Origin of the sequence: Streptomyces sp. NPDC048481 (assembly GCF_043200075.1) — a bacterium.
GTDB lineage: Bacteria > Actinomycetota > Actinomycetes > Streptomycetales > Streptomycetaceae > Streptomyces.
This window is the reverse complement of record NZ_JBICXC010000014.1, coordinates 1-220,966: the sequence shown is the minus strand read 5'-3', so window position 1 is coordinate 220,966 and position 220,966 is coordinate 1. Positions and strand designations below refer to the sequence as shown.

The following is a 220,966-nucleotide window of genomic DNA, read 5'->3' as shown; positions in this document are numbered from 1 at the left end:
CCGATCGTGCTGGTCCGCCCGTTCGCCAGCGCCCGCGCACTCGCATTGGGCCGATAGTCCAGCTCGTCGATCACCTGCTGGATCCTGCGACGCGTGTCCTGCGACACCGGACGCTTCCCGCTCAGGGCATACGACACGGTGCTCCGCGAGACACCGGCCCGCCGGGCGATCTCACCGATGTTCACGGAACACTCCTCACGGTGTCTGCCTGATCGAACCGGTTCGACAATCCAGGAGGACCATGCAGTGTTGGGCTGTCGAACCGGTTCGCGTGAGGAGAAGTTAGGAGCAACCGTGGCGGGTGTCAACGCCTCGGACGAAATTCTCGGGGCGCAAGGGACGGGCGTGGGCGTCGCCTGTGGGTCGGCCCGAAGCGTGACGGCGTCATGCCCACGCCGTCACGCCCGCGCCGTGCTGCCGTCGGCGTTCAGGCGCCCGGGAGGAAGAGGCAGAAGGGGTGGCCGTGCGGGTCGAGCAGGACCCGGACGTCCTTCTGGGGCTGTTCCTCGCACAGCGTCGCGCCCAGGGCGCAGGCTCGTCGCGTCTCCGCCTCCAGGTCGTCGACCCGCAGGTCCAGATGGGCCTGCATCTGCTGGACGCCCGGGCGCTGCGGCCACGTCGGAGGTGTGTGGTCGGTCTCCAGCTGGAAGCTGAGGCTGGGGCGTTCCTGCTCCGGTGAGGTCAGGCGGACCCACTCCGGCCCGCGCTCGGCTTCCTCCCAGCCGAGCAGGGCCCGGTAGAAGTCGGCCAGTGCGGGAGGGTCGGGGGTGCCGAGGACGAAGGCGCCGAGGGTTGCGGTCATGCCTCCCGGCTTGCCCCGGCGGTCGGCTCTACGCATCCGTGTGCACGGCCGGCTGTGCGGCGGTGAGCTACGGAGCGGCCGGTGGGGCCTCGGCGTCGTCCATGGCGTCAGTTCTCGGCGGCTTGCGGCTCGGGCCGGCGTCCGCCGTCTCGCGCGCTCCGCGCGCTCCAGCGGGAACGGCCGTCCGCGACCATGGAGCTCCACGATCTGTTGCGCTTGAAGGGCATCTCGAAGACGCGGGAGAAGAGCCAGGCGGCGAGAACGGACACCGGCAGGGCCAGGGCGAGCGTGAAGCAGAAGGTGGGCATGCCGGGGGCCACGAACCGGGGCGCGACCCGGCGGATGACGACCATGACGAGCGGCAGATGGATCAGGTAGAGGCTGTACGAGAAGTCGCCGAGGGCGCGCACGGGGCGCGTGCTCAGGAGCCGTACGAGGCCCGTGGGTCTGCCGGTGGCGACCGCGGCGATGAGCATCGTCATGGCGGGCGCGACGGCGAGGTCCACCCAGAAGTAGTGATGGACCGTCCAGACGGAACCGCGCGTGTATCCGACGACGACGACCGGCGCGGCGGCCAGGACGGCGAACCATGCCCACGGCAGGCGTCGCACGCGCTCCGACGCGGCGACGACGGCGGCGCCGGCCACTCCCGCGACGAAGACGGGGGCGAGATGCGGGGCGAGCCAGTTCTCGCCCTCGACGGGGTTCGCGTGGGCGGCCGCCAGCCCCAGCGCCACCACGGGAAGCGTCACGCAGGCGGTCAGCGCGACCGCGCCGAACCGTCTGCGCAGGAGCAGCAGCAGGGGGAAGAGGACGTAGAGCTCCGCCTCGACGCCGATCGACCAGAACGCGCCGTTCGGTGTCGGGGCGTGCACCATGTCCTGGGCGACGAGACCGTAGACCAGGACCGACGCGCCGGTGGGCGGTCCGAAGTGGGAGGCGGGCACCAGGGCCCAGGAGATGACCAGGCTCATGGCGAGGGCCGCCCAGTAGGGAGGCAGGATGCGCCACGCGCGCCGGCGCAGGAACCGGGCGACACCGCCCGAGCGCCAGCCGTGGAAGGCCGGGGAGATCGCCAGCGAGAACCCGGACAGCACCAGGAAGAAGACGACCGCGAGACGGCCGAACATCAGCACGTCCAGCCACGCGGGAGCTGAACTGTCGGGATATCCCGGGAAGGTGTACAGCCAGCAGTGGAACAGCACGACGTAGAGCGCCGCCAGGCCCCGCAGGCCGTCCAGGCCCGGCACCTGCCGGCGGGCGGGCGTCCCGCTCGCCCTCTCCGCCTGTTGCGGTGGGGCGGCCAGGGCCACGGCGCTGGTCGCCGGACGGCTCGAATCCACTGAAATCGTCAACCCTTCCCTGGGCACGAGGTGCCCGAAGAACCACCTGCCACCGGCCCGTGCCCGGCGGCCTCCCGCGCGCGGCCGTGTCCGGACCGGCTCGCGGGGCGCTGCCGCGCACGTTCGTCGTGACTGGTACGTGGCGTGCGGCCCGGCGGTTCAACAAGAAGCCGGGAAGCCGCGAAGCCAGGAAGCCTACGGCGTCGATCCGAGCCGGGCGACGCCGAAGGCCGGGCGGGATCGCTCCCGTCCGGCCTTCGGCGCGCGTGCGTTGCGGTGATCAGACTCCGGAGAACCGCTCCCAGACCCGGTGGGATCCCAGCAGCCCGGTGATCCGCTCCAGAACGGCGGAGCCGGAGTCGCCCAGGACGACGCCGGGCGCGTTCGCGGGAACGCCGGCCGCCGCCAGCACGTCCGCGTCCACCGACCAGGCGCCGATGGCCTTGCCGTGCCGGAAGGCCTCCGACAGCAGCAGCGCCACGCGCGGATCGACGCCGGCCGGCGCTCCGGCGGGAGTGGCCTTCGCGTCGCGGGCGCCGAAGGCGTCGTCGCCGACCGCGGGGGTTCCCGCGAGCAGGACGGCGTCGAACTCGACGGACCGCGCCGTCGCGTACGTCCGCTGGACCGTCGGTCCGCTGTCGCCCTCGCCCAGCGTGCCGCCGACCGGGGCGACGATCAGGGGCACCATGCCGCTCGCGAGCACCGACTCGCGTACGGCGCGGACCTCGTCCAGGTCGCCGTTCCCGGCGGCGACGATCCCGATGATGCGGCCGTCGGTGGGCCAGCTGCGGCCCAGCTGGGACAGCGCCGGACTCGGCTGGACGTCGGCGTGCGGCACGGTGGGGGCGGGGGCCGGCAGTCCGAGGCCCGCGGCGACCTGGGCGCACAGCTCCGTGTCGATGTTGGCGAGGACCTGGAGGGCCCGCTCCTTGATGGCCTGTTCGAAGCATTTGCCCAGTTCGAAGGTGTACGCGCCGATGATGTGCTCGCGCTCGACCGGGCTCATGCTGAGCCAGAACCGGCGGGGCTGGCTGAAGTGGTCGGCGAAGGACTCGGGCGCCTCCCGCACCTTGGCCGCCTCCGGGACGCGCACCGGCGCCTCGACGAACGCCCCGGTGTCGGCCCCCGCGGTGAAGGGGCAGCCGCCGTCAAGGGAGTTGGGGCGGTACGGGGCGACGCCCCGGTGCACGGCCGTCTGGTGCATGCCGTCCCGCTGCATGTCGTTGACGGGCGCGTGCGGCCGGTTGATGGGCAGCTGGGGGAAGTTGGGGCCGCCCAGGCGGGTGATCTGGGTGTCGAGGTAGGAGAACAGGCGTCCGGCGAGCAGCGGGTCGTCGGTGACGTCGATGCCCGGCACGAGGTGGCCCACGTGGAAGGCGACCTGCTCGGTCTCGGCGAAGAAGTTGGACGGGTTCCGGTTCAGGGTCAGCAGACCGACCGGCTGCACGGGGGCGAGTTCCTCGGGGACGAGGTTCGTCGGATCCAGGAGGTCGATGCCCTCGAAGGTCTGGTCGGGGGTGTCGGGGAAGGTCTGGATGCCCAGCTCCCACTGCGGGTGGGCGCCCGCCTCGATGGCGTCGGCGAGGTCGCGGCGGTGGAAGTCGGGGTCGACGCCGTTGGTGATCTGCGCCTCCTCCCACACGAGGGAGTGCACTCCGAGCTTCGGCTTCCAGTGGAACTTGACCAGGGTGGTGGCGCCCTGGGCGTCGACGAGGCGGAAGGTGTGGACGCCGAAGCCCTCCATCATCCGGTAGGAGCGCGGGATGCCCCTGTCGGACATGTTCCACAGGGTGTGGTGGGCCGCCTCGGTGTGCAGGGTGACGAAGTCCCAGAACGTGTCGTGCGCGCTCTGAGCCTGCGGGATCTCCCGGTCCGGGTGCGGCTTCCCGGCGTGGATGACGTCGGGGAACTTGATGGCGTCCTGGATGAAGAACACCGGCATGTTGTTGCCGACCAGGTCGAAGACGCCTTCGCTCGTGTAGAACTTCGTCGCGAAGCCGCGGGTGTCGCGCACCGTGTCGGAGGAGCCGCGCGATCCCAGGACGGTGGAGAAGCGCACGAAGACCGGGGTCTCCTCGTCCGCGGCGAGGAACGCGGCCTTGGTGACGGTGGCGGCGGTGCCGTAGCTGCGGAACACCCCGTGCGCCGCCGCGCCGCGGGCGTGGACCACGCGCTCCGGGATGCGCTCGTGGTCGAAGTGCATGACCTTCTCGCGCAGGTGGTGGTCCTGGAGCAGCACGGGACCGCGCGGTCCGGCCTTGAGCGAGTGGTCGGTGTCGTGCAGCCGCGTCCCCTGCGCGGTCGTCAGGAAGCTGCCGGACTGCGCCATACGGGCCTGGTCGGCGCCGGTGGGCTGGCCGGTCGGCGACGCGGTGTCGGGCCCGCTCTGGTCCGCCTTCGGCGGCAGCGGGTCCCGGGGCTGCGTGGGTTCCGCGACGGACGGCGACTCGGAACCCGGCTTCCCGGGGATGCCGTCCTCGGGGGTCCCGTCGTCGCCGTGCAGCGTGTCCGTGACCTTCCGGGCTGCTCGCTGGAGGGGGTTGGCCTCGCTCATCGTCACATTCCTTGCTTCCGAACGGTGGGGATACGGAGGGGACGAACCGGTGGGAACGCCTGCCGGCGCCGCGCCCCCGGACGGTCGCCGCGGACGCCCGACGCCGGGCCGACCAGCCGTGTACCCGGACAGCGGCGGACAACCCCTGCCTGTGCGCCGGACGTCGGTGAACCGGCCACGACGGGTCCGGGGCCGCGGGCACGACCTCGCAGGGCAGGCAGAACGCCTAGCCGGTGACCACCTTGTGGGCCTGGTAGATCGTCGGCTGTGTCTCGGGGATGCCGACTTCCCTCAGCATCGGGGCGAGTTTCTCGCCGAACTGCCGGAAGGCGTCCTCGGACTCCCAGACATCGGTGACGAACCAGCCGGTCGGGCTGGGTCCCGTCGCGTGGGAGATCAGGCCCGGCACGGGCCAGTCCGACGCCTTCTCGAGACCGCGTCCGCCGGTCATCCTGTCGGTGAGCTGGTCGTACTGGGCCTGGGTCGCGCCCGGGAAGTCGAACGTGATGATGATCGTCAAGGTGGGGACCGCTCTCGCTCGCTGGCCGTTGCTTCCTGCTCCGAGCTGATCAGCACGGGAGGCGGGCTGCCACCGGAGAAGGTCCGTCCGCATGCATGACGCGGCGGCGCCGGAGGCCGACGGACGATATTGGGGGCCCGGTGGGCCCTGGGGGTCCTGGGAGGGGAACGGCGCGGGGCGGGGAGCGAGGGCGGGGAGCCGGGGCGCCCCAGGGCTTCGCTGCCCGCCGGGGCGCCGCTCGCCGTGCGGTCAGCGTGGCAGGGGTTGTTCGGCCCAGATGGTCTTGCCGGTGGCGGTGTGGCGGCTGCCCCAGCGCTCGGCCACCTGGGCGACCAGCAGGAGCCCGCGCCCGCCCTCGTCGAAGACGCGGGCCCGCCGCAGGTGCGGGGCGGCGCTGCTGCCGTCGGACACCTCGCAGATCAGCACGTCGGCGAGAATGAGCCGCAGCTCGATGGGGTCGGCGCCGTACCGGATGGCGTTGGTGACCAGTTCGCTGACGATCAGCTCGGTGGCGAACTCGAGGTCGCTCAGACCCCAGGCGGCCAGTTGCTCGCTCGCCGTCCGGCGGGCCCCGGCGACGGCCGCCGGGTCCGCGGGCAGCCGCCAGGTGCGCACCTGCTCCGCCCCGAGACCGGACGCCCGGGCCAGCAGCAGGACGATGTCGTCGCCTGGCGGGTCGGCCCGCACCTTGCGCATCACCTCGTCGCAGACTTCCTCCAGGCCGGTGGCCGGGCCGCGCAGCGCCTCGGTGAGCAGGTCCAGTCCGACGTCGATGTCGCGCCCGGGTGTCTCGATCAGTCCGTCGGTGTACAGGGCGAGGAGACTGCCCTTCTCCATGGTGATGCGGGCGGACTCGAAGGGCAGGCCGCCCAGGCCGAGCGGCGGCCCGGCGGGCAGGTCGAGGACCCGGACTTCGCCGTCGGAGGTCACCAGGACGGGCGGCGGATGGCCGGCCCGTGCCAGGTCGCACAGGCCCGCGACGGGGTCGTACACGGCGTAGAGGCAGGTGGCCCCCACCTCCGCCGAGGCCTCCTCCGCCTGCCTTCGGGCGTCGGGGCCCTCCTCCCGGTCGAGGCGGATGACCAGGTCGTCGAGGCGGGTGAGCAGTTCGTCGGGCGCGAAGTCGGCGTCGGCTAGCGTCCGCACCGCGGTGCGCAGGCGGCCCATCGTCGCCGAGGCGCGCACGCCGTGGCCCACGACGTCGCCCACCACCAGCGCGACCCGTCCCCCGGCCAGGGCGATGACGTCGAACCAGTCCCCGCCGATCTCCTCCCCGGCGCCGGCGGGCAGGTAGCGGTGGGCGAGGTCGACGGCCTGCGCCCGCGGCAGCCGCTCGGGCAGCAGGCTGCGCTGGAGGGTGAGCGCGGTCCGGCGCTCGCGCGTGTAGCGGCGGGCGTTGTCGATGCTGACCGCCGCCCTCGCGGCGATCTCCTCGGCGAGCAGCAGGTCGTCCTCGCCGAAGGCGTCCGCGGTGCGGTGGCGCAGGAGGTGCATCACGCCCAGGGTGACGCCCCGGGCGCGCAGCGGCACCATCATCACCGAGTGGATCCGGAACCGTCTGATGCTCTCGGCGCGGGCCGGGGAGGACGTGGACCACTCGACGAGCCTCGGGTCGCCCGCACGGTAGTGCGCGCCCCGGCCGCTGGTCAGCGCCCGGGCCGGCGGCGAGCCGGGCGGGTAGACGTCGACGTCGCCCGCCCGGACCACGGATTCGGGGCATCCGGACAGGACCGACCCTTGCGCGGTGCGGCGGCACTGCACCGGCGTGTCGGGCGGTATCGGCTGCGGTTCGTGGCCCTGGACGACGGACTCCAGCAGGTCCACGGTGGCGAAGTCGGCGAACCCGCTCACCGCCACCTCCACGAGTTCCTCGGTCGTGCGGGTGACGTCCAGGGTGCTGCCGATGCGGGCCCCGGCGTCGTTCAGCACGGCCAGGCGGCGACGGGCCCAGTACTGCTCGGTGATGTCGATGACCAGGGCCGACACCCCGAGGACCGCGCCCGCCCGGTCCTTCAGCGGGGACAGGTAGACCGACCAGGCGTGATCGCGGACCTCGCCGGAGGCGCGGAAGGGCTGCTCCTCGCGGAAGATCATCTCTCCGGTGCGCACGACCTGCCGCTGGAGGCGGTCGATCTCGCCGAGGGGCGGGGCGGGGTAGATCTCCCACAAGGTGAGGCCCCTCATCTCCTCCTGGGTGAGTCCCATGGCACGGCTCATCACCTGGTTGCAGGCCACGAACCGGGCGTCGCGGTCGTAGACGGCCACGGGCAGCGGGAGCTGGGCGAGCGTGAGGTCCCACAGCTCCGCCGCCGCCGCGTCGGTCGGCCCGGCCTGGTAGGTCGTGGCCGCCGGCGTGACGACCCACGGGCCCGCGCCGCCGGAGTCCGTCAGCGGTGTGCCGCGCAGCTGTGCCTTGACCCGGTCGCCGTCGCTCCGGCGCAGTGCGAGGTCGCTGGTCCAGGGCTCACCGGCGGCGAGGCGGCGGCGCATCGCGGTGGGCGGCCTGGCGGCGAGCAGGCGGGCCGCGGACCGGCCGAGTACGTCCTCGGACCGGTGGCCGAGCAGCCGCTCCGCTCCGGCGCTCCAGGCCGCGACGGCGCCGCGGGCGTCGATGACGACGGCGAAGTCCTCAGGAGCTCCCGTGGCTCGCGCTCCTGGGGTCGTCTCGGCTTGGTGGTCCATGGGAGCCATCCCGACGTCGTTCCTCTCGCGCCCGGCGCGGCGCCGCGTCGACCGTCACCGGCGCTGCCTCCAGCATCCTGCCACGGCACATCCCGCTCAACCGCCCGGAGGCGGAGAACGCGGAGACCGCGGCGCGCGCGGCGCGCGTCCCGGCGAGGGGCGGGCCGGTAGGCGAGTTCCCGGGTGCGGCCGTCGAGCGTGCGCCGCCCGATCAGGTCCAGGCCGAAGCCGGCCCCGCCGTCGAAGACGCGGCCGAGCGCGGTGCGTCCCGTGGTGACGGGGAAGAGCGTCACCTGGACGGTCGACCGGACCGGCGGCCATGAGCGCCCGGTGCGGCGACAGGCTGCCATGTGCGCGCAGCGGCGCCTCGGACTCCTCCTTGAGCCGGGCGACGACGTCGACCGCGTCGCCGCCGACGACGCTCACGTTCGGCCGGTCCGGCGGTCCCTCCCACATGTTCGACAGCACCGTGGCCGGCAGGACCGGTCGTCCGGGTGACCACGCGTCACGCACCCGGGACCCCGTCGGAACCGGCTGCCGCCTTCCGCGGGAACGCCCGGCACCGGCGGCGCCGAAGACCATCCGCTGGTCCTCGGCGCACCGGGCGGGACGGCGGTCGAGAAGCTCGGGAGGCGGTGCGCCCTCCCGTGCGACCGTTTCGTGCTACCGCTCGGGGTCCCACTCCATGAGCTGCTCGAAGAGGCGCAGATCGCCGTCGAGTTTCAGGGACTCCTGCGGAATGCGGTCGTGCAGCGCCAGGACCAGTTCGCTCGCCGTGCCCGCCATGGAGGCGTCGGCGGCGACGGCAGGCGTCCCGTCGGGGCCGGGCTGCGCGCCGGGCGCGGGCAGACGGGCGAGCCGTGAGCCGTCGTCGGAGAGCAGGCTGCGCCAGGAGCGGCCCTCGGCGGCGTGGTAGTCGACCACGGCGGGCTCGTGCGGCCATGCGACGTCCGTGGTGCCGAACGTGGACAGGAACTCCTCCACGCCGTCGAGCGCCACCTCTTCCGGCACCGGTTGCGCGGCGCCGACGGTGAGCTGGGCGTCGTAGGTGTGCACGGCGATCTCGTGGAGCTGGCGCCGGGCGACGCCGGTGGCGGTCCGCGGCGACTGCGACCTGCCCCAGAACGCCCAGCACCGGCGGTCGGGGCCGGCCTCGCGCAGCGCGTCCAGCAGAAGCCGGGTGGAGGCGGCCAGCCAGGCCGGCAGGTCCTCGCGGTCCCGGGGCGCGGTCCAGTCGCCCTGCGGGACGGCCTTGCCTGTGGCGTCGGGGCCCGCGGCGACGGTCGCGGCCCACACGCGGCGGCCCTCGCCCAGGTGCTTCGCGAGGTCGTACAGCGTCCACTCGGGGCAGGTCGGCACCCGCACGTCGAGGTCCGGGGCGGCGGATATCGCGGCGCGGAAGGCATGCGACCGATCGTCGATCAGGCGCAGCAAGTCGGTGAATTCCAAGGTGTCTTGCACTTCGTGTTTCTATCACCGGACCCCGTCGCCCGGACAGCGGGTTTCGCCGGGGCCCCGGCTCCCGGTGGAGCGCTCCCCCGAAAGCCGGTCCCGGCACGCACCGGGGATGCCACAGAGGTGGCAGCCCGGCGACCGGACGGTCCCTGGTCTGCGGGCGTCAGGCCGCGCCCGGGCGGCGTCGCGGGAGGCGGCGGGCCCCGCCCGAGCGCAGCCGCGCCGCGACGGCGATCACGGCGGCCGCGCTGCCGTAGGCCCAGGCCTGGAGGGGGAATCCGGGCAGCAGGCGGCCGGCGAGGTAGAGGGCGCTGCCGGCGAGGGTGACGGTCAGCCACTCCCAGCGGCCGTCCAGGGCGACGAGGGCGACCACGAGCAGGGAGTACCAGGGGTAGCTGGGCGAGAACAGGAGCAGGGCCGTGCCGGTGACCAGGAGGGCGCCGCGCCAGGGGCGGGCGGGGTCCCCGCGCCGCCACACGTACAGCGCCGCCAGGGCGATCAGCAGTGCGGCGGCCGGGCCCGCGGCCGTGTCGGGCAGCAGAAGCCGCAGCAGGGCGAACCGGCGTACGTGGCCCGGTTCGTAGCCCTCCTCGTGGAGGTAGCCGGGGAGGTAGCCCAGAACGCCGGCGCCGGAGCTCACGACATGGGGCAGATAGGCGAGTGCCACCGCGGCGACGGCCGCCGTGACCACGCGCAGGACGCGCGCCGGCCCGCGCTGCCCCGACAGGGCTCCGGGCAGGACGAGGACGGGCAGCAGCTTGACGGCGACGGCGGCGCCCAGCAGGGCGCCCCGGCGGGTCCCGGCGCTCGCGGTGCCGAGGGCGAGCACCACGAACAGCACGCCCAGGGTGTCGATGTGGGCGTTGTTCACCGCTTCGAGGGAGACCGCCGGGCACCAGCCCCACAGTGCGGCCCTGGCGGGAGCCTGCCGCGGGTCGCCGCGGCGGCGCAGGACGGCCAGCAGGGCGACGGTCGTGGCGAAGGCCAGGACCGCTCCCCCCACCTGGAGCGGCTTGTGGCGGCTGTCCGCCGGGGAGAGTTCGTGCACCGCGAAGAACCAGCCCTCGGCCACGGGAGGGTAGATCGTGGGGACGGTGGGCCGGTTGATGCGGACGCAGAGGCCCGCGGCCGTGTGGGTCAGCCCCCAGCCCTCGCAGGAGGCCCGGGTGGGGAACAGCCAGGCGTCCCGCAGCGGGGCGAGTTCCGGGGCGGCCGGCGGGTGGGCGTAGGGGGAGACGCCGGCCGCCTGGACCCGGCCGTCCCAGGCGTAGCGGTACATGTCGTTGCTGGTGCGGGGCTGGGCGGCGAGCCCGGCCACGGCGACCGCGGCCGCGCCGGCGAGGACGAGGACGGTCGCGGCACGGGCCGGGACCTTGCGCACGCTCCACACGGCGGCGGCGAACAGCGTCCAGGCGAGGCCGTATCCGGCGAGCAGGCGGCCGGGGACGCTCTCGTGGTCGCCCTGGTGGAGGGTGCCCGCGACGGCGACGGCGACGGCGGCCACGAGCGCTGCGGTCGCCGCGAGGCGGGTCCGGCCGGCCCGTGTGGGGGCCGGGGCGGCGGGGCCCGTCGGCGGCGGGCCGTTTTGGGCGGTGTCCCGCGGGTGCGGGCCGACGACGGTCATGGGCGGTCCGGTCCTCCCCCGCGGAGAGGGGGGACGGCGTCGAACCGCGCGGTGGGGCGGTGCAGTTCGACGAAGACCCGGCCGTGGCTCGTCCAGCGGCCGGTGAGGATCCAGCCGGTCGCGTCGGCGGCGTGCAGCAGGGCGGTGGCGCCGACCCTGGCCCAGGCGAAGGGGCCTCCGTGGCGGCCGTCGGCGTCCTCGACGCGGACGGTGAGCCGTTCGTCGACGTCGTGCGGGGCCGCCTCGACCAGCAGGCGTCCGCCGGGCCGGAGCAGTCCGCGCAGGCGGGTCAGCAGCGCCGAAGGGTCGCCGCCGATGCCGACGTTGCCGTCCATCAGCAGCACCGTGCCCCAGCGCCCCTCCCTGGGGAGGGGGTCGAAGACGGAGCGCCGCAGGGCGCTCGCGCCCCGCTTCCGGGTGAGGGCGACGGCGGCGGGGCTGACGTCCACGCCGAGCGCGGTCATGCCCCGGGCGGACAGGGCGGCGACCAGGCGTCCGGGGCCGCAGCCCACGTCCAGGACGGGCCCGGCACAGCGGTGCAGCACGCCGGTGTCGGCGGCGTCGGGCGCGGCGCAGTAGCGCTCCACGTCCAGGGGCAGCAGGTCGGGGGTCCCCGGGGGCGGCGTCGTCATGCGGCGCAGGTAGAGAGGGCCACGGCCGAGTCGCACCGCGCGCCCATAGGGGTCGTCGGTCCAGGGCTCCCCCGGCTCGGCGGGCGCACGCCGGTCGGCGCGTGGCCCGCTCGCCGGGAGCGGGATGGACAGCGTCACGTGAAGGTGGTCCTTTTCGGGCGGTGGCCGCCGGCCGGTGTCGGTCGTCGCGGTGGCGGCGGTGCGCGCGTCCTGCGCGAGGCCGCTCAACGGACGGCCTGGGCGAGCGCGGCCATGGCGGTGGCGAAGCGGGAGCCGGGCGGACAGCACGCGGCCACCGCGGCGGCGTCGGCCGCGGTGTCCACGTCGCGCAGCGTCGGCAGCGTCGCGACGTTCAGGCCGGCGTCGGCGAGCCGCCGGCGCTGGACGGCTCCGGTGCGGTCGGTGGACATCTCGACGCCCGTGACGAGGGCCCCGGCGCGGGCGGGTTCGGCGAGGCCCAGGGCCCAGAAGCCGCCGTCGGCGGCGGGTCCGAACCAGGCGTCGTGCCCGTCGCGGCCGACCCCGGCCAGCAGGGCGGGGGTGAGCTGAGGGGTGTCCATGCCGACCAGGAGCGCCGGGCCGTCGTCGCAGAGCCCGAAGGCGGCGGCGATGCGCTCGTCGAGGCCGCCGGCCGCCTGGGGCGCGACCTCGTAACCGGGCGGGAGCCAGGCGCCGGGGGTCCCGTCGAGAACGAGCACGCGGCGCCGGGCGGGGGTCCGGAGCAGGGCGTGCAGTGTGTCGGTCAGGGCGGCCTCGGCCAGGGCCGCGGCCTCCTGCGGCGTGTAGGGCGGGGTCAGGCGGGTCTTGACCCGCCCGGGCAGCGGTTCCTTCGCGATGACCAGCAGGGTGGGCGCGCTGCCGGGGGCGGTGCGGCGCGGGTTCACCGGAGGCCTCCCGCGATGCCGGCCCCGAGATCCGGCGCGGTGGCGGGTGCGCCGGCGGGCGTGGCGGCCGGCGGCTCGGCGAGGACGGCGCGCATGTCGCGGACGGCCTGCCAGGCGCCGCGCCAGGTGCCGGTGACCTTGGAGCGGCCGGTGCGCGGACGGTAGGAGACGTCGGTCTCCGCGACCCGCCAGCCCGCGTCGGCGGCGCGCACCACCATCTGGAGCGGGTAGCCGGAGCGCCGGTCGGTCAGGTCCAGAGCCAGCAGCGCTTCGCGCCGGGCGGCACGCATGGGCCCCAGGTCGTGCAGGCGCAGCCCGGTGCGGCGGCGCACGAGGCGGGCCAGTTCGAGGTTGGCGAACCGGGCGTGCAGGGGCCAGGCGCCGAGGGTGGTGGGCCTGCGCCGGCCCAGGACCAGGTCGGCGACGCCGTCGAGGACGGGACCGGCGACGGACGGCAGCAGCGCGGGGTCGAGGGAGGCGTCGCAGTCGCAGAAGCAGACCACGTCGGCCGTCGCCGCGGTGAGGCCCGCGTGGCAGGCGGCGCCGAAGCCGCGCCGCGGTTCGTGGACCACCCGGGCGCCCAGCTCGCGGGCGATGCCGGGGGACCCGTCGGTGGACCCGTTGTCGACGACGATCGCGCGCCAGCCGGGCGGGATCCGCTCCAGCACCCACGGCAGGGCCTCGGCCTCGTCGAGGCAGGGCAGCACGACGTCCACGGAAGGGGGGGATGTGTTGATCACCTCACTCACTGTACGGACGCATATGCGACATAAAGGATTTCGTGTTCTTACGGAAGCCTGACGTCACCCGCCCTGCCCGCCCGTCGCGCTGCCCTGGTGTGAGACTCGGTGGTGTGAAACGCGTACTCGTCGTCGATGACGACCCCACCGTCTCCGAGGTCGTCGCCGGATACCTCGACCGGGCGGGCTTCGCCGTGGACGTGGCCGCCGACGGCCCCGCCGCCGTCGCCCAGGCCGCCCTGCGCACACCCGACCTGGTCGTGCTGGACCTGATGCTGCCCGGCATGGACGGGCTGGAGGTCTGCCGCCGCATCCGCGCGACCGCGCCGCTCCCGGTGATCATGCTGACCGCGCGTGGCGACGAGGAGGACCGCATCCTCGGCCTGGAGGTCGGCGCGGACGACTACGTCACCAAGCCCTTCAGCCCCCGGGAGCTGGTCCTGCGGGTGGAGTCCGTGCTGCGCCGGTCCGGCGCGCCGACCGCCGCCCGGACCGGGGCGTCGGGGACATGGCTGCGCGCCGGCCCGCTCGCCGTGGACCCTGCCGCCAGGCGCGCCACCCGCGACGGCGCCGAACTGGCCCTCACCATCCGGGAGTTCGATCTGCTGGAGTTCTTCATCCGCAACCCCGGCCGGGCGACGAGCCGGGAGCAGCTGATGCAGCGGGTCTGGGGCTGGGAGTTCGGCGATCTGTCGACGGTCACCGTGCATGTGCGGCGACTGCGCGAGAAGGTCGAGGACGACCCGGCCCGCCCCCGTCTGATCAGCACCGTGTGGGGCGTCGGCTATCGCTTCGACCCGCCCGGCGGCGCGGAGGGCGAGGTCGGCGATGGTCGGTGACACGCTTCTCATCGCGCTCTACGCGGCGATCGGCGCGGCGGCCGCCGGACTGGCGGGCGCGGCGGCCCTGCGGGGCCTGCGCCACCGTTCCGTATCCGTGTCGCTGGCCGTGGTCGCCGCCGTCACCGTTGCGGCGATGCTGGCCGGGACCATGCTGGTGTCGTGGGCGATGTTCCTCTCCGAGCACGACCTGTGGGTCGTGACGATGGTGTGCTCGATGGCGGCGGTCGTCTCGCTCGTCGTGGCGCTGTTGCTGGGCCGGAGCGTCGTCAGGGGCAGCCGGGAGCTGGCCGAGGCCACGCGCGCCCTCGGGGAGGACGGCAGTTTCACTCCGCCTTCCGCCGCGCCGACCGCGGAACTCGCGCAGCTCAGCCGCCAGTTGGCCGCAACCAGTGACAAGCTCGCCGCCTCCCGGGAGCGGGAGCGCACCCTTGAGGCCTCCCGGCGCGAACTGGTCGCCTGGATCTCGCACGATCTGCGCACCCCGCTGGCCGGTCTCCAGGCGATGACCGAGGCCCTCGAGGACGGCATGGTCGACGACCCCCGGATATACCTCAGCCGCATCCGCGGGGAGGTCGGCCGGATGAGCGCCATGGTCGCCGACCTGTTCGAACTGTCGCGCATCCAGGCCGGGGTGCTCGCCCTCTCCCCCACCCGGATGTCCGTCTACGACCTCGTCGGCGACGCCATCGCCGGAGTCGACGCCTTGGCCAGGGAACACGGGGTGCGGCTGGTCGGTCACGGGGTCGACGCCGTGCCGGTGGAGGTCGACGGCCGCGAGATGTCCCGCGTCCTGGCGAACCTGCTCGTCAACGCGATCCGCCGCACGCCCGCGGACGGCACGGTCGCCGTCGCGGCCCACCGCGAGGCCGACCGCGTCGTGCTCTCGGTGACCGACGGCTGCGGCGGCATCGCCCCGGAGGACCTGCCCCGCGTCTTCGACACCGGCTGGCGCGGCACCGACGCCCGCACTCCCCCGGCCGGCGCGGGCCTCGGCCTGGCCATCGTGCGGGGCATCGTCGAGGCCCACCAGGGACGCGCGGCGGTGTGCAACGTGCCGGGCGGCTGCCGGTTCGAGGTGCACCTTCCGGCAGTGGTCTGACGACGACCACCGGACACCGGCGCGGACGCGGGCGCGGACACCGGCCCGGACGTCGGGAGGCCGCCTGGCGGCCCCGCTCGGGCTTCGGGACGGGGCGGGGCCGGCACGACAGCCGGGCGGGCCCCGGCCGGCCACGGTGGAGCACCGATCCCGCCCGGTGGCCGGACCGGCCGGTCATGGCGGAGGACCGGCTTCGTCGTCGCGGGACGAACACCCAGGGACGTCAACACACCGACCCGGGACGACCGAGGGACGTCAGCACGGACGTCGGCGAGGTCACCGTGGCGCACGGCTCGCGACGGGGCCGACCGGGCACGACAGCCGAAGCCGGCCCCGCCGGTCGCACGGAGCACCTGACCCGCCCGGTCGCCGGACACGCCGGTCATGGCGGAGGACGGGCTCCGTGCGGTCGGCCGGGACGACAGTCGGAGCCGACCTACGCCGCTGACGCCGGAGGCCCGGTCCCGTCCGGTCACCGGCCGGCCGGTCGCGGCGGAGGACGGGCAGCTTCGCCGTCACGGGGGCGGACGCCGTTAACCGGCCCGCAGCGGTGCCGTCGCGAACTCCGTCATCCCCTCCGCGAAGGGGACCCCCGGCTTCCAGCCCGCCTCCTCGCGCAGCCGCAGGGAGGAGGCGGTGATGTGGCGGACGTCGCCGAGCCGGTACTCCCCCGTGACCACCGGCGCCGGTCCGCCGTACGCCGCTGCCAGCGCACCGGCCATCTCGCCCACCGTGTGCGGCTCGCCGCTGCCCACGTTGTAGGCCCGCAGGCCGCCGTCCGGGGCGCCTTCCAAGCCGTCCAGGGACGCGAGGTTGGCGCCCGCGACGTCCCGGACGTGCACGAAGTCGCGGCGTTGGCCGCCGTCCTCGAAGACGCGCGGTGCCTCGCCGCGCGAGAGGGCGGACCGGAACAGGGAGGCGACGCCCGCGTACGGGGTGTCCCTGGGCATGCCCGGGCCGTACACGTTGTGGTAGCGCAGGGCGGCGACCCGCCCGCCGGTCGCGCGCGCCCAGGCGGCGGCCAGGTGTTCCTGGGCCAGCTTGGTGGCCGCGTACACGTTGCGCGGATCGGCCGGGGCGTCCTCGTCCACCAGGCCGGCGGCCAGCGGCTGCCCGCAGCGCGGACAGGGCGGCTCGAAGCGGCCCGCCTCCAGGTCGGCCACCCGCCGCGGTCCGGGGCGTACGACACCGTGCCGGGAGCACTCGTAGCGTCCCTCGCCGTAGACCACCATCGAACTCGCCAGCACCAGGCGGCGCGGGCCCGCTTCCGCCATCGCGGCCAGGAGCACGGCGGTGCCGAGGTCGTTGCAGCCGACGTAGTCCGGGGCGTCGGCGAAGTCCTTGCCGAGTCCGACCATCGCGGCCTGGTGGCAGACGGCGTCGACGCCCCGCAGGGCGTGGGCCACGGCCTGTCTGTCGCGGACGTCGGCGTGCCGCCAGTCCGTCCCGTCGGGGATGTCGGGCGCCGTGCGGTGTGCGGCGGGCAGCAGCGCGTCGAGGACGCGCACCTCGTGCCCCGCGCCGAGGAGAGCGGTGACGATGTGCGAGCCGATGAAGCCCGCGCCTCCGGTGACCAGGATCAACATGCCACCGACCGTAGGGCTTTCGGCCCGGCCGCGGGCCGCGCCACCCGCGGACGTCAGGGGTTCGTAAGCCTTTCCGGCTCCCGCGACTGCCCGGGCTCCCGCGGCGGCCCGGCCGACCGGGCCGCCGTCAGCGTCAGCAGCGCGAAGGCCACGGCGAAGCCCAGCATGGTGAACACGCCTCGCGGCCAGAATATGTGACTGTCGGCGAACGACCAGCAGGCGGCGAGCAGGACGGCCGCGCCCGGCAGGACCCGGACGCCGTGCCGCCGCCACAGCACCGCGCAGCAGGCCAGCGAGGCCACGGCCAGCCCGTAGACCCCGGTCAGCCCCAGTTCGTCGCCGGTGGCGAACAGCCGCCCGGCCGCCCCGTGCACGCCGTGCTCGACCACCGTCCCGGCGGAGATCCCCGCCACCGCGTCCAGTCCGGAGTAGTAGGCGGCGAAGCAGAGGCATCCGGCCCAGGCGAGCAGCGTCAGCGCCCCGTCCACGTCCCGGCGCGGCCTGCCCCACAGCGGGACCACCAGACCGAGGACGAGGAGGGGGAAGACGGGCAGCAGAACGATGTGCAGCCCGGCCCAGTCGCCCGCCGTCGCCGGCGTGAGATGCCGGGGATGCACCAGGCCCGCGGCGGCCAGCAGCAGCGGAGGGACGGTGACCAGCGCCGTGAGGCGCGCAGTACGCAGAGATCGCATCCGCTCACGCTAGGGGCGCGGCGGTGCGGACACGCCGGCCGTCCGGTGGGCGTAAGACACCTGTAAGGCGTAGCCCGCCGTGTCACGTACGGGTGAGCGTGCGCGAGACGGCGTCTACGGCGGGGCGTGCGGCGGCGGCCCGGCCGGAAGGTCACCGGTCGGGCCGCCGCCGCCGGCGCACGAGCCCGCGCCCGGCCCCCCACAATGCCGCCGCCGTGGCCACGGCCACCACGGCGATCAGCCAGTTGCGCGGATAGTCGAGGGGCAGTACCGACGGGTTGGCCGTCCTGCCCGGTCGCAGCAGCACGGGCAGTGCCACCGCCGTGAGCGCGCCCGCGACGAGCAGCGCGCCCCGCACAGGCCCCCGCGCGCGGCGCCGCACCAGCACGAGCCCCACCAGCAGCACCAAGGGGGCGATCACCGCGTCGTGCAGGAGGACCGCCCCTCCCAGCCAGACCAGCACCCCGATCGGATCACGCACGTCCGTCAGCTGGAACGCGCCGACGCCCATGAGCGCCAAGCCCACCGCGCCCAGCAGGACCCGCAGCGCCTTCATCCCGCCACCTCCAGCCGGCTCACCCATTTGGTCTGGAGCACACCCGGCCGGTTCGGGGCGATGAGCCGCGCCGGAAATCCGTGGTCGGGGTCGAGTTCCTCGCCGTTCAGCCGCAGGGCGAGCAGCGTCAGCGGGTCCCGGGCGTGCTCATGGCCCATCTCCGACACCCGGTAGCCGCCGCGCAGCTGCAAGGAGACCACCCGTACCCGCGCGTGGGCCGGGGTCCCCGCGCGGTCCAGCAGGTCGACGATGCGCACACCGCTCCAGCGCGCCGACTTGCTCCACCCCTCCACGCACGCGATCGGCAGTTCCACCTCGTGCTGCGGCATGGCGCGCAGCTCGTCCAGGGTGAGGGTGTAGGGCCGCGGGCCGGCGACCACCAGCCGGTAGGCCTCGTCGGCGACCCGGCCGACACCGGCCGCCGCGGCGGTCCGGTTCACGGGCAGCGACTGGGGCCCCTTGTCCGGGTCCCGGGGCGCGAACAGCAGGAAGTCCTTCAGCGGGGTGAACGACTGGCCCACGGTGGTGAGCGTGACGGCCCCGACCGCCGCGCCCACCGCGGCCAGCAGGGAACGCCGGTCCGGTCCGTCCTGCACGGGCAGGGCGAGCGTCCCCGGCGACCGGCGGGTCCAGTGCGCCCTGATCTCCGGCGCCTTGACCGCCACGTGCAGCGCCAGCGCCCCGATGACCAGCCACGCCACCGCGTAGTGCACCGGCACGAACGAGAAGGGCCACGGATACCACTGGGCCGTGTTCAGCAGGCCGGTCGACACCTGGAAGACGGACCCGGCGACCAGCACCGCCACGGACAGCCGCTCCAGGGCGTGCCTGACCGACCTCAGCGGCGGCCAGGCGAACAGCCGCGGATACACCGTCCACAGCTTGGCGAGCAGCAGCGGGACGGCCGCGGTGCCGGAGGCGACGTGCAGGCCCTGCGTGAACCGGTAGCCCCAGACCGGGCGGCTCGGGATGTCGTCGGCCAGCCAGCCGGGCGGGTGCTGCATGAAGTGACTGATCAGACCGGTGACGAAGCACACCGCGAACGCCGCCCCGAGCCAGCGGCCGATCGAGGTCGCCGTGCGGGGATCGTGCAGCCGGCCCCGGAACGCCGGCAAAGACACGTGCAGTTTCATGGTCCCATCCCACCTGCGCACACGGCCGGTTCGGAACCATGAAACCCTTACGGAACAGGGACGTCCCGACGACACGACGGGACGGCCGGACAGCGGGACGGCCGGAAGTCCGGACGGCTCCGGACGCGGGACGCATCCGTGGGCCGGGCCGACGGCACAGGTCCCGGAACTCCTGCCGGCCGCCCGTCCCGGTCAGGGTGTGTAGACGGCGGGGCGGGGCGCGGTGGGCATGCCGGCGCCGATGAAGAAGCTCGGGTGCGGCGGCTGGTTGTAGGCGGTGTTCTGCCAGGCGAGCGCGGTGCGGTACTGGGTGTCGTGGAGCAGCGTGGTGATGCGGGTGCTCGTCGTATACGGCGTGCTGTAGATCCGCAGGGCGCGGTTGTCGCTGGTGGGCCAGACGACCTCCTCCCGCCAGTCGCCGAGGATGTCCCCGGACAGCGACGGCGTCGACTTCGTGCCGTTGTTGGCGTGGACGCCCGAGGCCGTCAGGAGACGGGTGTCGCCCGAGGTGCCGTACTTGTCGATGTGGGTGCCGTCGAGCAGTTCGCGCAGGGTGTCGCCGTCCCACCACGACAGGAAGTTGACGCTGGAGGGCTCCCTGCCGAGGGAGGCTCCGGTCACCGAGCGCAGCGTGGTGTCGGAGGCGGACCAGGCCTCGGCGCCCGGACTGCCGGCGTAGACGTCGCCGGCGACCCCGCGGCCGTTGTCGGAGCCGCCCGCCGTCTGCCAGAGGATCCTTCCGGTGCGCGCGTCGGCCATCCACGAGCCGGGCTTGCCGGACTCCTCGGACACCTTGAACTCCTCCAGGCCCGCCCGTGAGGGGTCCAGGTCCCCGACGTGCATGGCGTCACCGTGGCCCATGCGCGTGGTCCACAGACCGGATCCGTTGTCGTCGACTGTCATGGCGCCGTAGACGATCTCGTCCTTGCCGTCGTTGTCGACGTCGGCGACGGACAGGCTGTGGTTGCCCTGGCCGTCGTAGCCCTTGCCGCTGTTCGAGGAGGAGTTCGTGTCGAAGGTCCAGCGGCGCGTGAACTGCCCGTTCCGCCAGTCCCAGGCGGCGATCACCGTGCGGGTGTAGTAGCCGCGCGCCATGACCAGCGAGGGACGGGAGCCGTCGAGATACGCGGTTCCCGCGAGGAAGCGGTCGACGCGGTTGCCGTAGGAGTCGCCCCAGGACGAGACGGTGCCGCGGGCCGGGACGTAGTCGACGCTCTGCATCGCCCTGCCGCTCTGACCGTTGAACATGGTCAGGTACTCGGGGCCGGACAGCACGTAACCGGACGAATTGCGGTGGTCGGCGGACGAGTTGCCGATCACCGTGCCGGCGCCGTCCCGCGCGCCGTCGGCGGTCTTCATCGCGACCTCGGCCTTGCCGTCGCCGTCGTAGTCGTACACCTGGAACTGCGTGTAGTGGGCGCCCGAGCGGATGTTGCGGCCCAGGTCGATCCGCCACAGCCGGGTGCCGTCGAGCTTCAGCCCGTCGATGATCGTGTTCCCGGTGTAGCCGGACTGCGAGTTGTCCTTCGCGTTGGTCGGATACCACTTCAGGACCAGGTCGAGACGGCCGTCGCCGTCCAGGTCGCCGACCGAGGCGTCGTTGGCCTCGTAGGTGTAGGCGACGCCGTCGGGAGTGGTGCCGCCGGCCGGCGGTGAGAGCGGCACGTTGAGATACCCCGACCTGAGCTGCAACGCGGGCTCGGAGGCGGCCTGTTCGGCTCCGTCGACCACCGCGCGCACGGTGTACCCGGCCGAGTCCGGGGCGCCGGCGTCGAAGTAGTTCGTCGACGTGCCGATCGGCGAGGAGTTGAGCCTGACGCCACCCCGGTAGACGTTGAACGCCACGTCACCGGGGTCGGTGGCGAGCCAACGCCACGACACCAGGTTTCCGCTGCTGGAATGGGTGCTGGTCAGTCCCCGGTCGAGGCGCTCGACCTGCCGCGCGGTGGCGGCGTCGGCGCTCTGGGGCAGTGCGGTGAGGGCGGCGGCCGCCAGCGCGATGGCGGCGGCGATGCCGCTGATCAGCCGGCCCGGTGACCGGCCTCCACGTCGCTCGGACCACGACGCGTGGGGACGCCCGGCGGAATCGGCCACGGTGACCTCCGGTGTGGGGGGTGTGGGTGTGTGGGGGGATGCGGGAGCACGGCCCAGGGGGAGGGCGCGAGGGGCGGTGGTGCGCTCGGCCGGCCGTCGCCCTGCCGACGAGCCGGTCGATCGGCCGGTCGTCCGGTCACTCGGTCTGTCGGCGGGTCTGTCGGTCGGACGGCCTGCGAGCGTGGGAACGCTCCCACAGAGGGGGAGCGTAAGGAGGAGGTGATGTGTCGTCAAGGATTCTGTCCGACTCGATGTTCGGCCCTGTTCGGGTCCGTGAGTTCGGGCGTCCCAGACGATTGACAGCCATGTGTCCGACCGGGAAACTGCGTGATGCCTCTCGCGTTTCATGTGAACGAGCACAGTCGTCAAGTGCCAGATGTCCGTTGATGGATGCGGCCTCGCGAGAGGTCCCGTCCGTGAAATCGCTCGGTCTCTGGGATCGCTCACAGTTCTCCCTGGTCGATTGGCGCGGGCCCGGGCCCGATGATCCGACCGACCGCCCGCTCCGCATCCCATGGGGCGGTACGGCGTCCGGTCCCCACCCGGACGCCACCGGTATCCGCCGTACCTGGTCACCGGCACCGGCTCCACCTGCCGCCCCCAGGGCACTTGACGCACTGCGCGTCCCCCCACCACCTCCACCACCTCCACCACCTCCACCACCCCCACCACCCCCACGACCGACTGCCCGTCCGCCGCGACGTTCCAGGTGCGGCAGACGGGCAGGGAGGAGCGACCATGTCCCCCACCCATGCGTCCGGTTCCGGACGGATCAGCCGAAGGACTCTTCTCAAGGCCACGACCGCCACGGCCGGAGCGATCGCCACCGCTGCCGCGTTCGCGGAACTGGAGACGCCGGCCGAGGCCGCGGCAGGCTTCGTCAAGGGCGTCGACATCAGCTGGGCGCCGCAGATGGAGGCCCGCGGGTACTCCTGGAAGAACGCGAGCGGACAGACGCAGGATCTGCTCACCATCCTCAAGGGGTACGGCATCACGGCCGTCCGGCTGCGCACGTTCGTCAACCCGTCCGGCGACCCCGCCAACGGGCACTGCGGCATCGACGAGGTCGCCGCGTTCGCCAAGCGGATCAAGGCCGCCGGGATGTCGATCATGCTCGACTACATGTTCGGCGACACGTGGAACTCCGTCGGCGTGCAGAACCCGCCCGCCGCCTGGCGGAACATGAGCTACAGCCAGATGCGCTCCGCGATGGGCACGTACGTGAACCGGACCATGACGGTCATGAGGAACAACGACGTGCTGCCGACCTGGGTGCAGATCGGCAACGAGATCAACAGCGGCATCTGCCGTCCGGTCGGCAGCGTTTCCAACGCGGCCCAGCTGACCGGGCTGCTCAACGCGGCGTACGCGCAGGTGAAGGCGGTCTCGCCGAACTCCACGGTCTGCATCCACCTGGCCCAGCCGCAGAAGTACGACTCCATGACGACGTTCTTCAGCCGCTACGCGGCCAACGGCGGCAAGTGGGACATGTCCGTGTTCTCCTCGTACGGCAGCGCGGACCTCGCGCCCGGCATCGTGGCGAACATGCAGAAGATCTCCGCCGCCTACGGCAAGCCGTTCCTCCAGAGCGAGTTCGGCGGCCGGGTGGACCGGGCGTCCGCCACGCAGGCCTCGCTCGTCGCCTACATCAAGGCGCTGAAGGCGACCGGCGGACAGGGCATCTTCTACTGGGAGCCGGAAGGCATGTCCCCGTTCACCGGCTACAACATGGGCGCCTGGGACTCCGCCACCAAGCGGCCCACCGTCATCATGAACGGCTTCACCCAGGCCTGAGCGACGCCTTCGTGAACCCTCCTCGATCAACACCTCTTCGTCGACAAGGACGACACACATGCTTGCTATGAGCACGGCTCCGCGAGGCCGGGGCGGGCGGGGCGCGCGGCTGGCGGCCGCGGGCCTCCTGACCTTGGCCGCCCTGGCCGGCGCGGGCACCGCCCGCGCCGGGGCCACGACCGGGCCCGGCTCCGCCGCCGCGCCCGCGGGTTGCACCGGCACCTCCCCGATCACCTGCCACTACGCCGTCGCACCGGGCGACTACGACGTGACGGTCTCCCTCGGCGGGGCGACCGCCGGGCAGACCGAGATGTGGGTCGAGGCCCGGCGTCTGATGCTTCCGGCGACGAGGACGGCCGCCGGCGCCGTCGCCGCGTATTCGTTCACCGTCGACGTACGCCTGCCGGAGGGGCAGCCCACCGGCCAGGGCGGGACCGGGAACCCCGGTCTGGACATCCGGTTCACGGGGTCCGCCCCACGGGTGACCGCCGTCTCGGTGAAACCGGCGACCCGGCCGCTGGTCGCCTACCTGGCCGGCGACTCGACCGTGTGCGACCAGCCGTCGGCCCCCTACACGGGCTGGGGCCAGATGATCACGACCGAGGTGCGCGCCGGGGCGTCCATCGCCAACTACGCGGACTCGGGCGAGAGTTCGGGAAGCTTCCTCGGCAACTCGGCACTGTTCCCCGCGATGCTGTCGAAGGTCGGGGCGAACGATCCGGTCTTCATCCAGCTCGGGCACAACGACAAGCAGACGACCGCGTCCGCCTACCGCGGCAACCTCACCGCCATGATCACGCGGATCCGCGCGAAGGGCGGTGTCCCGGTCCTCGTGACGCCGCCGGTCCGCCGGCTGTTCGACGGCTCGCGCCTCACGCCGACGGCCCTGCACGTCAACGGCGTGGGCGTGAACCTGCCGGCGGAGATGCGCGCGGTCGCCTCGGCGCAGCGGGTCCCGGTGATCGATCTGACCACCAGGAGCAAGGCGCTGGTCGAGTCCCTCGGGCCCTCCGCCTCCGCGCAGCTCTTCCTGCGCTCCTCCGTCGACGGCGTCACGGACAACACCCACTTCTCGCAGTACGGCGCGACCCGGATCGGCGGGCTGCTGCTCCAGAGCATCCGGGAACAGAACCTGCCCCTGGCCGCGTACCTGCGCTGACCGCCTCGCGGCCGCGCCCGTCCCCGGGAGGGACCCGATGAAGAAGTTACGGATACTCGTCACGACCGTACTGGTCCTGGCCTTGTCGAGCCTCGGCGTGCGGGCCGCCTCGGCGGCCGGGAGCACGACGGCGGACTGCGTCGGCTCCGCGCACCACTCCGCGCCGGCCGCGACGCGAGCGGCCGCGCCGGTGACCGTGTGGCTGGCCGGCGACTCCACGATGGCGAACCCGGGGTCCGGGCGCTGCCCGGTCGGCTGGGGAAGCCAGTTCGACGCCCTGTTCGACGGCGACGTGACCGTCAGGAACCAGGCGGTGAGCGGCCGCAGCATCCAGACCTGGATGTACGAGGGGAACGTGAGCGCGGCCAAGGGCTCGGACGGCGAATGCCGGCTCACCTCCTCCGCCTACTCGGCACGCTGGCAGGCGATGCTGAACGCGAGCACCGGGATGAAGGCCGGCGACTACCTCTTCATCCAGTTCGGCATCAACGACTCGACGTCGGCCTGTCCCAAGCACGTGGGCACGGCCCGTTTCCAGCAACTGCTGACCGCCATGGCTCGGGCGGCCCAGGCCCGTGGGGCGCACCCGGTCCTGCTCACCTCCGTCGCCGCCATCACCTGTTCCGGCGGCACGGCGACCAAGAACCGCGGCTTCGTCGCCCAGACCCTCGCCGCGGGAACGGCCACCGGGTCGCCCGTCATCGACCTCCAGACGCTGAGCGTGTCGCTCTACAACAGCGTCCGGTTCTGCCCGAACAACGGCGACTACGGGTCCGGACCCCTCGGCGCGTTCTTCTGCAACGACCACACCCACTTCGAGACCTACGGCGCGCAACAGATCGCCCGTCTCGTCGCCGGGGACGTACGCCGGCAGAACCTGCCGCTCGCCGCATACCTCCGGTAGCACGGGAACGGGGGCCGGGGGTCGCCCGCACGGCCGGTTCCACGGAACCCGGTCGTGCGGGCACCCGCGCACGACCTCCCCGGCCGAACGCCACCCCGAACGGGCCGCGCGGGACCTCGGGGCCCCCGACGTCCCACCCCTTGACCGCACGATCGCCCGGTCCTCAGGCGGTCGACGGCGCTACGCTCGGGTCATGCCCGACACCTCGGTGGCACGCTTCTACGACGAGCTGACCGACGACTACCACCTCGTCTACGCGGACTGGGACGCGAGCGTCCGCCGGCAGGGAGCGGCCCTGAACGATCTGATCGGCGAGGACGGTGCAACGGTCCTCGACTGCTCCTGCGGCATCGGCACGCAGGCACTCGGCCTGGCCCTTCGGGGACACCGTGTCACCGCGACCGATCTCAGTCCACGCGCCGTCGCCCGCGCCGCCGACGAGGCCGCCCGCCGGAGCGTGGCGCTGCGCACGGCCGCCGCGGACATGCGCCGCCTCCCCTTCTCGGACGACCGGTTCGACGCCGTCGTCTGCGCCGACAACTCGCTGCCCCACCTTCTGACGGAGCAGGACGTCCACGCGGCCCTGACCGAGATGCACCGTGTGCTGCGTCCCGCCGGCCTGCTGCTCGTGAGCACCCGCCCCTACGACGATCTCCTCCGCGACCGTCCCGTCTCGACGCCTCCGCAGGTCCACGCACCGGTCGACGGGGCGGAGCGGACCGTGACGTTCCAGCTCTGGCACTGGCACGACGACGGCCAGCACTACGACCTGGAGCACTTCCAGCTCCTCCCGGCAGACGACCTTCCGGCACACCGCCCCGCCCGCGGCGGCCTGTCCCCCGTCGCGCCTGCGCCTTCCGCGACCCGGTCGGACGGGGAGTGGCGCGTCCGGGTCCGCCGAACGACCTACTGGGCCATCGGCCGGGAGCGGCTGACCGCTCTCGCGGCCGACGCGGGGTTCGTGGACGCCACCTGGCGGGTGCCCGAGGAGACGGGCTTCTTCCAACCCCTGCTCATTGCGCGAGCGGGCAGTCGGCCGGGGTTCTGAAGGCCCGCCCGGACCCGTCACCACCCCCGCGAAAAACCGGAGTTGGGCGAGCGAACGTCCCTGTTACGGTGATCCGATGACGACGACGATCAAGAAGTTCCAGGTCACCTTCGACTGCGCGGACCCCGAGCGGGTGGCCCGCTTCTGGTGCGAGGTGCTGGGGTACGAGCCGCCGACGCCACCCCAGGGCTTCGACACCTGGGACGAGTACAACGCCACCCTGCCCCCCGGGGAGCGCGGGGCGTGGTTCGCGTGCAGTGACCCCTCGGGCGCGGGACCGCGGCTGTACTTCCAGCGCGTCCCCGAGGGCAAGGTCGTCAAGAACCGGGTCCATCTCGACGTGCGGGTCGGCACCGGCCTCGTGGGTGACGAGCGGCTGGCCACGCTCACGGCCGAGCGCGACCGCCTGCTCGCCCTCGGCGCGACCTGCGTACAGGTCCTCGTCGCCGACGAGGAGAACGAGTCCTGCATCGTGATGCAGGACATCGAGGGCAACGAATTCTGCCTGGACTGACCTCCCTCACCTCCCCTACCTCCCCTACCTCCGTGACGCCCCGGCGAGCCGGCTCTGCCCAGCCGGCTCGACCGGTCCACCGCGCTCCCCCGCCCGACGCCCGCCACCTGGCGCGCAACGCGGGGGCCTCTTCGGTTGTGCTTCAACTCAGCCAAACCGGGCGTCAGTTGTGACCGAAAGCGGTAGCAAATCCGGCACAACCATCCGAACGGCTCGCCCGTCACATATGGCAGGAGCAACCAACTCCTAAGTACACAAGGGGGAAATATGCGCTTCACTCACGCCATGTTGGGCGCCGCGACGCTGGCCGCGGTGTCGGTGGGGGCCACGACCGCGCTCGCGGCACCCGCGTCCGCCACACCGAACACCACCCCGCAGAAGGTCTGCGGCAGCGGCTACAAGACCGTGAACTCCGCCGCCATCGGCTCGCTGGGCACCGTCTACCTGACCTACAACGCCGCCAACGGCAACAACTGCGTCGTCACCATCCGCAACAACCCCGGCAACGCCGTGGACATGTCGGCCTGGATCTACGTGCCCGACACGAACGAGGGCGACGACGACTACGGGCGCTACACCTCGTACGCGGGACCGTCGTACGTCATCGGCAAGGGCCACTGTGTGGACTGGGGCGGCGGCATCGCCAACACCACGGTCCAGGTGACCGGCTCCAACTGCGCGTCCCTCAAGGAGCACCGGACGACCACCACCCGCTGACCGCCCGCGCTTCGCGCCGGCCGGTCGGCCGGTCAGCACGAGTCCACCACCGAGCCCGGTGACGTCTGGTGCGACCGGCGGCGTCCATGACCTGGCGCCGCCGGTCGCCCCGGACGCCGGGTGTCGCCCGGTGCGGTCGGAGCGGCGGGTCAGACGGATGATTCCCGCAGCCTCGGGTGCGGCGCGGCCGCGGGGGCGGCGGGGGCATGGGGGTATGCGGCCTGCCGGTGCTGGAAGGAGAGGATCTTCGGGTTCTGGACGACGCCGTCGCGGATCTCGATGGCCTTCTGGACCGTCACGTCCGCGTCCCATGCCACCGGGCCGCTCATGACCTTTCGCAGATAGGGAAGCAGCGCCTCGCTGATCTCCCAGGTGGCGGAGTTCCACAGGTGGGACGGGCTGTGATCCACGGCGTAGTAGTGGCAGCCCGGCCCCGTGTCGAGCATGGGCTCCCCGAAGGTGGTCGGACGCGCCCACGAAAAGCCCATGCCCTCGTCGCAGGAGACGTCGACGAACAGGGTCCCGGGCCGGAACAGGGCGAGTTCGTCGTCGGTCACGAACGTCAGGGGCGCGTCGGTGTCCTGAAGGACACAGTTGACGACGACATCGAACCCGGCCAGGTACTCCGCCAGCGGCACCGTGCCGGAGCCGGTAACGGCGCACAGACGCGAAGGATCGTCGTCGTCCTCCTTGAAGTGGCCCATCACGACCGAGGGCATCGGTGAGGCGACGGCCGCGGCGGCACGCTGGGTGAGGACGGTGACGTCGGAGATCCCCATGGCGCCCAGGCCGGTGACCGCTCCGCGGGCGGTGGCGCCGAAGCTGATCACCACGGCCCGCAGGCGGCGGCCGTAACTGCCGGTCAGCCCGGCCAGCTGCAAGGCGTGCAGCACCGAGCAGTAGCCGGCCAGCTCGTTGTTCTTGTGGAACACATGAACGCTGAAGGCGCCGGTGGAGGTCCAGTGGTTCATGGCCTCCCAGGCGATCAGCGTCAGCCGCCGGTCGATGGCCAGCTGGGTCGTCTTCTCGTCCTGCACACAGTGCGGCCACCCCCACAGCACCTGGCCCTCGCGCAGTTCGGCGACGTCGTCGTGGGTCGGCTTGGGCAGCAGCAGGATGTCGCACTCGGCGAGGAGGTCCGCACGGGGGCGCAGGCCCGCCACGAGTGGTCGCAGCGCATCGTCGGCGACGCCGAACCGCCGGCCGTAACCCTGTTCGAGGAAGATTCTCCCGCGCAGGTCCGCGGGGATCCGTTCGAGGTGGCTGGGATGCAGGGGCAGGCGGAACTCGTTCTCCTTGTGCGAGGAGGCGAGTACTCCGAGGCTCATCGGACTCATGGGGCGGCTCATTTCCGGCCGGGCGCGATGCGCTCCGGGATTGCCGTTCCCCGAGGGCGACGCCGAAACGGTGACGGCGTGCGAGGTGCGCTCGGTACCGCCACCGTACTCCCGTCCCGGGCCGCCCGGAGACCGTGCTCAGGCGCGGCGGACCCGCCACAGCCATGCCGCGGCGCCGGCCAGCAGGGCGAGCGTGACCAGACCGGCCACCAGCGACGGGGTGCCGGCCGGGGCGCCCGAGAGGTTCCACGTGGCGATGACGACGGTCGGCAGGACGGCGGTCACGAGTACGCCGGTGGTCTTCTGGACGGTGGTCCAGTGCACCGAGGTACACAGCAGGACGGCGCCTGCGATCCGGAACAGGACGCCGAACACCGGTCCGGGGAGGTCCGGGAAGATCATGGTGAAGGGCAGCGAGAGGGTGAGCATCAGAAGGGGGACCATGGGGTGCACCCTGCCCCGCCGCACGGGGGCGTCGGAGCCGGTCCGGGTCGGGGCACCGGCCGCTGCACCCCCTGCCTCGGCCAGCGCCGTCGCCGCGATCGTGCGGGGGTCCCCCAACTCGGCCAGTATCGTGCCGATCGGTGCCTGTGGACGTTCGGCACGCGTCACCTCGATGTGTTCGGCGAGGTCGGCGAGCAGCTCCTGACTGCGGTCGGCGGGAAGGGCTGCGCTCTCGCGCCCGACGGCGGAGAGGTAGTCGCGTACGGGGTCGGCAGAGGTCTTCATGCGGAGTCTCCGGTCGGTGGGTGCGGGGCGGCCAGGAAGGCGTCGACGGCGTCGCGGAAGCCGGGCCAGACGCGGGTGAACTCGTCGAGCGCCGCCCGGCCGCTGTCGGTGAGCGCGTAGTACCGGCGCGGTGGTCCGGAGGCGGATTCCTGCCAGGTGGTGGTGACCAGGTCGTCGCGGCGGAGCCGGGAGAGCAGCGGGTAGACGGTGCCCTGGCTGGTGGCGAGGGCGCCGGATTCCTCCAGGGCGTGGAGAAGCTCCACGCCGTAGCGGGGACGGTCCCGCATCAGGGCGAGTACGCAGTACTCCAGGACGCCCTTGCGCAGTTGGGCTGCGGCCCGTGCCTGCTTGGTCGAATCACCTGGTTCCATGCAAGACAAGGTACCCGGCAGAGCAAGGATTTGTAAAAGGGTTCCCGCCCTTCGCATCTCGGCGAGGGCCACGGCCGACGCCCGCTCGGGCGTCAGGCCTCACATGTGGCCATCTGGCCGACATCAACCGCTGCGCAGGGTGGATTGTCGGCCAATGCCTCCCGCCGTCGCCGCGGGTGCGGGGACACCGGCGAGCGGCGCGGCAGACCGGACCGCCGTCACATGATGGGTCATCAGCGCCGTGCGCTGCCGGTGGAGTTCGGCTGCGCAACGTTGCTCGGACCGTGCGCCCCGCTCCGGCCGCCGCGACCCGTGGACGGAGCGGCGACGCATGCCGCGCCGCGGAAACCGCCCCCCCACCGCGTGTTCGGGTGGGCGCGGCAGCCGCGGTGCTGTGCGCCTGTGAAGCGGAATGCTCCGCGCCGGGACGGCACCGCCGCGACGCCCTCGGACCCGCGCGCTCGCCCGCCGTCCACGGGCTCGGGACATCGGCCAGTAGATCTTCGGCCATATCGGCTTATTGGGCGGAGACGGCGCACTGTTCGGTACTTGTCGCCGCAGTCACGCCCTGGCTAGGCTCCCGCTCGCTTTCACGTTTCGCGCACATTTTCTACGCACGGCACACGGGGACCGGCCCTGCGGCGCGGGCCCCCAGGCGTACGGGGGGTGGGGAACGTCGACGGGTCACCGGTTCGCCGGCCTTCGGGCCGTCCCTCACCACCGTATGACGCGCACCCCGCCGCCGAACGGCCACCTCGTGCGCGACGGCGCAGACCCGGGGCCGGTGCGGCCGCTCCGGCGCGCGGCGACCTCAGGACTTTGTGGTGGGTGAACGCCGTCGACGGACTCGGCAGCCAGGCCTCCGGTCTCGTCCTGCCGTTGCTGCTGCTGGACCTCGGCCACAGTCCCGGCACCGCCGGTTCGCTGGCCACCGCCACCGCGCTGAGCGGGGTCGTTCTCGGGCCGGTCGTCGCGGTGCCGGCGGACCGGGGACGACGGCGGCTCCTCATGACGGGGTCGGCGGCGCTCGCGGCCCTGTGCACGGGCGTGCTGGCCCTGACCTGCCTGGGCCGGCCCGCGTTATGGGTCGTGATGGCGCTCGCGCTGGCCGAGCGGCTGTGCGCGGTGGTCTACGAGGCCGCGTCGCGCGGAGCCCTCGTCCATCTGGCCGCGACCGACGAACTGCCCCGGGCGGCCGCCGGGATGCAGGTGGGCGATCAGATCTCGCTCGTCGTGGGTCCGGTGCTGGGCGGAGTCCTCTTCCAGCTCGCCCGGCCCCTGCCCTTCCTCGCGGACGCGCTCTCCTACGCGGCGGCCGCGCTCGGCGTCCGGTCCATCCGCACGCCCCTCGACCCGCCGGCCCATGCGCCGGAGGCAGCAGTCCGTCCGGGAAAGACGGGCGACCGCGGGATGCGGGGGATGTGGTCGGGAAGGTTCGGCGCCATGACGGCGGGCGTGGTGACGGTGGCCCGGTCCCCCGTCCTGCGTCTCGTCCTGATCTGGACGTCGACCGCCGGGGGAACACTGACGCTGCTGTTCTACACCGCGCTCTTCCGGCTCGGCTCCGACGGTCACGGCCACAGCGACGGCGCGGCCGTCGGCGCGGTGCTCGCGGCTTCCGGGGCGGCCGGGCTTCTGGGCGCGCTGCTCGCCGCCCCCGCGGTACGCCGCCTAGGTGCGGGACGCCTGTTGACCCTGGCCGCCTGGCTGCTGCCCGTGCCGTGCGGATCCCTGGTGTGGGCGGACGGCGCGGTCGGCTGGGGAGCGGCGTTCGCCGGGATCTCGCTGCTGGTGCCGTTGATCACGGTGGTCCTGGCCGGCGTCGCCGTCGCGTGCACGCCGGTGGCGTTGCAGTCGCGGACCGCGGGCGTCTTCGGCTCGCTCTCCGCCCTCGCCGCGGCCGGCGCGCCGGCGCTCGCCGCGTTCATGGTCACCGTGGGCACCGCGCGCACTCCGGTGCTGCTGTGCACCGTGCTGTTCGGCGCACTGGCCGTCCACACGCAGGTGAAGGCTCCGGGACTGCTGCGCTCGGGCGCCGCGTCCGCCGTGTCCGCCGAGGGGACGACGGGTGACGGCCGTGGGTGACGCCTTCAGGGTCTTCGTCGGCGCGCTCCCGCAGGTGTGCCCGCGCGACGCCCGGCGCATGGTGCTGACGGGCGACGCCGGGGGCCGCTGCGAGGTCTTCACGTGGGACGCCTCGACCCGCAGCGCCCGTCAGGTCACCGACCGGCCCGGGGGCACGGTGCATCACGCCGTCGACGCGGACGCGTACGTGTGGTGGTTCGACGAGGACGCCGACGGCGTGGGGCGCTGGTGGTTCGAGCCGTTCGACGGCGGCTGCCGGCTGCCCGGCCTGCCGGGGGCGCCGGCCGGGTCGCCGCGCGGGCTCGCGGTGACGGCCGACGGCACGGTCGCCGCGGCGGTCGCGCCCCGGCAGGGAGGCACGAGTCTGCTGGTGGGACGGCGTGGCCGGGTACCGCGCGAGGTGCTCCGCACCGCCGGTCCGGCCCGGCTGGGGGGCATCACACCGGAAGGCGATCTCATGGCCCTCGCGACGGCGTCCGACGGCGATGCGACCGTCGTCGTCGTGACCCCGTCGGGCCGGGTGCTCGCCGCCCTGCCCCGCCCCGACAGCGCCGACGGATTTGTTGAAGCCGCGCCCCCCGGCGGACCCGGCGGACCCGGCGGCAGATTCTGGTGCCGGGGCTTCTCGCCGCGGCGGGGCCGCAGGGAACTGCTGCTGGTGCACGAGCTGGAGGACTGCTACCAGTTGGCGACGTGGACGCCGCACGACGGGCTGGCCGTTCACGCGTGGTGCCGCTTCGACACGGAGATCACCGCGTCCTGGTATCCCGACACCGACGAGGTGCTGGTGCGCCAGGAGCGCCATGGCCGGTCGCTGCTGCACCGGGTGTCCCTGCGCGACCGCGCCCGCCGCGTCGTCCCCACCCCCGCGGGCAGTCTGCTCGACGCCGCCCCGCGGCCCGGCGGGGGGCTGCACTACCTGTGGACCGACACCGCGCACCCGCCCGTTCCGCGCTCGACCGACGGGATCGCGCTGCCGGAACCCGGCCCCCTGCCCCATGTGCCCGGCCGTCACACCGATCTGTGGACCCCGACGCCCCACGGCTCCGTCCACACGTTCCTCAGCCTGCCGGACGAGACGGCGGGCGGAAGCGGCGCCGGCGCCGGCGCCGGACATCCCGCCTCCGGCGGTCCGTGGCCGACCGTGTTCCTCGTCCACGGCGGGCCCGCGGACCACGACCGGGACGCCTACGACGCCACCGTGCACTCGCTCGTGGCCTCCGGATACGCCGTCGCGCGGGTCAACTACCGCGGCTCGACCGGCTACGGTCCCCGCTGGCGGCGGGCGTTCGGGACAGACGTCGGCCACGCCCAGGTGGACGACCTGGTCGCCGTACGGGCCGATCTCGTCCGCCGCGGACTCGCCGACGACCGCGCGACCGCCCTGTGGGGCGTGTCCTGGGGGGCGTACCTGGTACTCCTCGCGCTCGGCAGCCGCCCGCGGACCTGGCAGGCCGGCATCGCGGTGAAGCCCGTCGCCGACTGGGTGAGCGCCCACCGGCTGACCACCCCCGCACTGCGCGCCCTGGACGTCCGCTGGTTCGGGGGGACGCCGGAAGAGGTGCCGGAACGTTACTCCCGCAGCTCTCCCCTCACCTACGCGTCAGCGGTCCGCGCGCCGTTGCTCCTCGTCGGCGCGGAGAAGGACGCCAAGTGCCCGCCCGAGCAGATCCGCAGCTACTCCGCCGCCCTGACCGCCGCGGGCGTGGCCCACGAGCAGCTGTGGCTCGACACCGGACACGACGGCTACGACGGCGCGGCACACGTCGCCGTCCTGCGCCGCTCCCTGACGTTCCTGCACTCGTGTCTGCCCGCACCGGCGGCGGACACCCCCTCACGTCCTCCGGCACCGTCCGGAGGACCCCGGCCCCGCTGATGGACACAGCGGGACCGGGCGTGCACGGCACCACCCGCCCGAAGAACACTCCATGAACCCGAGAAGGAGGACGACCATGCAGAAGGACATCATCCACAACGACCCGCTCGACGGCGACGAGGAGAACCGGAAGCCGGGCATCGGCATCACCATCACGATCCCGTTCCGCAACGCCGCCGAGAGCGACGACGAGGAGTGACCCGCGGCCCGGCCGGCCCGGTCCGACCCGGGCCGGCCGGGCACCCTCCCGTTCCCGTCCCGCCAGCCGCTCGCGCTCCGAGGAGCCCACCGTGCGCGTTCTTCTCGTCAACATGCCCTGGTCCCCGATGGACCTGCCCTCACTGGCGCTCGGCATCCTGAAACGAAGCGTCGACGAACACGTCCAGGACGCCACGTGCGAGGTGCTGCACGCCAATCTGGAATTCACCGACTGGATCACCGGCCGCACCGAGTTCACGGCCGAGGACTACGACTACTACGCCCTCTCCTCCTACTTCCTCGGCTGCGGGGACTGGGTGTTCTCCTCGGCGCTCTACGACGACCCGCAATGGCGGGAGTCGGAGTTCGTCGACGCCATGACGTCCAAGCTGCGCCGGTCCCGGATGCGCATGACACGCGAACTGCACCGCGTCGTGCCGGAGTTCGTCGCCGAGGTGGCCGAGCGCGTCGTCGCGCTGCAGCCCGACGTGGTCGGGTTCACCTCCACGTTCCAGCAGAACACGGCCGCGCTGGCGGCCGCCCGTCACATCAAGCGTCTCGCCCCGCACGTCGTCACCGTCATGGGCGGAGCCAACTGCGACGCCGAGCAGGGCGCCGCCGTCCACCGCAACTTCCCGTTCGTGGACTACGTGGTGCGCGGCGAGGGCGAGGACGCCTTCCCCCGGCTGCTGACCGCGCTGCGCGACGGCGACCCGTCCGCCGCGGCCTCGATCCCGGGGCTGTGCCACCGCACCCCCGAGTCGGGACACACCGTCAACCCCATGCCCGCCGGACCGTTGCCGCCCGCGGCGATCCTGCCGCCCGACTACAGCGGCTACTTCGAACGTCTCGCCGCGTCCGTGGCGCGCAACTGGGTGGAGCCGAAACTGGTCGTCGAGGGCGCGCGGGGCTGCTGGTGGGGCGAGAAGCACCACTGCACCTTCTGCGGCCTCAACGGCTCCTTCATGCAGTTCCGCAGCAAGAGCCCCGACACGTTCTACCAGGAGATCATGGACCTGGCGGAGCGGCACCGGGTGCTGGACATGTACGTGGTCGACAACATCCTGGACATGCGCTACCTGTCCACCGTGCTGCCCCGCGTCATCGACAGCGGCTACGACCTGCGCATGCACATCGAGATCAAGGCCAACATGCGGCGCCCCCAGTTGCAGGTCCTGGCCGACGCCGGGCTCATCTACGTCCAGCCGGGCATCGAGAGCCTCAACAGCCGGGTCCTCGACCTCATGGACAAGGGCGTCAGCGGCTGCCAGAACGTGCGCATGCTCCGCGACGCGGCGGAGACCGGGCTGTCGGTGTCATGGAACTACCTGCACGGCTTCCCCGGCGAGACCGCGGACGACTACGAACCCGTCATCCGGCAGCTCCCCGCCCTGGAGCATCTCAACCCGCCGGTCGACCTGTCCGCCCGCATCGCCATCGAACGGTTCAGCCCGTACTTCAACCGCCCCGAACTGGGCTTCACCGGACTGCGCCCGGAGGAGCACTACCTGTTCACGTACGACCTGCCCGAGGCGGAGCTCCACGATCTGGCCTACGTCTTCCAGGCGCCGGAGCGCGGCATCACCGAGCCCACGGTCACGCTCCTCAACGACGGCATCGCCGCCTGGAAGAAGCACCACGCCGACGCGCGCCTCACCCACACCGACCTGGGCGACCGGATCGTCCTGGTCAGCCGGCGTCCGTCCTACGCATGGCGGACCCTGCAACTCGCCGGCCCGCTGGAGACGGCGCTCTTCCGCCTCCTGGACCAGCCGCACACCGTAGTCGCGCTGCACCGCAAGTTGACCTCGGCCGCCGGCTCGCCCGACGGCGCGCCGTGCACACCGCACGAGGTGGAGGCGCTTCTCAAGGAGTGGGTCACGCAGGGCATCGTCTTCACGGACGCGGGCCAGTACGTGCACATCGCCCCGGCCGCCGTGAACCAGGACCTGCTGCGTCTGGACTACATGCGGCACGCCCACACCCGCGACGAGACCACCACCGCGAGCGGGCCGGCCACCGCCGTCGGGAGCACCACCGTCGCCGACGCCACCGCAGAGCCCGCGCCGGTCCCGTCCTGAGCACGGGCCACCTTCCCCTTCGCCCTTCCCCGCTTGCCCGTCCCCCCGTCCCCCCGGCCCCGCGACCCGACGAAGGACCGCACATGACAGCCACCGCACCGAGCGTCACCGTCCGAGCGTGGCGCGACCTCGATCCACAGGCCCGTGATCTGCCGGGCATGTCGCTGGGAACCCTCCAGGTGACCGCACAGCCACCGCAGGTCGACCGGTTGTGGGACCTGGGGGTGCGCCATGCCGAACTGGACACGGCCGTCGACCTGACCGGCGACGATCCCGCGTCCCACCGAAGGGCCGTCGACCGGCTGTGCCTGGTGCGCGACCTCACCGCCCGCGCCGTCTCCGTCGACTGGGACCTGCGCCTGTCCCCGCACGACTCCGCCCACCAGTGGAAGGTGCTGTCCCACCTCCAGCCGCCCCGCACCGTCACCGGCCTCGAAGCCGCCGACGAGGCGCTGCACGCCTGGCGGACCCGGCACTACCTGTGCAAACTCGTCTGGCGCCAGGGTCCGGGCTTCGTGCAGATCCGGGACCGCCGCTGGGGCGATCTGCGCCGCTTCACCGCCGAGGAGCCCCGCTACCACGAGGCCGTCGACCGGCTCGTGCCGGGCGTCCACCACGCCGCCGTGCCCGCCGACATCCTCGAGGAGTTCACGGCCGAGCACCTGGTGCTGCGCGTCGGCGACCTGGCGTGGTGGCTGCCCTACCGGGTGTCCCGCTGGCTCCAGGAAGCCATGGCCGTCTGAACCGGACGCCACCGGCCCCTCGGCCCGGACCGCTCAGGAGAAGTCCGCGTCGGTGAGGCCGTCGGCGTGCCCGGGCGGCCATTGCACCAGCTCGATCCGGTAGCCGTCCGGGTCGGTGAGCCACGCGGTCGTCGGGCCGTCGGGGCCGCCCGGGTGCTGGACGGGCCCCGGCTCCAGGCCTGCGCGGGTCAGCCGCTCCAGGGTGCCGGCCAGTGTGTCCACCTGGATCGCGAGGTGGTCGAAGCCGGTGCCCACGTCGACGCTTCCGTCCGCGGGGCGGTGGACCAGTTCGAGCGAGGCCGAGGTCTCGCCCGGGAACCTCAGGAGCGCGAGGCGACCCGCGTCACCGCCGTGCACCCTGCCCAGCTCCGCGTAGCCCAGGGCGGTGTAGAAAGCGAGCGAACGGTCCAGGTCGGTGACGCGGTAGGAGACGAACAGCGTCCTCACGCGGCCTCCTCGCGGCGGCGCACCCGGTAGCGCAGGTGCGTGACGTCCCGGTCGTCGAGCCGCCGGACGAGGTCGAGCTCGATGTGATCACCGCCCAGACCGTCGAAGAGGCGCCGGCCGTCCCCGAGGAGGACCTGCACGAGGTGGATCTCCATCTCGTCCAGCTGTCCGGCGCGCAGGAGCGCCCGGGCCGCGCTCGCGCCGTGGACCATCACCGGCCGGTCACCGGCCGCCGCGCGGGCCTGACGGGCGCATTCGTCGACGTCCGTGACGAACCGCGCGCGGCCGGGCGGCACGTCCCCGTCGTCGACCTGGTGGGTGAGCACGAAGATCGGCACACCGTCGTGGTGGTCGCCCCGCCAGCGCCCGGCGAGCTCGAAGGTCCGGCGGCCGGAGATCACGGCACCGGTGGCCAGCGCCTCGCGGTAGACCTGGCCGCTGGGACCGTCGGACTCCCGGTCGTCGAGCCAGTTGAAAAGACGTCCTCCCGCGCGCCCGAGTTCCTGGCCCGGTCGGTCGTCGGGACCGGCGATGCAGCCGTCGAGCGACATCGACATGTACAGCCGAATCGGATTGCTCATCGCGGCCTGCACCTCTCCTTCATTGCCTGGGCGTGCTCTGTCCTTCCCCCGTCCGGGCGGGAATGTCACAAGGGGGACTCCGGGCAGCCGGCGGACTCATCGCCGCGGGACGGGTCGGATGGCCGGGACGGGGCGGATGGCCGGGACGGGGCGGATGGTCGGGTGTCCCCAGGAGCCTCGCGCCGCGCCCCACCGGCTATCGTCTTCGGCACGACCTCCGGGAGCAGCGCACATGAACCGACGCACCGCCCTGGCCCTCGTCCTGGCGCTGAGCGGCCTGCTCTGCGGATGCGGCTCGGGCTCGGGCTCGGGCTCCCACGATGAGGCGCCCTCGTCCGCCGCCGCGGAACGGCCCTTCTGGCGGGCTGAGTTCGACGGCGAGGAGGGCGTCCGCCCGTCGGCGACGTCCTGGAACACCGAGACGGGAAACCGGGACGCCGAGGGGTGGGGCAACAACGAGTTGCAGTTCTACACGGACGACGCGGCCAACTCCGGCCTCGACGGCGAGGGGCATCTGCTGATCTCGGCACGCCCGGCCCCCGCCGGGTCCCGACTGCCGTGCTACACGCGGGAGTTCTGCCCGTGGACGTCGGCCCGGCTGACCACCGAGGGGAAGGCCGCCCTGCGCCACGGGCGCGTGGAGGTCCGTGCGAAGCTCCCCACGGGAACGGGTCTGCTGCCGGCGATCTGGATGCTCGGCGACAACGGGGCCGAGTGGCCCGCCCAGGGTGAGCTGGACATCTGCGAGGTCGTCGGCGGGGAACCGCGCACCGTCCACGGCACCGCGCACGGGCCGACCTACTTCGACGAGAACGGCGTCGGCGGCTCCGTCACCCTTCCTGCCGACGCCTCGACGGCGTTCCACACGTACGCCGTGGACAAGCGACCGGGGCGCGTCACCTGGTCCGTGGACGGCGAGCCCTACTTCACCCTTACTCCCTCGAAACTGCCCGCGCCGCGCGACTGGGTCTTCGAGCAGGACATGCACCTGCTGCTCAACGTCGCCGTCGGAGGCGACTGGCCCGGACCTCCTGACGCCTCGACGCCGTCCCCCGCGACGATGACCGTCGACTACGTGCGCTTCTACGGCACCGGCCGCGCATGACGGGAGCCGGGGCGCGGCCCCCGGACATGACTCTTGTCATGCGCAACCCAGGACGACTGCCACTGCGGCCCAAGTGCGGCCGCCCGTAGGGTACTTCTCATGACGAAGCACAGCGACGAGAAGTCCGGGAAGACCGACGTCAGGGTGAGCCTGATCGGCGGTCACCGCCTGGCGGGCGCCACACTCCACGAGCGGACGCTCACCGCGTCCCTCATCGGCGGCGCCGACGTCGATCTGACGGACGTCGACATCCCCGACGGCGCCGAACTGCGCATCACCAAGCTGAGCCTGATCGGCGGTGTCGGTCTCAGGGTCCGCGACGACGTCCGGGTGGAGGTGCGCGGACTGCGTCTGGGCGGAGTGAGGGACGACGGCCCGAGCCGGCCGGGCGGGCCGACGGTCCGGATCGACGCGTGGGGCCTGATCGGCGGAGTCGCCGTCGTCCGCTCCTGACACGTGCGCGCCGGTCAGCCCGCCGCGGGGCGCCGCGGCGTCCGGTCCCGCACGAAGCCGTGACTGCGCTCCACCTTCGCCACGTGGAGCGTGTAGCTCCGGTACCAGTCGGCCCGTCCCCGCTCCTGGGCCGCGCGGTGCTCGGCGTTGCTCCGCCACTGCGTGAGGGCGTCGGCGTCGCGGAAGTAGCCGACGGTGATGCCCAGCCCTCCCGGAGTCTGCGCATGGTCCATCCCGAGGTATCCGGGGACGTCCTTCACGAGGTCTTCCATGCGGGCGTTGGTCTCGCCGTAGCCGCTCTGGTCGTCGGTGCGCACGGTGGTGAACACGGCGACGTAGTAGGGCGGTTCGTAGGCCTCGACGGGCGCGACGGGCACTTCCGGGTGATCGCTCATGGCGCCACCGTATGGTGGAAGGCGACCGGTGATCCAGCGAGTTCCGGGGTCGGTGCTCCGGAGGCGGGGCCGGCTTCCCGCCGTCGGCGCCGCCCGGGAGAAGGGGGCGGGGAGCGATGCGGGCGGCGGAGGCGGTGCGTGCGGTGGCGGCGGCGCGGTCGATCGCCGTGTCCCTCGGTCTGGCGGCCGACGACGTGACGGTGCTGCATGACTCGAACAAGCTCACCGTGCGTCTGCTGCCCTGTGACGTCGTGGCCCGGGTGGCTCCCGCCGGGCACCAGGTCGCCCGGTTCGAGGTCGACCTCGCCAGGCGGCTCGCCGCCTCCGGGTGCCCGGTGGCCCGGCTCCACCCCCGGGTGGAGCCCCGCGTCCACGAGCGGGACGGCTTCGTCGTCACGTTGTGGACCTTCCACGCACCCGTGCCGCCCTACGAGGTGCCGCCCCGCGACTACGCCCGGGCGCTGGAGCGGTTGCACGCCGGCCTGCGGCGGGTCGACGTCCCGGTGCCGCACTTCACCGATCGCGCCGAGCAGGCCCGGCGACTCGTCGCGGACCGTGACCGTACGCCCGAACTCGGCGGCGAAGACCGCGCGTTGCTCGTCGACGCCCTGCGCGGCCTCGGACGCCTCGTCGCCGGGCACGGCGGCGGCGAGCAGCTGCTGCACGGGGAGCCGCACCCGGGCAACCTGCTCGCCACCGCCGAGGGGCCGCTGTTCATCGACTTCGAGACGTGCTGCCGTGGGCCGGTCGAGTTCGACGTCGCCCATGCCCCGGAGGCGGTCGGCGGACACTGCGACGGGATCGACGCGGACATGCTGCGCGCGTGCCGGATCCTCGTGACGGCCATCGTCACCGCGTGGCGCTGGGACCGGGACGACCGGTTTCCCGGCGGGCGCCGGATGGGCGTGGAGGGGCTGGGCCGGATCCGGTCCGCGCTCGGTCACGGCGGGTTCGACCTGCGCGGCTGAGACGGGGGCGCGGCGCACGGCCGCCTCGCCGACGCGCGCCCCGGCACACGGCACACGGCACACGGCACACGGCACGAACCGACCTGAAAACAACCCCGGAAACAGCGAAGGCAAGGAGAAACCTCTCCCTGCCTCTCCTAAGTTATAGCGCGCCAGGGGGCTTGCCGCAAGGCCCCCGTCGGGGCGCACAATCGTCGGCCGAGGCCACAACCTGCGGAAATGAGGGCGCTACGTGCTGGTGTTGTTGTCGACGTACGGGGGACGCGGTGACGTCGGACCGACGGCGGGACCGACCGGAGGAGGACAGGCGACCGGGAGCGCGCCGGTGACACGAGCGGGCGACGCGGTGCGGGTGCGGCGGACAGGCGCGGCGGGCGCGGGGGTGGCGCGATGAACGGGCCGTACGTGCTGGCACTCGGGGACATCGACGCCGGGCGGATCGCGGACGTCGGCGGCAAGGGCGCGCATCTGGGCGCGCTGTCGCGGATCGACGGCGTCCTGGTGCCGGACGGTTTCTGTGTGACGACGGACGCCTTCCGCCGGACGCTGGCCGAGGCGCCGTCGCTCGACGATCTGCTCGGCCGGCTGGCGCGGGTGGCGGCGGACGACCGGGAGGCGGTGCGCGCGCTCAGCGCGCTGGTCCGCGAGACCATCGAGGAGATCCCGGTTCCCGGCGACATCGCCGCGGCGATCACCGGCGCGCTCGCCCGGACCGGTGAGCGGTCCGCGTACGCCGTGCGCTCCAGCGCGACGGCGGAGGACCTGCCGACGGCGTCCTTCGCCGGCCAGCAGGACACGTACCTGAACGTGATGGGGCCGGCGGAGGTCCTGCGGCACGTCAGCCGGTGCTGGGCCTCGCTGTTCACCGAGCGGGCGGTGACGTACCGTCAGCGCAACGGCATCGACCACCGCACGGTCCACATGGCCGTGGTGGTGCAGCGGATGGTATTCCCCGAGGCCTCCGGCATCCTGTTCACCGCCGACCCCGTCACGGGCAACCGGAAGGTCGCCACCGTGGACGCCGGCTTCGGTCTCGGCGAGGCCCTGGTCTCCGGCCTGGTCAACCCCGACGTGTACAAGGTGCGCGACGGCAAGATCGTCGACAGGGCGATCGCCGCGAAACAGCGGGCCGTTCACGCCCGGCCCGAAGGCGGCACACGAGACGTCGTGATCGCCCCGGAACGGCAGCGCGAGCCGGCATTGACGGATGATCAGGTAGGGCGGCTCGTGCGGCTCGGACGGCGGATCGAGGCGCACTTCGGCCGGCCGCAGGACATCGAGTGGTGCCTGGCCGACGACGGCTTCCGGATCGTCCAGAGCCGGCCGATCACGACACTGTTCCCCGTGCCCGAGAGGGACGACGACGACCCTCGCGTCTACATCTCCGTCGGCCACCAGCAGATGATGACCGACCCGATGAAACCCCTGGGGCTGTCGGTGTGGCTGCTGACGGCCATGGCGCCGATGCACGAGGCGGGCGGCAGGCTGTTCGTCGACGCCACGCCGCGCCTGGCCGCGCCCGCGAGCCGGGCCGCGCTCCTCGACCTCATCGGCAAGGGCGATCCGGTGATCAGGGACGCGCTGGAGACGGTCCTCGACCGTGGCTTCGTCCCCACACTCCCCGACGCGGCTCCCGCCGGGCCGCCGCCCGGCGGCGCGCCCGCGCCGATCCCGGCCGACCCGGCCGTCGTCGCCGAACTCGTCGAACGCAGCCGGGCCGACGTCGCCGCCCTGAAGCGCGACATCCGGACGAAGACGGGACCGGCGCTGTTCGAATTCCTGCTGGAGGCCTTCCAGGAGCACAAGCGGGCCCTGGGCGACCGGCGGAGCATGCAGGCGATCATGGCCGGCATGGAGGCCACGTGGTGGCTCAACGACACCCTCAAGGAGTGGCTCGGCGAGACGAACGCGGCCGACACGCTCACGCTGTCCGCCCCCGGCAACATCACCTCGGAGATGGGGCTGGCGCTGCTCGACGTCGCGGACGTGATCCGCCCGCATCCGGAGGTCGTGGCGTTCCTCCAGGGCGTCGAGGACGAGGACTTCCTCGACCGGCTGGGGAAGGTGGCGGGCGGAGCGGAAGCGCGCGAAGCCATCGAGGGCTATCTCGACCGGTACGGCATGCGCTGCGTCGGCGAGATCGACATCACCAGGCCGCGATGGAGCGAGCGGCCCACCACGCTGCTGCCCGTCATCCTCGACCACGTCCGCAATTTCGGGCCGGGTGCGGCCGCGCAGCGCTTCGAGCGCGGCCGGCAGAAGGCCTCGCGGAAGGAGCAGGAGGTGCTGTCGCGGCTGCGGGCCCTGCCCGACGGGGAGGCGAAGGCGGCCGAGGCCAAGCGGATGATCGACCGGCTGCGCACGTTCATCGGCTACCGGGAGTACCCGAAGTACGGCATCATCAGCCGCTATTTCGTCTACAAGCAGGCCCTGATGCGCGAGGCCGAAAGCCTGGCGCGCGACGGTGTGCTGGCCGACGCGGAGGACGTCTTCTACCTCACCTTCCAGGAGTTCCACGAGGCCGTGCGCTCGCGGCGGGTGGACGAGGGCCTCGTCCGGCGGCGCAAGGAGGCGTTCCGCTCGTACGAGGCGCTCACCCCGCCGCGGGTGCTCACGTCCGAGGGCGAGGCGGTGAGCGGGTCGTACCGGCGCGACGACGTGCCGGCCGGCGCCCTGACCGGTCTGCCGGTGTCGGCCGGGACGGTCGAGGGCAGGGCCCGGGTCGTGCTCGACATGGCCGACGCGGATCTGGAGGCGGGTGACATCCTCGTCACGGCGTTCACGGACCCCAGCTGGTCGCCCCTGTTCGTCGGCATCGCGGGCCTGGTGACGGAGGTGGGCGGCCTGATGACCCATGGCGCCGTGATCGCCCGCGAGTACGGCCTGCCGGCCGTCGTGGGCGTGGAGGGGGCAACCCGGCTGATCCGGGACGGGCAGCGGATCCGCGTCCACGGGACCGAGGGGTACGTCGAGATCCTGAGCGACGGGCAGCCTCCGGCGTGAACGCCCGGCGCCGGGCCGTGGCCGGCCCGGCGCCCATCTCTCACCGTCCGCACGGACGCGGGGCGGTCGGTTCGACCGGCTCCGCGAGCGGACCCGGCGCGCTTGCGGCCGGGGTCGGGCGCAGCCGGCAGATCGCGGCGAGCCGGGACGCGACGTCCAGGTTCCACAGTCGTACGGTCCCGTCGTTGCTGCTGCTCGCGACGGTCCGCCCGTCCGGGGAGAACACCGTGCCCCAGACCGCGTTCGTGTGACCGGTCAGGGTGGACCACGGCCGCCGCCCGGCCACGTCCCACACCCGTACCGTGCGGTCGCTGCCGCTGCCGGCCAGCAGACGGCCGTCGGGGGAGAACGCGATGCCCCGCACCGATCCGGTGTGCCCTCCCAGGACCGCCGTCGCCCGGCGGCCGGCGACGTCCCAGAGCCGGACGGTGCCGTCGTTGCCGCTGCTCGCGAGCGCCCGGCCGTCCGGGCTGAACGCCACCCCCCTGACCGCGCCGGTGTGACCGGTGAGGGTGGTCAGCCGCGCGCGGGAGGCGACGTCCCACAGCCGTACGGTCAGATCGTCGCCCGCGCTGGCGAGGGTGCGCCCGTCGGGGCTGAAGGCGATGTCGTTGACGAAGTCCGTGTGGCCGGTCAGCGTGGCCAGGGGGCGGCGCGCGGCCGCGTCCCACAGCCGCACCGTGCGGTCCGCGCCCGCCGACGCCAGCAGCGCGCCGTCGGGCGAGAACGCCACGGAGAAGACGTCCCCGCGATGCCCGGTGAGCGTGCGCAGGAGGCGGTGGGCGGCCACGTCCCACAGCCGGACCGTGCCGTCGGAGCCGGCCGAGGCGAGCGTCTGGCCGTCGGGGGCGAAGGCGACCGAGAAGACGGCCGAGCGGTGGCCGCTCAGGGTCGCCACGGACCGGCGCCGTGCCACGTCCCACAGCCGCACCGTGTGATCGGTGTCGGCGGTCGCCAGCAGTCTTCCGTCGTGGCTGTAGGCGGACTGCCAGATCTCGGTGTGCGGGCGGGCCGTGAGGACCGGGCCGTCCAGGTCCCACAGCACCACGGACTGGTCGAACCCGGCGGTGGCGAGCACGGTGCCGTCGGCGTTCACGGCCACGCCCATCGTGTAGTCGGTGTGGCCGGTGAGCGTCAGCGTCGTCGTCCCGCTGCGCACGTCCCACAGGCGGGTCGTGCCGTCGCCGCCGGCGCTGACGACCGTGGCGCCGTCGGGGGTGTAGGCGACCGCGTTCACGTCGTCGCTGTGCCCGGTCAGGACCGCGGCCGGGCGGCGGCCCGCCAGGTCCCACAGCCGTACGGTCCGGTCGGCGCCGCCGCTGGCCAGGCTCCGGCCGTCCGGCGCGAACGCCACGCCGTACACCTCGTCGGTGTGGCCTCTCAGCACCCGCGCCGGACGGTCGCGGTCCGTGTCCCACAGCCGGACGGTGCGGTCCGCGCCGGCCGAGGCGAGGGTCCGGCCGTCCGGGGCGTAGGCCAGCGCGTCGACCTGTCCGACGTGGCCGGTGAACGAGGCGACGCGACGCGACCGGCGGGTGTCCCAGACCTGGACCGTGCCGTCGGCCGCGGCGAGGGCCAGCCTGCGGCCCCTGGGGTCGAAGGCGACGGCCCGGGCGCCCGCGGTGCTCGGCGGCAGCACCGCCTGCGCATGGTGGCCGGCCGCTCCCCACAGGTGAACGGGCGCGTCCGTGGCGCCCGCCGCGAGCGTGCGGCCGTCGGGGCTGAAGGCGACCGAGCGGGCCTGCCCGGACATCGCGAACGTGGCGGTCGTACGGCGGTCCGCGAGCCGTCGCAGCGTGACCGTGCCGTCCGAACTGGCGGTCGCCAGGGTGCGCCCGTCGGGGGCGAACGCCACCGCGTTGACCGGCCCGCGGTGCCCGCGGAGCCGGGCCAGGAAGGGCTGCGCCTGGGTGCTCAGCAAGGCGCCGCGCGCCTCGGGCGTCGCCCGGGAACGGTAGGCCTCCTCGGCGAGCCGCATCGACTCCTCGGGCTGGCCGGCGGCGAGCGACGCCGACTGCGCGGCGAGCGCCCGTGAGCGGGCAACCCGCTCCTGGTCCAGGGCGTCCGAGCGCTGCCGGAAGGCGAGGAGTCCGGCGCCGACGGCCAGGGTCAGCAGTACGACCAGCGCGACGAGCGTGCTCTGCCGCCGCCGGATCTGCCGTCGGGCCTGCCGCAGGCGTTCGTCCTCCTCGTCCCGGCTGGCCCGCAGGAACGCCTCCTCCCGTGCGCTGAGCCGGCCGCGGCCGTCCCGTTCCCCGGCCGCCTCCCCCGCCCACTCCCGGACGGCTTCCAGCCGGGCGCCGCGGTAGAGGGCGGAGGGATCGCGGCCCTCGCGCTCCCACTGGTCGGCGGCGTGGGCGAGCTGCTGATGGATCAGCAGTCCGTCCCGGTCAGCGTCGATCCAGCCGCGCAGCCGGGGCCAGGCGTGCAGCAGGGCCTCGTGGGCGATCTCCACGGTGTCGCGGTCGGCGGTGACCAGGCGGGCCCGTACGAAGGCGTCCAGGGCGGTCGCGGCGTCGGCCGCGTCGGCGGGCCGGTCCACCAGCGCGGCGCGGCTCATCCGGCACCGGGCCGGTCCCACGCCGTCGGCCACGTGGACCAGCCGCACCAGGAGCCGACGGATCGTCTGCTGCTCGCCCGGGTGCAGCCCTGCGAACACGTCCTCGGCGGTGCGGGCGACCGCCCCGCGGATCCCGCCGGTTCGCTCGTATCCCGCGACCGTGAGGGTGGTGCCCTCGCGCCGCTGCCAGGTGGTCAGCAACGCGTGGGAGACCAGCGGCAGCGCGCCGGACGGGGTGACGTCCGGCAGGGCGCGTCCGGCGTCGCCCGCGCCGCCGGGCAGTCCCGCGGCGTCGTCGCGCAGTCCCGCGTCGCGCAGCAGCAGGGGGACGAGACCGGGTTCCAGGGTGAGTCCGGCGAGGTCGGCGGGGCGGGTGATCGCCTCTCGCAGCCCGGCGACGGACATCGGAGGGAGCACGAAGAGCCCGTCGGTGAACACCGGTGCCAGCTCGGGGAGTTCGAGGCACCGGCCGGACACGTCGGCCCGCACTCCCAGCACGACCACGGCCGGATCGGGCCCGGACCCGTCCGCCGGGCCGCGGCGGCCGGGGGCGGTCGACACGGCGCACAGCACCCGGACGAAGTCCCGGCGCTCGTCGTCGTCGGCGCAGAGCGTGAACAGCTCCTCGAACTGGTCGACGAGGAACACGGGACGCACCGGCGGCGGACGTCCGTCCCGGTCGGAGCCCGAGCCGTCGCCGGCCGTGCGCCGCACGGCCTCCAGCAGGGCCTCGGGCCGCCGCCTCACCTCCCGCACGCCGACGCCGGGATCGCCGTCCAGCGCCTTGGCGACGCCGGTGAGCAGTTCCTCCAGCGGACGGGCGGTGGGGGTGAGGGCCACCACCGGCCACCGCTCGGCACCCGGCATGGGAAAGCGGCCGGGGGTGCGGAAGGCCGGCACCAGTCCGGCGTGGAACAGGGAGGACTTGCCGGCGCCCGATGGGGCGACGACCATCAGCGGCCCTTCGCCGACGCGCGCGAAGACCCTCTCGACCAGGGCGGCGGTCGCCCGCTCGCGGCCGAAGAACCACTCGGCGTCCCGCGCGGTGAACGCCGACAGCCCACGGTAGGGAGGGACGTCGTCGCGCCCGCCCGCCGCTTCGCCGTCGGTCCCGGCGTGCGTCGTGAGCAAGCGCAGCAGCCCTCCGTCGGCCCGCAGGATCTCGTCGCAGCGTCGTGCGACGTCGACGGTGACCCGCTTCGCACCCGTCTCGATCTTGCTGAGGTAGCCCTTGCTGTAGTGCGTCTGCCGGGCCAGGTCGGCCAGCGACAGTCCGCGCTGCCGGCGGAGGTGTCTGAGCCGGCCGGGGAAGTCCGCGAGCGCGGCCTCGGACGGTGCCGGTTCCACGTGGTCGCCGGTGTACTGCTGCTCCCCCACCACATCCCCCGGGTGTCGCGCGCGTGCGCCGTGTGACGGCCGACGCCCAGGCTACTGCGGGCATATGACGACAGATCACGCATTGCGGCGGCGTGGCGCGAAGACGGCGGGAACAGGCGAGGAAGCGAAGGGAGGACGAGGCGAGGACGTGAAGGCGTACCGAGGTGAAGACGTGAACGTCCGGAACCGGTGGGGCGGTTCCGGACGTTCTGCGTCAGAGCGGTGCTACGGCCGGTTCAGCTTGATCGAGTTGACCGGCGTGAGGTCGGCGTACGCCCCGTGCTGCGCCGCGATGGTGTAGTTGCAGTTCGTGCCGCCGTAGTTCAGACACAGCTCCGCGGACGCGCCGCCGGTCTGGTTGTTGAGGACCCAGTGCCGGCCCACCTGGTTGCTGAGGTTGTGGGCCCCGTAGCTCCAGTAGACGGCGCTCGGGCTCTGGGCGGGGTCCTGGTTCTGCGGGTAGACGCAGACGGCGCCGGACGGGCAGCCCGCCCAGTCCCCGGCAGGCTTGGCCTCGGCCGTTCCGGCCAGCGCCACCATCGCCGTGGCGGCGGTGGCCAGTGCTACGGCTCCACTGAACAACTTGCGCATGTTTCCCCCTTGCGGTCGTCCTGCCTGGTCGCAGGTCGTGCTCGGACTTTCGGCATCAGCCTCGACCGCACGGCCGGGGCCGGTCGACGGGTTTCCCGTTTCCCGATTTCCTGCCACTTGGGAAACCGGCCCTGACCAGCACGGACACCGGGAAGAGGGCAACCCCCGGGGGGAGGCGGGGACGCCTCAGGCGCGGTCCAGGTCGAGGTCGGCGTGGAGCAGATGGTGGTCCGAGACCGGGGTGGGGCGCACTCCGTGCGTGAGCGCGGTGACGCCCCGCAGGAAGACGTAGTCGAATCTGCTGTACCAGTCGGTGGTGGGCTCACAGGCGTCCGCGTCGGACGGGCGGCACCGGGGGTCCGCGTCCGCGGCCAGCGACCACAGCGGGGCCAGCTCAGCGGCGTCCGCACGGGCGTTGAAGTCGCCGAGGACGACGGCGTGCTCGTAGGGGGCGACCTTCGCGGCGAGCACGCGGGCCTGGTCGGCGCGGACCTCCTCCTGGCGGCGTTCGGCGAGGTGGGTGTTGAAGACCCGCACCGGCCGGCCGTCGACGACGGTGGTCACCGCGAGGTAGCCACGGTCCTCGGAGCCGCCGTCGGGGTATTCCGCGTGGACGCGGTCCGTCATCGGCGCCGCCGACAGGATCGCCTCCCCGTAACCTCCCGGGTTCCACGGCACTCCCCCGCACCGCGCCCAACTGCGCAGGACCATGCCGTACTCGACGTGGTAGACGAGCCCGTAGCGGCTCTCCAGGTCGTCCCGGATCCGGTCGACGTCCCGCGTGCACGCTTCCTGGAGGCCGACGACCTGGGGTGCGAACGCGGCGATCGCGGCCGCCCGGTCGACGTTGCTCTCGTCGCAGGGGTTGCAGATGTTCCAGGTCATGACCCTGTTGGCGGCCACGACGTCGCGGGCGGCCCCGGCGGGCAGGCTCCGCCCGGCGGGCGCGTCGGCCGGCACACTCGGGCCGACGAGCACCACGCACAGGACGGCCACCACGCCCGCGAGCCATCGCGCGCCCGTTTTGAGCACCGCAGTCTCCTCCCCGCGGACGCGGGCCGCGTCCGCCGCACCCGTGGACGAGGCTATGCGAATCCCCCCGCCGGCGACACACGCCCCGGTCCGGCGTCCGCGCAACCGGACGGGTCTGCCATCATGGGGGAAGCGGAACCCTGTTCCGCCGATGGCAGGGACGGGGTCGCGCGGGGATCCCGCCGACGAGGAAGGTCGCGGTGGACGACACAGGGCAGAGCCCGGCCGGCGCGGCCGGCTCCAAGCGCAAGGACGCCCGGCGCAACCAGCAGACGCTGCTGGACGCGGCCGCCGCGGTCTTCGCCGCCTCGGGCGTCGACGCGCCGGTGCGCGACATCGCCGCCGAGGCCGGGGTGGGGGTGGGGACGATCTACCGCCACTTCCCGACCAGGGCGGACCTGGTCATCGCCGTCTACCGCCACCAGGTGGACGCCTGCGCCGAAGCCGGTCCCGAGCTGCTGGCGAGCAGCCCGTCCGCGTTCACCGCCCTCGAACGGTGGGTGGATCTGTTCGTCGGCTTCCTGGTCACCAAGCACGGTCTCGCGGCCGCGCTGCACAACGACAGCGCCGGCTTCGAGACGCTGCACGCCTACTTCCTCGACCGGCTCCTGCCGGTGTGCGCCCGACTGCTGGAGGCCGCCGCCGCCTCCGGCGAGATCCGCGCCGGTCTGGACGCCTACCCGTTCATGCGGGGCATCGGAAACCTCTGCATCGGCGCCGACAGCGACCCCCGCTACGACGCGCGCCGACTGGTCGCCCTCCTCGTGGCGGGCCTGCGCCGGACCGGCTGACCCGGGCGCTTGCGCTGGAGTGCGCTCCAGGTCGTAGCGTTGCGGACATGACGGCGCTCTCGGCCCGTGTCACCCGGCCCCCCTTCCGGAATTGCCGGGCGGAGGAAAGCGTCGCCCAATGGACGACGGGGCTTCGTGGCGTCCGCACACCGTACGAGTGGCAGGAAAGGCTGGAACACGGCATGCAGAAGCGCAGTCTGCGGGACCTCCAGGTGTCGGCGATCGGCCTGGGATGCATGGGGATGTCCGCCTTCTACGGAACCGCCGATCAGGAGGAGGGCGTCGCCACCATCCGGCGGGCCCTCGACGTCGGGGTGAACTTCCTCGACACCGCACAGATGTACGGCCCCCTCACCAACGAGTCGCTCGTCGGCGAGGCGGTGCGCGGGCATCGCGACGAGTACGTGATCGCGACGAAGTTCAACTACCGGATGGACGACGCCGTACCAGGCGACATCACGACGGTCGGCGCGCAGGACGGTTCGGCGGAGCATGTGCGCAGCTCCGTGCACGGCTCCCTGAAGCGCCTGGGCACCGACCACATCGACCTGTACTACCAGCACCGGGTCGATCCGAACGTCCCCATCGAGGAGACGGTCGGCGCGCTGGGCGAACTCGTCGCCGAGGGCAAGGTGCGCGGCATCGGACTGAGCGAGGCGAGTGCCCAGACCATCCGGCGCGCCCACGCCGTGCACCCGGTCACCGCGGTGCAGAGCGAGTACTCGCTGTGGTCGCGCGACGTGGAGGCCGAGGTGCTGCCCGTCTGCCGTGAGCTGGGTATCGGCTTCGTGCCGTACTCGCCGCTCGGGCGGGGTTTCCTCGCCGGGCGCTTCAGCTCGCCCGACGAGCTGGACGCGAACGACTGGCGCAGGCAGAACCCCCGCTTCCAGGACGCCAACCTGGAGGCGAACCTGCGGCTGGCCGCGAAGGTGAAGGAGATCGCCGCCGAGAAGGACGTCCTTCCGGCGCAGCTGGCCATCGCGTGGGTGCTGGCGCAGGGCGATGACCTGGTGCCGATCCCGGGCACCAAGCGGCGCACCTATCTGGAGCAGAACGCCGGCGCCGTCGACGTCGAGCTGACCGGGGACGACCTGGCCCGTATCGACGCGGAACTGCCCAAAGCCGCGGGCGAGCGGTACGACGAGGCGGGGATGCGCTCCGTCGACCGGTAGCCCTGTGGTCGCCGCTCGCCTCGGCAGCCCCCGCGAGCCGGTCGCCGCGTGCCGTCCTCGGCGCGGCGGCCGGGGGGGTCAGGACCCGCTGGCGGCTTCGGCCGCGTCCTGGGCGCCGGCGGCCTCCTCGCGCGCGATGCCGAGGAAGCGCCGGATCGTCTCGACCCGCATGTCGAGCCCCTCGGAGGCGGCCTCCTCGTCGCCGAAGACCTGCACCGCCTCGGCGACCGCCATCGCCAGTTCGACCTCCGCCTTGCGGACCTTCGCCTCGGCCTTGTCCACGGTGTCCACCACCGCCAGCTGACGGCGCTGCTTCTCCTGGAGTCGCTGCTTGCGGGAAAGGGCTCGTTCGGCACTCTGCACAGACATGACCAAGATCATAATCAGTCGGGCGCACACCCGTGAAATCACCGACTCGCCTGGCACGGGGCGGCTTTCGCGGGCTGGGTGACGACCGGGTGCGGCGGGTGGACGCCGACGGCGGCTCCCCGGCCGGGGCGCGGAATACGTCCCCTTTGCCTGGTTGTGATCGGCAGCCACTATCGTGCCGTGTCATGTCCGATGATCCGCGGGGCGAAGCGCCCACTCCCGTCCGCCGCGCGCAGGGCGACGCACGTCCGTTGGCAGGTCGTGAGGCGGAAGTGCGGGAGCTGGCACGTGCCTTGGCGGATCTCGCCGGGACGGGAGCGGGGAGGTCGGTCGCGCTCGTCGGGGAACCGGGCATCGGCAAGAGCGCGTTGGCGTGGGCGGCGGCGGCCGAGGCCCGAGCCCTCGGCATACCCGTCCGGACCGCACGCGGGAGGACCGCACAAGCGTCGACCGGCGCCGGGGAACCGCGCCTGACCGGCGTGCGGGAGGTCGCGGCAGGCGCGGCGGAGGGCGGGCCGCTGCTCGCGGTGGTGGAGGACTTCCACCTCCTTGCGTCCGGCAGCCGGCTCGACGTGGAACGGCTGCTTCAGGCGGCGTCCACCGGTCCGGTGCTGTGCCTCATCGCCTGCCGGCAGCGCCAGTTGGCCCCCTGGCACGCCGAACTGCTCTCGCGGGCCGGGTCCGCGGGCTCACTGGAGGTGTGGGACATCGGCCCGCTGTCCCGCGAGGCGGCCGGTGAACTGCTCGGGGACCACCCGGACGCCGCGGAGATCCACCGCGAGGCCCAGGGAAACCCGCAGTACCTCAAGGTGCTCGGCGCCCGCGGTCAGGACGCGGCGGCCGCGTCGACGGCCGTCCTCGGCGAACTGGCGGGTCTCGACGCCGACTCCGTGGCGGTCCTGGAGGCGGCGGCGGTCCTCGGAGAGCCGTTCCGGCCCGAACTGCCGGCCGCCGTCGCCGGCTTGGACGTCGCCGCCGCCGTCCGGGCCCTGGACACGCTCACCCGACTGGACCTCGTGCGGCCCGCCGAGCCCGCGCCGCGGCTCGCGCTGCGCCACCGGGCGGTCGGCGACGTCGTCTACGAGCGGCTCGCACCCAGCCGCCGCGTCGACCTGCACCGACGAGCCGAGTCCGCACTGGCCGAACAGGGCGCCCCCATCGCAAGGCGCGCCCACCACGTGGCCCGCGCCGCCGACCCGGACCGCCCGGAGCACGCGCTCACCCTGATCGCCGCCGCACGCGAGCTGCTGTACCGCTCCCCCGCCGTGGCCGCCGGCCACCTGGAGGCGGCGCTGCCGGTCCTGCGCGCGGGCGAGCCGCACCGGCACGAGGCCCAGGTCCTGCTGGCGCGGGCCCGGCTGCTGACCGGGGACGCGGCCGAGAGCCGTGAACTGCTCGACGCCCTGCGGTCGGCCATGCCGGACCGCTCGGGTGAGGCGGGCGCGCTCGCCGACTCCAGCCGGATCGAACGGACCCTGGGCCGGTACGCCGAGGCCGGCGCACTGGCCCGTTCCGGGCTCGCCACGCTGGCCGGCGAGGACGCGGCGATCGCGGCCGCCCTCCACACCGAACTGGCCGATCACGCCTACGACCTCCAGGAGTACGTGACGTCCCGGCATCACGCCGAGACGGCCGCCGTCATCGCACGGCAGCACCACGACCGGGTCGGCGAGGCCCAGGCGCTGGCGCAGAGCGCCCTGGGTCATCTGTTCACCGGTGACCTGGCCACCGCGCAGGAGCGGACGACCACCGCGGCCGCGCTGATCGACGCCGCGCCCGACAGCGCCCTGCTCACGAATCTGAACGCCTCGTTGCAGACGGGCCTGACCGAGGGGATGCTCGGCCGGCTGGTCGACGCCGAACGGCACCTCACGCGCGCGGCGGCTTTGTCCCGGCGCACGGGCCAGACGTACGTCCAGCCGCAGATCCTCACGGTCCTGGCCAACACCCATCTGCGGCGCGGGAATCTGGACGACGCGCTGGCGGCTCTCGACGAGGTCGGCCACCGCACCGCGAAAGGGGCCGGTCCGGCGGAGGAGGCCGTCAGCTCGATGGTGCGGGCCGAGGCGCTGTCCTGGCGGGACGGTCCGGGCGACCGGGCGCGGGCGCAGGCGTCCGCCGAGCGCGCCCTCGCCGTGGCCGGAGCCTCGCCGACCGGGTGGGCGGTCACCGTCCGCTGCTTCCACGCCGAGTGGGTGCAGCGCACCGGCGACCCGGCGCGCTCGCGCTGGCTGCTGCTGGACGCGGCGGGCGGCGCCGGGCTGCCCCGGCTCACCGTCTGGCGCAAGCCCCGCTGGTGCGACGCCCTGGCGCAGGCGTCGCTCGCGGTGGGCGACCGGGCGGCGGTCGGGCAGTGGGCCGAGCTGGCCGAGCAGTGCCTCGAACAGCTCCCGTCGCCCGGCCGCCGGGGGTTCGCCCTGCGCGCCCGGATGCGCGCCCACGCGGCGGCCGGGCGGACGGGACAGGCGCTGGACCGGGCGCTGGAGGCGGTCGCCGACTTCTCGCTCGGCGGCGAGCGCGTCGAGGCATGCATCACTCTGCTCGCGGCGGCCCAGCTGTCCCTGGAAGCGGATCGCACCGACGGCGTCGCCGCCTGGCTGGACGGCGCCGGGGTCCTCGCCGACCAGTGCGGTTCCGCGCGGCTGCGGGGCGAGGTCGTCCGGTGGCGGGCCCGGCTCGCCGCGTGCGCCGAGGCGGAGAACGCACCACGTGTGCTGCCCGCGCTGTCCCCCCTGACTGCCCTGACCGCCCGCGAACGGGAGATCGCGAGTCTCGTGAGCACCGGCATGACCAACATCCGGATCGCCGAGAGCCTCTTCCTCAGCGTGCGGACGGTGGAGACCCACCTCGGGCAGGTGTACCGCAAGCTCGGCGTGTCGAACCGCACCAGCCTCACCCGCATGCTGATGAACGACGGCGCCGCCGGCGGCGGGCCTGTCCCGGACTCGCGGGCCCCGCAGGGCCGTTGAGCGATCCCGGGACGCTGCCCGCCGCCGGCCGTTACGGGACGTGAGGGCCGGGGGACGGGGGCGCGGCGCCGCGTCTGCTGCGTACGCAGCAGACGCGAGTGTCTGCGGACGGCCGACGACCGGGGAGCGCGGAACTGCGAGCGTGGGGGCGGGCCGGGGAACGCCGGTCCGGCCGCGTGACGCACTCCCCCGTGAAAGGCTCGTCGATGTCCTCTCTTGCCCGCTGGTGCCATCGGCACCGGCTCGCCGTCGTCCTGGTCTGGGTGGGCCTGCTGATCAGCCTGGGAGCCGGGGTGGGCGCGGCCGGCAGCGCCTTCGGTGACAGTCCCGGCTCGCAGGACACCGACTCGGCCAGGGCGACGGCCCTGCTGCGACAGGCCTCGAACAGCGCGGCGGGCAAGAGCGGCCGCGTGGTCTGGCAGCTGGACGGCGCGAAGGTCACCGCGCCCGCGGCGCGGGAGGCGATGAGCGGCGCGCTGGAGCGGATCGCCGGCGCCCCAGGGGTCGCCGCGGTGAGCAGCCCCTACAGCGCCGAGGGCAGGACACAGGTCAGCGAGGACGGCGGGACGGCCTACGCCACGGTCGCGTTCGACCGTGACGCGGCGGACGCCCAGGTCGACCATGTGAAGGAACTGGCCACCGCGCCGGGGACGACGAGCCTGCACATCGCGCTGAACGGCCAGGCGTTCACCGTCGCCCCCCGGCCGAACCCGGTCGCCGACGTGATGGGCGTCGTCCTCGCCTTCGTCGTGCTGCTGCTCGTCTTCCGGGCGGTGTGGGTGGCGGCGCTGCCCATCATCACGGCCGTCGTCGGCGTCGGCACGTCCGCGGTCACGGTGATCCTGCTCGGCCACGTCATCACGCTGTCCGACACCACGCTGACCCTCGGCTCGCTGATCGGCCTCGGCGTGGGCATCGACTACGCCCTGTTCATCGTCAACCGGCACCGCGCCAATCTGTCGGCGGGCATGGGCGTGCCCGAGTCGGTGGCCAAGGCCCTCGACACGTCGGGCCGCGCCGTGCTGTTCGCGGGACTGACCGTCGTCGTCGCGCTGCTGGGCATGCTCACCCTGAACGTCGGCATCATCAACGGCATGGCCGTCGGCGCCGCCGTCACCGTCGTCCTGACCGTGCTCGCCGCCGTGACCCTGCTGCCCGCGCTGCTCGGCATGATCGGGGCGCGGGTCCTCAGCCGCGGGGAGCGCCGGGAACTCTCCGGGGGCGTACGGCGCCCGGCCGGCCGGCCCGGTCCGTGGGCCCGGTGGGCGGCGGTCGTCCAGGCCCGTCCCAAGGCGCTGGGCCTGGTCGCCCTCGCCGTGCTTGCGGCACTCGCGTTCCCCACGCTGTCGCTGCGTCTGGGGGCGTCCGACGACGGCAACCTGCCCGTCACGTCCACGAACCGCCAGGCCTACGACATGATCGCGGAAGGGTTCGGGCCCGGTTTCAACGGTCCGCTCGTCCTCGCCGTCCAGGCTCCCACCGCCGCGGACAGGGCGGCCGCGGCGCGGCTCGTCACCGGCCTCAGGCAGGCCGACGGCGTCGCCGGCGCCCTCGCGGCGCCCATGAAGGCGGGGCAGACGGTGGGTGTGGTCTCCGTCGTGCCGACGACCTCGCCCCAGTCGGCCGCCACCTCCGAGCTGATCCACCGGCTGCGCGACACGGTGATCCCGCGGGCCGAGCGGGGCACGTCGATGAAGGTGTACGTGGGCGGGGTCACCGCGGCCAACGACGACTTCGCGTCGGTGCTGATGGCGAAACTGCCGGTGTTCGTGCTGGTGATCGCCGTACTCGGCTTCCTGCTGCTGACGGTCGCGTTCCGCAGCCTGCTCGTCCCGGCCGTCGGTGCGGTCCTCAACGTCGCGAGCATCGGGGTGGCCTTCGGCGCGATCACCGTCGTCTTCCAGTACGGCTTCGGCGCCGGGCTCCTCGGGCTCGGGGCGGGCGGACCGATCGAGTCGTTCGTGCCGATCCTGGTCGTCGGCATCATGTTCGGCCTGTCCATGGACTACCAGGTCTTCCTCGTCAGCCGGATGCGCGAGGAGTGGGCGCACACCGGCGACAGCGCTCGCGCGGTCCGGGTCGGGCAGGCCGAGACCGGCAGGGTGATCGCGGTCGCCGCCGCCATCATGGTCTGCGTCTTCGGCTCCTTCGTCTTCGGCGGCATGCGGGTCATCGCCGAGTTCGGGGTCAGCCTCGCGGTGGCGGTCGCCGTCGACGCCCTGCTGATCCGCATGGTCCTGGTGCCCGCCCTGATGCACCTGTGCGGACGGGCCAACTGGTGGCTGCCCCGCCGTCTGGACAGGGTCCTGCCCGACGTGTCCGTCGAGGGACCCGCGGACGAGCCGGCGCGCGTGCCGTGCCCGGCGCCCGAGCCGCGGCCCGCCGGAGTCTCCGGCCGGGGTGCCTAGAGTGAGGGGATGGACGTGAGCACGCAGGGGCGCCGATGGCTCGCCCGCCATGAGCGGGTCGGGGATGCGCTGCCCGCGGCGCCGCTGGTCCTGGTGGCCACCGCGGCGACCGCCGTCGGCGAGTCCTCCTGGCACGAGCCGCGCTGGCAGGCGGCGGCCTGGACGGCGGCGTCCTGCCTGCCGCTGGTCGTGCGCAGCAGACGGCCGCTGCTCGTCACTGTCGTGACGCTGGCGGGCGGCCTCACCCTGATGGCCTTCGTCCCGGCCCTCGCGTTCGCTCCGGCGGCCGGGCTCGTCGCCCTGTACACGCTCGCCGTGTGCGGCGGCCGGCGCACGGCGTGGACCGTCGGCGTGCTCGCCGCCGTGGCGCTCGCGGGCGTCCACGCGGCCTCGCACGCGGAATCGCCGGTAGGCGGGTCCGCCCTGCTGCGGTTCGACTCCGCGATCGCGGCCACGGCCCTGGGCCGCGCCGTCCGCAGCCGCCGCGACCACCTCGCGGCGGCGCGGGAACGCGCGGAGCGTGCCGAGAGCACGCGGGAGGAGGAGGCACGGCGCCGCGTGGCCGAGGAACGCGTGCGGATCGCACGCGACCTGCACGATGTCGTCGCCCACCACGTCACCCTGGTCAACGCGCAGGCGGGAGTCGCCCACCATCTGCTGCGCGCCGACCCGGACCGGGCGTTCGAGGCGCTGGCCCACATCAAGGACAACAGTCGCGCCGCACTCGACGAACTGCGCGCCACCGTAGGCCTGTTGCGCAGGCCCGACGACACGTCCGGCGCCCGTGCGCCCATCCCCCGCCTCGCCGATCTCGACCGCCTGGCCGACGGCTTCCGTGCGAGCGGGCTCGCGGTGGAGGTGACCCGCACCGGCACGCCCGCGGCGCAGGCGCCCGCCACCGAGCTGACCGCCTACCGCATCGTCCAGGAGGCCCTCACCAACTCCCACAAGCACGCGGCCGCCACCCGGGCCGCCGTGCTCCTGGACCACGGTCCCCGGTCGTTGCGCGTCACCGTGACGGACGACGGACGTCCCGGCGCCGCCCAGGGCGCGGGCACCGGCAACGGACTGATCGGCATGCGGGAGCGGGCCACGGCCGTCGGCGGAACCGTCACCGCGGGCCCCCTGCCCGAGGGCGGCTTCCGGGTGGTCGCCGATCTGCCGCTGCCGCTCTCCCCCGCGTCCGTCTGACCCACCCGTGAGGATGCCGCACGTGCCGATTCGCGTTCTGCTCGCCGACGACCAGGCCCTGCTCCGCGGGACCTTCCGCCTGCTCATCGACGCACAGCCCGACATGGAGGTCGTCGCGGAGGCCGCCGACGGGCGGGAGGCGGCGCGGCTGGCCCGGGCCGAGCGCGCCGACGTCGTGGTGATGGACATCCGGATGCCCGGGGTCGACGGCATCGAGGGTACCCGGCTGATCGGGCGGGACGAGGACCTGGCCGGGGTGAAGGTGCTCGTGCTGACCACCTTCGAGGAGGACGACCTCGTGGTGGAGGCGCTGCGGGCCGGGGCCGCCGGCTTCCTGGGCAAGGGCGTCGAGCCGGACCGCCTCCTCGACGCCATCCGCCTCGTCGCCGCCGGGGAGGCCCTGCTGTCCGCCGCGGCGACCAGGGGCCTCATCGCCCGCGTCCTCGCCCAGCCCTCCCCCGGCGATCTCGTGGACCCCCGGCGGCTGGCCGCGCTGACTCCCCGCGAGCGCGAGGTGATGGCCCTGGTCGCCGCCGGTCTGTCCAACGACCAGATCGCGGAACGCCTGTTCGTCACGCCGGTCACCGCGAAGACGCACGCCAACCGGGCGATGACCAAGCTGGGCGCCCGCGACCGCGCCCAGCTCGTCGTCATCGCCTACGAGACGGGCCTGGTCCGCGCCGGGGAGACACCCGGGTGACGGCCGGGCGTCAGGACGGCCTCCCGTGCGAGGCCGCGGCGGCGCCCGGCAGTCCCTCGCAGGGGAATTCCGCCGTCCCGGTCCCCGCGGCCGCGAGGTGCAAGGCGCCGTCCGGGCCGCCGAGACGCAGTCGCCAGGGGTGCGGGCTGTCCGTCGTCACCCGGATCAGGCCCCCGTCACGACGCACGTCGAAGCGGGCGGTCTCCCCCGGCCCGTCCGGCCGGGGGATCACGACCGTGCGCCGGGCGCCGTCGGCGAAGGCGTGCACCCGCAGTTCGACGTCCTCGGCCCAGGCGGAGACCGGACGCCGGTCGTCGGCGGCCAGCGCGATCACCGAGTCGGGGCGGGCCAGCAGCGGCAGCGTGTGGAAGTCGTGCCGCTCGCGCACCCAGGCCGGGCCGGTGACGCGGGCGCCGGTCAGGACGTTCGTCCACACGCCCTCGGGCACGTGGTACTCGACCGTCCCGTCGTCGGTGAAGACGGGGGCGACGAGAAGGTCGTCGCCGAGCATGTACTGACGGTCGAGCAGGGCGGCGGTGGGGTCGTCGGGGAACTCCAGCAGCATGGCGCGCATGACCGGGACGCCGGTGGCGTGCGCCTGCTGTGCGGCGCGCTGGAGGTAGGGGGCGAGGCGGTGTTTGAGCAGGGTGAACTCACGGGTGACGTCGACGGCTTCCTCGCCGTAGTCCCAGGGGACGCGGTACGACGAGCTGCCGTGCAGACGGCTGTGCGAGGAGAGCAGGCCGAACTGCGTCCAGCGCTTGAAGACGGTCGGGGTGGGGGTGCCCTCGAAGCCGCCGATGTCGTGGCTCCAGAAGCCGAAGCCGGACAGGCCGAGGGAGAGCCCGCCGCGCAAGGACTCGGCCATGGCGCCGAAGTGCGAGTCGCAGTCGCCGCCCCAGTGCACGGGGTACTGCTGGCCGCCCGCGGTGGCGGAGCGGGCGAAGAGCAGCGCCTCGCCCTCGCCGCGCTCCTCGCGCAGCAGCTCGAACACCGCTCGGTTGTAGAGGTGGGTGTAGTAGTTGTGCATCCGCTCCGGGTCGGAGCCGTCGTGCCAGACGACGTCGGTGGGGACGCGCTCGCCGAAGTCGGTCTTGAAGCAGTCGACGCCCTGGTCGAGCAGGACCCGCAGCTTGCCGGTGTACCAGGCGCGCGCGGCGGGGTCGGTGAAGTCGACCAGGGCCATGCCGGGCTGCCACATGTCCCACTGCCACACGCTGCCGTCCGGCCGGCGCACGAGGTGGCCCGCGCGCCGGCCCTCCTCGAACAGCGGCGACTTCTGGGCGATGTAGGGGTTGATCCAGACGGACACCTTGAGACCGCGTTCCTTGAGCCGGGCCACCATGCCCGCCGGGTCGGGGAAGGTGCCGGGGTCCCAGTCGAAGTCGCACCACTGGTGGCCGCGCATCCAGAAGCAGTCGAAGTGGAAGACGCTCAGCGGGATCCCGCGTTCGGCCATGCCGTCGACGAAGCCGTTCACGGTGGCCTCGTCGTAGTCGGTGGTGAACGACGTGGTCAGCCACAGGCCGAGCGCCCAGGCCGGCGGCAGAGCCGGGCGGCCGGTGAGCGCGGTGTAGCGCTCCAGGATCTTCTTGGGGCTCGGGCCGTGGACGAGGAAGTACTCCAGCGACTGGTCCTCCACGCTGAACTGGACCTCGCCGACCGCCTCCGAGCCGATCTCGTAGCTCACCCGTCCCGGATGGTTGACGAAGACGCCGTAGCCGCGGTTCGTCAGGTGGAAGGGGACGTTCTTGTAGGCCTGTTCGCTGCTCGTCCCGCCGTCGGCCTGCCAGACGTCCACGCTCTGGCCGTTCTTGACGAAGGGGGTGAACCGCTCGCCCAGGCCGTACACCGCCTCGCCGACGCCCAGGGAAAGCCGGCCGACCATGTGGTGGCGGCCGTCGGCGTCGGTGACGAACCCGGAGCCCCGCTCACCCGAGGAGGTCAGCACCCTGCCGTCCGCGACGAAGTCCAGCCGCCACGGCTGCGAGGAGTCGACGCGCAGGGTCAGTTCACCGGAGGTCAGCTCCAGCAGCGGCCCGTCGCGGCGTACCTTGCCGACGCCCTCGTCGGCGAAGCGGGACCCGGACAGCGCGAACTCCGGTCCCCGGCGCACGGAGCCGGCGTGGTGGGTGGCGCGCACCCCGATGACGCCCTCGGCCGGAGACCAGCACTCCACGGTCAGCAGCGGGCTGTTGAGCGTGCCCCCACGGCCGGTGACGCGCCTGACCGGCGCGTACAGGGTCAGGCGGTCCGTGCCCACGTGCGCGTCCGCCACCTCGGCGGCGAAGCCCGGCGTGCGGCCCGGGCGCATCAGCCAGCGGCCGTCCGTGAACTTCATCGGGCGGGCTCCCCCGTTCGCACACGGCGTGCGGCGAGCGGACCCCGGCGCCTCAGGCTCGTGGCTGGGCGGGTGCGGGCCGGCGTCGTGCGGTGGGCGGCGAGCCGTGCACGCGGACCGGCGGCGGACGGGGACGGAAGGGCCACGAGGCTCACCCCTAACCAGGAGGATGCGACATTGTTGAAGCGCTTCGACGCTCCCACCGGTCGAGCAGGCCTGTCAATGACCAGGCCGGAGCGAACTTCCACCTGTGTCGCCCTCTTGTCTCTCCAGAGAGCTGTCATTAGCGTGGAGCGACCAGGTGAAGCGCTTCGACAAGGCGGAGAGAACCACCGCCCGGGCCCGCCACCGGCAGCCGGACGCCGCCCCGGGTGCGTCGGCGGGAACGCCGGGCCCTCGCCCGGCAACCGCACGCGACACCACCGCACGAGACGAAGGAATCGACCGCGTGTCAGACGAGTCGCAGACGGCCGCCGCCGTTCGCCCCGCCACGTTCGCCAACCCGGTGATCCCCGGATTCCACCCCGACCCCAGCGTGTGCCGCGTGGGCGACGACTACTACGTCGTCTGCTCCAGCTTCGAGTACTTCCCCGGCATCCCCGTGTTCCACAGCCGCGACCTGATCCACTGGACGCAGATCGGCAACGCCCTCGACCGGCCGGGCCAACTGCGGCTGACCGCCGAGGCGCGGTCCTCCGGCGGCATCTACGCCCCCACGCTGCGCCACCACGACGGCCGCTTCTGGCTGATCGTCACCCAGGTGTCCGGCGGCGGCAACATGCTGTTCACCGCCTCCGACCCGGCCGGGCCCTGGTCCGACCCGGTCCGGCTGCCCGGCGTCCACGGCATCGACCCGGACCTCGCGTGGGACGAGGACGGCGTCTGCTGGTGCACCGTCGCCGGGGTGTCCCAGGTGCGCATCGACCCGTACACCGGCGAGACGCTCGGCACGCCGCGCCGGCTCTGGTCGGGCGCGCCCGACGCCAAGGCCCCGGAGGCGCCGCACCTGTACCGGATCGGCGACTACTGGTACCTGCTCATCGCCGAGGGCGGCACCGAGCGCTGCCACGGTGTGTCGATCGCCCGCGGGCGCACGCCGGGCGGCCCGTTCGAACCGTGTCCGGCCAACCCGATCCTCACGCACCGCGGCACCGACCACCCCGTCCAGAACACCGGTCACGCGGACCTGGTCCAGGGGCCCGACGGCTCCTGGTGGATGGTGGTGCTCGGCGTCCGGCCGCGCGGCGGGACACCGGGCTGGCACGTGCTGGGCCGCGAGACCTTCCTCGCACCAGTCACCTGGGCGGACGACTGGCCGGTCGTCGCCGCGGTGACGTCCGAACTGCCCGCACCGCCCTGGCCGTTGGCGCCCGGGCCCGTCGAACCGGTCCGGGACGACTTCGACCGGAGCGAACTGCGGCCGCAGTGGATCTCGCTGCGCGACCGCCCGGCCGGGCACTGCACCACCGAGGAGCGGCCGGGCTGGCTCACCCTGCGTGCCCGGGGCGCCTCCCTGGACGACCCGGACGTCGTGTTCGTCGGCCGCCGCCAGCAGCATCTCGCCTGCCTGGCGCGCACCCGCGTCGACCCGGCCCAGGGGCGCGGCGGCCTCGCGGTCCGTCTGGACGAGCGCCACCACTACGAGATCGAGGCCCGGGACGGGGAGGTGCGTGTGCTCAGCCGCGTGGGACCGCTGCGCACCGCCGCGGCCTCCCGGTCCGTGCCCGCCGGGCCGGTGACCCTGGCCGTTCGCGTCACCGGCGCACCGCAGGAGGACTCCCGCAGCGGGCCCGACGTCCTCACGCTGGGCGTCGAGGATCCGCAGGGCACGTTCACCGCGCTAGCCGTCCTGGACGGCCGCTACCTGTCGACCGAGGTGGCCGGCGGCTTCACCGGCCGGGTCATCGGCCTGTACGCCGCGTCCGGCGACGTCCACTTCGACTGGTTCGACTACGAGCCGCTCCCCGCCTGAACCGAGCGCGGCGCACGGCCGCCGCGGCGCCGGCGGACACCGCGGCCGGCGGACACCGTTGCCGTCGCACCCGCGGGCCGAAGAAGGGCGTCACCGACCGGGGTTCACCCCGCGGACACCGTCCGGCAACCCCCCTCGGGCCCACTGGATCAGACCACGCGGTCACATCTTGATCTCCCTCGACGCAGCCGGCGACAGGAGGGGGTTACCGGCGGTACGTTCCCGCTGGCCCTCCCCCACTTCACAGGAGCTCCCCTTCATGCGCCGTCTTCTCACCTGTCTCGCGGCGACGGCCGCGGCCTGCACCGGATTCCTCGCGACCGCGTCCCCCGCCGCCGCGGCGGACCCGGCCGCAGGAACCTTCAGCACCCTCACCTACAACGTCGCGGGCCTGCCCGAGATCATCTCCAGCGCCTCGACGCCCCGCGACACCAGCACGACGGCCATCGGCCGGCGCATCGCCCCCTACGACATCGTGCACGTCGAAGAGGACTTCAACTACCACTCCTACCTCTACGCCGGTGACACCGCGCACCCCTACCGCACCCCCACCAGCGGCGGCGCGGGCATCGGCAGCGGACTCAACACCCTGTCCAAACTCCCCTACGACGCCGACGACTTCGAGCGCGTCCGCTGGAACTCCTGCCAGATCGACTCCGGCGACTGCCTCACCCCCAAGGGGTTCACCTTCCTGCGCCACCGCCTCGCCGAAGGCGTCTACGTCGACTTCTACAACCTGCACACCAACGCCGGCACCAACCCCGGCGACCTCGCCTCGCGCGCCGACAACCTCGATCAGCTCACCGCCTTCATCTCGACCCACTCCGCGGGCAACGCCGTCGTCGTCATGGGCGACACCAACACCCGCTACACCCGCAGCGGCGACACCATCGCCGAGTTCGCCGCCGCCAACCGCCTCACCGACGCCTGGGTCCAGCTCGTCCGCGGCGGCACCCCGCCCGCGAAGGGCTCCGACGCCCTCGTCTGCGACCAGAGCGGACCCACCGTCCCCGACACCTGCGAGGTCGTGGACAAGATCCTCTACCGCGGCAGCGCGGCGCTCTCCCTGCGGGCCACCGCCTACGCCAACGAGCACGCCAAGTTCCTCACCGACACCGGGCTCATGCTCTCCGACCACGACCCGGTCAGCGCCGGCTTCACCTGGACCAGCAACCCCGCCTACCGGCTCAGCGACCAGTTCGGCGGCCCCCACGGCGACTACTTCACCGACATCGACGCCGTACCCGCGGGCGCGGCCCCGGTGAGCCTGTCGCTGCGCAGCGGGTCCCGCGTCGACGGCGTCGGCGTGACGCTCGGCAACGGCCGGGTCCTCAGCCACGGCGGCACCGGCGGGACGGTGTCCACGCTGGCGCTCGGCAGCGGGGAGTACGTCACCACCGCCCAGCTCTGCCAGGGCCAGAAGAGCGGCCAGACCCGGATCTTCTACGCGAAGTTCACCACGAACCTCGGGCGGAGCCTGGCCGGCGGCACCGCCACCTCCGACTGCGTGACCCGCACCGCGCCCGCGGGCCGGCAGCTCGCCGGATTCCACGGCCGCGCCGCCGACGAACTGGACAAGGTGGGCTTCATCTACACCGAGCGCTGACCCCGGAGATCCCCCACCGGATCGCGCGGCGACGGCCCGAGGACCGTCGCCGCGTCGGAGCCCTCGTGCTCCGGGCTGGAAAGCTCCGGAATCGGGCGTTTCCCGGTCAGACGTTGACGCCGAAGTCCGCGGCGATGCCCGCGAGGCCGGAGGCGTAGCCCTGGCCGACGGCGCGGAACTTCCACTCGCCGCCGTTGCGGTAGAGCTCGCCGAACACCATGGCCGTCTCCGTCGAGGCGTCCTCGGACAGGTCGTAGCGGGCGATCTCGGCTCCGCCGGCCTGGTTGACGACCCGGATGAAGGCGTTGCGGACCTGGCCGAAGCTCTGGCCCCGGCTCTCGGCGTCGTGGATGGACACCGGGAAGACGATCCGGTCGACCTCGGCGGGTACGGCCGCGAGGTTCACCTTGACCGACTCGTCGTCGCCCTCGCCCTCGCCGGTCAGGTTGTCGCCGGTGTGCTCGACCGAACCGTCGGGGCTGGTCAGGTTGTTGTAGAAGACGAAGTGCCGGTCGGACAGGACCTTGCCGGACGCGTCCAGCAGCAGGGCGGAGGCGTCGAGGTCGTAGTCGGTGCCCGTCGTGGTGCGCACGTCCCACCCGAGGCCGACGAGGACCGCCGTCAGGCCCGGCGCCTCCTTGTTGAGCGAGACGTTGCCGCCCTTGGAAAGGGAAACTCCCACGGTGAACTCCTTCGTCGATGCGACAGGTCCGGACCGTCACGGCCGGCACCTGAAATCTACATCACTGTAGAAATCGATGAACGGCCGTCCGGGGCAGGCCGGTTGTCCCGTCCGGACCACCGCCCGCCGTGCACCCGGCCCAGCGCACGACGAACCCCGCCGGCCGACGGTCGACACGTCGGCGGCGGGGCGGTCGTGCGGTGCGCGGAACTCCTCGGAGCGGGCGCCGCGCGGGGGAGCGCGTGGCGCCGCGGTCCGTCACTGGGTGGTGAGCATTCCTTCCCGCAGGCGGGTCAGCATGCGGGTGATCAGACGGGAGACGTGCATCTGGGAGACGCCCAGACGCTCGCCGATCTCCTTCTGGGTCAGCTCCTCCACGAAACGCCAGTGGATGATCTGGCGGTCCCGGTCGTCGAGTTCGGCGATCATGGGCGCGAGGGCGTGGAAGTCCTCGACCAGGCCGAGAGCGGCGTCCTCGTTGCCGATGAAGTCCGCGAGCGCGGCCTCGCCGTCCTCGTTGCCGCTGATCGCGGCGTCCAGCGAGGCGGACCGGTAGCCGTTGGAGGCGAGCTGCGCGTCGACGACCTCCTCCTCGGGAAGGCTCATCAGCTCGGAGAGCTCCCGGGTGGTGGGCGTCCGGCCCAGGCGGCTGCGCAGTTCCTCGTTGGCGCGGGCCAGCTGGACGCGGGCCTCCTGAAGGCGTCGCGGCACGTGCACGGCCCAGGAGGTGTCGCGGAAGAAGCGCTTGATCTCGCCCACGATGTACGGCACCGCGAAGGAGGTGAACTCGACCTCGCGGGTGAGCTCGAACCGGTCGATCGCCTTGATCAGCCCGATCATGCCGACCTGGACGATGTCCTCCATCTCCTCCGGTCCACGGCTGCGGAAACGGCCGGCCGCGTAGCGGACGAGGGACATGTTCATCTCGATCAGCGTGTTACGGGCGTACTGGTACTCGGGGGTCCCCTCCTCCAGCACCGTGAGCTGGTCGAAGAACACCTTCGACAACTCCCGCGCGTCCTTCGGCGCCACCTTGGACGGGTCCGCGATCTCCGGAACCTCCACGGTCCGCACGGCAGCCGCCGCGGTCGTCGTCAACATGATGTGCCCCTCCCTGTCGCTCAGCTCGTTCTCGCCGGTCCCTGCTCCGGCAAGGACGCGCGTACCCCGGGTCCCGGCGGGCATGCCTGCTTCTTGCCCACCTTTTTTCGGGACCGGGGCCAGCGGTCGCCGGTCCCGTCCTTGCGTCCTTCCGCCGTTCCGCTCCCCGGCCCGCCGGTGCCACGGTCCTCCGGCGTTCCGGTCAGTCGTCGGTGTCTCCCTCGCTGCGGACGATCTCCTTCACCTTGGCCACGGCGAAGCCCCAGCCCTGCTCCACGGTCGGCTTGGCCGGAACGGCGATCTCGTCGGGGTTGGTGAGGACGTCCAGCAGCACGGGGCCGGGGGCCTCGAAGGCGCGGCGCACGGCGCTCTCCAGGTCGGCCGGGTCGGTGACGCGGATGCCCGTGATGCCCATGGCCTCGGCGACGGCCGCGAAGTCCGGGTTGTCCAGCACGGTGCCGAACTCGGGGAGGCCCGCCTGCTCCTGCTCCAGCTTCACCATGCCGAGCCGCCGGTTGTCGAAGACGACGAGCTTGACGGGCAGGCGGTGCGTCTTGAGCGTCATGAGGTCGCCGAGGAGCATGCTGAGCCCGCCGTCGCCGCAGAACGCCACCACCTGGCGGTCGCGGTCCAGGCACTGGGCGCCCAGGGCCTGGGGCATCGCGTTGGCCATGGAGCCGAGGTTGTAGGAGCCGATCAGCCGCCGCTCACCGCGCATCTCGACGAAGCGGGAGAGCCACACCGTGGCCATGCCGGTGTCGGAGGTGAAGACGGCGTCGTCGGCGGCGATCCGGTCCACGAGCGCGGCCAGCGCCTCCGGGCGGATGTCGTGGGCGCGGTTGTCCAGAGCCGAGCGGACGCGGCCCACCAGGCCCTTGTCGTGCGACGGGTCGGCCAGCCGGGCCTGTCCGGCGCGCCACTTGTCGAAGCGTTCGCGGGCCTTCTCCAGGTGCGAGCGGTCGCGCGCGCCCTCGGTCCCGGCGGGCGGGGCGTCGAGCCGGGCCAGGAGGTCGCGCACGGTGGCGCCGGTGTCGCCGACGAGCCCGACCTCGACAGGCACCCGGCGTCCGATGTGGGCGGCCTCGGTGTCCACCTGGATGACGGTCCGGCCCTCGGGATACCAGTCCCGGTAGGGGAAGTCGGTGCCGAGCATCAGGAGCGTGTCCGCGTCCTGGAGGGCCGACGCGGCCGCCGGGTTGCCGATCAGGCCCGTCTGTCCGACCTGGAAGGGGTTGGCGTCTCCCTCGAATCCGGCCTTGGCCTTCAGGGTCAGCACCATCGGTGCGGCGAGCCGGTCCGCGAGGGCCAGCACGTCCGCGCGTGCGCCGCGCGCGCCCTGTCCGACGAGCAGCGTGACGCGTTCGGCGCGGTCGAGGAGTTCCGCGGCCCGGTCCACGGCGGTCTCGTCGGGGCGGCTCAGGGGCGGGTTCAGGGAGAACCGCGTCGGACGGTCGGCGGTCAGCTCCCGCTCCCCCAGGTCGCCGGGGACGGTCAGGACCGCGACCCCCTTGCGGCCCAGGGCGTTGCGCACCGCCGTCTCCAGCATCTGCGGCAGCTGGTCGGGCGAGGTGACGGTGGCGCGGAAGACGGCCACGTCGCTGAAGAGGGCGTCGTTGTCGACCTCCTGGAAGTAGTCGCTGCCCAGTTCCGCGAGCGGCACCTGACCGGCGATCGCCAGCACCGGGGTACGGCTCTTCGCCGCGTCGTACAGCCCGTTGAGGAGGTGGACGGAGCCGGGGCCGACGGTGCCCATGCAGACGCCGAGCGTGTCGCCGAGCTGCGACTGGGCGCTCGCGGCGAACGCCGCGGCCTCCTCGTGCCGGCAGCCCACCCACTCCAGGCCCTCGGTGGTGCGGATGGCGTCGGTCACGGGGTTGAGCGCGTCTCCCACGACGCCGAAGACCTGGCGCACGCCGAGTTCGCTCAGTGCGTCCACGATGACACGGGCAACGGTACGGGCCACTTGGCACTCCAGTTCAGACGGTGAATCGGTCAGGGTCGGCGGCCTTCCAGTCGGCCGCCCAGGACAGCGGGGGCTCCGCGAGCAGCTGCCCCGGCTCCAGCCACTCGTACAGCTCCGCGTAGGAACGCTCGGTGTAGGGGTCGATGCGCCGCCGCAGCATGTGGGGGCGCAGCTGCGCGGGATCGGTGACGCCCATGGACGCCATGATCTGCAGGGCGCTGGCCACGGTGGCCTCCTGGAAGCGCTGGACGCGGGGCGTCTTGTCGCGGACGTCGAGGGCGCGGGCGCGGCGGGGGTCCTGGGTCGTGACGCCGGTGGGGCAGGTGTTGGTGTGGCAGCGCTGGGCCTGGATGCAGCCGACGGCGAACATCATGGCCCGTGCGGCGTTGCCGTAGTCGGCGCCCTGGACCATGCGTTTGACGAGATCGGTGCCGGTGGCGATCTTGCCGCTCGCGCCGACCTTGACGACGTCCCGCAGGCCGGTGCCGACCAGGGCGTTGTGCACCGTGAGGAGTCCCTCGGTGAGCGGGGCGCCGACGTGGTCGGCGAACTCCAGCGGCGCCGCGCCGGTACCGCCCTCGGCGCCGTCCACGATGACGAAGTCGGGCGTGACGCCCTCCTCCAGCATGGCCTTGCACACGGCGAGGAACTGCCGGCGCGACCCCACGCAGAGCTTGAACCCGGTCGGTTTGCCGTCGGCCAGTTCCCGCATGCGGGCGATGAAGCGCACGAGTTCGCGCGGGGTGGAGAAGACCCGGTGATACGGCGGCGAGACGACCGTCTGCCCCTGGGGGACGTCCCGGACCTCGGCGATCTCGGCGTTGACCTTGGCTCCGGGCAGGACCCCTCCGATGCCCGGCTTGGCGCCTTGCGACAGTTTCAGGGACACGCACTTGACGTGGTCGTGCGCGGCCTTGTCGGCGAACTCGGACGGGTCGAAGTCGCCGTCGCGGGTCCGGCAGCCGAAGTAGCCGGTGCCGATCTCCCAGACGATGTCGCCGCCGGGCCGCAGGTGGTACTCGGACAGTCCGCCCTCTCCGGTGTCGTGGGCGAAGCCTCCGGCCGCGGCCCCGCCGTTGAGGGCGAGGATCGCGTTGGCCGACAGCGATCCGAAGCTCATGGCCGACACGTTGAGCAGCGCCATGTCGTAGGGGCGGGTGCAGTCGGGGCCGCCGATGTGCACGCGCGGGGGTGTCTTCGGGGCCTCGCGGGGAGCCATCGACGGCACGAGGAACTCGTAGCCGGGCAGGTACACGTCGCGTTCGGTGCCGTACGGCTCCTCGGCGGCGGTGCCCTTCGCCCGCTCGTAGACGATGCTGCGCACGTCCCGGTCGAAGGGGCGCCCGTCGTAGTTCCGCTCGATGAAGTACTGCTGGAGCTCGGGCCTGATCCGCTCCATGAGGTAGCGGGCGTGTCCGAGGACGGGATAGTTGCGCAGCACCGAGTGGCGGCGCTGCACCAGGTCCCAGGCGCCCAGGAGCCCCAGCGACAGCAGCGGGACGGCGGCGAGGAGCCAGAAGAGCGAGAGCCAGGCCGAGGCCGCCACCGCCGCGAGGGCGGCGAGCAGGGTCACAAGAACGATTCCGACGCGTGTCACCTTTCGCACCTTGCCCGCCAGGCGTTTCCCATGCATGTCGCCGCCGCCCGAACGGCTCATGAAATGGTCAAGGAACGAGCGTGCCGCGGCACCGGAAACCGGCAGGTGGCGCGCGGTGGCCGGCGTCCCCTGCTCCGGAGGACGCCGGCGCCCGTCGCGTCAGGCGGCGGCCGCGGGGCCGGGGTTCTCGGCCTCGTCGAGCAGCAGCACGAGCGTCGCGCGGTCCCGAGCGACCCGTGAGCGGATCGTGCCGACCGGGCAGCCGCTCGCCTCGGCGGCCGCCTCATAGGGCAGCCCCCGCAGCTGGGTCAGGACGAACGCCTCCCGCCGCTCGGCGGGCAGCGCGTCCAGCAGGTCGAGCAGGGCGACGCCGTCGTCGAATCCGGGCAGGCCGCCGGGCTGGGCGCGGTCGGCGCAGGCCGTCCAGTCGTCCACGTCGGCCGGACGCGGCCGGGCGGCGGCGTGCCGCAGGCTGTCGACGACGGTGCGGCGCGCGATCGACAGCAGCCAGGTACGGGCCGACGAACGCCCCTCGAACCGGTGCAGGCTGCCCAGCGCCCTCAGGAAGGTGTCCTGGGCGAGGTCGTCGGCCAGTTGACGGTCGGCGCACAGATGGGTGACGTAGCGGACGACGTCCGGACGCAGGGCGCGCACGAAGCGTTCGACTGCGTCGGGATCGCCGGTGCGGGCGGCGAGGGCCCAGAGGGTCGCCGGGTCGCCGGGCGGATCCGTCGCGGCGGTCCGGTCCGCCGTCACGCGGGCGGCGTCGCGCTGCTCCGACGGCAGGGCGAGGACAGGAGTGATCACCTGAGGTCCTTCTCGGGGGGGGTCCGGGACCGAGACCGCGCGGCGCGCCACGCACGCGAGCGGGCATCCGGAGCACCGGGCACGTCACGCCGTCGCACCGGGCGCGCCGAAGAGGCCGGGAAGGCCGGGCGCGCGGTGGTGGAGGCGGCGCGCATGGTGCACGCGGTGCGGATGCTGCGCGCACGCGAGGGGACGCGTCGCTGCGGAGGTTCCGGAACGGGAGGAGTGGGACGGGCGTGCGCCGGGCACGCCCGCGCCCGAGGGGGCCGCGCTGCCGGCGATGCGGCGACGTGACGGCCTCGGGAAGCCGGCTGTCTCAGAGGACAGCGGTCGCGGCCGGAGGCCCCCGGGAGATGATCGTGTGTGTGAGCGTCAGCCGCGGGAGCGGCTCGGCCCGTTCGCGCGTCGGGCGCAGCGCGGGCCTGCGTGCCGGAACGGGCAAGGCCGCCAGGGGCAGCCGCAGCGGTGCGGCCAGCCGGGCGGCGACGGCCCGCAGGAGGCGGAACGCGGCCCGCTCGCCGTACGCCAGCCACAGACCGGTCAGCAGGGCGGCCACGGTGTGGGCGGCTAGCATGCCCAGCGACGACATGTGCTCACCGTGGGCCATGTGGCCGAGATGCCCCACGTACGCGGAGTGCGCCGCCTCCCCCGCGTTCCCCGTGTCCGCCATGTCCATCGGGTCGACGGGCATGGCGTCCATGGACATGCCGTCCATGGACGGCATGCCGCTCATGCCGCTCATGCCGTGCGCCGCGAGGCCCGGGGCGGGGCGCGATGCCGTCGGCAGGCCCCAGGAGAAGGCCGAGTGCAGCGCCCCCTGGGCGAGGACCACGACGGACACCACCGTCGCGGGCCCGCGTTCACGGTCGGCCAGGGCCCAGCCGACGGCGCTCGTGGCGGCGAAGCCCGCGGACACCGTCCACCACGGGACGGGAGATCCCGACATCAGGGTGTGGCCCAGGGCGGCGAGCAGCACGCAGACGGCGGCGAACACCGCGGCCCGCACCGTGCGCGCACCCCACCCAGCAGTCATGACCGCCTCATCCTCGCATCCGGCCACCGTCCTCACGGGTGGTACGCACGAGACCCGGTCCCGACACTCACGCCGAGGCGAGTGATACAGGCCACAGGTCCGATCATGGCGGAGCCGACGCCCGGATCCCGCCGACCGGACTATTGCGACCGGGTTCCCGCAGAGCGGCCGCGGACGACGGCGAAGGCAGCCGCGGCCAGCCCCAGGACCCCCGCCACCAGCCCGGCGACGCCGAAGCCGCGGGCGGTCGAGTCGTCGGCCGACGCAGAGGCCGACGCGGTGACCGAGGAGCCGCCGGAGCTCTTCACGTTCCCCGAAGCGGCCCCGGCGGCCTTCGCCGTCAGCTTGAGGACCGGGGCCGGGTTCTCCGGCTCCCCGCCGCCGGACTCGGCCTCCTCGATCCAGCGGACGGTCTTGCCGTCGGAGTAGGTCTGGAGGGTCTTGAAGGCGAGTTCGCCTGTGTCGTCGGGCAGTTGGCCGAAGGCCACATCGAAGTCCTCGAACTGCCCGGCGCCGATCTTCCCGCCGGTCCAGGTGATCTCGGAGACGGCGTCGGTGACGGAGCCGTCGTCGGTCTTGACCGGCGTCTTCAGCTTCGTGGTCGTGACCTTGGCGGTCCAGCCGTCCCGCGGCGAGACGAGCACGCCGAGCACGGGGTGGTCGGTCGGGAGGAAGACCTGCACCTTCGTGGTGGCGGCCGTGTTCTCCTCGTTCGGGACGCGGAACGTCAGCACGCCGTCCGTGGCTCCCCCGGCGTAGGCCTCGGGGTGCACGGTGACATGGGCGAAGGCGGCGCCCGCGGTGGTGAGGACCGTGGCGGAGGCGAGGACGAGGACGGCTCCGGCGCGGCGCAGTGCGGTGGTGGCGGTGGCAGCAGTGGTGGTGCGAGTCGTGGGCATGACTGAGTGGGTCTCCGTACTGACGGGAACTGAAGGGGACAAGGCACGACGGACGCGGGACGCGGGGCGAACGGGGACGCCCGGTGTCAGATCGCGTACGACGCCCCCGTCGGCGGTCCCCGTCGCTGTACGGCGTGCCGCAGCCGCGCCGGGCGCGGCGGCCGGGCCCGGCCGGCCGCGGGACGCACGCGACCCGGCGTCCTCGCCCCGCCGCGGAACCCCAGCACCAGGCGCCACCAGGCACCGAGCCCCGGCACCAGGGCGACCGCCCACCGCAGCAGCGACCACAACGCGGCCTCGCCGCGCTTCAGCCACCAGGTCAGCGCAAGGGCGGCGACGACGTGGGCGGCGGTCCCGTGGGGCGTCCCCGCGTGCGGGGCCAGTACGTGCGGGGACAGGGCGTGCGGGGACAGGGCGTGCGGCGACAGGGCGTGCAGGGCCGGTGCGTGCGAGGTCAGGGCGGGGGAGGCCGGTGCGTGAAGGGTGAGGGGGTGCGCGGCGGAGGGGGGCGTCCGCATGCCGTGCGCGACCATGCCGGAGTGCGGCCCGGCGGTGTGGAACGCCAGGTGCAGCGCGCCCTGAGTTGCCAGCATGGCCGCGCCGATGCCGGCGAGGGACCGCTCGCGGCCGCCCAGCAGGCACGCGCTCGCGAAGACCGGCACCACCGCGGCGGTCTGCACCCACGCCGTCGGTGCCGCACCGGTGGCCAGCGCGTGGCCTCCCGCCGCGAGCAGCACGCAGAGAACGGCGAACACCGCCGCCCGAAGGCTCCGCACGCCCATGGACGCACTCATGTCCGCCGATGGTGTCATGCCCGGGGAAGACCTCTTCACGCGCCTGCGCACGATCATCTCCGGCCTCGTTCCCCCTGGTCGCGCCCGTCCCCCTGCGCCCGTGTCCCTGCGTACGGGTCTTACGGGTCCTTACGGGTCGGACGCGCCAGCCGTTCAGCCCGCGTGCCCCGCGGGCTGACGGGAGCCGGGGGTCCCGGAACCCGGCCCGTGGCCGGAGGAGTGCACCGATCGCCGACTGGTTGCACGGCATCCGCTCCGTCCCTCTGCGGCATCCGCGGCATCGGCGTACGGCGTCGCCGTGGTGACGGTACGTCGACAGCGGAATGCGGCGCTTCCACTGCGCAGGGCGCCGCCGCCGTCGGCACGTTCCTCCTGGGCCTGTCCCCGCTGCCGTTCCTCTACAACGCGTGGCGGACCGCCATGCCAAGTACGGAAAGGAGCATCCGTTCGCAGGCCCCGGCCTTCGACCCGCACCACCCCTGGACCGCCGAGGCCGAACACCGGGAGAACGCCGGCCGACGCGACGCGGTGGACGCCGAGGGTCACAAGGACGGGCCCCGGCCATCCGCGCGCACGCGTAAGACCCCCGGGCGGCACCGGAGTTCGGGCGTCCGCCGGGGGACGGGTGGACGTGGTCCGGTGTCGGCGGAGACGTCGGGCGCGGGCGACCTCGTGCGCTGCCGGTCCGGGATTCTCGGGCCGGCAGCGCGATCGCGTCGAGGGTGGGGACGGCCGGCCCGGTCAGCCGGATCCGGGCTGGTTGCGGGCCTCGCCGGCCACCTGCCTGCCGGACTCGCGCGCCTGGTCGGTCACCTGCCCGGCCTGCTCACGGGCCTCGTCCTGCGTGACGCGGGCGGCTTCCGCGGCGCTGTCCTTGACCTCCTGGGCGGCGCCCTGCGCGGCTTCCACCGTGCCCTCCTTGAGGTGCTGCGCCGATTCGAGCGCGGCCTCCTTGACCGGTTCCAGCACCTCGCCGCCGCGGGCCATCAGGTCCGCCGCCTTCTGCTGCTCCGTCTCCGAGGTGGGCAGCAGCGAGGAGGCCAGCAGTCCGGTGCCGAACGCGATCAGTCCGGCGGCCAGCGGGTTGCCCTGGGTCCGGCGTATCGCCTCGTCGGGCGCCTGACGCATCGCCTCGCCCGCCTGACCGGCCGCCTCGCGCGCCGCGCCGGCCGCCTGCTGGGTGCCGTCCTGGAGCGAACCGGCCGCCGACTGGGCGCCGTCGGCGACGCCATGGGCGGTGTACGACGCCGTTCCCATGACCCGCTCACGCATGCCGGAGACGGCGCCGCGCATGATCCTCGTACGCCGGCGGACCACCCTTCGGGGACTGGCCCTGTCCGCGAGCCGGTCCACGTCGGCGGACAGCCGGCCCCGAGTGGCGTCGATCTCGGCCCTCATCCGGTCGGGTGACGTGCCCATTGCGCATTCTCCTTCATGGTCTCGACTGTGCGTTCCGGCTTGGGTGCCACCGTGCGCATGCGCGTCCTGCCCCGTTGGTACAGGACGGCTCCGATCACGCCCCAGACGGCGGCGACGATCAGGGCGGCCCAGCCTCCGTCGATCACGTTGGCCAGGCCGAGCACGGCGGCCAGCGACAGGAACAGCAGCACCATGTAGCCGGCGAACCCGGCGCCGCCGTACATGCCCGCGGCCTTGCCGGCCTTGGTCGCCTCCTGGGTGATCTCGGCCTTGGCCAGTTCGACCTCCTGGCGGAACAGGGTCTGGACGTCCGACGTCACGACGGACAGCAACTCGCCCACCGTGCGGTCGTCGGCGGACACGGCCGCCGGGCGGGAGGGAAGGGAGGACATCTCTCACACCCCCGGAACCGGACGACCGGGCGCGGCGCCCGTCGCGGAGGCGGTCGGGAGTGCGGCCGGCCTCGGCTCGTTCAATGCCGCCCGTTCGGATGCGGCGACGGCTCCCTGCCTCTGCGCCCCGAAGGCCCCGTCGCCCGGTGAAGCGCCGGACGGGGTGTCGGCCTTGGACGCCGCCTTCATCACGCGCCCCACGACCAGCCCGGCCAGCAGCGCGCCGCCCAGGAACGCCGCGGGGCGGCGGCGGGCGAAGCCCTGCACATCGGAGAGGACGCCTTCGACGCCCTGCTTCTCCAGATAGTCGGCCGCCCGGTGCCCGCCGTCCGCCGCCTGGGCGGCGAGGCTTCGGGCGGGAGAATCGCCCTGGGCGTTCTCGGCCAGGCCCGCCAGGTCGTCCGCCCAGCCGTGCAGCGTTCCGGCCGCCCGCCGGGTCTGTCCCTCGGCCTCGTCCATCGCGCGGTGACGCAGATCGGCGGCCACGGCCCCGGCCTGTTGCCGCGCCTCCCCCGCCACGGCCTTCGCCTGGTCCACGGCGGTACCCGCGACCTGGCCCGCGGCCTGCTGGGCCTGCCCGGCCGTGGCCGACGCCTCGGCCCGCGCCGTCTCACCGGTCTGCTGCAATCTGGTCGTGTCGCCCTGCACTGCCTCACTCATCAGCCACGCCTCCTCGCACATCCATACGGCTTTTCTGCTGATATGTACACGAGTGACTGATTTAGCCCTGTCTACACCCTCTATGGAACGGCAATTGTCGAAAGGCGGGCGGGCGCGTCCCGCCCCACCAGAAGCCCGCAACGCACCCCGTCGACCGGAATGACCGTCAACGGCCCGGCAGCGGGCGCGCGTCGGCCGGGGACGAGAGCCCGTCACAGGTCGTCGCGGTCACAGGTCGCGCGGTGACGTGCGGGCATGCCCGAGCGGGCACGGCACCGGACATTTTCCCGGTGTGACCGGCCGTCATCGGGGATACCTGCAGATCATGAGCGTGACGAGGACATTGCGGGAGACGGACCGGCGGCTGACCGGGCGGACCGCCTCCCGTGTTCCGGCCGGCTTCGGGAAGGTGCTGTCGGCCGTCGAGGAATGCGCGGAGAGTTCGAAGCTGTGGTGCTGCGCCGCCGTCGTGATGGCGGCGTGCAGCGGGCGGCGGGGGCGGCGGGCCGCCGCGGCGGGGCTGACGGCGCTCGCCGTCGCGCAGCTCGCCGCCAACGGTGTGTGCAAGCAGCTAGCCGACCGGCCTCGGCCGCCGAAGGAGCTGATCCCGCACGACGAGGTGGAGGACCGTCCCGACTCGTCGTCCTTCCCCTCCGGGCACACGGCCGCCGCCGTCGCCTTCACGGCGGCCGTCGCCCCCTCCCTGCCGGCGGCCGGCGCGTTGTGCGCGGTCCCGGCGGCGCTGGTCGCCGTCGAGCGGGTGCAGAGCGGCGCCCACTATCCGAGCGACGTCGTCGCGGGCGCCGTGATCGGGCTGGGCAGCGCCTGGCTGACGCGCAACGCGCCGCGGCTGGCGGTCACCCTCTGGGCCTCGTAGCCGGGCAGGCCCCGGGGTGCGTCAGGTCAGGGTGCGAGCCGCGGGAGTGCCGCTGCCGGGTGTCTCGGCGAGGGCGATGCGCGCCGTGATGCGCTTGCCGACCGCTTCCTGCTCGACGAAGAGGTCCTCGGTGACGGCCTTGACGATCTCCAGGCCGTGCTGGCCGATGCGTCCGGGGTTGGCGGCCCGCGCCGCCGGCACCGTGGGATCGCTGTCCCACACGACGACGTCCACGCAGCCCGCGGTGATGCGCAGTTCCATCAGGACCGGCCCGGGGGCGTACTTGCGGGCGTTGGTGACCAGCTCGCTGACCACCAGCTGGGTGAGATCCCTCACCCGGTCGGGCAGCGGCAGGCGAAGTTCGGCGTGGGCCCGGTCGAGGAAGGCCACGGCGTGGTGGCGGGCGTCGGCGATACAGCCGTCGTCCGCTCCCAGCGCATAGCCGGCCCGCATCAGGTACTCACCCGGACTGGTACAGCCGTCATCGTCGGCATGGGATTCCACGCGTTAGCCCTCACTCCCCCGTTCACGTGCGCCGGTACCCACAACGGCGCCGTTCATGCCAGGGATGTTCTCAGCGCAGCCGCCCGGGTGCATGCCGCCGTGGCATCCGGGCAGAATTCCGCGCACGCCCGTTTTCCGGGGGCCAGCCTAAGCGCAGTCGAGGAGACAGTGACCGACAACCAGCAAACGGACCGGCCGCAACGCCTCTCCGTCCGCCCCGAAGAAGTCGACGGCGTCCGTGTCGTGCGGGTGCGCGGCGAGATCGACCATGACGTGACGGACGTCCTCGGCCGGGCGCTGACGTCCGAAGGCGGGTCCGCCCCGCCCCGGATCGTGGCCGACCTCAGCGGTGTGACCTTCATGGACTCCAGCGGGATCAACGTCCTGGTCGCCGCCCATCAGCGGGCGAGCGAAGCCCGGGGATGGCTGCGCATCGCGGGCGCGCAGGCGCCGGTGGCGCGTGTGCTGCAACTGGTCGGCATCGACGTGCTCATTCCCTGCCGTGCCACGGTCGAGCAGGCGCTGCGCGAGTGAGGGTGCGCTCCGGACCGGCGTGGTCCGGAGCGCTAGCGGTCACGGCCGCGGGTCCGGTCTCGTTCCGGGCGGTCTCGTTGCGGCCGATCCGGTTCCGTCAGGACGGCGCCGGTTGCCGTGCCAGTCCAGTATCAGAACCGTGGCGTCGTCCCTGAGGCTGCCGTGGCAGGCCTGGATCACGGCGGCGGTCAGGCTCTGGACGGCTTCGCGCGGGTGCAGGGCGCGGGTCTCGTGGGCGACCGAGGCGAGGTCGGCGGCGGCGGCGCCGCGCTCCTGCATGCCGTCGGTGAGCAGGATCAGCCGGTCGCCGGGGAGCAGTTGCAGTTGCTGCAGGAGGAACGAGGTGGGCGCCGCCACGCCGAACGGCAGGTTCACGGCGAGTCTGACCTCCTCGACGGCGCCGTCGCGCACTCGCATCGGCCAGGGGTGGCCGGCGTTGACCAGGTTGCACAGGCCGGTGTCGAGGTCGACGCAGAGCAACTGACCGGTGGCCAGGCCGCGGCTGTGGCTCAGCAGGGCCCGGTGGGCGTGCTCGGCCTGCTTGAGCGCGTCGCAGCCGCTGCGGCGGGCCCGTCGCAGTGCGCCGACCAGCAGGGTGGCCAGCAGCGCCGAGTTCGTGTCGTGGCCCATGGCGTCCGTGATGGACAGATGCAGCGTGTCGCGGTCGAGGGTGTAGTCGTAGGTGTCGCCGCCGATGTCGTCGGCCGGGATCAGCCCGGCGGCGAGCGTGAACTCGTCGGCCTCGCAGCAGGGGGCCGAGGGCAGCAGCTGGTGCTGGATCTCCGCGGCCAGGCTGGTCTCGGTGGTCCGGCGGCCCAGGTGGTACAGGTCGGTGAAGCGGCGGTCGGTGACGATGATGTACGCCAGCGCGTGGGCCGCGTCGCGGACCTGCCGCAGCACGGCGTCGTGCACGGACTGCAAAGTCACCTCCAGCAAGCCGATGCAGTCGCCGCGGTTGGTGACCGGCGTGATGACGCACTGCCCGCCCTGGCCGTCGGCCTCCACATGCTGGCGCTGACTGCGCAGGACCTCGTCGTAGACACTGCCTTGCAGATCGATCGGTCCCGCGTCGTCGACGGCGTCGTCACCGGTCGCGGCGAGGCGTACCAGCCGCCGGCCGACGAGATCGACGAAGAGAAAGGACACGCGTGCGGCACCGAACCGCTTCTGCAGGTCGTGTGCCACCACGTCCACGGATTCACCGGGCGGGGCCGCCTCTGCGGCGGCCAGCAGTTCGCCCAGTTCCAGATCTCCACCCTCCACGGCAACCTCCCATCGGCTGCCGCATCTTCTTCCCCAGATCTTCGCAACGTCACCTGATCCGCCCGTTCCGGCTGGTCGAAGGCGTGCGACAGGGCGCTGTCCGTCAACCCCGGTCCCCTCGGACGGTCAGCCGGTGCCGGCTTCGGGCCGCGCGTCCTCGATCTTGAGCAGCAGTCGCAGGAGAGTCTCCCGCTCCGGCTCGGTCAGGCCCGCGAAGCACTCCCGCAGCACCGAGTCCGCCACCTCGTGGCCCGCGCGCAGGACACGCTCGCCCTCGGCGGTGAGGTGGTGCTCGATGCTCCGGCCGTGTCCGGGGCGCCGCTCCACCAGGTTCTGCGCCACCAGCCGTCCCGCGAGCGTGCCGAACGCCTGCTCGCTCTGGAACGTCGCCGCCGCCAGCCGGCGCGCGCTGGCCCCGGGCGTGCGGGCGATGGCCCTGAGGGCGTCCCACTGGGCGAGTGTGCTGCCGACCGACGCGAGACGGCTGTCGAGCGTCCGGTGCTGGCGGTACTGGGCGGCCTTCACGGCCCTTCCGAGGATCTGCGGTTCGACAGCCATGCCTGCCAGGCTATCACCCGGACTAAGCTTGTTTAGCTAAACATCTTTAGTTAGGGTCTGGCCATGACCTCGCAACCGACGCTCACCGCATCGGGGCCGGCGAACGGCCGCCCCGTCCTCGTCCTGCACGGCGGCGGAGGCCCTCTCACCGTCGCCCCCGTCGCCGCGCACTTCGCCGCCGGCGCACTCGCCCTGCTGCCCACCCATCCGGGATGGAACGGCACTCCCCGCCCCGACGGCCCCGCGACCGTCGGCGGCCTCGCCGCCGCCTACCTTGGGCTGCTGCGCGAACGCGGCCTGTCCGACGTGCTGGTGATCGGTTCCTCCCTCGGCGGCTGGATCGGGGCCGAGATGGCCGCGGCCGACACCGAGGGCCTGATCAGCGGGCTCGTCCTGGTGAACGCCGTCGGCATCGAGGCCGACGGCGAGCCGGTGCGCGACTTCTTCGCGCTCGACGCCCGCGGCGTCGCCGAGCACGCCTACCACGACTCCGAGCGCTTCTACGTCGACCCCGCGACCGTCCCGGCGGAACGGCTCGCCGTCATGCGGGGCAACATGGAGGCCCTGCGCTTCCTCTCCGGCGGCCCCGCCATGAGCGACCCCGGCCTGCGGCCCCGCCTCGCGGCCGTCACCGTCCCGACCCTCGTCGTATGGGGCGAGAGCGACGGCATCGTGACCCCGGCCTACGGCAGGCAGTACGCGGCGTCGTTCCCCGACGCCCGCTTCGCCGTCGTCCCGGAAGCGGGGCACCTCCCCCACCTCGAACAACCGGAGCAGACCTTCGCCCTGCTCGACGCCTTCGCCGCCCAGACCGCCCGGCGCTGAGACCGGACCCCGCCGGCGCCACGGCCGGCGGCACGGCCGCGCGCCCCGCGCCGGGCGGTCAGGCCGCCCGGTTCCGCTTCGGCATGCGCCTCAGCCGGTCAGCACGCGTCGTACTTCCAGGCGTCGCCCTCCAGCGCCCACGGCTGCGACCGCTGGTCGAACTTGGGCAGTCCCGTCACCTTGTAGGTGGCGCGGCCCGTCGTGCCCGACACCTCCGCCCGCACGTCGCCGACCGCGTGGTCGGCGCCGTAGTCGGCCGCCGCCTGCTTGACGACGTCGGCGTACGAGTCCTTGGCGATCTTCTTCGCGCAGCGTGCCGACAGCATGCTGTACGCGGTGTCCGCGTCCCCGGCGAAGTAGGAGGCGGTGTAGACGGCGACGGCCGCCTTGAGGTCGTCGCCCTGGTGCGCGGCGGGCACGCTGACGGTGGGTTCGGCCACGGGCGTGCCCGAGTCGTTGGCGGCCGGGGTCGCGGCGTCGTCGGACCCGGACGACGAGGAGCAGGCGGTGAGCGCGGCGAGGAGCAGTGCCGCAGTGACGATGGTGGCGCGCGTACGCATGGTGTGTCCCCCCTGGACGTGGTGCTCGAGGGAGCATGGTGCCACGGCGGCCGGGCCCGGACGCGGGGTGGTGGGTGTTCGGCGAGGGCCTGTGACCAGGCCTTCACGTACACGTGACAGTCGGGCGGCTCCGGCTCAGCGCAGGCCTCCGTTGACCGGGACGATCTGCCCGGTGACGAACGCGGCGTCGGGGCCGGCCAGGAAGGCCACCACACCGGCGACGTCGGATCCGCGTCCAAGGCGCCGCAGCGGCGTCACCGCCGCGAGCGTGTGCCGCGACCGTTCGTCGTGCAGATCGCGGAGCATGTCGGTGTCCACCGTGCCGGGGGCGACGGCGTTGACAGTGATGCCACGAGGGCCGAACTCCTGAGCGGCGGTCGTGGTGAACCGTTCCAGGGCGGCCTTGCCGCCCGCGTACACCGCGGCGCCCGGAGCGGCCATGGAGGCCGCGATGCTGGAGACGTTCACGATGCGGCCGCCGTCGCGCAGCGCCTCCAGGGCGTGGCGCATGACGAAGAACGGCGCCCTCGCGTTGACCGCCATCAGCCGCTCGTAGTGTTCGGGCGTGGCGTCGGCGATGCCGAGCTGCTCGGGCTCGGCCGCGTTGTTGACGACGATGTCCAGCCCGCGCAGCAGGCCGTTCGCGGTGTCGACGAGGCGCCGGACCTCGCCGAGGTCGGCCAGATCCGCCCTGACGGCATGGGCCGTTCCCCCCGCCTCGCGGACCTCCGCCAGGCAGGAATCGGCGGCGGCCGCGTCCCGGTGGTATCCGAACACCACCGCCGCTCCCTCGGCCGCGAGCCGCCGGACCACGGCCCGTCCGATGCCTCGGGAGCCTCCGGTGACCAGGGCCGTCAGGCCGTTCAGCGTTCCCATGCGCCGGCTCCGTCTCTGGGTGCGGGAATGAGGGGGCCGCCCTGCTGCTCGACGAGCGCGGGCAGCCGGTCGATCTGAACCTGGAGAAAGGCGTTGTCGCCGATGTGGCCGCTCATCGCGCGCAGCCGGTGGACCCGTCTGAGCAGCGCCGCGCGCCGCACGGCCGCCTCACCGGGGCGGCCCGGTCCGTAGCCGGAGTCGAAGGCCTGCCACAGCGACGGGTAGTCGAGCTGCTCGGGATCGTGGTGGGCGCCGGCCAGGGCGACGTCGACAGAGGTGGACAGCGCCTCCGCGAAGGCGCCGACGTCGAGTGCGGGTGCGCCGTGCCCCGCCTCCGCGCCGACCAGGACGTGGGCGGTGCGATCGCGGGCGTCCACCACGATCACGCCGGGAGACAGTGTGCCCAGCACGACCGTGTCCGCGACGGCAGACGCTTCCTCCGCCCACCGGGCGAGAAGTGCGCAACGGCCGGCGCCGAGACGGCGGACGAGCCGCTCGGACAGCGCGTCGGGCCGGCGCGACAGCCAGTCGCACAGCCCGCCGAGCCAGGGAACGGGCCGGTGCGGCGCAAGGGGCGCCGGGCCCTGATGGAGCGTTCGGACCGCTCGGCCGACCCGCGACACGACATCGGTGTACTGCCGCGGAACGGCGGCGCCCGCCAGCATGTGCCATCCGATGCTGACGCTGTCGGGCAGTTCGTAGACCACGTCGGGCGGCTCCTGTCGAGGCCGCGCCGGATCCCGCGACGGCGGCCCCGCCACGCGGGGGACGGCGAAGCGGACGGCGTTCTCGGCGGGTTGGCCCGTGAGGTGCCGCAGTACGGGCGGCGGGGGCGGCCCGGCCGGCTTGACCGTGGTCACGCCCGGTGTCCGGTGCCAGTGGAAGAGATGCGGGCCCCGGCGCACGACACGGGTCGTCGACGCGCGCGTGCCGTAGGAGACGACGGCGGGCTCGGGTGTCGGGGGTGCCACCTCGCGGCCTTTCGGTGAGGCCCCGGAAGGCCCTGTGACGGACCTTCCGGGGCGGCGCTTCGACCGGATCAGCAGTCGAAGATCAGGGTGGTGGTGGTGATGACCGGCGTCGCGGTCGTGATGGAGGCCGTGGCGTCCGGGCCCTCGGCGCCGGCCACCTGGGCCACCTGGTCTCCGTCGGTGTAGGTGCGGTAGCCGGCGACCAGGGCCTCTGCGGGGTTCTCGATCTTCATCGTTCCTCCTGTGTGCGGATTGCGGTTTCTCCGGTTCCTCCGTCCCGTCGGCCGTGACCGGCGTCGACGGGTCGGAGAGTCATGGGGTGACGGACGGGCTGTCGGGGTTGCGATAGGGACGGTCGGGGTCGGCCCCCGCGGCGCGCAGGGCCCGGGCGACGGATTCCGTGAGCGGCGTCCCGTGCAGGGAGTGGTCGACGAGACCGTCCGCGTAGGCGCGGGCGCGGTGCTGACCGAAGCTCAGCCGCCGGACGGCCCCGGGCTCCGGGTGGGGCTCCCAGGCGATCGACACACCGGGGGCGATCCGGCGGGTGAACGGGGAGACGGCGTCGGCCAGGTCGCCGTCCGGGGCGTTCGCGGCCGTGCCGGCGAGGGCGCGCAGCGCGATGTCGGTGCGAGCGCTCAGATAGACGACCATCGCGTCCTTGCGGGGATACCGGGACGGATGCGCGAGCGCCTTCGCCTGGTAGGGGATCCGGAGACCTTCGAGGGCACGCAGTGCCCCGCCCCAGACGGTGCGGGCCGCCTCGGCGCGGGCGATGTGCAGGTAGACCCGCAGCACCGGGGCGGTCGTGGCGGGCGGCCGGAGCGAGCCGAGGACGGCCAGGAAGCCCGGCGAGAGCGCGGGGCGGCACGGCGGCAGTTCCACGGTGACGTCGTCCCCCGTCGCCGTGTTCCCGGGCGACGCGGGACGCACCAGCGCTCGCGGGACGGCGACGCGTACCCCGTTCAGGACGACGGTCACCTCGTCGTCCCGCATCCCGGCAGCCTCCGTGTGCCGGGCCGGCACCCGGCACACGGAATGCGGGACCGCGCTCCTCAGATCGGCCACGAAGGCGTCGTCGGACAGGTCGCGCGGGTGGGCCGCCGTGCCGGCCGCGCCCTGGTGCAGCGTGCGGTAGAGGGTGTCCGCGAGGCGTTCACGCAGGGCCCGCAGGCTGCCGGCGCGGAACTCCGCGTCCGCGACCCGTGCCGTCAGGCTCTCCGCGTGGACCGTGGTCACCTCGGCGATCTCGGCCAGTCCGGGGGTCATACCGACTCCAGACCGAGGACGGCGACGAAGGCCTCCGGCGTGACGAGGGCGGTGCGGCCCACTCCCGCCGCGGCCCGGTGCACCGGTGAGAGGTCGGAGCGGAACGCGGCGGCGGCCAGCACCCGGTCGAAGAGATGCCATCCGGCGAAAGCGACCGCACGCACGGCGAGCCCCTGGTCGGAGGCGGTGCGCAGGGACCGGTAGCCCTCCGCGAAGGCCGTCAGCGCGGGCCGCGCCGCCTCCAGTCTCCCGACCCCCCTGCTCATGACCTCCGCGTGGGCCCGCCCCGGGGCCGACGGGCCACCGGCCTCGGCCCCGGGGTCCGCAGGGGGGAATTCGTCGTCGGCGATGCCCACCACACTGCGGAAGAGGAACTCGCCGACCACGGCGCCGACGTCGCGCGCCGCGTCGCCACGGCGGAACTCCTCCCAGTCGCAGACCAGCAACCCGCCCCCGTCGACGAGGACCTGGTCCAGCCTCAGGTCGGCGTGGATCGGCACGGCCGGGGCGGCGTCCTCCGTCTCCCTCAGGCGCCGCACGGACTCCGCGATCGCGGCGTCGCGCTGAACGATGCGCCACAGGGCGATCAAGCCCGCGCTGCTCTCCACATACTGGTTCACGGACAGCGTGGACAGCATGCGGTGATTCGGCAGCGGCAATGGCTCGCGCGGCAGTAATTCCGGCGGCGCTTCCAGCGAATGCAGTTCACCGATCGCGCGACCGAGTTCGCGGGCCGACTCGGGCCCGAAAGTTTCCCGGGCGAGCCCTTCGGCCGCCGTATGACAGTTTTTCAGCCAACGTGTGACATGAATGCCGCGACGCGGGTCGCCGGCGAGCGGAGCCGGCCGGCGCAGATGCCGCAAGGGCTGTCCCGCGGCCAGCCGCTCGAAGAGCCCGGCTCGTCGCAGACCGCCTCCGAGCTGGTCAGCGAGCCGTATTCGCTTGGCGAACAGGTCCACCCCGGTGGTCGTGGTCCCGGCGACGTTCTGGTTGCGCCCGGGGAAGGTGACGACGGTGTCGGGCAGGAACTCGCCGTATCCCGCCCCACGAATGAATTCTGCTATCTCCGCATCCGGCATGACTCGACTCTGCGGGCCGACGAGGTACGGATCAAGCATTTTGATGATCGTCGAAAAACGTTTGGCCGCATACCGGATGACAAGGCGTAAGCTCGGAACAGCCGCGCTCGACGGGGATGCGCGGCGAGAACCGGGGGACAGAAATGACCACCTATTCGAAGCTTCAGCTGGGAAATCCTTCCGATCTCCGCGTCCAGGTCGTGCCGCATCCGGGAGCGAGCCTGCTCTCGCTCGTCGCGGACGCGTTCGGGCGGCGACGGCACGCCGTCCCGCACTCGGCGCGCAGAGCCGTCCTCGCCGACACACCGGCGCATGCCCATGCCACGCTCCGCCCGCTCTTCGCTCCCGAACACCCGGCGATCCCGGACTGCCTGACGCCGACGGGCACCATGTCCCACGAGGGAGCGGCCCGCCATCTCGAGCAGTTGCACGACGTGTCCAGTGACATGCTGCTGGCGGATCTGGAAGCCGACTTCGGCGGTGACGTCCCCCCGCAGTGGCGTCACGTGATCGAGCGCCCGAAGCGGTGGCTGGACGCCTACGCCCAGGTGATGCGGTGCGCGTGGAAGACCGTGCGGCCGGTGTGGACGGCGGCGGGCAGGACGCTGGACCGTGAGGCGGAGCGGGTGGGCGGCTCCCTGGTGTGCGGCCGTCCCGAACTGGCGCTGTCCTCGCTCAGCCCGCGCTACCGCCTGGACGGCACGGTGCTCCGGCTCCCGGACGACCACCCCGAGGACTTCGACCTCGTCGGACGGCGGCTGCTGCTGGTGCCCGTGGCCTCCGGCAGCGACGCCTCGCTGTTCGCGTTCGACCGGCCCGACAGCGTCTGGGTGGGCTATCCGCTGCCCGGCCTCGACGCCCTCTGGGCCGGGCGCCGGCCGGAGCACCGGACGAGCCGTCAGGATCCCGCGCAGCTTCTCCTGGGCGACGCGAGGGCCGCCATCCTCCGGGCGACCGGCGCGAGCACGCACATGGGAAGCCTCTCGTCCGCCCTGGGCTACGCGCCCGCGACGCTGTCCCACCACTGCTCCCGGCTCGAGGACGCGGGTCTCATCCACCGCCGCCGGCAGGGCCAGCACGTCATGGTCCGCCGCACACAGCGCGGCAGCGACCTTCTCGACGTGCTCACCCACTGACGTCCGGGGGCGAACGCCGAGGGCGATGCCAGGGGGCGGGGTCCGCCGGTCCACCCGGCGGGCGGGCCCGGCCCGGCCCGTGTCGGGCCGGGCCCGCCCCTCGCCTCCGTCCCCGTTCGCCCGGCCGGTAGCGCCTTCGGGGGAACTCCGGGCCGAGGCCGCGATCGGCGGGCGGGCTGGTGGTACGGGCATGGGGTGTCCACACCCCCGGATCAGCCCGCCTCGCCGCCCGGACGCCGAAGCGGCCAGGATCCGCGTGTGCCGGGGCTGCTGCGCACGGCGGCCGCGTACTCCTGGCGGCTCATCGCCGTCGGCGTCGTCGCCCGCGCCGTGTTCTCCGTGCTCGGGGAGTTCCACCAGATCGCCGTCGCCGTGTTCCTCGGTCTGGTCATCACCGCGGTGCTGCGCCCCGTCGCCGGTCTGCTCGCCCGGTTCGTGCCCCGCCCGCTCGCGGTGGCCGCGGCGCTCGTCGGGTGCGTCCTCCTGATCCTCGGCGTGCTGACCCTGGTGGGCGAGTCCGCCGCGGGCCAGCGCAGCGGGCTTCAGCGGGAGTTCGTGACAGGCGTCGACCGGATCGAGCGTCAGCTCGAAGCGCCTCCCTTCCAGCTCCCCTCGCACGCCTTCGACGATCTGCGGTCCCGGATCGGCGACCTCCTGTCCAGCCACCGGTCCGCCCTCTTCAGCACGGCGCTCAGCGGTGCGAGCCGGCTGGTGGAGGTGCTGACCGTGCTCGCCCTGGCCGTGTTCTGCTCGGTCTTCTTCACGCACTCCGGGGACCGGCAGTGGCGGTGGCTGTGCGACCAGCTCCCCGCCGGGGGGCGCCGGCACTTCATGGCGGCCGGACAGGCCGCCTGGCGGACCTTCACCGGGTACACGCACGGCATCCTGCTCGTCGCCGCGACCAACGCCGTCCTCGTGGGCGTCGCGCTGTTCGCCCTCGGGGTGCCGCTCGCCGTGCCGTTGGCGCTGCTGGAGTTCCTCGCCGCGTTCGTCCCCCTGATCGGCTCGCCGATCGCCCTGGCCGTCGCGACCGTGGTCGCCCTGGCGTCGAAGGGGGTCTTCATCGCCCTGCTGGTCGTGCTCCTGATCGTGGTCATCGGCCAGATCGAGGGCCATCTGCTGCACCCTCTCGTGATGAGCTGGGCGGTGCGGCTGCACCCGGTGGTGGTCGCGCTGGCCGTCGTCGGCGGGGCGGTCGCGGCCGGGGTCATCGGCGCCGTCGTCGCCGTGCCGCTGGTGGCCGTGGTCTGGTCCGTCCGCCAGGCGTTGCGCGCTCCCGCCGACGCCCCCCGGTGACCGCCGTCCGTCTCGCCCCGTGCGAAGAATTTCCGCCCTCCGGTCAAGGACTCAACAAAAGAGACGTTTGCAAGGGCGCGGACGGTGCACACGGGAGCTAACACCGTTCTTACAAGACGAAGCGGAGACGCAATCATGGGCATCATCGCGTGGATCCTCATCGGCCTGCTCGCCGGCGCCATCGCCAAGGCCTTGATGCCGGGCAAGGACCCCGGCGGCATCATCGTCACCATGCTCATCGGCATCGCGGGCGGTCTCCTCGGCGGCTGGCTCGGCAAGGTGATATTCGGCGTCGACTCCATCGACGGCTTCTTCGACATCTCGACGTGGATCGCCGCGATCGTCGGATCCTTCATCCTGCTCGCCATCTACCGCCTCGTCACGGGCAACCGGCACTCGCACCGCCACGCGTGACGCACCGCCACGCGTGACGCACTGACGTCGCACGCAGTCGGTCATCCGGACGGCTCCCCCCTGCTCGCAGGGCGGGAGCCGCCGCCGTGCACGGACCTGCGCGCCGGGCGGGCAGCAGGCGAAGCGGAGGGTCTGATTCACCTGTCTGTGCGATCATTCGCCCCGTGAACGCACCCTCCAGCCCTTCTCCGGACGTGTCTTCAGTCGAGAGCAGCGCCAAGTCGCCAGGTTTCGCGGCCGAGTTCAAGGACGCGGTCACGCTGCGGGCCTTCGGGCTCGTGCTCGGGGGCCTGCTCGTGCAGCTCGCCTTCGTCGTGTCCTACGTCGGCGCCTTCCACTCCCCCACCCCCCACCGGATACCCGTCGCGGTCGTCGCTCCCCAGCAGGCGTCCGCGAAGATCGTCGCCCAGCTCGACGGCCTGGCCGGCGATCCGGTCGACGCGACGGCCGCGCCGGACGCGGCGACGGCCCGGCAGTGGGTCCTCACGAGGAAGGCGGACGCCGCGTTCCTCTTCGACGCGAGCGGCGCCGAGGACACCCTCCTGGTCGCCTCGGCGGGCGGGCCGTCCGTGTCGCAGACCGCCACCCAGATCGCCCAGAAGATCGAGACCGCGCAGAAGCGGCGGATCGGCGTCACCGACATCCGGCCCCCCGACCCGGGCGACGGACGCGGCATGACCTCCTTCTACCTCGTGCTGGGCTGGGTGATCGGCGGCTACCTGACCGCGACGATCATGGGCATGGCCGCCGGGTCCCGTCCCGCCAACCGTCAGCGCACCCTGATCCGCCTGGGCGTCCTCGCGCTGTACGCGCTCGTCTCCGGAATCGCCGGAGCGGCCGTCGTGGGACCGGTCTTCGACGCGCTCGACGGCCACTTCTGGGCCCTGAGCGGCATCGGCGCCCTGGTCGTCCTCGCCTCGGCGGCGACCGCGCTCGCGTTGCAGACCCTGCTGGGCCTGCTGGGCACCGGCCTGGTCATCCTGCTGTTCGTGGTGCTCGGCAACCCGAGTTCGGGCGGCGTCTATCCGGCGCCGCTGCTCCCCTCGTTCTGGAGCGCCATCGGGCAGCTCCTCCCGCCGGGGGCCGGGACGACCCTGGTCCGCAACACGGTCTACTTCTCCGCTCACGCCGTCACGCCCGCGCTCTGGGTGCTCGGCGCCTACGCGGTGGGCGGCACGCTGCTCGCCTGGGCGGCGTCCTGGCGCAACGAGCGCCGTGGCGGGCCCGCCCCCGTCGCGGAGAACGGCCCCGCCGCCGAGACCGGCCCCGCCACCCAGACCGGCACGCCGCCGGAGGCCCGGCCGACGGGCTGACGGGCTGACGGCCCCTCCTGCCGCTTCCTCTTCCCCGGCGGGGGCGCGACGGCTCTCGGCGCGGTACGGCGGACGCGGCGACCGTCCCGTCCGGGCGTCGGCAGCTCGGCGCGCCGAGCTGCCGTCCGCCGTCGTCGCCCGCTGAAGCCGCTCCGCCCGCAGTGGAGTTCGGCCGAACGGCAATGCCGAGGTTCCGAGTCGGGGCCGGTGCAGGGGGGTCGTGGCGGGCGGCCCGGTGGGACAGACTGTCCGCATGGGGGATGTGCTGAGCGGCGGCCCCGGCCGGCCGCCCTGGAGACCACCGAGGCGGCTCGTCGTCGCCGCCTCGGCGTCGGCGCTCGCCGCGGCGCTCGTGGCGGGCGTCGTGGCCGTGGGCGGCTCCGACGACGGCGGCGCGGTGCCCCGGAGTCCGGCGCCGGCGTCGCCGGCCGGGAGCCCGTTCCCGGACGGCCCCGACGCCGCCGTCGCGGCCGGGCAGACCCCCGGACTGGTGATCACGGGGATGCCGCTGCCCAAGGACGCGACCCTGATCAGGCATGACCGGACCGCGCTCGCCGGACCGTGGACCGTGGTCGTGCGACGCGCCGGCGGTTCGCTGGGGCGCAACGGCGCGGTGGTCACCTTCCCCGTGCCCGCCCCGGCGGGCGGACGTCCCGTCCGGGTCGGCGACGCCTCGGGGCGGGCCCGCGAGCACGAGATCACCTGGCCGGTCGCGGGCTCGTACGCACGTGTGCGCGGGGACCTGCCGCGCACCGACCTGATCGCGGTCGCCGCGGCGACCGGCGTGGCCTCGGGCCGCCCCGCCGTCGACCCGCCGCCGGGGCTCACCGTCGTCTCCCGGGGGCCCTCCCGCCCCGGCCGACTGCTCGAAGCCCGCTACAGCTCGAAGGCGACCGGCGAGTCCGAAGCGCTGTCGGGGGGCCTCACCTTCACCGGCGTCGCCCGGTGCGGCGGCCTCGAGGACGGGCTGTACGCCGCCCCCGTGCGCACGGCGGGGACGGTGCACGGCAGGCCCGCGGTCGTCGCCTCGGGCGTCGGCGGCAACGGCGCGCTGGTCTGGGAGCCGACGCCCGGCGTGGTGGCGTACGTCGGCTACAGCGGGGCGACGCTGGACGACGCGGCCGTCGCCGCCCTGCGCCGCCTGGCCGCACGGACCCGGCTCCTGACACCCGCGCAGTGGCGGGCCACCGCGCCGGCCACGAGCGACCAGGCCAACGACCTCGACCCGTCCGCCTGAGACGACCGGGGGCGACGGGGGGCGACCGCTCTGCCGACTCGGACAGGTCCAAGTGATGCCTCTTCGCGCACAGTTGGGGCGGCCCGAGATCCCGAGCGCGCGCGTCCGCAGCCGCTGCCGTGCGGGTCGCGGCGCCGCGGAAAAGACTTTGACGTGCCGTTCGCCGTTCCCCGAGGGTGAGGCCGACGTCCGGGCCGAGCGGCCCGGGCCGCCGTCCGGGCGGTGAGCGCGTCACCGGCGAGGGAGTCGTGGATGATCGTGGTGTCGGCCGCTTCGGGAGCCTTCGGCAGGCTGGTCGTCGACCGGCTGCTGGAAGGGAGTCCGGCCGTCCGGGTCGTGGCCGCCGTACGACGTCCCGACGGGGCCGCGGATCTGGCCGCTCGCCAGGTGGACGTCCGCCACGGCGACTACGACGATCCCGCGACCCTGCGCACCGCGTTCGCGGGAGCCGACCGGCTGCTGCTGATCTCCTCCCCCGAGCTGGACACCGCCCGCCGGACCGCCCAGCACCTGGCGGCCCTCGACGCGGCCGTGGCCGCCGGAGTCGGCTCGGTCGTCTACACCAGTTTCCTGGGCGCCGACACACAGGCCGAGGGGCTCACCGCGGCCCACCACGCCACCGAGCGCGCCCTGAGCACCTGCGGGCTGCCCTGCACGGTGCTGCGCCACCCGTTCTACACCGAGGCCTTCGTCCACCCCGGGCTGCACGCAGCCGTCGACGCGGGCGAACTGACCGACGGCACCGCGGGGCGCGGTCTCAACACCGCGCTGCGCGGCGATCTCGCCGAGGCCGCGGCCCGCGTCCTCACCGGTGACGGACACCTGGGCCGCTCCTACGACTTCACCGGAAGCCTGTGGAACCACCACGAACTGGCCCGGGCCCTCAGCAGGGTCCGCGGCGGGCCCGTCGTCCGGCGGGAGCGGGCCGGCCGCGCACCCGGGGCTCAGGGATGGCTGGAGGACCAGGTGCGGGCCGGCGCCCTGGAGCGGCAGACCGACGACCTCCGCAACGTCCTCGGCCGGCCGCCCGCGACCCTGGACGAGGCGGTCGCCGCGGTCCTCGCCCGCCCCTGACCGGTCCCCGCGCCCGTCCGGTCTTCGGGCGGAACACCGCCGTGACCTGCGCCTCTCCCCCGGCTCCGGACGGAAATTCACTGTCCTCGCCCTGTCCTCGCAGGTGAGAATCAGGGACCGGCAAGGGGAGGAACACCATGAGCCAGGACCACCTGACTCTTCACGAGCTGCTGCCGCGGCAGGAGTTGGCGGCGGCGCTCGACGCGGGGCACGTCACGCGCAGGACGCACCCGGAACTGCCGCTGTCCATCTACACGTACACGCGGACGTGCCAGTACGAGCAGGTGTGGAACCGGGTGACCACCCGTTGCCGCGGTCTGGTGGCCGACGACGCCACCGGCGAGATCGTCGCGCTGCCGCTGCCGAAGTTCTTCAACGTCGGTGAGCACGAGGCCGGCCGGCCCTACGCGCCCGGTCTGCCCGACGAGCCGTTCGAGGTGTACGACAAGGTCGACGGCAGCCTGGCCGTGGTCTTCCACTACGCCGGCCGGTGGCGCGTCGCGTCCAAGGGATCGTTCGTCAGCACGCAGGCCGCCTGGGCGCAGCGGCTGCTCGACGGCAAGGACACCTCCGCCCTCGTGCCCGGCGTGACCTACCTGGCCGAGATCGTGTACCCGCAGAACCGGATCGTCGTCGACTACGGCGAGCGTCGTGATCTGGTGCTGCTGGCGGCGTTCGCCGGGGACGGCGCGGAAGTCGCCCTGGCCGACGCCGCGCCGCACTGGCGGGGCATCGGGTCGGTCGTCACGGTGTGGCCCGCCATGCCGCTGGCGGAACTGCTGGCGCTGGCCGAGTCCAACCGGCTGCCCGGTGGCCGCGCCGCCACCGGCACCGAGGCCGAGGGCTTCGTGCTGCGGTTCGCCTCGGGAGTGCGCGCCAAGGCGAAGCTGGCGGAGTACGTCCGGCTGCACAAGGTCCTCACCGGTGTGAGCGAGCGGGACGTCTGGCGCGGTCACGGCGTGCAGCGGTTCTCCGGCCTGCCCGCCAGGCAGGTGGCCCAGGCGCTCGGCTGCTCGGCCGACGACATCGAAGCGTCCGGGGGGCGGCCCCTGGACGCGCTGCTGGAGCAGGTGCCCGACGAGTTCGACGCGTGGGTGCGCGCCGTCGTCGCGGGCATCGAGAAGCAGGTGGCGGACCGGGAACGGGCGATCGACGACGCGTTCCGGTCCCTGGCGCCGTTCGCCGGCGACCGGGGGGCGTTCGCGCGCGCCGTGCGGGCGCTGCCCGATCCGGCCCTGCGTCCCGCCATGTTCCTGCGCCTGGACGGACGCCCGACCGAACTGGTGACCTACCGTTCGGTGCGGCCGGAGGCGTCCGACCCGTTCCAGACCGACGAGGAGAACTGAAAGTGCCCGTAGTACACGTCATGACCGGCCTGCCGGCCTCGGGGAAGACGACCGAGGCGCGCAGGATGCAGGCCGAGGCCGGGGGGCGGCTGCGCCGCGTCAACCTCGACGACCTGCGGGCGATGCTCGACGTCCCCGCCGCCGGGCAAGGCCGCTCGTACGCGCACGAGCAGACCGTGCTGGCGATCCAGGACGCGGCGGTCCGGGCGGCCGTCGACGGCGGGTTCGACGTCGTGGTCGACAACACGCACATGACGCCGCACATCCCGAAGCGGCTGAAGGCGGCGGTGGCGGGACAGGCCACCTTCGTCGTGCACGACTTCACCGACGTCCCCGTGGAGGAGTGCATCCGGCGTGACGCCGAACGGGAGCGCCCGGTCGGCGAGGAGATCATCCGCATCCTCGCCGACAAGCACGCCGCGTCCCGGCGGGGCGGCTGGCGGCTCACCGCGGAGTGGTTCAACGACGAGCCCGCCGTCGAGCCGTACACGCCCGATCCGGCGCTCCCGTCGGCCGTCATGTGCGACATCGACGGCACGCTCGCCCTGCGGGGCGCCCGGGGCCCGTTCGACTTCACCCGCTGCGAGGAGGACCTGCTCAACGAGTCCGTGCGCCGGGCGCTGCGCTCCTTCCGCTCCGCGGACGGCGACGTCGTGGTGCTGCTCTCGGGTCGCGGTGAGGAGCACCGCGGCCGCACGGAGGCGTGGCTGGCGGCGCACGACGTCCCCTACGACGAGCTGTGGATGCGCGCCGCCGGCGACGGCCGCCGCGACGACGTGGTGAAGGCCGAGCTCTTCGACCGGCATGTGCGCCATCGCTTCGCCGTGCGCGTCTCCCTCGACGACCGCGACCGCGTCGTCGCCGTGTGGCGCCGGATGGGCCTGCCGACCTGGCAGGTCAACTACGGCAACTTCTGACGGGCCCGGGCCGGCGCGGCGGGCGCAGGGGCCGCCGCTCGTCGGCCGGCCGCGCGCCGGCCGCTGGTAAACTGGGGGCACGCTTCGACACCGCCGGGGCCCGTACCGAGGGGTACGGGCCCCGGCGTGTTCCGGGCGTCAGACCAGAAAGGCTCCCCATGAACGCGCAGCTGCCGGAACCCGGACTCCCGCAGACCGGCCGGGTCCGGCGGACGACGGCCCGGGACGACGATCCGTCCACGCCGGACGCGGTGTCACCCGGCCTGCCGCCCGCCGCGTCCTTCGACACGCTCGGGCTGCCCGCGGCGCTGGTGGAGACGATGACCGGCCTGGGGGTGACGGAGCCCTTCCCCGTCCAGGCGGCGACCCTGCCCAACGCGCTGGCCGGCCGTGACGTCCTGGGGCGGGCGCGGACCGGCTCGGGCAAGACGCTCGCCTTCGGTCTGGCGCTGCTCGTGCGGACGGCCGGCCTGCGCGCGGAGGCCAAGCGGCCCCTCGCGGTGGTCCTGGTGCCGACCCGGGAGCTCGCCCAGCAGGTCGGCGAGGCGCTGGCGCCGTACGCGCAGACGCTGAAGGTACGGACGGCGACGGTGGTCGGCGGTCTGTCCATCAACCGGCAGCAGGCCGAGCTGCGGGCCGGCGTCGAGGTGCTCATCGCCACCCCGGGGCGGCTGACCGACCTGGTCTCGCGCCGCGACTGCCTGCTGAACCAGGTGCGGATCACGGTCCTGGACGAGGCGGACCAGATGTGCGACCTGGGTTTCCTGCCGCAGGTCTCGGAGCTGCTCGAGCAGATTCCGGCCGACGGGCAGCGGCTGCTGTTCTCCGCGACGCTCGACCGCAACGTCGACCGACTGGTGCACGAGCACCTGCACGACCCGGTGGTCGTGTCGGTCGACCGGATCGCGGGCTCGGTCGCCACGATGGACCACCACGTCCTGAACGTCCACGCCGCCGACAAGTACGCCACCGCCACCGAGATCGCCGCGCGCGACGGCAGGGTGCTGATGTTCCTGGACACCAAGGCCGGCGTGGACCAGTTCACCCGCCAGCTGCGGGCGGCCGGCGTCCGCGCCGCCGCCCTGCACAGCGGGAAGTCGCAGCCGCAGCGCACGCACACCCTCGCCCGGTTCAAGGAGGGGGAGATCACGGTGCTGGTGGCCACGAACGTCGCGGCGCGGGGCATCCACATCGAGGCGCTCGACCTCGTCGTCAACGTCGACCCGCCGGCCGACGCCAAGGACTATCTGCACCGCGGCGGGCGCACGGCGCGCGCCGGCGAGTCCGGGCGGGTGGTCACCCTCGTCACCCCCGGCCAGCGGCGCGACGTGAACCGGATGATGTCCGAGGCCGGGATCCGGCCCACGGTCACGCAGGTGCGCTCCGGCGAGGAGAAGCTGACCGCCATCACCGGGGCGAAGCGGCCGCCGTCCGGGGTGAAGGCTGTCGGCGGCAACGCCCCCTTCCGCGGCCTCGGCACCCGTCCGGGCCGCCCCGCCAAGGAGTCCCGCAAGGCCGCGGAGGCCCGCAAGGCGGCGGAGGCCCGGGCCGCGGCGCGGGTGCGCAAGAGCCGCTGAGCACCGGACCGTCGGTCCTGCCCGTACTCCCCCCGTACGCCGCTCCCCCGTGCGGCCGCGGGCGGCGGCCCGCCGGTGCGAGGCCCGCGGGCGCTCCCCGCACACGGGTCGGCTGATGAAGGAGCCCGGCGCGCAGGCGCTCGCCGTCACCCAGGCGTGCGACTCGATGGTGTTGTCCATGAACGCGCCGTTGGTTTAGCGGTCCCGGCCGAGGGCGTCACCCGACTCGGGGTCGTTGCCGGGGGTAGCGACCGTGGCTGTTCCCATCGGCGTTGCAGAGCGGACGGGGGTGCTTTCGAGCCGTTGACGCCTTGGACGGTGCGTTCGTATGACGCCGGAACCGAACGGTTTTACCGGGTCGTCGGACTCATACGAACGTCGCGCGCGGGCCGTCTCTCGGACGAGCCCCCCGACTCGGACCGCCCCGATCCGGCCAAGTGCCGCCTCGCGCGAGAACGCGCGGGCCGCCGTGTCCGACCCGACGCCCGGCCCACGCGCGGGTGTGTCCGACTCGTCGCACCGGCCGGATCCGGCCAGCCGGCCCCGTGGCCGGCGTCCTGCCCCCGACGCCCGCCGATATCGTTGGCGCGCTCCGCGATGCGGGAACGGTACAGCGATCGGGGACTCATGCACGAGGTTCGTCTACTCGGTCCGGTCGAGGTGTGGGCGGGGGAACGGCGGGCCCCGCTCGGCGGGATCCGGCCACTGGCCGTGCTGTCCGCGCTCGTCGTCCACCTCGGTCAGGTGCTCTCCACCGAGCGGCTCGTGGACTTCGTCTGGGACGAGCAGGCTCCCGCGACCGCCGCCGCCCTGGTCGCCACCCATGTCTCCGCCGTGCGCCGTGCGCTGGCCCGCGTCGGCGCGGCCGACACGATCCGGACCAGGCCGCCCGGCTATCTCGCCGAACTCGCCCCGTCCCAGGTGGACGCCCGCCGGTTCGAGCGGCTCCTCACCGCGGGCCGGGCGTCGGCCGCGGGCGGCCGCCCGGAGGAGGCCGCCGAGCTGCTGGCCTCCGCGCTGGGCCTGTGGCGCGGGCAGGAGGCCCTCGAAGGCCTCGGCCAGTCGTTCGCGAGGATCGAGGCGGCACGGCTGGCGGAACTGCGCCTGGTCGCGCAGGAGGAATCGTTCGGCCTTCAGTTGCAACTCGGGCGGGCGGACCGGACGATCGCACCGCTTCTCGCGCACGTCGCCGCCCACCCCCTGCGGGAGGGGCCGCGCGGCCAGTTGATGACGGCGCTGTTCCGCACGGGCCGCGTCTCCGACGCGCTGCGCACGTACCAGGAGGGCCGCGAGGCCCTGCGCGACGAACTGGGCATCGACGCCGGCCCGGAGCTGCGGGCCCTGCACAAGGCGGTGCTGACCAACGACACCGCCCTGCTGGGCGCGGACGCCGGCCCGCCCTCCGTCCCGCGGCCCGCCGGGCCCCCGCGGGCGCGGGAGGCGGGCGACGAGGCCCCGGCGCCCGGGCGGACCGTGCGTCCGGGCGCTTCCGCACCCGCCCCCGCGCCCTCCCATCTCCCGCCCGACATCGCCGACTTCGTCGGCCGTACGGGCCAGATCCGGTGGGCGGAGGCGCTGTTGCGCGGTGTCGACGACGCCGAGCGCACCGCGCCGCCGATCGGCGTGATCTCCGGACGCTCCGGCACCGGCAAGACCGCGCTGGCCGTGCACGTGGGCCACCGCACCGCCGAACTCTTCCCCGACGGGCGGCTGTTCATAGACCTCCGGGCCGCCGACGCCGCTCCGCTCCAGCCGGCCGACGCCCTCACCCGACTGCTGCGGGCCATGGGCGCCGACCCCAAGACGCTGCCCGGCTCCATCGAGGAGCTGACGGGCCTGTACCGCACGCAGGTCGGGCACCGGCGCATCCTGCTGATCCTCGACAACGCTGCCGGCGAGGCGCACGTGCGACCGCTGCTGCCGCCGGGCCCCGGCTCGGCGGTGCTCGTGACCAGCCGCCGCCGCCTGGTGGCCCTGGAGGGCGCGGCCCACCTGGACCTGACCGTGCCGGACGACGAGGAGTCGCTGGAACTCCTGCGGCAGGTCGCGGGCCGGGAGCGGACCGGCGCGCAACCGGAGCGGGCGGCCGAGATCGTCGCGCTGTGCGGGCGGCTGCCGCTGGCCGTGCGCATCGCCGGTGCCCGGCTGGCCGCCCGCCCGCACTGGGCGCCGGCGCAGCTGGCCGGGCGGCTGCGCGACGAACGGCGCCGGCTCAACGAACTGCGCGCCGGGGACCTGGAGTTGCGCACCAGCCTGGAGCTGGGCTACGCCGACCTCGACCCGCAGGAGCGCCGGGCCCTGCGCCGTCTCGCCCTGCTGGACCTGCCCGACTTCGCGGGCTGGATAGCCGCTCCCCTGCTGGACATCGGCACCGAGGACGCCGAGGAGGCGGTGGAGCGGCTCGTGGACTGCCACTTCATCGACGTCATCGGCGTGGACGACACGGGCCGCAACCGCTACCGCATCCACGACCTGGCCCGCGAACACGCCCGCGAGCGCTGCCTGTCCGAGGAGAGCGCCGAGCAGCGCGAGGCGGCCGTGCTGCGGCTCGTGGGCTGCTGGCTGGGGCTCGCCAGGAAGGCGGCGGCGCGCGGACCGGGCGGCGCCGTCAGGTACTTCCCGCGGCCCGCGACCGTGCACCCCCTGGGCCCGGAGGCCGAGGAGTCGCTGCTGGAGCGGCCCGCGGCCTGGTTCGCCGCCGAACAGGCCTCGCTGCTGGCGGCGGTGGAGTACTGCGCCGGCCACCGACTGGACCGGCCCGCCCGGGACCTGGCCGGGGCGCTGATCGCCAGTTCGGCCGCGCTCTACAACCAGTTCGACGCCTGGTCGCGCTCGCACGCCGCGGCCATCGCGGCGGTGCGCCGCAGCGAGGACGGCGAGGGCGAGGCCTGGCTGCTCAACGGGCTGGGACAACTCTGCTACGAGCAGGACGAGTTCGAGGACTCGTACGCCCGGTTCAGTGAAGCGCTGCGGTTGTTCGAGGAGCGCGGCGGACCGGCGCAGGGGGCCGCGGTGGCGCTGGCGGGGATGGGCACGGCCCGGCGCGAGCAGGCCCGGTACACCGAGGCGCTCGAACTGCTCGACGCGGCCCTCCACCGGTACGGCCCGGACGCGGAGCGCGGCGCACGGGCCCGCGTGCTGTACGGCATCGGGTACGTGTACCGGGAGCAGGGCCACGGCCCCCGGGCCCGGGAGGCGCTGACCCGGGCGCTGGAGCTGTACCGCGCGCAGGCGGACCGGCACGGCGAGGCGCTCACCCTGCGCTCGCTCGCCCTGTGCCACCGGGCGGAGGGCGAACTGGAGCAGGCCGAACGGCTGCTGCACGACGCGCTGGCGATCTTCACCGGGCTGCGCGACACGTTCGGTGTGATGTACGCGGAGCAGTCGCTGGCCAAGGTGGAACTGCGGCAGGGCCGGCTGGCGGAGGCGGCGGACCGGCTGGGCCGGTGCCTGGACGTGGCGCGCGAGCGGCAGGACCGGTTCGGCGAGGCGCTGGTGCTGCGCACCTTGGGGGAACGGCACCTGGCGGCGGGTGAACCCGAGCGCGCCCGGGAGCCGTTGGAGCGGGCGCTCGCGGGCTGGGAGGCGCTGCGGCTGCCGCTGTGGCGGGCGCGCACGGCCTGGGACCTGGCGCGGGTGTGGGAGGCGGACGGCGACGAGGACCGGGCGCGGGCCGCACGGGCCGAGGCGCTCACGGTCTTCCGCGAGCTGGACTGCCGCGAAGCACGCGAACGGACCCCCGACGCGGACTGAGGCGCGGCGCGTGGGCGATCCGGCGACGGGGGGCCGGGGCGAACGGCGTGAGCGGGTTGGTGGCGAGGCGGGTGAACGTTCCGGTGACGCAGTCCGAGGCGAACGGCGTGAGCGGGCCGAAACGCGACGCGGGAACGATCCGGTGACGCGCACCGAGGCGAACGGCATGCGTCGGCCGAGGCGTCGGGGGCGCCGGTCGGCTGCGTGGGCCGGGGTGGGGCCGCCGGGTCGGGGCTGGGCACGGTACCGTCCGGCCGGCGGCCCGGTCGCGCTGCAAAAGGCCTGGCCGGCTGCTTGCAGGCAACCTGCAGAGCATTTGCAGCGGCCCGCGGGACTCTTCTCCCGTGACAGACATCATCACGCTCTCGGACCCGCGGGTCGCCGGGGTCGCCCAGGACGAGTGCGGTGAGCCGCTCGTCGACCTGCGCGGCAGCGCCGGCGCCGGCCTGCGGCTCGACCGCCGCCAGGCCGACGACCAGGGCAGTTACGCCCATCTGCGGTCGGGCGTGCTGCGGCGGCTAGTGCGGGCCCAGCGGCTGCTGCCGGCCGGGGTGCGGTTCCTGGTGGTCGAGGGATACCGGCCGCCGGAGCTCCAGCGGCGCTACTTCGAGCAGTACGCGGCGACGATGCGCCGGGCGCATTCCGGCGCGTCGGACGAGCGGATACGGGAGCTGGCGAGCGCCTACATTTCCCCTCCGGAGGTCGCACCGCACGTCAGCGGCGGAGCGGTCGACCTGACGCTGTGCGACCGGGACGGCCGTGAACTGCCGCTGGGCACGGAGGTCAACGCGACCCCGGAGGAGAGCGCGGGAGCCTGTCGCACCGCAGCGCCCGGCATCACCGCCGAGGCGCGTGCCAACCGGTCGCTGATGGCCCGGGCGCTGACGTCGTCCGGGTTCGTCAACTACCCCACCGAATGGTGGCACTGGTCCTACGGCGACCGGTACTGGGCACTGCTCGCCGACGCCCCGGCCGCCCGCTACGGACCGGCCGCCCCGCCCCGCCCGACGGCCTGACCACCGCGGGCACGGTGCGGCACCGACACATCTGAACGACGGGGAGAAGAAGTGGAGATCAGCAACGCGTCCTGTCCGCCGCCACCGCGCGCGGACGACGACGGGATGAGCCCGGACGAGTTCGACGCCTCCTTCACGGCCGACATGCCACGGCTGCGCAGGCGGCTCCTGGCGCTGACCGGCGATCCGCACGACGCCGACGACCTGCTCCAGGAGACGTACCTGCGGCTCTCCCGGCGGGCCCGCGCCCGGAGCCTGACCCAGCACCAGCATCCGTACGCCTACACGTGCGCAGTCGCGGCCAACCTGCTGCGCGACTCGTGGACCCGGCCCTCCCGGCGTGAACACACCACCGACCGGCTGCCCGAGTCCGGCTGGGACGGCGGACTCGGCGTCCACGAGGCCTGCGCGACGGCGCTCTCGCTGTTGAGCGTGCTGTCCGAGAAGGAGGCCGCCGCGGTCATCCTGGTGGATCTGGAGGGCCTCAGCCACGACACGGCCGCGCGGCGGCTCGGCGCGCACCGCGGCACGGTGCAGCGCAACCGCATGCGCGGCCTCGCCAAGATGCGCGCGGCACTCGTCCGCTGACCGCGCGCCCCCACCGCACTCGTCAACCCACGCCGTTCATGCAGCGGCCTCGTTGTCCACGGGCATCGATCGTTCTCGGGCCATGTGCCGCATCCCACGGGGGTGGGTGCGACACGCCCGTTCCTCTCCGCCGTCACCGCCCTCACCGGTGACGGCACGTCGACGAAGGAAGAGTTCCTTGAAGATCACCAGCACGCGCGGCCGGGCCGGCGGCGCGATCCTGGGCGCCTCGGTCCTGGCCCTCTCCGCATTCTTCTCCGCCCCGGCGCACGCCGCGCCCGCCGCCTCCTGCGGGGTCCTCGCGCCGGGGGCGACGGCCACCGCGCAGGCCGCCGTGGCCGCGGCCTGCTCCCAGATCGGCGTCTGGTACAGCTGGGGCGGCGGCCACGGCGCCACTCCGGGCGCCACCTACGGCTACTACGACGGCTCCGACCCCGACAGCGCGCACGACAACGAGCGCAAGGGCTTCGACTGCTCCGGTCTGATGCGCTACGCGTACTACCGGGCGACCGGCAAGGACCTGCTCAACGGCACGTCGAACGACCAGTTCCACAGCTCGCAGGCCTCGGCCCGGTTCTCCGCCGCCCAGGGGACCGCGCCGCTGCTGCCGGGCGACCTGATGTTCTGGGGCGCCGGGCACATCCACCACGTCGCCATGTACCTGGGCGGCGGGCAGATGGTCGAGGCGTACGAGTCGGGCACGCACATCCGCGTCGCGCCGGTCCGCACGGGCGGCGACTACGCCGGCGCCGTCCGGATCAACGGCTCCGGCACGCCGACCCCGCCGCCCGCGGACGGCGGCACGACCTTCGAGACCTGGGGCACGGGGGTGCGCACCCACTCCACGCCGAGTGTGCGCTCCTCGGTGGTGGACACCTTCCCCGGTCCGACCCAGGTGTCGGTGCAGTGCCAGGAGCACGCGGAGACGGTGTCCGCCGAGGGCTACACCAACGACGTCTGGTCGAAGCTGGCCGACGGCTCGTGGCTGACGAACATCTACATCAAGGGCCCGGCCGAGCTGCCCGGCGTCCCGGACTGCGGCGGCAGCAGCACCCCGCCGCCGTCCGGTGGCAGCAAGGCGCACCAAACCTGGGGCACCGGGGTGCGCACCCACGGCGAGCCGAACGTCAACGCCGCGGTCGTCGACTACTTCGCGCAGCCGACGACGGTCAACGTGGTGTGCCAGCGGCACGCCCAGGAGGTGACGGCGGAGGGCTACACCAACGACGCCTGGTCGAAGCTGACCGACGGTTCCTGGCTGACGAACATCTACATCAAGGGCCCGGCCTGGCTCTCCGACGTCCCCGCCTGCTGAGGTCGCGCGCTGCGCGGCGGACACCCCCGGCGCCGCGCCGCGGGCCGGAGGGCCGCAGGGCCGATCGGCCCAGGCGCGGCGCGCCTCGGACGTCCGGGCGGCCGCTCGTGAAGGATCGCCCAGGCGGCGCCCCGGGAGGGGCCCCGCCCCGGTAGCACCCGACCGTGTGAAGAGGCCCGCCATGCGAGTGTCCGCCGCCCCGCCTTCCGTCGACACCCCGCCTTTCGACGACTCCTTCGCCGGTCGCCTGCCCGGCGACCCGCGGTCGGCGTCCCCGTCGGGACGGTCCGTCGGGCGCGTCGGGGACGGCCGCGGCCCGCGGAGCGCGTCGTGAGCGCCGGCGGGGACGGGAACCCGGCGGGCGGCGGCCGGTACGGCGAGGCCGTCTTCCGTCCGGAGCAGGCGGGCGAGGGCGAGCGCATCGACTTCGGCGCGCTCGCCTACGACGACATCACCATGGCGCGGCTGCGGGCGCTCGGGGCCGGTCCGGGCTGGCGCTGCCTGGACGTGGGAGCGGGCACCGGCACGGTCTCCCGTCGGCTGCTGGAGGAGGCGGGGGTGGCGAACGTGCTCGCCGTGGACCGCGACACGCGCTTCCTCGACGCCCGGCCGACGCCCGGTCTCGACGTGCTGGAGGCCGACATCACCGAACCGGCGTCCGTGCCGGGCCGGTTCTCCCTCGTCCACGCCCGCTTCGTGCTGATGCACCTGCCCGCGCGCGACCGCGTGCTCGGCACGCTGGCCGAACTCGTGGCGCCCGGAGGCCTGCTGGTGCTCAGCGACGCCGTCGACCTGACGAGCGGCCTGACGCCGGGCACGCCGTACAGCACGGCGATGCGGGCGATGTGGCAGGGACTGCGGGCCACCATCGGCACCGACGTGTCCTGGGTGCCGTCGTACCCGCGGCTGCTGCGCGGGGCGGGACTGGTCTCCGTCGCCGCCGAGATCCATGTGCCGCCGCTGACGCCGGGCAGTCCCCTCAGCCGCTTCTGGGCGGACACCTGGGAGCGCGGCAGGACGGCGATGACCTCCACGGGGCTGCTCGACGACGCCGGCGTCGACGCGGCGATCCGGTACCTGGACTCCGAGGACTGCGCGGCGCTGTCGGCCGGCATGCTCACCGCCTGGGGCCGCAGACCGGACGAGAGCCCGTAAGGGGCGGTGAGCGCGGGGGCGGGCCCGCGGCTTCGGCGCGCCGCGCCCCGTCACCTGTGCGTGGGGGCGTCGGGCTTCGGCTTCGGCTTGATAGGCAAGTCGTCGCTTGCCTATCCTGGGTGCCATGGCGGAGGACGTCTTCAAGGCCCTGGCCGACCCCACCCGTCGGCGCATCCTCGACGAGCTGGTGGAGCGGGACGGCCAGACGCTGTTCGAGATCTGCGCGCGCCTGGTCACCCGGCACGGCATCGGGCTGTCCCGCCAGGCGATCAGCCAGCACCTCGCCGTCCTGGAGTCGGCGGGCCTGGTGGTGTCCCGGCGCGAGGGCCGCTACAAGTTCCATGATCTGCACACCGAACCCCTTGAGCGCATCGCGGCCCGGTGGCTCAGGCCCGACCCACGGGAGAGCACTCCATGAGGATCCACCTTTCCAGCGTGTTCGTCGACGACCAGGAGACGGCGCTGCGTTTCTACACGGACGTGCTGGGCTTCGTGAAGAAGCACGACGTCCCCCTCGGCGAGCACCGGTGGCTCACCGTGGTCTCGCCGGAGGACCCCGACGGCACGGAGCTGCTCCTCGAACCCTCCGGTCACCCGGCGGTGGGCCCGTACAAGTCGGCGCTGGTCGAGGACGGCATCCCCGCCACCTCCTTCGCCGTGGACGACGTGCGCGCGGAGTTCGACCGGCTGCGCGGACTCGGGGTGCGCTTCACCCAGGAGCCGCTGGAGATGGGCCCGGTCACCACAGCTGTGCTGGACGACACCTGCGGCAACCTGATCCAGCTGGTGCACAGCGCGTAGCCGCCGACGGCCGGAGTCCCGGCCCCACAAACTCACAGAGTCACGGGGAGGACGCCGGCAGGGCGCCGGCGGCCTCGCCGAGGAAGGCGAGGGCGCGGGGGAAGTCGTACAGCTGGTCGGCCAGGACGCTCAGCCCGAGGGCCAGACTGCGCGCCGGCACGCCGCGGGCGGCCAGGACGTCCGCGGTCCAGGTGACGAACGTGGTGAACAGGGCGGCGTCGTCGGCGTAGAGGGCGGCGGCGAGGAAATCCACGATGTGGGCGAGGTCCTCGGCGGTGCGTTCCCGCTGGGCGTCGCTGTAGGAGCGCATGGCCGGCCGGCGTTCGTCCAGCGCGACGAGGGCGCGGCGGACCAGCTCGGCGCGGCTGTTCCTGACGAGGGTGTACTCCTGGTCGGCCAGGTGGGGAAGGTCGTCGACCTGCTCCCGCCGGCTCGTCCGGGGCGCGGTCAGCCCTTCGGCGAGACGGTCGGCCGCGGTGCGGGCGTCCGGGGCCCATTCGTCGGCCTGGATGAGGCGGGCGTAGCGGCCGCCCGGTCCGAACGCGGCGCCGCCGACCATGACGGGGACGCCGAGGGACTGCACGGCGGTCACCGCTTTGTGCGCGGCGGGCAGATGCGTGGGAATGGACGCCGACAGCAGCACGGCGACGGGATTGGTCTGATGGACGTGCGCGACCAGATGCTGCGTGGGGGTGTGGGCGCCCAGGAAGTCGACCTGCCACCCGCGGCGGACGAGGACCTCGGCCAGCAGCCGGGCGGGAAGGGCGTGCCACTCGCCGTCGACGCAGGCCACCGTCACCCGTCCACGCGTGCCGGGTCCGCCGGCCGCGGCGCGGCGGTGGGCGAGCGCGGCGACGACCCGGTCGGTGATGGCGCTGGCCGCGTGCTCCTCGGCCACGCTGGTCCGGCCGGCGGCCCATTCGACCCCGACCCGGTGCTGCACGCGCGCGACGACGTCGAGCAGGAGCGTCTCCTCGTCCGCTCCCGCGTCGGCCGCCGCGCACACGGTCCGCACCGCCGCCTGCTCGTCCCGGCCGGTCACGGCGGCCCACAGCGCGTCCGCGAGGGTCTCGGCGTCGGTGCAGCGGACGGTCTCGGCCGTCATCGCGCCTCCCGGCGGCGGGGCTCGTGGCCGTCGACGACGCCCGGCGCGCCGTGACCGCCCATGGGGTTGGTGATCGCCAGGGTCGCCAGGTCGTCGTGGCGGCCTCCGCCCAGCCATTGCGCCACCAGCATCTGCACGCGTTCCACGACCGCCTCGGCCGGCATCCGCGCGCACTCGCGCAGCGCTTCCTGCAGGCGGGCCTCGCCGTAGAGCCGGTCGCCGAGGGGGCCGCCGCGGGCCTCGGTGATCCCGTCCGTGTAGAGCAGGCACGTCTCCCCCGGCGCCAGGACGACGTCGGCGCTGCGCACGGTGACGCGGGGCAGCGCGCCCACCAGCGTGCCGCCGGTGTCGGCCTCCTCCACCCGGCCGTCGGCGCGGATGATCAGCGGCGGCAGATGGCCGGCGCTGGTCAGCCGCAGTTCCACGAGCCCTGCCCGGCGGCGGACGGATGCCAGCACGAGTGTCGCGAACCGGGTCTGGTGGGCGTGGAGCAGCGCGTCGTTGAGCAGGCCGAGGACGCGCCGGTGGTCGTCCGCGAGCGGCAGGAGCGCCTGGAGCACCGTGCGGATCTTCCCGGTCAGCACGGCGGCTTCCAGTCCCTTGCCGGCCACGTCGCCCAGGACGACGAAGGTCTCCCCGGCGGGGTCGGCGGGCGGATGGACGTCGTAGAAGTCGCCGCCGACGCGTTCGTGGTCCTGCGAGGCGCGGAAGGCCCCCGCGTACTCCACGCCGTGGACCCGCTCCAGTCGCGGCGGCAGCAGCTCACGCAGCAGCGTGGCCGTGATCGACGTCTGCTCGGCGTAGAGGCGGGCCGCCGAGAGGGCCGCGCCGGCCCGCGCCGCGAACAGCCGGGCGAAGACCTCCTCGCCGTCGGTGAACACGCGCCGCGTGCCGGACCGCAGCAGGATCAGCACGCCGGCCGGCACCCCGTGTCCGGGCAGCGGAGTGACGATCACCGATCCGATCGGCCCGTCGAAGCCGGGCGGGATCACCCAGTCGGGCAGGACGTCCGGGTCGATCCAGCGGGCGGGAACCGGCGGGAACCCCTGGAGCGCCTCGGCGAGCCCGGGGACCGTTGCGGCGTCGATGTGCGCCACGGTCTGGGTGGCGGGGCCGCCCGCCCGCGCGTGCGTCAGGGAGTGGCGGTGGCCTGCGGAGGGGGCGACGATGAGGGCCGCGTCGGCCAGGTGGTCGGCGGCCATCCGCGCCGTCACCTCCGTGCAGCGGTCCACGTTCAGCGACGACAGCAGGGCGCCGGAGACCTCCGCCAGCAGCGCCGTGCGTTCGCGTTCGCCGCGCAGCGCCCGCTCGGCGTCGCGCAGTGCGGTGTCCTCCAGCAGCCACCAGACGACGGTGCCGTCCTCGCCGGGCGAGGGGTGCGCCGCGAAGGTGCGGCGCCCCACCGCGCCCGAGACGGCGCGCGCGGCCGGGTCGGCCGGTGCGGAGCGTGTGAGGTGGTCGTGGGCCTGCGTGAGCCAGAGGGGCAGGCCGTTCGCCGCGGCATCGCCCGCGGGCGGTTCGGCGAGGAGCGCCCGGGCCGCGTCGTTCGCCTCGACGACGCTCCCCTCGCCGTCCAGGACGACCACGGGAAAGGGAGCGTGGCTCCATGCTGCGCCGACGCCGTCGTGCGGGCGCTCGGAGGTACCCGGAGAAGAAATCACAAGCGGGGGAACGCGTAGCGCACCCCACCACCTCTCTGTCATGCGAAAAAATTGCCGTTCGGCAACCATCCCTCATCCGTCGGCCCCGTGCAATGTCGGGCCGGGATCCATCCGGCGCCCCCGCATCGGCCCCGGCGGCGGGTGCCGCATGCGGAAGCCCGCGGGCCGCGGGCCGGGACCGGCGCCCGGCGACGGATCAGGGTGAGGAGGTGGACACGGTCGAGCCCGTCGGGTCCGGGGAGCCGTCCTGGGCGCGCAGTTCGTCGTTGATGCGCTGGGCCTCTTCGAGCTGGTCCTCGAGGATGACGATGCGGCAGGCAGCCTCGATCGGGGTGCCCTGGTCGACGAGTTCGCGGGCGCGGCCCGCCACCCGCAACTGATAGCGGGAGTAGCGGCGGTGGCCGCCTTCGGAACGCAGGGGGGTGATCAGGCGGTGTTCGCCGAGAGCACGGAGGAAGGCGGGGGTGGTGCCGAGCATCTCGGCGGCCCGGCCCATGGTGTAGGCGGGATAGTCGTCGTCATCGAGAGGGGCGACGGAGGGGGTACTGCGAGGGGGCATAGACCTCTTCTTCCGCAAGACGCGTCGGGGGGCCCGGGCGCCATGCCGGCACCCGGGCCCCGAGCCTTCAACACCATCTGCCGGCTGACTGCGCCGGAATTCTGTTCCGCAGGGTGCACCCGGAGAGGTGCGGCTGCGGGGATCGCGGATGCGTGACCGGGGACCACCTTCCAATCGGGGCCTGCGGTACCCGGGCGGACTGCTTCCTCGCCCGGGCGATCCTGATGGCGTGCGCTCCTTACCTTCGGTTACTCGGTTGCACTGCTGGATACCGCGGGTACTGCTCACGGCCCGGGAGGGGCCGCTTTCTGCTGGATCTGCTTGCGCGGAGGCCTCGCGCCGACCGCGCCGTCTTCCTTCGACTTTTCTGGTACGTCAGAAACTCTAGCCCTGCAGCGAGCCCATGTCTACTCCGGCCACTACAGATTTTCTCCGGGTGGATCGACCGTCCGGGGCTCCTACGCCACCCTACCGAGGCCCGTCAACCACCCCCCGCGCACCCGACCGACACCCGGCGGGAGCCGCGCCGTTGACACATGAGGCTAATGCGATTAGCTTTTGGCTAACGATATTAGCCAACCAACCAGGGGAAGCCATGACCGAGTACCTGGCCGTCGACGGCGGCACCATCGCGTACGAGGTGACGGGGTCCGGACCGCTCGTCGTGCTCGCCCACGGCATGGGCGACAGCCGCGCCGCCTACCGTGCCGTCGTCCCCGCGCTCGTCGCGGCGGGTTACCGGGTCGCCGCCGTCGACCTGCGCGGCTGCGGCGAGTCGAGCGTCGACTGGCCGGACTGGAGCCGCACCGCCATCGCGGGCGATCTGCTCGCCGTCGTCCGCCGGCTGGGCGGCCCTGCCGTCCTCGTCGGCCATTCGGTGTCCGGTGGCGCCGCCACCATCGCCGCGGCGACGGAGCCCTCCCTGATCACCGGCGTCGTCGAGCTGGCGCCTTTCACCCGCAAGCAGTCGCCGCGCCTCGGCGACCTGCGGGTCAGGCGCTTCCGGCAGGGGATGCTGCGGCTGGCCGGCGCCGGCCTTTTCGGCAGCGTGCCGCTGTGGCGCTCGTACCTCGACCTGGCCTACCCCGGCGTCCGGCCGGCCGACTGGACCGAGCGGCTCGGCCTCATCGAGTCCCGGCTGCGCGAGCCGGGCCGGATGAAGGCCATGCAGGCCATGGGCCGCAGCGCCCCCACCGACGCCGGCGCCCGGCTCGGCGACGTCCGCTGCCCGGTACTGGTCGTGATGGGCACGCTCGACCCCGACTGGGCCGACCCGCAAGCCGAGGGCGCGGCGGTCGTCGAGGCGCTGCCGTCCGGCCTCGGCCGCCTCGAGATGATCGAGGGCGCGGGGCACTACCCGCACGACCAGTTCCCCGACCGGGTGGCCTCCCTGGTGCTCGCCTTCCTGCGGTCGGAGGCCGCCCGTGCCTAGGGCGGGCCTGGACCCGGCCGCCGTGGTCGCGGCCGGCGCGGACCTGGCCGACGAGACGGGCTTCGACCGGCTGACGATGGGGCTGCTGGCCGAACGGCTCGGCGTTCGCACCCCCTCCCTGTACAAGCACGTCGGCGGCCAGGAGGACCTCAACCGCCGCATCGCGGCCCTGGCGCTGGGGGAGGCCGCGGACGCCGTCGGCGTCGCGGTGCAGGGACGTGCGGGCCGTGACGCGCTCGCGGCCGCGGCCCGTGCCTTCCGCGCCTTCGTCGTGGAGCACCCCGGCCGGTACGCCGCCACCATCGGCATGGAACCGTCCGGTCCGGACGACCCGCTGGCCGCCGGGAGCGCGCGGCTGCTGGAGGCGTTCACGGCCGTCCTGCGCGGCTACGAGATCGCGGAGTCCGACGTGGACCACGCCCTGCGCTTGCTGCGCAGCCTCTTCCACGGCTTCGCCACCTTGCAGGCGGCGGGCGGCTTCCAGTGGAAGGCCGACGTCGACGAGAGTTTCGAGTGGCTCATCGCCTTCGCCGACCGGGGTCTGCGCGCCGGCTGAGCCCACGCCGTCGCCGTGTCGCGGGCCGAACCCCACGGGGTTCCACCCGCGCACGGCGGACGGGCCGCAAGTAGGCTGCACCTCCAACCGGCTCGACGGGGGACGGAGCACATGACGGCGGAGACGGCACAGCGGTGGGGGTCGGCCCTCGACGAGGTCGTGGTGTACGCGCAGGGGGCGCTCTGCCGACGGCTGGCCCGCGGCAGCGTCCCGCCGGACGGCCGTGTGCGGGTGACGGGACTGCCGCGCTCGATGGACCCGGGATCGCTGCGGGCCCGCGTCACCGGCGTCCGCGCGGCCCGCGTCGTCGAGGCACGCGTGGAGGTCGAGGCCGAATCCCTCGACGAGGCGGCGTCCGACGCGCTGCGACGCGAGGTGGAGCGACGGCGCGACGAGTGGGCGGCGGCCCAGGGCCGCCGGGACCGGCAACTGGGTCTGATCGAGGAGATCGGCGCCGTACGCCCGGTACCCCCGGCCCGCCGACGCGAGGACCCGCACCGCCGCACCCCGGTGGACGCGTGGCTGGGCCTCGCCGACTTCGTCGACGAGCGGCTGACCGCGCTGCACGCCCGTCTCGTCGAACTGGAGCAGGACCTCGAAGTCGCCGAGCACGCGTTCATGGTCGCCTCCGACCGGCTCGACCGCGCCTCCACCGACGCGCCGTCCTCGCCTGTGCTGACGACGGTCTCGGCGGTCCTGACCTTCGACGTCAGCGCCGGACCGGCCGCGGCGGAGGCGGCGGAGGCGGCGGAGCCGTCGGGAGCCCGGGACGACAGCGAGGTCGAGGTGGAGATCGAGTACGCGGTGCCGGGCGCCGTGTGGGCTCCGGCCTACCGTCTCACCCACCGTCACGGCGAGGACGGCGGCCGTCTGGTGCTGCGGGCCTCCGTCGCGCAGCGCACCGGCGAGGACTGGAAGGGCGTGCGCATCGCCCTGGCCACCGCCGACCTGCGGCGTCGCACCGACCTGCCCCGGCTGCGCTCGATGCGGATCGGACGCCGTCAGCCCTCCCCCGCGCCGTCCGGCTGGCGCGAGCCGCCGACCGGCTTGGCCGACCTGTTCGCCGGATACGACGCGACCGGCCCCCGCCCCTACGGCGCCGGCGCCCCCCTGGCCGTCGGAGGGACGGCCAAGGGACGGACCCCGGCGTTCGCCGCGGGCCCCGGCGAGGACTCGGGGGGCTACGGCGAGACCGGCGGTCACGCAGATACCGGGGGTTACGGGGAGGCCGCGGTCTACGGCGCTCCGCCGCCCCCGCCGTTTCCCGTCGGCGGCCGGCCGCAGGCCTACGGCGCCGCTCCCGCCGCCCCGGCCGCTGCCTCCGGGCCGCCCGGCGGGGCGCGCCAGCGGTCCGGCGGCATGATGCCGCCGCCCCCCGCCGCCATGGCCCCCATGGCCTCGGCCCGCCCGATGACGCCACGGTCCCCCGCGCCCGCCGCGCCCGGGTCAGCGCCGGCCGCGCCTTCGCCGGCGGCAGGTCCGCCGCAGCCCAGCGGCGCCGAGCTGGACTACCCGGCGCTCGTCCTGAGCGGCCCCGACGAGCAGGGCGGCCGGCGGGGCCGGCTGTTCCCCGACGTCCCGTACGACCCGGTGGCGGCCGAGTACCGCCGCCGTGCCGAGGCGGTGGCCGCGCTGCCGCTGCCCGGTCACGCGGTGCCTCCCCGCGTGTCCGCCGGGTCCTTCGACCACCGCTTCGACGCCGTCGCCCGCGCCGACATCCCCTCGGACGGCGCCTGGCACACCGTCACCGTCGGCGAGGTCCCCGTCGGCCTGCGCACGGAGTACGTCTGCGTGCCGTCCGTCGAGCAGACGGTGTACGGCACGCTGGTGCTGTCGCACACCACCGGCCAGGCCCTGCTGGCCGGCCCGGTGGAGGTCGTCGTCGGCGACGACTTCGCGCTGACCGCCGCGCTGCCCACCCTCGCGCCCGGCGGAGTCTGCCGGGTGGGGCTCGGCCCGGCGGAGGGCATCACCGTCACCCGCCGCACCACGATGCACGAGTCGACGTCGGGACTGCGCAACTCCACCACGGTGCTCGATCACCGCGTCCACGTGGAACTGGCCAACCGTCTCGCCGGGCCGGTCACCGTGGAGGTCCGCGAGCGCGTCCCCGTGACGTCCGACGCGGACGTGCGCGTCGAGGAGCGGGCCGGCTGGTCGGCGCCCCGCGACGACGCCGGCACGGAGCAGCACGCCCCCGGCACCCGCGTCCGGCGGGTGGAGCTGCCCGCCGGCGGGACCACCGCCCTCGACGGCGGCTACGAGATCCGCATCCCGACCGCCAAGGCCCTGGCCGGCGGCAACCGCAGGAGCTGACACCACCCATGTCCACGGCACCGCAGCCGATTCCGCTCCCCGTCACCGCCGTCACCTGCCTGGAGGACCGCGCCCACGTCGAACGCACCGCCCGGCTCGTCCTGGAGGCCGGGGTCCAGCGCCTGCGTCTGGGGCCGGTCAGCGCGCTGGCCGTCGACCGAACGCTGCACGCCGAACTGACCGCGTCCGGCCCGGCGACCGTGCTCGACGTGCGGATCGTGCGCACGTGGCAGCCGCGCGGCCCCCTGCCGGCCGACGAGGACTCGGCGCCGCACCGCCGGATGAGGTTCCTGGAAGCGGAGCTGGAGGCCCTGAGCCGGCGGCGCGACCGGCTGCGGACGCGTCTGGACGTGCTCGGCCGTCTCGCCGCGGACCTGCTGCGGGAGATCGGCGAGGGCGCGGGCTTCGGGGAGAGCGACGGCCCGCGCTGGCATCGCGAACTCGACCGGGTGGACGCCGAACGCGACTCCCACGGCGAGCGACTGCGCGCCGTGGAGGCCGAGTCGGCGACTCTGGAGGCCGAACTGGGCGAACTCCGGCGGGCCGTGGACCTCGCCGGGGAGGAGCCTGCCGAACTGATCGGCCACGTCGAGCTGACCGTCGAGGCCGCGTCCGCCGGTCCGGCCGGGCTGCGGCTCAGCCACCTCACTCCGTGCGCGCTGTGGCGGCCCGCGTACCGGGCCGTGCTCGACGGCGACGCCCTCACGCTGGAGACCGACGCGATGGTGTGGCAACGTACCGGCGAGGACTGGTCGGACGTCCGGCTGACGCTGTCGACGGCGCGTTCCGCGCTGGCGGCCGAGCCTCCCCGGCTCGGCGAGGACCGGCTGACGCTCCAGGACCGCTCCTCGGCGGAACGCCGCACGGTCGACGTGGAAGTGCGCGAGGAGGACGTCGCGGACCTGGGCCCGGCCCCGGTGCTCGGCCTGCCGGGGGTGGACGACGGCGGCGAGGTCCGGGTGCTGCACGCCCCCGCGCCGGTCTCCGTGCCGGCCGACGGACGCGCCCACCGGGTGCCGCTGTCGGCCTTCACCACGACCGCGGGCACCGAGTACGCCTGCGCGCCCGAGCTGTCCCCGCTGGTCACCCAGGTGGTGAGATTCGACAACCGGTCGGGCCACGCGCTCCTCGCCGGGCCGGTCGACCTGGTCCGCCGCAGCGGGTACAGCGGCCGCGGCGCGCTGGAGTTCACCGCCCCGGGGGCCGCCGCGGAACTCGCCTTCGGCAGTCGCGACGACCACCGGGTGGTCCGGCGGGCCGAGGAGGTCCGCGACACCTCGACGATCACCCAGCGGACCCTCGTCACCCGCACCGTGCGCCTGCATCTGTCCCGGTTCTCCACCCCCGGCGAGCACGGCGACCAGACGGTCGTCCTGCGCGAGCGGATCCCGGTGTCGGAGGTCTCGGCGGTGCAGACGCGGGTGCGGGAGGACGCCTGCTCACCGGTTCCCGACGAGGTCGACGCCGACGGAATCGCCCGCTGGAACGTCGTCCTGCCGCCGGGCGGTCGGCGCACGGTCACGCTGGTGTACGAGCTGTCGGCGAGCGCCAAGGTCACCGGGCTCTGATCCCGTGGGGCCGGCGACCGCCCGCGCCTCACGCGCACACGGTCGCCGGCCCCCGGGGCGAGCGGGATGACGGGCGGCCGTCGGCCGCCGACGCCCTGGCCGAATTCCCGATCGGCGCACGGGACTTGACGACGCCTGCCGGAGAGGGCCACCTTGTAGCGCACCCGTAAGGAAACTTTCCTAACAGAAGGGTTCCCCCACAGTGCGCTCTCGAACACTGACCCTCACGGCGGCCGTCGGCGCCGCCCTCCTCGCCGGCGCCGCTCTCCCCGCGCACGCGTCCGGATCCGCCTCGGGCTCCGGCCGAAGCGCCGCGGCCCCCGCGTCGGCGCAGGAGGGCTCGGTCAGCGCGGCCGACCTCCTCGCCAAGGTGACGTCCTGCTCGCAGATATCCAGCGGCAAGTACCGGACGGACGACGAGACCTCGGCCACCGTGCCGGTGTGCGGCAAGAACGGCGCGGTCTTCTGGAAGGCCGACATGGACGTCGACTGCGACGGCCGGCGCACGTCCCGGTGCAACGAGGACACCGACCCCTGGTACCAGGACGACACCGCCTTCCACCAGTCGGACGGCAAACCGCTGCGCGCCGACACCCTGCCCTATGTCGTCGTGCCGAGTTCCAGCTCGATCTGGAACTACGGCTCGGCCGGCATCAAGGGCGGCGGCGTGGTGGCCGTCGTCTACCAGGGCAAGGTCGAGTACGCGGTCGTCGGCGACACCGGACCCACGAACATCATCGGCGAGGCCTCGTACGCGACGGCGGCGGCGCTCGGCATCGATCCGGACCCGGAGAACGGCGGCACGGACTCCGGCGTCACCTACATCCTGTTCAAGAACTCCCGGGTGTCCCCCATCGAGAGCCACAGCGCGGCGGTGACCGTCGGCGACCGGCTGGCCCGGACGTTCCTGAGCGAGAACTAGCGCGTCAGCGGCCGCGGGGCGCGTACATGATGACGGCCATGCCGGCGAGGCAGACCAGCGTCCCGGTCACGTCCCAGCGATCCGGGCGGTAGCCGTCGGCGATCATGCCCCAGGCGATCGACCCCGCGACGAAGATCCCGCCGTAGGCGGCGAGAACGCGTCCGAAGTGGTCGTCGGACTGGAGGGTGGCGACGGCGCCGTACAGACCCAGCGCGACCACGCCGGCGCCGATCCACGCCCAGCCCTTGTGCTCGCGGACGCCCTGCCACATCATCCAGGCGCCGCCGATCTCGAACAGGGCGGCGACGACGAACAGGGACACGGAACGCACGACGGTCATGGTGGCCGAGGCTACCGGCGGCGCCGGGCGGCGAACCGGACCGGGTCACGTGACACCGGTTCGGGTGCCGGCGCCGCCGGGCCGGTGTCATCGGCCGGCGGCCGCCGTCACCGTCGTGGGATCCACTCCGGTCAGCTCCACCACGCGGTGCGGCGGCACGCCCGCGGCCAGCGCCCGCCCGATCAGGCCGTCCCTGCCGTCGGCGCAGTCCCGGTAGGCGAGGAGTTCCTCCTCGACCTTCGCGAGCGCCGCCGGGGCCCCGTGACGGCGCACCCGGGACAGCTCCTCCTCGCTCAGCGGGACCGGCAGGCGCTCCGCGCCCTCCGGGACGGCTCCCCGCTCCTCCGGCGGAAGCAGCCGCAGGAGCGGGGAGGCCGCCGAGCTGCCCTGCGCCGCCAGCCAGGCCCGCACGGCGGGGGTGTCCATGCAGGCGAGGTCGCCGACGGCGGCCGGAGAGACGCCGAGCGCCGTGGTCGCGTCGTCGAGCAGGAACAGGTAGGCGTCGTCGGTCATGCTCACTCCTTCTGCGGGGAGAGCGGCCGCGTCGGGGGGGGACGGCCGGTCGACGTCCCTTTACCCCACCGCGGCGGAATCACGTGCCGGCACGGGACCCGGACAGGTGACGTCCGCGCCCTCTCGGGGTTCCCCCCGGGAGAGGGACAGGTCCGCTGTGTCCCGGTTGGTCTTCGCCGGGCCGGGCACTTGGCAGTGGACCGGTTCCCTGTCCTGGAGGTGTGGCGTGGCGGTACGGCATCGTCTGATCAAGGTGAGTCCGCAGACCGTGTGGGACGTCCTCTCGGACGGCAACCTCTACGCGGAGTGGGTGGTGGGGACGGCGTCCTCCGAGCCCGTGCGGGGACAGTGGCCGCAGGTCGGCGCGGCGATCGGTTTCGAGGTGCGCCTCGGCCCGCTCCGGCTGACGAACGAGACCGTCGTCCGGCACTGCGTGGAGGGTTCCGAACTGGAACTGGAGGCGCACGCGGGCGCGCTGGGCACCGCGCGGATCGCCATCGAGCTGCGGCCCTGGGGCGAATACTGCCTGGTCATCGTCGACGAACATCCGTTGCAGGGCGCGGGCGGGCGATTCCACAACGCCGGCACCGAGGCGCTGATCCAGCTGCGGCACCGCGCGATGCTGGCCCGGCTCGACGACGTCTGCCGGAAGCAGGACCGCTCCGCGCGGCCGGACCGCTCCCGGCAGCACAGCGCGGCCGCCCGCTGACCCGCCCGGCCGCTCCCCGCCGAGGGGCAGGTCGCCTGGCCGGCATGCGTCCGCGGGGGCGAGGGCGGTCCGCCGTCCAAGGCCTCCCGAGGAGCGGCGGGCCCGTACAGTGAAAGGGCGGTTCCTCCGCCTTCGCCCCGGTCAGACACCCTGCGACCCCCTCGGAACGTTCATGCGACGCCCGTCCACCGGCCCGGACCACGATCCCGACACCCTGTTCGGGCTCGACGCCCTCGGCCCCGAGCCCGAGGCCCGCACCCCGGCCGGGCGGTCCTTCCGCGACTCCGACGCCGCGCGCCGGCTGCTGCCCGTGCGGGAGATCCACGCCGAACCGGCGGCAGCGGCGTCCCCGCGCGGCCGGCAGATCATCGCCCGGTTCCCCGGGGCGCGGGTGATCGAGGTCGAGTCACACTGGGGCATCCCCGGGCTGCACGGCAACGAGGGCAACGTCGCGCGGTGGGTGCGCGTCAAGGGGGAGACGCTCGTCCTCGGCGAGCGCAAGTCACCGCGCACCCGTCCCAACGGGCGGTCGGCGGACTGGATCGCGCCGGGGGCCTCCAACGGCTGCGCCATGGCCTGCGCCTACTGCTACGTGCCGCGCCGCAAGGGGTACGCCAACCCGGTCACCGTCTTCACCAACATCGACCGGATCATCGCTCACATCGGCCGGCACATCGCCCGGCAGGGCCCCAAGACCGAGCCCAACCAGTGCGACCCGCAGGCCTGGGTGTACGACGTCGGCGAGAACGGCGACTGCTCGGTGGACGCGCTGATCTGCGACAACACCGCGGATCTCGTGCACGCCTTCCGTCGGTGGCCGACCGCGAAGGCGTCCTTCGCGACCAAGTTCGTCAATCCCGACCTGCTGGCCCTCGACCCGCGCGGCCGCACCCGCGTCCGCTTCTCCGTCATGCCCCCGGAGGACTCCCGGCTGCTGGACCTGCGGACCTCGCCGGTCGCCGACCGGATCGCCGCCGCCGCCGACTTCCTGGAGGCGGGGTACGAGGTGCACTTCAACCTCTCCCCCGTCGTCGTGCGTCCGGGCTGGGAGGAGGCGTGGGCGGAGCTCCTCGACCATCTCGACGACGTCCTGCCCGACCGGGTGAAGCGGCAGGCCGCCGCCGAGGTGATCATGCTGACGCACAACCGGGAACTGCACGAGGTCAACCTGGGCTGGCACCCGCGGGCCGAGGAGGTCCTGTGGCGGCCGGACCTCCAGGAGAGCAAACGCTCGGAGAACGGCGCGCTGAACGTCCGCTACGCGGGCGGCGACAAGGCGCGGGCGGTGGAGCGACTCCGTGCGCTGGTCGCCGCACGGGCCCCCTGGCTGCGCATCCGGTACGCGTTCTGAATCCGGGCGCCGCCGCCCTCACATGAGGGCCGCCGTGCTCCGAGGCCCGTCGCCTCCGCCGGCGGCCCCTGCTCTCCGCCCCTGTCTTCCGTTCAGGCCGCCTGGACCAGTTCGGCGCGGCCGAACAGCAGGGCATAGCCCGAAGGGAGCCGGCCGAGGATCCGGCTGAGCAGGTCCTCTCCGGCGAGCTGGGCCACGACCCGCAGGACGGTGCCGGCGTCCCACCGGGTGGTGGCGGGCGTGCCGCCGGTGCGGGACGCCAGGTCCTTGACGAAGCCCCAGCCGGTGAGGTTCTCCGTGGCGGGGATCTCGGCGGTGAAGAGGCGCGCGGCCTGCTGCGGGAGCCGGGCCGCGAGTTCCACGCGTTCGTCGCCGGTGATCTGACGGCCGAGGGCGGCCAGTACGGCGCGCAGCGACTCCTCGGCCCGGGCGCGGGTCGGGTACGCGCCTTCGTACCGCACTCTCTCCAGCATCTGCTCGAACGTCATGCCGACGGCGGACGGGCGTTCCTGCAGCGAAAACATCGGTGACGCGGGTGCCTTTCTCGTCTGCGGTGCGCGCGTCGGCGGCCGGGGCTCGCCCGTCGGCCGCCGACGTCGCTCACGGTCGGGGATGGGGTGGTGCGGTGCCGCCGGCGGGAGCGCTCAGCCGCTGATCTCCTTCTGCGCGGAGCCGCCGCCGACGGCGACCTTGCGGGGCTTGGCGCGCTCGGCGATCGGGATGCGCAGGGTGAGCACACCCGCCTCGTAGTCGGCCTTGATGCGCTCGGTGTCCAGGGTGTCGGCCAGCACCACCTGGCGGGAGAACACGCCGAGGGGCCGCTCGGACAGCTCCATCTGCACGTCGTCCGCCTTGGCGACGGGCCGCCGCTCGGCCTTGACGGTGAGCATGTTCCGTTCGACGTCGACGTCGATCGCGTCCGGCGAGACGCCCGGCAGGTCCAGGGCGATGACGTACTCCTCGCCCTCGCGGTAGGCGTCCATCGGCATCGGCGACGGCCGCGACCAGGTGCCGGGCGTGTGCAGGAGCTGCTGGGTGAGTCGGTCGAGCTCACGGAACGGGTCGGTGCGCATAAGCATCGGAGACACCTCCAGGGTTCGGATCAGGCACGTAGCTGCCAATGCGGTTCACCTGCCATCGTTGAACATGTCATCGAAGTGATGACAAGCCGAATGTCGTCGGCACGATGACATGAGCCGACACACCCGCCAGACGCGCTGGAGGCACCCATGACCACCGACGACGAGCCCGTCGCCCGCGCCCGTGACGTCACTCCGGCGTCCTTCCTGGCCGCCGCGGCGCTCCGCACGATCCACGAGGCCCTGCACACCGCCCGGACCACGCCGGACGACGGGCGGCCGGACGGGGAACGCCCGCACGGGGACCGGCCGGGCCAGGGCGGGGCCGGCTCGGAGCAGGCGCTCGCCGCGCTCCTGATGCTGCGGGAGGTGCGCGACCAGTTGGCCGCGTGGGAGCCGGGGCTGATCGAGGAGGCCCGGGACGCGGGGGCCAGCTGGGCGGATCTCGCCCGGCCGCTGGGCGTCTCCAGCCGGCAGGCCGCCGAACGCCGCTATCTGCGGGTGCGCCCGGGGAACCCCGGGTCCACGAGCGAACAGCGGGTCCAGGCCACGCGTGACCGTCGCGCCGCCGACCGCACCGTCACGGCGTGGGCCCGCGCCAACGCGGCCGACCTGCGCCGGCTCGCCGGGCAGATCACCGCGCTCGCCGACCTGCCCGCCGCAGCGCGGACCCCGCTGGGTGAGCTGAGCACGGCCCTCGCGGCCGACGACGCCGCCGCTCTCGTCGGCCCGTTGCAGGGCACGCGCGCGTATCTGGCGGCCGGCCACCCCGACCTCGCGGCCCGCGTCGACGACGTCGCCCGGCACACCGAGGCGCTCCGCCGCCACAGCGGCGACCAGCGCCGGGGCCCCCGGCCGCAGGCCTCCTCCTGACCGTCCGGCCGCCCGGGCCCGGGTCCTGTCGCCCGCGGACAGCCCGCATACGGCCACGCATCGCGGACACTGGACAGCAGGAGACAGCCGAGGGGAGGCCGACCGTGCTGACCACCGTCCGTGACCAGTTGGGACAGGCCCTGTTCCAGCGTGTCGCCGGACCCGACGGGCCCGCGAACCGCGCCCGCATCCACGACACCCCGGGCCCGCGGTGGTTCGGACCGGACCGGCCGGTCCGCATCGTCCACGGCGACGCCTCGATGTTCATCGGCGGCCTGAGCGCCCTGCTGCTTCAGTCCCTGCACCCGCTCGCCATGGCGGCGGTCGCCGGTCACTCCGGCTTCCGGGGCGACCCGTGGGGGCGGTTGCAGCGCACCAGCACCTTCCTGGCCGTGACGACGTACGGCACCGCCGAGGACGCCCAGCGCGCGGTCGACCATGTCCGCGGCATCCACGAGCGGATCCGCGGGACGACCGCCGAGGGCGTGCCCTACCACGCCGCCGACCCCCGGCTGCTGGGCTGGGTGCACGCCGCCGAGACGGACAGCTTCCTGCGCGCCCACGAACGCTTCGGAGCCGCTCCCCTGGACGCCGACGGCTACGACGCCTACGTCGCCGACACCGCGCGGGTCGCCGAGGCGCTGGGAGTGCCCGACCCGCCGCGCGACCGCGACGAGCTGGCCGAGCGCCTGAGCGCCTACCGGCCTGAATTGCGCGCCACCCCCGAGGCCCGCTCCACGGCACGGTTCCTGCTGCTGCGGCCGCCGGTGCCGCTGGCCGTACGGCCCCTCTACGGCGGCCTCGCCGCGAACGCCGTCGCCCTGCTGCCGCCCTGGGCCCGGGGCATGCTGTGGCTGCCTCGCGTGCCGCTCGTCGAAGGCCTGGCCGTGCGCCCGGCCGGGCAGGTCCTGACCCGCGCCATCCGCTGGGTCATGACCCCGCCCGGCCGGGCCCGTCCCTCGTGAACCGGACGGCGCACCGCCACCGGAGCCGGGCCGCGTGCACGGGGATGCGCGGCCCGTCGGCGGTCAGTACGGTGGCGTCCCGGTGTTCGGCCTCCCGGTGTTCGATCCGGTCGTTCGGGTCCGGGTGTTCGGCTCCGGGCAGGGCGGGAACTCCTGAGTCGGCGGCACGAGGTCATCGGACGGTGGAGGCGGCATGGCCGACAAGAAGGCGGCGACTTTGCCGCGCAAGGGTTACGAGAAGGAACTGCTGCGGCTCCAGACGGAGTTGGTGAAGCTGCAGGAGTGGGTGCGGGTGTCGGGCACCCGGATGGTGATCGTGTTCGAGGGACGGGACGCGGCCGGCAAGGGCGGCACCATCAAGCGGGTGTCGGAACACCTCAACCCTCGTGTGGCGCGCATCGCGGCGCTGCCGAAGCCGACCGAACGCGAGCGCACCCAGTGGTACTTCCAGCGGTACGTCGAGCATCTGCCCGCCGCCGGTGAGATCGTGCTCTTCGACCGGTCCTGGTACAACCGGGCCGGCGTCGAGCACGTGATGGGCTTCTGCACGAAGGAGGAGCACCAGCTCTTCCTGCGCCAGTGCCCGATCTTCGAACGCATGCTGGTCGAGGACGGGGTGCTGCTGCGCAAGTACTGGTTCTCGGTGAGCGACACCGAGCAGCAGGACCGCTTCCGGCGCAGGCTGGAGGACCCGCTGCGGCGCTGGAAGCTCTCGCCGATGGACCTGGAGTCGATCACCCACTGGGAGGCGTACTCCCGGGCCAAGGACGAGATGATGGTGCACACCGACATCTCCGAGGCGCCCTGGTACGTCGTGGAGAGCGACGACAAGCGGCGGGCGCGGCTGAACATGATCGCCCATCTGCTGTCGTCCGTGCCGTACCGCGAGGTGCCGCCGCCGGTGCTGGAACTGCCGGAGCGCCCGGCGTCGACCGGCTACGAGCGGCCGCCCAGGAACCTGCGGACGTACGTCCCCGACCACGCCGCGAGCCTCTGACGCACGGTACGCTTCGGCCGCCGCGCAGTGCCGTCGGCGGCCGCGTGCGCCGGTCCCCGGACGGGGGCAGAATCGGGGCATGAGGCGTCGACTCGCCGACGTGAGCGGGCCCGCCCGGCTGGCCGCGCCGGGCGAGGGTCTCGGTAGGGACGAGCTGGCGCTGGCCGCGCGCAACCACGGCCTGCCGCTGGAGGCCCTGCGCTACGACGTGACACCGCCCGGCCTGCACTACGTGCTCACGCACTACGACATCCCCGCCGGCCTCCCCGCCTCGCCGGACGACGACGCCTGGCGGCTGACGGTGGGCGGCCGGGTGCGCCGCGCCCTCAGCCTCTCCCCCGGCCGGCTGCGCGCCCGTCCCGCCGTCGTCGTCCGCACGACGATGGAGTGCGCGGGCAACGGCCGGGCCCTGCTGTCGCCCCGCCCCGTGAGCCAGCCGTGGCTGGTGGAGGCCGTGGGCACCGCGGACTGGACGGGGGTGCCGCTGCGGCTCCTCCTCGACGAGGCCGGCGTCGCGTCCGACGCGGTCGACGTCGTCTTCACGGGCGCGGACCACGGGGTGGAGCGCGGCGTCGAGCAGGACTACCGGCGCGCTCTTCCGCTCGACGTGGCCATGGGCGACGATCCGGAGGTCCTGGTGGCGTACGCGATGAACGGCGCGCCGCTGCCGCCGCAGCACGGGAGCCCGCTGCGGCTGGTGGTGCCCGGCTGGTACGGCATGGCTCAGGTGAAGTGGCTCCGGGACGTCGAGGTGAGCGACTCCCCCTTCGCCGGCTTCCAGCAGTCCGTCGCCTACCGGATCAGGCGGACGCCCGCCGAGCCGGGCGAGCCCGTCACCCTGATCGCTCCCCGGGCGCTGCTGATCCCGCCGGGCTGCCCCGACTTCATGTCCCGCACCCGCGTGGTGCGCGCGGGACCGGTCCCGCTGGCGGGCCGTGCATGGTCGGGACGGGCGCCGGTGACGTCCGTCGAGGTGAGCGCGGACGGCGGGCGGACGTGGGACGCGGCCGCGCTCGAACCGGACCACGGCCGGCGCTGGGCCTGGCGCCGGTGGACCTACGCGTGGTCGGCCGCCCCCGGCGCCCATGTGCTGAGCGCCCGTGCCCGCGACGGGGCGGGAAACACGCAACCGCTCGAACAGGCCTGGAACCGGGGCGGGTTCGCCAACAACGCGGTCCAGCGCGTGCCGGTGCTGTGCCTGGATCCCGGCGACGATCCCGGTGACGGCCGGGCCGACGCCCGCTGACGGGTCGTGCCGCGGGCCGTCGACCGACGTGCGGGCGCCGCCCGCCGGACGGACACTGGGACTGGCGGCGAAGGCCCCGGCCTCGGCCGTCGGCAACAGTCCGAGGTGCGCACGGACGCCCGCGCCGCCCACCGAGACCCTCCCGGACATCGCGCGCGCGTGCGTCCGCCACCGCCATCGTCACAGGGGTGTTCGGCATGGGCGGCGACAACGGAGCGGCGCTGGAAGGTCTGCGGGAGAGGCTGCGGGGGCCGGTCCTCGCGCCCGGGGACGCGGGGTACGACGAGGCCCGCACCGTCTACAACGCGATGATCGACCGGCGTCCGGCCGCCGTGGCCCGGTGCGTGGACGCCGGGGACGTGCGGGAGACGCTGGCCTTCGCGCAGGAGACGGGCACGGACCTCGCGGTGCGCGGCGGCGGGCACAGCGGACCGGGCCTGTGCGTGATCGAGGACGGGCTGACGCTGGACCTGTCGCCGATGCGCTGGGTGCGCGTCGACCCGGAGGCCAGGACCGCGCAGGTGGGCGGCGGCACCCGGCTGGGCGACCTCGACCACGCGGCGCACGCCTTCGGTCTCGGCGTGCCGGCGGGCATCATGTCGACCACCGGGGTGGGCGGGCTGACGCTGGGCGGCGGCCACGGGCATCTGACGCGCAGGCACGGGCTGACCATCGACAGCCTGCTGTCGGCCGACGTCGTCCTGGCCGACGGCTCGTTCGTCACCGCCTCCGAGAAGGAGCACCCCGACCTGTTCTGGGCGCTGCGGGGCGGCGGCGGCAACTTCGGCGTGGTCACGGCGTTCACGTTCCAGCTGCACCCCGTGGACACGGTGGGCGTGGCGGTGACGCTGTGGCCGGTCGACCGCACCGCGGAGGTGCTCCGCTGGTACCGGGAGTTCCTGCCCGCCGCGCCCGACGAGGTGAGCGGCTTCTTCGCCGTGCTGGCGGTGCCCCCCGGGCCGCCGTTCCCGGAACCGATCCACGGGCACAAGATGTGCGCCGTCGTGTGGTGCTGCACCGGCGACCTGGCGGACGGGCGGCTGGAGGAGACGCTCGCCGTGGTGAACGACCCCGCGCCCCCGGCCTTCCACTTCACCGCGCCGATGCCGTACCCGGCGCTTCAGAGCATGTTCGACGAGCTGATCCCCGCGGGGTTGCAGTGGTACTGGCGCGGGGACTTCTTCGACTCGATCTCCGACGGGGCGATCGAGGTGCACGGACGGTACGGCGAGGGCCTGCCCACCGACCTGTCGACGATGCACCTGTACCCGGTGGACGGGGCCGCGCACCGGGTCGGGCGCGACGACACGGCCTGGGCCTACCGGGACGCCGTGTGGTCCTGCGTGATCGGGGGGATCGACCCCGACCCGGCCAACGCCGGCCTGGTCCGGCAGTGGTGCGTCGACTACTGGGCCGACCTGCACGGGCATTCCATGGGCGGCTCCTACGTCAACTTCCTGGGCGCGCAGGAGAGCCCGGAGCGCGTGCGGACCACCTACCGTGGGCACTACGGCCGGCTGGCCGAGGTCAAACGCGCCTACGACCCGGACAACTTCTTCCGCGCGAACCAGAACATCCCGCCCGCCGCGTCCGGGGGCGAGGGGGCGAACGGGGCCTGGTGACGGGCGGCGCGTCCGCGCGGTCGATAATCGGCTGAGCCACAGGCCCGAGCCGAAGGAGAACCGTGCGACAGCGGACGCAGCAGGGAACAGGGCCGGAGGCCGCGGCATGAGCACCCCACGGATCTCCCGGCGGGCCCGGGCCGTCGCCCCGTTCTACGCCATGGAGTTCGGCAAGCAGGCCGCCGCTCTGCGGGCGCGGGGCCACGACGTCGTCAGACTCAGCCTCGGCGAGCCCGACTTCGGCGCGCCGCCGGCCGTGCTGAGCGCGATGCGCGAGGCCATGGACGGACGGCCCATGGCCTACACCGAGGCTCTCGGGCTGCCCGCGCTGCGCCGGGCGATCTCCGGGTTCTACGGGGGCCGGCACGGGGTCGAGGTCGATCCGGCCCGGATCGTCGTGACGGCGGGGGCGTCGGCCGCGCTGGTGCTGACCGCCGCCGCGCTGGTCGATCCCGGCGACGAGGTGCTCATCGGCGATCCGTCGTACCCCTGCAACCGGCAGATCATGGAGAGCTTCGGCGCCCGCGTCACCCTGGTGCCCGCGACCGCCGCGAGCCGGTTCCAGCTGGACGCCGCCTCGGTGCGGGCGAGTTGGACGCAGCACACGCGCGGCGTCATGGTCGCCACCCCGTCCAACCCCACCGGCACCTCGGTTCCGGCCGGGGAACTCGCCGCGATCTGCGACATCGCCCGGGAGCGCGACGCCTGGCGCCTCGTCGACGAGATCTACCTGGACCTCGCCGACCACGACGCGGCGGGCCGGCCGCCGCGCAGCGCCCTGTCGACGGACCCGGACGCCGTCGTCGTCAACAGCTTCTCGAAGTACTTCGGCATGACGGGCTGGCGGCTGGGCTGGTGCGTCGTCCCCGAGGCGCTCGTGCCCGTGATGGAGCGGCTGGCGCAGAACTACTTCCTCTGCGCGTCCGCGCCCGCCCAGCATGCCGCTCTGGCCTGTTTCACCGAGGAGTCCCTGGCGGTGTGCGAGGACCGCCGCGCCGAGTTCGCGCAGCGCAGGGCGCTCGTCCTGGACGGCCTGACGCGGATCGGCCTGCCGGTGCCCGTCCCGCCCGACGGCGCCTTCTACGTCTACTTCGACGTCGCCGGCACCGGGCTCACCTCGTGGGAGTTCTGCGAGCGAGCCCTCCAGGAGGCGCACGTCGCCCTGACTCCGGGCCGGGATTTCGGCGTGCACTCGGCGCAGACACACGTCCGCCTGTCGTACGCGGCGTCGGCGGACGACCTGCGCGAAGGGCTCGCCCGACTGGGGAAGTTCGTGGCCGGACTCCGGTAGCGCACCCGGCGCCCGACTCCCGTCCCCCCGCGCGAGGCTTCAGGGGCGCTCGGGCACCGCGGCGTCCAGGAGAGGGCCAAGTTCCGCGGCCACCGTCGTCAGGGCGCGGACGTCGCGCTCGGCGCGGGCGATCAGGATCGCCCCCTCCAGGGCGCTGATCATGAGCGTGGCGAGCGCGCCGGACCGTTCCTCGGGCACCCCCAGGCCGGTCAGCGCACGGGCCACCGGCGCGGTCCAGGCGGCGAACGCGGCGGCCGTCGCCTCCCGGGTGGAGTCGGTGGACCGCGCGCAGTCCACCGTGGCGGCGGCCACCGGGCAGCCGCCCGCGAAGCCGGCCGACTCGTACTCGTCGGTCCACTGCCGCACCATCTGCGCGAACAGCGCGGCCGGCGTGGGCTCCGGCAGTGCGGCGAGGAAGCGGGCCACGCGGTTGCCCGCGTACCGGCCCGCCCACCCGACCGCTTCGTTGACCAGCTGTTCCTTGCCGCCGGGGAAGTAGTGCTGGAGTGATCCGCGCGGCGCGCCGGCGTGGGCGGCGACCTCGCGCATGCCGGTGGCGCCCACCCCCTCGCGCCGGATCAGCTGGGCGGCGCTGAACACCATCCGCTCACGCGGTCCCCGCTCGGACACCGCCATCGCCGACCTCCCCCGACCCTCGCGTCATCGCTTCGTACCCGGCTCACTCTATGACTGCGGTCATAGAGGGCACTACTATGACCGCTGTCATAGTCGGTGCCCGCCGACGTCCGTGACGGCCCGCGGGGCCGGGCACGGCCGGACGGCGCGCGGGCCGGACAGTCCCCCGAACCGGTCGGCCGTTCCAGCCAGGGAGCCGGGGAAACGGGGCTGGGCCGGGAAGGGCGGTGCGTCGTGCACGTCGGATTCATCGGGCTCGGGGTCATGGGCGCGCCCATGGCGGCCAACCTCGTCCGCGCCGGGACGCCGCTCGTCGTGGCGAACCGCACGCCCGGCCGGTGCGATCCGCTGCGCGCGCTGGGCGCCGAGGTCGCGGCGAGTCCCGCCGAGGTCTTCGACCGGGCCGGCACCGTCATCCTGATGCTGGCGGACGAGACGGCGGTCGACGACGTCCTCGGACGCGGCACCCCCGCCTTCGCCTCCCGCGTCGCCGGACACACCGTCGTCCACATGGGCACCACGTCCGCCGAGTACTCGGCCGGCCTGCGGACCGACATCGGGGCGGCGGGCGGCCGCTACGTCGAGGCCCCGGTCTCCGGATCCCGCGTGCCCGCCGAACGCGGTGAACTGGTCGGGATGCTCGCGGGCGACGACGACGCCGTGGCGGCCGTCCGGCCCCTGCTCGCCCCCCTGTGCCGGGAGACGTTCGACTGCGGCCCGGTCCCGGGCGCGCTGCTGATGAAGTTCTCGGTGAACCTGTTCCTGATCACCCAGGTCACCGGCCTGGCCGAGGCGTTCCACTTCGCCGAGCGGCACGGGCTCGACCGGCGGCTGCTGAGCGACGTGCTGGACGCGGGCCCGATGGCCAGCGCCGTGTCCCGGATCAAGGGCCCCAAGCTGGTGGAACGCGACTTCAGCGTGCAGGCCGCCGCCGCGGACGTCCTGAAGAACAACCGGCTGATCGCGGAGGCCGCCCGCGAGGCCGGCGTCGCGTCCCCGCTCCTCGACGTCTGCCACGCCCTGTACGGCGAGACGGTCACCCAGGGACACGGGGCCGAGGACATGGCCGCCGTCCTGCACGCCCTGGAGTCCCGCACCGAGGCCGCCCACCCGTCCGGCGCGGTCACGGCGCCCTCCGCTTCCGCGGGGCCGACGGCCGGGGCGGCGGGTCCGTGAGCGGGCGGGAGGGGCCGGACCGCAGACCGTGAGCGAGACCGGCCGCCGGCGCCGCCGGACGTTCCCGCCAGAGCCGCGGCCGGGGCCGTCGCCGGGGCGGCCCCGGGACCGCCGTCAGAACCAGTGCAGGCAGTGCGGGGAGCGGTCGGAGCGGAACAGGGCGTCGGCGAGGACGGCCGCGCCCGGGCGGTGGGCCCGGATCCGTCCGGCGCGCACGAGGGTGCCGGGGTCGGTGCCGCCGAGGTAGACCGAGCCCAGGTCGCTCACGTCGAGCGACAGGTCGGGGTCGCGGTCGGTGGGGACGCACTCGGCCTTGCCGTCGCGGACGGTCAGCAGGTGGCGGCCGCGCTCGTCCAGGAACGGGTCGTCGACGTCGAGGACCAGCTCGCCGTCCGCGAACCAGCCGCGCGCGGTCAGCGCGCGCGGGACGTCCAGCAGCCGCACCCAGAGCCAGTCGGTGTCGCCGCTCACCCGGCCCGCGCGGAAGTCCGCGAACTGCCAGCGCAGCGGATGACCGGGGGGAAAGTGCTTGAGCACCACCTCGGTGACCAGGTCGTGCCCGAGGACGAACCGGACCAGCTCGGTGAACACGGCGTCGTCGACGGCGACGGTCTCGTCGACGGTGAGGGTCTCGGAGTCGTCGAGCGCGTAGGAGGCGTATCCGTCGGGGACGCCGTCGGCGTCGCGGTGGACGGCGACGTGGCGCGCCGCCGGGGAGACCGGCGGCTGCCCCGCGCCCACGGCCCACCAGCGGTGCGGCCGGGACAGCGCGCCGGGCTGGGCGCGGCGGTACCGGTCGTAGACGTCTTCCAGGACGTCGACGCACGCGGACCGCCGCATCAGCTCCACGGCGCCGCCGTCCGCCGGCGGTACGGCGAGGGCGCCCTGCCGGCGCGGCACCGTCAGCCGCTGGGTGTAGGTCGCCGGGCCGTAGCCGAACCTGCGGTAGATCAGGGCCTCGGAGGCCAGCAGCACGGATAGGAACTCCCCGCGGGCCCGAAGCTCGGCGAGCTGATGGCGCATCATGGCGCTGAGCACGCCGCGGCGACGGTGCGTGGGCAGGACGCCCACGCCGCTCACCCCGGCGCAGGGGGCGAGAGTCTCGCCGGGCAGGGTGAGTTCGAAGGAGTACGCGCAGGCGGTGCCCACGGGGCGGCCGTCCCCGGTGAGGGCGAGCAGCGCGCGGTCCATCTCGATCGCCGACCACCAGAGCCCGCCGTCACCGGTCGGGGTCTGCGGAAACCGCCCGAACGCGGCATGGAGCGTATCGACGAAGACGTCGAGGTCCTGGTCGGTCGTGGAACGTATCTCCATGGCTGGCGGCGCCTCCCCGGAACACACGGACGCCACGGCTCGTGCGCCCCGCACAGTGCAGCGTCGCGCCACCACCCGGTCAAGCGGATTACGGCCGAGCCGTCGCCGCCCGTGCCCGGTCGCACAGGAGGGAGGCAGCGGGTCCGTGCCGGGTCCGCCGGGCCGTGGATCACGGGGTCGGCGGTTTTCGCCAGATCACGATCTCGGTCGCCGGGAGACGCTCCGCGAACCGGCCGTCGGGCGCCGCTCGCGACAGCAGCGCGCGCAGGTCCCGTTCGAAGTCCGCCTGCCGGTCCCCGAACAGGTGCGGCGCCGAGGCGGAGCGGGAGAACGTCCAGGCGACCAGGTCGTCCACCGTGCGCTCGACCGTCGCGCCCGCCGGCACGACGAGCCGCCCGGCGTGCTCGAAGCCGGCCCCGGCGAAGACGCGCGACTCCCCGCCGGGCGTCCCGCCGGCGAGGGTTCCCCGCCCCGCCCGTCGCACCGGGCCCAGGTAGCGGCGCACCAGCGCGGCCATGTTCTCGAAGGGCGGCGCGGGGGGCGTCGGCGGCGCGGGTTCGGCGGGCGGGTCCTGCGCCTCGCTGATGTGGACGAGCGCGCCGCCCGGCTCCAGCATCCCCCGCACGAGCGCCGCGACGCGCTCACGGTCCGTCCAGTGGAAGGACTGGGCGAACACCACCGCCCTGAACTTTCCCAGTCCCGCCGGGAGTTCCTCGGCGCGCGCGGCGACCAGCCGGACGTTTCCCACACCGCGACGCGCCGCCCGTCGTGCCGCGTCGGCGAGCATGTCCTCGTCGGGGTCGACGCCGACCGCCTCGTCGAAGAAGCGCGCCATGGGCAGCAGGACGACGCCCGGGCCGCAGCCCACGTCGAGGAGCCGGCCCCGGCCGTCCGCGCCGAGCGCGCCGGCCAGCGCCTCGGCGAAGCCCGGAGCGTACGGAAGGCGGCCGCGCACGTAGTGGGCGGCGCTGCCGGCGAACAAGGTCCTGTCCCACTGCCATCCCTCGGGCATGCCGGTTCCCCTTCGACGAGCTGAACGGGTTGGTTCCCGAGTCTGGCACCGTCGACCGACCGGGCGGTATACATGCCCGGTCGAACCGTCGCGGCCGCCGTACCGGCGGCGTCGCGGGCGGGCCACGGGCTGCGAGGGGGAGAGACTCGATGCAACGCGAAACAGGCACGGGAAGACCGGCGGTGCGTCGCCGACGCGGCGTCACCTTGGCTGCGGCGCTCGGCGGTTGCGCCCTCGTGGCCGCCTCGGCGACGCCCGTCGCCGCGCACGGGCCGGGTGGCGGGGCGCGCTACACGGCGCTCGGGGACTCCTACACCTCCGGCCCCTTCATCCCCCGCCAGGTGGACGCCGGTTGCGCCCGGTCCGACCACAACTACCCGTCTCTGGTGGCCGCCCGGCTGCACGCCACCACGTTCGAGGACGTGAGCTGCGGCGGGGCGACCACCGAGAACATGTGGAAGCCGCAGGGCGCCAACGGGCCCCAGCTGGACGCGGTGAACCGCCGCAGCGACCTTGTCACGGTGCAGATCGGCGGGAACGACATCGGCTTCGGCTCCATCATCGCCACCTGCGCGCAGGTGGCCGCGCAGGACCCTGCCGGGGATCCGTGCCGTCGCCACTACAGCGTCTCGGGCGTCGACCAGCTCACCGTGACGATCGCGAAGACCGCGCCGAAGATCGCGCGGGTCCTGCGGGCCGTGCACGAGCGCGCCCCCCGGGCCCGGGTCGTCCTGGTCGGCTACCCGGACCTGCTGCCGGACGACGGCAGCGGCTGCGCGCCGTCGGTGCCGTTCGCGGCGCGCGACTTCCCCTACCTGCGCGACACCGGCAAGCGCCTCAACCTGATGCTCCGTCTGGTGGCCCTGTGGAACCGCGCGGAGTACGTCGACACCTACGGCCCGACCGTCGGCCACGACATGTGCACGCCTGCCGCGGTCCGGTGGATCGAGCCGCTCCAGCCCGCCTCCCCCGCCGCCCCCGCCCACCCCAACGCCAAGGGGGAGGCGGCGATGGCGGACGCGGTGTGGCAGCGCCTGGCCCACGGGCGGCGCGGCCACTGACCGGCGGTCCACGACTGCCCCTGCACGGAAGCGGGTCGCGGTCGGCGGGCGGGGGAGCGCGGCCGGCTCACAACTCGGAGTCGATGCCGGTGATCACCGCCGGTCCGAGCGGCGCGTCGCTCCCGTCGAGGCCCGCCGCCCGCAGGGCGGAGTCCGCGAGCCTGCGGGCGTCCTCCTCCGCGTGGGGAACGCTGTCGGCCTCGACGGCGAGCCGGATGGTGAACGTGTCGTCCTCGTTCACGGTGAGGGGGTCGAGGTCCTCCGCGTCGCCCATGCGTGTGTGATGCGGGTCGGCGGGGCGCAGGGCCCGGTTCAGCCGGGTGCGCGCCTCGTCCTCGATCCCCGCGGTGAAGGTGCCGGGCACGGTGATCACGTAGGTCGTCATGTCGTTCCCTTCGTCGGTCTGCTCCCTCCCGCCTACCCCGCAGCACGCCCGGCTCGCCTCCCGGCGCGGGACGGAGGCTCTGAGGCTCCTCAAGTCGCTTGGCAGGGACCGCCCCGGAGGCGAGCATGATCGGCATGACAGGACTCACGGGATTGGGCAAGAAGCAGGACGTCGTGCTGGTCGTCCGGGACGCGGACGTGGTCGCGGCGGCGCTGCGCGAGGCCCTGGCCGGGGCCTCCCCCGAGGAGCGCCCGGGACTGGAGCGCGCCGTCGCCCTGGTGGAAGCCACCGCGGCGGCCACCGAGGCGCGGCTGCGCGCCGACTGGGTGCGCTCCCGGCTGGCCGCCGTCGGCTTCACGGGGGACGTGGCCTCGATCGCGGCCGTGAAGGCCCTGCGCCGGGCGGAGAAGAGGCTGAGCCTGCTGGCGGCGGTGGAACTCCAGAAGGACGCCGTGGCGCATCCGGCGTGACGGCGGCCGGGTGCGCGCCACGCTGCCCCGTGGACGCGCCCGGCAGACGTGCTCCGTGACCGCGCTCCGTGGCCGCGCTCAGCGGACGACGTCGGACAGGTGGGGCACCACCCGGGTCAGCCGCAGCACGCCCCACAGGATGAGGAGCACGCCGAGCGCCTCGGGCAGCAGCCACCAGCCCGAGCGGATCTCCTCCTCGAACAGGACGACGCCCAGCAGGAGGCTGACCGTGGCGTCGCCGATGGTCAGCGCCGGCTGCGAGGCGGTGAGGGGGCCGGCCTGGAGAGCGTTCTCCAGCAACAGGAGGGCCGCCACGCCGGTGAGGGCGAACCCGTAGGTCTGCCAGGCGGTGAGGAAGGCGGGCAGCCCGTCGTCCGCCAGGCGTCCGGTGGACGACTTCATGAGGGCGGCCGTCAGCGCGTTGCCGATCGCCGCCGCCGAGCCGAGCGCGGCGGCCCGCAGCAGCGGCGAGCCGGAGGACCGGGCGAGGGCGACCGCCGCGGCCATCGCGCCCAGCGTGAGCGCCAGGACCGGAATCCACCGCTCCATGGCCGCCTGCTGCCGTGTGCCGTGCGGGGCGGCCGAGGCCAGCAGCAGAGCCAGCCCGGCCACCGCCGCCGCGACCGCCCGCCAGGCCTCGGGCGACAGCCGCCGGTGCATCAGGGGCGCGGCCACCAGCAGGGCGAACGGCAGCTCCAGGATGAACACGGGCTGCACGAGGGCCATGGGCCCGTTGACGAGGGCGAGCGCCTGGAACACCGCGGCGCCGATGACGCCGGCGATGCCGAGCGACCAGGCGGGGCGCCGCACGAGGGCGCGCAGCAGCCGCAGGCCGCCGCCCTCGGCAACGGTGGAGGCGGCCTTGCGCTGGAACGCCGTGCCCACCGCGTTGCTGGCGGCCCCGAGGACGGCGAAGAACAGCGCGAGCACGGTCATGTCTCCACCTTGCCCGGGAAACCGGCGGCCGGACAGCCGCCCCCGGGCGCGTCGGACGCGTCCGGGGCGTCGTCTCCGCCGGTGGACCCGTTCCCGCGCGGCGTCACACGGGCGTCCCGGGGTAGACGGAGGGCCGGTGGACGCTATCTCGGAGGGATCAAGGAATGGACCGATCAGCGCTGCGGGCAGTCGGATGGGCCCGCTCCCTGCCCCTGGAGTGCACGGTCAAGACGGCCCGCGACTGGGCCCGGCATCACCTCGACACCCTGGGCTGGGCGACCTCCGCTCCGGACACCGTCGACGCCGTGCTGCTGACCGTGTCCGAACTGGTGACCAACGCCCACCGGCACGCGCACAGCGACGCGCAGCTCGTGATGACCTGGGACAGCCGCTGTCTGCACATCGCGGTCCACGACGCGTCGGCCGAGCTGCCCGCTCCCCGCGACCCCAGCACCGACCGCGCCGGGGGACGGGGCATGTTCCTCGTCGACGCGCTGGCCGACAGCTGGGAGGCGCACCCGTGCCCACACGGCAAGACCGTCACGGCCTGCTTCAGCCCGCAGCCCACGGACGCCTGACCCGGACACCTGGCACAGCAGTCCGCCCGCCGTCGTCATGACGGCGGGCGGATTCGTGTGCGTCGCCCGGCGGGCCGGCCGGGCCGGCCGGTGCCGGAAGCGGTCAGCGGCGGGTGCGCAGCCGTGCCAGCAGGCCCCGTGCCTGGGCCCGGCGCTGCGGGTCGGCCGCGGTACGGCGCACCTGCTCGATCGTGCGCCGCCCCTGAGGGCTCCTGCTGAATTCCTTGATGCGCTGGATGACGCTCATGGTGTCCTCCCCTGGTCGGTGCGCGCGGTCCGGGTACGCGGCTCTGCGCGGCCGGTCCGCGCCGTGTGTGTGCGGCGCCGTCTGCGGGCGTCCGCTTCCGGGGCGTGTTGCACGTCGCCCGGCGGACGGGACTTCCGGAACACGCCCTCGGGCTGCGGCTACCCCGAGAAGCGCCGATCAGGCAGCCCGGGCCGGGCGCCGCCGCACTCCGGCCGGCGCGACGGGCGCGGGCGCGGGGCGGGCCGCCGCGCCCGCGGTGCGCGCGGGCAGCACCCGGTAGGTCGTCTTGGCGGGATCCGTGACCGGCTCGCCGAGCGTGATCCGCCCGGCCGCGTACAGCTCGTCGCATTCAGCGGCCGACAGCGCCACGTAGCAGCCGCCGCGCCCGCCCTCGGCGTCCAGCGGCCGCCAGTAGCCGTACACCCGGCGTCCGTTGGCGTGCTCGGTGACGAACACGGGCGTACGCGGGTCGGAGACGATGCGCAGCACGTCGGTCCCGGCGCGGCGCGGCGTGGCGGCGGGACGCGGGGCGGCCGTGCGCCGGGCCGGACGCGGCGCCTCGCGCGGGCGGGGCACACCGGCCACGACCGCGACGACGGGTCCCGGGGCGACGGGGGCCGGCCATTCCTCACGCATCGGGCGGCGCGCGGCGGAGCGTACGTCGAGGATGTGCGGCTGGTCGGCGGTGAGCGGCATCGTCGGTGACCTTTCCTGGACGGGGACATGAGACCGCCTACCCGGCTGAGCCGGAGTTGATCTCACCTGGGGGCATCCTTCATCAAGGCACTGACAACGAGCCCGCCTTCAAGATCCACTCGTGCCCCGGTGCGGGCCCCGTACACCACGAAAGGGTTCACGGCTGCCGATATGGGCACTCGGCGCACCTCGTCCGCAGCGATCGCAGGAGGCACGGTGGCTGTTGCGCACCGACCGCACCGACCGCGCCGGCCGGCCAGGAGCCGACCGGCCGGAGCGTCCCCGAAGGGCACGGCGCTCCCGCTCGCCCGGGGAGGCGGCGATGGCTGACGCGGTGGTGATCGGCGCCGGACCGAACGGACTGGTCGCGGCCAACCTCCTGGTGGACGCCGGCTGGAGCGTGGAGGTCCTGGAGGAGCAGCCCGAGCCCGGGGGCGCGGTGCGGCACGACCGGTCCGTGGACCCGGAGTTCGTGAACGATCTCTTCAGCTCGTTCTATCCGCTGGCCGTGTCCTCCCCCGTTCTGTCCGCCCTGCGCCTGCACGAGCACGGCCTGCGCTGGAGCCATGCGCCCAGCGTCCTGGCCCACCCCCTCACCGACGGGCGCTGCGCGCTCCTGGACCGCAGGATCGCCGTCACGGCCGACTCGCTGGACGCCTTCCGGCCCGGTGACGGGGACGCCTGGCGCCGGCTGCACGAGGTCTGGGAGCAGCTGCGGCCGGACATCCTCGACGCGCTGTTCACGCCGTTCCCGCCGGTGCGGGCGACGGCCCGGCTGGCGGCCCGGCTCCGTGCGGCCGGCGGACTGCGCATGGCCCGCACGCTCATCCTGCCGGTGCGCCGGATGGGCGAGGAGGAGTTCGGGGGCGAGGGCGGTCGTCTGCTGCTCGCAGGCAACGCGCTGCACGCCGACCTCGCCCCCGAGGCGGCGGGCAGCGGCGGTTTCGGCTGGCTGATGTCGATGCTCGGGCAGAGCTACGGCTTTCCCGCTCCGGTCGGCGGCTCCGGCGCGCTGACGGCGGCCCTGGTCCGGCGGCTGCGCTCGCGCGGCGGCGTCCTGCGCTGCGGGCAGCGGGTGGACCGGATCGTCGTCCGCGACGGGCGCGCGGTCGGGGTGCGCACCGCGGACGGCGAGCCGCTCGCCGCGCGGCGCGCCGTGCTGGCCGACGTGTCGGTCCCGGCGCTGTACGGCTCGCTCCTGGAGCCGGAGCACCTGCCGGCCCAGGTGGCGGCCGACCTGGAGCGGTTCCAGTGGGACTTCGCGACCTTCAAGGTCGACTGGGCGCTGGACGGGCCCGTGCCCTGGCAGGCCGAGGCGGCCCGCCGGGCCGGGACCGTGCACCTGGCGGACGGGCTCGACGAGCTGACCCGCTTCGCCGCCCAGATCGCCATGCACCAGGTCCCCGACCGCCCCTTCGCGCTGTTCGGCCAGATGACCACGACGGACCCGGTGCGCTCCCCCGCCGGCACCGAGTCCGCCTGGGCCTACACGCACGTGCCGCAGGAGGTCGCGGGCGACGCCGGGGACGACGGGCTGACGGGCGTCTGGGACGCGAAGGAGCAGGAGCTGATGGCCGACCGGGTCGAACGGCAGGTGGAACGGTTCGCCCCCGGCTTCCGGTCCCTGATCCGGGCCCGGCGCGTCCTGGCTCCGCCCACGTTGCAGTCCCTCGACGCCAATCTGCACGGCGGCGCGATCAACGGCGGCACGACCGCGCTCCACCAGCAGCTCTTCTTCCGGCCGCTGGCCGGCAGCGGCCGCCCCGAGACCGCCGTGCGCGGCCTGTTCCTGGCCTCCGCGGGCGCCCACCCGGGCGGCGGGGTCCATGGCGCGCCGGGCGCGAACGCGGCTCGCGCGGCGTTGCGCCGCCGTGTCCCGCCGGGCCGCAGCCATGTGCAGCGGATCCTGGCCCGCCGTGACCGCACGGGGGCGAAGAAGCCCTCCAGCGGCTGACCGGTTCCACCGTCGTCGAGGAACGGAGCAGGCCGTGCACGAGAGCCCCCTTCAGGAGCGCACCGTCGTGATCACGGGAGCCGCGCGCGGCCTGGGCGCGGCGCAGGCGCGGGAACTGGCCCGGCGCGGCGCCCGGCTGGCGCTGATCGGGCACGAGGGGGCGGCGTTGCGGAAGCTGGCCGCGTCCCTGCCGGGCCCCGCGCTGGCCGTGGAGGCCGACGTCACCGACGCGGAGGCCCTCGGCCGGGCCGCGGCGGCCGTGCGGGCGCGGCTGGGGCCGCCGTCCGTGGTCGTCGCCAACGCGGGCGTCGCCGAGGGCGGGCCGTTCGCCGACGCGGACATGGTCTCGTGGCGGCGCGTCATCGACGTCAACGTGGTGGGCAGCGCGCTGACGGCGCGCACGTTCCTGCCGGACCTGATGGACACGGCCGGCTATTACCTGCAGATCGCCTCCCTGGCCTCGATGGGCGCCGCTCCCCTGATGAGCGCCTACTGCGCCTCGAAGGCGGCGGTGGAGTCGTTCGCGCACTCACTGCGGGCCGAGGTGGCCCAGCACGGCGTGGCCGTCGGGGTCGCCTACCTGAACTGGGCCGACACGGACATGATCCGGGACGCCGACCGTCATGCGGTGCTGCGTGAGCTGCGCGCGCACATGCCGCCGCCCGCCCGGCGCGTGTATCCGCCGGAGTTCGTCGCACGGCGGCTCGCCGTGGCCGTCGAACGCCGGCGCACCGCCGTCTACGTCCCCGCCTGGCTGCGCCTGGTGCAGGGGACGCGCGCCGCGCTGCCGCCGCTGGTCCTGCGCGTGGCCCGGCACGAACTGCCGCGGCTGGAGGCCGCCGAGCCGTTCCGCCCCACCGGGCTCCTCGGCGCGGGCGGCCGCGCCGACGGCGGAACGGCCCGCTCGCACGAGGGGCCCGGCGGACGGTGAGAGCGCGCGCCGGTCGGGTTCAGGGGCAGATTCGGGCCGGTGCGCGGAACTCATCCGGCGCATGGGGGCGGGAGCACGGGCATGATCCGGGCCTTGTGCGGAACCCGGCAGGCCGGTGGTGGGCCCGCGGGGGTTCACGGGACGGAGTGGGCCGGTGTCGGTCGATCTGACGGGCTTTTTGGGCGTGGTGCTGCTGGCCTACCTGGTTCCCGGGCCCGACTTCCTGGTGATCGTCAGGGCGGCGGCGCGGCGTGCCGCTCTGGGCCGGGCGGCCGCGCTGGGCGCCCAGACCGGGCTGTGCGTGCACATGTGCGCGGCGTCCCTGGGGCTGTCGGCGCTCGCCGCGGGGTCCGCGTTCGCCTTCACCGCCGTCAGGCTGGCGGGGGCGGCCTATCTCACCTATCTGGGTGTGCGGGTGCTGCTCGGGGACCGGCGTACGGCCCGCGAGGGGGCGGCCGGCGCGGCTCCGCAGGCCCGCGCCCGGCACGGCGCGGCGACCGGCTCGGGGCACCTCCGGCAGGACGGGGCGGCGATCGGTTCGGGCACAGGCACGTCGGCGGACGTCCCGGGCAGCCGGCGCGACAGCTTCGTCCAGGGGTTCCTGACGAACGTCCTCAACCCCAAGGCGGCACTGTTCTTCCTCAGCGTCCTGCCCCAGTTCACCCGCCACGGCGGCGCGCCCGCCCGGGAGGTCCTCCTGCTCGGCGGACTCGACATCGCCGTCGGCGTCGTCTACTGGCTGCTGCTGGTGCGGGTCGCCACGCGGCTGCGGGCACTGCCGGCGCGGCCCGCCTGGCGGCGTCGCTGGGAACGCACGACGGGCTGGCTGTTCATCGCCCTGGGTGTGGGCGTCGCCACCGCGCAGTGAGCGGCACGGACGTCGCGACGTGGGCCCGGTGGATACCGGCGCGCTCCCGGGAGGAACCGGCCGGGTCCTCAGGAGAAGAACGACCGCTGCGCGGGCAGACTGCCCTGGGCGAAGGAGGAGGGGGCGCTCATCACGCGGTCGAGGTCGCGCTTGATGCGCTCGGCCTCGCCGCGGACGTCGGCGGGCACGTCGCCGCGTTCGGTGACGAGTCGGTGGTAGATGGGAGTGTCGTCGAAGGCGGAAATCACCGGAGAGGCTCTGCTTTCGTGGACGGTCGGGCGGGCCGACGCGGCAGGACGGACAGGGGACACGGCCGACGATCCGACGGGGCGAACCGGCGTTGACGGGACGCCGCCTGACGGCTCGGCAAGCCGGCCACGGGCGACGACATCATCGTATTGTCCCCGACGGGGCGGCGAGCGCCGACACCGAGGCCCCGCGAACGGCGCGGCGCGGCCGGACCCGCCCCCCGTCACCACGGCAAAGGGCCCTCGGCCGCGCAGGCTTCACCGGCCAGACCCGTCAACCCCGGGTCGGAGACCAGAAGTTGGGCGACGACCGAGGCGGTGGCACGATGCCAGTCGCCGGCCCGGCGCAGCATCGCGTGGTCGCCGCCCCGGACGAGGACGAGACCGGCACGCGCGCCTGCCTCCCGGGCGCGGCGCACATAGCGGGCGGACTCCCCGGGGTCGGTGACCCGGTCGCGGTCGCCGTGCAGGACGACCACGCTCGTCCCGGCGAGATGGCCGGCCGGCTCGCCGGGCGGACACCACGGAGCCAGAGCCAGCACCGCGTGCACCGAGGGATCGGCCGCCGCCCGCAGCGCCGCCCGGCCGCCCATCGAGTGACCCACCAGGACCACCGGCAGCCCGCCCGCGCACGCACGCAGTTCGCCGAGGGCGCGCACGGTGTCGGCCACGGGGTCGGCCGTGTCGTTCCAGCCCCGGAAGCGGTAGCGGACCTCGCCGACCAGCACATCGCGCCGGTCCGTAGCGGTCAGCGCCGCCCGCACGACGGGACGCATCCGCAGAGGCGCCGGGTGCCAGGGCCGGGAGCGATCACGGCCGTGTTCGCGTCCGCCGTGCAGGACCAGGACCGCGGCTCCCGGCGGTGTGGCCGGCCGGCGCCGCACCACCAGTGCGGTCCCGGCCGCGGTCAGGGCCTCCCGTTCCTCCACTGCTGCTCCCCCGCTTCGCGCGCTGTGCCGCCGGACCGGACCGGGCCGGCCCCGTCGCGGACGGCCGGTCCGCCGGTCCCGGTCGAGGGGTCGAGGATGTCAGAGACCGGCCGTCGGGCACGACCGGGCCCCGGCGGGCCGGGGAGGGGAAGGTGGTCGCGGGCGAAGGGTCGCGGGCGTGGGCTCACGCGTCCTGGGAGGCGGACGGCCTGGCGGCCCGGCGGCCGCGGTCGCCCCGGTCGCCGTCGGCGTCCCGGTCGAGCAGTCCGGCGCCGGGGCCGCCCGCCGCACCGTGCCGGGCCCGGTGCCGGGTCCTGAGCACCGCGGCCCGCATCGCCGGGCGGATCTCCTCGGGCAGACGTCCGCTCGCCACCCAGCGCATGACGTGCCGGGCGACGTCGCGCAGCTTGATGTTGGTGTGCTGGGAGACCTGCCGGAGCACCTCCCAGCTGTTCTCGGGGCTCAGCCGGCACACCGCCGCCACCACGCCCAGCGCCTGGTCGATGTCGGCGCGCGAGGCCAGGGCCTGGCGCAGCTGGTCCACCTCTTGTTCGAGGGCGGCGACCTTCTGTACGAGTTCGTCGTGGTCCGGCATACGAGGTCGCTTCTCCTCCTCACGCCCCTGGAGCGCCGATGCACGGGGACGCGCACGACGCAGTTCTGCTCCACTCTGCGCGGCCCGGCGCCTGGCCGCGATCCCGGAAACGAAAGAAACCGGGGGTGGCCGTCCGCACAACGAAACAAGATCCGGCCGCATGCGGGTCGCGCGGGCTTCGTGCAGGAAATGTGGGGCAGACGCACTGGGAAACGAGCACACCGTTCCAGGGCGAGGAGATCCGGGGGCATGCACACGCTGACGTTCGACAGCGACGACCTGGACCGCACCGAGGACTTCCTCAGCCGCGCCTACGCGAAGATGCGGATCGGCAGCAGCACGCCGGAGACCAGCCGGGCGCGGATCAGCCGCAACGGTCTCGGACCGGTCACCGTGGACGAGCTCGACCTCGACTTCGACATGAGCTACGCCGTCACCCCGCTGAACCGGATCTGCCTGTGCATGGTCCACGAGGGCACCATCCGGGACCACGTCTACCGGGGGGTGGAGGACTCGTTCGGCCCCGGGGACGTGGTGTCCTTCGCGCCGCCGACGTTGTCCTACGCGGGGCGGGTCTGCGGCGCCCGCTACAACATCACCATGCTGGAGCCGGCCCTGCTCGACCAGGTGGCCGCCACCGCGGCCCCGGCCGCGACCGGCCCGGTCCGGCTGACCGGACACCGGCCGCACTCCCCCGCCGCGGCCGAGCGGCTGCGGCAGACGATCACCTACGTCCGCGACCACGTCCTGACCGAGCCGGCCATGACGGAGCAGCCGCTGGTGGTGTCGACGGCCGCCCAGCACCTGGCCGCCACCGTGCTGAACACCTTCCCCAACACGGCGCTGACGGACCCCACGCCGGCCGACCGCCGCGACGCGCATCCCGACGCGCTGCGCCGGGCGCTGGCCTACATCGACGACCACGCCGACCGGGCGATCACCGTCGCCGACATCGCGGCGGCGTCCCACGTCACCGTCCGCGCACTTCAGTACGCGTTCCGGCGGCACCTGGACACCACGCCGCTCGCCCACCTGCGCCATGTGCGGCTCTCCCACGCCCACCGGGAGCTACAGGCCGCGGCCCCCGACGGCGGGACGACGGTCACCGAAGTCGCGGCCCGCTGGGGCTTCTTCCACCCGGGCCGCTTCGCCGCGCTCTACCGCGAGGTCTACCGGCGGCCGCCCGGCCGGACCCTGCTCGACGACTGACCCCGACGCCCGCCCCGCGCGCGCCTCGCGCCCCGCGGCGGGCGGCCGCCACTGCGGCGGCGTCGGAGCCGCGCGACACTGGGAGTGCTGACGATCTCGGGTGGCGCGCGGAGAGGAACCCCGATGCCCAAGCGGCCCTCGCTCGCCGAGTCCGTCGGGGCCGGCCGCCGGGCGGTCCGGGTGACGGCCTCCGCGGCCGCCGGGTTCTATCCGGCCGCCTACCTCCTCGACCAGCCCGTGACCGCGGTGTACGCGCTGTTCACGCCCATCGCCCTGGGCGTCCTGTCACCGCTGCCGGGCTCCGGGCGCGCACGCGCCGTCACCGTGCTGTGGGCGCTGCCGGCCGCCGCCGCTCTCGCCGCCCTGGGAACCGCGCTCGCCGTGACGACCTGGGCGGCCGTGGCGGGCATGCTGCTCGTGGGGTTCGGGCTGGCCTTCGGCGCGGTGTGCGGCCCCCGCCCGGCCGGGGCCGCGCCCGGGCTGCTGCTGTTCTACATCCTCGCCTGTTTCCCGCCCTTCGCCCCGCAGACCCTGCCGCAGCGGCTGGCGGGCGTCGCCCTCGGCGGACTGCTGCTCGCGCTGTGCGAGCGGACGGTGCTCCCCGACCCGCCGCAGCCCTCCTACCGCGGCCGGATCGCCGACGTCCTGGACCTCGCCGAGCGCACGTCCGTGGCGCTGACCCGCACCGGGGGCGCGGAGCCCGGGGCGGGCGGGCGGCTGCGGGCGGCCGGCCGCGAGCTGCGCTTCTCCCGGCTCCCCGCCGGGGTGCGTCCGACCGGCGCGGGTCGCCGGGACCGTGCGCTGGCCCAGGCGGGCTCCGCGACCCGGCGCCTCGTGGACCAGCTGGCGGCGCTGTGCGAGATGCCGCCCGGCGCCGCGGACAGCGCCTCGCGGCAGCTGCTGCGGGGCGTCGCCGACGGCTGCGGCGGGGCGGCCCGCTCCCTGCGCGACCGGCGCCCCGCGGCCGGGCCGGAGCTGATCGAGGAGATGATCGCCGAATTCCTCGTCTCGCGCGAGACGAACCCGGCCGGGCGCGGCGCCCGGCCGCGCGAGCTGCTGCGCCAGCAGTCGGCGGTGCTGACGATCGCCGTCTCTGCGGTGACCGTGCGCACCGCGGTCGCGCTGGCGTACGGCGGCCGGCGGCCCGTGCACGGGCTGCCCCGGGAGCAGTTCTGGTACGCCGGTCTGCCGGCGGTGCGTCTGTTCACGGTGCGTCTGTCGGGCAATCTGACGCGACGCTCCGTCGTCTTCCAGAACGCGATGCGCACCGCTCTGGGGCTCTGTGCCGCCCGGCTGGTGGCGGGTTCGCTGGACCTCTCGCACGGCTTCTGGGTGCTCCTGGCCGTGCTGACGCTGGGGCGCACCACGGCGGGGGCGACGTGGTCGACGGTCCGCGCGGCCGTCGTCGGCACGCTGGCCGGAGCTCTCGCGGCCGGGCTGCTGCTGGTCGAGGCGGGCGGTGCCACCGAGGTGTACGCGTGGCTGCTCGTGCCGATGATGCTGGTGGCCTTCACGGTGGGCCCGCTGGAGGGGCCGGCCTGGGCGCAGGGGCTGTTCACCCTGGTCGTGTCGGTGGCGTTCGCGCAGATCGCGCCCGTGACCTGGCGGCTCGCGGAGATGCGGGTCGTCGACGTGGTGACCGGGAGCGCGGTGGGGCTGCTGTGCGGCGTCCTCGCGTGGCCGTTCGGCGCCCGCGCCGAGACGCGGCGCAGCATGGCGGCCCTGCTGCGCGCGGCCGGGCCCCTGGTGACGGCCACCGCCGCCGCCACGGCCGGCGACGGCTGCACCGGCGGTCCGGGCGGTGAGGAGGCCGACCGGGCCGTCCGGCTGACCCGGCACCGGCTCCGGATCGCGGAGGCGGCGTACGCGCAGTACCGCACCGAGCCCTCCGCGTCCGGGTCCGGGACGGAGCCCGACTACCTGGCCGCTCTCAACTTCGGCGCCCGGGTCCTGGTGGGAGCCCACTGGCTGCCCCGCACGGACCGGGTCCGCGAGCTGTCCGGCGCCGCCCGGCACTGGCTGCGGGAAGCCGCCGGGGAGGTGGAGGCGGCCGGCGTGCGGGCGGCCGGCTTCCCCGCGGGCGGCGTCCGGATCCGGCCGGAGCCGCCGCCGTCCCTCGCGCCGGGCTCCCCGCCGGGCGTGCTGTCCCTCCTGAGCGACATGGAGGTGTGGCTGGACGCCCTCGCGGCGGACCTGCGGGCCGGCGCCGCGTCGGGCGGCCGGCCCCGGTGAATCGGCGGGTCAGCGGGCGGCGAGCAGTTCGAGCGTGTCGATCACCCGGTTGGAGAAGCCCCACTCGTTGTCGTACCAGGCGACGACCTTGACATGGCGGCCCTCGACGCGGGTCAGCTCCGAGTCGAAGATCGACGACGCCGGGTTGCCGGTGATGTCGGCCGACACCAGCGGGTCCTCCGAGTACTCGAGGACGCCGGCCAGCGGGCCCTCGGCGGCCGTGCGGTACGCCGCCAGCACGTCCTCGCGGGTGACGTCGCGGGCGACGGTCGTGTTCAGCTCCACGATGGAGCCCACCGGGACCGGCACCCGGATCGAGTCGCCGGACAGCTTGCCGTCGAGGCCGGGCAGCACGTGGCCGATGGCCTTGGCGGCGCCGGTCGTGGTCGGCACGATGTTGACGCCGGCGGCACGGGCGCGGCGCGGGTCGCGGTGCGGGCCGTCCTGGAGGTTCTGCTCCTGCGTGTAGGCGTGCACGGTCGTCATGAAGCCGTGCTCGATGCCGGCGAGGTCGTCCAGGACGGCGGCGAGGGGGGCGAGCGCGTTGGTGGTGCAGGACGCGTTCGAGACGATCGTGTGCAGCTCGGGGTCGTAGGCGTCGGTGTTGACGCCGTACGCGAGGGTGACGTCGGCGCCGTCCGAGGGCGCGCTGACGAGCACCTTGCGCGCACCCGCGTCCAGGTGGGCGCGGGCGGCCTTCGCCGAGGTGAACCGGCCGGTGGCCTCCAGCACGATGTCGACCTCGAGCGCGGCCCAGGGCAGCTGCGCCGGCTCGCGCTCGGCGAGGACCTTGATACGGCGGCCGTCGACGACGAGGACGTCCCCCTCGACGGTTACCGGGCGGCCCAGCCGGCCGGACGTCGAGTCGAAGGCGAGCAGCCGGGCCAGGGCGGTCGGCTCGGTGAGGTCGTTGACGGCGACGATCTCCAGGTCGCTGTCGCGCTCCAGGAGTGCGCGCAGCACGTTGCGTCCGATGCGGCCGAATCCGTTGATGGCGATGCGAGTCATGAGTGATGTCCCTTCGGTTCTCCACCAGCCTCGCGCGCCGCGCCCGCGCATGGCCCGGGCGTGAGCGCCATGGTTCGCAAGGATCTCGCCAACCCGGTGATCTTCACGCCGCCGGTCCCGGCCCCGGTCACTCGCCCCGGGTGAAGGTGCGCCGGTACTCGCTCGGCGTGGTCCCGAGGATCTGCTGGAAGTGCAGTCGCAGGTTCGCGCCGGTGCCGAGCCCGACGTCCCCGGCGATCTGCTCGACGCCGCGCCCGGAACGCTCCAGCAGCTCGCGCGCCCGGTCGATGCGGGCGCGCATCACCCACTGCATGGGCGTGTATCCGGTGTCCTCGACGAAGCGCCGCGACAGGGTCCGCTCGGAGACGGCCGCGTGCCGGGCCAAGGTCTCCAGGGTGAGGGGCTCGCCGAGGTGGTGCAGCGCCCATTCGCGGGTGGCGGCGAAGCGCTCGCCGAGCGGCTCCGGCACACTGCGCGGCACGTACTGGGCCTGGCCGCCGCTGCGGTAGGGGGCCGCGACCAGCCGCCGGGCCGCGTGGTTGGAGGCGGCCACGCCGAGGTCGCGGCGCAGGACGTGCAGGCACAGGTCGATGCCGGAGGCGGCGCCGGCCGACGTCAGCACGCTGCCCTCGTCGACGAACAGGACGTTCTCGTCGACCCGCACGTGCGGGTGCCTGGCGGCCAGGGCCCGGGTGTAGTGCCAGTGGGTGGTGGCGCGTCTGCCGTCGAGCAGGCCCGTCGCGGCGAGGGCGAACGCGCCGGTCGAGATGGCGGCCAGCCGTGCCCCCCGCTCGTGGGCGGCGCGCAGCGCGTCGACGACCGCGCTCGGAGGGTCGTCGCGGTCGGGGTGGCGGTAGCCGGGGAGGAAGACGACGTCCGCCCAGTCGAGCGCCTCCAGCCCGTGGGCGACGTGGTACGACAGCCCGTCGCCGCCCGTGACGAGGCCGGGCGTCGCGCCGCACACCCGCACCTCGTAGGGCATGCTCGCGCGGGTCGTGAACACCTGCGCGGGGATGCCGACGTCGAGCGGCTTCGCTCCTTCGAGCACGAGGACGGCGACACGTTGCAGACGGGAGGACGGCACCCGGAAAGGGTACGGCGCTGCCGCGGCGCCTCCGCCGACGTCGCTCCGCCGACGTCGCTCCGCCGATGTCTTCGCCCTCCGACGCGGCGGGACGGACCCCGGCGGACCGTGCTCGAAATCCACCCCGACATTGGCATAGACCTGCCACCCGTCACCCATTAGGCTCCGCCCCACCTGAGAGCGCTCTCAGGCACCTGCTCCACCCTTGTTCCGCCCCTGTTCCACCCCCACTCCTGGAACGACGAAGGGCAACTCCCATGAGACGCACACGGTTCGGCCCCCTCTGTCTGGCGGCGCTGCTGACCCTGGGCGGGCTCGTCGGCGCCGGCATCTCCCCCGCGGCGGCGAGCGGCCAGGCCCCGGCGCCACCGGCCGCCCCCGGCTCCCCCGCCTCCCGTCCCGCCGCCGCGCCCACCGGCGGCGACTCCGCCCCCGCCTCCGCGGGCCTGCTGCGGGCCATGCGCCGACAGTTCGGCCTCACCGAGCGCGAGGCGAGCGCCCGGCTGCGGGCCGAGCGGATCGCCGCCGCCCTCGAACCGAGGGTGCGCCGCACGGCGGGCTCCGCGTACGCGGGGTCCTGGTTCGACGCCGCCGACGGCCGTCTGACGGTGGCGGTCACCTCGGGGGCCTCGCAGGCCACGCGCACCGCGATCGGCTCAGCGGGGGCGGTGGTCCGCGTCGTCGAGCACAGCGCGAGGACGCTGGACGCCGCCAAGTCGCGCATCGACCGGCTCTCCGCCCCCGCCGGGGTGGCGGGCTGGCACGTCGACCCGGCCGCGAACGGCGTGGTGGTCACGGTCGTCCGCGACCGGCGCGCCGACAACGATGTCCGGCGCTTCCTCGCACGGGCCGGCGCCGCCGCGCCCGTGAGGGTGGAGACCGTCTCCGCGGCGCCGCGCACCTTCGCGGCCGGCACGGTCGGCGGCGACCCCTACTACACGGGCAACGTCCGCTGTTCCATCGGCTTCTCCGTCCACGGAGGTTTCGTCACCGCCGGCCACTGCGGCAACGCCGGTGCGGGCGTCCGGGGCTGGGACGGCTCCTACGTCGGCGAGTTCCGGGGCTCCTCGTTCCCCGACAACGACTACGCGTGGGTCAGCGTGGGCAGCGGCTGGTGGACGGTGCCGGTCGTGCTCGGCTGGGGCACGGTCCCCGACCAGTTGGTGCGCGGGTCCGCCGAGGCGCCCGTGGGCTCCTCCGTCTGCCGCTCCGGGTCGACCACCCACTGGCACTGCGGGACGGTGCTGGCCAAGAACGAAACCGTGAACTACAGCCAGGGCGCCGTGCACCAGATGACGAAGACGAGCGTCTGCGCCGAAGGCGGCGACTCCGGCGGCTCGTTCATCAGCGGGGACCAGGCACAGGGCGTCACCTCCGGCGGCTGGGGCAACTGCTCCTCCGGCGGCGAGACCTGGTTCCAGCCCGTCAACGAGATCCTCGGCCGTTACGGACTCACCCTGCACACCTACTGACCGCCGGCCGCCGCCCCGCGCCGTGCGCGTCCACCGCGACGCGGCGCGTACGGCCCGGCGGCGCACAGGCCCGGGACGCCCCGGCCCTCCTCCCCGAGGACACTCCTCGGGGCCCGGGGCTCCCGGCACCGAAGGGCGGGGGTGGCCGCATGTCAGGCGCGGCCACCCCCGCCCGGTCACTCCTTCCCGCGTCTTCCGTCCACACCCTCCTCGCCCTCGCTCCGTCCCCTGAACGCCCGTGGCGCCGGGCCCGTATGCAGTCCCGACTGCTTTCGGAAAGGCGCGGTGATCACGTGACGGCTCGCTCTCCCCACTCCGGGCACCGCAGGCCGCAGAACAGGACCCCGCTGACCGCCGCGGTCGCGGCGGGCGTGCTCGGCCTCGCGATCGCCGCGCAGGCCGCTCTCGCGACCGGGACCGAGGGCGCGGCCGGTGCACACGCGCTCGCGGCGCCGCGGGCGGCCGGCGAGGAGCGGCTCACCGCCACACGGCGGATCACCGGCGTCTTCGACGGGGAGCTGACCAGGTTCACGGCGGCGACGCCGGCCCGGAAGGGACGGAAGGCCGGCGGCCGGGACCCGCTGTTCGAACTCGCCGACGGCGCCGTCCTGAAGAACGTGATCCTCGGCGCGCCCGCCTCCGACGGCGTCCACTGTCTGGGCAGCTGCACTCTGGAGAACGTGTACTGGGAGGACGTCGGCGAGGACGCCGCGGCCTTCCTCGGCGAGTCCCCCGACGCCGCCTACGTCGTCAGCGGCGGCGGTGCGGCCGGGGCGGCGGACACGGTGTTCCGGTTCGACGGCGCCGGCACGCTGACCGTGCGGAACTTCGAGGCGGTCGGCTTCGGCGAGCTGGTCCGCTCCTGCGGCGACTGCGCGAAGCGCTTCCGGCGTCATGTGGTGCTGAAGGACGTCACGGCCACCGCCCCCGGCGGCGACCTGGCCGGGATCGACGCCGGCCTCGCGACACCGCCCGGCTGACCGGCGTCACCGTGCCGGGCGACCCCGACCGCGAGGTCGTGGCCTGCCGCGCGCGAACTGCTCCCGACGGGCGGGGCGGGCAAGTCGGGGCAGGACGCCCGGCCCGCGCGGGTTCACGACGGGCCGGGCGGGCTGGACGGGTGAGGGTCACCGGGACCGGCGCCGCCCGGCGGTCAGAGTCTGGCGCCGAAGTTCTGTGTCCACCACGGGCCGCCCGACCCGTCGTGGATCCCGACGCCGATGTTCTTGAAGGAGCAGTTGAGGATGTTGGCGCGGTGGCCGGGGCTGTTCATCCAGGACGTCATCACCGACTGGGCGGTCTGCTGCCCCATGGCGATGTTCTCCCCGTAGGTGGACCAGCGGTAGCCCGCGGCCGTGATGCGTTTGCCGGGGTCGGCGCCGTCCGGGTTGGTGTGGTCGAAGAAGCCGCGGGCGGCCATGTCGTCGGAGTGCCCCTGTGCGGAGTTGCGCAGCAGGGGGTCCTCGGTGAGGGGCCCGCAACCGGCCTTCGCCCGCTCCTCGTTGACGAGCGCGATCACCTGGGACGAGCGGTCCGACGACCCGGACCGCACCGTCGGCCTGCGGGAGGCCGGCGGACGCGAGCCGGCCGGCTTCGCCGCGGGCGCCGCCGACGCGGTGGCGCTCTTGCGGGGGCTCGGCGAGGCACTCGCGCTCGGCGACGACGACGGTGACGGCGACGCGGACGCCGTCGGGGAGGCGGACGGCGACGGCGAGGTCGCGTCACCGGCGGCGGGGGTGGGGCGGCCGGAGACCAGCGCGTCGTCCACGGGCCGTACGGCGGTGCTGTCCTGGGCGTCACCGTCCGGCCGCAGGTTGAAATAGAGGAAGCCGCCGCCCGCCACGCACACCGCCACGACCGCGCCGCCCACCGCGCGTCGCCGGGTGCGCCGCCTGCGCCGGGTCGCGGTGCGGGACGCCGAACGGCCGGCCGTCGAGTGCCGTGAGCCGGAGCGGACGGTGACGTCCGGTGCGCCCTCGGGGAGGGAGGACGCCGAACCCGCCAGGGCGACCGTGTCGGCGACGGAGCGCGTCCGCGCGAGCAGCGCGGAGGACACGGCGACCAGCGCGAGGCCGGCCAGCAGCCCTTCCGCGGGCACCAGTCCGCTCCACAGGCCGGAACACCGGACGCACCCGCGCGCGTGGCGGGCTATGCGCTTGCGCCACAGCGTCGAGGGCCGGCCGTCCCACGCGGCCAGCTCGCCGCGCAGTTCCGGGCACGGCGGCTGGGCCTCCAGGGCCCGCACGACCACGCGGGCCGCCTCCAGCTGCGCCTTCATCCGCTGGACGCGGACCGCGGTGTGCTGCGGCGTCAGGGCGAGGGCCTCGGCTATCTCGGCCCGGGTGAGTTCACCGGCGCACTCCAGCCACCACAGCGACAGCAGCCCCCGGTCGTCCGGCTCCAGCCAGCGCGTGGCCAGGGCGGTCTCCTGGCGCTGGCCGGACAACTGCAGCCGGACGATGGTCAGATCGACGAAGTCGGCGCCCGGGTCGGCCACTTCGTCTGCCTCCTCCATGGCGGTCCGGGTCGGCTGCTGCCGGTTCCAGTGCGCCCGGACCTGGTTCATCGCGATCGCCACCAGCCAGGAGCGGAAGCTCTCCGGGTCGCGCAGCGCGCCGAGCGAGTCCAGGGCGCGCAGCATGGTGTCCTGCACGACGTCGTCCACGTCCACCGAGCCGTTCAGCGCCCGGCCCACGATGTTGTAGACGAGCGGGAGGTACTCGCCGACGAGCGCCTCCTGGGCCGCCTGGTCTCCCGCTCGCGCGGCGGTCACCAGTGCCGTCGTCTCCACCGTGTGCCGTTCACTCATTGCAGCTTCCCTGTCGTCGATTCCGAACGGTGCTGTCCGTCGCATCGGGGATCTCCTCGGGAGCGACGGATAACAGTTCTTCGGAAAAACGTGCGAGGACAGAGACTGGTCGCCGTGCGCCCCCCGGTGCAATGGAGGCGGTCACATCCGGGCGACCCCGTGCAGGTTCCGTAAACAAACTCCTTGCGATATCGGGCGGTTTCAAGCGGTTTGGGGCACTCTCGGAGCGCGCGCGAACTGCGGGCGGCCGGTTCCGTGGTCCGCTCCCGCGCGACGACGCCGTCCGCCGGTCCCCGGCCGCGGGCGCCGGACCCGGCGTGACGACTCGCCGTCGGAGCGGGCCGGGTCGCGGCGGTCACGGCGGTCGCGGTACTACTGTCGCCGGCATGGACCGTGATGGCCGACGATGGCTCCCCTGTCTGCTCGGCGGCGCGGTGTTCGCCGTGTGCATGGCCGGTACCACCCTGCCGACGCCCCTCTACGGCCTGTACCAGGACAAGTTCGGCTTCTCCGAGCTGACGGTCACCGTCGTGTACGCCGTGTACGCCTTCGGCGTCATCGGCGTGCTGCTGCTGGCGGGCAACGCCTCGGACACGGTGGGCCGGCGCACGGTGCTGCTGTGGGGCCTCGGCTGCGCGGCGGCGAGCGCGGTCTGCTTCCTGTGCGCCACCGGCCTGGGCTGGCTCTACGCGGGGCGGCTGCTGTCGGGGCTGTCGGCCGGACTGTTCACCGGGGCGGCGACGGCCTACGTCATGGACCTGGCCCCCCGGGGCGGCGCCTCCCGGGCCACCCTCGTGGCGACGGCCGCCAACATGGGCGGCCTGGGCTGCGGTCCGCTGCTCGCCGGACTGCTCGCGCAGTACGCCCCCTGGCCGCTGTACCTGCCGTTCCTCGTGCATCTGGCCCTGGTGGCCTGCTCGGCCGTCGTGGTGGCACGGCTTCCGGAGACGGTGCGCGAGCGCAGGCCCGTGAGCAGCGTGCGGCCGCGGCGACCGGCCCTGCCGGCGCAGGTGCGGGCGGTGTTCGGGCCGGCGGCCACCGCGTCGTTCGCGGGGTTCGCCCTGTTCGGCGTGTTCACCTCGGTCAGCCCCGCGTTCCTCGCCGAGTCCCTGGACGTGACCGATCACGCCGTCAGCGGACTGGTCGTGGCGCTGGCGTTCTTCGCGTCGACGGGCGGACAGTCGGCCGTCGGCCGGGTCGGCGTGCGGCGGGCGCTGCCCCTGGGCTGCGCCGCGCTGCTGGCCGGTCTCGCGCTGCTCGCGGGCGCGCTGCGCTGGGAGTCGCCGGCACTGGTGGTGCTCAGCGCGCTCGTCGGCGGCGCGGGGCAGGGGCTGGCGTTCCGCGCGGCGCTGTCGGCGGTGGCCGGGGCGTCCCCGCCGGAGCAGCGGGCGGCGGTGATCTCGACGCTCTTCGTCGTGGCGTACACGGGCATCTCGGTGCCGGTGATCGGCGTGGGCCTGCTGACGGACCCGCTCGGTCTGGAGGGCGCCGGGCTGGTGTTCATCGCCTGCATGGCCGTCCTCGTGACGACCGCGGCCGCCTACCTGTTCCGGCGACCGCTGCCGGCGAAGGCGTGAGCCCGACGTACCGTTCGGCCCCAGGCACGCGTCCCGGTCCGCCGGCAGGCGCGGTGCCGCTCATGGGGTGGGGCCGCGCGGGTCCGAACACGCCTGGGCGCGTCCGTACGAGTGGCTTCGCTCCACCGGCGAACCGACGGGGGGCCGGCCCGCGTTGGGCAGAACCCAGCCGTCATCACCGGAAAGGCCCCTCCATGCGACGTACCGCTCTCCTGGCCGTCTGCGCTCTGGTCAGCGCCGCAGCCACGGGATTCTTCACCACCAGCGCGCTGCGCAGCCGCTGACGCACGGGCCGGGGCGGCGGAGCGCCCGCTTCCCCGGCCGTGCGGCCGACCGGCCGGGCCCGTGCCCTCAGCCGCGATCGGCGCCTTCCTTCGACGCCTCTTCGTCGGTCCCCCTGCCGCCGGGGTGCCGCAGCGCGCACAGGTAGCCGACGCCCAGCGCGACCGCCATCGCGTAGAACACGTACTGGTTGGCCTCGGCGAAGTCCATGCGGATCGCGGACATCTGCTCCCGCACCGTCTGCGCGACCGCGCCGCCGCCGCTCAGCCGGCGCTCGTCGCCGCTGCCGGTCACCGATTCCGCGACGTTCCTCGCCGCGTCCCCCGCCGCCGACGACGGCACTCCGTGCGATTCCAGCGTGTTCCTGACGTTGTCGGTCATGGCGTGCGTCAGCATCGTGCCGAACAGGGCCAGTCCGACGCTCGCGGCGTAGTTGCGGATGGTCTGGGTGATGCCGGTGACCTCGCCGTACGAGGCGTCGATCGCCCGGTTGACGGCGTCCGTGGAGGCGGGCGCGAGGATGAAGCCGATCCCGGCCCCCGCGAGGCACACGTAGGGCCACTGGTCGTGCATGGACAGGTCGGTCAGCTTCCCGGCCCAGAGGGCGAAGCCGACGGCGCCGACCACGCAGCCCAGTTTCATCGTCGGCCTCGCGCCGCGTTTGTCGAGGATGCGCCCGCCCCACTGCGAGGCGAGCGCGAAACCGACGAAGAAGTACAGCAGGTACAGGGCGGCCTGGTTGGGCGATGCGCTCAAGGAGACCTGGGCGTACACGGAGGCGAAGAAGAACAGCGGGACGAACGCGAGCATGGCGAAGAACAGCACGAGCCCGTCGACCACGAACGCCCGGTCGCGGAAGACCGCGAGCTTGACCAGCGGGTGGGCCGTGCGCAGTTCGTAGCGGCAGAACAGCCACAGCACGGCGAGACCGCCCACGATGCAGATCCAGGTGTACGCGCTGTCCCATCCCCACGCGGACGCCTGCTGGAAGCCCAGCACGCTGGCGCCCATGCCGAGCGCCACGAGCGCGGCGCCGGGCACGTCCAGGCGCTCGTCGCGGCGGCGGTCGGACACGTGGGCGAGCGCGGTGAGGACCAGCGCGACGACGGCCACGGGCACGTTGACCCAGAAGATGGCCCGCCACGTCCAGTCGGTGAGCCAGCCGCCGAGCAGCGGACCGACGGCTGTCAGGGCCCCGGTGACGCCGAAGAACAGGGCGAGCGCGCGGCCGCGCCGTTCCACCGGGAAGACCGCGACGACCACCGCGAGCGCGGCGGGGAAGAGCAGGGCCGCGCCGAGCCCCTGGGTCGCACGGAAGACGATGAGCCAGCTCAGGGCGAAGTCGCCCCGGGGGACGCAGCCGCACAGCACGGACGAGACCACGAACACGAGGGTGCCCACCACCACGATGCGCCGGGGGCCGAACAGGTCGGCCAGTCGTCCGCCGAGCGCGAAGAACGCGGCCAGCGCCAGCAGGTAGGCGTTGACGACCCACTGCATCCCGGTCGTGGAAAGACCGAGTTCGTCGACGATGTCCGGCGTCGCGATCGCCACGATGGTCTGGTCGATGAAGGTCATCGCCACCGCGAACATCATGGCCGCGAGCGCCACTGACTGCGAAGGAGCACCCCGGCCCGCGGGCGCGCCGCCCGCCTGCTGCTTGGTGTACATGCCAGTCATTCCCTCAGTCTGCTCCCGCTCGGGTGACGACGCATGCGGTGAGCGGCAGTGCGTGGTCATCGCGGGAGGGCCGGCCCTCCGACGGCGGCGGGCGCGTCCAGCGGCGGGGCGCGCTGCCGCGGCCCGCGTCCCGCGCGTCGCGCTTCCGGTCTGACGGAACGTCGGCAGCCCGCGGCGGTGGGCGCTCAGGGGTGCTCCGCGCGATCGCGGGCGAGTCCGCCCGTCCGGGGCGGCGCGGGGACGCCGTGGCCGTGTCGGGCGGCTCCTGGGGAGCGCGGCGTCCGGCCGACATGCGTGAGCGTCCCGGCGGAGGGAAGCTGGCGATCATGGTGCGCAAGGGCGTGCGGCCCGATGACACGCAGGACGTGGAGGCGGCCCTCGACGAGCTCTACGCCGCTCCGCCGTCCGAGTTCGTCCCCCTGCGCGAGCGACTGGCCCTCGCGGCGAGGACCGAGGGACGTCCGCAGGACGCCCGCCGCCTGCACGCCGCCCGCCGTCCGACCCTCGCGGCCTGGGCGGCGAACCTGCTGCTGCGTGCGCGGGAACAGGAGAGCCGGCGGTTCCTGGAGCTTGGCCGGGCACTGCGCGAGGCCTACGGGAATCTGGACGCCCAGGGGGTCAGGGAGCTGTCCGAGCAGCGCCGGAGCGTCGTCTCCGCCATGTCCCGGCAGGCCGCCGAGCTGGCGGGCGAGGCCGGGCACCGGCTCTCGGACGCGGCCCGGCGCGACGTCGAGGCGACGCTGCGGGCGGTGCTCGCCGACCAGGACGCGGCGGACCGGTGGGCGGCGGGCCGGCTGGAGAGCGCCCTCACCCCGCCGTCGGAGTTCCCCTCCGTCACCGGCGCGGCGACCGGCGGACCGGCCCGAGCGGGATCCGCGAAGCAGGCGCCGGACTCGTCCCGGTCGGACCCGCCCGAAGCCTCGACCCGGTCCCCCCGTTCACCCCGGTCCTCGCAGCCGTCGCAGTCGTCCCGGAAACAGGACGAGCCGGCCGAGCGGCGCCGTCGCCGCCGGGAACAGGAGGCCGAGGCACGCCGGGCGTCCGAGGCCGCCGATCGCCGCCTCGGCGACCTGCAAACGGCGCTGGCGGAGGCCGAGGAGGAGCTGCACCGCGCTCAGGACCGTCAGGAGCGGGCCCGCCGGCGGCACGCCGACGCCGGACAGCGGCTGCACGACGCGGAGCGGGAACTGCGGCAGGCCGAGGGGGAAGTGCGGCAGGCGGAGCAGGATCTGCACGGCGCGGAGCAGGAGCGCCGGACGGCCGACGAGCGGCGCCGGGCGGCCGCGGACGCCGTGACCGCGGCCGGGCGGGAGGCTCGGGACGCCGAACGGAAGCTGCGGCGCCTCACCGGGCCGCGGTCCGGTCCCGGCTGAGACGTCCGGCCGGGACGCCGCGGCGGCCGGGCCCGGCCCGCCGGTCGTGTCCGTCGTCCCGCGTGGTGCGGGGCGGTCCGCGCGGTGCGACGCTGGAGGCACGAGGCGTCCGCCACCGGGCGAGCCGGGAGGGCCGATGGGACGAGATGTCCCGGCGCTGGTCTTCACCCGCGAGGACCGCCGCCGGTACCGGATCAAGATGCAGGAGAACCTCGACGTGTTCGCGCAGATGCTGCGCGAGTCGCGGTTCGAGTCGGAGCGGCCGCAGGTGGGCCTGGAGATAGAACTGAACCTCGTCGACGACGAGGCCGAGCCGGCGATGCGCAACAACGACGTCCTGGAGGCGATCGCGGATCCGGCCTGGTCCACCGAGCTGGGCCGCTTCAACCTGGAGATCAACGTCCCGCCGCGCCGTCTGACCCAGGGCGGCCCGGACGCCTGGGAGTCCGAGATCCGTGCCGCGCTCAATCACGCCGAGGAGCGCGCCGCGTCGGTCGGCACTCATCTGATCATGGTCGGGATCCTGCCGACCCTGCGGCAGCAGGACGTCGGCGAGGGGGCGCTGTCGGAGAACGCCCGTTACCGGCTGCTCAACGACCAGGTCTTCGCCGCGCGCGGCGAGGATCTGCGCATCGAGCTGGACGGCGTGGACCGGCTGCGCACGTACGCGGACACGATCACGCCCGAGGCCGCCTGCACGAGCACCCAGTTCCACCTCCAGGTCTCCCCCGACGAGTTCGCCCCCTACTGGAACGCGGCGCAGGCGGTCGCCGGCGTGCAGGTGGGGCTGGCGGCGAACTCACCGTTCCTGTTCGGCCGGGAGCTGTGGCACGAGACCCGGATCCCCCTGTTCGAGCAGGCCACCGACACCCGCCCGCAGGAGATCAAGGTGCAGGGCGTGCGCCCGCGGGTCTGGTTCGGAGAGCGCTGGATCACCAGCGTCTTCGACCTCTTCGAGGAGAACCTGCGCTACTTCCCGGCGCTGCTTCCGCTGTGCGACGAGCAGGATCCGCGCGAGACGCTGGCCGCGGGGGACGTCCCCGAACTCGCCGAGCTGACCCTGCACAACGGGACGATCTACCGCTGGAACCGCCCGGTGTACGCCGTCGCGAACGACCAGCCGCACGTCAGGGTGGAGAACCGCTGTCTGCCGGCCGGCCCGACGGTCGCCGACACCCTCGCCAACGGCGCCTTCTACTACGGCATCACCCGCGCTCTGGTGGAGGAGGAGCGGCCGGTGTGGTCGCGGATGTCCTTCCAGGCCGCCGAGGACAACCTGCACGCGGCGGCCCGGCACGGCATCGAGGCGCGGCTGTACTGGCCGGGGATGGGCGAGGTGCCGGTGCCCGAACTGGTCCTGCGCCGTCTGCTGCCGCTGGCCCACCGGGGCCTGGAGCACTCCGGCATGGACGCCGCGTGGCGGGAGCCGCTGCTCGGCATCATCGAGCAGCGCTGTGTCACCGGCCGCAACGGGGCGGTGTGGCAGAAGGAGACGTTCCGTCGTATCACGGCGGCCGCCCACGCGGGCCGCCACGAGGCGCTGCGGCGGATGACGCGGCAGTACATCGACTACATGCATCTCAACGCCCCGGCGCACACCTGGCCGGTCGACTGACCCCGGCGCACACCTTCCCTGCCGACTGACCCCGGGGGGGTGACGTCCGCGCAGATCAGCGCGGTGTGCGGGGCGTCGGGCGGCTGCGGGCGGGCACGCCCGCGCGGGCGGCGGCGGGCGACACGGGACCCCGCGGTGCGACAGCGCGGAGGGGACCGTGCAGGATAGAGGTATGACGATCAAGGTTTACTTCGACATCACCATCAACGACCAGCCCGCGGGCCGCATCAACTTCAACCTCTTCGAGGACGTCGTGCCGAAGACGGCGGAGAACTTCCGCGCGCTGGCCACCGGCGAGAAGGGCTTCGGCTACGCCGGCTCCTCCTTCCACCGGGTCATCCCGGCGTTCATGCTCCAGGGCGGCGACTTCACCCGGGGCGACGGCACCGGCGGCAAGAGCATCTACGGCGAGAAGTTCGCCGACGAGAACTTCCAGCTCAAGCACGACCGTCCCGGCCTGCTGTCCATGGCCAACGCGGGCCCGAACACCAACGGCTCGCAGTTCTTCGTCACCACGGTGGTGACCGACTGGCTCGACGGCAAGCACGTGGTGTTCGGCGAGGTCGCCGACGAGGACAGCATGGCCCTCGTCAAGAAGATCGAGGCGCTCGGCTCCCGTGGCGGCAGCACCTCGGCGAAGATCACGATCTCGGCGTCCGGCCAGCTCTGATCCGAGCGGCGGGCCGTCCGGCCGGCGGGGCGGTCGCCCCGGCCGGCCGAGGCCGGAGCCGGGGGCGCAGTCCGGCCGCCCCCGGGCCGGCCCCCCGGCGCGTTCCCGGCTTTCCCCGCCGCTCGGCGCCCCCTGCCTCCCGCTCCCCCTTTCCCCGGCGCACGGTCTGTGCTTCTGGTCACACCGCTCGCCCTATTTACTAGGACGTCCTACTATTTTCTCAGTAGGCGTCACCGTGATCTGTCTGGGAAGGCCCCATGAGCGATCTGCACCGTCCCGTGCACCCCGTCCGTCTGGTCACGGCTTCGGCCCTGTTCGACGGGCATGACGCATCGATCAACATCATGCGGCGGATCTTCCAGTCCCAGGGCGCGGAGGTGATCCACCTCGGCCACAACCGCTCGGTCCAGGAGGTCGTCGACGCGGCGCTGGAGGAGGACGCGCACGGCGTGGCCGTCTCCTCCTACCAGGGCGGACACGTGGAGTACTTCGAGTACCTCGTCGAGTCGCTGCACGCGCGCGGGGCGGAGCACGTCCGCGTCGTGGGCGGCGGGGGCGGTGTCATCGTCCCCGAGGAGATCGCCCGGCTGCGCGCGGGCGGGGTGACGATCTTCTCCCCGGAGGACGGGCAGCGGATGGGCCTGGCCGGCATGGTCAACTCCGTCGTCCGCGACTGCGACTTCGACCTGTGGGACGCCAAGCCGGCCGACGCGGCCGGTGTGCTCGCCGGCGACCGGTTCGCCGTCGCCCGCGCGATCACCGGCGCGGAACTCGGCAAGCTGCCGAAGGACTTCACGGACCAGGTGCGGGCCACGGCGGCGGGGCGCACCACCCCGGTGCTGGGCATCACCGGCACCGGCGGCTCGGGCAAGTCGTCGCTGACCGACGAACTGGTGCGCAGGTTCCGGGTGGACCAGCAGGACAAGCTGCGGATCGCGGTGATCGCCGTCGACCCGACCCGGCGGCGGGGCGGCGGCGCGCTGCTCGGCGACCGGATCCGGATGAACTCGCTCGACGGCAACCGGGTGTTCTTCCGCAGCCTGGCCACCCGCGGCAGCCATGAGCTGCCGGAGCACCTGTCCGATGTGATCGACGTGGTCAAGGCGGCCGGGTTCGACCTGGTCATCGTGGAGACGCCGGGCATCGGCCAGGGCGACGCGGCGATCGTGCCGTTCGTCGACACCTCGCTGTACGTGATGACACCGGAGTTCGGCGCCGCCTCGCAGCTCGAGAAGATCGACATGCTCGACTTCGCCGACGTCGTGGCGATCAACAAGTTCGAACGGCGCGGCGCGAAGGACGCGATGCGTGACGTGGGGCGTCAACTGGTGCGGAACCGCGAGGCGTTCGGCAAGCGGCCGGAGGACATGCCGGTCTTCGGCACCTCGGCGGCCACCTTCAACGACGACGGCGTCACCGCCCTGCACCAGTACCTCAAGGCCGCCCTCGCGGAGAAGGGTCTGCCGCTCTCGGAGGGCCGGCTCGCGCCCGTGGACGTGCGCCACTCCTCCGGCATCCGGCAGGTGGTCCCCGCGGACCGCGTGCGCTACCTCGCCGAGATCACCGAGAGCGTCCGCGCCTATCACGCCGAGACCGAGCGGCTGGCCGAGGCGGCGCGCCGGGTGCAGCGGCTGGAGACGGTCAGCGGCGAACTCGCCGAGGCCGGCACGGACGCGGCGAACGTGCAGGCGCTCCTCGACACCGCCCGCGGAGACCTTCCGCGCCCGGTCACCGAGCAGCTCCGCGAGTGGCCGGCCGTCGTGGCCGCCTACTCCGGGGACGAGCAGGTGGTGCGGATCCGCGACAAGGAGATCCGCACCAAGCTGACCCGCGAGTCCCTGTCGGGCAACAAGATCCCGCGCGTCGCGCTCCCCCGCTTCACCGACCACGGCGAGCTGGTGCGGTTCTGGCGCCGGGAGAACCTGCCGGGCCGCTTCCCCTTCACCGCCGGGGTGTTCCCGTTCAAGCGCGACGGCGAGGACCCGGCGCGCATGTTCGCGGGCGAGGGCGACCCGTTCCGCACGAACCGGCGCTTCAAGCTGCTCTCCGAGGGCCAGCCCGCGACCCGGCTGTCCACCGCGTTCGACTCGGTCACCCTCTACGGCCGCGACCCCGACGAACGGCCCGACATCTACGGCAAGGTCGGCACCTCCGGCGTGTCGGTGGCCACACTGGACGACATGAAGGCGCTGTACGACGGCTTCGACCTCGTCGCGCCCACCACATCCGTCTCCATGACGATCAACGGCCCCGCCCCGACGGTGCTGGCGTTCTTCCTGAACACCGCCATCGACCAGCAACTGGACGCCTTCCGCGCCGCCGAGGGCCGCGAGCCCGCCCCGGAGGAGGCGGCCGAACTGCGGGCGCGCGCGCTGGCGAGCGTGCGCGGCACCGTGCAGGCCGACATCCTCAAGGAGGACCAGGGCCAGAACACCTGCCTGTTCTCGACCGAGTTCAGTCTGCGGATGATGGCCGACATCCAGGAATGGTTCATCGCGCAGAAGGTCCGCAACTTCTACTCGGTGTCGATCTCCGGCTACCACATCGCCGAGGCCGGCGCGAACCCCATCAGCCAGCTCGCCTTCACCCTGGCCAACGGCTTCACCTACGTCGAGGCCTACCTCGCCCGGGGCATGCACATCGACGACTTCGCGCCGAACCTGTCGTTCTTCTTCTCCAACGGCATGGACCCGGAGTACTCCGTCCTCGGCCGGGTCGCCCGCCGCATCTGGGCCGTCGCCATGAAGGAGAAGTACGGCGCGAACGAGCGCAGCCAGAAGCTGAAGTACCACGTCCAGACCTCGGGACGCTCCCTGCACGCCCAGGAGATGGACTTCAACGACATCCGCACCAGCCTTCAGGCGCTGATCGCGATCTACGACAACTGCAACAGCCTGCACACCAACGCCTACGACGAAGCCGTCACCACGCCGACCGAGGAGTCGGTGCGCCGGGCCCTGGCCATCCAGCTGATCATCAACCGGGAATGGGGCCTGGCGATGAACGAGAACCCGTTGCAGGGGTCGTTCGTCATCGACGAGCTCACCGACCTGGTGGAGGAGGCGGTGCTCCAGGAGTTCGACCGGATCAGCGAGCGCGGCGGCGTGCTCGGCGCGATGGAGACCGGCTACCAGCGCGGCCGCATCCAGGACGAGTCGATGCTCTACGAGCAGCGCAAGCACGACGGCACCCTGCCCATCATCGGCGTCAACACGTTCCGCAACCCGCACGCCGAGACCGCCGAGCCCGGCGTCATCGAACTGGCCCGCGCGACCGAGGAGGAGAAGGTCTCGCAGCTGGAGCGGGTACGCGCCTTCCAGGCCGGACACCGTGACGAGGCGCACGAGGCGCTGACCGCCCTCAAGGACGCGGCGGTGAACGACCGCAACGTCTTCGCCGTCCTCATGGACGCCGCCCGGGTCTGCTCCCTCCAGCAGATCACCGACGCCTTCTTCGAGGTGGGCGGCCAGTACCGCCGCAACGTCTGAGCGCACTCCGTGCGACGGCCCCGGCCGCGCCGCCTGTCCCGTCCCGGTCACCGCGTCCCCGACGCGGAGACCACGGAAGCGGGGCCGGGCGCGGCCGGGGCCGTCCCGGCGCATGCCGCCACGGCGAAGACGGCCGCCGATACCGAGGCGTCAAGGCGTCAAGGCGTCAAGGCGTGACGGTACCGAAGCGCCGGTGCGCCCGGCGCCGGCTCCGAGGCGGTGCCACGGGGAACGGCGTCCCCGGAACCATTCGACCCCGGCAGGGCCCGCGGCCGGGCGCGAGCCCTCGGCGAGACTCAGCTGGACTCGCGGACGACCAGCCGGCACGGCACGGTGTGCACGCCGGGGCGCGGCTCGGCGTCGATGGCCCGCAGCAGCTCCAGGGCGGCGATCCGCCCGATCTCGGCGAGGCTGGTGTCGACGGTGGTGAGGGGCGGGCGGCTGGCCAGGGCCATGGTGTCCCAGTTGTCGTAACCGACGACGGCGACGTCCGCCGGCACCGCCACCCCGCGCTCGCGCAGGGCGTCCGCCACTCCCCGGGCGATCTGGTCGTTGCCGCAGAAGAAGGCGTCCGTGCCGGGGGCCGTGCGCAGCACCGCGTCGGCGGCGCGGCGGCCCCACGCCTCGCTCCACTCGCCGTAGTGGATGCGTCCCGTCGACGGCTCCAGTGAGGCGCCCGCCAGCTCCTCGACCGCGAACCGCGCCCGTTCCCGGGCGGCCGCGTGGTGCTCGGGACCGGTGACATGTGCGATGCGGGTGCGTCCGGTGGACACCAGGTGCTCGATCGCCAGCCGCACGCCCCCGCGGTCGTCGGTGACGACGGAGGTGTCCGACGGATCGGTGGACGGGGAGAGCGCGTAGACGACGGGAACGGACTCCACACCGGGCAGCGGCGGCCGCGGGTCGGTACGGCGTCCGGCGACGATGATGCCGTCGACCCGGCGGTCCATGAGATTGCGCAGATGGTGCTGCTCGCGGATGGCGTCGCCCCGGGTGTCGCACAGCAGCACGGAGATCTTCCCCGCTCCGAGCGCGTCCTCGGCGCCCAGCAGCACCGGCGTGCTGAAGCGGCCGATGCCGTCGGTCGTCATCAGACCGACCGTCCAGCTGCGTCCGCTGTGCAGGCTCTGCGCGTGCTGGTTCGGCCTGAACCCCAGCTCCGCCACCGCGTCCATCACGCGCTGACGCGTCTCGGGACGCATCCGCCCCCCGCCGTTCAGCGCTTTGGACGCCGTGCCGACGCTGACGCCGGCGAGGGCGGCGACATCGGTCAGTCGGGCCCGGCCGTCGGAGGGAGAGCCTGGAGCAGAGGTCACGAGCAAACCTTTTCCTGAGCTGTGCGGTCGCCCGACATGGTGACAGGTGACGGGGCGTTTTGCCAGTCCATGAGGGAAAGCAAAAATTCCCTGCCCCCACTCTTGACCGGGTAGACCCGCTGCCCTCTACTTTCACGACGAGAAAACGGTTTCCCAATCTGAGCCTCTCCCCCTCTCCCTCCGTGAGGAGAACACCCTTCATGAGCCGCACCGGATCGCCCCTGCCCGTACGCCTCACCGCCGGCGTCGCCGTGGCCGCGCTGTCGGCCGCCGCCCTGGCCACCGCGGCGCCGGCCGACGCGGCGCCCACCTCCGCCACCACGCTGGTCGTCGACGCCGGCCGGACCCTGCGTCCGGTCACGCACGTCGCCACGGGCAGCCTCTACGGCCTCGCGGACAACGCCACCCCCTCCGACAGCCTGGTCCAGGCGCTGAAGCCGAACACGTTCGTGCAGATGGCGCCCGGCGGCTCCCAGCTTCCCAACGGCGAGCCCCGGTCGGCCGGCGACGCCCTGGTCGTCGCGCCGAAGGCGGCCCGCGCCGGCGCCAAGGTCGTCGTACGCATGCCGGACTGGTACCCGAACTTCCCCTACCGGTGGGTGAGCTGGGCGGACTGGCTGTCCGCCGTCGACAAGCAGGTCGCCTCCGTGCAGGCCTCCGGCGCGACGAACGTCAGCGCGTACGAACTGTGGAACGAGCCCGACTGGACCTGGGACACCGCGAAGGCCGGCGCGTTCGACGACGGGTGGGCGCGCACCTTCAAGGAGGTCCGCGCGAAAGACGCCAGGACGCCCATCCAGGGGCCCAGCCACTCTGCGTGGAACCAGTCCTGGATGACCTCGTTCCTCACCGACGCCAAGGCGAGCGGCACGGTCCCCGACGTCATCGCCTGGCACGAACTCCAGGGCAGCTCCGGCATCGCCGCGCATGTCGCCGCCTACCGCTCGCTGGAGTCGAGCCTCGGCATCAGCCCGCGCCCCATCGCCATCGAGGAGTACGGCACGCCGGCCGAGATGGGCGACAGCGGCGCGCTCATCGGCTACGCCGCCAAATTCGAGCGGACCGGAGTGCGCGACGCGGAACTCGCCTTCTGGAACCACTACGGCACCCTCGGCGACACCCTCACCGACACCGGCGGCTCGCCCAACGGCTCGTACTGGACCTACAAGTGGTACGGTGACATGTCGGGCAACATGCTGGTCACCACGCCTCCCGCCCAGACCGGCATCGACGGTCTCGCCTCGCTCAACGGCGCGGGCAACCAGATCGGCGTCGTCGCCGGCGGGTGCAGCGGCTCCTGCGCGGTGACGGTGAAGGGCCTCTCCTCGCTTCCGGCGTTCGGCGGCACCGTCCACGTGAAACTGGAGTACAGCCCGGACACCGGCCGCCTCGCCGCCTCCCCCGGCCCCATCACCGTCTCCGACGCCGACTACACCGTGAGCAACGGCTCGATCACCGTGCCCGTCACCATGAACGCCGCCGACGGCTACCACCTGGTGATCACCCCGAGCGGCACGAACACCTCGCTGGCCGGGCGCTACCAGATCACCAACAAGAACAGCGGACTCGCGCTGGACACGCAGAACGCGGGCACCGCCCAGGGCACAGCCGTCGTGCAGTCCACGTCCACCACGGGAACCGACCAGAACTGGACGCTGACCGCCGCCGGTTCGGGCCTGTACAAGATCGTCAACCAGAAGAGCGGCCTGCTCCTGGGCATCGACACGATGAGCACCACCGCCGGCGGCAATGCGCTGGTCTGGGGTGACAACGGCACCGCGGACCACCTCTGGCAGGTCATCCCGGCCCGTGACGGCTACTACAAGATCGCCAACTACAACAGCGGGCTCCTGCTGGGCGTCAACGGCATGAGCACGTCGTCGGGCGCGCGGGTCCTGCAGTGGACCGACAACGGCACGTCCGACCACCTCTGGAGGCTTGTCTCGCGCTGACCCCCCGTCCGTCCGTGTCCCCGGCCGATGTCGGCGGCCGGGGGCACGGACACGTTCGGGCCCACCGAGACGGAAAGGGGTGCAACCCCCGGGGCGTTCCGGTTGTCTCAGTAGATGTCCGACACGCACATCCCTCGGGGGAGACCATGATGCGAAGCAGAACCGTCTGGGCCACCACCGCCCTTCTCACCGTCACGCTCGGCGCGTCCATGGCTCCCGCCGTGGCCGTGCCCGCCGCCGCGGCGCCCGCCGCCGCCGTCTGTCCTACCGGCTGGGGCAGTCTCGGCAAGACGTACCTCGCCTCCGCCACCACGTCGGTGACGAACGTGCGCACCGGCCGGCACGACTGCTACGACCGGTTCGTCGTCGACGTGCCCGGCGCGAGCGCCGACCGCCTCGGCTTCTCGGTCGGATACGTCGACCAGCTCTACCAGGACGGCTCGGGCCGCCCCATCCCCGTCGGCGGCGGGGCCATCCTGGAGATCCGGGTCGACGCGCCCGCGTACGACGTGCAGACCGGCGCCTCCACCTATCCGGGGCGGGTCGCCCAGCCCCTGCCGGGCGTCGACCTCGCCGGGTACCGCACCTTCCGGGACACCCGCTACGGCGGAAGCTTCGAGGGCGTCACGCAGTTCGGACTCGGTGTGCGGGCCCGTCTGCCGTTCCGGGTGCTGCGTCAGGCCGACCACCTCGTGGTGGACGTCGCGCACACCTGGTGACCTCACCGGATCCCCGGAGGCGGCGGCGCGTTCGCACCCCGGCGGCGGGCCCGTCGAGGGCGCCGTCGAGCGCCGCCGCACCTCCGTGCGGCCCCCGTTCGTCCCCGAACTCCCGCGGAAGTGTCCGCAATCGGTAACAGGCGGATCCTGCCGCGTCGTTTCGCCGTCCTGACAACTGCACGGGACACACGGACACGACGAGGACAGGGCAGACATGGCGCGGCATGGCGGGCGGGGTTGGTACGGCCGGGTATTCGCGGCGGCGATCGGGGTCACGACGGTTGCGGCCGTCACCTCCGTGTGGACCGCGCAGGCCGGTCCCGCCTCCGGCGCGCACGCGGACGCGGGCGTTTCGGCGAGCCCGTCCCCGGGCAGTCCCGGCTCGGTCCCGGCGAAGGTGTCGGTGGACATCGCCCACGCCTCCGACCACGGCGCCCGCGGCGTCAACATCACCGTGGACGACGGGCCGGACCCGAACTGGACCCCGGAAGTGCTCAAGGTGCTGCGGGAGAACGGCGTCAAGGCGACGTTCTGCATGGTGGGCTCGCAGGCCAAGGCCCACCCGGACATGGTCAAGGCGGTCGTGGCGGAGGGGCACCGGCTGTGCGACCACACGGTGTCGCACGACACCACGATGGACAAGAAGTCCGAGGGCTACCAGTCGCAGCAGATCCTGGACGCCGAACGCATGATCACCGAGGCCTCGGGCGGCGTCCGGCCCCTGTACTACCGGGCTCCGGGCGGCGCCTTCACCCCCTACAGCCGCAATCTCGCCGCCTCGCACGGGATGCGGCCGCTGGGCTGGAACGTCGACACCAAGGACTTCGAGAAGCCGGGCTCGGCCGCCATCGTGGCGACAGTCAAGAGCGAGGTCTCCAACGGCCCGACGATCCTCTTCCACGACGCGGGCGGCGACCGGTCGGAGACCGTGGCCGCCCTGCGCGAGGTCCTTCCGTGGCTGAAGCAGCAGGGCTACTCCTTCGGCTTCCCGGTGCGCTGAGCGCCGCCGTCCGCGCCCGGGCGCGTCACTCCTGCGCCCGGCGCTTGTCCTCCTCGCTCCACGCGCGGGTGTCCCGTGGCCGGACGTAGGGTTCCTCGCCCTCCGGCAGACCGCCCGCCTCGGCGCGCTGACGGGCGAGTTCGGCGTCGAACTCCAGGCCCAGCAGGATCGCGATGTTGCTGATCCACAGCCACACCAGGAACACGATCACGCCGGCGACCGTGCCGTAGGTCTTGTTGTACGAGGCGAAGTTGGCCACGTAGAACGCGAACCCGGCGGAGGCGACCAGCCAGATGAGCAGTGCCACGACGCTGCCGGGGGTGATCCACCGGAAGCCCCGGCCGCGTACGTTCGGCGCCGCCCAGTACAGGATCCCCACCATGACGGTGACCAGGACGACCAGCACCGGCCACTTGGCGATGGACCACACCGTGAGCGCGGTGTCGCCGACGCCGAGCGCGGCGCCCGCCTGCCGGGCCAGACCGCCCGTGAACACCACGATCAGCGCGCTGACCACGGCGAGCACCAGCAGCACCACCGTCACGCCGACCCGGATCGGCAGCACCTTCCACACCGGCCGCCCCTCGGGCATGTCGTACACCGCGTTGGCGCTGCGGATGAACGCGGCGGTGTAGCCGGAGGCCGACCACACCGCGAGCACGAGTCCGACGACCGCCATGACGGAGCCGACGCCGCCCCGGCCCTCAAGCTGCTGCACGGCGTCGCTGATGACGTCCCGGGCGGAACCCGGCGTCACCTTGCGGAGGTTGTCCAGCACCTCGTCGGTCGCCGACTTCCCCGCCACTCCCAGGAGCGACACGAGGACCAGCAGGGCCGGGAACAGCGACAGGACGCCGTAGTACGTGAGCGCCGCGGCCCGGTCCGTGAGTTCGTCGTCCTGGAACTCCCGCACGGTGCCCTTCAGCACGGCCCACCAGGACCGCTTCGGCAACTGCGCCGGTTCGTCCGGCTGGTTGCGTTCCACCCGCTCGTCCGGACCCGCCGTCTGCTCCCGGCCGGACGCCGGAGCCTGGGCGCGGCCGTCGTGGGAATTCGCTCTCGCTGCCATGTCACCGGAGTAACCGCTGAGAGCCGCAGCATGCGTGCGACGGCACGGTCGCCCGGGGCCGGCGCTCGACGGAGGGGCTGCGGCGGCCGGTTCGACCGGTGCGGTCCGTCCGGCGTGCGGCGCAGCGTGCCGGCATCGGCAGGCGGACACGGCGACGATCCGCGCCGTCACTCCGGTTCGGCCGTGATCGCCGCTCTCCCCGCAGGCGCCGCGGCGCCTGCCGTGCCGTCGGCCGGGACGCTGGGCCCGCGGTCGGACCGCCGGGCGCCGAGGCACAGGGTGAGCGCGGCGACCGCGACGAGGACGACGACGGCGGCTCCCGAGAGCAGGAAGGCGTCTCGGACCCCGGCGAGCGTGATGGCGGCCGAGGCCACGAAGGGGGAGATCGCCAGAGCCCCGGCCACCCCGGCCTCCCACAGGCCGAGCGCCTTCGCCAGATGACGGCTCGGTATGCGCTGCTGCACCAGGGCGATCAGGGGGATGTCCGTGAGCGCCGAGGCCAGTCCGGTGGCGGCCAGGAGAACCGCCGCCACGGTGTGGGAGGTGACCGTTCCCAGGGGAGCGCGGAAGACGCCGAGCAGCGCCCATGCCAGCACCGCGGCCAGTGCGAGTCCGCGGATGCGCAGTCCGGCCAGGGCCAGGGCCCCCACCACTTCGGCGATCCCGGCGACGCCGAGGAGCAGGCCGTAGCGGCCGCCCTGCCCCACGACCGCGACCAGCCCGACGGTCAGGAATCCGTTGGTGAGGGCGAGGGCGAGCACGAAGGTCGTGATGACCACGAGCACGTCGGGAGCGGCCCGCACCGCCCGCAGCCCGGCGGCGAGATCGGACCACAGCCCCGTCCGGCCGCCGACGGGGGCGGGGCGGGTCACGCGGATCGCGGCCACGGCTGCCGCCGAGCCCAGGAACGTGAGGCCGTTCACCGCCAGCACCGACTGCAACGAGCCGAAGGCCAGGAGCGGCGCGAGCGCGAGCGGGCCGATGAAGAAGGCGGCCCGGAAGGCGACTTGCAGCAGCCCGTTCGCCTGCTGGAGGCGGTCGTCCGGCACGATCTGCGTGACGATGGCGTTGCGGGCCGGGGTGAACGGGGCGCCGATCAGCGCCAGCAGGGCCGTGGTCGCCACCAGCAGGGACAGGTTCAGCAGGCCTAGGAAGAGCAGGACGGAAGCCGCGGCCACCACGGCGACCCGGGCCAGGTCGGTGGCGATCATCAGTTTGCGGCGGTCGCGGCGGTCGGCGTACGAGGCGAAGACGAAGGTGGCCGCGAACGCGGGCGCGAACGCGGCCACGCTCACGACGGCGACGGCCGTGGGGCTCCCGGTCAGCGACCAGGCCAGCCAGGCGGTCGCGGCGGTGTACAGGCCGTCGCCGAAGCGTGAGATGCCCTGGCCGGCGAAGAGAAGCAGGAAGTCGCGGTCCTTCAGCAGGGACATGCGGCCACTGTCGGGTCCCCTCGGGCGTGTGATCCACTGATTAGCCGGACGGCTAATCAGTCGCCTCCGCCCTCGCCGTGCAGGAAGCTTTCCAGGCTGGGGCTCAGGCCCGCGACCTGGCCGGGCGCGAGCCGGTACAGGACGTAGTAGCCCTCACGGCGGCGCTCCAGCAGGCCCGCGTCGGCCAGCACCCGCAGATGCTTGGACAGGGCGGCCTCGCCGACGCCGACGAGCGGGGCCAACTCCTGTGTGCTGCGGGGGCGTTCGGCGAGGAGTCGCAGGGCTCGCAGCCGGGTGTCGTCGGCGAGCGCGCGCAGGGTGCCCACGAGCCGGGCCGGTGGAATCCTCGGGCGGGCCTCGCGGGCGATCGAGGAGAGGGGGAAGACGAGTCCGAGGGGCCACGGGCCGTCGCAGTTGACGCGCACATGAGGCCACACATAGGCGCTCGGGGCGAGCACGATCGTGTCGTGCGGGCCGACGGTCACCTCGTGGTCGTGCGGTCGCTCCAGCCAGAAGCGTTCGGCCTGTGGATCGCTGCGCACTTCCGGCCACAGGCCGCGCAGCATTGCGTACAGGCCGTGCCGCTCGATCCGGTGTCCGGCCTCTTCGACCCCGGCGTGCCCACTCCTCCTCGAACGCCTCCCGCCAGTAGCGCTCCAGCATGCCCAGGAACCGTTCGAGCAGCGCACCGGGGTCGTCGAGGAGCATCGCGGCCATCGCCTCGTCGCTCTCCCGTGCGAGGCACTCGCGCAACAGACGGCGTACGTCCGGTCGGCCCAGCACCTGCGGATCCCTGCCCTCGCCGCCGCCGGGCCAGGGCGTGAGCAGGGGGACGGCGAACTCGAGGCGCACCAGCTCCGGATCCGCCCGCCGCAGGTCGGCCGGCCCGTCCGCGAAGTCCGTCAGTCCGCCGGTCGGCCGCGGAAAGAGGAACTCGGGGAAGTACGAGCGCACCGCGTAGGAGAACGCCTCGATCTCCCGCTTCAGCGCCGGGGACAGCCCGCGCATCGCCCGCACCCAGTCGTGCTGGAGGGGATGGTGCTTGGGCTCCACCAGCACATGGAGGCTCAGCACGGCTTCCATCGTCGGCGAGTAGGCGAACGCCACCCGCTCCGCACCGCCGGCCGGGACCCGGAACACGATCGTCATGACCCGTCATCCTCCCCGCACGGCGGCCCCGGCAGAAGCCGCGCCGCGCCGCCGGAAGCCGACGGCGGCGATGCGGGTCGCACGCGCACCCGTCCGTCCTGGTCCGGCGTCCGACCCGCGGTTCAGGGACGCCCGGACCCGGCGCCGCGACCGGGCGCCGCGTGCCCGGCGTAGTGGCGGGCCAGGGCGTGGAAAGCCTGCTTGGGTTCCCAGTGCCAGCCGGACTCCGGGTGACCCGGCCGGTTCTCGACGGTCCTGGTGACGGCGTAGGAGGCCAGGTCGAGGTCGTGCACCGGGTCGTCGGGCCGGTGCGGGGCGTCCGGGGTGACGAACTCGAAGGCCATCGCCGCGTAGAGGCCCATCGACTCGAAGACGTCCAGGAGCCTGGAGACGTACTCGGCCTGGGTGCGCTCGCTGCGCACCAGGTGTCCCTTGATCTCCTCGGGGTCCTTGTCGTGATCGACCACGTCCCAGCCCATGCCGGCGGTCCGTGGTGCGCCCAGGTAGGCGCAGGTGCCGAACTCGGTCACGGCCAGGGGCTTGCCCCAGCGCAGGTAGCCGCGCAGTTCCGCGACGTAGTCGGCGCGGCGCTCGAAGAACGAGTAGTAGTCGATGCCGACGATGTCGAAGAGCGACCAGTCCACGTCGTCGTCCTGGGCGGCGGCATAGGCGAGCCGGCCGTCGAAGACGGAGCGGGCGGTCCGGGCCGCGCGGGCCGTGAAGTCCGCCAGGCGGCGCTGGAAGAGCACCGGGTCGTAGGCGCCGTCCATGAGGTTGCGCACGCGCTCCAGCACCGTGTCCCCCGGCACGATGCCGGGCACGAACAGCCAGAACTCGCAGCCCACGCTGAGGTCGACGCTCGCGCCCTGCCGGCGCAGCCGCTGGGCGGACCGGGCGGTCTCCGCGAGGTGTTCGAGGATGTCCCGTCCGGGGACGTCTCCGAGCGTGGGCTGGAGCCATACGTGCAGGCCCAGTTCGGCCGCCTCCGTCGCGGTCGCCGTCAGGCGTTCGACTCCGTCGCCGGTGACGTCGACGGTGTCGGCGTGCAACCGGTCGCGGATCGCGCGGATGTCCGCCCGCATCCGCCGGGCGGTCCAGCCCGTGGCCGGGGTCTCGCCCTCCCCCACGGTGTAGACGACGCCCCGGCGCCGCAGTCCGCGCCGGGGGCCGGCTGCTCGTGCCCGCCCCGCGGGTCCGAGCGCGCCCGCGGCGCCCGCTGCCGCCATCGTTGCCAGGAACCTGGCCCGGGTGATCCGATCGGTCTGCTCCATGCCCCCTACGGTGTCGCCGCGGAGGCGAGGACGCAGTCGGCCGATGGTCTGGAACGTCGAGACGAAAGTGGACGCGAGGGCCGGGGCGGTGGTCGTTTCGTCGGTGGCGCCGGTTCCTCGGGCTACGGTCGGTCGTCGCCGGGTCGGTCCGGTCGGTGGCAGCACAACGGGTGGTGAGGGATCGTCAGGACAGGCCCCCGGCCTGACGCGCCCCGGCCTCCGGCATGCCCCGGCCCCCGGCACGGGGTGTGCCGGGGGCCGTTCTGCCGAGGCGACCGGTCGGTCAGATCCGGCCGCCGGTGAGCCGGGTGATCGGGCCGTGCGTGTGCCGGCCGGAGCGGCGGCCGACGGCGTACGAGGCGGCGGTCAGCGCGGAGAGACCGGCGGCCGCTCCGGCGGCGACCAGCTTCCGGTGGGCGATGACCGTCCACGCCGTCTTGGCGGTCGCGGCGACATGGCCGGTCGTCGTCACGATCGCCTGGCGGCTCGCCTCGACGCCCCGCGCCGCGCCCTGGGCCGCGCTCTGCACGGCGCCGGCCGTCGCCTCGGCCGAACGCTCGACGCCGTTCTTGGCGGCGGAAGCGGCGCCGGACGTCTTGCTCGCGGCGCTCTTCGCGGCCTGGGAGGCCGGAGCGGTGGCCTTGGCGGCGGAGCTGCGGGCCTTGGCGGCCGTCGCCCGCTTGGTGTCGGACTCCTGGTTCGTCTTCCTGTTCGGTTCAGTCATGGACATCGCGTTGCCCCTCACTCCGACGGCAAACCCCGGCCGTGGCGCGAGAACCCGTGAACGTGACGGCGAACTGCGGGCGGGACGAGGGGTGATCGTGGGTCGGCCGCACGCGACAGACACAGACGAACGCAGTCGAACGGAGCATGGCGGACCCCGCGGGCGGGATCAGACGCCGCCGCCGGGGGTCGCGCCGCCCTTCAGTCGCTCCAGGTCGGAGGGGCGGACCTGGATCACCACGACCGCGATGAGCGCGGCCAGCACCGTGAAGACGGCCGCCATCACGAAGGCCGCGGTGACGCCCGCCGTGAGGATCTCGTCGGACCAGGGCGAGGGGACCACGCCGGTGCGCCGGAAACGCAGCCGCTCGGCCGGGGTCGCCTGGGCCAGGAAGTCGGGGATCTGCTTGTCCGCCTCGTTGCGGCTGGCCGTGCCGTACATGGTGACGAGAATGGACAGGCCGAGCGAACCGCCCACCTGCTGGGTGGCGTTGAGCAGCCCGGAGGCCGCGCCGGTCTCGCGCGCGGAGACGTTGGACAGCGCCATCAGGGTGAGGGAGACGAACTCCATGCCCATACCGAGGCTGAAGACGAGCATCGGGCCGAGGACGCTGCCCGCGTATGTGGAGTGCACGTCCGTGAGGGTCAGCCAGGACAGCCCCGCGGCCGCGAGCACGGCGCCGGCCACCATGAAGGGTTTGGGGCCGAACCTCGGCAGGAACCGTGAGGCCAGCCCGGCGCCCACCGCGATCACGGCGCTGACCGGCAGGAAGGCGAACCCGGCCGCGAGCGGGCTGAAGCCGAGCACGTTCTGCACGAAGAGCGTGAGGAAGAAGAACATGCCGAAGATCGCGGCGGCCAGGCACAGCATGATGCCGTACGTGCCCGCCCGGTTGCGGTCGGCGAACATGTGCAGTGGGGTGATCGGCTGCCGTGAACGCCGTTCCACCAGGATGAACAGGGCGAGGACGACGACGGCCGCGGCGAACGAGGCGAGGGTGAAGGGGTCGCGCCAGCCCTCCTGCGCCGCTCTGATGAACCCGTACACCAGCAGCACCATGCCCACGGTGGAGGTGAGCGCGCCGGCGATGTCGAAGTGGCCGGGGTGGCGTTCGGACTCCTTGATGAAGCGCGGTGTGGCCAGCGCGATCAGCAGCCCGATGGGGACGTTGACGAAGAGCACCCAGCGCCAGTTCAGGTACTCGACGAGGATTCCGCCCGCGAGCAGGCCGATCGCACCGCCGCCGGCCGAGACCGCGGCGAACACGCCGAAGGCCCGGTTGCGTTCGGGGCCTTCCCGGAAGGTGGTGCTGACCAGGGAGAGCGCGGTCGGGGACGCGATGGCGCCGCCGACGCCCTGGAGGGCGCGCGCGGAGAGGAGTTGGCCCTCGTTCTGGGCGAGTCCGCCGAGCAGCGAGGCGAGCACGAAGAGCAGCACCCCGCAGACGAACATCCGCCGTCGGCCCAGGATGTCACCGGTGCGGCCGCCGAGGAGCAGCAGTCCGCCGAAGGTGAGCGTGTAGGCGTTGACCACCCAGGCCAGGCTCGTGGTGGAGAAGTCCAGCGAGCGCTGGATGTCCGGCAGGGCGATGTTCACGATGGTGATGTCCAGGACCACCATCAGCTGGCACGAGGCGATGACCAGCAGCGCCATCGCGTGTCCCCCACCGTCCTGTCGGTCGGTGGTCCGGGTCGCGGAGGTGGGCTGCGGAGCGCTGCTCATGACGTGTCGCCCGCACGGAGGCGGGCCCTGGGGAGAGTTCGGCGGACGGTGTCGTCCACGGTCGTGTCCACCGTTCGACCGTACGCCCGCCCCCGGACCGTCACCACTCGATCATCCGGGGCCCGGTGCGGGAGGGGGCGCTCCGCCCCGCCGTGCCAGGACTCCCCTGTTGTCCTGGCACGGCCGGGAACGGCGCGGACCCGCGCCGCGGTGTTCACCATGATGCGGGAGAGGCGCCCGGGGTGTCGTTGGCGGAGCGTCCACGAACGCTTGGCACGGTGTCCACCCCGTCACCGTGCGGGCCGGCGGCGTGCGGGGCGGTGAGGGCCCGTTCGCGCAGTTCGCCGGGGGGAAGCCCGTAGGCGGTGCGGAAGGCCCGGGTGAACTCGGCGGCGCGCGGGAATCCCCAGCGGGCGGCCACCGCGTGGACGGGCAGGGCGCGCAGGCGGGGGTCGAGGAGTTCCCGGCGGGCGTTGTCCAGTCGCTGGTCGCGGATGTAGGAGGCGACCGTGAGGCCTTCGACCTGGAACAGGCGGTAGAGGTAGCTGCGGGAGATGTGGTGCGCCGCGGCGATCGTGGCGGGCGTCAGGCCGGGGTCGTCGAGGTGCCGTCGGATGAACGTCTTGACGCGCAGGACGAGGGTGCGGCCGCGTGTCTCCGGCGGCAGGCGCAGGTCGGCGTCGGCGGCGTGCGCGAACGCGGTGGTGACGAGGTCCGTGACGACGGTGCCCAGCCGGGGCGCGTCGGCGGGCTCGTAGACGGAGGTGTCGGAGACGAGTTGGAGCAGGAACTGCGCCAGCAGGGCTCCGACTCCCTCCCGTCCCGAGATGAGGCTGCCGAGTACGCGGTCCGCGTGGCGGGCGGGCACGGCCACGAGGGCGCGTGGCACCTCGACGCCCACGATGGTGACAGGGTCGGCGCCGGTGAATATCTCCCCGGGCCGGGACGAGGAGTTGGTGTGGAAGTCGTGGACGCGGTAGGCGGTGCGCTGCCGGCCCCAGTCGGCGGCCCCTTCGCCCCTCAGCAGGAGGGACAGGTGGTAGGTCTCGGGGTCCGAGCGGCGGATGAGCTTGGGCGTGCGGCGGAAGACGAGTTGGTCGAAGGTGGCGGGCCACAGCGTCACGTCGCCCAGTCCGATCACGCGCTGCCGGCCCCGGTAGTCCGCCGTGCGTTCGCTGTCGAGGTGCATGGGGGCATGAGTTCGGCCCATGCGCTCCGTCCACGCCTCGAACCGGGCGCTCTCCGGCAGGTCCGTGGTGCGGAAGACCGACTCGTACAGCACGCAGGCAGTCAACCACACCGCGTCGCCGTGCCGGTGGGGCGGTCCCGGCCGGTGGACCGGCCCCGGGGAGCGGATCAGCCCAGGTGGGCGGTGTCGATCGTGACGGAGGTGTCGTCGGTGCCGGTGACGGAGATGTAACCGGGGTCGCCGTTGCGGTCGAGGTAGCACATCGCGTAGGTGACGGACACGGCGGTCTGGCGCGTGGGGTGCTCCGCGACGGCCTTGCGGCAGCCCTCGGCCGTCGGCACCTCGGACGAACTCCACGACGCCAGCTTGCCGTTGGTGGACATCAGGTAGCCGTTCTGGACGTACAGGGCGTCCGTGCCGGCGTCGGCGACCACGGGCGGCGAGGGGGTGAAGTCGTAGCCGACGGCGCCCTTCCCGCCGTCCGAGCGCTGCATGACGAAGCCGCGCACGAGCGAGGTCGACGGCGACGGCGTGGCGTCGGGCAGCGCCGCGCCCACCGCGGCGCCGCCTCCCCCGACCAGCACGACGGCCAGGAGACCGGCCATCAGCGGGTGGGTGTACGCCAGGCTGAGCAGCGGCCCGACGACCGGGACGGAGAACTTCAGCGAGGTGTTCTTCTGCGTGATCGTGTTGTTGTCGCCCGCGGTCACCGTCTGCGTCGGCGAGTGGTGCGTGCCGGGCGGCGGCACGTGGGGGTGGTTCGGTGGGGCGAGGTCGCCGAGTTGCGCGCCGCGCGTGCGGTCCGTGTTCATGGCTCGGGACGCTAGCGACAGGCGACCATCAGGTTGTGTTTTGGCGGGAACTGCCGCCAATGGCCCGCTTCTGAACGCGCCGGGTGACAGGTGTGACCGCCGCGGCGAAGAGTTCGGACATGCTACCGGTCAGTCATATTACCCAACCGTAACCTACCGACCGCTACCCCGGGTAACCCGACCCTCGCTACGGTCCTGACAGTTCGTCTAAGAGCGGTGCGGGCGGCGGTGGGCGACCGCCGCCCGTACCGCTCGGTCGTCACGGCCCGCACCCCACCGGGCCGTCCGCCGCCCGAGCCGCAGACGAAGGCTCGGCCCTCCCCTCCCCGGAGGCCCGCCATGCCCGCCCCCACCCGCCTGCTGTCCGCAGCCGTCACCGCTGCCGCCTGCCTCGGCGTCACCGCCGTACCCGCCCACGCGTCGCCGTCCTCGGACACGGTGGTCTCGCGCGGCGTCACCATCCCCGCGTTCTACGACCCGCCCGCCTCGCTGCCGGCGGCCGACGGCGCCCTCGTGCGCCACGAGCCGCTCCCTCTCGCGCTGAGCCTGCCGGGCGTCGAAGGACCGCTGCCCGGCACCGCGACCCGCCTGATGTACAAGTCCACCGACTCCGCCGGCCGGCCCACGGCCGTGACCGGCGCCTACATCGAACCCTCGGCCCGCTGGACGGGCCGCGGCCCACGGCCGCTGGTGGTCGTGGCCCCCGGCACGATGGGCCAGGGCGACCAGTGCGCCGCCTCCCTCGGCCTCGAACGGCCGCTCGTGATCAACGGGCAGACCCTGTCCGTCGGTTACGAGGACCTGGCGATCTACCGCCTCCTCGCCCGGGGCGTCGCCGTCGTGGTCACCGACTACACCGGCCTCGGCTCGACGGACCGGCTGCACACCTACGTCAACCGGGTCGACGAGGCCCATGCCGTCCTGGACGCCGTCCGCGCCGCCCGCTCCCTCGACGGCACCTCGCTCACCGCCGGCTCCCGGGTGGCGCTGTTCGGCTACAGCCAGGGCGGCGGAGCCACCGCGGCCGCCGCCGAGCTGCAACCGACCTACGCTCCCGACGTGGTGCTCGCCGGCACCTACGCCGGAGCGCCGCCCGCCGACCTGGCCGCCGTCACCAAGGCCATCGACGGCAGCGACCTGGCCGGCGCGCTGGGCTGGTCGGTCAACGGCTTCCTGGAGTCCGACCCCGCGCTCCGCCCCATCGCCGAGGCCCACCTCAACGCGGCCGGCCGGGCCGCGCTCAAGGACCTGTCGACGATGTGCGTGGGCGACGCCCTGCTCGCCTACAACTCGGCCCGCAGCACGGCCTGGACCACGGACGGCCGGTCCATCAGCGACGTCGTGGCCTCGGAGCCCGCGCTCAAGGCGTTCCTGGCCGACCAGCGGATCGGGACCCGCGAGCCGGCCTCGCCGGTGCGGGTCGCGACCGGCACCGCGGACGACCTGGTGCCGCACGCACAGGCACGGGCCCTGGCCGTCGCCTGGTGCGCCAAGGGCGCCGACGTCACGTACAAGCCGGTGATCCTGCCCGGCGTGGGCCGGGCGCTGATCAACCACTTCACACCGCTGCTCGTGGACCAGGGCGCGGCGATCTCCTGGCTGGCCGACCGGCTCGACGGCAGACCCGCCTCGTCCAACTGCTCGACGCTCGCGCTGCGGCCCTGACACGAGTCAGCGACGCGTGTGACGGATGCACGTCACGCGGTGACGGCCGGCGCCGGGACTACAGTGCCTCCATGACCGGGATCGAGATCGTGGAGCTGCTGGTCTCGGCGTCGCACCGGCTCGCGGGACGCCCGGCGGACGGCCCTGCCGACGGTCCGCGGGACGAGTCGGTGACGGCCGTCCAGGTGCGCCGGGGCCTCGGGCTGGTCGGCGACCGGTACTACGGCCGCCCGGCGCACAAGGACGCCTCGGTGACCCTCATGGCCGCCGAGCACCTGCCCCGGCACATCGATCCGGCCGTCGGCCTGCGGCACACCCGCCGCAACGTCCTGCTGCGCGGCGTCGACATCGACGCCTTCGTCGGCTCGACGATCGCGCTCGACGGCCCGGCGGGCCCGGTCGCCTTCGCCGTGAACCGCCCGGCGCGCCCCTGCGCCTGGATGGACGTCACGGTGGGACCCGGCGCGCAGCGAGCCCTGCGCGGAAAGGGGGGCGTGCGCTGCACGCCGCTGTCCGACGGGGTGCTCATCCTGGGCCCGACGCGGTTCAGCGTGCTCGACGCGCCTGCGCCTCAGGACTGAGAGCGCCCCGCTCGCGCCGGAGGGCGTGCGACGGCAGGGACGACAGTAGGACAGGCGGGTTCCGTCGGCGGCGGCGCCGTCGGCGCGCTCGTCCAGCCCGGCCGGCCCGGCCCGGCCCGGCAGGCACGATGGCGGATCCGCTCCGGGTCAGCGCTGATCGGCCAGGCCCAGACGGGCGACGATGCGCTTGCCGATCGGTTCCCTCGTCACGGCGAAGGCCTCGGCCACGGCCCGGACGATCTCCAGCCCGTGCTGTCCGACCCGCGTCGGGTCGGGTGCGTGCGGGGTCGGCAGCACGGGGTCGCTGTCCCAGACGACGATCTCCACGGCGGCGCCGGCGATGCGCAACTGAAGGAGAACCGGCCCCGGCGCGTATCTGAGGGCGTTGGTCACCAGCTCGCTGACCACGAGCTGGGACAGGTCCATGGCCCGGGCGGACACGGTCAGGCCCTCCCGGCGCTGGACACGGGTGAGGAACTCACCCGTCAGCTGCCGCGCCCTGGCGATGCAGCCGTCTTTGCCGTCCAGGGCCACCGTGGTCTCGGCGGGGGCCCCCTCGGGCGAGGAAAATCCCTGGTCGGGCGGGACAGGTGCCATCCGGACCGCCTTCGTTGCTACCCCGTTCATATCCGCGCGGCTACCCGCTGAGCCACCACCTACGCCCCAGCCGCCTCACTCGCGCACCGTCCGGCCGCGCCCCCCGGTCCGCCGTGCCGCCCCGGCGCAGCGGGTGCGCCGGGGCGGCGGGCCGCCGGGGGCGGGGCGGAGGTTTCCGCTCCGCCGCTCGCGTCAGCCGATGTGGTAGCTGTCGCCGTACACCTTCCAGTCCAGCGGCGGCTCCAGGTCGAGGTTCCCCTTGCGCAGGAAGACCCGCTGGGCGGTGTCGACGCGGCTCGTGTCGCTGTGCGCCTCCTCCTGCTTCATGGCCCATACACGGGCATCGAGGAAGGCGTTGAGGTACGTCGTCTCGTCGCCGCCCTGGGCCGGCGGCTTCGCCTTGGCGAGGGCGCGCCTGCGGATGTTGCGGAAGCTGGTGGGGTCGCCGCCGTCGCCGTGCATGACGATGGCGTCGTAGTAGGCGAACTGCCCCAGCGCGCGCAGCCCGTCCGTCCTGCCCTGGCGGACCGCCGGGTCGAAGTACACCCGGTCGCGTTCGTCGTTCTGGGCCTGCTGGAACGCGGTGTCCTGCGCGGCCCTGCGCCAGTCCTTCGGGAAGTCCGGGTCGAGGCCGGCGTGCGAGTCGGTGCCGTCCACGGAGCGCAGCGCGGGCAGGTACTTCGCGAGGACGTTGCCCGGCCTGCGGTCGGCGTACAGCTCCACGAGGTCGAGCATGTCGCCGGTGCCCGAGCAGAAGCCGATGATGCCGGCGGTGTAGCCGCGTCCGTCGCCGATGTCCTCGATGTACTTGTACTGGGCCTTCCAGTCGAGCGAGGAGTTCTCCGCGCTCGACACCAGCTTCATGGCGATCTCCTTCTTCGCCGGGTCGTCGAGGCCCTTCGCGGCGGGGGCCGCCTTCGCCGGCACGGCGCCGAGGAGGGGAGCGGCCGCCACCGCGCCGGCGAGGGCGAGGAAGAGGCGGCGGGAGGCGTGGGCCTGTGTGTCGGACGGCCGGGATATGTGCACCACAGTGGCTCCAGGTGAGGAGTGGGGGGTGGGGTGTTTCCGTGTTGCGACTGACAGGAAAGTTTCCTATCAAGCGCGCGACGCAGAAGTAACCCTGCCGAAGCCATGTTCGTACGATCGAACAAATGAGCCGCCCGGGCGACAGAGGCACCCGAGCGGCCCGGAAACCGCGCAGCCGAGCGGCGCCGAGAGGCGCAGCGCCCTTACCGGAGCAGCTGGAACAGCACCGATCCGAGGAATCCGAGGAGCCCGACATGGAAGAGGACCAGCCAGATCCACTGCGAGACGGACATACGCCAGGATGCCGCCGAGAGGATCTCCCACTCGCTCACGGCGAAGGCCGCCAGCACCAGGGCGAGCACCTCCCACACGACGAGCCACCAGCTCGACGGGGTGGAGCCCGTGGGGGCGTCGACCGCCGCCGGGACGCGCGTCACACGGCCGAGCAGGACGAGCGCGATGAGAAGTTTGTGCCAGCCGTGACGGGCCTTCGGGGCGGTGGCCGCGAGCGGGGCCGAGGCGGATCCTGTGGACATTCGCACATTTGATCATTCCCGCACGACGGAAGCCATCCTTCCGGTGCCGCGGACCGCCTGAGGCGTCTCCCTCCTCAGAAGACGCCCGGCGCGTCGCCTCGCCAGTCGAGACGGCGGCCGTCGCTCCCGTCGCTCTCGCGCCGCGCGTACAGGGCACGGCCACCGGGTCCGTAACGGCCTATCTCCGTGGTCAGCGCCACCTCCCGCAGCTCCTGCTCCGAGCGGTCGGTGACGTCCAGCAGGAGCCCGTCCAGCGGGCCGCCCACCAGATGCGCGTACACGCGCTCCGGGCGGGGGCCCGCATCCTCGTGGTCCGCTCCGTAGACCCGGCCCCGCAGGAACTCAACCTCGTCCATGACCGGCAGCTTGTCACCCGCCACTGACAACGGCCCGTCGGCCGGGGGCCGAAGGGCCTCTGGGAACGGGTGTCGGGGCAGCGCGCAACCGCGGGTGAAACCGGTCGCTCTTCGGCCAAGGGGTGGCGGAAAGATGACGTTCGGGCGCAATCCCCCGATGGGCCGGGTATGCACCGCGTACACGCCGTTGTGTGTGGGGTGGGGGGGCCGACCCTGATGGCACGTGGACGGAAGCGGGCGCGGGCCGGTGAGTCGGCGTGTGCGCGGCGGCGTCGCACGGTGCGGGAGCTGCGTGCGTCGGGACGCGACGGGCCCCGGTTGGGCGAGGTGCTCCCCGCCCTGTGCGCTCTGCTGGCGCTCGCGGGCGCGTGCCTCGCGGGACTGTCGCTGCTCTGCCGCGCGTTCGGCTGGCCCGCCGGCGTGCTGGCGCCGGCGCCGCTCGCCGTGGCCCTCGTCGTCGTACGCCGTCGCTCCCGTCGGCCGGCCCGGCTGCGGCGCGGGTACTACACGGCCGCCGAACTCGCGGAACTGGACACGCCCGCGCTGGTGATCGCGGTGGCCCGGATGCTGCGGCGGGACGGCTGGCGGGTGTCGTCGCCCGCCCGGCACGACGCCCTCCACCTGGCCGCCCGCGACGACCGGGGGCGGCTGCTCGACGTGGCGTTCCGTCCCGTCGGCGAACCGCTGCCCGGCGAGGAGGCCTGCTCCTGCCGGACACGGCAGCGGTCACGGGGGCCGGCCGGTCCGCCGCTGCGCCTGGTCGTGCACCGGGGCACGTTCACGCACCGGGACGAGGTGTGGGCGGCGCGAGAGGGCCACACGTATCTGATCGACGGTCCGCGGCTGCGGCTGTGGGCGCTCGGCACGCCGCTGGCCCAGCTGGTGGCCGGCGCCGTCCCCGCGCCCCGCCGGACCTGACCCGCCCCCCGCAGCGCTCCCCCGCCCCCCTGTCCCGGGTCCCGTGCGCTGAAAGCCCGCAGCCCGCGAGTCGGCGGTGACGGGCGGCAGGCACGACGACCGCGCAGGGCACGACGACCACGGGGAAAGGCCACACCCGTATGGCGGCGAGGGCGTCCCCGAGAACGCACTGCCGCCCGGGTCGCACGGGACCCGGGCGGCGGTGTGGGGCGTTCCGGGTCAGGGGGTGAGCTGCCAGCCCCTGATGTACCCGACGTCGATCGAGGCGCGGTCCTGCACCCGCAGTTTCCAGGTGCCGTCGACAGGCTGCGCGGAGGCGTCGACGGTGAAGGTCTGGTCGACGTCGTCCGCGGAGCCGCCGCTGCGGTTGAGCAGGGAGTACACGGTGCCGTCGGGACCGACGAGGTCGACGGTCAGGTCACCGCGGTAGGTGTGGACGATGTCGACGTGCACGGACGTGGTGGCGGAGGCGTTGCCGCCGCGGCCCGTGATGGTGACCGGGCTTTCCACGGCGGCGCCGTTGTCCGGGATGTCGACGCGGGCGCTGCTGGCGTAGATGTACGCGATCCGCCAGGTGAACGTGTCCGTGGCGGAAGCGCCGGCGCTGTCGGTGACCGTGACGGAGACGTCGCTGTCGCCGAGGGCGGCCGGCGTTCCGGAGATCAGTCCGCTCGGGCTGATGCTCAGTCCGTCGGGCAGCCCGGCCGCCTCGTAGGTCAGGCCCGCGCCGGAGTTGGTGGTGTAGGCGTCGACCTGGAAGCTCACGGCCTGGCCGATCCCGCTGGTCCGGTCGGCGATCGGGGCGAGGTTGACGCCCAGGGCTATGCGGTTGCCCACGTTGATGGCGGCCCACGCGTCGGCGACGGCCAGGTAGGTGGGGCTGTACGTGCCGAACAGGTCGCCGGCCGCCTGGAGCGTGGCGGTGCGGGCGCCGGCGTAGTTCGTCGTCGACGTCATGTACGTGGTGAGCGCCCGGTACCAGACGGCGGCGGCGTTCTCGATGCCGATGCCGGTGACGGGCCGGCCGTCGGACGTCGGGCTGTCGTAGGAGACGCCGTTGACGGTCTTGGCGCCGCTGCCTTCGGAGAGCAGGTAGAAGAAGTGGTTGGCGGGGCCGGAGGAGTAGTGGACGTCGAGCCCGCCGAGGGAGGAACTCCAGCTGTCGCGGGAGGCGCCGTCCTTGGAGGGCTTGTCCATGTAGCGCAGCGGGGTGCCGTCGCCGTTGATGTCGATCTTCTCGCCGACGAGGTAGTCGCCGGGGTCGGCGGCGAGGTTCGCGTGGAACTCGACGGCGGCGGCGAAGATGTCGGAGGTCGCCTCGTTGAGGCCGCCGGACTCCCCGCTGTAGTCGAGACCCGCGGTGGCGGCGGTGACGCCGTGGCTCATCTCGTGGGCGGCGACGTCGAGCGCGGTCAGCGGGTGGGTGTTGCCCGAGCCGTCGCCGTACGTCATGCAGAAGCAGCTGTCCTGCCAGAAGGCGTTGACGTAGTTGTTGCCGTAGTGGGCGCGGCTGTAGGCCGCGACTCCGTCGTTGCGGATGCCGTTGCGGCCGAACTCGTCCTTGTAGTAGTCCCAGGTCGCGGCGGCGCCGAAGGCCACGTCGACGCCGGCCGTCTGGCGGTCGGAGGGCAGACCATTGCCCCAGACATCGTTGTCGTCCGTGAAGAGGGTCCCGGTGCCCGAGGTGCCCTGCTTCAGGTCGTAGGTCTTGTGACCGGCCCGGTCGGGGTCGGTGAGCTGGTACGTGGACCCGGACAGGACGCTGCCGACGGGGACCGTGCCGGCGAACTGGCCGGTGCCCGTGCCGGTGTGGACCTTCTCGGCGGCGAGGATCCGCTTGCCCGTGGTCGCGTCGGTGACCACCTGGAGCTCGCTGGGCGTGCCGTCGTCCTGGACTCCGTCGACGACCGTCTCCCAGGCCAGGACGGGCCTGCCCGCAGCGGCCCAGACGACGAGGCGCGGTGTGCGCCCTGCCGACGCTCCGGTGACGTCGGCGTTCTTCGCCGCGGCGAGTGCCTTCCCGGCCGCGCTCGCGGCCGAGAGCTTCGGGGTGAGGGACGGGACCGTGACGGCGGCCCCGGTCGCCCGGGACACGGTGGTCCGGCCGTGGGCGGAATGGACGACCAGGTCCCCGCCGAGCACCGGGAGTCCGGCGTAGCTGCGTTCGTAGCGCGTGTGGGTGGCGCCGTCCGCGTCCTGGACGACGTCCTTCACGAGCAGTTTCTCCTGCGCGCCCAGGCCGAGCCGCCGGGCCGTGCCGGCGGCGGCGGTCCCGGCCGCCTTGATCAGTGAGGCGCGGCGGGCCGCCGACAAGGGCGTCGGGGCGGCGCCCGCGCGCGGCGTGGCGGTGATCCGGGAGGGTGCCGGGTCGGCGGGGGCGGCGGTCGCGGCGCCGGTGGGGGCGCCCAGCGCCAGCAGGGCGCCGGCGGTCGTCAGGGCGAGGGCGGTGGCGCGTCTGCGCCGGGGGGTGGGGCTGAGTCGCCGGGGCAACGGGTTCTCCTTCTGTGCGACGGTCGGCCCGTGAGGGGGACCGGGGTGGGGCGGGGCCGGCGGGACAGGGGCCGGGCCCGGAGCGCTGCACGACAGGCGGGTGGAAGGAGGTGGGGGGTGGAAGGGTGGGGGGTGGCTGCTCGTAGGCCGCGTGACGCGGTGTGGAGGAATGGTGAACTCCGCAGCAGGGTGGCACTCGGTGCCGCAAGTTGTCATGGGAATGTCAAAACATCGGCCGGAAATGACCATGCGGCGCTGGGGATTCCGCCTGTTCGGCGCGCGTTTTCGGCCGCGTCGCCCCGGACCGTCCCCCCCCGGAAGGATGAATGCCGCCGCCCGCACGGCGTGTCGGGGCACTGCGGCCCGCCCCTGCGAGTTCGGACGTCGACGGGAATCGGCGACGGACACGGGGGGAACGGTGGAAGGACAGCGGCGAGGGCCGGCCGCGTTGCGCGGGCGCCGTCGGGTCGGGGCGGCGGTGGCCGATGGCGCACTCCCCCGGTTCACCAGGGCGCTGCCGCCCGCCGTGAACAGCTCCTCTCGGCCGTTCGAGTGGTCGCCTTCCGCTCGTGGCCGTAGCGTCGGTAGAGGACCCCGGCGGGGCGCGGCACAACGGCGCGCCACTGTCCGGACGGGCGGGAGCGGACATGCGACACATGCGACACACGACGCGTACAGCCGTCACGATCTGCGCGGCGCTGGGGCTGACGGCGACCGTCGGCTCGGCGGCCGCCGCACCGGCCTCGTCGCCTCCCGCGGCACGTCCGGCGGTGGCGCGGCAGACGCCGCCGGTCCTGGTCGACTGCTTCGGGCACGCCAAGGTGCGGCCCGCCCGCTTCATCCTGGCCTGCGGCGACGGCAACAGCCGTCTGGTGTCCCTGCACTGGTACAGCTGGGGCGCGCGCTCGGCGCGGGCGAACGGGGTCAACGTCGTCAACGACTGCGTTCCCTACTGCGCTGCCGGACGCTTCCACCGGTACGCGGTCGTGGTGAAGCTCGACCGCCCGGAGCCGTGGAAGAAGCGCGCCCATGTCCGGCACTACAGCCGGATCACGCTCTTCTATCCGAAGGACAGGCCGGCGCACGTCGGACGGGTCGTGACGTACTCGCTCTGGAACTGATCCCGGCCGGCCGCCCCGTCGCGGGAGGTCACCGGCGCGGCACGGTGCGGGTCACCGCATGAGCCCGGCCGCGAGGGTCGCCCCCAGTTCCCAGCAGGCCTCCAGATCGGCCCTGCCCGGTTCCCCGGTGACGGTCACCGGCTCGGCGGCGCGCCGCCAGCCCAGCCCGGTGGTCACGGTCTCGACCGAGCGGGCCGCTCCCGTGACGTCGTTGCCGCCGTGCACGTAGTAGCCGAAGGCCCGGCCGCGCGTGGCGTCGAGGCACGGGTAGTAGATCTGGTCGAAGAAGTGCTTGAGCGCGCCGGACATGTATCCGAGGTTGGCCGGGGTGCCCAGCACACAGGCGTCGGCGGCCAGCACGTCGGAGGCGGTGGCGGCCAGGGCCGCGCGGCGCTCGACGCGCACGCCCTCGATCTCCGGCGCGGTCGCGCCCGAGACGACCGCTTCGAAGAGGGCCTGGCAGTGGGGCGAGGGGGTGTGATGAACGATCAGAAGGGTGGCCACGGCACGGAACCCTGCCCGCTCACCGGGCCGGCCGCAAGCCACGCCGCCGTCCCCCGCGGTGCGGACGGGTCCGGCCCGCACCCCGGTCCGCCCTCCGGCCCGGGACCGGTGACAGCTCGCGGACCGGACGTCGTCCGCCCCCGCCGCCGATCGGGGGCATGGCGCCGCGGGTTGACGGGTACTCAGTGGCTCACGACCCCCGAGGAGGACGATGTGGCCGCTCGCAGCTCGGCTCTCGTGTGCGCGACAGCGGTGGCGCTGGCACTGGCCGGCTGCTCCGCCGGGGACGACGGGAAGTCCGCGGAGCCGGCGGACGGCGCGAGCGTCTCCGTGTCGCTCTCCGGCGCCCCCTCGCCGTCCGTCTCGGCCGCGCCTTCCTCCGCCGCCCCTTCCGCCACTCCTTCCGGGCCCTCCGCATCGGCCTCCCCGGGCGCCTCGGATCCGGCGGGGGCGACTGCGCCGCCACCCGCCACCGGCCAGGGCCAAAAGCTGGTCACCATGACGGTCACCGGGGGCTTCGCCGGGGTGAACCGCGAGGTGAGCGTGCGGGGCGACGGCACCGTGCACACCACCGACCGCGGCGCGTCCGGGGTCCGCCGTACGACGTCCGCCCAGTTCACGAAGCTGCGCACCCTGCTCGCGGACCCCGCGCTCGACGACGTCCCCGCGTTCTCGCTGGACGGGGGCGCCGCGGACAGGTTCCGTTACACGCTCCAGTTCGGCGGGCGCACCGTCACGACGGACCGGACCGGGGACGAGCCCGCGCTGGAGCGCCTCATCGACGCCCTGGAGAAGTGGCTGCCGGGCACCTGACCTCCAGGCCGGCCCGCGCGCCGCACGTCCGGCGGGCGCGTGGCGCGGACGACGCCTGACGTGGGCGTATGACATGGGCGTCTGGCACCATCAGGGGGACACACGGCGGCCACCGGGAGACAGACACCATGACGCGAGGAACAGGGCGGAGCGGATCCTCCCCGGCGCCCCGCAGCGCGGACGTGGCCCAGCTGGCCGGCGTCTCCCAGAAGACGGTGTCGCGCGTCTTCAACGACGAGCAGTACGTCTCCGCCGATGTGCGCCGGCGCGTCCTCGAAGCCGCCGAGCAGCTCGGATACCGGCGCAACAACGCCGCGCGCGCCCTGGCGTCCGGGCGCACGCGATCCATCGGCGTGGTGACGCTCGGCACCGCCCTGTACGGTCCCGCCTCCCTGCTCATGGGCGTCGAGCGCGTCGTCCGCGGCACGGGATACGCGCTGCGCGTGGTCAACACGGTCGAAGGCGATCCCGGGGGCGTCGCGGGGGCCGTGGACTCGCTCCTGGACCAGGGCGTGGACGGGATCGTCATCTCGGAGCCGATCGACGAGCAGGCGGGCGACGGTGACGGCGCCCTGCGCGTCGACGTCCCCGTCCTGGTCCTCGGCGCCCCCTCCCCCGTCGTCGCGCCCACCGTGCTGACGGCGGGCGGCGGAGCCGACGCGATGGCCAGGGCGGCGACCGAACACCTGCTGGGTCTGGGCCACACGACGGTCCATCACCTCGCGGGGCCGCAGGCCTGGTACGCCGCCCGCTACCGGATGGAGGGCTGGCGGACGGCGCTGACCGCCCACGGCAGGCAGGCTCCGCCCGTCGTCCAGGGCGACTGGTCGGCGGCGTCCGGCTATGCGGCCGGCCGTGAACTGGCCGCGGACGGCGACGTCACCGCGGTGTTCGCCGCCAACGACGACATGGCGATCGGTCTCGTCCGCGCGCTGACGGAGGCCGGGCTCCGGGTGCCGCACGATGTCAGCGTGGTCGGTTTCGACGACGTACCGGTCGCCGCCTATGTGATTCCTCCGCTGACCACGGTGCCGCAACGGTTCGACGCCGTGGCACAGGAGGGCATCAGGCGTCTCGTGCACGCCATCGAGCACCCGGACGCGGTCCCGTTGCCGGCGAGCGAGCCACCGGTCGACCTCGTCGTCCGCGCCTCGACCGCGCCTCCGCCGGACCGGACGCCCGGGGTTCGCCGAGGGGGCGCCTCGTCCCGCTCCCGCGGCTCCGCGAGCGCTCCGCCCCGCGCGGACGACGGCCGCTGACACCGCGTCCGTCCGGCGGACCCTGGAGCTCGGCAGGTCGGGTGGGGCGGTCAGCGGTTCCTGCGCGCCGCCCTGGTTCCTGCGCCGCCCTGGCGACCGCGCGATGCGGCTGACCGCGATCCGGTCGGACCGCGGACGTGCGTGATCAAAAGGGAGCCGAAACAGCCGCGTTCCGGAGGTCCTTGCGCCAGTCCCGGAACACGTCACCCTCCCGGGGGACGGTCTCCGTACGGTCGGGGGACCAGCGGGGCCGGAGGAGACCGGACCCGTGCAACCGGCGGGAGCAGCGCCATGGCCAATGTGGAGATCTCCATGAAAGAGACGATGACCGCGGTGGAGGGGGCGCTGGGAGTCGCCGTCGTGGACTACACCAGCGGGATGGCACTCGGCACGCTCGGCGGCGGCAAGGACCTCGACCTGAACGTCGCCGCGGCGGGCAACACCGACGTGATCCGCGCCAAGGTCCGCACCATGGAACACCTCGGCCTCAAGGGCGAGATCGAGGACATCCTGATCACGCTCGCGACGCAGTACCACCTGATCCGGCTGCTAAAGGGACGCACCGGCAGCGGGCTGTTCATCTACCTGGTGCTGGACCGCAGCCGGTCCAACCTGGCCATGGCCCGCCACCAGCTGAAGCGGATCGAGTCCGAACTCGAGGTGTAGGGACGCCTGCGGCCCGGACTTCGCACGCCCTGGATGTGAAGAATTCTTCAACTCGACACATCCAGATCAGCGCATCACACGGGTGTGCGGAGCCGACAGCCGTCAGGATCGGGACGAAGCACGCGCGCGCGGCGGTGTACGACCGGCGGGACGGGCCGCCGTGCCGGCGAGGACCACGCACCGAACGCGGCAGGGAGCGAGCGATTGACCATGCAGGTTCCCCTCTACCAGGCCAAGGCCGAGTTCTTCCGCATGCTCGGGCACCCGGTGCGCATCAGGGTCCTCGAACTGCTGCAGGGCGGCCCCGTCGCGGTGCGGGACCTGCTCACCGAGATCGAGATCGAACCCTCCAGCCTTTCCCAGCAGTTGGCGGTGCTCAGACGCTCGGGGATCGTCGTCTCGATCCGGGAGGGCTCGACGGTGAGCTACGCGCTGGCGGGGGGTGACGTGGCGGAGCTGCTGCGTGCCGCACGCCGCATCCTCACCGAACTCCTCGCGGGACAGAACGAGTTGCTGGCCGAACTGCGCCAGGCCGAACCGCCGCTGCCGGTACCGCAGCGCGGCGTGGGGCCGGGCTGACTCGACCGCGCCCGCCGGAGTGAGGCCTCGCCCCGGCGGGCGCGCGGGGACGGTGAACAGAACACGAAGGGCCCGGCGGTCGCTCCGTCCGGGCCCTTCGGGCTGCGAACGGAGCCGAACAGAGGCACGGACGTCGAACGAAACAGACCGAAACGCCAGGGTTCGCCACCCCTTCCGCCACGTGCGGAGATCCACCAGCATGCATATGCCCGGGCGGCATGCGGCCGCCGGCGGACGTCACACGGAGCCGACATGAGCGATGCGAGGTGGATGCGCGGCGTGGAGTGGCTCTCGGCCGCCGCGACGGACCCGCGGCTGTGCAAGCGGGAGTGGGATCACGGCGACGGGGTGGCGCTGCTGGAGGCGGGCCGCTACTGGGACGTGCTGAGCGTGCCGGACCGACTGGGGCTGCTCACCCTGGACCTGCTGTGGCAGACCTCGCGTCCGGTGCCGGGGCCGACGCTCGTCGACACCGCGGCGCACCGCGTGGGCTTCTTCCTGCCGCCCGATCCCGGCAGCCGGTGGATCGGGGCGGGACTGCGGCGCGCGGGCCGGGGATCATGGGTGGCGGTGCCTCCCCCTTACCGGGCGGCCCGGTTCGTGGAGTGGCTGGTGCCGCCGGACGGCACGGGCGCGCTGCATCCGCCCGCCACGCTGGAACTCGCGCTGAGACAGGCCAACGGCACGCTGGCCGTACTCTCGCCGGCGCTCGGGGTGTGACCGGGTCCGCGTCGGCCGGCGCCGAGGGACCGGCGACCCGACCGGGGCGGACGACCTGGTCCGCGTGCGGCAGGTGTCGTCCAATTCGCTTGCGGCGTAAGGCAATTCCGACAGTCGGCGCAGAAGTGAACAGATGCCGGTCACTTTCGGAGCGAAGTCCCGCTCGACCGTGCGGGATCGATCGATGACGGTGTGTACTGTGCTGCGAGTGCCCGGTCCGAGCCCGTCGGATCCGGCCTGCCCTGAACGCCGTGACGCCGCCCGACCCTCACTGGAACCGCACCCATGATCGAATTACCGGACCTCGTGGCCGGCGCCCTGGCCGCCGGCTCACTGTCCGCGTTCGCCCTCGGCGGCGGGCTCGTGCGCGCCAGGCGGCGGCACCACCGGCAGCTCGCGGAGATCGCCGCGCTGCGCACCCGGCTCGACGGCACCGCACGGGCGTTCACGGCCGAGGTCGAGCATCTGGCGACGCGGCGCGTGCCCGCCGCCGCCCGCCGGGTGGCGCACCCGCACCTGTCCGTGCCGGGACCCCTCCAGCCGCTCACCGCCGGGACCCCGCTGGGCGTCGCCCTGGAGGACGTGCTGCTGGCCGTGCAGACCGAGGCGGCGGCCCAGCGCACCCGCGTCGACGCCGCGGCACAGGCCGGCATGCGGGGCGCCGTCCGGGAGATCCAGGCGGCCCTGTACCGGCTCCAGGACGCGCTGCGCGGGCTCCAACAGCGCTACGACGACCCGGAGTTGGCGCAGACGCTGTTCCGCCTGGACCACGAGAACGAGCAGTCGCTGCGCCGCGCCCAGGTCGCGGCCGTGGTGTGCGGCGCCTGGGTCGGGCTGGCGCGCGAGGAATCGCACCTGGTGGACGCGGTGACCGGCGGCCAGGCGCGGCTCGCGGGGTACCACCGGGTACAGGTCCACAACCACCTCGAACCCGGAACGGCCCTGGTGTCGCACGCCGTCGAACCGGTGGCCGTCATCGTCGCCGAACTGCTCGACAACGCACTGCGGCACTCCGCCCCCGACACCGACGTCGTGGTCAGCCTGGAGCACGTCCATCACGGGGTGTGCGTCACCGTCGACGACGCGGGCCTGGGCATGACCCTCGACGAACGGGAGCGCGCCCAGCGGCTGGTGGCCGGCGACGATCCCATTCTGCTCACCGACCTCGGCGACCCGCCGCGCATGGGCCTCGCCGCGATCGGCCGGCTGACCCGGCAGTTCGACCTCGGCGTCGACGTCTCCTCGGCCTCGCCCTACGGAGGCGTGCGGGCCGTGCTGCGGGTGGACAGCCATCTCCTCAGCCGGCTCGACCCGGCCGACCGGCCGCCGGCCGCGAGCGCCCCGCGGACGACCCGCACCACGCGCAGGACCGCACCCGAGCGGCCGGCCTCGGTCGCGACAGCAGCCGGCCACGCCCACGCCTACGGCTCGGAAGCCGCCGCCGCGGACGCGCCGCCCGGGCACCACGAACTCCCGGACGCCGACGGTCTGCCGCAGCGCCGCCGCCGCAGCAGGACCGCACCCCCGGCGCCCGTCCCCGCGCCGGCTCCCGTGCGCGGCCCCGCGCGCCGGGCGGAGGAGGCCGCGGCCGCCCTCGGCGCACTGCAGTCCGGCACCGCGGCGGCACGCGCCGCGGCCGCGGGCCCCGGCGAGCGCACCGGCCCGCCCGCCGCGGACAAGCGCACCGAGCGGAGCGACAGCACCGACCTGAACGACCTGCACGTCCCGAACGACGACACCGACCAGAGCGACGACGACCAGAGCGACGACGAAGGGGGCGCGGCCAGATGACCAGCCGCAACACGGGCGACACGGCATGGGTGCTGGAGCCGATCCTGCAGGTGCCGCACGTGCTGGCCGCCGTCATGCTGACCCGGGACGGTCTCGTGACGGGCTACACCGACGCCCTGTCCCAGCCCTCGGCCGAGCGGGTGGCCGCCATCACCAGCACCGTGCAGGGCGCCTGCCGCACGGCGGCGGCCGCGTTCGCCGACCGGGAGCGCGCCGAGGTGCGGCAGATCGTCATCGAGTCCGACCACGGCTACGTGCTCATCGTGCCGACCGATCACGGCACCTGCGTGGCCGCGTACGGCGACGCGGAGGTGCGGCTGGACCTGCTGGCGCACCGGCTCCACTCGCAGGTGGCGCGACTGGGCGAGAAGGCCATGGCGGCCGCGCCCCGGGGAGCCGACGACGACCCTGCGGCATGACCGACCGCCCGGCCGGCCGGCCCCTGGTCCCCGCGTACCTGTCGACCGGCGGCGTGACCCGGCCCAGCCGTCCGCACCTGGAGCGGCTGTCGGTGCTCGCCCGCAGCGGCGAGCCGCCGCCCGCCGGTCTCCCCGCCGCCGAACTCGCCCTGCTGGACAGCCTGGAGGACGGCTCGCTGGCCGTGGTGGAGGCCGCGGCGCTGCTGCGGCTCCCGGTCTCCGCCGTACGGGTGCTGGCGGCCGACCTCCTCGACCGGGACCTGGTCCTCGCCCGCGCGCCGATCCCGCCCGCCGAACGGTACGACCCCGACCTGCTGAAAAGAGTGGCCGATGGCCTCCGCGCCCTCAAGCTTCGCTCGTAGCGCCGGTGCGACCGGCGCCGTCCACGTGCCCGACACCGACCGCGACCTGGTGAAGATCCTGGTCGCGGGACCGTTCGGGGTGGGCAAGACGACCCTGATCGACTCGGTCTCGGAGATCCGGCCGCTGCACACCGAGGAGCCCCTGTCGGAGGCGTCCGCCGGGGTCGACGACCTGGCCGGTGTGCGGGAGAAGTCCACCACCACCGTCGCCATCGACTTCGGCCGCATCAGCCTGCCGGGCGACGTCGTGCTGTATCTGTTCGGCACACCCGGACAGGAGCGTTTCCGGAGTCTGTGGGACGACATCGCCCACGGGGCGCTGGGGGCGCTCGTCCTGGTCGACAGCCGCCGCCTCGACGCGTCGTTCGACGTGCTGGGGCTGGTCGAGGAGAGCGGGCTGCCGTACGCGGTGGCGTTCAACGCGTTCCCCGACGCACCGCGCCACTACGGCGAGGAACGGCTGCGCCGGGCGCTGGACCTGGAGCCGGGGACGCCGATGGTGACCTGCGACGCCCGCGACGCGAACTCCTCGGTCGACGCGCTGCTCGCGCTGGTCGACCATCTCGTCGGCCGCTTCCCGGCGGAGGCCCGGTGAGCGCCTTCCCCGCCGGCCGGCGCGACGCCGACCGCACCGCGCCGGTCCGGCTGTGGGAGGACGGCTTCGCCTCCGACCCGCACCGCTACTACGCCGCCCTGCGCGCCCAAGGTGCCGTCGGATGGGCCGAGTTGGCGCCCGGCGTGCCCGCGTACGTGGTCACCGGCCGGCGGGCCGCGCTGGACGTCCTGCACGACACGCAGGCCTTCTCGCACGATCCGCGGGCCTGGGAGGCCACCGTGCCCGTCGACTCGCCGGTGCTGGGCATGATGCGGTGGCGGCCGAACGCGCTGTTCGCCGACGGCGCGGAGCACCTGCGCTACCGCACCACCCTCATCGACGTCTTCGACCTGGTCGAACCGCACGACCTGCGCGGGCGCGTGCACCGGGCGGTGCGGCTGCTGGCGGGCCGCATCGGTCCGCGCGGCGAGGCCGACCTGGTCGCGGACTTCGCGCGGCCGCTGATGGCCCTGGTGCTCAACGACCTGTTCGGGCTGCCCGACAGCCAGGGCGACCGGCTCAACGAGGGCCTCGGCAAGATGATGGAGGGCGGCGCGCAGGCCGCCGAGGGCGAGGCGCAGTACGCCCAGTACGTGCTGGAACTCATCGCGGCGAAGGCGGGCCGGCGCGGTGACGACCTGCCGAGTCATCTGCTGGACCACCCGGCCGGACTGACCCGCGAGGAGGTCACCTGGCAGGTGTTCCTCACGCTGGGCGCCGGGTACGAGCCGACCGCCAACCTCGTGTCGAACACCCTGTCCCGGATCCTGGGCAACCCGGTGTACTACTCCACCCTCACCAGCGGCGCGCGTCCGGTCATGGACGCGGTGGTGGAGGTGCTGCACCACGAGACGCCGTTGGCGAACTACGGCGTCTACTACGCCCGCAGACCCGTCACGTTCCACGGGGTCCGGCTGCGCGAGGCGGTACCGGTGGTGGTCTCGTACGGAGCGCTCGGACGGTTCGCCGAGCGGGAGGGCGACGCCGGCCGGCATCCCGCCGACGCCTCGCACCTGTCGTGGGGCGCGGGGGCGCACGCCTGCCCCGTCAAGCAGCACACGCTGCTCCTCGTCACCGAGGCGATCGAACAGCTCACCCAGTGGCTGCCCGATCTGGACCCCGTGGTGCCGCGCGACCGGCTGACCTGGCGGCCGGGCCCGTTCCACCGCTCGCTGAGCGCGCTGCCCGTCCGCTTCAGCCCTCGCTCCCCCTCGCCCGCCTCCGCCACCTCGCAAGGAGTCCGTACGTGACCGTGACCGACCGCATCGCCCTCGACCCGTTCGGCGCCGACGTGCACGCCGAGAGCGCCCGGCTGCGCACCCTCGGCCCGATCGTGCCCGTCGAGCTGCCCGGCGGCATCCCGGCCTGGGCGCCCACCGGCTACGACACCCTCAAGACGCTGATCCTGGACCCGCGGGTCAGCAAGGATCCCCGGCGGCACTGGCGGCTCTGGCCGGAGATCGGCCAACACCCCTCCTGGGGCTGGATCCTGGGCTGGGTCGGCGTGGTCAACATGCTCTCCACCTACGGCCCCGACCACGCGCGGCTGCGGCGACTGGTGGCGCCGAGCTTCACCCACCGGCGCACGGAGGCGCTGCGCGGGCGCGTGGAGGCGATCACCACCGAACTGCTCGACGCCCTCGACCACGATGCGGCACGCGACGGCAAGGGCGAGGGTGAGCGTGACGGCGGGGCGACGGTGGACCTCAAGGCCGCGTTCGCCCACCCGCTGCCGATGCGGATCATCTGCGAACTCTTCGGCGTGCCGGAGGAGTTGAGGCCCGCCACCGGGCGGCTCATAGCGGCGATCATGGACACCTCCGATCCGACTCCGGAGCACGCCGCGTTCGTGCAGGAGCAGATCGGCGCGGTGCTGGGCTCGCTCATCGCCCACAAGAGCGAACAGCCCGGCGACGACCTGACGACCGAGCTGATCCGGGTGCGCGACGAGGAGGGCGACCGGTTGAGCGACGAGGAACTGCTGTACACGTTGCTGCTGGTCATCGGGGCCGGGTTCGAGACGACCGTCAACCTCGTGGGGAACGCGGTGGTGGCGCTGCTGCGCCGGCCCGAGCAGCTCGCGGCCGTGCGGCGCGGTGAGATCGGCTGGGACGCCGTCGTGGACGAGACGCTGCGGCTGTACCCGTCGATCGCCACCCTGCCGCTGCGCTTCGCCGTCAGCGACCTCGAGGTCGGCGACGTGACGATCCCGGCCGGCGACGCCATCATCACGACCTACGCGGCGGCGAACGCGGACCCGGCGCACTACGGCCCGGCCGCGGAGGAGTTCGACGCGGCCCGCGGTGCGGAGGACCACCTGGCCTTCGGGATCGGCGTGCACCGGTGCATCGGGGCGCCCCTGGCCCGCATGGAGGCGCTCACGGCTCTGCCCGCGCTGTTCGAGCGGTTCCCCGGGCTGCGCTTGGACGCCGCGGCGGGGGAACTGCGGCAGGTGCCCTCGTTCATCGCGAGCGGCTGGCAGGAGATCCCGGTCCGGTTGCGCGGCTGACGGCCTCGCGGCGGGCGGCGCGCGGGAGGACCGCCGGGGGGACCGGTCTGCGGGGCGGCCCGGCGCGCGAGGGCCGACGCCGCCGGGTCCGGCTCCGCCCCGCGCGGCGCGGGCCGGACGGTCCGGGACGGTGCCGCGGCCCGGCACGGCATAAGCTCGGCCAATGGCGAAGTACTACGACGTGCACCCCGACAACCCCCAGCCGCGCACCATCTCCCAGGTCGCGGCGGCCATCCGGGCGGACGCGCTGATCGCGTATCCGACGGATTCCTGCTACGCCCTGGGCTGCAAGCTGGGCAGCAAGAACGGCATCGACCGCATCCGGGCCATCCGCAACCTCGACGACCGGCACCACTTCACGCTGGTCTGCCAGGACTTCGCGCAGCTCGGCCAGTTCGTCCGGGTGGACAAGGACGTGTTCCGCGCGATCAAGGCGTCGACTCCCGGCAGTTACACCTTCATCCTCCCGGCGACGAAGGAGGTGCCGCGCATGCTCCAGCATCCGAAGAAGAAGACGGTGGGCGTGCGCATCCCGGACCACGTCGTCACCCAGGCCCTGCTGAGCGAGCTGGGCGAGCCGCTGCTGTCCAGCACCCTGCTGCTGCCCGGCGAGGACGAGCCGATGACCCAGGGCTGGGAGATCAAGGACACCCTGGACCACGTGGTGGACGGCGTGCTCGACTCCGGGGAGTGCGGAACGGAGCCGACCACGGTGATCGACTTCTCGGAGGGCGAGGCGCAGATCGTGCGGCACGGCGCGGGCGACACCTCGCGCTTCGAGTAGCGCGGCCCGCGCCGGGGGCCCTCGCGGCCGGATGAATGGTGCGTGCAACGATGACGTCGTGTCGTCCGCCCGGTCCGGCCGGGCCCCGGTCGACCGGTCGTCGCCGTGCACCGCGCAGAGAGGCTCCCCCATGACCTCCGTACAGGGAACAGCAGTGGACATCCGCACCGGGGACGGCGTCGCCGACGCCTATCTCGCCCACCCCGGCGACGGAGCGCCCAGGCCGGGCGTGCTGCTCTACCAGGACGCCTTCGGGCTCCGTCCGCAGCTGCGGGCGATGGCCGACCGGCTGGCCGGCGCCGGTTACGCGGTGCTGGTCCCCAACCTGTTCCACCGCCACGGCCGCGCCCCCCTGATGGAGTTGCCGGAGTTCATCGACCCGGCCGCGCGGCCGGAGATCTTCGAGACGCTGTACCCGTTCGTGCTGGCGCTCACCCCGGAACTGATCATCCGGGACGCCGACGCGTACCTGCGGTGGATGCGGGAGAGCCCGGCGGTCGCGGACGGGCCGGTCGCGGTGACCGGATACTGCATGGGCGCCCGGCTCACCCTGCCCACGGCCGGCGCCTACCCGGACCGGATCGCGGCGGTGGCCGGCTTCCACGGGAGCCGGCTCGTCACCGACGCGCCGGACAGCCCGCACCTCGCGGCCGAGCACATCACGTGCGAGGTGTACTTCGGCCACGCGGACAACGACCACGGCCTGCCGCCGGAGCAGATCGCCCGTTTCGACGAGGCCCTCACCGCGGCCGGCGTCCGGCACACCTGCGAGGTCTACACCGGCGCCGAACACGGCTACACGCAGGCCGACACCTCCGCGTACGACGAGGCCGCCGACGAGCGGCACTGGACCGCGCTGCTCGACCTGCTGAAGCGGACCTTCTGAACCGGACCGGCAACCGGCGCGAACGCCCACGGCACCCGAGGGGTCGTGGGCGTTCTCTTTTTGTTGAAGTCGTTGACATGCGCACGGCCCGATGCGACGTTGAGAGCGCTCTCAAACTGGTCCGGACCAATTCCGCACCCCACGGACTCCCCACGGACCACCCCACAGGCTCATCCCCCCACGGAGGTGGAGAGTGTTCAGAAGGATCACCCTCAGGCTGCTGGGAGCCGGCGCCCTCGTCGGCGCACTGCTCACCCTCGGGCCGCCGCAGGTCGCCGGGGCCGCCGTCCCGGACACCATCCCGCTGAAGATCACCAACAACTCGGGCCGCGGCGAGGCCGTGTACGTGTACAACCTCGGCACCCAGCTGTCGTCGGGCCGCCAGGGCTGGGCGGACGCGAACGGCGGCTTCCACGCCTGGCCGGCCGGCGGCAATCCGCCGACCCCCGCCCCCGACGCGTCGATAGCGGGACCCGGCGCGGGGCAGTCGACCACGATCCGGGTGCCCAAGTTCTCCGGCCGGATCTACTTCTCGTACGGGCGCAAGCTCGACTTCCGGCTGACCACCGGCGGACTGGTGCAGCCGGCCGTGCAGAACCCGAGCGACCCCAACCGCTCCATCCTGTTCAACTGGTCGGAGTACACGCTCAACGACTCGGGACTGTGGCTCAACAGCACCCAGGTCGACATGTTCTCCGCGCCGTACGCGGTCGGGGTGCAGCGCTCCGACGGGAGCACCGTCAGCACCGGGCATCTCAAGCCGGGCGGATACACCGGTTTCTTCAACGCTCTGCGCGGCCAGCCCGGCGGCTGGGCGAACCTGATCCAGACCCGCTCCGACGGCACCGTGCTGCGCGCCCTCTCCCCCCTGTACGGGGTCGAGACCGGGGCGTTGCCGGCCGGCGTCATGGACGACTACGTCAACCGCGTGTGGCAGAAGTACGCGACGACGACGCTGACCGTGACGCCCTTCGCCGACCAGCCGGGCACGAAGTACTACGGCCGCGTCTCCGGCGGGGTCATGAACTTCACCAACGCCTCGGGGGCGGTCGTCACGAGTTTCCAGAAGCCGGACGCGTCCAGCGTCTTCGGCTGTCACCGGCTGCTGGACGCCCCCAACGACGCCGTGCGCGGGCCGATCTCACGGACCCTGTGCGCGGGCTTCAACCGCTCCACGCTGCTGGTCAACCCCAACCAGCCGGACACGACGGCGGCGAACTTCTACCAGGACGCCGTGACCAACCACTACGCGCGCAAGATCCACGCGCAGATGGCCGACGGGAAGGCGTACGCGTTCGCCTTCGACGACGTCGGCCACCAGGAGTCGCTCGTCCACGACGGCTCACCGCGCCAGGCGTACCTGACGCTCGACCCGCTGAGCTGACCGGATCGGCCCGTAGGGCCGAGCGGACAGGCGGACGGACAACGTCCCGCCCACGGAGGGAACCCGTGGGCGGGACGCCGTCGTGCGTGAGCGATCAGCCGGTGGTGACGGCGGTGTCGTCCACGACGAAGCTGGTCTGAAGGGAGGAGTCCTCGGCGCCGGAGAACTTCAGGGTCACGGTGGAGCCCGCGAAGGACCCGAGGCTGAAGGACTTCTGCACGTAGCCGGAGGCCGCGTTGAGGTTGGAGTACGTGGCCAGGGTGGTCGACCCGGCGGTCACCGTCAGCTTGTCGTACTGGGTGCTGGAGGTGGTCTCGGCCGTGTCGACGTGCAGGTAGAAGGTGAACGTGGTGCCGGTGCAGCCGCTCGGGATCGTCACCGACTGCGAGAGCGTGTCGGTGTGGGTCGATCCGTAGCCGTCGAGCCAGGCCTTGTAGGAGCCGGTGCGGGCCGCCTCACCGCTGGAGGTGGTGATGACGCCGCTGGTGGCGGTCCAGGTCGTGTTGCCCGACTCGAAGCCCGCGTTGCCCAGGAGCTGCGTGGCCGTGCAGGAGCCTCCGCCGGAGGCGTTGACCGTCCAGGTGAAGGCCGCGGTGCCGGTCGCGCCGGTCGAGTCGGTCACCGTCACGGTGGTGCTGGACGAGCCGGCCGTGGTCGGCGTGCCGGAGATCAGACCCGTCGAGGAGTTGATCGACAGGCCGGCGGGCAGACCGGTCGCCGCGTACGTCAGCGAGCCGCCGTTGGTGCTGCTCGCCGAGACCTGAAGGCTCACCGCGGTTCCGACCTTGGCGGTCTGGCTGCCCGGGTTGGTGACCGTGACACCGGTCGACGGGACCGTGATGTGACCGCCGACGTTGATGCCGGCGAACGCGTTGCCCACTCCCGCGTACTGCGCGGAACCGGAGCCGTAGAGCGCGGCGGCCGCGTTCAGGGCCGCGGTGCGGGCGCCCGCGTAGTTGGTGCTGGACGTCATGTACGTGGTCAGGGCCTTGTACCAGATCTGGAGCGCGGCGGCCCGGCCGATGCCCGCGACGGCCACGCCGTCCGAGGTGGGGCTGTTGTAGGTGACGCCGTTGATGGTCTTGCTGCCGCTGCCCTCGGAGAGCAGGTAGAACATGTGGTTCGCCGGGCCCGAGGAGTAGTGCACGTCGAGGTTGCCGACGCCGGAGTACCAGCTGTCGGCGGAGCCGCCGTCCTTGCTGGGCTTGTCCATGTAGCGCAGCGGGGAGCCGTCGCCGTTGATGTCGATCTTCTCGCCGATGAGGTAGTCGCCCACGTCGGAGGAGTTGTTGGCGTAGAACTCCACTCCGGTGCCGAAGATGTCCGAGGTGGCCTCGTTCAGGCCGCCGGACTCGCCGGTGTAGTTCAGGCCCGCCGTGTTCGAGGTGACGCCGTGGCTCATCTCGTGGCCGGCCACGTCCAGCGAGGTCAGCGCGTGGGTGTTGCCGCTGCCGTCGCCGTAGGTCATGCAGAAGCAGTCGTCGTCCCAGAAGGCGTTGACGTAGCCACTGCTGTAGTGGACCCGGGAGTAGGCCGCCACGCCGTCGTTCTTGATGCCGCTGCGGCCGAACGTGTTCTTGTAGAAGTCCCAGGTCTCCTGGGCCCCGTAGGCCGCGTCCGCGCCGGCGGTCTGCGTGTCGGACCCCGCGCCGGTCCCCCAGACGTCGTCGGAGTCGGTCATCAGGGTGCCGGTGCCCGAGGTGGCCTTGTTGAGGCTGTACGTCTTGTGCCCGCCGCGCGTGGTGTCGTACAGCTGGTACGTCGACCCGGACAGTGTGGTGGACAGGCTGACCGCGCCGCTGTACTGGGTGTTGCCGGTGCCGGTCTCGACGCCTTCGTAGCGGGCGAGTTCGGCGCCGGTGGTGGCGTCGGTGACGACGTGCAGCTTGCTCGGCGTGCCGTCGTCCTGGAGTCCGCCGACCACGGTCTCCCAGGCGAGCTTCGGAGTGCCCGAGCCGGCCCAGATCACCTTGCGGGCGCTCCCGGCGGCCGGGTCCTTCGCGTCGAGGGCGCGCGCGGCCTTGAGCGCCTTGGTCTCGGCGGCCGCCTTGCCGTACGAGGCGGTCGTGGACCGGACGGAGACGGTGCGGCGGTTGTTGTTGAAGGTCGTGCTCACCGTGCCGGCGGCGAGGGAGGCCGGGGGCGTGTGCACGACGAGGTCGCCGCCGAGGACGGGCAGTCCGGCGTAGGTGCGCTCGTAACGCGTGTGCAGGGTGCCGTCGTTGTCCTTCACGACGTCCTTGACGAGCAGCTTCTCCTGGGCGCCCAGGCCCAGGGTCTGCGCCGTCTGCGCCGTCTTCGCCTCGGCTCCGCGGACGAGCGCCGCGTGCTGGGCGGGCGTGAGGCCGGCGGGCAGGCCGCCGGTGCGCAGGGGGGTGGGGTGGGGGGCCGCGGGCGCCGCGGTCGCCGGAACCGACTGGACGCCGAGAGCCAGAAGGGCGGCGGTGGAGAGCAGGGCCGCTCCGACGGCGGACCGCTTGCGGGGGTTGGGTCTCACTCGTACTCCTACTGCTGCGGCCGGTGGGATCGGCCGGTGACAGACCGGGCAGACGGGTGTGCTGTCCGGGACGAGCTGAGCGGTGCGGGACCGTGTGCAGGTGGGGCACCATGCCGCTGGTGTGCGGCAGTTGGGTGGGAGAATGACAGGCTTGTCGATGACATGTCAGCCCGACCGGGACGCTTCAAGGGTTATCCCTCGGTTGCGGACAGCTCCGGCGCCGTCGCGCCCGGCAGCGCTGTGAGCTGCCTGTGCGTTCCCTGTCCGGCGGTCGCGGACGCGGGCCGGGCGCCGCCCCGGGCGCGGTCGTTGCTACGGTGCACCGGTGTCTGACTCCTCACGCGATTCCGCCGCGGGCGCCGGCTGGGGCGACGCCGACCCGGGCACCTACCGACGACTCATGCCGGGCGGGGTCGAGAAGATCTCGTGGCTGAACCCCCGGCTCCTGTGGGCCGCCCGCAACGGAGTGCTCGCCTCCTGGTTCGGCGACCCCACGGGGCGCACCCGCAGCCGCCTGGTGGCGCAGCGGGCGGCCGCAGGCGCTCCGGCCGACAAGGTCGTCCGGCGTGACGACCCGGACGAGTTCTCCTTCATGGTGATCGGCGACACGGGAGAGGGGGACGATCCCCAATACGCCGTGATTCCCGGCTTCCTGAGGGTCAGTCAGGGGACGTCCTTCACGGTTCTGGCGAGTGACGTCATCTACCCGGTCGGCAGCGCCGACGACTACGAGGCGAAGTTCTTCCGCCCGTACCGCGACTACCGGGCCCCCATATACGCGATACCGGGCAACCACGACTGGTACGAGGATCTCGGCGCGTTCATGCGCGTCTTCTGCGGCGAAGCCCCTCCCCTGCCCGCCGAGCCCGCGCCGCGCCCCCTGACCCGCGCCTGGCTGCGCTCCCTGCTGTGGCACCGGCCGCGCCCGGACGACGGCCGGCTCCTCGCACGGGCACGGGCGTTGCGCGGCGCCCCGGTCCAGCAGGCCCTGCAGCCCGGACCGTACTGGGCCGTCGACGCCGGCCCCCTGCGCATCATCGGGATCGACACCGGGCTTCTCGGCGTCCTGGACGCCGAACAGGGCGCGTGGCTGCGCGAGGTGTCGCAGGGACCGCGCCCGAAGATCCTCGTCACCGGCTCACCCCTGGTCGTCGACGGGGAACGCCGTCCGTGTCCCGTCGAGGGCGGCGGCACCGTCGACGACATCGTCCGCGACCCCGCCCACAACTACGTCGCGGCGATAGGCGGCGACATCCACAACTACCAGCGCTACCCGGTGCGTCTCGCGGACGGCCGGACGCTCCAGTACGTCGTCGCGGGCGGCGGCGGCGCCTTCATGCACGCCACGCACACCATCCCCCGCGTGTCCGTCGCCGGCGTCACCGAGGGCGACTTCCGCTGTTACCCGCTGCGCGGCGACTCACTGGCGTTCTACAGCCGGCTCTACGGGCGCCGGCTGCGGATGCGCCGCTTCTTCACCCTCACCGAAGAAGAGGCGCAGGCGGTCGTCGCCGAACGGCTGGGCATCCCGCCCACCCGCGCACCGGGCCCCCGGGTGCGCGTGACGCGACGGATCCGGCTGGTCGCCTCCCTGCTCGGGACCGGCAGCCGGCCGGAGCGCCGCGCACGCCTCCGGCTGCCCGTGCGCAAGATCTACACGCAGCTCTTCTCGCCGGGCTCCGCCACCTACAGCCCGCCCTTCTTCAAGTGCTTCCTGCGCCTGGACGTCTCACCGGAGTCGGTCCGGCTGCGCTGCCACGCGGCCACCGGCAACCTCGCCCAGGAGCTGCACCCGCCGGTCGAGGACGAGGTCGTCATCCCGCTGGTGTGAACGCCCGCGCCCCTGCCGCCGAGGGGGGGGCGCACACGTCACCCGCGCGGGACCCGGCACAGGGGTCCGGGGCGTCTCACCAGCGGCCCGGTTCCGTTCCCGTCACCGCCTCGGACGGCCTGCCGTCCACGCCGACGGGGACCTCGCCGGCGAGCATCACCCGGTGCATGACGCGCGGGAAGCCCAGATGGGCGTTGTCGCCGGGTGCGAGGTGGATGGTGGCGCGGTTGTCCCAGAAGGCCACGCTGCCCGGTTCCCAGCGGAAGCGGACCGTGTACTCGGCGCGGGTCGCCTCGTCGAGCAGCATGTCCAGGACGGCCCGGCTCTCCGCCCGCGAGAGACCGGTGATCTGCTCGACGTAGTAGCCGTTGACGAACAGCAGATGCTCGCCCGTCTCGGGGTGGACGCGCACCAGGGGGTGCACCGAGGCGACCTGACGGTCGAGGAGGTGGCGGACGTAGGCGTCGTCGCCGGCGCGCGGCTGGTAGCCCACGCCCAGGCGGTGCTCGGCGCGCAGCCCCGACACGAACTCCCGCACCGGCGCGGAGAGTCCGGCGCAGGCCGCGGCCAGGTTGGACCAGGTCGTGTCACCGCCGTAGGGCGGCACGGTCTCGGCGCGCAGGATCGTCGCGGCGGGCGGGTCGACACGCGCGCCGTGGTCGCAGTGCCAGCCGCGCAGCAGGGTGTGACGGCGCCTGCGCAGCCACTCCTCGTGCTCCATGCCGAACTTCCCGCCCAGTTCCAGCCGGTCGGCCGTCGTCTCGATCTCGGGGTGGTCCGGCGGCGAGGCGCCGCCGCGGCTGCGCAGGACGACGGGCTCGCCGAACAGCCGCGCGAACGCCACGTGTCCGGCGTGGTCGAGGCGCTGGCCGCGGAAGAACACCACCTTCCGGCGCCGCACCGCGCTGCGGACCACGGCGACCTGGGCGGCGTCGAGACCGGCCGCCAGATCGACGCCGTCGATCTCCGCGCCGATGTGCCCGGCGACCGGCATCACCCGCATCCCGGCGGCCCGCGCGGCCTCCTCGGCCGCCGCGTCCTCGGTCCCGGCCGCCGGCCGGCTGTCCGTCGTCATGCGCTCTCCGCTCGTCCGCACTGCCCGTCGCTGTCGACGGGAAGATCGTGACAGCGGACGGCCGCCGTGGCGACACCGCGTCCCGCCTCCGCGTCCCCCGCTCGCCCACAACCCCCTCTCCCCTTCGCCTTTCCGGGCCCCGCCCGAGTGTCCGTACGGTCGATCCGCCGCTCGTCCGCGAGGCTGGGAGGAGGACGACACCGCAGAGGGAAGGCTCCATCGTGATCGACATCCCGCAGCACTCTCTGAACGACGGCACGAAGCTCCCCGCCCTGGGCCTGGGCACCTGGCCGATGGACGACGCGGAGGCGGAGGAGGCGGTGGCGGAGGCGCTCGGCCAGGGCTACCGGCTGGTCGACACGGCCGCCAACTACCGCAACGAGACCGGGGTCGGCCGAGGGCTGGCCCGGTCCGGAGTGCCGCGCGAGGAGATCGTGCTGACCACGAAGCTGCCCGGCCGCCACCACGGGTACGAGGAGACCCTCGCCTCCTTCGAGGAGTCCCGCCGGCGGCTCGGCGTCGACTACGTGGACCTGTACCTCGTGCACTGGCCGCTCCCCCGCGTCGACAAGTTCGTCGACTCGTGGCGTGCCATGATCAAACTCCGCGAGGACGGCGCCGTCCGGTCGATCGGCGTCTCCAACTTCACCGCCGGGCACCTGGACCGGCTGGAGAAGGAGACCGGCGTCCTGCCGTCCGTCAACCAGGTCGAACTGCACCCGCTCCTCCCGCAGGACGAACTGCGCGCCCACCACGAGGCCAAGGGCATCCGCACGGAGAGCTGGAGCCCGCTGGGGCGGGGGTCGGCGATCCTGACGGACCCCGCCGTGGTGTCGGTCGCGGAGGCGCTGGGGGTGACCCCCGGCCAGGTCGTGCTGCGCTGGCACGTCCAGCTCGGCGCGGTCCCCATCCCCAAGTCGTCCAGTCCGCAACGCCGGCGCGCCAATCTCGACGTCTTCGGCTTCGCCCTCGGGCCGGCGCAGATGGCGGCGATCGCGGACCGGACGCACCGGCGCCTGGGCGGTGACCCCGAGGTGCACGAGGAGTTCTGAACGCCGCGAGCGGGGGTCCCCGGGGGGCGGCCGTGAGCCGTGGGGGTTGCCGCGCCGCCACGCCGGCGGCGAGAGCGTCGCCCTCCGCGAGTCCGCATGCGCGCTCCCGCACGGCGCGCCGTTCTCCGGGGACGCGCCGACCCTCCGCTGCCCCTTCGTGTGATCACCCGGGGTCGAGCGGCTGCTCCGCCCAGATCGTCTTCCCGCGGCCCGTCTGCCGGCTCCCCCAGCGCTGGGTGAGCTGGGCGACGAGCAGCAGGCCGCGCCCTCCCTCGTCGAAGGCGTGGGCGCGGCGCAGATGGGGGGAGGTGGAGCTGCCGTCGGAGACCTCGCAGATGAGGCTGCGGTCGCGGATCAGGCGCAGCTGGATGGGGGGCGCTCCGTAGCGGATGGCGTTGGTGACGAGTTCGCTGACCACGAGTTCGGTCACGAACGCGGCCTCTTCCAGACCCCATGCCGCGAGCTGGTCGGTGGCGGCCTGGCGGGTGGCGGCTACGAGCGCGGGATCGGGGGCGACGTCCCAGGTGGCCACCCGGTCCGCGCCCAGCGCACGGGTGCGGGCGAGCAGGAGCGCGACGTCGTCTCCCGGCTCCTCCGGCAGGACCTCCTTGAGGACGCTGTCGCAGAGGGCGTCGAGCGAGGCGGCGGGCGCGGTGAGGGCGTTGCACAGTTCGCCGACGGCGCGGTCGACGTCGCGGTCGCGGTCCTCGACCAGGCCGTCCGTGAACAGGGCGAGGACCGACTCCTCGGGCAGTTCCAGCTCGACGGCCTCGAAGGGCAGTCCTCCCACGCCGAGCGGGGGTCCGGGGGTCATGGCGATCAGCTGCGCGGGGCCGTCGGGCCGGACCAGGGCCGGTGCGGGGTGGCCGGCCGAGGCGGCGGTCAGCCGCCGGCCGACGGGGTCGTAGACGGCGTAGAGGCAGGTGGCGCCGAGTTCGGCGGCGTCCTCACCGCCCTCGTCGTAGGCCGCGAGGTGGGTGACGAGGTCGTCCAGGTGGGTGAGGAGCTCGTCCGGCGGCAGGTCGACGTCGGCGAGGGTGCGCACGGCCATGCACAGGCGGCCCATGGTCGCCGAGGAGGGGATGCCGTGTCCGACGACGTCGCCGACGACCAGGGCGACGCGGCTGCCGGACAGCGGGATGACGTCGAACCAGTCGCCGCCGATCCCCGCCGTGGAGACGCTGGGCAGATAGCGGTGGGCCACCTCGACGGCCGCCTGACCGGACAGTCCGCGCGGCAGCAGGCTGTTCTGGAGGGCGAGGGCGGTGGTGCGTTCGCGGGCGAAACGGCGGGCGTTGTCGATGCAGACGGCGGCCCGGCTGGCGAGTTCCTCGGCGAAGACCGCGTCGTCGCCTTCGTAGTCGTCGGGGTGGGCGATGCGCACGCCGACCAGGACGCCCAGGGTGGTGCCGCGGGCCTTCAGCGGCACCGAGATCACCGAGTGGACGCCGCTGCGGTAGCGGTGGCCCTCGGGGGCGCGCGCGTTGCGCTCGGCGAGCCAGCTCATGAAGTCGGGCTCGCCCGCCTGGATGCGGACGGCCCGGCCCTCCCGCAGGGCGCGGGCGGGCGGGCTGAACGGCGGATGGACGTCGGTCTCGCCGAGGCGGACGGCCGCCTCGGGGGTGCCCTCGTGGGCGGAGCCGTGGGCGATCCGGCGCAGCACGACCTCGCCGGTCGGCACGGGCGGCGGTTCGTCGGCGCCGAGCACCCAGTCCAGGAGGTCGACGCTGACGAAGTCGGCGAACCGCGGGACGAGGAGCGCGACGACCTCCTCGGTGGTACGCACCACGTCGAGGGTGGTCCCGATGGAGGCCGCGGCCTCGTTCAGCAGGGCCAGCCGCTGGCGGGCCAGGTACTGCTCGGTGCTGTCGAACGCGGCCAGGGCGACCCCGGTGATCTCGCCGGAGCCGTCGCGCACCGGCCACATCTCCGTGGTCCAGGCGTGTTCGCGGTTGAGGGAGGGGGCTCCGGTGAAGCTCTCGTAGCGGATCGGGCGGCCGGTCTCGGCGACCTGGCGCAGGTGCCAGTTGAAGCCGCGGCTGTGCACGGCCTCCTCGACGGTGTCCGGGAAGTGGCGGCCGAGCAGGACGTCCTCGGGGACGCCCATGACCTTGCAGGCGACCTCGTTCAGCCGCAGGTAGTGCTGCTGGGGGTCGAAGACGGACATCGACATGGAGGCCTGCTGGAAGGCCCGCCCGGCCAGGGTCGGCTCGCCGTCCGCGGGCCGCCGGGCATGGAGCGTGTACCCGGTGCGCCGTCCGTCGGGGCCGAGCACCGGGCAGGCCGTCACGACGAGCGCGACAGGCCGGCCGTCTCGGTGACGTACGGTGACGAGGCCGGTCCACTCGCCGTCCCCGCGGCGCGGCGGCTCCTGTGCGAGCAGGTCGGCCGCCGTGCGTCCCACGGCCTCCTCGGCCGAATGCCCGGTGAGCTGCCGGGCGCCCTCGCTCCAGCCCGTCACGACGCCGTGCGCATCGATGACCGCCGCAGCGACGACTTGCTCCATTCGTCCAGAATGGTCCCTCGGGCCCGGCGCATCAACCGCGACGGCCGGGCCGGGCCGCCCGGTCCGTCAGGGACTGGGGGCGGCGCGCAGCGCGGCCAGGGCGCGGTCGGCGTGAGCGTTCATGCGCAGCTCGCTGCGCACGACCTCCAGCACGGTGCGGTCGCGCCCGATGACGTACGTGACCCGCTTGGTGGGGGCGAGGGAGAAGCCGCGCTTCACGCCGAACCGTTCCCGCAGCGAACCGTCCTCGTCGGACAGCAGGGGGATGCCGAGCGAGTGCCGGCCGGCGAACTCCTGCTGCCGGTCGACGGAGTCCCCGCTGACGCCGACGGGCCGGGCGCCGACGGCGGCGAACTCAGCGGCCAGGTCGCGGAAGTGGCAGGCCTCGGCGGTGCAGCCCGGACTGAGGGCGGCCGGGTAGAAGAACAGGACCACCGGCCCGTCGGCGAGCAGGCCCGTCAGCGTGCGCACGGCGCCTGTCTCGTCGGGCGCGGCGAAGTCCTCGACGAGGTCGCCGACCTCGGGGGCCTTGGTCATGACCGGCCCTCCGTCGTCCCGGCGGGGCCCGCGGCGACGCTGCGGGCCCACAGGACCAGGGGCGCCTGGAGGGGGAGCCGGCCGATGGCGGCGGCCCTCAGCGGGGCGGGGCGGTGGCGCCAGTCCCACGCCATCTTGACGTTGGCGGGAAAGACGCCGACGAAGAGCGCGGCGGCGGCCAGGGCGGCCGGCTTCCTCGTCCGGGGCAGGGCCACTCCGGCGGCGAGCGCCAGTTCGGCCACTCCGCTGGCGTACGTCCAGTGCCGGGGCGAGCCGGGCAGGGCGCGCGGGACGATCGCGTCGAACGTACGCGGCACGGCGAAGTGGGCCGCGCCCGCGGCGGCCAGCAGGCCCGCCAGCAGCAGGGGTGAGCGTTCGGACCGGGGCACGGTTCCTCCTCAGACGACCGGGCGCCCGACACTACTGGAGGGTAGCCGGCGGCCGCAGGGCGGGGTCCCGGAGGGTGATCGCGCCCCAACCCGTCCCGTCGCGAACGGGGTTGCCGGCCGCGCACGGGTAGCCTGCGACGATGATCGTTCATCTGCTGTGGCACGTGGTGCACCACAACGAGGCGGGCACCGACGGCACGGCGCTGCACCTCGACGGGGAGACGGTGCACATCGACGAGCAGGACGGCGACGACGTCAAGCTGCTCGGCGTCTACTCGACGCGCGGGAAGGCCGAGGAGCGCAGGCGTCGCGCCCGGCTCGTGCCGGGATTCGCCGAGGAGCCGGACTGCTTCGTCATCGACGCGTACACGATCGACGAGGACGAGTGGTCCGGCGGCTTCGTGCGCGCGTGAGGACCGCCGCACCCCTGGAGGGCCGCGATCGTCTCCCCGCCCCCTCCCGCCCCGGCGTTTCGGCTGGGGGTCTCCCCCGCGGCCGGCGGACGAGCGGCGCTCGACCGGTACCCGGATGGCGCGCGGCGGCCCATACTGAGCGGTATGCCGTCGGTCCGCCGGCCCGGCGGCGGGGCCCCGGCACGCCCGCACCGCCTGCCGGGGTCCACCGAGAGCCCTCCCCCGGAAACCGCGGTCCTCGGGCCTGGCGGCCCGGCTCCCTCCCCGGCCCGACGTGCGCACGGGGACACGCGCCCGCCTCCGCTCCCGCGGGCGGGCCCCTGCACCGTTCAGGGGAAACGGCCGCGCCGCGCGCGTGGCGACGCGCCGCCGTGTCGACAACTCACCCATGCCCCTCCCCCTCGTCGCCCCCATGCTCGCCACCCCCGGCCCCCTTCCCCCCGCGGGCCAGGACGCGCGCTGGGCGTACGAGACCAAGCAGGACGGGCAGCGGGCCGTGGTCTACCTCCCCGGCGACGGCACGGTCACCCTGCGTGCCCGCTCGGGCGAGGACATCACCGCCGCCTACCCGGAACTGCGGCCGCTCGGCACGGCGCTCGGCGGCACGCCCGCGGTGCTGGACGGGGAGGTGCTCGCCCTGGACCGCGAGGGCCGCGCCGACTTCCAGCTGCTCCAGTCGCGCATGGGACTGGTGCAGGCCCCCGGCAAGGCCGCCCGGCTCGCCGCGACGACCCCCGTGCACCTGGTCCTCTTCGACGTGATGCACCTGGCCGGGCGCTCCCTCCTCGCCCTGCCCTACACCCGGCGCAGGACCCGCCTGGAGTCGCTGGCGCTGGAGGGTCCGTTCTGGTCGACGCCGGGCGCCCTGGTGGGGCACGGCCGTGAGGCCCTGGAGGCGACCCGGGCGCACGGACTGGAGGGGCTCGTGTGCAAGCGGCTGGACTCGGTGTACGAACCCGGCGTCCGTTCCCGCGCCTGGATCAAGATCCGCAACATGCGGGTCGCGGACGTCCTGGTCGGCGGCTGGCTGCCCGGCAAAGGGCGGCTGACCGGACTGCCCGGCGCCGTCCTCGTGGGGCAGCGCGCCACGACCGGGCTGCGCTACGTGGGCAGCGTGGGCACCGGCTGGAGCGAGGCCGAGCGCGCCGAACTCGCGGCGCTGCTGCGGGCCGACGCGACCGGGATGTGCCCCTTCGACGCCGTGCCGAGGTCGCCGGGCGCGCACTGGGTGACACCCGGGCTGGTCGGCGAGGTCCGTTACAGCACCCGCACCCGGGCGGGGCTGCTGCGCCAGCCGTCGTGGCTGCGGCTGCGACGGGACCTCACTCCCGAGGAGTCGGCGGCCGACCTTCCGGACACTTCCGCCTGAGTCGGCGACGGCGGCCGCATGTTCGGCTGCCCTTCATCACCGGGACGCCTACGGCCTCTTGGCGCGGCAGGGAAAAGCGTGGAAGCTGAACTCCCTTTTCCCCCACAGCCGTTCGGCTGCGCCCGCATCCCGAGGAGAACTCCCCGTGTCCTCAGCCAGGTTCAAGGTCCACCGCCGGAGATGGCTCACCGGTCTCGCCGGCGCCGCCGTGCTGGTCGTCGCCGTGCCCTCGGTCGCCTTCGCCGCCCCTCCCCAGGCCCTCCCGCAGAACGCCGAGGCGGCGGAGCTGACGTACCAGCCCGCGTTCGACTACGACACGGACGGCTGCTACTCGTCGCCCGCCATCGGCCCCGACGGCACGGTCAACGGCGGTCTGAAGCCGACCGGCGCGCTGAACGGAAGCTGCCACGACGCCTCCGACCTGGACAACACCAACAGCTACTCGCGCTACAAGTGCAACAACGGCTGGTGCGCGTACATGTACAGCCTCTACTTCGAGAAGGACCAGGCGCTGCCCGGCAGCAGCATCGGCGGCCACCGCAACGACTGGGAGCACGTCGTGGTCTGGGTGCAGAACGACCAGGTCCAGTACGTGTCGACGTCCAACCACGGCGGGTTCACCGTGCACCCCGCGTCGACGGTGCGCTTCGAGGGGACCCACGCCAAGGCCGTCTACCACAAGGACGGCATCCGCACGCACTGCTTCCGGATCGCCAACTCCAACGACGAGCCGCCGGAGAACCACAAGCACACCTGGCAGTACCCGCCGCTGGTCGGCTGGAACGGCTACCCGCCCGGGCTGCGGGACAAGCTGAGCAGCTACGACTTCGGCAGCGCCAACTTCGGCCTGAAGGACGCCTCCTTCGCCGGGAACCTGTCGTCGGCCAAGCCGTCCGGCATCCCGTTCGACCCCGCCGCGTAGGCGTTCGGCGGGACCCGGCCCCTGGGCCCCGCAACGGAGTTCGGCCCCGGAACCCGGCGTCCGGGGCCGTCTGCGGGGCATGATGAGCGGATGGATCTTCTTCGAGAACTCCCGTCCGTGACGACGGGGCCGGCGCCGGTCCGCGTCCCTGCCGGGAGCGAGGTCCGGTGAGCGCCGCCCGGGTGCGGCCCGCCGAGCGGTCCGATCTCCCGCGCGTCGCCGAACTGGCCGCGCAGCACGCGCGGTACGAGCGCGCCGACCCGCCCGTGCCGGACCTCGCCGAACGCCTGGCGCGCCTCCTGTTCGACGTGCCGGCGCCGCTTCTCGGGTGCCTGGTCGCCGAACTGCCCGACGGCGAGGTCGTCGGCTACGCCACCTGCTCGCCCGCGCTCTCCACCTGGGAGGGCCGCGAGTACCTCCACATGGACTGCCTGTTCCTCGCCCCGGACCATCGCGGCCGGGGCCTGGGCGCCCTGCTCATGGACGCGGTCGAGGACCGGGCCCGCGGTCTGGGGCTGGACGAGGTGCAGTGGCAGACCCCGGTCTGGAACGAGGGCGCGATCCGCTTCTACGCCCGGCGCGGCGCCCTCGGAGCGGACAAGCGGCGCTTCAGCATGCGGGTGGACACGTGAGCCGCTGAGCGGTGGCGGAATCCCGTGAGCCGTGCGGGCCGCGGGCCGCGAGGGTCTATCGTGTCCCGCATGTCCGTTCCGGAACTCATCCGTATCGTCTCCCGCGACTCGCCCATGGCTTTGGCCCAAGTGGAGCGGGTGCGGGCGGAGTTGACCGCCCTGCATCCCGGTGTGCGCACCGAGGTCGTCCCCGTGAGGACGACCGGCGACAAATGGATGGGGGATCTCTCCCTGGTCGAGGGCAAGGGTGCGTTCACCAAGGAGGTCGACGCGGCGCTGCTGGCCGGCGAGGCCGATCTCGCGGTGCACTGCGTCAAGGACGTCCCCGCCGACCGGCCGCTGCCCGCCGGGACGGTGTTCGCGGCGTTCCTGCGGCGCGACGACGTCCGTGACGCGCTGATCCACCCGGGTGGCCGCACCCTGGACGAGCTGCCGGCCGGGACGCGTATCGGCACCTCCTCGGTCCGGCGGATCGCTCAGCTCGCCGCCACCCACCCGCAGGTGCAGTGCGTGCCGTTCCGCGGGAACGCCAACCGGCGGCTGGAGAAGCTCGCGGCCGGCGAGGCGGACGCGCTGCTCCTCGCGGTGGCGGGGCTCGAGCGCATCGGCCGGCGGGACGTGATCACCGAGGTGCTGTCGCCGGAGACGATGATGCCGCCGATCGGCGCGGGCATCCTCGCCCTTCAGTGCCGCGAGGGCGACGCCGACCTCATCGACGCCGTCAGCGGGCTCGGCGATCCGGCGACCCATCGCGAGGCCACGGCGGAACGCATGTTCCTGCATGTGCTCCAGGGCCACTGCAACAGCCCGATCGCGGGCTTCGCACGGGTGGACCGCAGCGGCGAACTGTCCCTGCGGGCCTGTGTGTTCACCCCGGACGGCAAGACCCGGCTCAACGCCCACGAGTGGGCCGGCCGCCTCGACCCGGCGACGCTCGGCACGTCGGTGGCGGTGGCGCTGCTGCGGCAGGGCGCGCGCGAGATCATCGACGGCATTCCGCACTGACCGTCCGCCGCACCCGCGAGGGGCGCCCGGCCCGCCGTTCCCGTTCCTCGGCCGGCGCCCGCCGCGTCCGTCAGGCGGTGCCCTCTTCGGCCTGGTCGCGCAGGAAGTTGCTGACCTGGCGGGCCAGGCTGTCGCGCCCCGCGCCGGTCTGGGCGCCGCCGGAGCCCTCGTGAAGTCCGATGCCGCCGCTCCACAGCCGGCGGTCGGCCCAGTCGTCGTCCACCCGCAGCTGGATCTGGACGTCGACCTGGCCGAGTGAGGCCTCCGGGCCCGCCGCGAAGAGCACGGCGGTCGCCCGGCGCAGCGGGTAGACGTCAAAACCCTCGATGAACTGCGAGTTGCGCCAGTCGATGAACGCGCTCTCGCCGTCGGCCCCGAGCCGCACGTCGATCTGGCCGTCCTCCAGGTGGATCGTGGAGTGCAGGGGCCCCCGGTTCTCCACGGTCACCCGCAGACAGAAGTAGGTCAGCCCCTCCGCGGCATCGTCACGCCCGCGCGGCGGCTCGCTCTGTTCCAGTCGGTGGACGCGGACCCGCAGACCGGCGTACTCGTCGTACTCCAGCCAGTCCCCGACCACGTTCGGCTCGTGCACAGTCCACCTCTCGACTTCTACCGGCTGCTTCCTATCCGTGCGCCGATCGCACTGTCAAATGAGCAGAATGCGCTGTGGCCAGGGAATTCACCCCCTTTGATCGCTGATCAAGCCGTGCGCAGGGACAATCGTCCGACGGGCCCCGCAAGGGCTTGCCCGGGGCGTGCCGCACATCACGTCCCCGCGCCGCGTCAACGGGCCAGCCGGCCCAGGAGCGAGGAGGCCGCGGCGACGCCGAGCGCGGCGGACGCGGCGAGCACCCTGAAGTCCGCCCCGAGCCGCGCGGGCGTGCCGAGGAGCAGCCCGCGCAGCGCGTCCACCTCGTAGCTGAGCGGGTTGACCCTGCTGACGGCCTGGAGCCGGCCGGGCATGACGGCGACCGGGTAGAGGGTGTTGGATGCGAAGAACAACGGCATGGTGATCGCCTGGCCGAAGCCCATCAGGCGGTCGCGGCTGAGGACGACGTAGTGCGTGGTCACCAGGACGGTCATGCCGGTGGCCTCTCGGACGGCGGCGATGTGCTCACAGACCCCCGTTCGGGCGATCGGGTCGAGGCCGATGGTCGGCTCGTCGAGGATCAGAAGCCGGGGCGCGCTCACCAGCGCCTGGGCGAGTTCGAGGCGGCGCACCATGCCGCCGGAGCAGGTGCCGGCCGGCCGGTCGGCGGCGTAGGCGAGACCGACCGCGCCCAGGGCCTGGGCCACGCGTGCGGCGCGCTCACGCCCGGGCACGTCGAAGACGCGGGCGAACAGGGAGACGTTCTCGCGGCCGGTGAGCCCCGAGTCGGCGGACAGCTGCTGCGGGACATAGCCGAGCAGCCGCCGTACGGCCATGCGGTCCCCGGCGGCGTCGTGGCCGAAGACGCGCACCCGGCCGGAGGGGACCGGCAGCAAGGTGGTGATGCAGCGGATGGCGGTCGTCTTGCCCGCTCCGCTGGGTCCCAGGAGGCCGAACACCTCGCCTTCCCGGACGGTCAGCTCGAGCCCGTCGACGGCCCTGGTGTCCCCGAAGGCGTACGTGAGCCCGCTGCACACGACGGCGTGCGGCGCGGTGTCGGTCGTCATGGCTTCCCGGCCTCCTCGCGCAGGGTGACGGCGAGCGCGCGCAGGGCGGGAAGCGCCGCGTGCAGGGCCCGGCGGTCGGATGCGTCCAGACGGGCGACCTGCCGGGCCAGGAGTTCGGAGCGCCGTTCCCGCCAGGCCCGCAGCCGGGTCTCGGCCCGCCCGGTGAGCAGCAGCCGGGCGGCGCGCCGGTCGACGGGGTCGGTCTCCCGGACCAGGTATCCGTCCTTGGCCAGCCTGTTGACCAGCGTCGACACGGAGTTGCCCGCGAGGTGCAGTTCCTTGGCCGCGTCCGAGACGCCGACGCCGGGCCGCGCCTCGACCAGGCGCAGCAGTTCGACGTCGGCGCCGCGCAGCCGCGGCTCGGTCGGACCGGCCCGCAGCCGCCGCCGGAGCAGCCGCTGAAGGCCGACGACGGCGTCGGCGAGTTCCTCCGCCAACGCGTCCTGCTCCGCTGCGTCCTCCCCGGCGACGCTGTCCGTACCGTGCGCGGGGTCCGCACGGGCCGCATCCGTGGTCCGAGGACGGGTCAAGGGAGGAGGCGCGCGGCACGGGAGGAGCGTACGCGACAAATCGGGTAAAACTGTTTCGAGGCACCCTTTCGCGGGCAGCTGCAGGGAAGTGCTTCGGACAGGAGGCACGTCCGTGGGACCTGCCGACCGGCCTGCCCCGGGTGTCGCCCGAATCCCCTCCGAGTGCGCCTTTCCCACGGTGTCCCCCGTTCATCGCCAACCCTCCTGAGGGAGGCGCGCGTGATGCGTACCACCGTCCGAACGAAGCAGCACCCCCATGACGACGCCCCGGACACGACCGAGTCCTTCGTGCGCCTCGCCGGCCTGCCAGCGGGTCCCGAGCGCCAGGCGCTCAAGGACGAACTGGTCCGGCTGTGGCTGCCGATGGCGGAGCGGATCGCGGTCCGCTTCCGGGGGCGTGGCGAAGCGCTGGAGGACCTCTACCAGGTCGCCGCGCTGGGCCTGGTCAAGGCCGTCGACCACTACGACCCCGAACGCGGCCGCGCCTTCGAGGCGTACGCGGTCCCCACGATCACCGGGGAGATCAAGCGGCACTTCCGCGACCACATGTGGACGCTGCACGTGCCGCGCCGGGTGCAGGACCTGCGCAACCGGGTACGGCACGCGGCGAAGGACCTGTCCCAGACGACTCCCGGCCGGGCGCCGACGATCGCCGAGATCGCCGCGTACGCGCAGCTCACCGAGGACGAGGTGCGGACCGGCGCGGAGGCGCTGGAGTGCTTCACCGCCCTGTCGCTGGAAGCCGAGCTGCCCGGCACGGACGGCTACGCGCTCGAGGACGCCCTCGGGCATCCCGACCCCGGTTACGACACCGTCGTCGACCGGGTGGCCGTGACCCCGTGCCTGCGGGCCCTGCCGGAGCGCGAGCGGACCATCCTGTACCTGCGGTTCTTCGCGGGCATGACGCAGAGCCGGATCGCCGAGCAGCTGGGCATCTCGCAGATGCACGTGTCCCGCCTCCTGAGCGGCTGCTTCGCGCGGCTGCGGGAGGAGATCACGGCCGAGACGGAAGCCGAGTGCCCTGCCGGAGCCGGTGCGCGGGCCGCGGCCGCGACGGCTCCCGCCCCCGGGCCCGGGACGACGGCCGGCTGACCCCCTGGTCCCGCCCCGCGAAGCGTCCTCACCCGAACGGCCCGGTCGCCCCGGGCCGTTTCGGCTGTGCTCCCGCGCGGTACTCGTGCCGCCCCTCCATCGAACGGCCCGGTTCTCGGCAGGCGGCCGGGACCGGTGCGGCCGGACACTGGGGGCAGTCCCTCTCCCCCGCCACGCCGGCCGACAGACCAGGAACGCGAGTGCCATGAACCAGCAACCGACATCCGCCCACGGCGCCCGGGGAGCGGTCTCCACGCACTCCGTCTTCGGCGCTCCCTGCTGGGTGAGCCTGACCAGCCGGGACCTCGAGGCCACGCAGGACTTCTACCAGGCGGTCCTCGGCTGGAAGTGGCTCAAGGGCGCGCTCGGCGACCACTTCCGCACGGCCCTGGTGGGCGGTGTGCCGGTCGCGGGGATCGCCGCCGTGGCCTCGATGTGGCAGATGGCGGTCGCCTGGACGCCGTACTTCGCGGTGCCCGCCGCGGACGAGGCGGCGTCCCGTACGCGGGAGCGCGGCGGCACCGTGGCCGTGGGTCCCATCTCCCTGCCGCCGGGCCGGGCGGCCCTGCTGGCCGACCGGGACGGCGCGACCTTCGGGATCTGGGAGGGCGAGCTGCTGGGCAACTGGGAGGCCTGGCGGCAGGCGGCGCCCGCGTTCGTCAGGCTGCACACCCGCGACGCCTTCGACTCGGCCATCTTCTACGGCGAGATCCTCGACTGGGCGACCGACCGCCCCGGGGCCTGCGAGGTCCACTACGAGGGCGGCGAGGTCGTGCTGCGCAGCAGGGGCGACGTGGTGGCCCGGATCGTGTCGGGCGCGCTGGAAGCCGCGCCCGACCCGACGATCCGGCCGCACTGGCAGGTCCACTTCGCGGTGGCGGACGTCACCGCGTGTGCGCGTGCGGCGGAGAAGCACGGCGGCAGCGTGCTCGCGGAGAGCGTCCGGGAAGCGGTGCTGCGGGATCCGGACGGCGCCCAGTTCACGGTGACGTCGCACCGGGAGCGCTGAGCGCCGCCCGCCTCACCGCCGGCCGAGCGGGGGCCGGGAGAGCACCAGGACGCTCCGGGCGTCCAGGGTCACCTCCGCGCCCGCCTTGTACTCGCTCTCGTCGGGGCCGCCGTCCGGCTCCGTCGTGTCGGCGCACACGGTCCAGCGCTCCCCGTGGCGCGCGTCCGGCAGGCGGAAGCCGACGGGCTCCCAGAAGCCGTTGAACAGCAGCAGGAACGAGTCGTCGACGACGGGCCGGCCGCGCGGATCCGGTTCTGCGATGGCGTCGCCGTTGAGGAAGACGCCCACGCTGTGCGCGTCGGCACGCTGCCAGTCGCGGGCCTTCATCTCCCGCCCGTCCGGCCGCAGCCAGACCAGGTCGGGCAGCGGCTGGCCGGCGCTGGTGACGGTCTCGCCCCGGAAGAACCGCCGGCGGCGCAGCACGGGGTGGGCGGCGCGCAGGGCGAGGAGACGGCGGCAGAAGTCGGTGAGGGCCCGCTGCTCGTCGGTCAACCGCCAGTCGACCCAGGAGACTTCGTTGTCCTGGCAGTAGGCGTTGTTGTTGCCGAGCTGGGTGCGTCCGAGCTCGTCGCCGTGCGACAGCATGGGGATGCCCTGGGACAGCAGCAGGGTGGCGAGCAGATTGCGCTGCTGCCGGGCCCGCAGCGCGAGCACGGCGGGGCGCTCGGTGGGGCCCTCGGCTCCGCAGTTCCACGACCGGTTGTCGCTCTCGCCGTCCCGGTTGTCCTCCCCGTTGGCCTCGTTGTGCTTGTCGTTGTACGACACGAGGTCGCGCAGGGTGAAGCCGTCGTGGGCGGTGACGAAGTTGACGCTGGCGCGGGGGCGGCGCCTGCTGTGCGCGTACAGGTCGGAGGAGCCGGTCAGCCGGGAGGCGAACTCGCCGAGCGAGCCGGGCTCCGCGCGCCAGAAGTCGCGCACGGCGTCGCGGTAGCGGCCGTTCCACTCCGACCACAGCGGCGGGAAGTTGCCCACCTGGTAGCCGCCCTCGCCGACGTCCCACGGCTCGGCGATCAGCTTGACGCGGCTGATCACCGGGTCCTGCTGGATGAGGTCGAAGAACGCGGACAGCCGGTCCACCTCGTGGAACTGCCGGGCCAGGGTGGCCGCCAGGTCGAAGCGGAAGCCGTCGACGTGCATCTCGGTCACCCAGTACCGCAGCGAGTCCATGATGAGCTGGAGCACGTGGGGGTGGCGCATCAGCAGGCTGTTGCCGGTGCCGGTGGTGTCGTAGTAGTGCGCCCAGTCGCCGTCCACGAGCCGGTAGTAGGAGGCGTTGTCGATGCCGCGGAAGGACAGGGTCGGGCCCTTCTCGTTGCCCTCGGCGGTGTGGTTGTAGACCACGTCGAGGATCACTTCCAGGCCGGCGGCGTGCAGCGCCTTCACCATCGCCTTGAACTCGCTCACCTGTTCACCGCGGGTGCCCCGGGCGGCGTAGGCGTTGTGCGGGGCGAAGAAGCCGATGGTGTTGTAGCCCCAGTAGTTGGACAGGCCCCGGTCGGTCAGGACGCCGTCCTGGACGTACTGGTGCACGGGCATCAGCTCGACCGCCGTGACGCCCAGCGAGGTGAGGTGCCCGGTCACCGCGGGATGGGCGAGCCCCGCGTAGGTCCCGCGCAGTTCGGGCGGGACGTCCGGGTGGGTGCGGGTCAGGCCGCGCACATGGGCCTCGTAGACGACCGTGTCGGCGTAGGGGCGGCGCAGCGGCTCGTCGTCGCCCCAGTCGAAAGCGGGGTCGGTGACCACGCCCAGCAGGGTGTGCCCGGCGCTGTCCGCCGGATCGGGCCGGTCCCCGGCCCGCTCGAAGAGGGAGCCGTGGTTGTCGATCTGGCCGTCGACGGCCCGGGCGTAGGGGTCCAGGAGCAGTTTCGCCGGATTGCACCGGTCGCCCGAGGAGGGGTTCCACGGTCCGTGCACCCGGAAGCCGTAGCGCTGTCCGGGCCCGACGCCGGGCAGACAGGCGTGCCAGACGAAGCCGTCGACCTCGGTCAGCGGGACGGTCCGGGCAGCGCCGTCGTCGTCCACGAGGACGAGTTCGACGCGTTCGGCGACCTCGCTGAACAGCGCGAAGTTGGTTCCCTGACCGTCGAAGTCCGCGCCCAGCGGGTAGGGGCGCCCGCTCCAGGCGGGCACCCCTTCGCCGCCGCGTGTGCGGGCGGTGCGCGAGCTCACCGGGCGGCCTCCAGGACGCGCTCGTCGTCGGCCCGGGCGGCCACGTCGGCGATCACGAGAGCGCGCGGCACCTGAAGCCCCTCCCGCAGGCTGGGGGACGGTGCGGTGGGCACGCGGGGCACGCGCTCGCCGGCGCGGGCCCGCTGGGAGAACCAGATGACCTTGCTGCCGCTGCCGGTGGCGCAGCAGCCCCAGCCGTCGCTCATGGCGGCGATGCGCTCCAGGCAGGCGCGCAGGTCGAGGTCGGGGCGCAGCTGGCGGTCGTCGCCGCCGATCGCGGTGATCAGATGCTGGCCGTTCCACCACATCTCGATCGAGGTGTGCTTGTCCTTCGCGTGTTCGTCGATGGCCTTCAGCAGCATCTCGGCCCCGCGACAGACGGGCTCGACGAGCGTCTCCAGGTCCCAGTACGTCAGGTGGGCGGCCAGAATCCGCCTGACCTGTCCGACACGTTCCGCACTGACGTCCACGTCGAGGTGGTAGTAGCAGGGGACTGCGGTCTTCATCGTCGTTCGCTCCTCACCGGCGAGGCTCACACTCCTCCCGGGCCCGACGGGCCGGGGTACCCGACACGAAGCGTGAGCGGTAATCGCTTCAGAGTCACAACCACAGTGGGGCTGCTACGCCATTCGTGCAACACGAGCGCACCACAACCAAGATCCAACAGGACGTTGGGTGATGCGCCGTGCACCATAAGTGAAGGCCTCGGGAGGTTGGACGTTTTCGCACCTCTGCGGAAAGGGCCGACCCGCTCGTCTCGAGCGGCGTACCTCGTGAACTCCCGAAAGGTGAACAGCGCGATGCTGCAACCAGCGAAGACCGAAGTCGCCAGAACCCTGCGCGGTTACCGGGCCTGGGAGCGCGCCATGCTCGCGCACCCCGGCGACCGCTCGGCGCGGGCCGCCTTCGAGGACTGCGGGTACACCCTGTGCGTGCTCATGGGCAAGCGCTGCGCACGGGAGGCGGCGGACGCCGCCGAGCAGTATCTGCGCGCCACCGCCGACGGCCGGCTGCGCGAGCGCAGGGGCGCCGGCCGCAGGAGCGGCGTCGCACGGCTCTCGGTGACGTCGTCCCTTCCCCGCCTGCCCGCGGAGACGTAGCACCCCGCGCGAGCGCGGGTCGGTCGCCCAACTCGGGGCGGTCATAGCCATTTTCAGCCAGCGGAGGTGCAAAGGTGAAGTCCACCAGGGCGATCGGCCGGATCCCGGTCCGGGACGTCGAACCGCGTGTGGAGTGCGGGCGGCGGCCGGCGAAAGCCGTGATCGGGGAGACGGTGCGGATCTCCGCCACGGTGTTCCGTGAGGGCCACGACGCCATCGGCGCCAACGTGGTCCTCAAGAACCCGGACGGCGACCGCGGGCCCTGGACGCCGATGCACGAGCTGGCCCCCGGCACGGACCGCTGGGGGGTGGACGTGACGCTGGACGCCATGGGCCGCTGGACCTACACCGTGGAGGCGTGGAGCGATCCGATCGCCACCTGGCGCCGGCACGCGGACGTGAAGATCCCGGCGGGCATCGACGTCGGTCTGGTCCTGGAGGAAGGGGGCCGCCTCTACGAACGGGCGGCGGCCCGCGCCCCGCGCGGGCCCGAGCGCACCCTGCTGCGGGACGCGGCGAAGAAGCTGCTCGACGACTCGGCCCCGGTGGCGGACCGGTACGCGGCGGCCCTGACGCCGGAGGTGACGGCCCTCCTGGAGCGGCGGCCGCTGCGTGAGCTGGTGACGGCCTCCGAGCCGCTGCCGCTGCTGGTGGAGCGGGAGCGGGCCCTGTACGGGTCCTGGTACGAGTTCTTCCCCCGCTCGGAGGGCACCCCGGAGCGCCCGCACGGCACGTTCCGCACCGCCGCGCGCCGGCTGCCGGCCATCGCGGAGATGGGTTTCGACGTCGTCTACCTCCCGCCGATCCACCCGATCGGCACCACGTTCCGCAAGGGCCGCAACAACACGCTGGACGCCGGTCCGGACGACGTGGGCGTGCCGTGGGCGATCGGCTCGCCGGAGGGCGGCCACGACGCCGTCCACCCCGACCTGGGCACCCTGGAGGACTTCGCCGCGTTCGTGGAGCGGGCCCGCAAGCTGGGGATGGAGATCGCCCTCGACTTCGCCCTCCAGTGCTCCCCCGACCACCCCTGGGTCCACAAGCACTCGGAATGGTTCCACCACCGCCCGGACGGCACGATCGCCTACGCGGAGAACCCGCCGAAGAAGTACCAGGACATCTATCCCCTGGCGTTCGACTCGGACATGAAGGGCCTGGTCGCGGAGACCCTGCGGGTGCTGCGGCACTGGATGTCGTACGGGGTGCGGATCTTCCGGGTGGACAACCCGCACACCAAGCCTGTCGTGTTCTGGGAGCGGGTCATCGCGGAGATCAACCGCACCGACCCGGACGTGATCTTCCTCGCCGAGGCCTTCACCCGCCCGGCGATGATGCACACCCTCGCCCAGATCGGCTTCCAGCAGTCCTACACCTACTTCACCTGGCGCAACACCAAGGAAGAGCTCACCGAGTACCTCACCGAGCTGTCGGGCCCGGCCGCCTCGTACATGCGGCCCAACTTCTTCGCCAACACGCCGGACATCCTGCACGCCTATCTGCAGCACGGCGGCCGGCCCGCCTTCGAGATCCGGGCCGTGCTGGCCGCGACCCTCTCCCCCACCTGGGGTCTCTACAGCGGTTACGAGCTGTGTGAGAACGCGCCGCTGCGGGAGGGCGGCGAGGAGTACCTGGACTCGGAGAAGTACCAGCTCAAGCCGCGTGACTGGGAGGCGGCCGAGCGCGAGGGCCGCAGCCTGGCCCCGCTGATCACGAGGCTCAACGAGATCCGGCGGGCCCACCCGGCCCTGCACTGGCTGCGCAATCTGCGCTTCCACGGCACGGACAACCCCTCCGTCATCGCGTACAGCAAGCGGAGCGGTTCGAACACGGTTCTGGTGGTCGTCAACCTCGACCCCCACCACACCCAGGAGGCGACGGTGTCGTTGGACATGCCGCGACTCGGCCTGGACGACGGCGCAACGCTGTCCGTGCACGACGAACTGACGGGCGAGACCTACGCCTGGAGCAGGACGAACTACGTGCGCCTGGAGCCCGGCCGGACGCCCGCCCACGTGTTCCACGTCCGGTGATCCGCATCACCGCCGAACGGAGGCTCCAGACAGCCATGACCGTCAACTCCCCTGTCCCGGACACCTTCGAGGACACCCCCGCCAAGGACCGCGACCCCGAGTGGTTCAAGCGCGCCGTCTTCTACGAAGTCCTCGTCCGCTCGTTCCAGGACAGCAACGGCGACGGCGTCGG

At 73.7% G+C, this 220,966-nt stretch carries 197 protein-coding genes and 1 pseudogene; 105 read left to right on the top strand and 93 right to left on the bottom strand.

All coding sequences use genetic code 11. From position 1 onward, the window contains the following. From ACGFSH_RS31995 to ACGFSH_RS31945, 11 genes are all read right to left on the bottom strand, one after another. A partial coding sequence (locus ACGFSH_RS31995; protein ID WP_393354647.1) for a LacI family DNA-binding transcriptional regulator occupies nucleotides 1-185 on the bottom strand: 185 nt, incomplete at its 3' end. 242 nt (nucleotides 186-427) lie between these two features. Next, nucleotides 428-802, bottom strand: a complete 375-nt coding sequence (locus ACGFSH_RS31990) for a VOC family protein (RefSeq protein ID WP_393354646.1) — start codon at nucleotides 800-802, stop codon at nucleotides 428-430. A 107-nt stretch (nucleotides 803-909) separates the two neighbouring features. After that, nucleotides 910-2,157 carry an acyltransferase family protein gene (locus tag ACGFSH_RS31985; protein WP_393354644.1) on the bottom strand — a complete coding sequence of 416 codons (1,248 nt, stop codon included), beginning with the start codon at nucleotides 2,155-2,157 and terminating at the stop codon, nucleotides 910-912. A gap of 268 nt (nucleotides 2,158-2,425) precedes the next feature. Beyond that, the gene (locus tag ACGFSH_RS31980) at nucleotides 2,426-4,699 is read right to left on the bottom strand and encodes a catalase (RefSeq protein ID WP_393354642.1); all 2,274 of its coding nucleotides are present in this window, start codon (nucleotides 4,697-4,699) and stop codon (nucleotides 2,426-2,428) included. A 226-nt stretch (nucleotides 4,700-4,925) separates the two neighbouring features. Beyond that, the gene (locus ACGFSH_RS31975; RefSeq protein WP_393354640.1) at nucleotides 4,926-5,219 is read right to left on the bottom strand and encodes a hypothetical protein; all 294 of its coding nucleotides are present in this window, start codon (nucleotides 5,217-5,219) and stop codon (nucleotides 4,926-4,928) included. Between the two features lie 249 nt (nucleotides 5,220-5,468). Further along, complete coding sequence (locus tag ACGFSH_RS31970) at nucleotides 5,469-7,901, bottom strand: SpoIIE family protein phosphatase (RefSeq protein ID WP_393354638.1); 2,433 nt, start codon at nucleotides 7,899-7,901, stop codon at nucleotides 5,469-5,471. 663 nt (nucleotides 7,902-8,564) lie between these two features. Then, nucleotides 8,565-9,362, bottom strand: coding sequence for a maleylpyruvate isomerase family mycothiol-dependent enzyme (locus ACGFSH_RS31965; RefSeq protein ID WP_393354636.1), 798 nt, complete (start codon nucleotides 9,360-9,362; stop codon nucleotides 8,565-8,567). Between the two features lie 157 nt (nucleotides 9,363-9,519). After that, entirely contained in the window at nucleotides 9,520-10,980 is a 1,461-nt protein-coding gene (locus ACGFSH_RS31960) for a glycosyltransferase family 87 protein (protein WP_393354634.1), read from the bottom strand. Next, nucleotides 10,977-11,750 carry a class I SAM-dependent methyltransferase gene (locus ACGFSH_RS31955; RefSeq protein ID WP_393354632.1) on the bottom strand — a complete coding sequence of 258 codons (774 nt, stop codon included), beginning with the start codon at nucleotides 11,748-11,750 and terminating at the stop codon, nucleotides 10,977-10,979. The genes ACGFSH_RS31960 and ACGFSH_RS31955 overlap by 4 nt, the downstream gene beginning before the upstream one ends. A gap of 86 nt (nucleotides 11,751-11,836) precedes the next feature. After that, nucleotides 11,837-12,496: a DUF2064 domain-containing protein gene (locus tag ACGFSH_RS31950; protein WP_393354630.1), complete on the bottom strand. Its 660-nt coding sequence runs from the start codon at nucleotides 12,494-12,496 to the stop codon at nucleotides 11,837-11,839. Further along, nucleotides 12,493-13,236 carry a glycosyltransferase family 2 protein gene (locus ACGFSH_RS31945; RefSeq protein WP_393354628.1) on the bottom strand — a complete coding sequence of 248 codons (744 nt, stop codon included), beginning with the start codon at nucleotides 13,234-13,236 and terminating at the stop codon, nucleotides 12,493-12,495. Before ACGFSH_RS31945 ends, ACGFSH_RS31950 begins: the two co-directional genes overlap by 4 nt. 113 nt (nucleotides 13,237-13,349) lie before the next feature. On the opposite strand from ACGFSH_RS31945, the gene ACGFSH_RS31940 reads away from it, so the two are divergent. Next, nucleotides 13,350-14,075: a response regulator transcription factor gene (locus ACGFSH_RS31940; protein ID WP_393354626.1), complete on the top strand. Its 726-nt coding sequence runs from the start codon at nucleotides 13,350-13,352 to the stop codon at nucleotides 14,073-14,075. Beyond that, the gene (locus ACGFSH_RS31935) at nucleotides 14,065-15,177 is read left to right on the top strand and encodes a sensor histidine kinase (RefSeq protein ID WP_393354624.1); all 1,113 of its coding nucleotides are present in this window, start codon (nucleotides 14,065-14,067) and stop codon (nucleotides 15,175-15,177) included. Before ACGFSH_RS31940 ends, ACGFSH_RS31935 begins: the two co-directional genes overlap by 11 nt. 533 nt (nucleotides 15,178-15,710) lie before the next feature. On the opposite strand, the gene ACGFSH_RS31930 is transcribed toward ACGFSH_RS31935, so the two are convergent. The 5 genes from ACGFSH_RS31930 to ACGFSH_RS31910 all read right to left on the bottom strand — a co-directional run bounded on the left by ACGFSH_RS31930 (nucleotide 15,711) and on the right by ACGFSH_RS31910 (nucleotide 21,169). Continuing rightward, nucleotides 15,711-16,763 carry an NAD-dependent epimerase/dehydratase family protein gene (locus tag ACGFSH_RS31930; RefSeq protein WP_393354622.1) on the bottom strand — a complete coding sequence of 351 codons (1,053 nt, stop codon included), beginning with the start codon at nucleotides 16,761-16,763 and terminating at the stop codon, nucleotides 15,711-15,713. A gap of 53 nt (nucleotides 16,764-16,816) precedes the next feature. Further along, entirely contained in the window at nucleotides 16,817-17,455 is a 639-nt protein-coding gene (locus ACGFSH_RS31925; protein ID WP_393354620.1) for a hypothetical protein, read from the bottom strand. 151 nt (nucleotides 17,456-17,606) lie between these two features. After that, nucleotides 17,607-18,011, bottom strand: coding sequence for a hypothetical protein (locus ACGFSH_RS31920; protein WP_393354618.1), 405 nt, complete (start codon nucleotides 18,009-18,011; stop codon nucleotides 17,607-17,609). Next, nucleotides 18,008-19,144, bottom strand: coding sequence for a molybdopterin-dependent oxidoreductase (locus ACGFSH_RS31915; protein ID WP_393354616.1), 1,137 nt, complete (start codon nucleotides 19,142-19,144; stop codon nucleotides 18,008-18,010). The genes ACGFSH_RS31920 and ACGFSH_RS31915 overlap by 4 nt, the downstream gene beginning before the upstream one ends. 192 nt (nucleotides 19,145-19,336) lie before the next feature. After that, nucleotides 19,337-21,169 carry a rhamnogalacturonan lyase gene (locus ACGFSH_RS31910; RefSeq protein ID WP_393354669.1) on the bottom strand — a complete coding sequence of 611 codons (1,833 nt, stop codon included), beginning with the start codon at nucleotides 21,167-21,169 and terminating at the stop codon, nucleotides 19,337-19,339. Between the two features lie 807 nt (nucleotides 21,170-21,976). On the opposite strand from ACGFSH_RS31910, the gene ACGFSH_RS31905 reads away from it, so the two are divergent. From ACGFSH_RS31905 to ACGFSH_RS31880, 6 genes are all read left to right on the top strand, one after another. Continuing rightward, nucleotides 21,977-23,032 carry a glycosyl hydrolase 53 family protein gene (locus tag ACGFSH_RS31905; RefSeq protein WP_393354614.1) on the top strand — a complete coding sequence of 352 codons (1,056 nt, stop codon included), beginning with the start codon at nucleotides 21,977-21,979 and terminating at the stop codon, nucleotides 23,030-23,032. 67 nt (nucleotides 23,033-23,099) lie between these two features. Further along, nucleotides 23,100-24,191 carry a rhamnogalacturonan acetylesterase gene (locus ACGFSH_RS31900; RefSeq protein WP_393354667.1) on the top strand — a complete coding sequence of 364 codons (1,092 nt, stop codon included), beginning with the start codon at nucleotides 23,100-23,102 and terminating at the stop codon, nucleotides 24,189-24,191. A 37-nt stretch (nucleotides 24,192-24,228) separates the two neighbouring features. After that, nucleotides 24,229-25,095, top strand: a complete 867-nt coding sequence (locus tag ACGFSH_RS31895; RefSeq protein WP_393354612.1) for a GDSL-type esterase/lipase family protein — start codon at nucleotides 24,229-24,231, stop codon at nucleotides 25,093-25,095. Between the two features lie 193 nt (nucleotides 25,096-25,288). Beyond that, complete coding sequence (locus tag ACGFSH_RS31890) at nucleotides 25,289-26,143, top strand: class I SAM-dependent methyltransferase (protein WP_393354610.1); 855 nt, start codon at nucleotides 25,289-25,291, stop codon at nucleotides 26,141-26,143. Between the two features lie 76 nt (nucleotides 26,144-26,219). Then, nucleotides 26,220-26,657 carry a VOC family protein gene (locus ACGFSH_RS31885; RefSeq protein ID WP_393354608.1) on the top strand — a complete coding sequence of 146 codons (438 nt, stop codon included), beginning with the start codon at nucleotides 26,220-26,222 and terminating at the stop codon, nucleotides 26,655-26,657. A 267-nt stretch (nucleotides 26,658-26,924) separates the two neighbouring features. Then, complete coding sequence (locus ACGFSH_RS31880; RefSeq protein ID WP_393354606.1) at nucleotides 26,925-27,374, top strand: spore-associated protein; 450 nt, start codon at nucleotides 26,925-26,927, stop codon at nucleotides 27,372-27,374. A gap of 149 nt (nucleotides 27,375-27,523) precedes the next feature. On the opposite strand, the gene ACGFSH_RS31875 is transcribed toward ACGFSH_RS31880, so the two are convergent. The 3 genes from ACGFSH_RS31875 to ACGFSH_RS31865 form a co-directional block, all read right to left on the bottom strand. Further along, a complete protein-coding gene (locus ACGFSH_RS31875) occupies nucleotides 27,524-28,711 on the bottom strand; it encodes a N(5)-(carboxyethyl)ornithine synthase (protein ID WP_393354604.1) in 1,188 nt (395 codons plus the stop codon). Between the two features lie 138 nt (nucleotides 28,712-28,849). Next, nucleotides 28,850-29,440 carry an HAAS signaling domain-containing protein gene (locus ACGFSH_RS31870; RefSeq protein WP_393354602.1) on the bottom strand — a complete coding sequence of 197 codons (591 nt, stop codon included), beginning with the start codon at nucleotides 29,438-29,440 and terminating at the stop codon, nucleotides 28,850-28,852. Beyond that, a complete protein-coding gene (locus tag ACGFSH_RS31865; RefSeq protein WP_393354600.1) occupies nucleotides 29,437-29,811 on the bottom strand; it encodes a PadR family transcriptional regulator in 375 nt (124 codons plus the stop codon). Before ACGFSH_RS31865 ends, ACGFSH_RS31870 begins: the two co-directional genes overlap by 4 nt. A gap of 828 nt (nucleotides 29,812-30,639) precedes the next feature. Here ACGFSH_RS31865 and ACGFSH_RS31860 point away from each other — a divergent pair. From ACGFSH_RS31860 to ACGFSH_RS31840, 5 genes are all read left to right on the top strand, one after another. Then, a complete protein-coding gene (locus tag ACGFSH_RS31860) occupies nucleotides 30,640-31,896 on the top strand; it encodes an MFS transporter (RefSeq protein ID WP_393354598.1) in 1,257 nt (418 codons plus the stop codon). Continuing rightward, the gene (locus ACGFSH_RS31855) at nucleotides 31,889-33,772 is read left to right on the top strand and encodes an alpha/beta hydrolase family protein (RefSeq protein ID WP_393354596.1); all 1,884 of its coding nucleotides are present in this window, start codon (nucleotides 31,889-31,891) and stop codon (nucleotides 33,770-33,772) included. The genes ACGFSH_RS31860 and ACGFSH_RS31855 overlap by 8 nt, the downstream gene beginning before the upstream one ends. Nucleotides 33,773-33,848: 76 nt before the next feature. Next, nucleotides 33,849-33,971 carry a hypothetical protein gene (locus ACGFSH_RS31850; protein ID WP_329406239.1) on the top strand — a complete coding sequence of 41 codons (123 nt, stop codon included), beginning with the start codon at nucleotides 33,849-33,851 and terminating at the stop codon, nucleotides 33,969-33,971. A gap of 91 nt (nucleotides 33,972-34,062) precedes the next feature. Further along, the gene (locus ACGFSH_RS31845; RefSeq protein ID WP_393354594.1) at nucleotides 34,063-36,051 is read left to right on the top strand and encodes a RiPP maturation radical SAM C-methyltransferase; all 1,989 of its coding nucleotides are present in this window, start codon (nucleotides 34,063-34,065) and stop codon (nucleotides 36,049-36,051) included. 83 nt (nucleotides 36,052-36,134) lie between these two features. Beyond that, nucleotides 36,135-36,794 (top strand): DUF5825 family protein, encoded by a 660-nt coding sequence (locus ACGFSH_RS31840; protein WP_393354592.1) that lies wholly within the window; start codon nucleotides 36,135-36,137, stop codon nucleotides 36,792-36,794. 33 nt (nucleotides 36,795-36,827) lie between these two features. On the opposite strand, the gene ACGFSH_RS31835 is transcribed toward ACGFSH_RS31840, so the two are convergent. Then, nucleotides 36,828-37,241: a VOC family protein gene (locus tag ACGFSH_RS31835; RefSeq protein WP_393354591.1), complete on the bottom strand. Its 414-nt coding sequence runs from the start codon at nucleotides 37,239-37,241 to the stop codon at nucleotides 36,828-36,830. Then, entirely contained in the window at nucleotides 37,238-37,822 is a 585-nt protein-coding gene (locus ACGFSH_RS31830) for a dihydrofolate reductase family protein (RefSeq protein WP_393354589.1), read from the bottom strand. Before ACGFSH_RS31830 ends, ACGFSH_RS31835 begins: the two co-directional genes overlap by 4 nt. Nucleotides 37,823-38,054: 232 nt before the next feature. On the opposite strand from ACGFSH_RS31830, the gene ACGFSH_RS31825 reads away from it, so the two are divergent. Continuing rightward, nucleotides 38,055-38,927: a family 16 glycosylhydrolase gene (locus tag ACGFSH_RS31825; protein ID WP_393354587.1), complete on the top strand. Its 873-nt coding sequence runs from the start codon at nucleotides 38,055-38,057 to the stop codon at nucleotides 38,925-38,927. 99 nt (nucleotides 38,928-39,026) lie between these two features. Continuing rightward, nucleotides 39,027-39,380, top strand: coding sequence for a hypothetical protein (locus ACGFSH_RS31820; protein WP_393354585.1), 354 nt, complete (start codon nucleotides 39,027-39,029; stop codon nucleotides 39,378-39,380). Between the two features lie 14 nt (nucleotides 39,381-39,394). On the opposite strand, the gene ACGFSH_RS31815 is transcribed toward ACGFSH_RS31820, so the two are convergent. Next, the gene (locus tag ACGFSH_RS31815; RefSeq protein ID WP_393354583.1) at nucleotides 39,395-39,775 is read right to left on the bottom strand and encodes an antibiotic biosynthesis monooxygenase family protein; all 381 of its coding nucleotides are present in this window, start codon (nucleotides 39,773-39,775) and stop codon (nucleotides 39,395-39,397) included. Between the two features lie 116 nt (nucleotides 39,776-39,891). Here ACGFSH_RS31815 and ACGFSH_RS31810 point away from each other — a divergent pair, with 116 nt between their 5' ends. Together ACGFSH_RS31810 and rph are read left to right on the top strand one after the other, a co-directional pair. Continuing rightward, complete coding sequence (locus tag ACGFSH_RS31810; RefSeq protein ID WP_393354581.1) at nucleotides 39,892-40,743, top strand: phosphotransferase enzyme family protein; 852 nt, start codon at nucleotides 39,892-39,894, stop codon at nucleotides 40,741-40,743. A 390-nt stretch (nucleotides 40,744-41,133) separates the two neighbouring features. Next, entirely contained in the window at nucleotides 41,134-43,746 is a 2,613-nt protein-coding gene (gene rph / locus ACGFSH_RS31805; protein ID WP_393354579.1) for a rifamycin-inactivating phosphotransferase, read from the top strand. Nucleotides 43,747-43,786: 40 nt separating this feature from the next. Here rph and ACGFSH_RS31800 read toward each other — a convergent pair whose 3' ends face one another. The 3 genes from ACGFSH_RS31800 to ACGFSH_RS31790 all read right to left on the bottom strand — a co-directional run bounded on the left by ACGFSH_RS31800 (nucleotide 43,787) and on the right by ACGFSH_RS31790 (nucleotide 49,306). Beyond that, nucleotides 43,787-47,686 (bottom strand): helix-turn-helix domain-containing protein, encoded by a 3,900-nt coding sequence (locus ACGFSH_RS31800; RefSeq protein WP_393354577.1) that lies wholly within the window; start codon nucleotides 47,684-47,686, stop codon nucleotides 43,787-43,789. 222 nt (nucleotides 47,687-47,908) lie between these two features. Continuing rightward, the gene (locus ACGFSH_RS31795) at nucleotides 47,909-48,274 is read right to left on the bottom strand and encodes a hypothetical protein (protein WP_393354575.1); all 366 of its coding nucleotides are present in this window, start codon (nucleotides 48,272-48,274) and stop codon (nucleotides 47,909-47,911) included. 186 nt (nucleotides 48,275-48,460) lie between these two features. Further along, entirely contained in the window at nucleotides 48,461-49,306 is an 846-nt protein-coding gene (locus ACGFSH_RS31790) for an endonuclease/exonuclease/phosphatase family protein (protein ID WP_393354573.1), read from the bottom strand. A gap of 200 nt (nucleotides 49,307-49,506) precedes the next feature. On the opposite strand from ACGFSH_RS31790, the gene ACGFSH_RS31785 reads away from it, so the two are divergent. Further along, nucleotides 49,507-50,097 (top strand): TetR/AcrR family transcriptional regulator, encoded by a 591-nt coding sequence (locus ACGFSH_RS31785; RefSeq protein ID WP_393354571.1) that lies wholly within the window; start codon nucleotides 49,507-49,509, stop codon nucleotides 50,095-50,097. Between the two features lie 182 nt (nucleotides 50,098-50,279). Continuing rightward, on the top strand, nucleotides 50,280-51,269 hold the full coding sequence (locus tag ACGFSH_RS31780; protein WP_393354569.1) for an aldo/keto reductase: 990 nt from the start codon (nucleotides 50,280-50,282) through the stop codon (nucleotides 51,267-51,269). Nucleotides 51,270-51,347: 78 nt separating this feature from the next. Here ACGFSH_RS31780 and ACGFSH_RS31775 read toward each other — a convergent pair whose 3' ends face one another. Next, the gene (locus tag ACGFSH_RS31775) at nucleotides 51,348-51,638 is read right to left on the bottom strand and encodes a hypothetical protein (protein WP_393354567.1); all 291 of its coding nucleotides are present in this window, start codon (nucleotides 51,636-51,638) and stop codon (nucleotides 51,348-51,350) included. Nucleotides 51,639-51,823: 185 nt separating this feature from the next. Here ACGFSH_RS31775 and ACGFSH_RS31770 point away from each other — a divergent pair, with 185 nt between their 5' ends. From ACGFSH_RS31770 to ACGFSH_RS31755, 4 genes are all read left to right on the top strand, one after another. Further along, nucleotides 51,824-54,607: a LuxR C-terminal-related transcriptional regulator gene (locus ACGFSH_RS31770; protein WP_393354565.1), complete on the top strand. Its 2,784-nt coding sequence runs from the start codon at nucleotides 51,824-51,826 to the stop codon at nucleotides 54,605-54,607. A 206-nt stretch (nucleotides 54,608-54,813) separates the two neighbouring features. After that, nucleotides 54,814-57,015 carry an MMPL family transporter gene (locus ACGFSH_RS31765; protein ID WP_393354563.1) on the top strand — a complete coding sequence of 734 codons (2,202 nt, stop codon included), beginning with the start codon at nucleotides 54,814-54,816 and terminating at the stop codon, nucleotides 57,013-57,015. A gap of 9 nt (nucleotides 57,016-57,024) precedes the next feature. Then, nucleotides 57,025-58,206 (top strand): sensor histidine kinase, encoded by a 1,182-nt coding sequence (locus ACGFSH_RS31760; protein ID WP_393354561.1) that lies wholly within the window; start codon nucleotides 57,025-57,027, stop codon nucleotides 58,204-58,206. Nucleotides 58,207-58,228: 22 nt separating this feature from the next. After that, nucleotides 58,229-58,906 carry a response regulator gene (locus ACGFSH_RS31755; protein WP_393354559.1) on the top strand — a complete coding sequence of 226 codons (678 nt, stop codon included), beginning with the start codon at nucleotides 58,229-58,231 and terminating at the stop codon, nucleotides 58,904-58,906. Nucleotides 58,907-58,916: 10 nt separating this feature from the next. Here ACGFSH_RS31755 and yicI read toward each other — a convergent pair whose 3' ends face one another. Continuing rightward, complete coding sequence (yicI, locus tag ACGFSH_RS31750; RefSeq protein WP_393354557.1) at nucleotides 58,917-61,247, bottom strand: alpha-xylosidase; 2,331 nt, start codon at nucleotides 61,245-61,247, stop codon at nucleotides 58,917-58,919. Between the two features lie 448 nt (nucleotides 61,248-61,695). Here yicI and ACGFSH_RS31745 point away from each other — a divergent pair, with 448 nt between their 5' ends. Together ACGFSH_RS31745 and ACGFSH_RS31740 are read left to right on the top strand one after the other, a co-directional pair. Then, nucleotides 61,696-63,219, top strand: coding sequence for a glycoside hydrolase family 43 protein (locus ACGFSH_RS31745; RefSeq protein ID WP_393354555.1), 1,524 nt, complete (start codon nucleotides 61,696-61,698; stop codon nucleotides 63,217-63,219). A 259-nt stretch (nucleotides 63,220-63,478) separates the two neighbouring features. Continuing rightward, entirely contained in the window at nucleotides 63,479-64,825 is a 1,347-nt protein-coding gene (locus ACGFSH_RS31740) for a jacalin-like lectin (protein ID WP_393354553.1), read from the top strand. Between the two features lie 106 nt (nucleotides 64,826-64,931). On the opposite strand, the gene ACGFSH_RS31735 is transcribed toward ACGFSH_RS31740, so the two are convergent. The 11 genes from ACGFSH_RS31735 to ACGFSH_RS31685 form a co-directional block, all read right to left on the bottom strand. Further along, complete coding sequence (locus tag ACGFSH_RS31735; protein ID WP_069773441.1) at nucleotides 64,932-65,507, bottom strand: TerD family protein; 576 nt, start codon at nucleotides 65,505-65,507, stop codon at nucleotides 64,932-64,934. A gap of 258 nt (nucleotides 65,508-65,765) precedes the next feature. Continuing rightward, nucleotides 65,766-66,608: an RNA polymerase sigma factor SigF gene (locus ACGFSH_RS31730; RefSeq protein ID WP_393354552.1), complete on the bottom strand. Its 843-nt coding sequence runs from the start codon at nucleotides 66,606-66,608 to the stop codon at nucleotides 65,766-65,768. A 202-nt stretch (nucleotides 66,609-66,810) separates the two neighbouring features. Further along, nucleotides 66,811-68,571 (bottom strand): thiamine pyrophosphate-dependent enzyme, encoded by a 1,761-nt coding sequence (locus ACGFSH_RS31725; protein WP_393354550.1) that lies wholly within the window; start codon nucleotides 68,569-68,571, stop codon nucleotides 66,811-66,813. Nucleotides 68,572-68,584: 13 nt separating this feature from the next. After that, nucleotides 68,585-70,168 (bottom strand): FMN-binding glutamate synthase family protein, encoded by a 1,584-nt coding sequence (locus ACGFSH_RS31720; RefSeq protein WP_393354548.1) that lies wholly within the window; start codon nucleotides 70,166-70,168, stop codon nucleotides 68,585-68,587. A 159-nt stretch (nucleotides 70,169-70,327) separates the two neighbouring features. Then, on the bottom strand, nucleotides 70,328-70,975 hold the full coding sequence (locus ACGFSH_RS31715; protein ID WP_393354546.1) for a sigma-70 family RNA polymerase sigma factor: 648 nt from the start codon (nucleotides 70,973-70,975) through the stop codon (nucleotides 70,328-70,330). 316 nt (nucleotides 70,976-71,291) lie between these two features. Next, on the bottom strand, nucleotides 71,292-72,008 hold the full coding sequence (locus ACGFSH_RS31710) for a hypothetical protein (RefSeq protein WP_393354544.1): 717 nt from the start codon (nucleotides 72,006-72,008) through the stop codon (nucleotides 71,292-71,294). Between the two features lie 140 nt (nucleotides 72,009-72,148). Continuing rightward, a complete protein-coding gene (locus tag ACGFSH_RS31705) occupies nucleotides 72,149-72,907 on the bottom strand; it encodes a YcnI family protein (protein WP_393354542.1) in 759 nt (252 codons plus the stop codon). Nucleotides 72,908-72,993: 86 nt separating this feature from the next. Then, a complete protein-coding gene (locus ACGFSH_RS31700; protein WP_393354540.1) occupies nucleotides 72,994-73,701 on the bottom strand; it encodes a hypothetical protein in 708 nt (235 codons plus the stop codon). Between the two features lie 741 nt (nucleotides 73,702-74,442). After that, on the bottom strand, nucleotides 74,443-75,120 hold the full coding sequence (locus tag ACGFSH_RS31695; protein WP_393354538.1) for a DUF3618 domain-containing protein: 678 nt from the start codon (nucleotides 75,118-75,120) through the stop codon (nucleotides 74,443-74,445). Then, on the bottom strand, nucleotides 75,096-75,512 hold the full coding sequence (locus ACGFSH_RS31690) for a phage holin family protein (RefSeq protein ID WP_393354536.1): 417 nt from the start codon (nucleotides 75,510-75,512) through the stop codon (nucleotides 75,096-75,098). The genes ACGFSH_RS31695 and ACGFSH_RS31690 overlap by 25 nt, the downstream gene beginning before the upstream one ends. Nucleotides 75,513-75,515: 3 nt before the next feature. Continuing rightward, nucleotides 75,516-76,172 (bottom strand): hypothetical protein, encoded by a 657-nt coding sequence (locus tag ACGFSH_RS31685; RefSeq protein ID WP_393354534.1) that lies wholly within the window; start codon nucleotides 76,170-76,172, stop codon nucleotides 75,516-75,518. 325 nt (nucleotides 76,173-76,497) lie between these two features. Between ACGFSH_RS31685 and ACGFSH_RS31680 the strand changes: the two genes are divergently transcribed. After that, a complete protein-coding gene (locus ACGFSH_RS31680) occupies nucleotides 76,498-77,049 on the top strand; it encodes a phosphatase PAP2 family protein (protein WP_393354532.1) in 552 nt (183 codons plus the stop codon). A 21-nt stretch (nucleotides 77,050-77,070) separates the two neighbouring features. Here the strand turns inward: ACGFSH_RS31680 and ACGFSH_RS31675 are convergent, their stop codons facing one another. Then, nucleotides 77,071-77,553, bottom strand: coding sequence for an ATP-binding protein (locus ACGFSH_RS31675; RefSeq protein WP_393354530.1), 483 nt, complete (start codon nucleotides 77,551-77,553; stop codon nucleotides 77,071-77,073). Nucleotides 77,554-77,721: 168 nt separating this feature from the next. Here ACGFSH_RS31675 and ACGFSH_RS31670 point away from each other — a divergent pair, with 168 nt between their 5' ends. Further along, a complete protein-coding gene (locus tag ACGFSH_RS31670) occupies nucleotides 77,722-78,087 on the top strand; it encodes an STAS domain-containing protein (RefSeq protein ID WP_393354528.1) in 366 nt (121 codons plus the stop codon). Nucleotides 78,088-78,126: 39 nt separating this feature from the next. On the opposite strand, the gene ACGFSH_RS31665 is transcribed toward ACGFSH_RS31670, so the two are convergent. Both ACGFSH_RS31665 and ACGFSH_RS31660 read right to left on the bottom strand, forming a co-directional pair. Next, nucleotides 78,127-79,350: a PP2C family protein-serine/threonine phosphatase gene (locus tag ACGFSH_RS31665; protein ID WP_393354526.1), complete on the bottom strand. Its 1,224-nt coding sequence runs from the start codon at nucleotides 79,348-79,350 to the stop codon at nucleotides 78,127-78,129. A gap of 126 nt (nucleotides 79,351-79,476) precedes the next feature. Beyond that, the gene (locus ACGFSH_RS31660) at nucleotides 79,477-79,908 is read right to left on the bottom strand and encodes a MarR family winged helix-turn-helix transcriptional regulator (protein ID WP_393354524.1); all 432 of its coding nucleotides are present in this window, start codon (nucleotides 79,906-79,908) and stop codon (nucleotides 79,477-79,479) included. A 63-nt stretch (nucleotides 79,909-79,971) separates the two neighbouring features. Between ACGFSH_RS31660 and ACGFSH_RS31655 the strand changes: the two genes are divergently transcribed. After that, on the top strand, nucleotides 79,972-80,733 hold the full coding sequence (locus ACGFSH_RS31655) for an alpha/beta fold hydrolase (RefSeq protein ID WP_393354522.1): 762 nt from the start codon (nucleotides 79,972-79,974) through the stop codon (nucleotides 80,731-80,733). 98 nt (nucleotides 80,734-80,831) lie between these two features. Here the strand turns inward: ACGFSH_RS31655 and ACGFSH_RS31650 are convergent, their stop codons facing one another. From ACGFSH_RS31650 to lxmK, 6 genes are all read right to left on the bottom strand, one after another. After that, nucleotides 80,832-81,293, bottom strand: coding sequence for a hypothetical protein (locus ACGFSH_RS31650; RefSeq protein WP_393354520.1), 462 nt, complete (start codon nucleotides 81,291-81,293; stop codon nucleotides 80,832-80,834). Nucleotides 81,294-81,428: 135 nt separating this feature from the next. Continuing rightward, a complete protein-coding gene (locus ACGFSH_RS31645) occupies nucleotides 81,429-82,169 on the bottom strand; it encodes an SDR family NAD(P)-dependent oxidoreductase (protein WP_393354518.1) in 741 nt (246 codons plus the stop codon). Further along, nucleotides 82,157-83,140: a hypothetical protein gene (locus ACGFSH_RS31640; RefSeq protein WP_393354516.1), complete on the bottom strand. Its 984-nt coding sequence runs from the start codon at nucleotides 83,138-83,140 to the stop codon at nucleotides 82,157-82,159. Before ACGFSH_RS31640 ends, ACGFSH_RS31645 begins: the two co-directional genes overlap by 13 nt. 68 nt (nucleotides 83,141-83,208) lie before the next feature. Next, nucleotides 83,209-83,373 (bottom strand): hypothetical protein, encoded by a 165-nt coding sequence (locus ACGFSH_RS31635; RefSeq protein WP_393354514.1) that lies wholly within the window; start codon nucleotides 83,371-83,373, stop codon nucleotides 83,209-83,211. 79 nt (nucleotides 83,374-83,452) lie between these two features. Further along, nucleotides 83,453-84,406 (bottom strand): T3SS effector HopA1 family protein, encoded by a 954-nt coding sequence (locus ACGFSH_RS31630; protein WP_393354512.1) that lies wholly within the window; start codon nucleotides 84,404-84,406, stop codon nucleotides 83,453-83,455. Further along, nucleotides 84,403-85,524 carry a class V lanthionine synthetase subunit LxmK gene (lxmK, locus tag ACGFSH_RS31625; protein ID WP_393354510.1) on the bottom strand — a complete coding sequence of 374 codons (1,122 nt, stop codon included), beginning with the start codon at nucleotides 85,522-85,524 and terminating at the stop codon, nucleotides 84,403-84,405. Before lxmK ends, ACGFSH_RS31630 begins: the two co-directional genes overlap by 4 nt. 104 nt (nucleotides 85,525-85,628) lie before the next feature. On the opposite strand from lxmK, the gene ACGFSH_RS31620 reads away from it, so the two are divergent. The 16 genes from ACGFSH_RS31620 to ACGFSH_RS31545 all read left to right on the top strand — a co-directional run bounded on the left by ACGFSH_RS31620 (nucleotide 85,629) and on the right by ACGFSH_RS31545 (nucleotide 104,423). After that, entirely contained in the window at nucleotides 85,629-86,621 is a 993-nt protein-coding gene (locus tag ACGFSH_RS31620; protein WP_393354508.1) for an ArsR/SmtB family transcription factor, read from the top strand. A gap of 258 nt (nucleotides 86,622-86,879) precedes the next feature. Further along, nucleotides 86,880-87,917: an AI-2E family transporter gene (locus tag ACGFSH_RS31615; protein WP_393354506.1), complete on the top strand. Its 1,038-nt coding sequence runs from the start codon at nucleotides 86,880-86,882 to the stop codon at nucleotides 87,915-87,917. A 135-nt stretch (nucleotides 87,918-88,052) separates the two neighbouring features. Continuing rightward, a complete protein-coding gene (locus tag ACGFSH_RS31610) occupies nucleotides 88,053-88,331 on the top strand; it encodes a GlsB/YeaQ/YmgE family stress response membrane protein (protein WP_329406309.1) in 279 nt (92 codons plus the stop codon). 194 nt (nucleotides 88,332-88,525) lie between these two features. Further along, nucleotides 88,526-89,644, top strand: coding sequence for a DUF3533 domain-containing protein (locus ACGFSH_RS31605; RefSeq protein WP_393354504.1), 1,119 nt, complete (start codon nucleotides 88,526-88,528; stop codon nucleotides 89,642-89,644). 253 nt (nucleotides 89,645-89,897) lie between these two features. Beyond that, the gene (locus tag ACGFSH_RS31600; protein WP_393354502.1) at nucleotides 89,898-90,881 is read left to right on the top strand and encodes a hypothetical protein; all 984 of its coding nucleotides are present in this window, start codon (nucleotides 89,898-89,900) and stop codon (nucleotides 90,879-90,881) included. Nucleotides 90,882-91,133: 252 nt separating this feature from the next. Next, on the top strand, nucleotides 91,134-91,955 hold the full coding sequence (locus ACGFSH_RS31595) for an NAD(P)H-binding protein (protein WP_393354500.1): 822 nt from the start codon (nucleotides 91,134-91,136) through the stop codon (nucleotides 91,953-91,955). A gap of 137 nt (nucleotides 91,956-92,092) precedes the next feature. Continuing rightward, nucleotides 92,093-93,301, top strand: a complete 1,209-nt coding sequence (locus ACGFSH_RS31590) for an RNA ligase (RefSeq protein ID WP_393354498.1) — start codon at nucleotides 92,093-92,095, stop codon at nucleotides 93,299-93,301. A gap of 2 nt (nucleotides 93,302-93,303) precedes the next feature. Further along, a complete protein-coding gene (locus ACGFSH_RS31585) occupies nucleotides 93,304-94,218 on the top strand; it encodes an AAA family ATPase (RefSeq protein ID WP_393354496.1) in 915 nt (304 codons plus the stop codon). Between the two features lie 158 nt (nucleotides 94,219-94,376). Then, nucleotides 94,377-95,795 (top strand): DEAD/DEAH box helicase, encoded by a 1,419-nt coding sequence (locus tag ACGFSH_RS31580; protein ID WP_393354494.1) that lies wholly within the window; start codon nucleotides 94,377-94,379, stop codon nucleotides 95,793-95,795. A gap of 627 nt (nucleotides 95,796-96,422) precedes the next feature. Next, a complete protein-coding gene (locus ACGFSH_RS31575) occupies nucleotides 96,423-99,548 on the top strand; it encodes a BTAD domain-containing putative transcriptional regulator (RefSeq protein ID WP_393354492.1) in 3,126 nt (1,041 codons plus the stop codon). Nucleotides 99,549-99,892: 344 nt separating this feature from the next. Beyond that, the gene (locus ACGFSH_RS31570; protein ID WP_393354490.1) at nucleotides 99,893-100,564 is read left to right on the top strand and encodes a M15 family metallopeptidase; all 672 of its coding nucleotides are present in this window, start codon (nucleotides 99,893-99,895) and stop codon (nucleotides 100,562-100,564) included. Between the two features lie 105 nt (nucleotides 100,565-100,669). Further along, complete coding sequence (locus ACGFSH_RS31565; protein WP_393354665.1) at nucleotides 100,670-101,152, top strand: RNA polymerase sigma factor; 483 nt, start codon at nucleotides 100,670-100,672, stop codon at nucleotides 101,150-101,152. Between the two features lie 178 nt (nucleotides 101,153-101,330). Continuing rightward, the gene (locus tag ACGFSH_RS31560; protein WP_393354488.1) at nucleotides 101,331-102,467 is read left to right on the top strand and encodes a C40 family peptidase; all 1,137 of its coding nucleotides are present in this window, start codon (nucleotides 101,331-101,333) and stop codon (nucleotides 102,465-102,467) included. 330 nt (nucleotides 102,468-102,797) lie between these two features. Beyond that, complete coding sequence (locus tag ACGFSH_RS31555) at nucleotides 102,798-103,622, top strand: class I SAM-dependent methyltransferase (protein WP_393354486.1); 825 nt, start codon at nucleotides 102,798-102,800, stop codon at nucleotides 103,620-103,622. Nucleotides 103,623-103,746: 124 nt separating this feature from the next. After that, complete coding sequence (locus ACGFSH_RS31550) at nucleotides 103,747-104,040, top strand: ArsR/SmtB family transcription factor (protein ID WP_393354484.1); 294 nt, start codon at nucleotides 103,747-103,749, stop codon at nucleotides 104,038-104,040. Beyond that, entirely contained in the window at nucleotides 104,037-104,423 is a 387-nt protein-coding gene (locus ACGFSH_RS31545; protein ID WP_393354482.1) for a VOC family protein, read from the top strand. Before ACGFSH_RS31550 ends, ACGFSH_RS31545 begins: the two co-directional genes overlap by 4 nt. A gap of 40 nt (nucleotides 104,424-104,463) precedes the next feature. Here the strand turns inward: ACGFSH_RS31545 and ACGFSH_RS31540 are convergent, their stop codons facing one another. The 3 genes from ACGFSH_RS31540 to ACGFSH_RS31530 all read right to left on the bottom strand — a co-directional run bounded on the left by ACGFSH_RS31540 (nucleotide 104,464) and on the right by ACGFSH_RS31530 (nucleotide 107,748). Further along, complete coding sequence (locus ACGFSH_RS31540; RefSeq protein ID WP_393354480.1) at nucleotides 104,464-105,528, bottom strand: B12-binding domain-containing protein; 1,065 nt, start codon at nucleotides 105,526-105,528, stop codon at nucleotides 104,464-104,466. Next, nucleotides 105,525-107,231: a SpoIIE family protein phosphatase gene (locus ACGFSH_RS31535; RefSeq protein ID WP_393354663.1), complete on the bottom strand. Its 1,707-nt coding sequence runs from the start codon at nucleotides 107,229-107,231 to the stop codon at nucleotides 105,525-105,527. The genes ACGFSH_RS31540 and ACGFSH_RS31535 overlap by 4 nt, the downstream gene beginning before the upstream one ends. Nucleotides 107,232-107,385: 154 nt before the next feature. Further along, entirely contained in the window at nucleotides 107,386-107,748 is a 363-nt protein-coding gene (locus ACGFSH_RS31530; protein WP_393354478.1) for a MerR family transcriptional regulator, read from the bottom strand. A 595-nt stretch (nucleotides 107,749-108,343) separates the two neighbouring features. On the opposite strand from ACGFSH_RS31530, the gene ACGFSH_RS31525 reads away from it, so the two are divergent. From ACGFSH_RS31525 to ACGFSH_RS31505, 5 genes are all read left to right on the top strand, one after another. Beyond that, nucleotides 108,344-109,180: an alpha/beta fold hydrolase gene (locus tag ACGFSH_RS31525; RefSeq protein WP_393354476.1), complete on the top strand. Its 837-nt coding sequence runs from the start codon at nucleotides 108,344-108,346 to the stop codon at nucleotides 109,178-109,180. A gap of 22 nt (nucleotides 109,181-109,202) precedes the next feature. Continuing rightward, nucleotides 109,203-109,736, top strand: coding sequence for a TetR/AcrR family transcriptional regulator (locus ACGFSH_RS31520; RefSeq protein WP_393354661.1), 534 nt, complete (start codon nucleotides 109,203-109,205; stop codon nucleotides 109,734-109,736). Nucleotides 109,737-109,847: 111 nt separating this feature from the next. Continuing rightward, nucleotides 109,848-112,052 (top strand): DUF4139 domain-containing protein, encoded by a 2,205-nt coding sequence (locus ACGFSH_RS31515; protein WP_393354474.1) that lies wholly within the window; start codon nucleotides 109,848-109,850, stop codon nucleotides 112,050-112,052. 8 nt (nucleotides 112,053-112,060) lie between these two features. Then, nucleotides 112,061-113,620, top strand: a complete 1,560-nt coding sequence (locus tag ACGFSH_RS31510; protein WP_393354472.1) for a mucoidy inhibitor MuiA family protein — start codon at nucleotides 112,061-112,063, stop codon at nucleotides 113,618-113,620. 202 nt (nucleotides 113,621-113,822) lie between these two features. Next, on the top strand, nucleotides 113,823-114,542 hold the full coding sequence (locus ACGFSH_RS31505) for a glycoside hydrolase family 75 protein (protein WP_393354470.1): 720 nt from the start codon (nucleotides 113,823-113,825) through the stop codon (nucleotides 114,540-114,542). A 4-nt stretch (nucleotides 114,543-114,546) separates the two neighbouring features. On the opposite strand, the gene ACGFSH_RS31500 is transcribed toward ACGFSH_RS31505, so the two are convergent. Both ACGFSH_RS31500 and ACGFSH_RS31495 read right to left on the bottom strand, forming a co-directional pair. Next, entirely contained in the window at nucleotides 114,547-114,882 is a 336-nt protein-coding gene (locus ACGFSH_RS31500) for a YnfA family protein (RefSeq protein WP_393354468.1), read from the bottom strand. An 87-nt stretch (nucleotides 114,883-114,969) separates the two neighbouring features. Continuing rightward, nucleotides 114,970-115,395, bottom strand: a complete 426-nt coding sequence (locus ACGFSH_RS31495; RefSeq protein WP_393354466.1) for a DUF6003 family protein — start codon at nucleotides 115,393-115,395, stop codon at nucleotides 114,970-114,972. Nucleotides 115,396-115,621: 226 nt separating this feature from the next. On the opposite strand from ACGFSH_RS31495, the gene ACGFSH_RS31490 reads away from it, so the two are divergent. After that, nucleotides 115,622-116,104 (top strand): SRPBCC family protein, encoded by a 483-nt coding sequence (locus ACGFSH_RS31490; RefSeq protein ID WP_393354464.1) that lies wholly within the window; start codon nucleotides 115,622-115,624, stop codon nucleotides 116,102-116,104. A gap of 172 nt (nucleotides 116,105-116,276) precedes the next feature. Further along, the gene (locus ACGFSH_RS31485; protein ID WP_393354462.1) at nucleotides 116,277-117,455 is read left to right on the top strand and encodes a spore photoproduct lyase family protein; all 1,179 of its coding nucleotides are present in this window, start codon (nucleotides 116,277-116,279) and stop codon (nucleotides 117,453-117,455) included. 92 nt (nucleotides 117,456-117,547) lie between these two features. Here the strand turns inward: ACGFSH_RS31485 and ACGFSH_RS31480 are convergent, their stop codons facing one another. Together ACGFSH_RS31480 and ACGFSH_RS31475 are read right to left on the bottom strand one after the other, a co-directional pair. After that, a complete protein-coding gene (locus ACGFSH_RS31480; RefSeq protein ID WP_393354460.1) occupies nucleotides 117,548-117,979 on the bottom strand; it encodes a DUF2267 domain-containing protein in 432 nt (143 codons plus the stop codon). A 120-nt stretch (nucleotides 117,980-118,099) separates the two neighbouring features. Then, entirely contained in the window at nucleotides 118,100-118,534 is a 435-nt protein-coding gene (locus ACGFSH_RS31475; RefSeq protein WP_393354458.1) for an Hsp20/alpha crystallin family protein, read from the bottom strand. A gap of 150 nt (nucleotides 118,535-118,684) precedes the next feature. Between ACGFSH_RS31475 and ACGFSH_RS31470 the strand changes: the two genes are divergently transcribed. The 6 genes from ACGFSH_RS31470 (at nucleotide 118,685) to ACGFSH_RS31445 (ending at nucleotide 125,528) form a co-directional block, all read left to right on the top strand. Further along, the gene (locus ACGFSH_RS31470; protein ID WP_393354456.1) at nucleotides 118,685-119,407 is read left to right on the top strand and encodes a type III effector protein; all 723 of its coding nucleotides are present in this window, start codon (nucleotides 118,685-118,687) and stop codon (nucleotides 119,405-119,407) included. A 104-nt stretch (nucleotides 119,408-119,511) separates the two neighbouring features. After that, nucleotides 119,512-120,372 (top strand): oxygenase MpaB family protein, encoded by an 861-nt coding sequence (locus tag ACGFSH_RS31465; protein ID WP_393354455.1) that lies wholly within the window; start codon nucleotides 119,512-119,514, stop codon nucleotides 120,370-120,372. A gap of 193 nt (nucleotides 120,373-120,565) precedes the next feature. Next, the gene (gene ppk2 / locus ACGFSH_RS31460; protein ID WP_393354453.1) at nucleotides 120,566-121,369 is read left to right on the top strand and encodes a polyphosphate kinase 2; all 804 of its coding nucleotides are present in this window, start codon (nucleotides 120,566-120,568) and stop codon (nucleotides 121,367-121,369) included. Between the two features lie 79 nt (nucleotides 121,370-121,448). After that, a complete protein-coding gene (locus ACGFSH_RS31455; protein ID WP_393354451.1) occupies nucleotides 121,449-122,615 on the top strand; it encodes a sulfite oxidase in 1,167 nt (388 codons plus the stop codon). Between the two features lie 197 nt (nucleotides 122,616-122,812). Next, complete coding sequence (locus tag ACGFSH_RS31450) at nucleotides 122,813-124,237, top strand: FAD-binding oxidoreductase (RefSeq protein WP_393354449.1); 1,425 nt, start codon at nucleotides 122,813-122,815, stop codon at nucleotides 124,235-124,237. A gap of 106 nt (nucleotides 124,238-124,343) precedes the next feature. Continuing rightward, nucleotides 124,344-125,528: a pyridoxal phosphate-dependent aminotransferase gene (locus ACGFSH_RS31445; protein ID WP_393354447.1), complete on the top strand. Its 1,185-nt coding sequence runs from the start codon at nucleotides 124,344-124,346 to the stop codon at nucleotides 125,526-125,528. A gap of 39 nt (nucleotides 125,529-125,567) precedes the next feature. Here ACGFSH_RS31445 and ACGFSH_RS31440 read toward each other — a convergent pair whose 3' ends face one another. Further along, a complete protein-coding gene (locus ACGFSH_RS31440; RefSeq protein WP_393354445.1) occupies nucleotides 125,568-126,164 on the bottom strand; it encodes a TetR/AcrR family transcriptional regulator in 597 nt (198 codons plus the stop codon). 234 nt (nucleotides 126,165-126,398) lie between these two features. Here ACGFSH_RS31440 and ACGFSH_RS31435 point away from each other — a divergent pair, with 234 nt between their 5' ends. After that, nucleotides 126,399-127,340 (top strand): NAD(P)-dependent oxidoreductase, encoded by a 942-nt coding sequence (locus ACGFSH_RS31435; protein WP_393354443.1) that lies wholly within the window; start codon nucleotides 126,399-126,401, stop codon nucleotides 127,338-127,340. 114 nt (nucleotides 127,341-127,454) lie between these two features. Here the strand turns inward: ACGFSH_RS31435 and ACGFSH_RS31430 are convergent, their stop codons facing one another. Further along, nucleotides 127,455-128,654: a GNAT family N-acetyltransferase gene (locus ACGFSH_RS31430; protein ID WP_393354441.1), complete on the bottom strand. Its 1,200-nt coding sequence runs from the start codon at nucleotides 128,652-128,654 to the stop codon at nucleotides 127,455-127,457. 169 nt (nucleotides 128,655-128,823) lie between these two features. Next, nucleotides 128,824-129,666: a class I SAM-dependent methyltransferase gene (locus tag ACGFSH_RS31425; protein ID WP_393354439.1), complete on the bottom strand. Its 843-nt coding sequence runs from the start codon at nucleotides 129,664-129,666 to the stop codon at nucleotides 128,824-128,826. Between the two features lie 149 nt (nucleotides 129,667-129,815). Between ACGFSH_RS31425 and ACGFSH_RS31420 the strand changes: the two genes are divergently transcribed. Then, nucleotides 129,816-130,727: an SGNH/GDSL hydrolase family protein gene (locus ACGFSH_RS31420; protein WP_393354437.1), complete on the top strand. Its 912-nt coding sequence runs from the start codon at nucleotides 129,816-129,818 to the stop codon at nucleotides 130,725-130,727. 67 nt (nucleotides 130,728-130,794) lie between these two features. On the opposite strand, the gene ACGFSH_RS31415 is transcribed toward ACGFSH_RS31420, so the two are convergent. Continuing rightward, nucleotides 130,795-131,112: a hypothetical protein gene (locus tag ACGFSH_RS31415; RefSeq protein ID WP_393354435.1), complete on the bottom strand. Its 318-nt coding sequence runs from the start codon at nucleotides 131,110-131,112 to the stop codon at nucleotides 130,795-130,797. Nucleotides 131,113-131,246: 134 nt separating this feature from the next. On the opposite strand from ACGFSH_RS31415, the gene ACGFSH_RS31410 reads away from it, so the two are divergent. After that, complete coding sequence (locus ACGFSH_RS31410; protein WP_393354433.1) at nucleotides 131,247-131,582, top strand: hypothetical protein; 336 nt, start codon at nucleotides 131,247-131,249, stop codon at nucleotides 131,580-131,582. Between the two features lie 78 nt (nucleotides 131,583-131,660). Here the strand turns inward: ACGFSH_RS31410 and ACGFSH_RS31405 are convergent, their stop codons facing one another. After that, nucleotides 131,661-132,518, bottom strand: coding sequence for a DMT family transporter (locus tag ACGFSH_RS31405; protein ID WP_393354431.1), 858 nt, complete (start codon nucleotides 132,516-132,518; stop codon nucleotides 131,661-131,663). A 164-nt stretch (nucleotides 132,519-132,682) separates the two neighbouring features. Between ACGFSH_RS31405 and ACGFSH_RS31400 the strand changes: the two genes are divergently transcribed. After that, on the top strand, nucleotides 132,683-133,096 hold the full coding sequence (locus ACGFSH_RS31400; RefSeq protein ID WP_393354429.1) for an ATP-binding protein: 414 nt from the start codon (nucleotides 132,683-132,685) through the stop codon (nucleotides 133,094-133,096). Nucleotides 133,097-133,199: 103 nt separating this feature from the next. Here ACGFSH_RS31400 and ACGFSH_RS31395 read toward each other — a convergent pair whose 3' ends face one another. Continuing rightward, nucleotides 133,200-133,343, bottom strand: a complete 144-nt coding sequence (locus ACGFSH_RS31395) for a hypothetical protein (protein WP_393354428.1) — start codon at nucleotides 133,341-133,343, stop codon at nucleotides 133,200-133,202. Nucleotides 133,344-133,520: 177 nt separating this feature from the next. Continuing rightward, the gene (locus tag ACGFSH_RS31390; RefSeq protein WP_393354426.1) at nucleotides 133,521-134,039 is read right to left on the bottom strand and encodes a hypothetical protein; all 519 of its coding nucleotides are present in this window, start codon (nucleotides 134,037-134,039) and stop codon (nucleotides 133,521-133,523) included. Nucleotides 134,040-134,361: 322 nt separating this feature from the next. Between ACGFSH_RS31390 and ACGFSH_RS31385 the strand changes: the two genes are divergently transcribed. The 3 genes from ACGFSH_RS31385 to ACGFSH_RS31375 all read left to right on the top strand — a co-directional run bounded on the left by ACGFSH_RS31385 (nucleotide 134,362) and on the right by ACGFSH_RS31375 (nucleotide 137,792). Further along, the gene (locus ACGFSH_RS31385; protein WP_393354424.1) at nucleotides 134,362-135,993 is read left to right on the top strand and encodes a phytoene desaturase family protein; all 1,632 of its coding nucleotides are present in this window, start codon (nucleotides 134,362-134,364) and stop codon (nucleotides 135,991-135,993) included. Between the two features lie 34 nt (nucleotides 135,994-136,027). Further along, a complete protein-coding gene (locus ACGFSH_RS31380; protein WP_393354422.1) occupies nucleotides 136,028-136,924 on the top strand; it encodes an SDR family oxidoreductase in 897 nt (298 codons plus the stop codon). 154 nt (nucleotides 136,925-137,078) lie between these two features. Beyond that, nucleotides 137,079-137,792, top strand: coding sequence for a LysE family translocator (locus ACGFSH_RS31375; protein WP_393354420.1), 714 nt, complete (start codon nucleotides 137,079-137,081; stop codon nucleotides 137,790-137,792). Nucleotides 137,793-137,860: 68 nt separating this feature from the next. Here the strand turns inward: ACGFSH_RS31375 and ACGFSH_RS31370 are convergent, their stop codons facing one another. The 3 genes from ACGFSH_RS31370 to ACGFSH_RS31360 form a co-directional block, all read right to left on the bottom strand. Beyond that, complete coding sequence (locus tag ACGFSH_RS31370) at nucleotides 137,861-138,040, bottom strand: hypothetical protein (protein ID WP_329406382.1); 180 nt, start codon at nucleotides 138,038-138,040, stop codon at nucleotides 137,861-137,863. A gap of 224 nt (nucleotides 138,041-138,264) precedes the next feature. Then, complete coding sequence (locus ACGFSH_RS31365; protein ID WP_393354418.1) at nucleotides 138,265-138,969, bottom strand: alpha/beta hydrolase; 705 nt, start codon at nucleotides 138,967-138,969, stop codon at nucleotides 138,265-138,267. 184 nt (nucleotides 138,970-139,153) lie between these two features. After that, complete coding sequence (locus ACGFSH_RS31360) at nucleotides 139,154-139,564, bottom strand: ANTAR domain-containing protein (protein ID WP_393354416.1); 411 nt, start codon at nucleotides 139,562-139,564, stop codon at nucleotides 139,154-139,156. A 249-nt stretch (nucleotides 139,565-139,813) separates the two neighbouring features. Between ACGFSH_RS31360 and ACGFSH_RS31355 the strand changes: the two genes are divergently transcribed. Both ACGFSH_RS31355 and ACGFSH_RS31350 read left to right on the top strand, forming a co-directional pair. Continuing rightward, a complete protein-coding gene (locus ACGFSH_RS31355; RefSeq protein WP_393354414.1) occupies nucleotides 139,814-140,773 on the top strand; it encodes a helix-turn-helix transcriptional regulator in 960 nt (319 codons plus the stop codon). Nucleotides 140,774-140,896: 123 nt separating this feature from the next. Next, nucleotides 140,897-143,005, top strand: coding sequence for an FUSC family protein (locus ACGFSH_RS31350; protein ID WP_393354412.1), 2,109 nt, complete (start codon nucleotides 140,897-140,899; stop codon nucleotides 143,003-143,005). Nucleotides 143,006-143,014: 9 nt separating this feature from the next. Here ACGFSH_RS31350 and gap read toward each other — a convergent pair whose 3' ends face one another. Next, nucleotides 143,015-144,013 (bottom strand): type I glyceraldehyde-3-phosphate dehydrogenase, encoded by a 999-nt coding sequence (gap, locus tag ACGFSH_RS31345; RefSeq protein WP_393354410.1) that lies wholly within the window; start codon nucleotides 144,011-144,013, stop codon nucleotides 143,015-143,017. Between the two features lie 127 nt (nucleotides 144,014-144,140). Continuing rightward, the gene (locus ACGFSH_RS31340; protein WP_393354408.1) at nucleotides 144,141-145,097 is read right to left on the bottom strand and encodes a GlxA family transcriptional regulator; all 957 of its coding nucleotides are present in this window, start codon (nucleotides 145,095-145,097) and stop codon (nucleotides 144,141-144,143) included. A gap of 257 nt (nucleotides 145,098-145,354) precedes the next feature. Here ACGFSH_RS31340 and ACGFSH_RS31335 point away from each other — a divergent pair, with 257 nt between their 5' ends. Next, entirely contained in the window at nucleotides 145,355-146,569 is a 1,215-nt protein-coding gene (locus ACGFSH_RS31335; RefSeq protein ID WP_393354406.1) for a S1 family peptidase, read from the top strand. Between the two features lie 293 nt (nucleotides 146,570-146,862). Beyond that, nucleotides 146,863-147,549, top strand: a complete 687-nt coding sequence (locus ACGFSH_RS31330; protein ID WP_393354404.1) for a pectate lyase — start codon at nucleotides 146,863-146,865, stop codon at nucleotides 147,547-147,549. 173 nt (nucleotides 147,550-147,722) lie between these two features. Here the strand turns inward: ACGFSH_RS31330 and ACGFSH_RS31325 are convergent, their stop codons facing one another. After that, nucleotides 147,723-149,378 (bottom strand): sigma-70 family RNA polymerase sigma factor, encoded by a 1,656-nt coding sequence (locus ACGFSH_RS31325; protein WP_393354402.1) that lies wholly within the window; start codon nucleotides 149,376-149,378, stop codon nucleotides 147,723-147,725. 386 nt (nucleotides 149,379-149,764) lie between these two features. Here ACGFSH_RS31325 and ACGFSH_RS31320 point away from each other — a divergent pair, with 386 nt between their 5' ends. Then, the gene (locus ACGFSH_RS31320) at nucleotides 149,765-150,955 is read left to right on the top strand and encodes an MFS transporter (protein ID WP_393354400.1); all 1,191 of its coding nucleotides are present in this window, start codon (nucleotides 149,765-149,767) and stop codon (nucleotides 150,953-150,955) included. Between the two features lie 351 nt (nucleotides 150,956-151,306). Here the strand turns inward: ACGFSH_RS31320 and ACGFSH_RS31315 are convergent, their stop codons facing one another. After that, a complete protein-coding gene (locus ACGFSH_RS31315) occupies nucleotides 151,307-152,908 on the bottom strand; it encodes an MFS transporter (RefSeq protein WP_393354659.1) in 1,602 nt (533 codons plus the stop codon). A 335-nt stretch (nucleotides 152,909-153,243) separates the two neighbouring features. On the opposite strand from ACGFSH_RS31315, the gene ACGFSH_RS31310 reads away from it, so the two are divergent. The 4 genes from ACGFSH_RS31310 (at nucleotide 153,244) to icmF (ending at nucleotide 160,063) form a co-directional block, all read left to right on the top strand. Then, on the top strand, nucleotides 153,244-154,290 hold the full coding sequence (locus ACGFSH_RS31310) for a hypothetical protein (RefSeq protein ID WP_393354657.1): 1,047 nt from the start codon (nucleotides 153,244-153,246) through the stop codon (nucleotides 154,288-154,290). A gap of 136 nt (nucleotides 154,291-154,426) precedes the next feature. Continuing rightward, nucleotides 154,427-155,905 (top strand): glutamate--cysteine ligase, encoded by a 1,479-nt coding sequence (locus ACGFSH_RS31305; protein WP_329406402.1) that lies wholly within the window; start codon nucleotides 154,427-154,429, stop codon nucleotides 155,903-155,905. Between the two features lie 172 nt (nucleotides 155,906-156,077). Beyond that, nucleotides 156,078-156,575: a peptidylprolyl isomerase gene (locus ACGFSH_RS31300; protein ID WP_393354398.1), complete on the top strand. Its 498-nt coding sequence runs from the start codon at nucleotides 156,078-156,080 to the stop codon at nucleotides 156,573-156,575. Nucleotides 156,576-156,832: 257 nt separating this feature from the next. Next, nucleotides 156,833-160,063: a fused isobutyryl-CoA mutase/GTPase IcmF gene (gene icmF, locus ACGFSH_RS31295; RefSeq protein ID WP_393354396.1), complete on the top strand. Its 3,231-nt coding sequence runs from the start codon at nucleotides 156,833-156,835 to the stop codon at nucleotides 160,061-160,063. Between the two features lie 296 nt (nucleotides 160,064-160,359). Here icmF and ACGFSH_RS31290 read toward each other — a convergent pair whose 3' ends face one another. Then, a complete protein-coding gene (locus tag ACGFSH_RS31290; RefSeq protein WP_393354394.1) occupies nucleotides 160,360-161,379 on the bottom strand; it encodes a LacI family DNA-binding transcriptional regulator in 1,020 nt (339 codons plus the stop codon). 200 nt (nucleotides 161,380-161,579) lie between these two features. Between ACGFSH_RS31290 and ACGFSH_RS31285 the strand changes: the two genes are divergently transcribed. The 3 genes from ACGFSH_RS31285 (at nucleotide 161,580) to ACGFSH_RS31275 (ending at nucleotide 165,050) form a co-directional block, all read left to right on the top strand. After that, a complete protein-coding gene (locus ACGFSH_RS31285; RefSeq protein WP_393354392.1) occupies nucleotides 161,580-163,331 on the top strand; it encodes an RICIN domain-containing protein in 1,752 nt (583 codons plus the stop codon). A gap of 146 nt (nucleotides 163,332-163,477) precedes the next feature. Then, nucleotides 163,478-164,050: a hypothetical protein gene (locus ACGFSH_RS31280; RefSeq protein ID WP_393354390.1), complete on the top strand. Its 573-nt coding sequence runs from the start codon at nucleotides 163,478-163,480 to the stop codon at nucleotides 164,048-164,050. A gap of 214 nt (nucleotides 164,051-164,264) precedes the next feature. Next, nucleotides 164,265-165,050 (top strand): polysaccharide deacetylase family protein, encoded by a 786-nt coding sequence (locus ACGFSH_RS31275; RefSeq protein WP_393354388.1) that lies wholly within the window; start codon nucleotides 164,265-164,267, stop codon nucleotides 165,048-165,050. Nucleotides 165,051-165,075: 25 nt separating this feature from the next. On the opposite strand, the gene ACGFSH_RS31270 is transcribed toward ACGFSH_RS31275, so the two are convergent. The 8 genes and pseudogenes from ACGFSH_RS31270 to ACGFSH_RS31235 all read right to left on the bottom strand — a co-directional run bounded on the left by ACGFSH_RS31270 (nucleotide 165,076) and on the right by ACGFSH_RS31235 (nucleotide 174,419). Then, entirely contained in the window at nucleotides 165,076-166,119 is a 1,044-nt protein-coding gene (locus ACGFSH_RS31270; RefSeq protein WP_393354386.1) for a YihY/virulence factor BrkB family protein, read from the bottom strand. A 167-nt stretch (nucleotides 166,120-166,286) separates the two neighbouring features. After that, nucleotides 166,287-167,552, bottom strand: coding sequence for an MFS transporter (locus ACGFSH_RS31265; protein WP_393354385.1), 1,266 nt, complete (start codon nucleotides 167,550-167,552; stop codon nucleotides 166,287-166,289). A gap of 56 nt (nucleotides 167,553-167,608) precedes the next feature. Next, a pseudogene (locus tag ACGFSH_RS31260) lies at nucleotides 167,609-168,701 on the bottom strand (DUF5937 family protein). A 122-nt stretch (nucleotides 168,702-168,823) separates the two neighbouring features. Beyond that, complete coding sequence (locus ACGFSH_RS31255; protein ID WP_393354383.1) at nucleotides 168,824-169,972, bottom strand: abortive phage infection protein; 1,149 nt, start codon at nucleotides 169,970-169,972, stop codon at nucleotides 168,824-168,826. Nucleotides 169,973-170,255: 283 nt separating this feature from the next. Then, nucleotides 170,256-170,702: a hypothetical protein gene (locus ACGFSH_RS31250; protein WP_393354381.1), complete on the bottom strand. Its 447-nt coding sequence runs from the start codon at nucleotides 170,700-170,702 to the stop codon at nucleotides 170,256-170,258. A 162-nt stretch (nucleotides 170,703-170,864) separates the two neighbouring features. After that, a complete protein-coding gene (locus ACGFSH_RS31245) occupies nucleotides 170,865-172,418 on the bottom strand; it encodes an MFS transporter (RefSeq protein ID WP_393354379.1) in 1,554 nt (517 codons plus the stop codon). A 214-nt stretch (nucleotides 172,419-172,632) separates the two neighbouring features. Continuing rightward, nucleotides 172,633-173,700 (bottom strand): AraC family transcriptional regulator, encoded by a 1,068-nt coding sequence (locus ACGFSH_RS31240; protein WP_393354378.1) that lies wholly within the window; start codon nucleotides 173,698-173,700, stop codon nucleotides 172,633-172,635. A gap of 74 nt (nucleotides 173,701-173,774) precedes the next feature. Then, nucleotides 173,775-174,419: a hypothetical protein gene (locus ACGFSH_RS31235; RefSeq protein ID WP_393354376.1), complete on the bottom strand. Its 645-nt coding sequence runs from the start codon at nucleotides 174,417-174,419 to the stop codon at nucleotides 173,775-173,777. 339 nt (nucleotides 174,420-174,758) lie between these two features. Between ACGFSH_RS31235 and ACGFSH_RS31230 the strand changes: the two genes are divergently transcribed. Beyond that, entirely contained in the window at nucleotides 174,759-176,084 is a 1,326-nt protein-coding gene (locus ACGFSH_RS31230) for an alpha/beta fold hydrolase (RefSeq protein WP_393354374.1), read from the top strand. A gap of 71 nt (nucleotides 176,085-176,155) precedes the next feature. Then, the gene (locus ACGFSH_RS31225; RefSeq protein ID WP_393354372.1) at nucleotides 176,156-176,665 is read left to right on the top strand and encodes a molybdenum cofactor biosysynthesis protein; all 510 of its coding nucleotides are present in this window, start codon (nucleotides 176,156-176,158) and stop codon (nucleotides 176,663-176,665) included. Between the two features lie 147 nt (nucleotides 176,666-176,812). Here ACGFSH_RS31225 and ACGFSH_RS31220 read toward each other — a convergent pair whose 3' ends face one another. From ACGFSH_RS31220 to ACGFSH_RS31205, 4 genes are all read right to left on the bottom strand, one after another. Next, nucleotides 176,813-177,262: an ATP-binding protein gene (locus ACGFSH_RS31220; RefSeq protein ID WP_393354370.1), complete on the bottom strand. Its 450-nt coding sequence runs from the start codon at nucleotides 177,260-177,262 to the stop codon at nucleotides 176,813-176,815. A 192-nt stretch (nucleotides 177,263-177,454) separates the two neighbouring features. Continuing rightward, nucleotides 177,455-178,291, bottom strand: a complete 837-nt coding sequence (locus ACGFSH_RS31215) for a chitosanase (protein ID WP_393354368.1) — start codon at nucleotides 178,289-178,291, stop codon at nucleotides 177,455-177,457. Nucleotides 178,292-178,491: 200 nt separating this feature from the next. After that, complete coding sequence (locus tag ACGFSH_RS31210; protein WP_393354366.1) at nucleotides 178,492-178,824, bottom strand: hypothetical protein; 333 nt, start codon at nucleotides 178,822-178,824, stop codon at nucleotides 178,492-178,494. Between the two features lie 74 nt (nucleotides 178,825-178,898). Then, nucleotides 178,899-179,180: a hypothetical protein gene (locus tag ACGFSH_RS31205; RefSeq protein ID WP_393354364.1), complete on the bottom strand. Its 282-nt coding sequence runs from the start codon at nucleotides 179,178-179,180 to the stop codon at nucleotides 178,899-178,901. Nucleotides 179,181-179,396: 216 nt separating this feature from the next. Between ACGFSH_RS31205 and ACGFSH_RS31200 the strand changes: the two genes are divergently transcribed. Continuing rightward, entirely contained in the window at nucleotides 179,397-180,098 is a 702-nt protein-coding gene (locus ACGFSH_RS31200) for a hypothetical protein (protein WP_393354362.1), read from the top strand. A 219-nt stretch (nucleotides 180,099-180,317) separates the two neighbouring features. On the opposite strand, the gene ACGFSH_RS31195 is transcribed toward ACGFSH_RS31200, so the two are convergent. Next, nucleotides 180,318-182,588, bottom strand: a complete 2,271-nt coding sequence (locus tag ACGFSH_RS31195; RefSeq protein ID WP_393354360.1) for a M4 family metallopeptidase — start codon at nucleotides 182,586-182,588, stop codon at nucleotides 180,318-180,320. Nucleotides 182,589-183,235: 647 nt separating this feature from the next. On the opposite strand from ACGFSH_RS31195, the gene ACGFSH_RS31190 reads away from it, so the two are divergent. Then, the gene (locus ACGFSH_RS31190; protein ID WP_393354358.1) at nucleotides 183,236-183,709 is read left to right on the top strand and encodes a hypothetical protein; all 474 of its coding nucleotides are present in this window, start codon (nucleotides 183,236-183,238) and stop codon (nucleotides 183,707-183,709) included. 51 nt (nucleotides 183,710-183,760) lie between these two features. On the opposite strand, the gene ACGFSH_RS31185 is transcribed toward ACGFSH_RS31190, so the two are convergent. Next, nucleotides 183,761-184,213 (bottom strand): flavodoxin family protein, encoded by a 453-nt coding sequence (locus ACGFSH_RS31185; protein WP_393354356.1) that lies wholly within the window; start codon nucleotides 184,211-184,213, stop codon nucleotides 183,761-183,763. A 213-nt stretch (nucleotides 184,214-184,426) separates the two neighbouring features. Between ACGFSH_RS31185 and ACGFSH_RS31180 the strand changes: the two genes are divergently transcribed. From ACGFSH_RS31180 to ACGFSH_RS31115, 14 genes are all read left to right on the top strand, one after another. Then, nucleotides 184,427-185,026, top strand: a complete 600-nt coding sequence (locus ACGFSH_RS31180) for a hypothetical protein (protein ID WP_393354354.1) — start codon at nucleotides 184,427-184,429, stop codon at nucleotides 185,024-185,026. Nucleotides 185,027-185,154: 128 nt separating this feature from the next. Further along, entirely contained in the window at nucleotides 185,155-186,285 is a 1,131-nt protein-coding gene (locus tag ACGFSH_RS31175; RefSeq protein ID WP_393354352.1) for a LacI family DNA-binding transcriptional regulator, read from the top strand. Nucleotides 186,286-186,576: 291 nt separating this feature from the next. Then, nucleotides 186,577-186,951, top strand: coding sequence for a hypothetical protein (locus ACGFSH_RS31170; RefSeq protein WP_393354350.1), 375 nt, complete (start codon nucleotides 186,577-186,579; stop codon nucleotides 186,949-186,951). A 210-nt stretch (nucleotides 186,952-187,161) separates the two neighbouring features. Continuing rightward, nucleotides 187,162-187,530 (top strand): ArsR/SmtB family transcription factor, encoded by a 369-nt coding sequence (locus ACGFSH_RS31165; RefSeq protein WP_393354655.1) that lies wholly within the window; start codon nucleotides 187,162-187,164, stop codon nucleotides 187,528-187,530. A 252-nt stretch (nucleotides 187,531-187,782) separates the two neighbouring features. Next, nucleotides 187,783-188,250, top strand: a complete 468-nt coding sequence (locus ACGFSH_RS31160; RefSeq protein WP_393354348.1) for a hypothetical protein — start codon at nucleotides 187,783-187,785, stop codon at nucleotides 188,248-188,250. 285 nt (nucleotides 188,251-188,535) lie between these two features. Continuing rightward, nucleotides 188,536-190,041 carry an ATP-binding protein gene (locus ACGFSH_RS31155; protein ID WP_393354346.1) on the top strand — a complete coding sequence of 502 codons (1,506 nt, stop codon included), beginning with the start codon at nucleotides 188,536-188,538 and terminating at the stop codon, nucleotides 190,039-190,041. Further along, nucleotides 190,038-190,460: a roadblock/LC7 domain-containing protein gene (locus ACGFSH_RS31150; RefSeq protein WP_256920740.1), complete on the top strand. Its 423-nt coding sequence runs from the start codon at nucleotides 190,038-190,040 to the stop codon at nucleotides 190,458-190,460. The genes ACGFSH_RS31155 and ACGFSH_RS31150 overlap by 4 nt, the downstream gene beginning before the upstream one ends. Then, nucleotides 190,457-190,822, top strand: a complete 366-nt coding sequence (locus tag ACGFSH_RS31145) for a DUF742 domain-containing protein (protein ID WP_329406443.1) — start codon at nucleotides 190,457-190,459, stop codon at nucleotides 190,820-190,822. Before ACGFSH_RS31150 ends, ACGFSH_RS31145 begins: the two co-directional genes overlap by 4 nt. Continuing rightward, a complete protein-coding gene (locus ACGFSH_RS31140; protein WP_329406444.1) occupies nucleotides 190,791-191,417 on the top strand; it encodes an ATP/GTP-binding protein in 627 nt (208 codons plus the stop codon). Before ACGFSH_RS31145 ends, ACGFSH_RS31140 begins: the two co-directional genes overlap by 32 nt. Further along, nucleotides 191,414-192,667, top strand: coding sequence for a cytochrome P450 (locus ACGFSH_RS31135; protein ID WP_393354343.1), 1,254 nt, complete (start codon nucleotides 191,414-191,416; stop codon nucleotides 192,665-192,667). The genes ACGFSH_RS31140 and ACGFSH_RS31135 overlap by 4 nt, the downstream gene beginning before the upstream one ends. Beyond that, the gene (locus tag ACGFSH_RS31130; protein WP_393354341.1) at nucleotides 192,664-193,926 is read left to right on the top strand and encodes a cytochrome P450; all 1,263 of its coding nucleotides are present in this window, start codon (nucleotides 192,664-192,666) and stop codon (nucleotides 193,924-193,926) included. Before ACGFSH_RS31135 ends, ACGFSH_RS31130 begins: the two co-directional genes overlap by 4 nt. A gap of 163 nt (nucleotides 193,927-194,089) precedes the next feature. After that, nucleotides 194,090-194,710, top strand: coding sequence for an L-threonylcarbamoyladenylate synthase (locus tag ACGFSH_RS31125; RefSeq protein ID WP_393354339.1), 621 nt, complete (start codon nucleotides 194,090-194,092; stop codon nucleotides 194,708-194,710). Between the two features lie 130 nt (nucleotides 194,711-194,840). Continuing rightward, nucleotides 194,841-195,596 (top strand): dienelactone hydrolase family protein, encoded by a 756-nt coding sequence (locus ACGFSH_RS31120; protein ID WP_393354337.1) that lies wholly within the window; start codon nucleotides 194,841-194,843, stop codon nucleotides 195,594-195,596. A 193-nt stretch (nucleotides 195,597-195,789) separates the two neighbouring features. Further along, on the top strand, nucleotides 195,790-196,980 hold the full coding sequence (locus ACGFSH_RS31115; RefSeq protein ID WP_393354335.1) for a glycoside hydrolase family 64 protein: 1,191 nt from the start codon (nucleotides 195,790-195,792) through the stop codon (nucleotides 196,978-196,980). Between the two features lie 94 nt (nucleotides 196,981-197,074). Here the strand turns inward: ACGFSH_RS31115 and ACGFSH_RS31110 are convergent, their stop codons facing one another. After that, nucleotides 197,075-199,477 (bottom strand): M4 family metallopeptidase, encoded by a 2,403-nt coding sequence (locus ACGFSH_RS31110; RefSeq protein ID WP_393354333.1) that lies wholly within the window; start codon nucleotides 199,475-199,477, stop codon nucleotides 197,075-197,077. A 325-nt stretch (nucleotides 199,478-199,802) separates the two neighbouring features. On the opposite strand from ACGFSH_RS31110, the gene ACGFSH_RS31105 reads away from it, so the two are divergent. After that, nucleotides 199,803-201,308, top strand: coding sequence for a metallophosphoesterase family protein (locus tag ACGFSH_RS31105; RefSeq protein ID WP_393354331.1), 1,506 nt, complete (start codon nucleotides 199,803-199,805; stop codon nucleotides 201,306-201,308). Between the two features lie 76 nt (nucleotides 201,309-201,384). Here ACGFSH_RS31105 and ACGFSH_RS31100 read toward each other — a convergent pair whose 3' ends face one another. Further along, entirely contained in the window at nucleotides 201,385-202,383 is a 999-nt protein-coding gene (locus ACGFSH_RS31100) for a TauD/TfdA dioxygenase family protein (protein ID WP_393354329.1), read from the bottom strand. A 221-nt stretch (nucleotides 202,384-202,604) separates the two neighbouring features. Here ACGFSH_RS31100 and ACGFSH_RS31095 point away from each other — a divergent pair, with 221 nt between their 5' ends. Continuing rightward, nucleotides 202,605-203,435 (top strand): aldo/keto reductase, encoded by an 831-nt coding sequence (locus ACGFSH_RS31095; RefSeq protein ID WP_393354327.1) that lies wholly within the window; start codon nucleotides 202,605-202,607, stop codon nucleotides 203,433-203,435. Nucleotides 203,436-203,598: 163 nt separating this feature from the next. Here ACGFSH_RS31095 and ACGFSH_RS31090 read toward each other — a convergent pair whose 3' ends face one another. From ACGFSH_RS31090 to ACGFSH_RS31080, 3 genes are all read right to left on the bottom strand, one after another. Beyond that, complete coding sequence (locus ACGFSH_RS31090) at nucleotides 203,599-205,941, bottom strand: SpoIIE family protein phosphatase (protein WP_393354325.1); 2,343 nt, start codon at nucleotides 205,939-205,941, stop codon at nucleotides 203,599-203,601. Nucleotides 205,942-206,007: 66 nt separating this feature from the next. Beyond that, nucleotides 206,008-206,478, bottom strand: coding sequence for a peroxiredoxin (locus ACGFSH_RS31085; protein ID WP_393354323.1), 471 nt, complete (start codon nucleotides 206,476-206,478; stop codon nucleotides 206,008-206,010). After that, nucleotides 206,475-206,867: a hypothetical protein gene (locus ACGFSH_RS31080; protein WP_393354321.1), complete on the bottom strand. Its 393-nt coding sequence runs from the start codon at nucleotides 206,865-206,867 to the stop codon at nucleotides 206,475-206,477. Before ACGFSH_RS31080 ends, ACGFSH_RS31085 begins: the two co-directional genes overlap by 4 nt. Before the next feature lie 140 nt (nucleotides 206,868-207,007). On the opposite strand from ACGFSH_RS31080, the gene ACGFSH_RS31075 reads away from it, so the two are divergent. The 5 genes from ACGFSH_RS31075 (at nucleotide 207,008) to hemC (ending at nucleotide 211,208) form a co-directional block, all read left to right on the top strand. After that, nucleotides 207,008-207,280, top strand: coding sequence for a hypothetical protein (locus ACGFSH_RS31075; protein ID WP_393354319.1), 273 nt, complete (start codon nucleotides 207,008-207,010; stop codon nucleotides 207,278-207,280). A gap of 388 nt (nucleotides 207,281-207,668) precedes the next feature. Further along, nucleotides 207,669-208,649: an ATP-dependent DNA ligase gene (locus tag ACGFSH_RS31070; RefSeq protein ID WP_393354317.1), complete on the top strand. Its 981-nt coding sequence runs from the start codon at nucleotides 207,669-207,671 to the stop codon at nucleotides 208,647-208,649. A gap of 145 nt (nucleotides 208,650-208,794) precedes the next feature. Further along, nucleotides 208,795-209,571, top strand: a complete 777-nt coding sequence (locus ACGFSH_RS31065; protein ID WP_393354315.1) for an NPP1 family protein — start codon at nucleotides 208,795-208,797, stop codon at nucleotides 209,569-209,571. A 167-nt stretch (nucleotides 209,572-209,738) separates the two neighbouring features. Then, the gene (locus ACGFSH_RS31060) at nucleotides 209,739-210,203 is read left to right on the top strand and encodes a GNAT family N-acetyltransferase (protein WP_393354313.1); all 465 of its coding nucleotides are present in this window, start codon (nucleotides 209,739-209,741) and stop codon (nucleotides 210,201-210,203) included. 69 nt (nucleotides 210,204-210,272) lie between these two features. Further along, nucleotides 210,273-211,208, top strand: coding sequence for a hydroxymethylbilane synthase (hemC, locus tag ACGFSH_RS31055; protein WP_393354311.1), 936 nt, complete (start codon nucleotides 210,273-210,275; stop codon nucleotides 211,206-211,208). Between the two features lie 70 nt (nucleotides 211,209-211,278). Here hemC and ACGFSH_RS31050 read toward each other — a convergent pair whose 3' ends face one another. From ACGFSH_RS31050 to ACGFSH_RS31040, 3 genes are all read right to left on the bottom strand, one after another. Next, nucleotides 211,279-211,800, bottom strand: coding sequence for a hypothetical protein (locus ACGFSH_RS31050; RefSeq protein WP_393354309.1), 522 nt, complete (start codon nucleotides 211,798-211,800; stop codon nucleotides 211,279-211,281). A gap of 191 nt (nucleotides 211,801-211,991) precedes the next feature. Further along, the gene (locus ACGFSH_RS31045; protein WP_393354307.1) at nucleotides 211,992-212,864 is read right to left on the bottom strand and encodes an ATP-binding cassette domain-containing protein; all 873 of its coding nucleotides are present in this window, start codon (nucleotides 212,862-212,864) and stop codon (nucleotides 211,992-211,994) included. Beyond that, nucleotides 212,861-213,301 (bottom strand): MarR family winged helix-turn-helix transcriptional regulator, encoded by a 441-nt coding sequence (locus ACGFSH_RS31040; protein WP_393354653.1) that lies wholly within the window; start codon nucleotides 213,299-213,301, stop codon nucleotides 212,861-212,863. Before ACGFSH_RS31040 ends, ACGFSH_RS31045 begins: the two co-directional genes overlap by 4 nt. 315 nt (nucleotides 213,302-213,616) lie before the next feature. Here ACGFSH_RS31040 and ACGFSH_RS31035 point away from each other — a divergent pair, with 315 nt between their 5' ends. Both ACGFSH_RS31035 and ACGFSH_RS31030 read left to right on the top strand, forming a co-directional pair. Then, a complete protein-coding gene (locus ACGFSH_RS31035) occupies nucleotides 213,617-214,486 on the top strand; it encodes a SigB/SigF/SigG family RNA polymerase sigma factor (RefSeq protein WP_393354651.1) in 870 nt (289 codons plus the stop codon). Nucleotides 214,487-214,691: 205 nt separating this feature from the next. Continuing rightward, on the top strand, nucleotides 214,692-215,495 hold the full coding sequence (locus ACGFSH_RS31030) for a VOC family protein (RefSeq protein ID WP_393354305.1): 804 nt from the start codon (nucleotides 214,692-214,694) through the stop codon (nucleotides 215,493-215,495). A 12-nt stretch (nucleotides 215,496-215,507) separates the two neighbouring features. Here ACGFSH_RS31030 and glgX read toward each other — a convergent pair whose 3' ends face one another. Both glgX and ACGFSH_RS31020 read right to left on the bottom strand, forming a co-directional pair. Beyond that, nucleotides 215,508-217,625, bottom strand: a complete 2,118-nt coding sequence (gene glgX / locus ACGFSH_RS31025) for a glycogen debranching protein GlgX (RefSeq protein WP_393354649.1) — start codon at nucleotides 217,623-217,625, stop codon at nucleotides 215,508-215,510. Between the two features lie 35 nt (nucleotides 217,626-217,660). After that, nucleotides 217,661-218,170, bottom strand: coding sequence for a pep a2 (locus ACGFSH_RS31020; RefSeq protein ID WP_393354303.1), 510 nt, complete (start codon nucleotides 218,168-218,170; stop codon nucleotides 217,661-217,663). Between the two features lie 294 nt (nucleotides 218,171-218,464). Here ACGFSH_RS31020 and ACGFSH_RS31015 point away from each other — a divergent pair, with 294 nt between their 5' ends. After that, entirely contained in the window at nucleotides 218,465-218,764 is a 300-nt protein-coding gene (locus tag ACGFSH_RS31015) for a DUF5133 domain-containing protein (RefSeq protein WP_329406484.1), read from the top strand. Between the two features lie 74 nt (nucleotides 218,765-218,838). After that, on the top strand, nucleotides 218,839-220,794 hold the full coding sequence (locus ACGFSH_RS31010) for an alpha-1,4-glucan--maltose-1-phosphate maltosyltransferase (protein ID WP_393354301.1): 1,956 nt from the start codon (nucleotides 218,839-218,841) through the stop codon (nucleotides 220,792-220,794). The last annotated feature ends 172 nt before the right edge of the window (nucleotides 220,795-220,966 follow it).

Coding starts and splice junctions, on each gene's coding strand:
- ACGFSH_RS31990 (WP_393354646.1), bottom strand. CDS start 802: ATGACCGCAACCCTCGGCGCCTTCGTCCTCGGCACCCCCGACCCTCCC.
- ACGFSH_RS31980 (WP_393354642.1), bottom strand. CDS start 4,699: ATGAGCGAGGCCAACCCCCTCCAGCGAGCAGCCCGGAAGGTCACGGAC.
- ACGFSH_RS31970 (WP_393354638.1), bottom strand. CDS start 7,901: ATGGACCACCAAGCCGAGACGACCCCAGGAGCGCGAGCCACGGGAGCT.
- ACGFSH_RS31960 (WP_393354634.1), bottom strand. CDS start 10,980: ATGACCGTCGTCGGCCCGCACCCGCGGGACACCGCCCAAAACGGCCCG.
- ACGFSH_RS31935 (WP_393354624.1), top strand. CDS start 14,065: ATGGTCGGTGACACGCTTCTCATCGCGCTCTACGCGGCGATCGGCGCG.
- ACGFSH_RS31930 (WP_393354622.1), bottom strand. CDS start 16,763: ATGTTGATCCTGGTCACCGGAGGCGCGGGCTTCATCGGCTCGCACATC.
- ACGFSH_RS31925 (WP_393354620.1), bottom strand. CDS start 17,455: ATGCGATCTCTGCGTACTGCGCGCCTCACGGCGCTGGTCACCGTCCCT.
- ACGFSH_RS31920 (WP_393354618.1), bottom strand. CDS start 18,011: ATGAAGGCGCTGCGGGTCCTGCTGGGCGCGGTGGGCTTGGCGCTCATG.
- ACGFSH_RS31915 (WP_393354616.1), bottom strand. CDS start 19,144: ATGAAACTGCACGTGTCTTTGCCGGCGTTCCGGGGCCGGCTGCACGAT.
- ACGFSH_RS31905 (WP_393354614.1), top strand. CDS start 21,977: ATGTCCCCCACCCATGCGTCCGGTTCCGGACGGATCAGCCGAAGGACT.
- ACGFSH_RS31900 (WP_393354667.1), top strand. CDS start 23,100: ATGAGCACGGCTCCGCGAGGCCGGGGCGGGCGGGGCGCGCGGCTGGCG.
- ACGFSH_RS31895 (WP_393354612.1), top strand. CDS start 24,229: ATGAAGAAGTTACGGATACTCGTCACGACCGTACTGGTCCTGGCCTTG.
- ACGFSH_RS31890 (WP_393354610.1), top strand. CDS start 25,289: ATGCCCGACACCTCGGTGGCACGCTTCTACGACGAGCTGACCGACGAC.
- ACGFSH_RS31885 (WP_393354608.1), top strand. CDS start 26,220: ATGACGACGACGATCAAGAAGTTCCAGGTCACCTTCGACTGCGCGGAC.
- ACGFSH_RS31880 (WP_393354606.1), top strand. CDS start 26,925: ATGCGCTTCACTCACGCCATGTTGGGCGCCGCGACGCTGGCCGCGGTG.
- ACGFSH_RS31875 (WP_393354604.1), bottom strand. CDS start 28,711: ATGAGTCCGATGAGCCTCGGAGTACTCGCCTCCTCGCACAAGGAGAAC.
- ACGFSH_RS31870 (WP_393354602.1), bottom strand. CDS start 29,440: ATGAAGACCTCTGCCGACCCCGTACGCGACTACCTCTCCGCCGTCGGG.
- ACGFSH_RS31865 (WP_393354600.1), bottom strand. CDS start 29,811: ATGGAACCAGGTGATTCGACCAAGCAGGCACGGGCCGCAGCCCAACTG.
- ACGFSH_RS31850 (WP_329406239.1), top strand. CDS start 33,849: ATGCAGAAGGACATCATCCACAACGACCCGCTCGACGGCGACGAGGAG.
- ACGFSH_RS31840 (WP_393354592.1), top strand. CDS start 36,135: ATGACAGCCACCGCACCGAGCGTCACCGTCCGAGCGTGGCGCGACCTC.
- ACGFSH_RS31830 (WP_393354589.1), bottom strand. CDS start 37,822: ATGAGCAATCCGATTCGGCTGTACATGTCGATGTCGCTCGACGGCTGC.
- ACGFSH_RS31825 (WP_393354587.1), top strand. CDS start 38,055: ATGAACCGACGCACCGCCCTGGCCCTCGTCCTGGCGCTGAGCGGCCTG.
- ACGFSH_RS31820 (WP_393354585.1), top strand. CDS start 39,027: ATGACGAAGCACAGCGACGAGAAGTCCGGGAAGACCGACGTCAGGGTG.
- ACGFSH_RS31815 (WP_393354583.1), bottom strand. CDS start 39,775: ATGAGCGATCACCCGGAAGTGCCCGTCGCGCCCGTCGAGGCCTACGAA.
- ACGFSH_RS31810 (WP_393354581.1), top strand. CDS start 39,892: ATGCGGGCGGCGGAGGCGGTGCGTGCGGTGGCGGCGGCGCGGTCGATC.
- rph (WP_393354579.1), top strand. CDS start 41,134: ATGAACGGGCCGTACGTGCTGGCACTCGGGGACATCGACGCCGGGCGG.
- ACGFSH_RS31795 (WP_393354575.1), bottom strand. CDS start 48,274: ATGCGCAAGTTGTTCAGTGGAGCCGTAGCACTGGCCACCGCCGCCACG.
- ACGFSH_RS31780 (WP_393354569.1), top strand. CDS start 50,280: ATGCAGAAGCGCAGTCTGCGGGACCTCCAGGTGTCGGCGATCGGCCTG.
- ACGFSH_RS31775 (WP_393354567.1), bottom strand. CDS start 51,638: ATGTCTGTGCAGAGTGCCGAACGAGCCCTTTCCCGCAAGCAGCGACTC.
- ACGFSH_RS31770 (WP_393354565.1), top strand. CDS start 51,824: ATGTCCGATGATCCGCGGGGCGAAGCGCCCACTCCCGTCCGCCGCGCG.
- ACGFSH_RS31765 (WP_393354563.1), top strand. CDS start 54,814: ATGTCCTCTCTTGCCCGCTGGTGCCATCGGCACCGGCTCGCCGTCGTC.
- ACGFSH_RS31760 (WP_393354561.1), top strand. CDS start 57,025: ATGGACGTGAGCACGCAGGGGCGCCGATGGCTCGCCCGCCATGAGCGG.
- yicI (WP_393354557.1), bottom strand. CDS start 61,247: ATGAAGTTCACGGACGGCCGCTGGCTGATGCGCCCGGGCCGCACGCCG.
- ACGFSH_RS31740 (WP_393354553.1), top strand. CDS start 63,479: ATGCGCCGTCTTCTCACCTGTCTCGCGGCGACGGCCGCGGCCTGCACC.
- ACGFSH_RS31730 (WP_393354552.1), bottom strand. CDS start 66,608: ATGTTGACGACGACCGCGGCGGCTGCCGTGCGGACCGTGGAGGTTCCG.
- ACGFSH_RS31710 (WP_393354544.1), bottom strand. CDS start 72,008: ATGACTGCTGGGTGGGGTGCGCGCACGGTGCGGGCCGCGGTGTTCGCC.
- ACGFSH_RS31705 (WP_393354542.1), bottom strand. CDS start 72,907: ATGCCCACGACTCGCACCACCACTGCTGCCACCGCCACCACCGCACTG.
- ACGFSH_RS31700 (WP_393354540.1), bottom strand. CDS start 73,701: ATGAGTGCGTCCATGGGCGTGCGGAGCCTTCGGGCGGCGGTGTTCGCC.
- ACGFSH_RS31695 (WP_393354538.1), bottom strand. CDS start 75,120: ATGGGCACGTCACCCGACCGGATGAGGGCCGAGATCGACGCCACTCGG.
- ACGFSH_RS31690 (WP_393354536.1), bottom strand. CDS start 75,512: ATGTCCTCCCTTCCCTCCCGCCCGGCGGCCGTGTCCGCCGACGACCGC.
- ACGFSH_RS31685 (WP_393354534.1), bottom strand. CDS start 76,172: ATGAGTGAGGCAGTGCAGGGCGACACGACCAGATTGCAGCAGACCGGT.
- ACGFSH_RS31680 (WP_393354532.1), top strand. CDS start 76,498: ATGAGCGTGACGAGGACATTGCGGGAGACGGACCGGCGGCTGACCGGG.
- ACGFSH_RS31660 (WP_393354524.1), bottom strand. CDS start 79,908: ATGGCTGTCGAACCGCAGATCCTCGGAAGGGCCGTGAAGGCCGCCCAG.
- ACGFSH_RS31655 (WP_393354522.1), top strand. CDS start 79,972: ATGACCTCGCAACCGACGCTCACCGCATCGGGGCCGGCGAACGGCCGC.
- ACGFSH_RS31650 (WP_393354520.1), bottom strand. CDS start 81,293: ATGCGTACGCGCGCCACCATCGTCACTGCGGCACTGCTCCTCGCCGCG.
- ACGFSH_RS31645 (WP_393354518.1), bottom strand. CDS start 82,169: ATGGGAACGCTGAACGGCCTGACGGCCCTGGTCACCGGAGGCTCCCGA.
- ACGFSH_RS31635 (WP_393354514.1), bottom strand. CDS start 83,373: ATGAAGATCGAGAACCCCGCAGAGGCCCTGGTCGCCGGCTACCGCACC.
- ACGFSH_RS31630 (WP_393354512.1), bottom strand. CDS start 84,406: ATGACCCCCGGACTGGCCGAGATCGCCGAGGTGACCACGGTCCACGCG.
- lxmK (WP_393354510.1), bottom strand. CDS start 85,524: ATGCTTGATCCGTACCTCGTCGGCCCGCAGAGTCGAGTCATGCCGGAT.
- ACGFSH_RS31620 (WP_393354508.1), top strand. CDS start 85,629: ATGACCACCTATTCGAAGCTTCAGCTGGGAAATCCTTCCGATCTCCGC.
- ACGFSH_RS31610 (WP_329406309.1), top strand. CDS start 88,053: ATGGGCATCATCGCGTGGATCCTCATCGGCCTGCTCGCCGGCGCCATC.
- ACGFSH_RS31600 (WP_393354502.1), top strand. CDS start 89,898: ATGGGGGATGTGCTGAGCGGCGGCCCCGGCCGGCCGCCCTGGAGACCA.
- ACGFSH_RS31595 (WP_393354500.1), top strand. CDS start 91,134: ATGATCGTGGTGTCGGCCGCTTCGGGAGCCTTCGGCAGGCTGGTCGTC.
- ACGFSH_RS31590 (WP_393354498.1), top strand. CDS start 92,093: ATGAGCCAGGACCACCTGACTCTTCACGAGCTGCTGCCGCGGCAGGAG.
- ACGFSH_RS31580 (WP_393354494.1), top strand. CDS start 94,377: ATGAACGCGCAGCTGCCGGAACCCGGACTCCCGCAGACCGGCCGGGTC.
- ACGFSH_RS31575 (WP_393354492.1), top strand. CDS start 96,423: ATGCACGAGGTTCGTCTACTCGGTCCGGTCGAGGTGTGGGCGGGGGAA.
- ACGFSH_RS31565 (WP_393354665.1), top strand. CDS start 100,670: ATGAGCCCGGACGAGTTCGACGCCTCCTTCACGGCCGACATGCCACGG.
- ACGFSH_RS31550 (WP_393354484.1), top strand. CDS start 103,747: ATGGCGGAGGACGTCTTCAAGGCCCTGGCCGACCCCACCCGTCGGCGC.
- ACGFSH_RS31545 (WP_393354482.1), top strand. CDS start 104,037: ATGAGGATCCACCTTTCCAGCGTGTTCGTCGACGACCAGGAGACGGCG.
- ACGFSH_RS31540 (WP_393354480.1), bottom strand. CDS start 105,528: ATGACGGCCGAGACCGTCCGCTGCACCGACGCCGAGACCCTCGCGGAC.
- ACGFSH_RS31535 (WP_393354663.1), bottom strand. CDS start 107,231: ATGACAGAGAGGTGGTGGGGTGCGCTACGCGTTCCCCCGCTTGTGATT.
- ACGFSH_RS31530 (WP_393354478.1), bottom strand. CDS start 107,748: ATGCCCCCTCGCAGTACCCCCTCCGTCGCCCCTCTCGATGACGACGAC.
- ACGFSH_RS31525 (WP_393354476.1), top strand. CDS start 108,344: ATGACCGAGTACCTGGCCGTCGACGGCGGCACCATCGCGTACGAGGTG.
- ACGFSH_RS31515 (WP_393354474.1), top strand. CDS start 109,848: ATGACGGCGGAGACGGCACAGCGGTGGGGGTCGGCCCTCGACGAGGTC.
- ACGFSH_RS31510 (WP_393354472.1), top strand. CDS start 112,061: ATGTCCACGGCACCGCAGCCGATTCCGCTCCCCGTCACCGCCGTCACC.
- ACGFSH_RS31500 (WP_393354468.1), bottom strand. CDS start 114,882: ATGACCGTCGTGCGTTCCGTGTCCCTGTTCGTCGTCGCCGCCCTGTTC.
- ACGFSH_RS31495 (WP_393354466.1), bottom strand. CDS start 115,395: ATGACCGACGACGCCTACCTGTTCCTGCTCGACGACGCGACCACGGCG.
- ACGFSH_RS31485 (WP_393354462.1), top strand. CDS start 116,277: ATGCGACGCCCGTCCACCGGCCCGGACCACGATCCCGACACCCTGTTC.
- ACGFSH_RS31480 (WP_393354460.1), bottom strand. CDS start 117,979: ATGTTTTCGCTGCAGGAACGCCCGTCCGCCGTCGGCATGACGTTCGAG.
- ACGFSH_RS31475 (WP_393354458.1), bottom strand. CDS start 118,534: ATGCTTATGCGCACCGACCCGTTCCGTGAGCTCGACCGACTCACCCAG.
- ACGFSH_RS31470 (WP_393354456.1), top strand. CDS start 118,685: ATGACCACCGACGACGAGCCCGTCGCCCGCGCCCGTGACGTCACTCCG.
- ppk2 (WP_393354453.1), top strand. CDS start 120,566: ATGGCCGACAAGAAGGCGGCGACTTTGCCGCGCAAGGGTTACGAGAAG.
- ACGFSH_RS31455 (WP_393354451.1), top strand. CDS start 121,449: ATGAGGCGTCGACTCGCCGACGTGAGCGGGCCCGCCCGGCTGGCCGCG.
- ACGFSH_RS31450 (WP_393354449.1), top strand. CDS start 122,813: ATGGGCGGCGACAACGGAGCGGCGCTGGAAGGTCTGCGGGAGAGGCTG.
- ACGFSH_RS31445 (WP_393354447.1), top strand. CDS start 124,344: ATGAGCACCCCACGGATCTCCCGGCGGGCCCGGGCCGTCGCCCCGTTC.
- ACGFSH_RS31440 (WP_393354445.1), bottom strand. CDS start 126,164: ATGGCGGTGTCCGAGCGGGGACCGCGTGAGCGGATGGTGTTCAGCGCC.
- ACGFSH_RS31430 (WP_393354441.1), bottom strand. CDS start 128,654: ATGGAGATACGTTCCACGACCGACCAGGACCTCGACGTCTTCGTCGAT.
- ACGFSH_RS31425 (WP_393354439.1), bottom strand. CDS start 129,666: ATGCCCGAGGGATGGCAGTGGGACAGGACCTTGTTCGCCGGCAGCGCC.
- ACGFSH_RS31420 (WP_393354437.1), top strand. CDS start 129,816: ATGCAACGCGAAACAGGCACGGGAAGACCGGCGGTGCGTCGCCGACGC.
- ACGFSH_RS31415 (WP_393354435.1), bottom strand. CDS start 131,112: ATGACGACCTACGTGATCACCGTGCCCGGCACCTTCACCGCGGGGATC.
- ACGFSH_RS31410 (WP_393354433.1), top strand. CDS start 131,247: ATGACAGGACTCACGGGATTGGGCAAGAAGCAGGACGTCGTGCTGGTC.
- ACGFSH_RS31405 (WP_393354431.1), bottom strand. CDS start 132,518: ATGACCGTGCTCGCGCTGTTCTTCGCCGTCCTCGGGGCCGCCAGCAAC.
- ACGFSH_RS31400 (WP_393354429.1), top strand. CDS start 132,683: ATGGACCGATCAGCGCTGCGGGCAGTCGGATGGGCCCGCTCCCTGCCC.
- ACGFSH_RS31395 (WP_393354428.1), bottom strand. CDS start 133,343: ATGAGCGTCATCCAGCGCATCAAGGAATTCAGCAGGAGCCCTCAGGGG.
- ACGFSH_RS31390 (WP_393354426.1), bottom strand. CDS start 134,039: ATGCCGCTCACCGCCGACCAGCCGCACATCCTCGACGTACGCTCCGCC.
- ACGFSH_RS31385 (WP_393354424.1), top strand. CDS start 134,362: ATGGCTGACGCGGTGGTGATCGGCGCCGGACCGAACGGACTGGTCGCG.
- ACGFSH_RS31360 (WP_393354416.1), bottom strand. CDS start 139,564: ATGCCGGACCACGACGAACTCGTACAGAAGGTCGCCGCCCTCGAACAA.
- ACGFSH_RS31355 (WP_393354414.1), top strand. CDS start 139,814: ATGCACACGCTGACGTTCGACAGCGACGACCTGGACCGCACCGAGGAC.
- ACGFSH_RS31350 (WP_393354412.1), top strand. CDS start 140,897: ATGCCCAAGCGGCCCTCGCTCGCCGAGTCCGTCGGGGCCGGCCGCCGG.
- gap (WP_393354410.1), bottom strand. CDS start 144,013: ATGACTCGCATCGCCATCAACGGATTCGGCCGCATCGGACGCAACGTG.
- ACGFSH_RS31335 (WP_393354406.1), top strand. CDS start 145,355: ATGAGACGCACACGGTTCGGCCCCCTCTGTCTGGCGGCGCTGCTGACC.
- ACGFSH_RS31325 (WP_393354402.1), bottom strand. CDS start 149,378: ATGAGTGAACGGCACACGGTGGAGACGACGGCACTGGTGACCGCCGCG.
- ACGFSH_RS31320 (WP_393354400.1), top strand. CDS start 149,765: ATGGACCGTGATGGCCGACGATGGCTCCCCTGTCTGCTCGGCGGCGCG.
- ACGFSH_RS31315 (WP_393354659.1), bottom strand. CDS start 152,908: ATGTACACCAAGCAGCAGGCGGGCGGCGCGCCCGCGGGCCGGGGTGCT.
- ACGFSH_RS31310 (WP_393354657.1), top strand. CDS start 153,244: ATGGTGCGCAAGGGCGTGCGGCCCGATGACACGCAGGACGTGGAGGCG.
- ACGFSH_RS31305 (WP_329406402.1), top strand. CDS start 154,427: ATGGGACGAGATGTCCCGGCGCTGGTCTTCACCCGCGAGGACCGCCGC.
- ACGFSH_RS31300 (WP_393354398.1), top strand. CDS start 156,078: ATGACGATCAAGGTTTACTTCGACATCACCATCAACGACCAGCCCGCG.
- icmF (WP_393354396.1), top strand. CDS start 156,833: ATGAGCGATCTGCACCGTCCCGTGCACCCCGTCCGTCTGGTCACGGCT.
- ACGFSH_RS31285 (WP_393354392.1), top strand. CDS start 161,580: ATGAGCCGCACCGGATCGCCCCTGCCCGTACGCCTCACCGCCGGCGTC.
- ACGFSH_RS31280 (WP_393354390.1), top strand. CDS start 163,478: ATGATGCGAAGCAGAACCGTCTGGGCCACCACCGCCCTTCTCACCGTC.
- ACGFSH_RS31275 (WP_393354388.1), top strand. CDS start 164,265: ATGGCGCGGCATGGCGGGCGGGGTTGGTACGGCCGGGTATTCGCGGCG.
- ACGFSH_RS31270 (WP_393354386.1), bottom strand. CDS start 166,119: ATGGCAGCGAGAGCGAATTCCCACGACGGCCGCGCCCAGGCTCCGGCG.
- ACGFSH_RS31265 (WP_393354385.1), bottom strand. CDS start 167,552: ATGTCCCTGCTGAAGGACCGCGACTTCCTGCTTCTCTTCGCCGGCCAG.
- ACGFSH_RS31255 (WP_393354383.1), bottom strand. CDS start 169,972: ATGGAGCAGACCGATCGGATCACCCGGGCCAGGTTCCTGGCAACGATG.
- ACGFSH_RS31250 (WP_393354381.1), bottom strand. CDS start 170,702: ATGTCCATGACTGAACCGAACAGGAAGACGAACCAGGAGTCCGACACC.
- ACGFSH_RS31245 (WP_393354379.1), bottom strand. CDS start 172,418: ATGAGCAGCGCTCCGCAGCCCACCTCCGCGACCCGGACCACCGACCGA.
- ACGFSH_RS31235 (WP_393354376.1), bottom strand. CDS start 174,419: ATGAACACGGACCGCACGCGCGGCGCGCAACTCGGCGACCTCGCCCCA.
- ACGFSH_RS31230 (WP_393354374.1), top strand. CDS start 174,759: ATGCCCGCCCCCACCCGCCTGCTGTCCGCAGCCGTCACCGCTGCCGCC.
- ACGFSH_RS31225 (WP_393354372.1), top strand. CDS start 176,156: ATGACCGGGATCGAGATCGTGGAGCTGCTGGTCTCGGCGTCGCACCGG.
- ACGFSH_RS31220 (WP_393354370.1), bottom strand. CDS start 177,262: ATGGCACCTGTCCCGCCCGACCAGGGATTTTCCTCGCCCGAGGGGGCC.
- ACGFSH_RS31210 (WP_393354366.1), bottom strand. CDS start 178,824: ATGTCCACAGGATCCGCCTCGGCCCCGCTCGCGGCCACCGCCCCGAAG.
- ACGFSH_RS31205 (WP_393354364.1), bottom strand. CDS start 179,180: ATGGACGAGGTTGAGTTCCTGCGGGGCCGGGTCTACGGAGCGGACCAC.
- ACGFSH_RS31200 (WP_393354362.1), top strand. CDS start 179,397: ATGGCACGTGGACGGAAGCGGGCGCGGGCCGGTGAGTCGGCGTGTGCG.
- ACGFSH_RS31190 (WP_393354358.1), top strand. CDS start 183,236: ATGCGACACATGCGACACACGACGCGTACAGCCGTCACGATCTGCGCG.
- ACGFSH_RS31175 (WP_393354352.1), top strand. CDS start 185,155: ATGACGCGAGGAACAGGGCGGAGCGGATCCTCCCCGGCGCCCCGCAGC.
- ACGFSH_RS31170 (WP_393354350.1), top strand. CDS start 186,577: ATGGCCAATGTGGAGATCTCCATGAAAGAGACGATGACCGCGGTGGAG.
- ACGFSH_RS31165 (WP_393354655.1), top strand. CDS start 187,162: ATGCAGGTTCCCCTCTACCAGGCCAAGGCCGAGTTCTTCCGCATGCTC.
- ACGFSH_RS31160 (WP_393354348.1), top strand. CDS start 187,783: ATGAGCGATGCGAGGTGGATGCGCGGCGTGGAGTGGCTCTCGGCCGCC.
- ACGFSH_RS31155 (WP_393354346.1), top strand. CDS start 188,536: ATGATCGAATTACCGGACCTCGTGGCCGGCGCCCTGGCCGCCGGCTCA.
- ACGFSH_RS31150 (WP_256920740.1), top strand. CDS start 190,038: ATGACCAGCCGCAACACGGGCGACACGGCATGGGTGCTGGAGCCGATC.
- ACGFSH_RS31145 (WP_329406443.1), top strand. CDS start 190,457: ATGACCGACCGCCCGGCCGGCCGGCCCCTGGTCCCCGCGTACCTGTCG.
- ACGFSH_RS31140 (WP_329406444.1), top strand. CDS start 190,791: ATGGCCTCCGCGCCCTCAAGCTTCGCTCGTAGCGCCGGTGCGACCGGC.
- ACGFSH_RS31125 (WP_393354339.1), top strand. CDS start 194,090: ATGGCGAAGTACTACGACGTGCACCCCGACAACCCCCAGCCGCGCACC.
- ACGFSH_RS31120 (WP_393354337.1), top strand. CDS start 194,841: ATGACCTCCGTACAGGGAACAGCAGTGGACATCCGCACCGGGGACGGC.
- ACGFSH_RS31100 (WP_393354329.1), bottom strand. CDS start 202,383: ATGACGACGGACAGCCGGCCGGCGGCCGGGACCGAGGACGCGGCGGCC.
- ACGFSH_RS31090 (WP_393354325.1), bottom strand. CDS start 205,941: ATGGAGCAAGTCGTCGCTGCGGCGGTCATCGATGCGCACGGCGTCGTG.
- ACGFSH_RS31085 (WP_393354323.1), bottom strand. CDS start 206,478: ATGACCAAGGCCCCCGAGGTCGGCGACCTCGTCGAGGACTTCGCCGCG.
- ACGFSH_RS31075 (WP_393354319.1), top strand. CDS start 207,008: ATGATCGTTCATCTGCTGTGGCACGTGGTGCACCACAACGAGGCGGGC.
- ACGFSH_RS31070 (WP_393354317.1), top strand. CDS start 207,669: ATGCCCCTCCCCCTCGTCGCCCCCATGCTCGCCACCCCCGGCCCCCTT.
- hemC (WP_393354311.1), top strand. CDS start 210,273: ATGTCCGTTCCGGAACTCATCCGTATCGTCTCCCGCGACTCGCCCATG.
- ACGFSH_RS31045 (WP_393354307.1), bottom strand. CDS start 212,864: ATGACGACCGACACCGCGCCGCACGCCGTCGTGTGCAGCGGGCTCACG.
- ACGFSH_RS31035 (WP_393354651.1), top strand. CDS start 213,617: ATGCGTACCACCGTCCGAACGAAGCAGCACCCCCATGACGACGCCCCG.
- ACGFSH_RS31030 (WP_393354305.1), top strand. CDS start 214,692: ATGAACCAGCAACCGACATCCGCCCACGGCGCCCGGGGAGCGGTCTCC.
- ACGFSH_RS31020 (WP_393354303.1), bottom strand. CDS start 218,170: ATGAAGACCGCAGTCCCCTGCTACTACCACCTCGACGTGGACGTCAGT.
- ACGFSH_RS31015 (WP_329406484.1), top strand. CDS start 218,465: ATGCTGCAACCAGCGAAGACCGAAGTCGCCAGAACCCTGCGCGGTTAC.